Genomic DNA, 169,555 nt, shown 5'->3' on the forward strand with positions numbered 1-169,555 from the left:
TCGTGTGGGTGTCTGCGTCATGGGTAGGCCGGGTGGCCTGCTCAACCCCCATCCTTTGCTCATCACAGGTGCGGACCTCGGCAGCGACGCCCGCACTGGCTCCTTGCGTTACCAGAGTACGACGGGGCACTGACAAGCCGGCCGGCTTTTCCGAGCGGCGGCCGGGACCACGGCCGGGGCGCCACCCGCCGGGGCCGCGGCGGGCTCAGGCCGGGGGGCGGAACCCGATCGTGGGGACCGCCCGGGCCAGCGGCGACGCGGCCGCGGCCGCCCGCGCGGGACCCGCCGCCCCGGTGCTGCCCAGGCTCACTCCCGGCGCGGGCAGCACGGCGTCCAGGAAGCCGTACTGGCGCCGCAGCCCGGCGGTGGCTCCGGTGTCGCAGGCCCGGACCCGGCGCCACCAGGCGGCGATCTCCGCCCAGCCCGGTGCGGAGAGCGAACCGCCGAACTCCTGCACCGACAGGGCGGCGCTCAGCCCGGCGAACGACAGCCGGTCGGCGAGCGGCCAGTCGGCGAGCGTGCCGGTGACGAACCCGGCGACGAAGACGTCCCCGGCGCCGGTCGGGTCCAGCGCCTCCACCACGATGGCGGGCACCTCGGCGCTCTCGCCGGTGCGGGCGTCCACCGCGCACGCGCCCTCCGAGCCGAGCGTGACGACGGCGAGCGGCACCAGGTCGGCGAGCTTGCGGGCGGCGGCGCGCGGGCAGTCGGTGCGGGTGTAGCGCATCGCCTCCTCCGCGTTGGGCAGGAACGCCTCGCAGTGCTCCAGGTCGGCGAGGTCGGCCGGGTCCCAGCGGCCGGTGTCGTCCCAGCCGACGTCGGCGAAGATCCGGCTGCCGCGGCCGGCCGCGCAGCCCAGCCAGCCCTCCCGGCGGCCGGGCACCAGCGAGGCGACGCAGGCCCGGGTCGGCGGCGGGCAACCGGGGGCGTGGCCGCCGTCGAAGGCGTGCTCGGGGGCCGGTGCCTCGTGGCCGTGCGAGACCATGGTGCGCTCGCCCTCGTAGGCCATCGAGACGGTGACCGGCGAGTGCCAGCCGGGGACCGTCCGCGACAGTTCCAGGTCGATGCCCTCGCCCCGTTCCAGCGCCTCCCAGCAGTACTCGCCGTACATGTCGTCGCCGAACGCGGCGGCCAGGGAGGTGCGCAGCCCGAGGCGGGCCAGCGCGGTGGCCATGTTGGCGACGCCGCCGGGGCTGGAGCCCATGCCGCGGGCCCAGGACTCGGTGCCGCGGACCGGGGCGGAATCCAGGCCGGTGAAGATGATGTCGAGGAAGACGGTGCCGGTGAGGTAGACGTCGGTGGGCGGGTCGCCCGCGCGGCGCACCGCGGCCAGCGGATCGAGCCCCGGCGGCTCGGTGGCCGACCCCGCGGGCGGTTGGACATCGCGTCGGCCAGTGTTCACCGCGCTCGCCCCTCTCGTACGCAACTCGTGCCGCCAGTGTGCCTGATGCTGCGGTACGTTCCGCCCCATGAGGCTCTCCATTCTCGGCGGTGGCGGCTTCCGGGTACCGCTGGTCTACCGCGCACTGCTGGACGACCCCACACGCTCCGTCTCCGAGCTGACGCTCTACGACACCGATCCCCGCCGGGTGGCGGTGATCTCCGACGTACTGGCCGAACTGGCCCGGGGCCGTACCCAACCGGTACCCGTACGAGTGGCGGAAACTCTCGACGCGGCGCTGACCGGCGCCGACTTCGTGTTCTCCGCCATACGGGTCGGCGGCACCGCGGGCCGCATCCGGGACGAGCGGATCCCGCTGTCCGAGGGCGTCCTCGGCCAGGAGACGGTCGGCGCCGGCGGGGTCCTGTACGGGCTGCGGACGATCCCGGTGGCGCTGCACGTCGCCGAGCGGGTCGCGGCGCTCGCCCCGGGGGCGTGGGTCATCAACTTCACCAATCCGGCCGGGATGGTGACCGAGGCGATGGCGCAGGTGCTGGGCGAGAGGGTCATCGGGATCTGCGACTCCCCCGTGGGGCTGGTGCGCCGCGCGGCGCGCGCGGCCGGCGCGGACCCGACGGCCCTGGAGGACCCGGCGCGGTCCGGCTACGACTACGTGGGGCTCAACCACCTCGGCTGGCTGCGGTCGTTGACGGTCGACGGCACCGACGTGCTGCCCGGCCTGCTGGGGGACGTGGCGGCCCTGGGCTCCTTCGAGGAGGGCCGGCTCTTCGGCCCGGAGTGGCTCCGCGTCCTCGGTGCCCTCCCCAACGAGTACCTGCACTACTACTACTTCCGGCGGGAGACCCTGCACTCCGTACGGGACACCGCGCAGACCCGAGGGGAGTTCCTGGACCGGCAGCAGGGCGGCTTCTTCGACCGGGCCGCGGCGGCCGGCTCCCCGGACGCGGTGTACGCCCTGTGGGAGCGCACTCGACTGGAGCGCGAGCAGACGTACATGGCGCACAGCCGGGAGGCGACCGGCGGCTGGCAGCGGGACAGCGACGACCTGGAGGGCGGCGGCTACGACCGGGTGGCGCTGGCGCTGATGCACGCCATCGCCGGCGACTCCGGCCGGCGGCTGATCCTCAACGTCCGCAACGGGACGACGGTGCCGCAGCTGGCGCCGGACGCGATCGTGGAGACGGTGTGCGAGGTGACCGCCAAGGGGGCCCGTCCGCTGCCCTGCGCGCCGCTGCGCGAGGACCAGTTGGGCCTGATGCTCCAGATCAAGGCGGTCGAACGGGCGACGGTCGCCGCGGCACTGTTCAAGGACCGCGACGCGGCACTGCGGGCCCTCGCGCTGCACCCCCTCGTCGACTCGGCGGCCGTGGCCGCCCGCATCCTCCAACGGGCGGGCACGCAGGGGTGAGACGGGCGGGCGAGGCGGCCGAGGTGGGCGTTCGTGGCGGGCGGTCGTGGCGGGGCAGCGGCCGGGTCCGGGCCGGACGGGCGGCCGGTGGCGGAGCCGTCCTTAACGGAGCCGTCGGTGGCGCAGCCGCGGGTGGCGCAGCCGTCGGGCTCCGGCCGGAATACCCGCCGCCCCCGCCACGTTGTGGCCCCGCAGGGGGCGTTCAAGCCCCCTACGGGAAGTGTTCGCCCGCCCCCTAGTGGCCCCGGGCGACCCATTCCGCCAGGTGGGGTGCTTCCCGTTCGATGGTCGTCGGGTCGCCGTGGCCGGTGCGGACCACGGTCGTCGGCGGCAGGGTCAGCAGCCGGTCGCGGATCGAGTCGATGATCGTCGGGAAGTCGGAGAAGGACCGGCCGGTGGCGCCCGGACCGCCCTGGAAGAGCGTGTCCCCGGTGAAGACGGTGTTCAGGTCGGGGGCGTGCAGGCAGACCGCGCCGGGCGCGTGGCCGGGCGTGTGCAGCACCGTCAGGTCGATGCCGGCGATGGTCAGCACCTGACCGTCCGACAGGTCCCCGTCGGGGGCGGTGTCCGGGTGGGTCTGCTTCCACAGCGGCAGGTCGTCGGGGTGCAGCAGGATCCGCGCCCCGGTGCGGGCGGCGAGCGCCGGGGCCGCGTCGATGTGGTCGTTGTGCGCGTGGGTGCAGATGATCGCGCGCAGGGTGCGCCCGTCGAGGGCGCGCAGGATGGCGTCGGCGTCGTGCGCGGCGTCGATGACGACGGCCTCCGAATCGTCGCCGACGATCCACACGTTGTTGTCGACGTCCCAGGTCCCGCCGTCCAGCGAGAACGTCCCGGAGGTGACGAGGTGGTCGATGTGGGCGCCCATCACAGCACCACCACCGAGCGCAGCACGTCACCGGCGTGCATCCGGTCGAAGGCCCGCTCGACCTCGTCGATGCCGATGGTCTCGGTGACGAATCCGCCGAGGTCGATCCGGCCCTGCTGGTGGAGGTCGATCAGCATCGGGAAGTCCCGGGACGGCAGGCAGTCGCCGTACCAGGAGGACTTCAGGGCGCCGCCGCGGCCGAAGACGTCCAGGAGGGGGAGTTCCAGGGTCATCTCCGGGGTGGGCACGCCCACCAGGACGACCGTGCCGGCCAGGTCGCGGGCGTAGAACGCCTGCCGGTAGGTCTCCGGGCGGCCGACCGCGTCGATGACGACGTCCGCGCCGAAGCCGCCGGTCAGCTCGCGGACCGCCTCGACGGGGTCGGTGCTGCGGGAGTTGACGGTGTGGGTGGCCCCCATGGTGCGGGCCGTCTCCAGCTTCCGGTCGTCGATGTCGACGGCGATGATCTTGGCGGCGCCGGCCAGCCGGGCGCCGACCACCGCCGCGTCGCCGACGCCGCCGCAGCCGATGACCGCGACCGTGTCGCCGCGGCCCACCTGGCCGGTGTTGATCGCGGCGCCGATCCCGGCCATCACCCCGCAGCCCAGCAGCCCCGCGACGGCCGGTGCGACCTCGGGGTCGACCTTGGTGCACTGGCCGGCGGCGACCAGCGTCTTGTCGGCGAAGGCGCCGATGCCCAGTGCCGGGGTCAGCTCGGTGCCGTCCTTGAGCGTCATCTTCTGCCGCGCGTTGTGGGTGTTGAAGCAGTACTGGGGTCGCCCGCGCAGGCACGCCCGACAGGAGCCGCACACCGCACGCCAGTTGAGGATGACGAAGTCCCCGGGGGCGACGTCGGTGACGCCCTCGCCCACCGACTCCACCACGCCGGACGCCTCGTGGCCGAGCAGGAACGGGAAGTCGTCGTTGATCCCGCCCTGCTTGTAGTGCAGGTCGGTGTGGCACACCCCGCACGCCTGCACCTGCACCACGGCCTCACCGGGCCCCGGGTCGGGCACCAGGACGGTCTCCAGCCTGACCGCCTCGTTCTTCCCCGGCGCCACGACGCCGCGCACTTCCTGTGCCATCGGTACCGCCCCTCTTCGAAGATCACGTACAGGACCACTGTGGCCCACCGCCACCGGCCCGTGCCACACCGTACGCGGACGCGGCAGGGGCACGCCGCACGCCGCTCCCGCGGGGCCGGCACGCGGGCCGGGGCGCGGGGGCCCGGCGGCGCCCGGCCGGCACGCCGGAGCGCCGCGGGCGTCACCAGCGGGGCACCGGAGGCGTGGTCCAGTCGGGGTGGACGCGGCGCATCGCGGCGGCGTCGTCGCGGTTGCGGTACGTGCCGTCGTCGGCGAGCCAGCGGTGGTGCAGTGCGGCGAGCCGGTCCCGGTCGAGGGTGACGCCGAGGCCGGGGGCGTCGCCGACGTCCAGGTGGCCGTCGCGGAAGGCGAGGCGTTCGGTCAGCACGTCCTCGGCCTGCCAGGGGTAGTGGGTGTCGCAGGCGTGGTCCAGGTCGGGGACGGTGGCCGCCACGTGGGTCATGGCGGCGAGGCTGATGCCGAGGTGGGTGTTGGAGTGCATGGCCAGGCCGAGGCCGAAGGTGCGGCAGAGGGCGGCGAGTTCCCGGGTGGCGTGCAGGCCGCCCCAGTAGTGGTGGTCGGAGAGCACGATCCGGACGGCGCCGCGGGCGATCGCCTCGGGGAGCTCCTCGAAGGTGGTGACGCACATGTTGGTGGCGAGCGGGACCGTGGTGCCGGCCGCGACCTCGGCCATCGCCTCGGTGCCGCTGACCGGGTCCTCCAGGTATTCGAGGACGTCGGCGAGTTCGTCGGCCACCTGGAGCGCGGTGCGCACCGACCAGGCGCCGTTGGGGTCCAGGCGCAGGGGCCGGCCGGGGAACGCGGCGGCCAGTGCCCGGATCGCGGCGGCCTCCCGGTCCGGCGGGAGGACCCCGCCCTTGAGCTTGAACGAGGTGAAGCCGTAGCGGTCGGCGAACCGGCGGGCCTGGGCGACGATGCCGGCGGGGTCGAGGGCGGCGCCCCAGTCGTCCGGTTCGCCCGGGCCGTCGGGGTGGCGTTCCCACCGGTAGAAGAGGTAGGCGCTGTAGGGGACCCGGTCGCGTACCGCGCCGCCCAAGAGGGCGTGCACGGGCAGTCCGGTGGCGTGCCCCCAGGCGTCGAGGCAGGCCACTTCGAAGCCGGAGCGGACCGAGCGGCGCAGTTTGTCGGCGGTGCGGACGCCGCGCAGTCCGGCCGCGTCGACGCCGTCCGGGTCGGCCGTTCCGGCGGCGCCGTCCCCGGGGTCGGTGAGCGCGGCCAGGGCGTTCAGGTCCGTGACCTTTCGGCCGACGAGTGCGGTGGCCAACGGGCGGGCGAGCGCGAGGTATTCGGCGTCGCCGTAGGTCTCGCCGAGCCCGGTGGCGCCGCCCGCGGTGACCAGTTCGATGATCAGGCGGGGGGTGTAAGGCTGGTGCACGCCTTGGGTGTTGAGCAGTGGGGGGTCGGCGACCAGGACCGGGGTGAGCCGGACCTCGGTGACGACCAGGTCCGCTGGGCGGTGGGCGACCATCGGCGTTCGTCTCCATATGTAGACAACATCCATGGATCGGGATGGAGGCTAAGGAGCACATTCATGGCACGTCAAGAGCCCGTCGGAGAGTGCCAGTTGAGCATCGCCATTGCGCCACCCTTGAACAACCCTTTAATCTCCGCGCGTAGATAGCCGTGGTCCGCCTCTGTTACACCTACCCGGGACCACTCCCACGCTTCCCTAAGGAGCCGCGCATGCCCCGCCCCGCCCTCTCCCGCCGCGTCCGTCTGGGCGGTGCGGTGGCCGCCGTCGTCGTCGCCGGCACCGCGGTCTTCGGCGCCGGCCAGGCCACCGCCGAGCACTCCGTGCCGCGCACCGACAAGGAGATCCCCAACCTCACCCAGGTGCAGGACAAGATCAAGGCGTACTACGGCGACACGGTGACGGCCGACGGCGAGCACTACGCCTCCCCCGCCAGCAACTACGCCCGCCAGATCCGCGGCATCGAGGCCAAGGCGCGCACCTACCTGACCGGCGCGCTCGCCAAGAAGGGCACCGGGAAGACCAAGCCGGCCATCGTCCTCGACATGGACGACACCACCCTGCTGACCTACAACTACGAGCTGAAGGTCGGCTTCAACTTCACCCCCAAGTCCCAGGACGAGTACCTGGAGCACACCGACATGGCCGCGGTCTTCGGGATGAACGACCTGGTCAACTGGGCACACAAGAAGGGCGCCGAGGTCTTCTTCGTCACCGGCCGCAAGGAGGCGCAGCGCGACTGGAGCGTGCGCAACCTCAAGAACGTCGGCTACGCCGTCCCGCTGGACCCCTCGCACGTCTACCTGCGGGACAAGGAACACCCGCCCGCCTACCTGCCGTGCGGCACGACCTGTTCGACGATCGACTTCAAGTCGGGCACCCGCCGGCACATCGAGTCCCTCGGCTACCGCATCGTCGCCAACTTCGGCGACCAGTACAGCGACCTGGCGGGCGGCGCCTCGCGGCGCACCTTCAAGCTGCCGAACCCGATGTACTACCTGCCGTAGGCCGGTGCGCCCCGGCGCCCGCAAAGGGCGCCGGGGGCCCTCAGCGCCGCTTGGGCAGCGGCACCCGCAGCAGGTCCTTGGCGATGGTGAGTTCACCGGTGAAGCCCGCCGCGCGCGCCTGCCGCTCGAACTCCTCGGGGTCGGCGTAGCGCTGCGAGAAGTGCGTCAGCACCAGGTGCCGAACCCCGGCGTCGGCGGCCACCCTGGCCGCCTGGCCGGCCGTCAAGTGACCGTGCTCCTCGGCGAGTTGGACGTCCTCGTCGAGGAAGGTGGACTCGATCACCAGCATGTCCACGCCCGCCGCGAGCGCGTGCACGCCGTCGCACAGCCGGGTGTCCATGACGAACGCGAAGCTCTGGCCCGGCCGCACCTCGCTGACCTCGTCGAGGGTGACGCCGTTCAGTTCGCCGTCCCGTTGGAGGCGACCGACGTCCGGCCCGGCGATGCCGTGGGCGGCCAGCCGCTCGGGCAGCATCCGCCGGCCGTCGGGCTCGGTGATGCGGTAGCCGTACGACTCGACCGGGTGCGAGAGCTTGCGCGCCGTCAGGGCGTACCCCTTGGCGCGGTCCAGCTCGCCGTCGGCGGAGACCGGCCGCTGGGCGATCCGGACCGTCTCGCGGTAGGCCGTGGCGTACCGCAGCCGCTCGAAGAACCGCTCCCCGCTGGCCGGGTAGTGCGCGGTCACCGGATGCGGCACCCGGTCGAGGTTGATCCGCTGGATCACCCCGGCCAGTCCCAGCGAATGGTCGCCGTGGAAGTGGGTGATGCAGATCCGGTTGATGTCGTGGGCGGCGACCCCGGCCCGCAGCATCTGGCGCTGGGTGCCCTCTCCGGGGTCGAAGAGCAGCCCCTGGCCGTCCCACCGCAGCAGGTAGCCGTTGTGGTTGCGGTGCCGGGTGGGGACCTGGCTGGCGGTCCCGAGGACGACCAGTTCGCGTACCGACATGGCTCGCTATCCGGGGGGCCACTGGAGGCCGCGGCCTCCGAGGACGTGCAGGTGGGCGTGGAAGACGGTCTGGCCGGCGCCGGCGCCGGTGTTGAAGACGACCCGGTAGCCGGTGTCCTCGATCTGCTCGGCGGCGGCGACCTCCCGGGACTCGCCCAGTATGTCGGCGATCACCTGCGGCTCGGCGGCGGCGAGCGACGCCGCGTTCGGGTAGTGGGTCTTGGGGATCACCAGGACGTGCGTCGGCGCCTGGGGGTTGATGTCGCGGAACGCGACGGTGGTCTCGGTCTCGCGGACGATCGTCGCCGGGACCTCCCCCGCCACGATCTTGCAGAACAGGCAGTCGGCCTGCGGTTCTCCCGCCACCGGTGGACTCCTCCCGGGTCGCGCGGCACGCGCCGTACGCACCGTGCGTACGCCCTCCGGATGCTAGCCGATCACCCCGCACGGCCCGGGGCCGGTCCGGGGCCGACCGCGGGGGCCGGCCACGGGGCCGCCCGGGGGTCGGCCGGCGTCGGCCCGGAGCCGGGTCACCCGGTTCGCGGCCCGGCCGACCTAAGCTGATCGTCCAGATCGCATCGGCCCCACACCTGGGAGTTATGCACCATGGCAACGACACGCACGGCCAAGACCCACTGGGAAGGCAACCTCCTCCAGGGCAAGGGCACCGTCGCCCTGGAATCGTCCAAGATCGGCAGCTACGACGTGAGCTGGCCGGCCCGTTCCGAGGAGCCGGGCGGCAAGACGAGCCCCGAGGAGCTGATCGCGGCGGCCCACTCCTCCTGCTACTCGATGGCGTTCTCGCACGGCCTGGCCGGCAAGGGCCACACCGTCGAGGCGGTGGACACCCAGGCCGACGTCACCTTCCAGCCGGGCGAGGGCATCACCGGCATCGTGCTGACCGTCAAGGCCCGGGTCCCCGGCCTGTCCGAGGCGGAGTTCCAGGCCGCGGCCGAGGACGCCAAGAAGAACTGCCCGGTCAGCCAGGCGCTGGCGGGCGTCAAGAACATCACGCTCCGGGCCGAGCTGCTCGACTGACCGGCCGGCGACGGCGTGCCGGTCGGTCCGCGGGGCCGGTCGGCACGCCGTTACGCGTCGCCGTCCTTGTCCGGCTTGAGCAGGGTGTCCATGGTGAGTGCGGCCGCCAGGGACATGGAGCGCAAGGGCTCCGCCATCGGGCTCAGCACCTCGTAGTAGTAGTAATCGGCGCCGAAGGCGACGTCCAGCACCCGGTCCAGCAGGGAACGGCCGATCCTGGCCACCTCGGTGCCGGTGTGGTCGGTGATGGTGAAGTTGAAGGCGCTCCAACTCGCCTGGATGTGGCCGATGGTGGCCCCGCCCACGACGAGGTCGAAGCTGCCGAAGGTGACCACCCGGTCCTGGAGGATCTCACCGACCGGCGTCCCGTCCGGCCGGGCGACCTGCACCTTGGCCTTGAGCACCTTGGTGCCCCGGCTCAGCTCCAGGAAGGGCACGCCGGCGGCGTCCCGGATCTCGAACTTCCGGGAGAGGTAGCGGTCCATCGTGCTGACGAAGCGCATCACCTTGCGGGCGGCGTTCTGGCCGGTCTCGGCGACCGACCCCACTTCGATGCCCTTGCGGTCCAGCACCGAGTAACTGGTGGTGATGTCGACCCACTTGAATTCCTGGTTGATCGCGAGCACATCGGCCGAGAGCAGCGCCTCCGGACCGCCACCGCCCAGCGGGAACTGCTGCTGGACGGGGGCCTGCGGGCCCTGCGGAGCCTGCGACGGGTACGGCTGCTGCGCTTGCTGGGGGTGCCGGCCCTGCGGCGGATACGGCTGCTGCGGCGCGGGGGCCTGCGGGGCGTACTGCTGCTGCGCGTACGGCTGCTGGGGCGGGTACGGCTGCTGCTGCACCGGGGGCTGCGGGGCCTGCGGCGGGTAGGGCTGCTGCTGGACGGGAGCCTGCGGGGCGTACTGCTGCTGCGCCGGTGCGGGCGCGGGCGCCGGTGCGGGCACCTGTGGGGGTGCCGCCTGGGTGTGTTCCGTCCAGCGGGCGCCGTCCCACCAGCGCAGCGCCGCCGCGCCGGACGGGTCCTGGTACCAGCCTTGGGGAACCGCAGGGTGCTCAGTCACGGCGACGACTGTATCCCTCGACGCCCCAACCGCCTTGTCACGGGCGGGAATTCGCCCGCCCCGGCGGACGTCGCGCGGGCCGTCGGCGGTTCGGGACCGACGCCGGCGCCGCGCGCCACCGGACGGGACTAACTCCAGCGGCCGGTGCGGCCCAGCAGGAGCGCGGTCGCCGCGGTCCCCGCCGTGGAGGTCCGCAGCACGCTCGCGCCCAGGCGGTACGGCTTGGCGCCGGCCTCCGCGAAGGCCGCCAACTCCTCCGGCGAGACGCCGCCCTCGGGGCCGACGACCAGCACGATCGAGCCGGCGGCGGGGAGTTCGGCGGTGGCCAGCGGGGTGCTGCCCTCCTCGTGCAGGACGGCGGCGAAGTCGGCGTCGGCGAGCAGCGCGGCGACCTGCTTGGTCGACAGCGGATCGGCGACGCGCGGGAAGGTCAGCCGGCGCGACTGCTTGCCCGCCTCCCGGGCCGTGGCCCGCCACTTGGCCAGCGACTTGGCGGCCCGCTCGCCCTTCCACTGGGTGACGCAGCGCGCCGCGGACCACGGCACGATGGCGTCCACGCCGGTCTCCGTCATGGTCTCCACGGCCAACTCCCCGCGGTCGCCCTTGGGCAGCGCCTGGACGACGGTGAGGGTGGGGGCCGGCGGCTCCTCGGTGCGCAGCCCGGTGACGGCGACGGTGAGCCGGTCCTTGCCCTCGACGGCGGCGACCGTGCCCTCGGCGCCGGTCCCGGCGCCGTCCGTCAGGACGACCTCCTCACCGACCCGCAGTCGCCGCACGGACACCGCGTGCCGCCCCTCGGGGCCGTCCACGGTCAGGGTGCTCCCGGCCCGCACGCCGGCGAGCGATTCGACGAGGAAGACGGGCGCGGTCACACCGCACCGCCGGTGCCGCGGCCCGCGTCGCCGGGGCCCAACGCGGCTCGGGTGGCGTCGAGTTCGGCCGCGAGCACCGCCACCAGCTGCCCGGCGGGCAGCTCCCGGGCCAGCCGGTGCCCCTGCCCCGCCCAGAGGTTCAGCCCCTGTGCGTCACCGGCCTTGGCGGCGGCCTTGCGGACCGGGGAGGTGAGGTAGTGCACGGCGGGGTAGGCGGCCGGCGCGTACGGGCCGTGCTCCCGCAGGAAGCGGTTCACCAGGCCGCGGGCCGGCCGGCCGGAGAACGCGCGGGTCAACTCGGTGTGCGTGAAGAGGGGGTTGGTCAGCGCCTGCTTGTGCAGCGGGTTGGCGCCGGACTCGGGGGTGATCAGGAACGCCGTGCCCAGCTGCGCCATGGAGGCGCCGGCGGCCAGCACCGCGGCGATCTGCGAGCCGCGCATCAGCCCGCCGGCGGCGATCACCGGGATCTGCACGGTCTCCCGGACCTGGGCGAGCAGCGCCAGCAGCCCCAGCCCGGAGCCGGTCCCGTCCGCGTGCGGGTCGTCCCGATGGGTGCCCTGGTGGCCGCCCGCCTCGACGCCCTGCACGCACACCGCGTCCGCCCCCGACCACTGCGCGGCCTGCGCCTCGGCGGCGGTGGTGACCGTGACGACGGTGTAGGTGCCGACCTCGGCGAACGCGTCGAGGACCGCCCGCGAGGGGCAGCCGAAGGTGAAGGAGACCATCGGCACCGGGTCGTCGCGCAGGATCGCGAGCTTGGCCTCGTAGCCGTCGTCCGTGGGGCCGTTGACGTCGCCGAGCTCGGTCTCGTACCAGGCGGTCTCGCCGGCGAGTTGCTCGCGGTAGACCTCGACTGCGGAGGCGTCGGCCAGGGAGGGCTGCGGCATGAAGAGGTTGACGCCGAAGGGGCGGCGGGTCAGCCCCCGCAGCTGTTTGATCTCCTGGTACATGCCGTCGGCGGTCTTGTAGCCGGCGGCCAGGAAGCCGAGTCCCCCGGCTTCGCAGACGGCTGCGGCCAGCTCGGGCCCGGAGCCGCCGCCGGCCATCGGGGCCTGCACGATGGGGTAGCGGCAGAAATCGGTGAGCGCGGTGGGCATGCCCACATCGTGTCACGCCCGGCGCCGTGCCCCGAACCGGGGCGGCGGCCACGGGGAACTCCCCGGACCCCGCCCCGACGGGTGTGCCTACCGCCCGTTGAAGGCGTCCTTCAGCCGGGAGAACAGCCCCTGCTGGCCCGGCTGGAACTGGCCCTGCGGGCGCTCCTCGCCGCGCAGCTTGGCCAGCCGGCGCAGCAGCTCCTCCTGCTCGGGTTCGAGCTTGCTCGGGGTCTGCACCTCGACGTGGACGATCAGGTCGCCCCGGCCGTTGCCCCGCAGGTGGGTCACGCCGCGGCCGTGCAGCGGAATCGACTGGCCGGACTGGGTGCCGGGCCGGACGTCGATCTCCTCGACCCCGTCCAGCGTCTCCAGCGGGCACTTGGTGCCCAGGGCCGCCGCGGTCATCGGGATGGTGACCGTGCAGTGCAGGTCGTCCCCGCGCCGCTGGAACACCGAGTGGGCCAGCTCGTGGATCTCGACGTACAGGTCGCCGGCGGGCCCGCCACCGGGGCCCACCTCGCCCTCGCCGGCCAACTGGATGCGGGTGCCGTTGTCGACACCGGCGGGGATCTTGACGGTGAGGGTGCGGCGGGAGCGGACCCGGCCGTCGCCCGCGCACTCGGGGCACGGCGTCGGGACGACGGTGCCGAAGCCCTGGCACTGCGGGCAGGGCCGGGAGGTCATGACCTGGCCCAGGAAGGACCGGGTGACCTGCGAGACCTCGCCGCGTCCGCGGCACATGTCACAGGTCTGCGCCGAGGTGCCGGGCGCCGCGCCCTCGCCGCTGCAGGTGGTGCAGACGACGGCCGTGTCGACCTGGATGTCCTTGGTGGTGCCGAACGCGGCCTCGTTGAGCTCGATGTCCAGGCGGATCATCGCGTCCTGGCCGCGGCGGGTCCGCGAGCGCGGGCCGCGCTGCGAGGCCGTGCCGAAGAACGCGTCCATGATGTCGGAGAAGTTCCCGAAGCCCGCGCCGAAGCCGCCCGCGCCACCGGCGCCGCCGGCCTGCGAGAGGGGGTCGCCGCCGAGGTCGTAGACCTGCTTCTTCTGCGGATCCGACAGGACCTCGTAGGCGGCGTTGATCTCCTTGAACCGCTCTTGGGTCTTGGGGTCCGGGTTCACGTCCGGGTGCAGCTCGCGCGCCAGCCGCCGGAATGCCTTCTTGATCTGGTCCTGCGAGGCGTCCCGGCCGACGCCGAGGACCGAGTAGTAATCCGTGGCCACTTACGACTCCGCGAGGATCTGTCCGACGTAACGTGCCACTGCGCGTACCGCTCCCATCGTTCCGGGGTAGTCCATGCGGGTCGGTCCGACCACGCCCAATTTGGCGACGGCCTCGTCGCCAGAACCGTATCCGACGGTGACGACCGAGGTGGACGTCAGGCCCTCGTGAGCATTCTCATGCCCGATGCGTACGGTCATGCCCGAGTCCTTGGCCTCCCCGAGCAGCTTGAGCATCACCACATGCTCCTCAAGGGCTTCCAGCACCGGCCGGATGGTCAGGGGGAAATCATGCCCGAAGCGCGTCAGATTGGCGGTGCCGCCGATCATCAGCCGCTCTTCGGTCTCCTCCACCAGAGTCTCCAGCAGTACCGACAGTACTGTCGAGACGGTCGCCCGGTCGTCCTGTTCGAAGGATTCCGGGAGATCCTGCACCAGTTGCGGGACGTCCGCGAAGCGGCGGCCGACGATCCGGCTGTTGAGCCGGGCGCGCAGGTCCGCCAGGGACGTCTCGCCGAACGGCGTCTGGCAGTCGATGAGCCGCTGCTCGACGCGTCCGGTGTCGGTGATCAGCACCAGCATCAGCCGGGCCGGGGCCAGTGCCAGCAGTTCGACGTGCCGGACGGTGGACCGGGTCAGCGACGGGTACTGCACCACCGCGACCTGCCGGGTCAGCTGCGCCAGCAGCCGCACCGTGCGCCCCACCACGTCGTCCAGGTCGACGGCGCCGTCCAGGAAGTTCTGGATCGCCCGCCGCTCGGGGACGGACAGCGGCTTGACGCCGGCCAGCTTGTCGACGAAGAGGCGGTAGCCCTTGTCGGTCGGGATCCGCCCGGCGCTGGTGTGCGGCTGGGCGATGAACCCCTCGTCCTCCAGGGCGGCCATGTCGTTGCGGACGGTGGCCGGGGAGACACCGAGTTGGTGCCGTTCGGTCAACGCCTTGGAGCCGACCGGCTCCTCCGTCCCGACGTAGTCCTGGACGATGGCGCGCAGCACTTCGAGTCTGCGTTCACTGAGCATTCCGCCACCTCCAGTCGGCCGTCCGCCGGGTCGTCACTTCTCCTGGCACTCACGTGGGCCGAGTGCCAGACCCGGAGCCAGTGTACGGCCGGGTAGCGCGGGTGCGGCAAGGGCGGGCGTGGTGGGGACTTACCCACCGCCGCGGAATCCGACCCCCGGGCCGCGTTCGGGAGCGCCCCGGCCGCCCCCCGAGTGCGCCCCGGTCCCGGCACCGGCGTGTCCCCGGCTCGACGCGCCGACGGGCGTCCGCGGGGGCCCGCCGCCGAGGCGCCCGCCCGAGTCCCGGGCAACGCTATCGCGAGGGCGCTAGCGTCTCGGTATGCGCACCACGTGGGAAGAAGCGGGCTGGGAGCGGCTGGGGGACGGCGTCGCCCGGCGCCGGATGCCCGGTTGGGACGAGACGATCGGCGTGATCGCCGGTTCGGGCGGCGTGCTGATCGTCGACACCGGGCCGACCCTCGGGGCCGGTGCGGAACTGCGCCGCACGGTGCGCACGGTGCTGGGGCGCGATGTGACGCATGTCGCGCTCACGCACCCGCACTTCGACCACGTCCTGGGCACCGCGGCGTTCGCGGGCGTGGAGGTGTTCGGCGCGACCGGGGTCGACGCGCTGCTGCGGCACGGCAAGGACGCGCTGCGGGAGGACGCGGTGCGCCACGGGGTGGACCCGGACGCCGCGGCGGAGGCCGCGGACCTGCTGGTCGTCCCGCACCACCACGTGCACGGGCAGCTGACCCTCGGCCTCGGCGACCGGGAGGTGCTGCTGGCCAACGTCGGCCCCGGGCACACCGCGCACGACCTGGCCGTCCTGGTGCCCGGGCGGGCCGGTGAGCGGGAGATCGTCTTCTGCGGGGACCTGGTCGAGGAGTCCGGTGAGCCCCAGGCGGGCCCCGACGCGCTGCCGCGACGGTGGCCCGACGCGCTGGACCGGCTGCTGGCACTGGGCGGCGAGGACGCGGTGTACGTGCCGGGCCACGGCGCGGTGGTCGACGCCGCCTTCGTGCGGGCCCAGCGCGACGCCCTGGCCGCCCGCTTCAGCCCCGACTCGCCGTGAGCCGGCGCCCGTTGGCCCGCCGGCGGGCGCCCGCTCCGCACGGCCCGCGCCCCACGTCGCGCGCCCCGTGAGCGCCTCGGCCCCACCAGGCCGTCTCGCCCCCACCCCCGACCCGTCGATCCGCAGGGAAGCAGACCCGCATGCACAGCAGGCACTACAGCCCCGACCTCACTCCCCCCTGGAAGAAGCCGAAGCCGGTGCCGGAGGTGCCGGCCGACCCCGGGCTGGTCGTCGAGGAGGTGGTGACGGGCTACTGCGGCGCGGTCCTGCGGTGCGAGAAGACCGCCGAGGGGCCGACGGTCACCTTGGAGGACCGCTTCGGCAAGGTGCGGGTGTTCCCGATGGTGCCGCGCGGCTTCCTGCTGGAGGGCCGGACGGTGACCCTGGTCCGGCCGCAGGGCAGCCCTGCGCCGAGCGGCCCGGCGCGCACCGCGTCCGGTTCGCTGGCGGTCCCCGGGGCGCGCGCCCGGGTCGCCCGGGCCGGCCGGATCTACGTGGAGGGCCGGCACGACGCGGAGCTGGTCGAACGGGTCTGGGGCGACGACCTGCGGATCGAGGGCGTCGTCGTGGAGTACCTGGAGGGCGTCGACGACCTCCCGGCGATCGTCGAGGCGTTCGCCCCCGGCCCGGACGCCCGCCTCGGCGTGCTGGTGGACCACCTCGTCCCCGGCTCGAAGGAGTCGCGGATCGCGGCGGCGGTGACCGGGGCGCACGCGCTGGTCGTCGGCCATCCGTACATCGACGTCTGGCAGGCGGTGAAGCCGTCCTCGGTGGGCATCCCGGCGTGGCCGCAGATCCCCCGGGGCCAGGACTGGAAGACCGGGGTGTGCCGGGCGCTGGGCTGGCCGGAGAACACCGGCGCGGCCTGGCAGCGGATCCTGTCCCGGGTGCGGTCCTACAAGGACCTCGAACCGGCGCTGCTGGGGCGGGTCGAGGAGCTGATCGACTTCGTGACGGCGCCGGAGGACGCCGAGGGGGCGGGCGGACGCTGAGGCCGCCGGTAGCCGGCCTCCGGGAGCGCCGGGCCGGGGAGCGCCGGTGGTGCACGCCGTGCGCCGGGCGGGCCGCGAGCGCACGCTGGTAGCAGCGATTCCGGAGGTGACCGCCATGTTGAAGACCGCTGTCGGATGGCACGTCGAGCTGGAATTCGAGGAGGACACCCACCGCACCCGGGCCGCCGCGCTGGTACGGCTGCCGGACGGGACCGAGGTGCGGTCCCACGGTTACGCCAGCCGCCACCCGGCCGACGGGAACCAGCCCCGGGTCGGCGAGGAGGTCGCCGGGGCCAGGGCCCTCAACGACCTGGCGATGCAGTTGTTGACCAAGGCCCACGGCGAGATCGACTCGGCGTCGGGCCGCACGTCGTTCCCGCTGTCCCACTGACCCACTGAGCGGCGGGGCGGCGGAGCGGTCAGTCGACCAGGTCGCGCACGACGGCGTCGGCGAGCAGCCGCCCGCGGAGCGTCAGGACCGCCCGCCCCGCCTCGTAGGGGCCGGGCGCCAGGAGGCCGTCGGCCACCGCGCGGGCGGCGGCGCGGGCGCCCGCGGGGGCGAGGAGGTCGAGCGGGCAGCCGTCGGCGAGGCGGAGCTCCAGGAGGATCCGCTCGACGCGCCGGTCCTCGTCGGCGAGGAGTTCCCGGCCGGCGCCCGGTGAGCGGCCCACGGCGAGGGCCTGGGCGTAGGCGGCGGGGTGCTTGACGTTCCACCAGCGGACACCGCCGACGTGGCTGTGGGCGCCGGGGCCGGCCCCCCACCAGTCGGCGCCGGTCCAGTACAGCTCGTTGTGGCGGCACCGGGCGGCCTCGGTGGTGGCCCAGTTCGAGACCTCGTACCAGGAGAAACCGGCGGCGGTGAGGTGCTCCTCGGCGATCAGGTAGCGGTCGGCGTGCACGTCGTCGTCGGTCATCGGGACCTCGCCGCGGCGGATCCGGCGGGCCAGCTGGGTGCCCTCCTCGACGATCAGGGCGTACGCCGAGACGTGGTCCGGGCCGGCGGCGGTGGCGGCTTCGAGGGAGGCCCGCCAGTCGTCGTCGGACTCGCCGGGGGTGCCGTAGATCAGGTCGAGGTTGACGTGCGCGAAGCCGGCCGCGCGGGCCTCGGCCACGCAGGCTTCGGGGCGGCCGGGGGTGTGCGTGCGGTCGAGGACCTTCAGGACGTGCTGCCGGGCGCTCTGCATGCCGAAGGAGACGCGGTTGAAGCCGGCCGCGCGCAGCTCGGCGAGGTAGCGCGGATCGACGGACTCCGGGTTGGCCTCGGTGGTGATCTCGGCGTCCGGCGCCAGGCCGAACTCGTCGCGCAGCGCCGCCAGCATCCGGCCGAGGTCGGCGGCGGGCAGCAGCGTCGGGGTGCCGCCGCCGACGAAGACCGTCTCGACGGGGCGGGGGTCGTCGCCGAGCACCTTGCGGGCCAGCCGGACCTCCTCGACGAGGGTGTCGGCGTAGTTCTCCCGGGAGGCCAGGGCGCCGCCGGGGCCGCGCAGCTCGCTGGCGGTGTAGGTGTTGAAGTCGCAGTAGCCGCAGCGGGTGGCGCAGTACGGCACGTGCAGATAGAAGCCGAGGGGGCGCTCGGCGGCGCCGGTCAGCGCGTGGCGGGGCAGCGCCCCGTCCTGGGGCATCGGCTCACCATCGGGCAGTGCGGAAGGCATGGGGTCCATTGTCCGTCATGCCGGACGGTGCCGGTCCGCGGTCCGTTCCCGGGGCCCGCGTGCCCGTGGCGGCGGCGGGCCGGTGCCGGGGGCGACGCCGGCCCGCCGGCCCGGCTATCCGCCGCAGCCCGCCGCCTGGAGCACCATCAGGGCGAGGTCGTCGTCGGGCGGGGTGGGCCCGAAGGCGTGCACGGTGCGGCGGATGTGCTCGGCGATCGCGTCGGCGCTGCGGCCGGCCGCCCCGGCGAGCGCGCTGGCCAGCCCGTCCTCGTCGTCGAAGAGCCGCCGGCCGCAGCGGCGCTCGGTCACCCCGTCGGTGACGCACACCAGCGTCTCCCCGGGGCAGAGGTCGAAGGACTCGCTGACGTACGTCGCGTCCTCCACGACGCCCAGCAGCATCTGCGGCGCCGCGGCGACCCGCACCGCGCCGTCGGCACCGAGGACCAGCGGCAGCGGGTGGCCGGCGCTGGCGAGGGTGCAGCGGGCGCCGCCCGCGCCGCCGCGGTACGGGACGATCTCGCCGTACAGGAGGGAGAGGAAGCGGGCCTGCTCGCCCTCTTCGCGGATCTCCACAGGGGCCTCCGCGCCCGCGCCGGCCGCCGCCACCGCCGCCGCGACCGCGGCGACGGAGTCCGCGGCCTCCCGGGCCATGGTCTTGTTGAGCCGGTCGAGGACCTCGGCGACGCCGAAGCCGTCGCGGGCCAGCAGCCGCAGCACCGGCCGGGCCAGGCCGGTGACCGCGGCGGCCTCGGGGCCGGAGCCGCAGACGTCGCCGAGCGCGAAGCACCAGCGGCCGTCGCCGGCGTCGAAGAGGTCCCAGAAGTCACCGCCGGCCCAGGCGCCTTCGCGCGGCTCGTAGACCACCGCCGACGCCACGCCGGGCACCCGGGCCCGGCCCTGGGGCAGCAGCCGGCGCTGGAGGACCCGGCTGATGCGTTCCTGGCGGCTGTAGGCGCGGGCGGTGGCCACCGCCCGGGCGGCCCGGCCGCACAGGTCCTCGGTGAGCGCGACCACCTCACCGGGGAAGCGCCGCAGCCCGGCCCGGCCGAGCAGCAGGGTGCCGAGCCGGCGGCCGCCGGCGACCAGGGGGCAGGCCAGGGCCGCGCCGCCGGGCTCGGGGCCGGTCGGTTCGGGCGGCCACGGCCAGGGCACCGGGACCGGCCGGTTGTCGGTGGCGCCGTCGGTCCACCGGCCCGGCGGTTCCTTCTCCAGGGCGGTCCGCAGCGAGTCGATCCGGCCCTCGGCGAGGTGCCAGACGCGGGCCAGCCGCGGCGCCTGGCCGTCCTCGGCGAGCCCGCGTCCGGGGGCTCCGCCGTCGCCGTCGTGGAGCCACACCGCGCACCAGTCGGCGAGCCGCGGGACGATCAGCTGGCAGGCCAGCGAGGCGACCTGGTCGGCGTCGAGCTGTCCGGAGAGCAGGTCGGACGCCTCCGCGAGGAAGGACAGCGCGCCGCTGTCGACGCCGCCGCGGTCCCGTTCGGGGCAGTCCTCGGGCGGGGCGGGGCGGCGCGGCACCGGGGCGAGGAGTTCGGAGGCCCGCAACTCCCGCCGGAAGCGCTGGTCGTCGAAGGTGTCGTAGGCCGCGCGGGCGCCGTGGCCGGCGTACGCGTCGGGGCCGTCGTACGCGTCGGGGCCGTCGTACGCCCCGTAGCCGTCGTGGGTGCCGTAGCCGTCGTAGGTGCCGTAGGCGCCGTCGGTGGTCTCCGGCTCCGGCCAGGTCGCGTCGGGGGCGCCGACCGGCAACCGGAACCACACCGTCTTCATCGCGCGCCGGTAGGTCACGCCCCAGGCGTCGGCCACCGCGCTGATCAACCGCAGGCCGTGGCCGCCGCCCTCGGGCGCCCCGGTGTCCTCGCCGGCCCGCACCGGCCGGGTGGGGTGGCGGTCGGAGACCTCGACGACCAGGCCGGGGCGGGGCGGCTCCTCGGGGACCGTGTCCGGAGGGTCGTCGGGGTACGGCACGTGCTCCTCGGCGGGGTCGAGGCGGCACAGCAGCTCGACGGTGGTGCCGGCGTGCACCACCGCGTTGGTCACCAATTCGCTGACCAGCAGCACCGCTTCGTCCGCCAGCCGGTCGGTGAGCCGGTCGGCGCCGGGCAGCCGCCGCTCGGTCCAGTCCGCGAAGGCGGTCCGGACGAACCGACGCGCGGCCGCCGCGGCCCGCGGGTCGCCGGGCAGCGTGGCCCGCAGGGAGCGGGCGGCCGCCCCGGCAACGTCGTTCCGTCCGGCCGAAGTTGTCATCCTCATCGAGCAACTCCCGAGCAGTCCCCAGCGGCGCCGGTTGCGCCTACGCCAGAGTGACAGAACGAGCCCACCCATAAACGGTGAGTCACGGAAGTGCGTGGTCAGAGGGTTCAATTCGGCTGACCCGGCGCGTCAGTTGAGCGGTGTGCCGCGGTCCGGCCGCCGGGGCCGGGGCGCCGGCGCCCCTACGCCTCCCGCGCCCCGGCGTACATCTCGTCGAGCAGGTCCTTGAACGCCCGCTCCACCACCGGCCGCTTGATCTTGAGGCTGGGGGTGATCTCCCCGTGTTCGATGTCCAGGTCGCGCGGCAGCAACCGGAACTTGCGGATCTGCTGCCACCGCTGGAGCTCCCCGTTGACCCGCTCCACGTAGCCGTCGATGAGCGCCCGGACCTGGTCGGTGGCGACGACCTCGGCGTAGCCCTTGCCGCCCAGGCCGTGCTCCTCGGCCCACTTGAGGATGGTCGGCTCGTCGAGCGCGATCAGGGCGGTGCAGAAGTTCCGGTTGGCGCCGTGCACGATCACGTTGGAGACGAACGGGCAGACCGCCTTGAACTGGCCCTCCACCTCGGCGGGCGCGATGTACTTGCCGCCCGAGGTCTTGATCAGGTCCTTCTTGCGGTCGGTGATCCGCAGGTAGCCGTCGGGGGACAGTTCGCCGATGTCCCCGGTGTGGAACCAGCCGTCCTCCTCCAGGACCTCGGCGGTCTTGTCCGGCAGGCCGTGGTAGCCCTGCATGATGCCGGGGCCGCGCAGCAGGATCTCGCCGTCCTCGGCGATCCGCACCTCGGTGCCGGGCAGCGGCTTGCCGACGGTGCCGGTGCGGTACGCCTCGCCGGGGTTGACGAAGCTGGCGGCGCTGGACTCCGTCAGGCCGTAGCCCTCCAGGATGTGGATGCCGGCGCCGGCGAAGAAGTAGCCGATCTCGGGGGCGAGGGCGGCCGAGCCGGAGATCGCGGCGCGTAGCCGGCCGCCGAACGCCTCCCGCAGCTTGGCGTAGACCAGCGCGTCGGCGACCTTGTGCTTGGCGGCCAGCGCGAACGGCACCGAGGCGTTGCCGGTGCGGCGGAAGTTGTCCTGGGACGCCTTGGCGTGCTCGCGGGCCACGTCGGCCGCCCACTGGAAGACCTTGTACTTGGCGCCGCCGCCCTCCCGGGCCTTGGCCGCGACGCCGTTGTAGACCTTCTCGAAGATCCGCGGGACGGCCGCCATGTACGTCGGCCGGACCACCGGAAGGTTCTCGATGATCTTGTCGACCCGGCCGTCCACCGCGATCACGTGCCCGACGGAGATCTGCCCGGCGGTCAGCACCTTCCCGAAGACGTGCGCCAGCGGCAGCCAGAGGTACTGCACGTCGTCCGCGGTGACCATCCCGGTCGCCTGGATGGCACGGGCCATGTACGACCAGCAGTCGTGCGGCAGCCGGACGCCCTTGGGGCGGCCGGTGGTCCCGGAGGTGTAGATGAGGGTGGCCAGTTGGTCGGCGCGGAGCGCGGCGACCCGCTCCTTGACGCACTCCGGGTGCTGCTCCAGGTAGGCGGTGCCGCGCTTCTCCAGCTCGGCGAGGGAGAGCACCCAGTCGTCGGGGTCGTCGTCGGCGGGCCGGGCGTCGGTCTCGTCGATCACCACGACGTGCGACAGCTCGGGCAGCTCGGCGCGCTTCTCGCGGGCCTTGGCGAGCTGTGCGGCGTCCTCCGCGATCAGCACCCGGCTGCCGGAGTCGGCCAGGATGAACGCGGTCTCGTCGACGTTGGTGGAGGGGTAGACGGTGGTGGTGGCGGCGCCGGAGCACAGCACGCCGAGGTCGGCGAGGATCCACTCCACCCGGGTGTTGGCGGCCAGCGCCACCCGCTCCTCGGGGCGCACGCCCAGCGCGATCAGCCCGGCGGCCGCGGCGAGCACCCGCTCGGCGGCGTCGGACCAGGTCAGCGTCTTCCAGTCGTCCGGTCCTGAGCCCGCGGCAGGGGGGACGGGGTAGCGGTACGCCTCGACGTCCGGGGTGGCCGCGACCCGCTCCAGGAACAGGGCCGCCACCGAAGGCGGCCGGTTGTCGATCAGCGTGTGAGTGTCGGTCACGGCGTCCTCCGGGGCCCGCTTCGTTGCTGGTGACTCGCGAGTAACCTTCGAGCAGTGATCAGAGTAGAACGCGTGACGCCGCCGCGTAAGGGGCTGCGCCCGACTGGTTCACGATGTGACCCGCGCGATGGGTGCACATGACACACGCTTGACCGAGGCGCCCGCTCTCGCCCGCCCGACGGGGGCGAAGGCCCCGCCGGAACGCCCGCCCGCCCCCGCCCTGGCGGCCCGGAAACGGCACGGGGCGCCGGTTCCCGAGGAACCGGCGCCCCGCCCGGGCGTCCGCCGTCGACCGCCGCGCGATCGACCCGCCGCTACTTCTTGGCCTTGCTGTCGCCGTCGGAGTCCGAGGACAGCACCGCGATGAAGGCGTCCTGCGGAACCTCCACGCTGCCGACCATCTTCATCCGCTTCTTGCCTTCCTTCTGCTTCTCCAGCAGCTTCCGCTTGCGGGAGATGTCACCGCCGTAGCACTTGGCGAGGACGTCCTTGCGGATGGCGCGGACCGTCTCACGGGCGATCACCCGGCTGCCGATGGCGGCCTGGATCGGCACCTCGAAGTTCTGCCGCGGGATCAGCTCGCGCAGCTTGCCGACCAGCCGCACGCCGTACGCGTACGCCTTGTCCTTGTGGGTGATCGCGGAGAACGCGTCGACCTTGTCGCCGTGCAGCAGGATGTCGACCTTGACCAGGTCGGAGGTCTGCTCGCCGGTGGGCTCGTAGTCCAGCGAGGCGTAGCCGCGGGTCTTGGACTTGAGCTGGTCGAAGAAGTCGAAGACGACCTCCGCGAGCGGCAGGGTGTAGCGGATCTCGACCCGGTCCTCGGAGAGGTAGTCCATGCCCAGCAGCGCACCGCGCCGGGTCTGGCAGAGCTCCATGATCGCGCCGATGAACTCGCTGGGCGCCAGGATCGTGGCCCGGACGACCGGCTCGTGCACCACGTCGATCTTGCCGGTGGGGAACTCGCTGGGGTTGGTGACGGTGTGCTCGACACCGTCCTCCATCTCCACGCGGTAGACCACGTTGGGCGCGGTGGCGATCAGGTCGAGGCCGAACTCGCGCTCCAGCCGCTCCCGGATGACCTCCAGGTGCAGCAGGCCCAGGAAGCCGACGCGGAAGCCGAAGCCCAGCGCCGCCGAGGTCTCCGGCTCGTAGACCAGCGCGGCGTCGTTGAGCTGGAGCTTGTCCAGCGCGTCGCGCAGCTCCGGGTAGTCCGAACCGTCCAGCGGGTACAGGCCCGAGAACACCATCGGCTTGGGGTCCTTGTAGCCGCCGAGAGGCTCCTGCGCGCCCTTGCTGAGCTGGGTGATCGTGTCACCCACCTTGGACTGCCGGACGTCCTTCACACCGGTGATCAGGTAGCCCACCTCGCCGACGGACAGGCCGTCGGCCGGCTTCATCTCAGGCGAGTTCGTGCCGATCTCCAGCAGCTCGTGCGCGGCGCCGGTGGACATCATCTTGATCCGCTCGCGCTTGCTGAGCGTGCCGTCGACGACCTTCACGTACGTCACGACGCCGCGGTAGGCGTCGTAGACCGAGTCGAAGATCATCGCGCGGGCGGGGGCGTCCTTGACGCCGACCGGGGCCGGCACCTCGCGGACGACCTTGTCCAGCAGCTCGGGCACGCCGACGCCGGTCTTGGCGGAGACCCTCAGGACGTCCTCGGGCTCGCAGCCGACCAGGTTCGCCAGCTCGGCGGCGAACTTCTCGGGCTGCGCCGCCGGCAGGTCGATCTTGTTGAGGACGGGGATGATCGTGAGGTCGTTCTCCATCGCCAGGTAGAGGTTGGCGAGGGTTTGGGCCTCGATGCCCTGGGCGGCGTCGACGAGGAGGATGCAGCCCTCGCACGCGGCCAGGGAGCGGGACACCTCGTAGGTGAAGTCGACGTGGCCCGGCGTGTCGATCATGTTCAGGATGTGGGTGGTGCCACTTGCCTCTTCGCCCTCGGAGGGGCTCCAGGGCAGCCGGACCGCCTGGGACTTGATCGTGATGCCGCGCTCGCGCTCGATGTCCATGCGGTCGAGGTACTGCGCGCGCATCTGCCGCTGGTCGACGACACCGGTGAGCTGGAGCATCCGGTCGGCGAGCGTCGACTTGCCGTGGTCGATGTGCGCGATGATGCAGAAGTTACGGAGGAGCGCCGGGTCGGTACGGCTCGGCTCCGGCACGTTCGTAGGGGTCGCGGGCACGCAGGGTCCATTCAGTGAACGCGGGTAGGCGGGACTCGGTGTCATGTGATGTCTCCCCCATCGTCCCATGAGCGCCGGGGGTGGGGCGGTACGGGCATCCGGGGCGGGCCCCCCGACGGGCCCCGCCGGGATCGGGACAGGTACCCACGGGTGCCCATCGGCTCCGACGAGGTCCGGTGGGGCGACGAGGTCCGGTGGGGCGACGGGCCCCGGACGGGGTGCGGTGGCACGCGACGCCGTCGGCACCCCCGCACGGGCGGTGCGATCCGCCGGTGGGGCGGCGGGCCCGGGGCTCCGTCCCTGGTGGGGCCCGAGGGCCGGTTTGGGCGTCGCAAACCCGACTGGTAACCTGGCCCACTGCGCTTCGTGCCCTCTCTCGTGCGCGGCGCAACTCGAAACTCCAACGAACCTGAAAAGGCTCTTTCGTGGCGAACATCAAGTCCCAGATGAAGCGGATCAAGACCAACGAGAAGGCTCGTCAGCGCAACAAGGCTGTCAAGTCCTCCCTGAAGACCGCGATCCGTCGCACCCGCGAGGCCATCGAGGCCGGTGACCTGGAGAAGGCCACCGCCGCGCAGGCCCTGGCGGCCCAGAAGCTCGACAAGGCCGTCAGCAAGGGTGTTCTGCACAAGAACAACGCCGCCAACAAGAAGTCGGCGCTGGCCAAGAAGGTCGCGTCCCTCAAGGGCTGACCCTCTGCCGACCGCGCTCGACGCGGTCACCCTGCCGTTCAGGGAACCAGCGGCCCCTCTCTCCGCTCCCTGCCGGTGCACCACCGCGCCGCACACGGCCTGCGTTCGCCACGCGGGTGCGGCGCACCCGGCTCCTCGGCGGCCCACGGCCTGCCGAGCAGCCATCCAGAACTGGATACGAAGGCCCTGCCTCTGCCCCTCGCCGGGCGGGGCGGGGCCTTTCGTCGTAGGCGGCGACGCAAGCCCCCCGTGCAGCGCCCCGATCCCGTCCGAGCAGGGTGCACCGTCGGAGGCGTCCGCTACTCTGCGGCCATGTCCAATACGGGGGACCAGAACCCTCCCTTCGCGGGAGACCAGAACGCTCCATTCTCCGCGCCGCAGCCGCCCGCCTACGGCCCGACGCCCGCACCGCCGCCTCCGGTGCCCGCCCAGCAGAACCCCTACGCCCAGCCGGGCCCGCAGGGCGCGCCACCGGGGACCCCGCCGGCGCCTCCCCAGGGACCGGGCGGCTACGGCTATCCGGCGCCGGCCGGGGCGTACGGGGCGGCGCCCACCGGTGCGCCGGGCGCAGCGCCGTCCCGGGGCGTCTCCGGCTGGCTGTGGGCCGTCGGGGGCGCGGTCGCCGCCACGGCGATCGGCGCCTCGGTGATGTTCGCCACCGGGGCCTTCTCCTCGGAGCCGCACCCCGTCCTCAAGGGCTACGCGTTCCGCGACGACCTGTGCTCCGTGACGTCCCTGACACCCTTCGAGAACGCCCACTACAAGGCGAAGCCGAGCACCGGAACGGGCTCGACCGGCTCGTCGGGCCCGTCCTCGCCGCCCAACCCGCAGCACAGCGGCTCCCGGATGGGCTCCATGGACTCCATGTGGTGCAACGTCTCCCTCACCCCGGACGGCGCCGGCACCACCGGCTACTCGTCGAGTTGGGTCTACAGCGCCGCCACCCTGCACAAGAAGACCGACCCGGCGCCCGAGTTCGCCGACCTGTACCGCGCGTACGAGACGCAACAGACCTCGACCACGTACAAGGTCGAACCGGTCTCCGGCATCGGTGACGAGGCGTTCCTCGTCACCCGCACCGACTCCGGCGCCCTCAACAGCTCCTACGTGATCCTTGCCGTCCGCGACGGTTGGATGACCTACCAGACGACGTGGTCCAGCTACACGGCTGGCAGCAGCAGCGTGAAACCGCCGGCCCCCGCCGAGATCGCCACCATGCTGGAATCCAGCGCACGGGAAACCCTCAGCCGGCTCCACGACTGAGACGACTCCGCCTCCGGAGGCCGGAGGCGGAGGGGGCCTGGGGTACGGCGGGCCTGGGGTACGGGGGGGGAGCGGCACGGGGGCGTGGGTTCGCTCGCGGATGGGCCCCCTCAGGCACCGGGGCGTCCCGATTCCGTCGCGCCGGTTCTTGGGCTCTTTGAGGGTTCTTGGGCTCTTTGGGCGCGAGGTGGCCCCCCGGGGAACGGGGGGTCCTGAAGAGTCCGGGGAGGGGGCGCGGTCGGTCCGTGAGTTTCGCTCGGTCGGTCCGTGGTTGGTCCGTCGACGCAGCGGGGGTTGGCTCGTGGTCGGCCCGTCGACGCAACGGAGCTTGGTCCGCGGGGCGTCGGGGCTCGCCATGCGGCGTCCCCGGGGCCCCACTACCGCGAGCGGGCCGCCCGCGCGATCGTCACCACGGCCTTCTCCAGGGCGTATTCGGGGTCGTCCCCGCCGCCCTTCACCCCCGCGTCGGCCTCGGCCACCGCGCGCAGCGCCACGGCAACGCCGTCCGCCGACCACCCGCGCATCTGCTGCCGGACCCGGTCGATCTTCCAGGGCGGCATGCCCAGGTCCCGGGCGAGGTCGCCCGGGCGGGCGCCGCGCGGGGCGGAGGCGAGCTTGCCGATGGACCGGACGCCCTGGGCCAGCGCGCTGGTGATCATCACCGGGGCGACACCGGTCGCGATCGCCCAGCGCAGCGCCTCCAACGCCTCGGCGGCCCGACCCTCGACCGCCCGGTCGGCGACGGTGAAGCTCGACGCCTCGGCCCGACCGGTGTAGTAACGCGCGACCACGGCGTCATCGATCGTGCCCTCGACGTCGGCGGCCAACTGGGCGCACGCCGAGGCCAACTCGCGCAGATCGCTCCCGATGGCGTCCACCAGCGCCTGGCAGGCTTCCGGCGTGGCCGAGCGACCGGTCGCCCGGAACTCGCCGCGCACGAACGCGAGCCGATCGGCCGGCTTGGTCATCTTGGGGCAGGCCACCTCGCGCGCCCCGGCCTTGCGGGCCGCGTCCAACAGCCCCTTGCCCTTGGCCCCACCGGCGTGCAGCAGCACCAGGGTGATCTCTTCCGCCGGCGAGCCGAGATACGCCTTGACGTCCTTGATGGTGTCCGCGGACAGGTCCTGGGAAGCGCGCACCACCACGACCTTGCGCTCGGCGAAGAGCGAAGGGCTGGTCAGCTCGGCGAGGGTGCCGGGCTGGAGCTGATCGGGGGTGAGGTCCCGCACGTCGGTGTCCGCGTCCGCCGCCCGGGCGGCGGCCACCACCTGCTGCATCGCGCGATCGAGCAGCAGCTCCTCCTGCCCCACCGCGATCGTGACGGGGGCGAGCGGATCGTCGTTAGCTGTCTTCCTGGCCATCGCGTCCCAGCATCCCACGCCCCACCGACAATCCCACCCGCCCAGGATCACACGCCCTGCCCCGTCACGCGGTCCCCCGCCGCCGGCCGCCGGCCGATCCTCGACAATGGACCGGTGAACGACACCCACCACAGCCGCCACGTGCTCGTCCTCCCCGACCGCGACGCCGCCGAAGAGGTCGCCGAGGCGCTCACCGAACGCTTCGGCGTCGCCCAGGAACCCCAACTGGTGCGGGACGCCCTGGCCGGTGAGGACGACGCCGAGGACGCGCAGTGGCTCGTGGTGGTAGAGGACCCCGACGCCGCCTACGACGCGGCTCGGCTGGATGCCCTCGCGGGGGAGTACGAGGGGTGGCGGGAGACCGAGTAGGGGCCTGCCTCCCCTCTCCCCCCGCCCGCCCGCCGCCTCCCCCACCCCTCCGCCCCTCGCCCCGCCCTCACCTGCCCCGCACCAGGGCCTCGCGCGTGGTCATCCGCCCAAGAGGACCGGCTCCCGATCGAGCGTGATGCCGAAGTGGGTGCGGTACGCCGGCACGACCTCGTCCGCCGCCAGCTCGCGTTCCTCCCGAGCGCCATCGGCGCCGGTGATCACCAACGTGCGGCCGGAGAGCGTGACCCGTCCGGTCTCGGTGAGCTGCGAGCAGACCAGCGACTGCCGGAAGTGCGACCGGGGCGACGTGCGCTGCCACCAGCACCCCACCTCGAAGTCCGCCAGCTCGCGCGGACGCTGCTCCAGGCGGTACTGCGGCTCTCCGTTCCGGTGGACGTCGAGGTCGCCCTCCGGCGTGCGGGCTATCCGGAAGACGCCCGCGGGGTCGTGCTGGTCCGCAACGCTGTCCAGCCGCAACGGACGGTGGCTGTTCCGGCCGAAGCCGACGTCCGTGAGCCAGGGCCCGGTGGCCGTGTGCACCCGCAGCGCGAGGTGGTCGTACGGAATGCCCAGCCCCTCCGGGCCGAACACCCGGGCCGACAGCAACTCGACCTCGTACCCCAGTGCTCCGAGCAGCATCGCGAAGGCGCCGTTGAGCTCGTAACAGAACCCGCCCCGGCGGGCTCCCACGATCTTGTCCAGCAGCGGCCGCTCCGCCAGGACGATCTCCTCTCCCAGGTGGATGGCGAGGTTCTCGAACGGCACGGCCCGCAGGTGGCTCAGTTGCAGCGCACGCAGCGCGCCCGCATCGGGGACGGCCGGTCGGTCGGCGGCTATCCGCCGAAGGTAGGCATCCGCAGTGACCTCATCCATCAGCCGTTCTTCCTCTCCACACGTCGCACGGCTCCCCGCTTCCCGCTTCCCGCAGGAGTCGCCGCTGCTCCAGTCCGATGCGCGCCGACGCCCCTGGCACCCGGCGCACGCGCACTTCCCGCTTGGACCGGCACCCGCCGCTCTCCTCTCAGCGCACGCAGCTCGCGTCGCATGCCGCACGGACCCCACAGGCCCGCCGACCCGCCGACCCACCGGCCCACCGGCCCACCGGCCCACATGATCTTCCTCTCCGGGCGGGCTCCCTCGCTATTCGGTGGGCCTCGCTCCCCCTCCGGGGCGACTCTCCTCCCGTGCGGTGGAACGCGACGCGGCAGCCGCATCGACGGCGAACCCGGCACCAACGACCTCCCCTCCCCCTCAACCACCCTGCCGACGGCCGTCCACGACAGGCCCCGTCTCGGGACGGCCGATCGCCGGACGCCTCGACCGGCGTCGGGACCGACGCCCGCCGACCACCGCGGAGAGCCTGCCGGGAGTGCCGACCACCGCGATGGCGCCGTCGACGTCCGTGCGCAGCACCAACGCGCCACCCGCCCGCAGCGCCGCGAGGGTGCGGGGAGCCGGATGCCCGTACGGATTTCCGACGCCGCAGGAGATCAGGGCCAACCGTGGCGCCAGACGGTGCAGGAACTCCGGGTCCTGATAGCCGGAACCGTGGTGCGCCACCTTCAGGACGTCGACGGCGGCCAGCTCCGGATGGGCGCTCAACAGGGCCTGCTGAGCGGGTGGTTCAAGGTCCCCCAGGAGCAGGACGGTTAGCCCGCCCGTCCGGACGAGCAGGGCGACGCTGGAGTCGTTGGGGCCGGAAAACCCGCCCTCGCCGGCCGCCGTCCCCACCCCCGGCGGGGAGGCGCCCGGCCAGAGGACCTCCCATGTGAGAGGGCCCAGCTGACGCCGCTCCCCCGGTACGGCGCGGGCAACGGGGATCCCGGCACCGGCCGCCACTCGCCGGACGAACGCCGCCTGCCCGCTCGGCTCCTGGAACGTCGTGGTCTCGATCGCGCCGACCGAACGGCCCCGCAACGCCCCGGACAGACCGTCCACGTGATCCGCGTGGAAGTGCGTCAGGAGCAGGAGCGGGATCCGGTGGACGCCCAGAGCGGTCAGGCAGTGGTCGATGGCGCGGGGCTCGGGCCCGGTGTCCACCACCAGCGCCGTACCGTCGCCCGCCGCCAGCACCAGTCCGTCCCCCTGTCCCACGTCGCACGCCACGACCCGCCAGTCCGGCGGCGGCCAGCCCGTCAGCACCCGGGTGAGCGGCGCGGGCCGGCACACCGCCAGCACCAGGGCCAACGCGCACAGCACGCACAGCCACCGGCGACGCAGCACGCGACGGCCGACCGCCAGCAACACCACGGTGGCCGCGGCGAGCGCCAGCCCGCCCACCCAGCCACCGGGCCAACCGACCTCCGCACCCGGAAGCTCCGCCCCGGTGCGGGCGACGCCCGCGATCCACTCCGCCGGCCAACCCGCGCACCACGCCAACGCCTTGGCGACCGGCAGGGCGACCGGGGCGGCGGCGAGCGCGGCGAAGCCCAGGATCGTGGCCGGGGCCACCGCGAGCTCGGCGAGCAGGTTGCAGGGGACGCCGACCAGCCCCACCCGCGCTGCGAGCACCGCGACGACGGGTGCGCAGACCGCCTGGGCGGCCGCCGCCGCGGCGATCACCTCGGCGAGCCGGGCCGGCATCCGACGACGCTGCAGGGCCGCGCTCCAGCGCGGAGCGAGGAGCAGCAGCGCCCCGGTGGCCAGCACGGACAGCAGGAAGCCGTACCTGCGGGCCAGCCAAGGGTCGTAGAGGACCAGCAACAGCACCGCGGCCGCGAGTGCGGGGAGCAACGAGCGGCGGCGCCCGGTGCCGATGGCGAGCAGCGTGATCAGTCCGCAGGCGGCGGCCCGCAACACGCTCGGGTCCGGGCGGCACACGACGACGAAGCCGAGGGCGAGCACCCCGCCCACCACGGCGGTGCCGCGCAGCGAAAGCCCCAGATGCCGTGCCACGCCCCGGCGTTCGGCCCGGCTGGCGAGGTGTGGTGGACCGATGAGCAGGGCCAGCACGATGGTGAGGTTGCTGCCGGACACCGCCAGCAGGTGCGTCAGGTCGGTGGCGCTGAAGGCGTCGTCGAGCTCCGGCGGCACGCGTGCGGTGTCACCGACGACGAGGCCCGGCAACAGTGCGCGGGCATCGGCGCTCAGCCCGTCGGTCGCGTCGCGCAGCCCGGCACGCAGGCTGCCGGCCAACCGTTGGAGGGCGGAGGGCGACTCCACCTGGGTCGGTGGACCGTCGGTGGTGACCCGCAGCACCGCGGCCATCCGGTCCGCCGACGCCAGTGGCGGTGCGGCACGCGCCACCACCCGGATCCGGGTCGACGGCAGCAGCCCCCGCCACTGCGACAGCGCCTCCCCTCGCCCCGCGCCGGCTCCGCGCTCCGGCCCCGTCCTCGCACGCGCGGCGCCCTCCTCCCCTCCGCCGTCCCCTCCGCTCATCCCACCTCCGTCCTCCTCGTCCTCCTCGTCCTCAGGGTCGCGGTGCTGGACCACGGCCAGCACCGGGGTGCGGGCCTCGGTGACCGTGCCGTCCGGTGCTGCGATGCGGACGGCGTCGGCGGTGAACACCATTGCTGGCGGCGTGCGTTGGGAGCCGCGGACCTTGGGCCGGGTCATCCGGGGATCGTCGGTCACCTCCAGGTCCACCGTGAGCCGCGCGTACCGCTGGGCCCAGACGGGCAGGGGTCCGCGGCGTACGTCCGCGGCGTGCAGCGCGGCGGACGCGGCGCCCGCCACGGCGCAGAGCAACACCGCCGCCAGCGCCACGCACGCCCCTGCTGGCCGCCCGTGCCCCGCCTCCCGGCCCTGCGGGAACCGGCCGCCGGCTCCCGACGCACGCGCTTTGGCCCGCCACAGCAGAAGCGCCGCGGCCACCACTGCCGCCGCACAGCCCAGGCCCACCGCGCCGCCTGGTGCCCCCAGGGCGAACGCTGCCGCCGCCCACGCCGCCAGCGCGGGCCCGACCAGGCGGAGATCGGCGGGACCGGCCCGGTTCGTCTCCGCCTCGGTAGCGAGGGGCGGGGCCGCCGCCTCCCGATCCAGTGTCATGGCGTCACCAGGGGGCGCAGATCGGCGAGCCGGCGCGCACCGATGCCGGTCACCTGCCGAAGCTGGTCCACCGAAGTGAAGCCGCCGTGCTGGGTGCGGAATTCGACGATGTGGCGGGCCAGCACCGGGCCCACTCCGGGCAGGGCGTCCAGCTGCTGCTCCGTCGCCGTGCTCAGGCTCACCGGTCCGCCCGCCAGGCCGGTCGGTCCGCCGCTGCCCGCTCCGCCTCCGCCACCACCGCCCCCGGTCGGCCCGCCACCGCTGACGCCGCCCGTGGTGCCGGCGCCCGGTTCGCCGACCAGGATCTGTTCGCCGTCGGTCAGCAGCCGCGCCTGGTTCAGCCCACGCAGCTCCGTGCCGCGCAGCGCTCCCCCCGCCGCCGCCAGCGCGTCGGTGACCCGGGAGCCCGCGGGCAGCCGGTGGATGCCCGGATGCCGGACCTTCCCCGCAACGTCCACGACGACCATCCGGACCGCGCCGCCGGGTGATCCCCCCGCCCTCGGGCCACGGGGCGAGGCGTCCGCCGATGCCCAGGTCGGGCCCGGCGGGCGGGCCCCGGGTCCGGGCGCCGCGATCGGCCGCTCGGCACCCGGCGCACTCACCCGTTCCGGAGTCGCCGTCCAGAAGTGCTGGACGGCGAAACCCACGGCCACCACCAGCACGAGGGCCAGCGCGGCCAACGCCTTCGAGTCCGTGCCGCAGCGCAACTGGAGCCACAGCGGCAGCCGCTCACGCACCGCCGACCGCCAACGCTCCGCCCTGCGAAGAGCGGGCGGATCGTGTTCGCGGCGCGGTGGCGCCCGATGCGCGTGGGACGGTTCGCCCCTCGTGTCGAACGGGCCAGGACCGCCGCTCGGGCCGAGCGGATCCCGCGTGGCGCCCCGTCCGCGATCGCCCGCACCAATGGCACCCGGGGCCGGCCCCTCGCCCTCCCCCTCGCCGGCACCGAGCCGGTCCGCACGATCCCCCTGCGCCGGACGTCCGCTCCCCCCTCCGGGATCCTGCCCGGACCGGGCGCCCCTGCTCGCGCCGGAAGCCCCCTCCTCGTCCCCGTCCCCCTCACCCGCTTCCAGGCCGGCACCGAAGATCACCGCGGCCCGCGCGCGCATCCGCTCGCGCTTCCACTGCCGCGCTCGCTCGCGCTCCCGCTTCCCCCACCGCGCGAACGGCGCTGCGGAGGTCACGGCTCGGGCCGACGGGCCGGACTCGCCGCCCGACGGCTCGGACGCGGAGAGGGACACCGACACGGACGTTGCATCCGGCGAGAAAGCCGTTCGAAAAGTGCTCATGGCACTCGACGTTAGGCACCTCGCGCGGATCTCGCTGAACGGCCTCACGACCCGTGGACAAGTAGCGAGTTGTGGATAATTCCGTCACCCACAAGAGCATCCGAAGGCACCATCCGCCACGGCCCGAGCACGCGCCACAGAGCCGTCACACGACGACCGACTCGTCGCCCCCAACCGCCATGACGACCGCGCCCGCGCCTCGCACCGCCGCCGCCCAGGACGTCGACGGCCAGGACGTCGACGGCCAGGACGTCGACGGCCAGCTCACCGCGGCGAGACCACGGCTCCGAGCAACCCGGGCCCCGTGTGCGCCCCGATCACCGCGCCGACCTCGCTCACGAGCAGCTCGTTGAGCCCCGGCACCCGTTCCCGGAGCCGCTGGGCCAGTGCCTCCGCGCGCTCCGCCGCCGCCAGGTGGTGCACCGCGATGTCGACCTGCCCCTCCCCGGCCCGCTCCGCGGCGATCTCCTCCAGGCGTGCGATGGCCTTGGAGGCCGTGCGGACCTTTTCCAACAACTCGATGCGTCCGTCGGCCAGTTGCAGGATCGGCTTGACGGCGAGGGCGGAGCCGAGCAGGGCCTGCGCCGCCCCGATCCGGCCGCCGCGCCGCAGGTAGTCGAGGGTGTCGACGTAGAAGTAGGTGGAGGTGCCCGCGGCACGCTTCTCCGCGGCGGCCACCGCGTCGTCGACGTCCCCGCCCGCGTCCACCACGTCCGCCGCGGCGAGGGCGCAGAACCCGAGGGCCATCGCCACCATCCCGGTGTCCACGACCCGCACCGGCACCGGGGCGTCCTTCGCCGCCAGGACCGCCGCGTCGTAGGTGCCGGAGAACTCCGAGGAGAGGTGCAGGGAGACGATGCCGGCCGCCCCGGCCGCCGCGAGGGTGCGATAGGTGTCCGCGAACACGGCGGGGCTCGGCCGCGAGGTCGTCACGGGGCGACGCTTCTGGAGCGCCTGGGCGACGGATCTCGCGGAGATCTCGGTGCCCTCTTCCAGGGCCTGGTCCCCCAGGACGACGGTCAGCGGTACGGCCGTGATGCGGTGGCGTTCGACAGCCGTCCGCGGCAGGTAGGCCGTGGAATCGGTGACGATCGCGACATGGCGGGACATGACTGGGAGGTTATCCGGGGAGGCCGGCGCTCGACAGTGCGGGCCCCTCCCCAAGATCTTCCAGGTTTGGCCAAGGCTACGCCAAGTCCGCCCAGGTCACGGCCCGTCGACGACGAACGAACACGAAGGCGACGACTCGAAGACGAGGAACGGACCGCGGCCGATCGCCGGACACGACCGGACCGCGGGAACGACGGCACGCGACGTCCGCCGCGAGTCCTCACGACCCGCCCGGAGCACGATCGCTCGCGGGCCTTCCGCCACCCCTCGCCCTTCGAGGGGCCGCCGGCCCTAGCCCACTACGCCGCCGCTGCCCTCGGCCCGGCGGGACGGTTCCGGCTGCGGCGTCTTCTCCCACGGGTACGTCGGCCGGGTGCGCGGATCCCGGGCCGGTATCGCCGGGGCCTCGTCCTCCACCGCCCCCCAGGAGTACGCCCCGCCACCGGCCGGGCCCGCATCCGCCCCGGAGGCCCCGCCGGCCGTCCCCCGCTCCCGCTCGCCTCCCGACGCGTCGTCCGTCCAGTGCCGCAGGGCGCCCGCCTCCACGTTGATCTGGTCGCTCAGCGCGGCGAGGTCGTCGTCGGCGAACTTGCGGGCACGGTCCCGGGCGGCCCAGCGCAGCGACTCCGCGGAGTGCGTGATCCGCGCCAGGCGTTCCCGCAGCTCGGGGAGGCGGTCCGCGAGGGTGGCCCGGTTGGGTTCGCGCTCCAGGCGGCGGAGGTCGTCGTCGAGCTCCCGGCCGTGCGCACTGAGCCGCTCGAAGAGGCGTCCCGCCTCGGCGAGCGAGGTGTCGTCGGGGGAGGCGTCGCGCAGGATCTCCTGCGTGGCGCGCATCGAGGTGCGCAGCGAGAGCCGCAGTTGCGCCAGTTCGCCGACGACGCCGGGCTGGGTGAACTGCCGGGCCCGCAGGGTGGTGTCCTCGACCGTCCGCCGGGCCTGCGCGACCTTGCGGTCCACCCCGCGCTTGGCCGCCTGCGCCGCCTTGACCGCGACGAACACCCCGGCGACCACGAACAGCACGAAGAGCAACCCGAAGATGGCGACGGCAGCTTCCATGGGCTCTCCCCTGAGGTGTCGACGGCGCCGGTTCTGCGCCGGCGCCCGTACCTCCACGGTAAACGCGTCGGGCAGGTCGGGGGTTCCAAACGAACCCCCAACCTGCCCGTAGGGGAAACCCCCTACACCCGCCCGAGGCCCCGGCCCCACGCACCACCCCGGCCCATAAAAGACCAGTTCAGGAGCGTGGAGGCGGGGATCAGGGAGGTGTGCTCGACGGCCGCGGGGCCGGGGCGGGATCTCCCCTCGCCCCGGCCCCGCGCGCCGCCGTCCGGCTCACGCCGGAACGATGTTCACCAGCTTCGGCGCACGGACGATCACCTTCCGGATGCCCGCGCCGTCCAGCGCCGCGACCACCGCCGGCTCGGCCAGCGCGGCCGCCTCCAGGTCCGCGTCGGAGATCGTCGGCGCGACCTCCAGACGGGCCTTGACCTTGCCCTTGATCTGCACGACGCAGGTCACCGTCTCGTCCACGACGTACGCCGGGTCGGCCACCGGGAAGTCCGCGTGGACGACCGAGTCGGCGTGGCCCAGCTTGCGCCACAGCTCCTCGGCGATGTGCGGCGCCAGCGGGGCGACCAGCAGCACCAGCTGCTCCGCCACGGTGCGCGACACCGGGCCGCCCACCTTGGTCAGGTGGTTGTTCAGCTCGGTGATCTTGGCGATGGCGGTGTTGAAGCGCAGGTTCGCCATGTCCTGGGTGACGCCGTCGATCGCCTTGTGCAGGGCCCGCAGGGTGGCCTCGTCCGGCTCGGCGTCGACGACGGTGACCTCGCCGGTCGCCTCGTCCACCACATTGCGCCACAGCCGCTGCAGCAGGCGGTACTGGCCGACGACGGCCCGGGTGTCCCACGGGCGCGACACGTCCAGCGGGCCCATCGCCATCTCGTACAGACGCAGGGTGTCCGCGCCGTACTCGGCGCAGATCTCGTCCGGCGTGACGGCGTTCTTCAGGGACTTGCCCATCTTGCCCAGCAGCCGGGAGACCTTGCCGCCCTCGTAGTAGAAGACGCCGCCGTCGTGCTCCTCGACCTCCGCCGCCGGGACCGCGATGCCGCGGGCGTCCCGGTAGACGTACGCCTGGATCATGCCCTGGTTGTACAGCTTGTGGAACGGCTCGACGGACGAGACGTGCCCCAGGTCGTGCAGCACCTTGGACCAGAAACGGGCGTACAGCAGGTGCAGCACGGCGTGCTCGGCGCCGCCCACGTACAGGTCGACGCCGCCGTGCGGCTGGCCGTCCCGCGGGCCCATCCAGTACTGCTCGACGGCCGGGTCGACCAGCGCGTCGTCGTTGTTCGGGTCCAGGTACCGCATCTCGTACCAGCACGAACCCGCCCAGTTGGGCATGGTGTTGGTCTCGCGGCGGTAGCGCTGCACCCCGCGGCCGTCGCCCAGGTCCAGTTCGACGTTGACCCAGTCCTCGTTGCGGGACAGCGGGGTCTCGGGCTGGGTGTCGGCGTCGTCCGCGTCGAAGGTGCGCGGCGAGTAGTCGTCGACCTCGGGCAGTTCCAGCGGCAGCATCGACTCGGGCAGCGAGTGCGCCACGCCGTCCTCGTCGTAGACGATCGGGAACGGCTCGCCCCAGTAGCGCTGACGGCTGAACAGCCAGTCGCGCAGCCGGTAGTTGACGGTGCCCGCGCCGATCCCGTTGGCGGACAGCCACTCGGTGATCTTCGCCTTGGCCTCGGTCACGCCCAGGCCGTCCAGCGAGATGGCCGCACCGGCGGAGTTGACCAGCTTCGCGTCGTACGAGGCGAACGCGTCGTCCCAGGTGGCGGCGTCGGTGCCGCGGCCGTCGGTCGGCTCGACGACGCAGCGCATGGGCAGCTCGAAGGCGCGGGCGAAGGCGAAGTCGCGAACGTCGTGGGCCGGGACGGCCATGATCGCGCCGGTGCCGTAGCCCATCAGGACGTAGTCGGCGATGAAGACCGGGACCTGCTCGCCGCTGACCGGGTTGGTGGCGTACACACCGGTGAAGACGCCGGTCTTGTCCTTGGCCTCGGCCTGCCGCTCGACGTCGGATTTGGCGGCGGCCTGCTTGCGGTAGGCGGCGACGGCCTCGGCCGGGGTGGCGTGCCCGCCGGTCCACACCTCGTGGGTGCCCTCGGGCCAGGCGTCGGGAACGATGGAGCCGCCGCCGTTGTCGGCGCCGGCGATCAGCGGGTGCTCGGGGGCCAGGACCATGTAGGTCGCGCCGAACAGGGTGTCCTGGCGGGTGGTGAAGACCGTGATCTTGTCGGTGTCGCCGACCGGGAAGTCGACCCGGGCGCCCTCGGACCGGCCGATCCAGTTGCGCTGCTGCAGCTTGATGGCCTCCGGCCAGTCCAGCGCGTCCAGGTCGCGCAGCAGCCGGTCCGCGTAGGCGGTGATGCGCATGTTCCACTGGCGCAGCTTGGCCTTGAAGACCGGGTAGTTGCCGCGCTCGGAACGGCCCTCGGCGGTGACCTCCTCATTGGCCAGCACCGTGCCCAGTCCGGGGCACCAGTTGACCGGGGCGTCCGAGGCGTACGCCAGGCGGTACTCGCCCAGCACGTTGGCCCGCTCGATGCCGGACAGCTCGGCCCAGGGCCGGCCGTCGGGGGTGGGCCGGGTGCCGGCCTCGAACTGGGCGACCAGGGTGTCGATCGGCCGCGCCGAGTCCGCCTCCGGGTCGTACCAGGAGTTGAAGATCTGCAGGAAGATCCACTGGGTCCACTTGTAGTACGCCGGATCGATGGTCTCGACCGAACGGCGCTGGTCGTGGCCCAGGCCCAGGCGGCGCAGCTGGCGCCGCATGTTGACGATGTTGGCCTCGGTGGAGACCCGCGGGTGGGTGCCGGTCTGCACGGCGTACTGCTCGGCGGGCAGGCCGAAGGCGTCGAAGCCCAGGGTGTGCAGGACGTTGTGGCCCGTCATGCGGTGGTAGCGGGCGTAGACGTCGGTGGCGATGAAGCCCAGGGGGTGGCCTACGTGCAGCCCCGCACCCGAGGGGTACGGGAACATGTCCATGATGAACTTCTTGGGACGGGCCACCAGCTCGGCGTCGCCGCCCAGGTCGCCCTTGGGGTTCGGGGCCTCGTAGGTCCCCTCCGTCTCCCAGAAGTCCTGCCAGCGTGCCTCGATGTCCGCGGCCAGCGCGGCCGTATAGCGGTGCGGCGCTGCCACCTCAGCAGCATTGGTCGTCTCGCTCATCGTCCTCAAAGCTCCATCGATCGTCTCTGCCTGCGGCTGCTGCGGACACGGTTTCTGCGGAAACAAAAATGCCCCTCTCGCAGGAGGGGAAGCCGCGCCGATGCCGACCCGGGCGGCCACAGCGAAGGGCCCGGTCGGGACTGATCAGCGCGGCCCGCTAAGCAGAAGGCGTACGGCACACATGGCGTCAGGCTACCGCAGGGCACCCAGGGCCCGCGCCCGGGATTCCCCCGGCGCGGGCCCCGCTCCCGTACACCCGCGCTCCTGCCGCGGCGCCCTCAAGGACGCGGGGCCACGGAGCGCGGGTGCCGCGCACGGGTGTCAGGGACGGTACGAGCTCACGTATCCGGCCCCCGGCGTGCCGACGCCGGTGACGTCGTCGTAGCCGACGGTGGCGTGCAACGAGCTGTCCTTGCCGAGGCCGCGCAGCGAGATGATGGTGCCCTTGCTGGCGTCGATGCCGTTGGCGAAGTCGACCCGGACGACCGCCAGGTCGCGGCCGGCGCCCAGCGGGTGGTCGGTGACGTCGTGCAGGGCGGACGTGCCGTAGCGCTGGTAGATGGCCGGGTTGGCGAAGCCGATGGCGATGCCGTGCCGGGCCTGCTGGGCCAGCGCCTGGACACCCGCGATCACCGGGGCGGCCAGGGAGGTGCCGCCGATGCGGTACTCCTCGTAGCCGAGCTTGCCGTCGGGCAGGGTCTGGGTCTGGCCGACGAGGAAGCCGGTGTTGGGGTCGGCGACCGCCGCGATGTCCGGGACGGTGCGCATGGCGCCGCCGCCGTTGGCCTTGGCCAGCGCGTCCGGAACGACACCGCGCTGGTAGAAGGGCTGCGCGATGGTCTTGCTGGTGCCGCCGCCCGCGCCGCCGTTGAAGGCGCCGGGGAAGTCGGTCCAGTCGTTGCCGTCCTTGGACAGCACGGCCTTCTGGGTGCCCCAGCCGGTCTCCCACTGGTAGCTGTTGCCCTTGCCGACGGCCAGGGAGGTGCCGCCGACCGCGGTCACCCACGCGGAGTTCGCGGGGGTGTCCACCTGCTTGGTGCCGGTGTTGGCGACCTCGTCACCGTTGTCGCCGGAGGAGAAGTAGAAGCCGATGCCCTCGACGGCGCCCCGCTGGAAGAGCTGGTCGTAGGCGGCTGCCGTGTCCGGGGTCTCGTTGGCCTCGACGTCGCCCCAGGAGTTGGAGACGATGTCGGCGAGCCGCCCGTCGACGACCTTGCCGAGCGAGTCCAGCAGGTCGTCGTCGTTGCAGGAGGCGGCGCCGACGTAGACGATGTCCGCGCCGGGGGCGACCGCGTGCACGGCCTCGACGTCGAGGGTCTCCTCGCCGTACCAGCCGGCCGCGCCGCACTCCTTGATGTGCGTGTAGTCCTTCGGCAGGACCTGCGAGAGCTGACCCTTGCGGTAGCGCGGGTCACCGTTGCGGCCGGCGTAGGTGTCCGCGTCCTTGGCGATGGTCGGCGAGGCGTAGGCGTCGGTGATCGCGACGGTGACGCCCTTGCCGGTCCACCCCTTCGCCCCGTAGGCGGCACGCAGCTGCTTGCCGGTGTAGCCCTTGATCGCGTACGGCGCCTTGCCCCCGTAGGCCGAGGGCAGGTTCTGGTTGGTCCGCGAACCGTAGTAGGTGGAGAACGGCCCGGAGTTGCGGAAGACCGCGGACGGCGGCGGCAGTTCGGTGGAGTGGTGCCGGGCCATCCGGGGCGCGTTGTCCAGACCGGTGACCGTCAGGACCGCGTCCGACACCGTCGACGGCGCCGAGGCGGTGGCCGACGGCGCGTGGTACGTGTGACCGTTCTTGCGGTAGTTGTGCAGGTCGGTGGCGAAGGCCCGCTCGGCGGCGGCCGCATCGCCGGTGACCGTCACGTAGCGGTCGGTGGTGCCGGTGACCGTCAGGCCGGACTTCTTCAGCCAGGCGGTCACCCGGGCTATCTGGTCCGGCGTGGCGCCGTAGCGGGCCTGCACCTGGGCGGGGCGCAGGTACTTCCCGTACAGGGCGGAGTGCGGGTCGGAGACGGCCTTGGCGTAGTCCGCGAGGCCCTTGGCGTCGCGGCCGGCCAGGTAGACCCGGGCGTTGACCGCGGTGGCGCCGGAGGTGGCGCCCTGGTCGGCCTGGTCAGTGGCCCACCGCGGCTTGGTGCCCTGCAGTGCGTGCCGGCCACCGTCGTGGCCCGCGGCGTCGGCGGCCGGTGCGCCGAGCGCGAGCGCTCCGGCGACCAGCGGCAGCGCCGCCGCCCAGGCCAGACCGACGCGGACCCGCGGTGATCTGGTGCGGCTTGCTCTCATGGAACCCCCTGCTGTGGCGATGCGGTGCGCTGCGTGGTGACGCCGCGTCGGTGCGCCGGTGCGCGCCACCTCGTCAGCGGTGAATGCGTCGGATGTGACGCTCACGCGATTCGCCACTCTTTCGGTGAACCGTTCATGTCAGGGTTATGCGATCACCAAGAAGAGACCAAGGAACGGCAACAGTCGGGCAGAATCAGCCGCGGAAAGGAGGTTCAACTTGCCACATCGAGAACGTTCTTGACCGAACATCAGGGCAACCTCGAAAGGCCCCGCACCCTGGCAACCGGCGTTCCTCGCACGCACGACAGAGCGGGTCGTCCTTGACGGACGACCCGCTCTATCTCTTGTGGAGCTAAGGAGAATTGAACTCCTGACCTCCTGCATGCCATGCAGGCGCTCTACCAACTGAGCTATAGCCCCAGGTCTTGCCCCGCTGCGGTTTTCCTTCCGGCGCCCCGCTGCGGCATCGCCTACATTACACGGACCCCCCGGCCTTCTGCCAAATCGTGCTCCCGCAACCCCACCGACGGGACCCGAGGTACTGTCGGCGAGCCGTGCCCGATTCGTCCTGGGGAGCCGTACGCCGTGACTGCGCTGGATCCCGACCAGCCCACCGAGCTTCGCGGCCCGCGCCCCGGCGCGGGCCCGATCCGCCGCCACCCGGTACTCGCCGCGGCGGTGGCCTGCCTGGTCTCCTTCGCCGCCTTCTGGGTCGCCCAGCGCCTGGCGCACGTCTCGATGGTGGACCTCATGGTCTACCGCGCCGAGGGCGAGACGGCCCGGGACGGCAAGGACCTCTACGACATGGTGGCCACCTCCGCGCGGCTGCCCAACACCTACCCGCCCTTCGCCGCGCTGCTGTTCGTCCCCCTCACCTTCTTCGGTGTCCCGCTGATGCGCACCCTGGCCACGGCCGGGAACCTCGTACTGCTCGTCGCCGTCGTCCACCTCTCCCTGCGCCTGGTCGGCCGACCCCGGCGCATCCCCCCGCTCGCCGCGACGCTGGCCCTGTCCGCGCTGCTGGTCTGGTGCGAGCCGGTCTGGACGACGCTGCGCTACGGACAGATCAACCTCCTGCTCGCCGTACTGGTCCTGTGGGACCTGACCCGACGGGACACCAACCGCTGGGCCGGGATCGGCATCGGTATCGCGGCCGGCATCAAGCTGACCCCGGCGCTGTTCGCCGTCTTCCTCGCCCTGGCCGGTGCGGTGCACGCCGTCCGACGGCTGCGCGCCGGCGCCGGGTGGCGGGCCGCCTGGAACCCCTGGCTCCGGCAGGCCGCCGTCGCCACCGGGACGTTCTGCGCCACCGCCCTGCTCTCCGCGGCCGTGCTGCCGCGCGACTCGCACCGCTTCTGGACCGAGATCGTGTTCGCCGCCGACCGGGTCGGTGAAGTGGAGATCACCGCCAACCAGTCGCTGCGCGGGGCCCTGGCCCGCCTGCTGCACACCCATGACCCCGGCGCCGCCTGGCTCGTCCTGGCCGCGCTGGCGGCCGTCGCCGGGCTGGCGCTGGCCGCCGGGGCGCTGCTGCGCGGCGATCGCGCGTGGGCGACCCTGACCTGCGCGGCCACCGCCCTGCTGATCAGCCCGATCTCCTGGTCGCACCACTGGGTGTGGGGCGTGCCGATGCTGATCCTGCTGGGCGGCGAGGCGCTGCAGCACGCGGGGGCCAGGGCCCGCCGCTGGTGGGCGGTGACCGTCGCCATGGGGCTGCTGTTCTGCTCGTTCGCGCTGTGGTGGGTGCCCCACCGCTGGCACCAGCACGAGGAACTCCACCAGAACGCGGGCCAGATGCTGCTCTCCGCGATCTACCCGCTGGCCGGGCTCACCCTGCTGGCGCTGACCGCGGCCCGACTCCGGCGCCCGCTGCCCACCGACGCGATATCCGAGCCGGCGATGCCGCCCGGGGCCCCGGTCGCGGCCGTCTCCGGCCCGGGGGGCGCGCCGGACGCCACGCGCTAGCCACCACTCGCCCGCTGCCGATCACCGTCATGTCCGCCCCCGTCACGCTGTCTTCCCCGGCACGCCGTCGCGGTCCCGCGGCCGACGGTTTCGGCAGCGGGTTCCGACACGTGAACACCGCCTCGTTCCACGGGAATTCCGAACCATCGGAATCGAGCGAAAGTGTTCGACTCTGCTCAATGCGAGCCGGAAAGTGAACGCTTGGGGAGGCTCAGGGTCGTTCCGGAACGGTCCCGTGCAGGCGCCGGCTCATGCGGTGGCGAAGGAATAGAACCGTTTCAGCGTGCAGTGCTCCTCCAGCAGCCGACCGTAGATCGGCTCCCCTTCGAGCTCGCGGTAGGTCTCGATGGGGTCGCCCTTTATGACCAGGGCACGCGCGCATTCCTCGCACCAGTACTGGTAGTCGGCGTTGACCGGTTCCATGTCGCGGACGATCGGCGTGCCGCTGCCGCACCAGTCGCACTTCCTGCTGTGGGCGCCCATCCATCAGCTCCAACTGCGGCCGCAGGCCGTACAGACGAAGGAAACACCGCCGTTGTCGCCCAGCACCTGGGCGACGCGGGAGGAACCGCACGCGGGGCACTGGAGGGTCACGCCCGCGGCGTCGCACGCGGCCGTCGGGCCGGGCGGGTCGTCAACCTGCCCAAGGATGCTGGCGGGCATCGCGATCTCTCCTCCCCTGGCGGCCGTCCGATTCTGCCACGGACCGCCCACCAGGTCAGGTCCGCCTGCGGAGCATCCCCACCGGCCCGGTGGGCAACGCCGCGCCAGCCAGTGCGAGAACCCTCCCCCGCACCCCCGGAGCTCCCCTCCCGCCGCCAACCGGTTCAGGAAGAGCGTCCGGAAAAGCGAGGTTTCCAGCCGGCGCCGAGTCCGCGACCGGGAGGAGGAGTTGACGGGGCGTCGGCAGCCGCCGGCCGTGCTCCCGTGCAGCGGGCGCGGGTGCGGCATCCGGCGCTCGACGGCCCCGGTGCCACCGCCCGCCGCACTCCGCAACGCCCCTGACGACGCCCTCGCACCCAACTCCGCGTCCCCTAAGGGCGGCACACGCCGGCGACCCCGCACGCGAGGCCCCGACCCGCCCGGCCGTCGCGGGCCAGCACCGGGTGCGCCCGTCCGTCGGCGCCCGGGGACGCCGTCCCGCACCGGCAACCGCACGGAAGGATCCAGCACGCGCCACGCACCATCGACCCGCTCCCGAGGCCGCGCGGTCCCGGAGCGGAGGCCGGAGCACTTCGTCGCCGCACTCGACGGGCCGCCCACCCCGGAGGAGTGAGGTGGCTCACGCACCGGCGGAAATCGCAGGGCGGCCTTCCGGCACGGCCGCGGGTCACGTGCGCGAGGCCGTGACGGGTGCACCGTCCACCCTGTAACGCAAAGATCCCGCCTCCTGAGGGAGGCGGGATCTTCCGGGCTGTGGAGCTAAGGAGAATTGAACTCCTGACCTCCTGCATGCCATGCAGGCGCTCTACCAACTGAGCTATAGCCCCGGGTCTTGTTCCGTTCCTCCGGGGTTTTCCCCGGCGGCGCCGCGAACAAGAAGAACTTTAGCCTGCGACCTGCCCAGATGTGAAATCCGGACCGACCGGCCCGCTCCGGGGCTCAGTCGTCGTCGCCGAGCACCGGCTCCGGCAGGGTGCCGGCGTTGTGCTCCAGCAACCGCCAGCCGCGGGCGCCCTCGCCCAACACGGACCAGCAGCAGTTCGACAGGCCGCCCAGACCCTCCCAGTGGTGGGCCTCCAGGCCGAGCAGCCGCCCGATGGTGGTGCGGATGGTGCCACCGTGGCTGACGACGACCAGCGTGCCGTCGTCCGGCAGCTTGTCGGCGTGGTGGAGGACGACCGGGGCGGCCCGGTCGGCGACCTCGGTCTCCAGTTCGCCGCCACCGCGGCGCACCGGCTCACCGCGCTTCCAGGCGGAGTACTGCTCGCCGTACTGAGCGAGGATCTCCTCGTGCGTCAGGCCCTGCCAGGCGCCCGCGTAGGTCTCCCGCAGCGCGGCGTCGTGGGACACCTCCAGCCGCGTCAGAGCGGCCAGCTCGCCGGCCGTCGCCGCGGCCCGGCGCAGGTCGGAGGCGACGATGGCGTCCGGCTGCAGGGCAGCCAGCAGCCGGGCGGCGCGCCGGGCCTGGGCCACGCCGGTCTCGGTCAGTTCGATGTCGGTCGAACCCTGGAAGCGGCGCTCCAGGTTCCACGACGTCTGACCGTGGCGCCACAGGACGACGCGGCGGCCCCGGCCGCCCTTGGTGCCGTTCAGCGCAGGTCTCCGTCCTCGTCGACCGCGGTGGCCCGGGAGTGCTCCGCGGCCTTGCCGCGGGTGGCCTTCGCCTCCTCGGGCAGGTCGATCTCCGGGCAGTCCTTCCACAGGCGCTCCAGGGCGTAGAACACCCGCTCCTCGCTGTGCTGGACGTGGACGACGATGTCGACGTAGTCGAGGAGCACCCAGCGGGCTTCGCGGTCGCCCTCGCGGCGGACCGGCTTGGCGCCGAGGTCCTTGTTGAGGCGCTCCTCGATCTCGTCGACGATCGCCTTCACCTGGCGGTCGCTGGGCGCGGAGGCCAGCAGGAAGGCGTCGGTGATCGAGAGGACGTCGCTGACGTCGTACGCGATGATGTCGTGCGCGAGCTTGTCGGCCGCGGCGAGGGCGGCGGCGTTGATGAGCTCAAGGGAACGGTCCGTGGCGGTCACAAGCGGCTTTCCGGGTCGAGGGGGCCGCTCCGGCCGGGGCGCAGGACGCGCGGCACAGTCGAGGCTCACCGGCGGTCCTGGGCGGCCGGATCGGCGGTCAGGTACCCCTCAAGGGTCTCACGGACCACCGACACTCCCGGCGGGGATTTCCGCCCCCGCCGGGAGGCCCCGGCATCCTGCCTGGTCAGCTGCGCGGTCCGGGGTGCGGTCAGCCCTTGTAGTCCTGGCCCAGGACGACCACGATGTCCGCGTTGGCGGCGACCTTCCCCTGCTGCACGGCGCCCGCCGGCAGGCCGAGCGTCTTGGCGACCTCGGTGGCCTTGGCCCGTTGCGGAGCGTCGGCGTAGGTCACCTGGGAGGTGGCCGCGGTGGAGCCGCTGCCGCCGTCGACGAAGGTGTAGCCGCCGTTGAGCAGTGCGACCTGGGCCTTGCCGGTGGTGGCCTGGTTGCCGGAGGCGTTGCGGACCGCGACCCGCGGGGTCACGCCCGGCGAGGTCTTCTTGACCGTGCCGCCCAGGACGTCCTTGACGACGCCGGCCGCCGTGCTCTGGCTGATGGTCCCGTCGGCCTGCACGGGAAGCGCCTCGGTGCTGTATTTGCCGGTCTTCGCCAGCTCGGCCCGTTGGGCCAGCGAGCTGCCCAGCTGGGCCTCGGTCAGCGGCGGGTCGAGGATCTGGAGCAGGGACTTCACGGTGGCGGTCGCGCCGTCCGCGTCGCTGGAGACCTTCGCCAGCGTGGCCTGCATGACCTGCCCGAAGCGCGCCAGTTGCTTGGCCTGGGTGTCCCCCGGGCCCTGGTAGGTGGCGTAGGCGACGGCCGCCTGCCCGTTGAGGAGCTGGCCGGTGCCCTGTTTGACGACCGGGGAGTCGCCCTTCTTGGCACCGGGGACGGCGGCGTCGGTGTCGACGGTGATCCCGCCGACCGTCTCGACGAGGTTCTCCAGGTAGGGGGTGTCCAGCCGCCAGCTGGCGTTGAGGTCGGCGCCCAGGAGGGTGTTGAGGGCCTCCCGGGTCGCGTCGGTGCCGTCGTCCTTGACGGACTTGCCGAGCGTCGTGGTGGTGCCGTCGTCCTTGGTGACGATGAGGCTGTTGGGCAGGAGGAGCGTGGTGCCCTTGTGGGTGGTCTCGTTGTCCACCAGGAGGGCGGTGGAGGTGTTGCCGGTCTTGGTGTCCCGCAGGTTCACCACCAGCACGTCGCGCTTCTGCCCGCTGGCCTCGGCCGCGGCGCCGCCGCCGGCGCCGGCCAGCCCCGGCAGCTTGCCCGCCCACCACAGGTAGCCGACACCGCCGACCACCAGGAGGGCCAGGACCACCGAGAGCGCGATGAGCCGACTGCGGCCGCGCCGCTTGGCCTCCTCGCGCCGCTCGGTGCGGCTCTCGGTGAACTTCAGCCAGTCGATGACGTCTTCGGAGTCGTCGTCCGGCTCCTCCACGAAGGAGAACTGCTCGGTGTGGTAGTCCTCGGCGTCCGGACCGCCCCCGGGAGCCGCGGTGCCCATGGGGCCGACGGTCGCGGGCGGCTCCACCGGGGAGGCCGCCGGCGCCGAGCCGGCCTGCCCTTGGGGCGCCCGCGCGTACTGCGGCTGCTCGTGGGGCTCCTGCCCCGGGTGCGGCTGCTGTCCCCCGTAGGAGAACTGCTCGTACGGCGGTTGCTGGGCCTGCTGGGGGATCCAGTCCGCCTGCTGGGGCGACTGCTGCGGGGGCGCCTGTGGGGGCTGGGCGTACGGGTCGTACTGCTGGGGGTAGCCGGGCTGCTGCTGGACCTGCTGGCCGCCGTACCCGTCGTAGCCGTACTCGGACTGCCCCTGGTACGGCTGGTGGGCGGGCGGGCCCTGGCCGCCCTGCGTCCCGTAGGGGTCATAGGGGTCGTAGCCGGGCTGGGCGCCGGGCCCGGCCGGCTGCCCGTAGGGGTCGTGGGACTGCTGCCCGTACTGCTGCTGCGCTTCGTACTGCTGCGGCGCCTCGTGGGACACCGGCCGGCCGTACGCGTCGTAGGTGTAGCCCTGTCCCTGCTGCCCGCGCTGCCCCTGTTGTGGGGCGTACGGGTCCTGGGGATGCGGGTCCTGCGGCCCGTACGGATCGTGTCGGTCGCTCACCGGTGCCCCTTTCCATCTGCCCCGTCAGCGGTCGTCGCGGTACAGCTGCTTCTTGTCGATGTAGCGCACCACACCGTCCGGTACGAGGTACCAGACCGGATCCCCCTGGGCGACGCGCGCCCGGCAGTCGGTCGAGGAGATGGCCAGCGCGGGCACCTCGACCAGGGACACCGCCCCCTCGGGCAGCCCGGGGTCCGCGAGGACGTGGCCGGGCCGGGTCACCCCGATGAAGTGGGCGAGCGACACCAGCTCCGCCGCGTCGTGCCAGGTCAGGATCTGGCTGAGCGCGTCGGCGCCGGTGATGAAGAACAGATCTGCGTCGCAGTGCTCCGCCCGCAGGTCACGGAGCGTGTCTATCGTGTACGTCTTGCCGCCGCGGTCGATGTCGATCCGGCTGACGGAGAACTGCGGATTGGACGCGGTCGCGATGACCGTCATCAGATAGCGGTCCTCGGCCGGGGACACCGTCTTGTGGCTCTTCTGCCACGGGTGCCCCGTGGGCACAAAAACGACCTCGTCGAGGTGGAACTGACTGGCCACCTCGCTGGCGGCGACCAGGTGTCCGTGATGGATCGGGTCGAATGTGCCGCCCATCACGCCCAGCCGCCGCTTCACGGGCCCTGTGTGCTCTCCCATGCGTGCAGACCCTACTTGGCGGGACGCGGTGCCGGGGGCCGGGGCGGGAAGGCTTAGCGGTCGCGGTTGAAGCGGGTCGTGATCCAGAGCAGGAGAAGCAGGATGAAAAGGGCGCTTCCACCGGTGACGTAGGGGCTCAGGCTGGCGTGCTGGCCACCTTCGTGCCCCGATTCGGCGAGGGATACCAGGGACTGTGCGGCGGAGTTCAGGCTCATCGTTGGCGGTACCAATCCGGGCGGGGTGCGGACAGAGGCTTCCGTCACATCGTAAGCGCCACGTCACCGGGGGCTCACGCCGACTCCGCCCGAAGGCGTCCCACCGGCCTCCCGGACCGCTCCGGGGGCCGGCGTGGGTGCGGCTCGGCACCGGTCCCGGCGGGCGCCGGTCCGGTGCGGTCGCCGCCGCCCTGTCCCGGCGTCAGTCCTGGTTGCCGTAGCCGCGCAGCAGGATCCACGCGAGCAGCGCGGAACCCACCACGCCGACGATGATCACGGTGCGCAGGATCCAGCCGGGGCCGCTGTCCTGAGCGTTTTCGGCGGCGGCGAGCAGCAGGCTCGGATGCGGCATGGCGGTGGCTCCCTTTTGTACGGGCCTGGCGGGCATTGGTCCGCACGCCAGCGTACGCCCGGGCATCCATTCGCCCGTCAGTGGCGTCCTCTAGTCTGAATCACACGCAGTCGAACAGGGGGAGGCCCCAATGACGGAGAGCCCAGGCAGCGACGCGAACGCCCCGAGCCGGAACCGCAAGCGGTTCCCCGGCATCTCGTCGCGGTCCTACGAGCACCCGGCAGATCGCTCGGCGCTGGTCGCGCTGCGCAAGCTGAGCGGGTTCGACACCGTCTTCAAGACGCTCAGCGGTCTGCTGCCGGAGCGCAGTCTGCGGCTGCTCTTCCTGTCGGACTCGGTCCGCGTCAGCGACCAGCAGTTCGCCCATCTCCACGCCATGCTGCGCGACGCCTGCTACGTCCTGGACCTGGAGAAGGTCCCGCCGATGTACGTCAATCAGGACCCGCAGCCCAACGCCATGTGCATCGGTCTGGACGAGCCGATCATCGTCGTGACGACCGGCCTGGTCGAGCTGCTCGACGAGGAGGAGATGCGGGCCGTCGTCGGCCACGAGGTGGGCCACGCCCTCTCGGGGCACGCGGTCTACCGCACGATCCTGCTGTTCCTGACCAACCTCGCCACCAAGGTGGCCTGGATCCCGCTCGGCAACGTCGCGGTCATGGCGATCGTGACGGCGCTGCGCGAGTGGTTCCGCAAGTCGGAACTGTCGGCCGACCGGGCCGGCCTGCTCGTCGGGCAGGACCTCCAGGCGTCGATGCGCGGCCTGATGAAGCTGGCCGGCGGCAACCACCTGCACGAGATGAACGTCGACGCGTTCCTCAAGCAGGCCGAGGAGTACGAGTCCGGGGGCGACCTGCGCGACTCCGTGCTGAAGATCCTCAACCTTCTGCCGCGCAGCCACCCGTTCACCACCGTGCGGGCCGCCGAGCTGAAGAAGTGGGCCGAGAGCCGCGACTACCAGCGCATCATGGACGGCCACTACCCGCGCCGCGACGAGGACAAGGACGCCTCGGTGTCCGACTCGTTCAAGGACTCCGCTGCGCACTACGCCGACTCGGTGCGCACCAGCAAGGACCCGCTGATGGGCCTGGTGCGGGACATCGCGGGCGGTGCCGGCGACTTGGGCGGCAAGCTCCGCGACACGGTGTTCGGCACGCGCCCGAACGGGAACGACACGAACGGCGCTAGCGGATCGGACGGCTCGGAGTCGGCTGGGAAGTAGCCGACAGCTCGCCGCAGAGCGCGGCGTTGACCCGGCCCCGCGCGTAGGGGTCGGTGCCGGCGGGCCGGTCGGGTCCCGCGTGCTGCCCGGCGAGCAGCGGGTGCAGCGTGTCGGCCGGGTCCGAGGAGCAGGTCATCGGCCCGGCCTGCAAGCTGCTCTGCACGACCACCAGGCGGTGGTCGGCGAGGTCGTCCCGGCCGATCCGGAAGTGCAGTTGGCGCCGGACGGTGACGAGCGAGGCGGCGCCCGCCGTCGGCGTGCCGGTGTGCTGCCCGGCGGCGTCCGCCGGGGCGCCCGGGGCCGGCTGCACGGCGTAGACGAAGGTGTAGTCGGCGGCGACGTCGAGGGTGTCCGGGCTCAACTCCGTTGCGTCCAGCGTGCCGTTGACGCGGACGTTGCGGTCGGCGAGCCGGAGCTGCTTCGCGTCGAAGCGGACCAGCCAGCCGGTCGCCGCGTCCCGCCCGTTGTCGTCGGGGTGCGCGAGGCTCCGGTCGAACTGGTCGAGTTGGCCGGTGTCCAGCAGCAGCCGGACGGGCCGCACGGAGCCGCCGGTGAGGGTGGCCGGGTCCACCGAGGAGCGGACGAGGTAGTCCTTGGCGATGGTCAGCGCGGAGACGATCTGGCCGTCGGAGAAGTGCGCACTGCGCTGGACGGCGGGCAGGTTGATGCCGGCCGCCCCGATCCGGTAGTCGGCCGCCGGGCTGTGCGCGAAGAGGTCGGCGGGGGCCGCGCCCGGTACGGCGGCAGGCGGCGCCAGCGGCACCACCGAGGACCGCAGCGGCTCGGCCCGGACCGGCTCGGGGGCCTTGTACGGGTGGCGGACGCCCATGTAGACCGCGGTGCCGAAGGCCAGCACGATCAGCAGCACCAGCAGGACCGCCTGCCGGGATCCGCCCAGCCGCAACCACGCGTGGCGGATCCTCACCGCCGGTGCGTGATGCTCCCCCAGCCGCTCGTCGGCGGAGAACTCCTGCAGTCGCGCGGCACGCACGAACCGCTCGTCGAAGACCACGGATCGGTACTCGTCGTCACCGCCTCCCGGGGCGCCGTCGGGCGTCCCTTCCGGAGGGTCACCAGGCCCGGTCATACAACAAGGGTAGGTCTGACGGGGCCGACGTAAACGCGGGAGCGCACCCCAACTTCGGTCAGTGCGGCCCGGGGCCCGCGGAGAACGACGGGCGCAGCGGTTCCGCGGAGCCGGCGGTCGGCACGCCGGGACGCGGCGCCCGCAGGGAGTCCCGGCCGCCGTTGGGGGGCGCGCCGGAGGACGGGGCGTCGACGCCGGTGGTGCTGGCCGGCGGCGCGGGGCTCTGCCCTCGGCCGGCGGCGCCGCGGTAGACGGCGCTGAAGGCCAGCGCCACCAGTCCGACGCCCATCACGACGGCCAGTACCCAGGCGATGGGCCGGTGCCACCGGGCGGTGCCGCGGTAGGGGCGCAGGGACCCGCCGTAGGGGCCGTAGGGGTCGTCCGGCGGGTAGGCCGCGCGGTCGCCGAGGCGCGCTCCGGCGTCCTCGTGGTCGTAGTCGTCGTCCGGTCCGAATCCGCCCCCCGGGCGGGCGGCCGCCTCGGCCTCCGCGCGCGCCTCGGCGGCGGCCAACATCCGCTCGACCGCCGAGGGCTCGTGGATCGTCGCGGACCGTACGAAGTCCTCGTCGAAGACCACGGAAGCGAACTCCTCGTCCGCTCGTCCGTGGCTCCCGTGGTGGTGCTCGTCGGGCTCTTCGCCGTCCGGGAACGGCTTGCCCCCCACGTCGTCCGGCACCCGTCCAGAGTAGCCCCGGCCGGACCTTTTGGGCAGGGAGGGAAGCGGCCGGATAGCAGCGGAACGGGGCCGTCCGCGGGGTGGGTCAGCGGGTGTGGCCGTCGCCCGTGACGATGTACTTCGTGGACGTCAGCTCGGGCAGGCCCATGGGGCCACGGGCGTGCAGCTTCTGGGTGGAGATGCCGATCTCGGCGCCGAAGCCGAACTGGCCGCCGTCGGTGAAGCGGGTCGAGGCGTTGACCGCGACCGTCGTGGAATCCACCAACTGGGTGAAGCGGCGGGCGGCCGCCTGCGAGCCGGTGACGATGGCCTCGGTGTGGCCGGAGGACCAGCGGCGGATGTGCGCCACCGCGGCGTCCAGGTCGGGCACCACGGCGGCCGCGATGTCGTAGGAGAGGTACTCGGTCGCCCAGTCCTCGTCGGTGACCGGGGCGACCAGGCCGGGGCCGACCTGCTGCCAGGCGGCGTCGCCGTGCACCACCACGCCGGCCTGGGTCAGCGCCTCCAGGGCGCGCGGCAGGAACTTCTCGGCGATGCCGGCGTGCACCAGCACCGTCTCGGCGGCGTTGCAGACGCTGGGGCGCTGGGCCTTGGAGTTGACCAGGATGTCGATCGCCATGTCGAGGTCGGCGGCCTCGTCGACGTAGACGTGGCAGTTGCCGGTGCCGGTCTCGATGACGGGCACGGTGGACTCCTCCACGACCGTGCGGATCAGGGCGGCGCCGCCGCGCGGGATCAGCACGTCGACCAGGCCGCGGGCGCGCATCAACGCGCGCACCGAGTCCCGGCTCTCCCCGGGCACCAACTGGACGGCGTCGGCCGGCAGTCCGGCGCTCTCCACGGCGCCCCGGAGCACGTCCACCAGCGCGCTGTTGGAGGCGTAGGCGGAGGAGGAGCCGCGCAGCAGCACGGCGTTGCCGGACTTCAGGCAGAGGGCGGCGGCGTCCACCGTCACGTTGGGCCGGGCCTCGTAGATGATGCCGACCACGCCGAGCGGGACCCGGACCTGACGCAGGTCGAGGCCGTTGGGCAGGGTCGAGCCGCGCACCACTTCGCCGACCGGGTCGGGCAGCCCGACGACCTTGCGGACGTCGTCGGCGATGGCGGCGATCCGGTCGGGGGTGAGGGTGAGGCGGTCCACGATCGACGCGGAGGTGCCGGCGGCCCGGGCCTTCTCGACGTCCTGGGCGTTGGCCGCCACCAGGGCGTCGGTCTGCGCCACCAGGGCGTCGGCGATGGCGAGCAGCGCCCCGTCGCGGGCCGTGCGCGGCAGCGGGGCCAGGACGGCGGCCGCCTCCTTGGCACGGCGGGCGGTGTCGAGGACGGGTGAGGACTGGGATGCGCTGCTGGTCATGGCCGCAGCCTAACGCCGCGCCGGACGGCGGCCGCGCCGGATCCCACAGAGCGGGACGCCGGTCACACCGGCGGTGCGGCCGGTGGACCGTCGTGCGGGCCGGTGCGCTACGGCGCCGCGGGGTCGCGTCGCCCACGGGCCGTCCGGCCGGCCCCGGTGGGACCGGGGCGCGGATCGGTCGGAGCGGTCCTGGTGGTCGGAGCGGCCCTAATTCGGAGCGGCCCTAAAGCGGCCCTAATAGGGGTGCACGCCGACCGGTGAGGCCGGCGGCGGCCCGTAGCCCTCGGCGACGCGCTGGTGGTACGTCTCCCGGTCGATGACCTCCAGGCCGACGATCTCCCAGGGCGGCAGCTTGGCCGTCGAGCGGTGTTCGCCCCACAGGCGGAGGGCGACGGCCGCCGCGTCGTGCAGGTCCCGGGCCTCCTCCCAGTACCGGATCTCGGCGTGGTCGTTGGCGTAGCGGCTGGTCAGCAGGAACGGGTGGTCGTGGGCGAGCTGTTCGAGCGCCCGCCGGACCTCCTTCAAGGGGGCTTCGGCGCCCGAGACGCTGAGGGTGACGTGCCACAGCCGGGACGTCTCCCGGCGCTCGCCCTCCCGCGCCCGCGGCGCCGCCCGGTCCCGCTCCGCACGCCGGCCGGGGTCCTCCGGCAGGGCGGCGGTCCGTCCGGTCCCGACGCTGGTCAGTGTGCGCTCCGCCGTCCCTCGGGCCGGAGCCCCTGGGCGCCCTCGTGTCACCGGCGGCCTCCTGTGATGCGAATCGCTCCGCCCCTTCACGGTGCGGAGCCGACTGGTGCGGTCGTCCTTCGACGTCTGCGCTCGCGCGCTGCGGGCGCTCCGCTGCGGCGCCCCCGCAACAAAGTTGACCAGCCCGCGGCCGCTCGCGGGGCCGTTTTGCCGAAGGTCCCCGGTGAAAGGCTGATGGAGCCCGGCACCGCGCGGGCCGCGCCGGGGACCCGTCAGCGGCGGTTCAGTGCTGGAGCAGCACCAGGTCGTCGCGGTGCACGACCTCGCGCTCATACGCCGGTCCGAGCTCGCGAGCCAGATCCCGGGTCGAACGACCAATCAATCGGGGGATTTCCCGGGCGTCGAAGTTGACCACCCCACGGGCGACCGCGCGGCCGCCCGCGTCCCGCAGCTCGACCGGGTCGCCGGCGGCGAAGTCGCCCTCGACGGCGGAGATGCCGGCGGGCAGCAGTGAGGAGTTCCGTTCGACGACGGCCCGCACCGCTCCGTCGTCCAGCACCAGGGCGCCCTGCGGCGCGGAGGCGTGGGCCAGCCACAGCAGCCGGTCGGCGGAGCGGCGGCCGGTGCGCAGGAAGTGGGTGCCGGTGGTGGCGCCGGCCAGCGCGTCCGCGGCGTGCACGGCGGAGGTGAGCACGACCGGGATGCCGGCGGCGGCCGCGATCCGGGCCGCCTCGACCTTGGTGACCATGCCGCCGGTCCCGACGCCGGACTTGCCGGCGCTCCCGATGGAGATGCCCTCCAGGTCCTTGGGGCCGCTGACCTGGTCTATCCGGGACGTACCGGGCAAAGACGGGTCGCCGTCGTAGAGGCCGTCCACGTCGGAGAGGAGGATCAGCAGGTCGGCGCGGACGAGGTGGGCGACGAGGGCGGCCAGCCGGTCGTTGTCGCCGAAGCGGATCTCGTCGGTGGCGACGGTGTCGTTCTCGTTGACGATCGGCACCGCACCCATGGCCATCAGCTGGTCGAGGGTGCGGCAGGCGTTGCGGTAGTGGGCCCGGCGGCTGGTGTCGTCGGCGGTGAGCAGCACCTGGCCGACCCGGCGGCCGTAACGGGCGAAGGACGCGGTGTAGCGGGCGACCAGCAGGCCCTGTCCGACACTCGCGGCGGCCTGTTGCCGGGCGAGGTCGCGGGGGCGGCGGTCGAGTCCCAGGGGGGCCAGGCCGGCGGCGATGGCCCCCGAGGAGACCAGCACGACCTCCTTGTCCTGGTACTTGGCGATGACGTCCACCAGGGCGTCGACCCGGTCGGCGTCCAGTCCTCCCGTGGCCGTGGTCAGCGAGGACGAGCCGACCTTCACCACGATGCGGCGGGCGTCCGCCACGCCCTCCCGCCCCCGTCCGCCGGCGGACGGCGCCCCGGACCCGCCACCGCCCTCGGTCGTGGCCTTCCGGGCCGCCCCTTCGCCTCGCGTTGCCGCAGCCACCTGCATACCCCTGTGCTCGCCGATCCCTGTGCCGTACGGAACCCGTACAGCCGCAAATCTACGGCAGCGGTCTCGGCGGGCGCCTCGCCATATCGCCTGGCGGACGTCCCGGCGGACATCACGGCCGGGGGACCGACGAGGCGGAAACGAAGTCGGGCCGAAATGAACTAAGACGGAGAATGACACTCGAAGGTTGCGTTCGATTGGTCCGTTTCGCGGCGAAGAGGGCCACAGCAGATTGTCACCAAGGCCAACGAGGTCATACGGTCGGGTGTCCATCGGTCCCATTTCGCCGCTCCGGCGGCGTCGCAGCGCGGGACCCGGCCGCCGTCCCCGGCCTCCCCCCTCCATGACCTTTCTGCTGCCAGGAGCCCTCCCCCGTGCCTTCCGCCGGAATCGCCCCCAGACGAGCCGTCCAGCTCGCGGCGCTCTTCGCGATGATGGTCGCGTTCACCGCCCAGCTGATCGGCGCGCTGCTGCCCGTCATTCCGCTGTTCATCGCAGCGTCCGTGGTCAACCTGGTTCTTGACCTGGTCCTCCAGCACCAGCAGCCCGGGCTGCTGGCCCTCCTCGGCCGGATCCGCTTCGACGTGACGGTGCGTCAGCTACTGCGGGACATGCTGATGCTGGTCGGCCTCCTGCACATCGACGGCATCAACCCCCTGGAGGAGCAGGCCCCCCTCACCATCACCCTGCTCGCCTTCTACGGCACCCACTTCGTGTGCCAGGCGGTCGCGGTCCTGGTCCGCCGCTCCCGGAGCCTGCCGATCGTCACCCGCAACGTCGACGCGAGCGCACTGGGGCTCACCGACGCCCCGCCGCGGCTCCTCTACCGCCAGACCGGCCGCCGACTGCTGCGCTTCTCCGTGCCCACCACGGCCGGGATAATGGTCACCGCGATCACCGGCAACGCCTTCTGGGGCGGCATCGGCATCGGCATCGCCCTGCTGCTCTCCGCCGGCGGCACCCTGTACCTGAGCACCTGGCTGCTGCCCGGCAAACAGGTCGTCACCGAACAGCGCGCCCTGGAATGGCTGGACGACTGGCTGGCCGCCTACCGCCCCACGGTCGGCATGTACTTCTCCGGCGGCGCCTCCTCCGCCTACCAGGCCAACATGTGGCTCGGCACCCTGGCCGGGCTGGAGGGCCGGCCGATCATCGTGCTCCGCGAGCGGTTCATGGTGCAGAAGATCGAGGCCACCGACGTCCCGATCGTCTGCATCCCGAAGGTCGCCCACCTGATGCGGCTGGAGCACTCCACCCTCAAGGTGCTGCTGCACCCCGCGAACTCCGGCAAGACCTCGCAGATCCTGCGGATCCCCTCCATCAAGCACGCCTTCATCAACCACGGCGAGAGCGACAAGCTCTCCTCCTGCAACCCGTACGCCAAGGCGTACGACGAGGTGTGGGTGGCCGGCCCGGCGGCCCGGGACCGCTACCAGCTCGCCGACATCGGCATCGAGGACAAGGACGTCGTCGAGGTCGGCCGCCCCCAACTGGCGCCGATCCGCCCCTACGAGGGCGCCCCGCTCGGCCGCTACACCACCGTGCTCTACGCCCCCACCTGGGAGGGCTGGGACGGCAACCCGGGCAACACCTCGGTGATCCTGGCCGGCGAGAACATCGTCCGCGCCCTGCTCGCCGACCCCACCGTGCGACTGCTGTACAAGCCGCACCCGATGACCGGGTCGGTGGACCCGCGGGCCGGCGCCGCCAACGCCCGCATCCAGGCGATGATCGCGGAGGCCAACGCCGGGCGCGGCGGCGCACTGCCGGGCCCGGAGGCGACCGCCGAACTGGCCCGCCGCACCGCCGAACTGGACCGGCTGACCACCGCCGACTTCCGCAAGAGCGCCGACGAACTGGAGCGGATGCGGCTCCAGAGCACGCCCGAAGAGGGCCGCGCGGCGGCCGTCGAGGCCGCGGTCGTCGCCTGGGAGGAGGCGTACTGGAACTCCTTCCCGGAGTGGGAGCACCGCGTCATCACCACCGTGCGCCCCGGCATCTTCACCTGCTTCAACCAGGCGGACCTGCTGATCAGCGACGTCTCCAGCGTGGTCTCCGACTATCTGACCAGCGAGAAGCCGTACGCGGTCGCCAACACCTCCGGGATGACCGAGGACGACTTCCGCGCGAACTTCCCGACCGTGCGGGCGGCCGGCGTCCTCGCCCCCGACGCGTCCGGTGTTCCCGCACTCCTGGAATCCGTCCGCGACCCGGGGCGGGACGAGATGGCCGCGGACCGCGCCGAGCTCAAGGAGCACCTGCTCGGCCCGTCCGACCCGCCCTCGGCGGTCCGCTTCAACCAGGCCGCCCTGGACCTGCTCTTCCAGGCCGACGAGCGGCAGCGCCGGATGGAGAGCCGGCTGTCCGGGATCCCCGTGCAGCGCTCGCAGCAGGGCGTGACCGGCGCCGAGACGGCCCGGCACGGCCCCGGCGGCGCCCCGGACGCCACCGCCGCCGTCTGACCCGCAGGGGCCCGCGCACGGCCCCGCAAACGCCCGCAGGCCCCGGGAGGAGCGTTCCTCCCGGGGCCTGCGGGCGTGCGTACCCGCCCGGTCCGGCCGGGCGGGTACGGCTCAGAACGGCGAGAAGCCGTCGTACTCGCCCTGCGCCTCGTCGCGCTCCGCATCGCGGTCGCGGCGCCGCTGGGCCGCCGGACGCGGGGCCTCGAAGCGGTGGTCCTCACCGCGGCGGCCGAGCATCTCCGCACCGGCCGACATCGACGGCTCCCAGTCGAAGACCACGGCGTCCTCGTCGGAACCGATCGCCACGCCGTCCATGGCGCGGGCGCCGGCCTTGAGGAGCGCGTCCTCCACGCCCAGGCGGTTGAGCCGGTCGGCCAGGTAGCCGACGGCCTCGTCGTTGTTGAAGTCGGTCTGGCGGACCCAGCGCTCGGGCTTCTCGCCCCGGACGCGGAAGAGGCCGTCGGCCTCCTTGGTGACCGTGAAGCCCGCGTCGTCCACCGCCTTGGGGCGGATCACGATGCGGGTGGCCTCCTGGGCGGGCTTGGCGGCCCGCGCCGTGGCGACGATGTCCGCCAGGGCGTACGACAGCTCCTTGAGGCCCTGGCGGGCGATCGCGGAGACCTCGAAGACGCGGTAGCCGCGCTCCTCCAGGTCCGGGCGGATCATGTCGGCGAGGTCCTTGCCGTCCGGGATGTCGACCTTGTTGAGCACGACCACCCGCGGCCGGTCGCCGAGGCCGCCGTACTGGGCCAGCTCCTCCTCGATGACGTCGAGGTCGGAGAGCGGGTCGCGGTCCGACTCCAGGGTGGCGGTGTCCAGGACGTGCACCAGCACCTCGCAGCGCTCGACGTGCCGCAGGAACTCCAGGCCCAGTCCCCTGCCCTGGCTGGCGCCCGGGATCAGGCCGGGGACGTCGGCGATGGTGTAGACCGTCGAGCCGGCGGTCACCACGCCGAGGTTGGGCACCAGCGTCGTGAACGGGTAGTCGGCGATCTTCGGCTTGGCGGCCGACAGCACCGAGATCAGCGAGGACTTGCCGGCGCTCGGGTAGCCGACCAGCGCGACGTCCGCGACGGTCTTCAGCTCCAGCACGATGTCGCGGGCCTCGCCGGGCTCGCCGAGCAGCGCGAAGCCCGGCGCCTTGCGGCGGGCCGAGGCCAGCGCGGCGTTGCCCAGGCCCCCGCGGCCGCCCTGGCCGGCGACGAACTGCGTGCCCTGGCCCACCAGGTCGGCCAGCACCTCGCCGTTCTTGTCGAGCACCACGGTGCCGTCGGGCACCGGCAGGACCAGGTCCTTGCCGTTCTTGCCCTCGCGGTTGTCGCCCGCGCCCGGCTGGCCGTTGGTGGCCTTGCGGTGCGGGTGGTGGTGGTAGTCGAGGAGCGTGGTGACGTCCTGGTCGACGACCAGGATCACGTCACCGCCGCGACCGCCGTTGCCGCCGTCGGGGCCGCCGAGCGGCTTGAACTTCTCCCGATGGACGGAGGCGCAGCCGTGGCCTCCGTTACCCGCGGCGACCTGCAGCTCGACGCGGTCCACGAAGGTGGTCATGGTGGGGATGCCTCCAGATCAGCGGGGTTGTCGTGCGTTCTGAGCGGAATATCCGCTTACACCCGGCAATACCGCGCGTACAGCGGGAATGTCTTGTTCATAACGCGCCAAGGGCGGACCGTTCTTCCCGCTTGGCGCGAGAAGAGGCGGTCCGCCCCTGACGTGCTGTCGACGTGTGTCGTCCGGGCCGAAATTACTCGGCGACCGGGACGATGTTCACGACCTTGCGGCCGCGGAAGGTGCCGAACTGCACCGCGCCGGGCTGCAGGGCGAACAGGGTGTCGTCGCCACCGCGACCGACGCCCGTGCCCGGGTGGAAGTGGGTGCCACGCTGGCGAACCAGGATCTCACCGGCGAGGACGGCCTGACCGCCGAAGCGCTTCACGCCGAGCCGCTGAGCATTGGAATCGCGACCGTTCCGAGTGGACGATGCGCCCTTCTTATGTGCCATGTCTCCTCAGTCCCTTACTTCGCCGGAGCGTCGATGCCGGTGATCTTCAGCGCCGTGTGGAGCTGGCGGTGGCCGATCCGCTTCTTGTAACCGGTCTTGTTCTTGTACTTCTGGATCCGGATCTTGTCGCCCTTGTGGTGGTCGACGACCTCGGCCTGGACCTTCACGCCGGCCAGGACCCACGGGTCGCTGGTGACGGCGTCACCGTCGACGACCAGCAGCGTGGAGAGCTCGACGGTCTCGCCGACCTCGCTGGTGGAAATGCGGTCAACCTCGATGACGTCGCCAACAGCAACCTTCTGCTGGCGTCCGCCGGTGCGCACGATCGCGTACACGCGGAACTCTCTCTCCTTAGAAACGGATCCTCTGATGCCAGCCGCTCTCACGGGCTCAGGGACGTCCCGTGGAATCCGAACCCGTGGACCACGAGCGGGACGAGCGGCCTCCCTCGGCGAGGCCGAGAGGTGTGTGCTCAGAAGGGGTGGTGTCACACAGACACCGACGGTCAAGGTTACGGGGCCTCGACCAGGGGGTCAAACCGGCCCCGGACCGCCTCGCGACGGTCCGGGGCCGGACACTGCTCAGTCCTCCGCGGAGGCCGGCGCCGAAGCGGCCGCGGTCTTCTTCGCCGCGGTCTTCTTCGTCGTCGTCTTCTTCGCGGTGGTCTTCTTGACCGCGGTCTTCTTGGCGGTGGTCTTCTTCGCCGCCGCCTTCTTGGCCGTGGTCTTCTTCGCGGCCGCCTTCTTGGCGGTGGTCTTCTTCGCCGCCGCCTTCTTCGCGGTCTTCTTGGCCGCGGGTGCCGGCTCGACGGCCTCCGCGCCCTCCACGACCTCGGCGGGCTGCTCGGGGGCCTCGGCGACCGGCTCCGCGGCCGGCTCGGTCACCGGCGCGCTGATGACGATCGTCCCGGCGTCCTCGGCGACCTCCGGCGCGCCCGCCGGAGCGGACACCCGACGGGTGGCGCGGCGACGCGGACGGGCCGGTGCGGGCTCGGCGACCGGAGCGGCCTCGACCGCCTCGGCGACGGGCTCCACGGCGGGCTCCGGCTCCGCGACCGGGGCGGTCGGCTCGGCGGCCGGCAGCACGATCGCGGCGGCCTCCGCGGCGGCCTTGGGCGCGCCGGCCGGCGCCGACACCTTCCGGCTCACCCGACGGCGGCCCCGGGCACGCCCGGTGGCGGCGGCCTCGGCCTCCGCGGGGCTGCTGTACCACTCGTCGGCACCGTCCACCGACGGCTGCAGCTGGGCCTCGGTCACCGCGACCGGCTCCAGCTCCGGCGCCTCCTCCTCGGCCACCGGCGCGGACACCGGCTCCGCCGTGCCCTCGGTGGTGGCCTCGGCGGGCTGCTCCGGCTGGGCACCGTTCGCCCCGGCCTTGCCCTTCTTCTTGCGCTTGCCGCCACCGGCCGACGGCTGGTCCATGTGGACGAGCACGCCGCGGCCGTTGCAGTGCACGCACTGTTCGGAGAACGACTCCAGCAGGCCCTGGCCGACCCGCTTGCGGGTCATCTGGACCAGGCCGAGCGAGGTGACCTCGGCCACCTGGTGCTTGGTGCGGTCCCGGCCCAGGCACTCCAGCAGCCGCCGCAGCACCAGGTCCCGGTTGGACTCCAGGACCATGTCGATGAAGTCGATGACGACGATGCCGCCCAGGTCGCGCAGCCGCAGCTGGCGCACGATCTCCTCGGCCGCCTCCAGGTTGTTCCGGGTGACGGTCTCCTCGAGGTTGCCGCCCTGCCCGGTGAACTTCCCGGTGTTGACGTCGATCACGACCATGGCCTCGGTCTTGTCGATCACCAGCGACCCGCCGCTGGGCAGCCAGACCTTGCGGTCCAACGCCTTCATCAGCTGCTCGTCGATCCGGTACGTCGCGAAGACGTCGACCTCTGAGGTCCACTTCTGCAGCCGGTCCACGAGGTCCGGCGCGACGTGCGAGACGTAGCCGTGGATGGTCTGCCAGGCGTCGTCACCACTGACGATGACCTTGGAGAAGTCCTCGTTGAAGATGTCCCGGACGACCCGGACGGTCATGTCCGGCTCGCCGTACAGCAGGCTCGGCGAGCTGGTGGAGGCCGCCTTCGCCTTCTTCTGGATCTCTTCCCACTGGGCCTGCAGCCGCTCGACGTCGCGGCGCAGCTCGTCCTCGCTCGCGCCCTCGGCGGCGGTGCGCACGATGACACCCGCGTCCTCGGGGACGATCTTCTTGAGGATCTGCTTCAGCCGGGCCCGCTCGGTGTCCGGGAGCTTGCGGCTGATGCCGGTCATCGAGCCCTCGGGCACGTAGACCAGGTAGCGGCCGGGCAGCGAGACCTGGCTGGTCAGCCGGGCGCCCTTGTGGCCGATCGGGTCCTTGGTGACCTGGACCAGGACGGACTGGCCGGACTTCAGCGCGGTCTCGATGCGGCGCGGCCCGTTGGCCATGCCCAGCGCCTCGAAGTTGACCTCGCCCGCGTACAGCACGGCGTTGCGGCCCTTGCCGATGTCGACGAAGGCGGCCTCCATCGACGGCAGGACGTTCTGCACCTTGCCGAGGTAGACGTTGCCGACGTACGAGGTGGCCTGCTCCTTGTTGACGAAGTGCTCGACGAGCACGTCGTCCTCAAGGACGCCGATCTGGGTGCGCTCGCCGCTCTGGCGGACCACCATCACCCGCTCGACGGCCTCCCGGCGCGCCAGGAACTCCGCCTCGGTGATGATCGGCACCCGGCGGCGGCCCTGCTCGCGCCCCTCGCGGCGGCGCTGCTTCTTGGCCTCCAGGCGCGTCGAGCCCTTGATGGACTGGACCTCGTCGGCGCCGGTGCCCTCGTCCTTCTTGCGGGGCTCGCGGACCTTGACGACCGTGCGCTCCGGGTCGTCGGTGTGCGAGCCGTCGGCCTCCGCGCCCTCCCCGCTGCGCCGGCGACGACGACGGCGGCGACGGCTGCTGGAGCTGCCCCCGGCCTCCGGGTGGTCCTCGGTGCCTTCCCCGCCCTCGGCGGCCTCCGGCTCCTCCTCGTCCTCGGCCGCACCGCTCTCCGCGAACGGCTCCTCGGCACCGTCGGCGGCCTCACCGCGGCGACGGCGACGACCGCCCCGACGGCGACGGCGCGAGGGACGCTCGCCCTCGTCGCCGGTCCCGGCCTCGACGTGCTCCTCGTCGGCCTCCTCGGCCTCCTCGGCCTCGACGGCGGCGGGCGCGGGCTCGGCGGGCGCGGCGGCGGGCTCCTCGACCGGTGCCGGCGTCACCGCCTCGACCTCGGCCGGCTCACCACGACGACGGCGACGGCGGCGCGACGGCGCGGGCGCCTCCTCCGGCGTCTCCACGACCGTCTCGACCTCCTCCTGGCGCGCAGCGGCGTGCGCGGCGGCGGCGCTCTCGGGGGTCTGGAACATCGGCTCGGCGAAGACCGGTGCCTGGAAGACGGCCGTCGGCGGGCGCTGCGCCCGGCGGCGTCCGCGCGCCGGTGCCTCGGTCGCCGGCTCCTCCGCGGCACGGGCCGCGGGCGCCTCGGCGACCGGCGCCTCGGTGGAGCGCTCGGTACGGCGGCGCGACCGGCGCCGCGGCGCCTCGGCCTCGACGGTCTCCTCGGCGGCCGGCGCCGGCTCGGCGGCGGGGGCCGCTTCCTCGACGCTCACCTGCGGCGCACCGGCCGGAGCGGTCGCCTTGCGGGTCGCCCGACGACGGGTGCGCGCCGGACGCGCCTCCTCCTCCGCGACGGCGGCGGCCGGGGCCTCGACGGCCTCCGCGACGGCTTCCTCTTCTTCTTCCGCCTCCTCGGCGGCGGGCTCCTCGACGACCGCCGCGGCGACCGGGGCGGTCGCCTTGCGGGTCGCGCGGCGACGGGTGCGGGCCGGACGGGCCTCGTCCTCCGCGACGGCGGCCGGGGCCTCCGCAGCGGCGGCGGCCGGCGCCGGCTCGGCGGCGGGGGCCGCTTCCTCGGCGCTCACCTGCGGCGCACCGGCCGGAGCGGTCGCCTTGCGGGTCGCCCGACGACGGGTACGGGCCGGACGGGCCTCGTCCTCCGCGACGGCGGCCGGGGCCTCGACGGGCTCGGGCACGACGGCGGTCTCGGCGGGGGCCGGGGAGCCGGCCGCGGCGGTGACCTTGCGGGTCGCGCGGCGGCGCGGGCGGGCCGGCCGCTCTTCGTCGGCGGCGGGCTGCGACGCGGCAGCGGGCGCGGTGTCCGCGGCGGGGGTGGTGCCGGTGGCCGGCGGGTCGTTGCTCACCACGGCGGTGCGGGCGCCCGTGCCGGCGGGGGGGCCGGCCGGGCGGGACGCCACCCGGCGCCGGCGGCGCGGCGGCAGCGTGTCGCTGGGCGAGTTGTCGGTGTCAACCTCGTGGTCCGCGGACCGCGTGGATTCGGTGGGCTCAATAGATTCGAGCATGCGGGCGGTTCTCCCGTCACGCTCCCGGGCGCCGCGCCTGATTCCGGCCGCGGTCCGCGCGCTGGGCGCGGTTCCGCAGTCCGGGGCGCGGGCGCCGCACGGGAGCTGTCGTCTCGCTCGCCGGGTCCGTGGACCGGACCGGCGAAAGTCTCCTGGTCAGTGCGTCCGCCGGACCGGGGTGGCCACCCCGGTGGATCGGCGACGCGACGACGCGTCCTACGCAGTGCCGTCCCCGGAAGTGGCCGGGGAGGCCCCGCCCTGCACCGTCGCGGTACTCAGTCCGTCGGCCGTGGATGGTGCGGCCGTGGCAGCGTCGCGGTCGGGCGCCAGCGGGTCGGTCACCGTGCCGGTCTCCTCATCGAGCAGCCCCTGCGCCAGCCTGGTCACCGCTGCGGGGACCGGCGGCGCCAGGTCGGCCGTAACCCGGAGGCCGGACAGGACGTCGTCGGGTCGTACGGCAGGTGTCAGATGCCGAACAACCAGCCGCAGTATCGCACAGGCATTGCCGTCGGGCCTATCGCTGTGGATCGAGGTGGCCTCCAGCTGTGCCACCGCGCCCCGGGCGTCGAAGCTCCGCATGCCGTTCTTGGTGCGGCGCTCGACCAGCACCTCCTCGGCGGCGAGGAACGCCTCGACGGCGCGCCCGGCCTCCTCGGGGGCGACCCCGTCGAGCCGGATCTCCCACACCGAAGCCTGGAGCCGGTCGGCGAGGCCGCTGGTGCGCGCCTCCACGGCGTCGGTCACGTCGAGGCCGTCCGGCAGCGACGCGTCGAGCAGGGTGCGCAGCGTCTCCGGGTCGCGGTGCGCGGCGAGTTGGATCTCCAGGTACTCGGCCTCGCTGCCGGTGCCGGTCGGCGCCGCGTTGGCGTACGACACCTTGGGGTGCGGGGTGAAGCCCGCCGAATAGGCCATGGGGACCTCGGCGCGGCGCAGCGCCCGCTCGAAAGCGCGCTGGAAGTCGCGGTGGCTGGTGAACCGGAGGCGGCCGCGCTTGGTGTAGCGCAGTCGGATGCGCTGCACCGCCGGTGCGGGCGGCGGGCCTTCGGGCTGTCGCTTGCCCAGTGTCACTTCTCCTTGGTTTCAGGGCGCGGCGGGTGCCGCCCCGTCCGGCCCGTCCCCGCGTGGGCGGGGACACATCGTGCCCGGACGTCTTTACCTAGAGTACGTGCCGCGCCCGTCGGCGGTTCCCGCCGGGGCGTACCGGTCCCGTCCCGCGGGCCCGCGGGACCGGCGAAGTCCATTCGGACGAGTGGGCCGCCGACCGCCCGGGTACCGCGCTCAGGCGGAGATCCAGTACCGAAGCTTCTCCGCCCGGCGGTCCTCGAAAACCCCGCCGCACGCCTCGATCACCCGGCGCGAGCCGGTGTTGGTGTCGTCGCAGGTCACCAGCACCGGGTCGATGCCCAGCCGGTGGGCGCGGGGCAGCACGGCGCGCAGCATCGCGGTGGCGTGCCCCTGGCGGCGGGCGGTGGGGCGCACCGCGTAGCCGATGTGGCCGCCGTAGGCGTGCAGGGACGGGGTGAGTCGGTGCCGGACGGTGATCCGGCCCAGGTAGGCGGCGCCGTCCACCCACCAGAACGTGGACGTCGGGACCGGGCCGTCGACCCGCTCGTCCGCAACGACCCCGGCCATCCGCCGGACGTAGGTCGCGAAACCCTCCGCGGTCGACCAGCGGGGGTGCCAGGTCCGCAGCTCGCGGCCGAGGCCGGAGTGCGGGGAGCGGTGCACGCCCTCCGCGCGGAATTCCTCCATGGCGGCGAGGAAGGAGGCGTGGACGCGAACGGTCGGGGCGCTCAACTTCGGGGACATGGCCGTCATTCTGCGCGGGCGCGCCGCCCGTGGGTACGCCGCCGGCCCGGCCCCGCGACGGAAGCGGGGGCCGGGCCGGCGGATTGCGCGGAGCCCTGGGCGACGGCCGCGGCCGTCGCCGGATCACTTGACGACGGTCAGCGGCAGCAGCTTCTTGCCGGTGGGGCCGATCTGGATCTCGGTGCCCATCTGCGGGCACACGCCGCAGTCGAAGCACGGGGTCCAGCGGCAGTCCTCGACCTCGGTCTCGTCGAGGGCGTCCTGCCAGTCCTCCCAGAGCCAGTCCTTGTCGAGGCCGGAGTCGAGGTGGTCCCAGGGCAGGACCTCCTCGTAGCCGCGCTCGCGGGTGGTGTACCAGGCGACGTCCACGCCGACGTCGGGCAGCGTCTTCTCGGCGCACGCCATCCAGCGGTCGTAGGAGAAGTGCTCGCGCCAGCCGTCGAAGCGGCCGCCGTCCTCGTAGACCGCGCGGATGACCGCGCCGATGCGGCGGTCACCGCGGGAGAGCAGGCCCTCGACGATGCCCGGCTTGCCGTCGTGGTAGCGGAAGCCGATGGAGCGGCCGTACTTCTTGTCGCCGCGGATCTTGTCGCGGAGCTTGGCGAGCCGGGCGTCGGTCTCCTCGGCGGAGAGCTGCGGGGCCCACTGGAAGGGCGTGTGCGGCTTGGGGACGAAACCGCCGATGGAGACCGTGCAGCGGATGTCGTTGGACTTGGCGACCTCGCGGCCCTTGGCGATGACGTTGATCGCCATATCGGCGATCTGCAGCACGTCGTCGTCGGTCTCGGTCGGCAGACCGCACATGAAGTAGAGCTTCACCTGGCGCCAGCCGTTGCCGTAGGCGGTGGCGACGGTGCGGATCAGGTCCTCTTCGGAGACCATCTTGTTGATGACCTTGCGGATCCGCTCGCTGCCGCCCTCGGGGGCGAAGGTCAGTCCGGAGCGGCGGCCGTTGCGGGTCAGCTCGTTGGCAAGATCGATGTTGAAGGCGTCGACGCGGGTCGACGGGAGCGACAGCCCGATCTTGTCTTCCTCGTATCGGTCGGCGAGGCCCTTGGCGACGTCGCCGATCTCGGTGTGGTCCGCGGAGGACAGCGACAGCAGGCCGACCTCCTCGAATCCCGTGGCCTTCAGGCCCTTCTCCACCATGTCGCCGATACCGGTGATGCTTCGCTCCCGCACGGGACGCGTGATCATGCCGGCCTGGCAGAAACGGCAGCCGCGGGTGCAGCCACGGAAGATCTCGACCGACATCCGCTCGTGGACGGTCTCGGCCAGGGGGACGAGCGGCTGCTTGGGGTAGGGCCACTCGTCGAGGTCCATGACGGTGTGCTTGGAGACCCGCCACGGGACGCCGGAGCGGTTCGGCACGACGCGCGCGATGCGGCCGTCGGCGAGGTACTCGACGTCGTAGAACTTGGGGACGTAGACGTTGCCGGTCCGGGCCAGCCGGAAGAGGACTTCCTCCCGGCCGCCGGGGCGGCCCTCGGCCTTCCACTCGCGGACGATGCGGGTGATGTCCAGGACGGCCTGCTCGCCGTCGCCGATGACCGCGCAGTCGAGGAAGTCGGCGATCGGCTCGGGGTTGAAGGCGGCGTGCCCGCCGGCCAGGACCAGCGGGTGGTCCTCGGTGCGGTCCTTCGCCTCCAGCGGGATGCCGGCCAGGTCCAGGGCGGTGAGCATGTTGGTGTAGCCGAGCTCGGTGGAGAAGCTCAGGCCGAAGACGTCGAAGTCGCCGACGGGCCGGTGGCTGTCCACGGTGAACTGCGGCACCTCGTGCTCGCGCATCAGCGCTTCGAGGTCCGGCCAGACGCTGTAGGTGCGCTCGGCGAGGACGCCCTCCTGTTCGTTGAGCACCTCGTAGAGGATCATGACGCCCTGGTTGGGCAGCCCGACCTCATAGGCGTCGGGGTACATGAGCGCCCAGCGGACGTCACATGCCTCCCACGGCTTGACCGTGGAGTTCAGCTCGCCGCCGACGTACTGGATCGGCTTCTGCACGTGGGGGAGCAGAGCTTCGAGCTGCGGGAAAACCGACTCGGACATCTCGAACCTTCGTGGGCTGACAGGGGGCGACTCACAAGCGTAACCCGGTTGGCGCCCCCCGACGGACGGATGCGGGTGCGCGGCCGGCGGTCAGACCCGCAGCGCGGCGCGGTGTTTGCGCCGGGAGACCTCGGTCCACAGGGCCGGCAGTTCCCGTTCGTCACGGGCCGCCCGGGCCTCCTCGCGGCCGTAGAGCAGGCCGAAGGTGAATCCGCTCTCACCGGCCCGGCGGGCCTGGGTGGCCAGTTCCCGCAGGGCGGCGCGGGCGACCACGCTGTCCTGGTGGTCGCCGAGCAGCTGCTGGACCTCCTTGGTGCGCCGGGTGAACTTCCGGGCGGGGCGGCCGAGCGCCGGGCCGGCCGCCTCCGCCGCGTACCGGGTGCGCTTGGCGGCCTTGCGGGCGCGGTGCAGCGCCTCGTCGCGGGCCGGACCGGCGGGGGCGTCGAGGGCGGCCTCGACGCGGCGGGCCAGCCGCCGGTAGTCCTTGAGGACGGCGCCGGCGACGACCCGGGGGGCAGGGCGGGCGGCGGGGCCGCGCAGCGGCGGGGCGCCGAGCAGGGCGTGCAGGCCCTCCAGGAGGGCGAGGTAGCGGGGGCCGTCGAGGGCGGCGAGCAGGCGGTCTTGGGCCCCGGCGCGGCGCCGGACCGACCAGGTGCGCAGCCGGGCCGACACCGGTCCCAGCCGTAGTTCTCGGGGCACCTCCGCCAGTGCGGCGGTGAGTCGCTCGGCGAGCACTTCCTGGTCCCGCCCGAGCCCCAACTCCGCTGCCAGCCACTTGAGTTCGGCGCCGAGCGGGTCGGTCGCGGCCCGGTCCAGGACCGCGCCGTACGAGCGGAAGGCACTGCGCAGGCGGCGGGTGGCGACGCGCATCTGGTGCACCGCGTCGGGCAGGTCGCGGCGGGCGGCCGGGTCCAGTTCGACGATGGCCCGCACCTGGGCGCGGACGTAGCAGAGCACGACGTCGCCGGCGGTGCGACCGCGGCGCCCGTCGGCGTGGTCGGCGCCCGCGGGGGCGGGCTGGGCGGCGGCGTCCTCGGCCGGGCGGTGCGGGGCGGTCTCGGCCAGGGCGCGGGCCAGTTTGGACGGTGCCGCGGCGGGCCGCGCCCCGGCCCCGGTCAGCACCTCCTCGACCGCGTCCAGCAGTTCCTGGCCGGCGCCGACGCCGGGCGCCAGCTCGACCTCGATCTCCCGCCAGCGGGCCGGCCCCGGCGCACCTTCGGGGTGCAGCCGCCATGACTCGACGTCGTCCACCGCGACCTCGGCCAGCAGCGCACCGGCGGCGTCGTGGAGCTCGTGGACCGTGCGGCGGGTCCGCAGGCGCACGAGGGGGACCAGTGGGGCGTCGCGGGTGCGGGAGCGGGCCAGCGCGGTCAGTTCGGGCGGCGGGGCGTCGGCGAGCGGGGCGCGGATCTCGTCGCGGACCGAGCCGGTGACGCCGGGGAGCGTGACCGGGAGCTTGAGGTGCCAGCCCGCGTCGGGGCCGCCGGTGCGCCGTCGCAGGGTGAGGCGGTCGGCGGCCAGGCGTTGGTCGGCGGTGTCGTAGTAGTGGGCGTCCAGGGTCTCGGGGGCGCGTTCCACCACGGCCGCGACGCGGTCGGCGCGGGTCAGGTCGGGCAGGCGGTCCGGGGCGGCGCCGAGGGCGGATCCCCGACCGTCCGCCTCGTATTTCCGCTCGATCTCCCGCACGGCGTCCGCCATGCATCGAATCTAGTCAGCCGCAACGAGGTCGACCAGCCCGCCGGCACCGGTCCGCGCCCGGAACGGGTGGCACCGCCGACTCGCGGTGCCTTACCGTGTGTGACAGTCCGCGCACGTAGCGCGACGCTGCGTGTGCGGCGTCGCGCCCAGCGCTCGATCGACACCGGGAGAAACCGTGCACCCCGATACCGCAGCCCTCGCCCGGAGCCCGCTCCGCGTCGCGTCGGGCGCCCGCCCGTACGTGCTCACGGCGCCGAGCCGCCCCACCGCCCCCAAGACCGCGCGGGACTTCGTGCGGGCGGTGCTGCGGCGCGGCCCGCTCGCCGCCCTGCGCGACACCGCCGTGCTGCTGACCTCGGAGGCGGTCACCCGGGCCCATCTGCGCACGCCGGGCTCGGCGGACATCCTGCTGCGGGTGGTGACCGCGGCGCACGGGCTGCGGATCAGCGTGCACGACGAGGGCGCCCAGTTCGTCCCCGGCCCGGCCCGGGGGCCCGGCGACCGGGACCCGGCGCACGGACTGCTGCTGATCAGCCGGCTCGCCGACGACTGGGGGACGACCCCGTTCGAGGGGCCGCCGCACACCACGTCCCTGTGGTTCGAGCTGCACACCGGGCGCTGACCCCGCACGGGTGCGGGGTCAGCGGGAGGCGGAGACCGGGCGCTGGACGCGGATCGACTGGAGCAGTCCGATGGCGATCCACACCGCGAACATCGAGGTGCCGCCGTACGAGACGAACGGCAGCGGCAGACCGGTGACGGGCATGATGCCCAGGGTCATCCCGATGTTCTCGAACGCCTGGAAGGCGAACCACGCGATGATGCCGGCGGCCACGATCGTGCCGTAGAGCTCACCGGTCTCGCGGGCGATCCGGCAGGCCCGCCACAGCACCACGCCGAGCAGGAAGATGATCAGGCCCGCGCCCAGGAAGCCCAACTCCTCGCCGGCGACCGTGAAGATGAAGTCGGTCTGCTGCTCGGGGACGAACTGGCCGGTGGTCTGGCTGCCGTGGAAGAGGCCGGAGCCGGTCAGTCCGCCGCCGCCGATGGCGATCCGGGCCTGGTTGGTGTTGTAGCCGACGCCGGCCGGGTCCAGGCTCGGGTTGGCGAACGCGGCGAACCGGGCGATCTGGTAGGCGTCCAGCAGCCCGAGCTGCCAGATGGCGAGGCAGCCGACGACGCCGGTGCCCAGCAGGCCCAGGATCCAGCGGTTGGAGCAGCCGCTGGACAGCAGCACGCCCAGGATGATGGCGCCGAGCACCATCACCGAGCCGAGGTCGGGCATCAGCAGGATCACGGCGACCGGCACCGCGGCCAGCCCCAGGGCCTGGAAGACCGTGCGGTGGTCGGGGTGCGGGCGGTCACCGGCGTCGACCCGGGCCGCCAGGATCATCGCCATCCCCAGCGTGATGGTGATCTTGGTGAATTCGGCGGGCTGGAGGGAGAAGCCGCCGGGGATCGCCAGCCAGGAGCGCGAACCGTTGATCGTGGCGCCCAGCGGCGTCAGCACCAGCACCGCCAGCACCACCGAGATGCCGAACAGGATCGGGACCGCACCGCGCAGGGTGCGGTGGCCGAGCCAGATGGTGCCGGCCGCCAGGGCCACGCCGATGGCGGTGTTGAGCAGGTGGTGGACGAAGAAGAAGTACTCGTCGTTCTTGTTGAGTTCGGTGCGGTTGCGGGTGGCGGAGAAGACCAGCACCGAACCCATCAGGGAGAGCACCAGGCAGGACAGCAGCAGTATCCAGTCCAGCTTGCGCACCACGGAGTCGCGGGCCGTCAGCCGGCCCCAGATACCGAGGTCGGGGCCGTAGCGGCGGACGGAGAAGGTCCGGGAGAAGGGCGGTGTGGTCACTGCTGGGGGCTCCCCGAGGGGGACGGCGACGGGTCGGCCGGCGGCTTGATGGGCGGGGCGATGATGGTGCCGTCATTCTGGATCTTGGGCAGTTTCGCCTCCGGCTTCGGCAGCAGCGCGGCCTTCTCGTCGATCTCGCCCTTGTCGTTGACGCCGTAGAGCGCGTTGTAGATGTTGCGGACGGCCGGGCCGGAGGCACCGGAGCCGGTACCACCCTGGGAGATCGTCATCACGATCGCGTAGTCCTTGGTGTACGTCGCGAACCACGAGGTGGTCTGCTTGCCGTAGACCTCGGCGGTACCGGTCTTGGCGTGCATCGGGATCTTGTCCTGCGGCCAGCCCTGGAAGCGCCAGGCGGCGGTGCCCCGCTCGGTGACGCCCTGGAGGGCCGCGTCGATCTGCTGGATCGTCTGCGGGGTGTCCGGCAGGTGCCCGTGCGACTTGGGCGCGATCATCTGCACCTTGTCGCCGTTGGGGCTGACGACGGCCTTGCCGACGCTGGGGTTGTAGAGGGTGCCGCCGTTGGAGAGCGCCGCGTAGATCGTCGCCATCTGGATCGGGGTGACGAGGGTGTCGCCCTGGCCGATCGCGTAGTTGATGGAGTCGTAGGCGTGCAGCTTCATGCCTTCGAGGCAGTTCTCCCGCGCGAGCTTGGAGACGTAGTCGTTGGCGTCCTTGGGGTGGGCGCACCAACTGTCCTTGTTCGCCTTCCAGAAGGCGTTCTTCCACTGGCGGTCGGGGACCCGGCCGGTGACCTCGTTGGGCAGGTCGATGCCGGTCTCCTTGCCGAGACCGAACTGGTGGGCGGTCTTGTAGAACCAGTCCTTGGGGCTCTGGACCGGCTTGTCGCCGCCGTCCTTCTTCCACTCGTCGTGCCCGAGCCGGTAGAAGACGGTGTCGCAGGAGACCTCCAGCGCCCGGCCGAGGCTGATGTCGCCCTGCGATTCGCCCTCGAAGTTCCGGAAGACCTGGCCGCCGATGCTGTACGAGCTGGTGCAGGGGTAGTGGCCGTCGAAGGGGTAGCCGGCGTTGACCGCGGCCGAGGTCGAGATGACCTTGAAGATCGAGCCGGGCGCGGCCTGCCCCTGGATGGCGCGGTTGAGCAGCGGGTAGTTGGAGTCCTTGCCGGTGAGCTTGGCGTAGTCCTTGCCGGAGATCCCGCCGACCCAGGCGTTGGGGTCGTAGGTCGGGTTGGAGGCCATCGCCACCACCCGGCCGGTCTTCGCCTCCATGACGACGACGGCGCCCGAGTCGGCCTTGTAGTTGGTGCCGGTGTTCCGGTCCATCTGGGTGCGGGCGTCCTTCATGGCCTGGTCGAGCTGCTTCTCCGCTATGGCCTGGACGCGGGCGTCGATGCTGGTGACCAGGGTCGAGCCGGCCTGGCCCTTGTCGCTCTTGGCCTGGCCGATGACCCGACCGAGGTTGTCGACCTCGTAGCGGGTGACGGCGGCCTTGCCGCGCAGGAAGTCGTCGTACTGCCGCTCCAGCCCCGAGCGGCCGATCTGGTCGGAGCGCAGCAGCGGCGACGGGCCGTCCTTGGCCTTCTTGATCTCCTCGTCGGTGACCGGCGAGAGGTAGCCGAGGACCTGGGCGGTGTTGGCCTTGCCGAGGGCGGGGTAGCGGCGGACGGCGGTGGGCTGGGCGCTGATGCCGGGGAAGTCCTCGGAACGCTCGCGGATCTGCAGGGCCTGCTGGGTGGTGGCCTTGTCGGTGATCGGGATCGGCTGGTAGGGCGAACCGTTCCAGCAGGGCTGCGGGGTCTTGGCGTCGCAGAGCCGGACCTTGTTGCGGATCTCCTGGGTCGGCATGCCGAGCACCTTGGCGAGCCGGGCGAGCACCGCCTTGCCGTCGTCCTTCATCTTCAGCAGGTCGGTGCGGCTGGCGGAGACCACCAGCCGGGTCTGGTTGTCGGCCAGCGGCACCCCGCGCGCGTCGAGGATCGAGCCGCGGGTGGCGGGGTCGATGACCTGCTGGACGTGGTTGGACCGGGCCTTGGCGGCGTACTCCTGGCCGTTGCGGATCTGGAGGTACCAGAGCCGACCGCCGAGCGTCGCCAGCAGGGAGAAGACCAGGATCTGAATCGCGATCAGCCGGATGGTGACCCGGGAAGTCTTCCCCGTCTCGGGAATGTTGCTCACAGGCGCTTGACCCCCTTGATGCCCTTGACCCCCTTGGCGCGTCCGCCCCGGGCCGGTTTGGGCACCCGGCCGGTACGGATCGCCTTCATCGCGTTGCGGCTGGCCTTGAGGCCGGTGCCGGTGGCCAGCCAGCCGTACGCCGGCTGGCGGCCGGCCATCCCGCCGCCACCGGCGGCGTCGGTGGCCAGCGGATCGTGTTCGGTTCTGCGCGCCAGCGCCATCACCAGCGGCACGGCGAACGGGGCCAGCAGCAGGTCGTAGAGGGTGGCGCTGAGCAGCAGCCCCACCAGGCCGACGTGCCGGGCCGCGGTGTCACCGACCAACGAGCCGACCCCCGCGTACATCAGGGTCGAGCCGATGGCGGCGCCGATGACGACCACCAGCGGCAGGGTCGCCGAGCGGTGCTGGCCGTTGTCCGGCTTGGTCAGGCCAGCGACGTAGCCGATGACGCACAGCACCAGGGCGTAGCGGCCGATGGCGTGGTCGGCGGGCGGGGCGAGATCGGCGAGCAGCCCCGCGCCGAAGCCGATGAGCGAGCCGCCGACGTGGCCGTAGACCAGGGCCAGGCCCACCACGACCAGCATCAGCAGGTCCGGTACGGCGCCCGGGAGTTGGAGTCTGGCGAGGATGCTGACCTGGATGATCAGGGCGACCACCACCAGCGGGGTGGCGAGCAGGATCCGGTTGATGCGCATCGGTCAGCTCCTGGGTGAAGCGCTCGCGGAGGGGGTGGCCGTCACGGTGACCGTCGGCGTCGGCCGGGGCTTGACCGGGGGCGGCAGCACGGTGTCCCGCGGGTCCTTGCGGGGCGGCTGGACGACGATGCCGACGACGTCGAGCGACGAGAAGGAAACGAACGGCCGGACCTGGAGGGAACGGGTCAGGTCGCCGTTGAGCGGCTCGACCTTGACCACCGTGCCGACCGGGACGCCCGGCACGAACGGCTTGTCCTTGCTGGAGCCGAAGGTGACGAGCCGGTCGCCCTTCTTGACGTCGGCGCGGCCGTTGAGCAGCTGGACTCGGAGCGAGCGGACGCCCTGGCCGTTGGCGAAGCCGATCTCGTTGGTCTTCTCCATCCGGGTGCCGACCGTGAACTCCGGGTCGGCGGCGAGCAGCACGGTGGAGGTGTGCGGGGTGACGGTGGTGATCCGGCCGACCAGCCCGTCGCCGTTGAGGACGGTCATGTCGCGGGCGATGCCGTCGCGGCTGCCGGCGTCGACGGTGACGGTCCAGGAGAAGCCCTGCGCGGACCCGATCGCGATGACCTCGGCGCCCTTGATCGCGTACTGGCCGGTGGCCGCGGTCTTGAGGATCTTGTCGAGCTCGGCGGCGCGGTTGCGGGTGCGGTCGGGGGTGCCGAGCTTGAGCTTCAGGGCGGCGTTCTCGTGCTCCAACTCGCGGATGCGGCTGTGGCGCTGATCGGAGTCCCGGACGGCGCTGACGGCGTTGCCGACCGGGTTGACGACGCGGGCCACGCCGCGTTCCACCGGGCCGAAGGCGGAGGCGGCGGCTTGCCGGGCACCGTCGAGCGGGGACTGTTCACCGCCGCGGATATCGACCGTGATCAACGCGAACGCGATCGCGATCAGCAGCACCAGCAACAGCCGGCTCTCTCGTGTGTCCCTCACGTGCGGCGGCCGTGTCCTTCCTCGTAGGACCGGCCGGCTGCGGGCCCCGCCGGTCTCGTTCGGGGGTTGAGCGTTGTGCCTTGCTGTGACGGCGCGGTGGTGGAACGTCAATGCACCGTGTCTGTGGGAACGTTGCGGTATGGGTCAGCGATCCGGCGGACGGATCGGCTGCTTGTCCAGGGTGCCCGACCCGCGCGAACGCCGTGTGACGCCCGCGCGACGGGTCGGGACCCGAAGGTCAGCGGCGCGGCTGGGAATCCAGGACCTGCTGGAGCGCCTCGAACTCCTCGACGCACTTGCCGGAACCGAGCGCGACGGAGTCGAGCGGGTCCTCGGCGATGTGGATGGGCATACCGGTCTCGCGGCGCAACCGCTCGTCGAGGCCGCGCAGCAGGGCGCCGCCACCGGTGAGAACGATGCCGCGGTCCATCACGTCACCGGACAACTCCGGCGGGCACTTGTCGAGGGTCGTCTTGACCGCGTCGACGATGGAGTTGACCGGCTCCTCAATGGCCTTGCGGACCTCGGCGGCCGAGATGACGACGGTCTTGGGCAGGCCGGAGACCAGGTCGCGACCGCGGATCTCGGTGTGCTCGTCCTGTTCGAGGTCGTACGCCGAACCGATGGTGATCTTGATGGACTCGGCGGTGCGCTCGCCCAGCAGGAGGCTGTACTCCTTCTTGATGTGCTGGATGATCGCGTTGTCCAACTCGTCGCCGGCGACCCGGATGGACTGGGCGGTGACGATCCCGCCGAGCGAGATGACCGCGACCTCGGTGGTGCCGCCGCCGATGTCCACCACCATGTTGCCGGTGGCCTCGTGGACCGGCAGGCCCGAACCGATGGCGGCGGCCATCGGCTCCTCGATGATGTGCACCTGGCGGGCGCCGGCCTGGGTGGACGCCTCGATGACCGCGCGGCGCTCAACTCCCGTGATGCCGGAGGGAACGCAGACCACGACCCGCGGGCGGGCCAGGTAGCGCCGCTTGTGGATCTTGAGGATGAAGTAGCGGAGCATCCGCTCGGTGATCTCGAAGTCGGCGATCACGCCGTCCTTCAGGGGCCGCACCGCGACGATGTTGCCGGGGGTCCGGCCGATCATCTTCTTCGCCTCGGCGCCGACGGCCAGGATGCCGCCGGTGTTGGTGTTGATGGCCACGACCGACGGTTCGTTGAGGACGATGCCGCGGCCCCTGACGTACACCAGCGTGTTGGCGGTCCCGAGGTCGACAGCCATGTCACGGCCGATGAACGACATGTTGTTCCCCATGAGGATACGTCTGGCCTTCCCAACTGGAGCGAATGCTTACTTTGAGGTCGGCAGGAGGTGATGCGCTGTGAGGCGCGGAAGCCTCCATCGTAGTTCGTTGTGTTCCCACACGAACACGGCGGGAGGCCGTTCCGCCATTGTCAGCCGTACACGCACCCGCCCCCCTTAATGGTGACGTCGTGTCGCGGGAACGCGTTCCCCCGCTCGCGGCGAATACACCGAGGGGCGACCGATGATTTCATCGGTCGCCCCTGGTCACAAGGGGGTTGGCAGTTAACTTCGGATCAGGAAATGCCCGGGAAGAAAATCTTGATCTCGCGCTCGGCGGACTCTTCGGAATCCGAGGCGTGGATGAGATTTTCTCGGGTGATCGTTCCGAAGTCCCCACGAATGGACCCACTCGGTGCGGCAATCGGGTCAGTCGGACCGGCCAGCGCGCGGACGCCCTCGATGACCCGCTCGCCCTCGACGACCAGCGAGACGACCGGTCCGGAGGACATGAACTCCACCAGCGGCTCGTAGAACGGCTTGCCGACGTGCTCGGCGTAGTGCTGCTCCAGCACCTCGCGGTCCAGGGTGCGCAGCTCCAGCGCGGTGATCGTCCAGTTGGCCTTGCGCTCGATGCGGCGGATGATCTCGCCGATCAGACCGCGCTTGACGGCATCGGGCTTGAGGAGGACGAGGGTGCGCTGGCTCACGAAGGGACTCCCTGGTATCTGAACGACGGGTCAGCGGTGCCTTGAGGCTACCGGCACCGCGCCCCCGCCTTTCACCCGCCCACCCACGATCCCGCGCCGGGGCCGCCGGCGGCGGGGGCTCAGCCGGCCGCGGCCGGCTCCGCCTCCGCCGCGAAGCGGGCCTTCGCCTCGTCGACCTTGCGCCCGAAGTGGACCGAGGCCCACCACAGGGCGCCGAAGACCGCGCCGAGGAAGTACATCGTCGGAACGACCAGGCCGCTGGCGATCAGTGCGATCTGCAGCGCCCAGCCCAACTGGACCCCGCCGGGGCGGGAGAGCATCCCGCACAACAGCAGGCTCAGCAGCATCGCGATGCCGCTGACGATCCAGATGGTGGCCCGCGAGAGGTCGGTGACCTGCATCGCGACCAGACCGGCGAAGCCGATCACGAAGAACTCGCCTATCAGGGTGCTGGCACACAGCGTGCGCATGGTCAGTTCCTTCCCAGGAGCAGCCGGGCCTCGCCGACCGTGATCACCGAGCCGGTCACCAGGACCCCGGCTCCGGAGAACTCGCCCTCTTCCTCGGCGAGGGTGATCGCCGCCTCCAGCGCGTCGTCCAGCCGCGGCTCGACCTGGACCCGCTCGGCCCCGAAGACCTCCACGGCGATCGCGGCCAGCTCGTCCGGATCCATCGCCCGCTGGCTGGAATTACGCGTCACCACGACCTCGGCGAAGATCGGCTCGAACGCCTCCAGGACGCCCCGGACGTCCTTGTCGGCGCTGGCGCCGACGACCCCGATCAGCCGGCTGAAACCGAACGCCTCGGTGACCGTCTCGGCCGCGGCATGCGCGCCGCCCGGATTGTGCGCGGCGTCCAGCACCACCGTGGGGCTGCGCCGGACCACCTCCATCCGGCCGGGCGAGCTGACCGCGGCGAACGCCGAGCGGATGGTGTCGATGTCGAGGGTGCGGGCGTGGCCCGCGCCGACGCCGAAGAACGCCTCGACGGCGGCGAGCGCGACCGCGGCGTTGTGCGCCTGGTGGGCGCCGTGCAGCGGGAGGAAGATCTCCGGGTACTCGCCGCCCAGGCCCCGCAGGGTCACCATCTGGCCGCCGACCGCCACCTCGCGGGTGAGCACCCCGAACTCCATGCCCTCGCGGGCGACCGTGGCGTCCACCTCGACGGCGCGCTTGAGCATCACCGAGGCGGCGTCCACCGGCTGCTGGGCGAGGACGACGGTGGCGTCCTTCTTGATGACCCCGGACTTCTCCCCGGCGATCTGCTCGGGCGTCTCGCCCAGCCGGTCGGTGTGGTCCAGCGAGATCGGGGTGATCACGGCGACGTCGCCGTCGATGACGTTGGTCGCGTCCCAGGTGCCGCCCATGCCGACCTCGACGACCGCGACGTCCACCGGGGCGTCGGCGAACGCGGCGTACGCCATCGCGGTGAGCACCTCGAAGAACGACAGGCGGTGCTCCTGCTGTGCGTCGACCATCTCGACGTACGGCGCGATGTCGCGGTAGGTCTCGATGAAGCGCTCGGCGGAGATGGGGCTGCCGTCGAGGCTGATCCGCTCGGTGACGGACTGGACGTGGGGGCTGGTGTAGCGGCCGGTGCGCAGCTCGAAGGCGCCGAGCAGCGCCTCGATCATGCGGGCCGTGCTGGTCTTGCCGTTCGTGCCGGTGATGTGGATGGACGGGTAGGCGCGCTGCGGCGAGCCCAGGACGTCCATCAGCGCGGCGATGCGGTCGATCGACGGGTCGAGCCTGGTCTCGCCCCAGCGGCCGCCCAGCTCCTCCTCGACGGCCCGCAGCGCGCGGTCGACCTCGGGGTCGGCGGGGCGGGCGGGGACCTGGTCCCCCTGCGGCGGTCCGGCCTGCGCGCGCAGGGTCCGGCTACCGGCTTCGATCACCGCGAGATCGGGGTCGCGTTGCGTCTCGGCGTCGACCATCTCGTCGAAGGCGTCGGCCGGGTCGGGAGTCGGGTCGGGATCGTCGTTCTGGGGGCGCTCGCTCACGACGACAAGTCTACGAGGCGCCACCGACAACGGACCGGCACCGCCCCCGCGCCACCGCTCCCCCGGCCCGGCCCCGGTCCGTCCCCGCCCCGGTCAGGACAGCGCCGCCTGCATCATCGCCTTGGCGATCGGGGCGGCGAGGCCGTTGCCGGAGACCTCGTTGCGGGCCGCGTGCCCGTCCTCGACCATCACGGCCACCGCGACCTGGTGCCCCTTGCCGTCGTCCCCGTACGAGACGAACCAGGCGTACGGGGTGCCGCTGTTGTCGACGCCGTGCTGGGCGGTGCCGGTCTTGCCACCGACGGTCACTCCGTCGATCTTCGCGTTGGAACCGGTGCCCTTGTCCACGACCGTCTGCATCGCCGAACGCAGCTGCGCGGCGGTCCGGCTCGACATCGCCTTGTGGTAGGTCTTCGGGTCGTTCTGCTGGACGGTGTTGCCGCCGCCGTCGGTCAGCTTGTCGACCAGCTGCGGGGTCTTCAGGTCGCCCCCGTTGACGATCGCCGAGGCGACCATCGCCATCTGGAGCGGGGTGGCCTGGTCGTCGAACTGGCCGATGCCGGAGAGGGCGGTCTGCGCCTGGTCCATGTCGGAGGGGTAGACGCTCTTGGTGGCGCGCACCGGGACGTCCATCTTGGCGTCGTTGAAGCCGAACTTCTCGGCCTGCGCCCGCACCTTGTCCTTGCCCAGGTCGACCGCCATCTTCGCGAAGACGGTGTTGCAGGAGTACTGGAGCGCGGTGCGGATGGTGGCGTTCTCGCAGGGCGCCGAGGCGCTCTCGTTGGTCAGCTGGGTGCGGGTGTTGGGGAGGGTGTACGGGTTGGGGCTGGTGGTGGGCTGGTCGACCGAGGAGTACAGGCCGTTCTCCAGTGCGGCGGCGGCGACCACCAGCTTGAAGGTGGAGCCGGGCGGCAGCGGCTGGCGCAGCGCGCGGTTGAGGTTCGGCTGGGCGGAGTCGTTCGCCAGGGCCTGCCACGCCTTCTGGTCGGCGGTGCCGGAGCCGGCGAACTTCCCCGGGTCGTACGACGGGGTGCTGACCATGCCCAGGATCCGGCCGGTCGCCGGGTCCAGGGCGATGGCCGCGCCGGTCTTGTCGCCGAGCGCGTCGTAGCCGGCCTTCTGCACCTTGGGGTCGATGGTGGTGGCCACGTCGCCGCCCTTGGGGCGCTCGTGCAGCAGGGTGTCGGCGGGGTTCTGGAGCCGGCTGTCGCTGCCACCGAGCAGGTCGCCGTAGAGGCTCTCCAGTTGTGTGCTGCCGAAGATCTGCGAGGAGAAGCCGGTGACCGGGGCGTAGAGCGGGCCGTCCTTGTAGGTCCGCTTGTACTTCAGGGAGGAGGAGGTGGCGGCGGAGCCGGTGACCGGCTGGCCGTCGACGAGGATGTTGCCCAGTGGCGCCGAGTACTTGGCGATGTTCACCCGCGGGTTGTGCGGGTCCTCCCGGTAGTCGCTGGCCTTCGCGCCCTGGATCCACGTGGCCCAGCCCATCAGCGCCAGGACCAGGGCGAGGCAGAAGACCGAGATCCGTCGCAGGGGTCTGTTCATGTGGCGCGGCTCCTGGGTGCTGGGCGGGACCGGACGTGCGTTTCCGCCGGAACTCCGGCATTCCGCTCCACGGTGCCTCGCCTTCATGAGAGCGTCATGAGAACCGCCTACCACCTGGATGTGAGCGATCGGACCGTCGGACGGGACAACCTTTCCGCCGCGCGGGGCCCTCTTGCACGGCGGGGTCTGGAAAACCCTCCGGACCGCGCGCACCGCGGTCGTCGCACATCGGGAAAGCAGGAGCTGAAGAGGCGTGCCGGCAATCAGTCAGCGGATGCATTTGGTGCTGCTCACCGCATGGACCGTGCTGTGGTTCATGATCGTCGAACCGCACGGCGGCTTCTCCTGGCACTACCTGCGTACCGGCGGCGAGCTGATCTACCAGGGCAGCTCCGGCGACGGCACCGGCGGCCTCAACCTCTACGCGCACCACCCCGAGCTCCAGATGGGGCCGATCAGCTTCCTGACGGCCGGGCTGTTCAACCCGTTCCCGGAGGCCACCGGCCAGTTCCTCGCCGCGGCCCTGATGTCCGCGCTGGGCCTGGTCATCCTGGTGCTGGCCGGCCGCAGCGCCGCCCACCACTTCCTGGGCACCGGCACCAACCACCAGCGGCTGCGCCAGCGGGTGCTGATCGCCGGGCTGGCGTTCATCCCCATGTGGATCGAGGTGTCGGTCCGCTTCGGGCACCTCGACGACGTCCTGGCCCTGTTCTTCACCGCCCTCGCGGTGCGCGCCGTCACCAGCGGCAACGCCGCCCTGACCGGGGCCTTCCTGGCACTGGCGATGGACTCCAAGCCGACCGCGCTGGCCTTCGTCCCGCTGCTGCTGGCGCTCCCCCGGGACAGGTGGCTCAAGGCCGCCCTGTGGTGCGCCGGGCTGGTCGCCGTCGCCTGGCTGCCGTTCTTCCTCGGCGACGCCCAGTCCTTCGCCGCAGCCAAGTTCGCCATCCCGAACCAGCCGGCGTCCGCGCTGCGCTGGCTGGGCGCCGACGACCCCGAGACCCCCGGCTGGGTCCGCCCCGCGCAGTTCGCCCTCGGGCTGGTGCTGGGCGGCCTCGCGGTCTGGCGGGGCCGCTGGGCGGCGGTGGTGCTGCTCGGCGCCAACGCCCGGATCGTGCTGGACCCCAGCGTCTACACCTACTACACCGCGTCGGTGCTGCTCGGCACCCTGCTGTGGGACGTCATCGGGCAGCGCCGGCTGGTGCCCTGGTGGAGCTGGCTGGCGCTGCTCATCCTCTACGGCAGCGTCTTCGCCGTCCCGGACGACTCCGCGCGGGGCCTGATCCGGCTGGCGTTCGTCGCGGTCTCCACCGCGTACGTCCTGCTCTGGCCGGTCCGCGAGCGCGGCGACCGCGGTGGACGGCGGGGACGGCGCAGGCCCCCCGCCCGGATGGACGAGGGGCCTGCGGAAGGGACTGCGGGGGCCGGCGGTCGGCCGGCGCCGCCGGCTACGCCGTGGGCAGGGCCGCCACCTGCGCGGTGATCCGCTCGATGTCGGCCTCGGCGGCCGCCTTGCGGGTCCGGATCTTCTCCTTGACCTGCTCGGGGGCCTTGGCGAGGAACGCCTCGTTGCCGAGCTTGGCGGTGGTCTGGGCCAACTCCTTCTCGGCCGCCGCCAAGTCCTTCGTCAGCCGCTTGCGCTCCGCCTCGACGTCGATCGCGCCGGACAGGTCCAGGGCGACGGTGGCGCCGGCGACCGGCAGGGACGCGGTGGCGGTGAAGTCCTCGCCGGTGGGCGTCAGGCGCAGCAGCGACCGCATGGCGGCCTCGTGCGGCGCCAGCGCCGTACCGGTCAGGTCCAGCCGCGCGGGGACCTTCTGGCCCGGCTGCAGGCCCTGGTCGGAGCGGAACCGGCGGACCTCGGTGACGACCTGCTGGACCGTCTCGATCTCCCGCTCGGCCGCCGCGTCCCGGAAGCCCGAGTCCGTCGGCCACTCGGCGATGACCACCGACTCGCCGCCGGTCAGGGTCGTCCACAGCGTCTCCGTGACGAACGGCACGACCGGGTGCAGGAGCCGCAGGGTGACGTCCAGGACCTCGCCCAGCACGCGGCGGGAGGCGTCGGCGGCCGGGCCGCCCGCCATGAACGTCGTCTTGGACAGCTCCACGTACCAGTCGAAGACCTCGTCCCACGCGAAGTGGAAGAGGGTGTCCGACAGCTTGGCGAACTGGTAGTCGTCGTAGTACGCGTCGACCTCGGCGACGACGGAGTTGAGCCGGGAGAGGATCCACCGGTCGGTCGCCGACAGCGCGTCCGCGGGCGGCAGTTCGCCCTCCACCGTCGCGCCGTTCATCAGCGCGAAGCGGGTGGCGTTCCAGATCTTGTTGGCGAAGTTGCGGGAGCCCTGGACCCAGTCCTCGCCGATCGGCACGTCGACGCCCGGGTTGGCACCGCGGGCCAGGGTGAAGCGGACCGCGTCCGAGCCGTAGGCGTCCATCCAGTCCAGCGGGTTGACCGCGTTGCCGAAGGACTTGGACATCTTCTTGCCGAACTGGTCGCGGACCATGCCGTGCAGCGCGATGGTGTGGAACGGCGGGGTGCCGTCCATCGCGTACAGCCCGAACATCATCATCCGGGCGACCCAGAAGAAGAGGATGTCGTAGCCGGTGACCAGGACGGAGTTCGGGTAGAACTTCTCGACGCTCGGGGTCTGCTCCGGCCAGCCCAGCGTGGAGAACGGCCACAGCCCGGACGAGAACCAGGTGTCGAGGACGTCGGTGTCCTGGTGCCAGCCCTCGCCGGTGGGCGCCTCGTCGTCGGGGCCGACGCAGACGACCTCGCCGTTCGGCCCGTACCAGACCGGGATGCGGTGGCCCCACCACAGCTGCCGCGAGATGCACCAGTCGTGGAGGTTGTCGACCCAGCCGAAGTACCGGGACTCCATCTCCTTCGGGTGGATGGCGACCTTGCCGTCGCGGACCGCGTCACCGGCGGCCTTCGCCAGCGGGCCGACCTTGACCCACCACTGCATCGACAGCCGCGGCTCGATGGTGGTCTTGCAGCGCGAGCAGTGCCCGACGGAGTGGGTGTACGGGCGCTTCTCGGCGACGATCCGGCCCTCGGCGCGCAGCGCGCCGACGATCGCCGACCGGGCCTCGAAGCGGTCCAGCCCCTGGAACGGGCCGTGCGCGGTGATCACGCCGCGCTCGTCGAGGACGGCCAGGTTCGCCAGGCCGTGGCGGCGGCCGATCTCGAAGTCGTTCGGGTCGTGCGCCGGGGTCACCTTGACCGCGCCGGTGCCGAACTCCGGGTCGACGTGCTCGTCGGCGACGACCGGGATGCTGCGGCCGGTCAGCGGCAGCTCGATCTCGGTGCCGACGAGGTGCGCGTACCGCTCGTCGTCGGGGTGGACGGCGACGGCGGTGTCGCCCAGCATCGTCTCGGCGCGGGTGGTGGCGACGACGATCGAGGTGTCCCCCTCGCCGTAGCGGATCGAGACCAGCTCGCCGTCGTCGTCCTGGTACTCCACCTCGATGTCGGAGATGGCGGTCAGGCAGCGCGGGCACCAGTTGATGATGCGCTCGGCGCGGTAGATCAGCTCGTCGTCGTAGAGCCGCTTGAAGATGGTCTGGACGGCCTTGGAGAGGCCCTCGTCCATGGTGAACCGCTCGCGCGACCACGCGACGCCGTCACCGAGCCGGCGCATCTGGCCCGAGATCTGGCCGCCCGACTCGTCCTTCCACTGCCAGACGCGCTCGACGAACGCCTCGCGTCCGAGGTCGTGGCGCGAGGCGCCCTCCTTGGCGAGTTCGCGCTCGACCACGTTCTGGGTGGCGATGCCGGCGTGGTCCATGCCCGGCTGCCAGAGCGTCTCGTACCCCTGCATCCGCTTGCGGCGGGTGAGGGCGTCGATCAGCGTGTGCTCGAAGGCGTGGCCCAGGTGGAGCGAGCCGGTGACGTTGGGCGGGGGGATGACGATGGTGTACGGCGGCTTCTCGCTCTTCTCGTCCGCCTCGAAGTAGCCCCGCTCTACCCAGCGCTCGTACAGCGGCCCCTCTACATCGGCCGGCGTGTACTGAGTCGGCAGTTCGGGGACGCTGTGCTTGGGCTGCTGAGTGTTCTCGGTCACGACCGACAGTGTACGGGCGCGGATGTAGCGGCTTCGAATCGGTTTCGCCCCCGAGGCGCCGGCTGTCAGCAGCGTCATACAGGATGGCCGCAGCGCATCACCACACACCCGGATGTCACCCGCGGCATCCCGGCGTCACCAGCAGTCACGAGGGGAACCGCTCCATGAGCTACAACCAGCCGCCGCCGGGTCCGTACGGGCAGCAGCCCCCGCAGCCGGGCCCCTACGGCCAGCCGCAGCCGCCCGCCCCGCAGCCCGGCTACGGCTACCCCCAACAGGGCGGCCCGGTGCCCCCTCAGCAGGGCGGCCCGGTGCCTCCCCAGCAGGGCTACGGCTACCCCCAGCAGGCCCCGCCACAGCAGTTCCCGCCGCAGCAGCAGTTCCCGCAGCAGGCCCAGCAGCCGCCCTACGGCCAGCCCCAACAGCCCCCCTACGGCCAGCAGTCGCCCTACGGCAGCCAGCAGACGCCCTACGGGACGATCCCCCAGGAGCCGGAGTCCGGCGGCAACGGCAAGAAGATCGCCCTGATCACCGGCGGGGTCGCGGTGGTCGCGGCGATCGCCGTCGGCGCCTACTTCGCCTTCGGCTCGGGCGGCAAGGTGAAGCCGTACACGATCGCCCTGCCGGACAAGCTGCTCAGCGGGCAGTTCAGCAAGGACACCACGGGCGGTGCCGTGGGCAGCCCCACGGACTTCTCGAACGACCAGGAGATGAAGAAGTTCGGCATCTCCAACGGCAAGGGCGTCGGCGGCAAGTACAAGGACGTGGCCGGACTGGGCATGTCGGTGAGCGGCATGTACGGCGACGTGGCCGATCCGCAGGGCGCCGTGACGCAGGCGTTCGCCCAGTTCAACACCAACCTCGCGAAGGGCGGCGGCACCCCCAGCAGCCCGAAGGTCGAGGACGTCACGCCGCTCACCGAGTACTCGCCCGGCGACTTCGACGGCTCCGTCATGAAGTGCGAGACGAAGAAGCTGACCTACTCGGCGAGCGGGATGTCCGTGCCCGTCACCGCCTCCGTCTGCATGTGGGGCGACAACAGCGCCCTCGGCGTCGTCACCATGATGGCCGCGCCGAACCCCAACGGCGGTGGCTCCGCCACCACCCCCGGCGCCGAGCAGCTCGCGGAGAAGACCGCCAAGATCCGCAACGAGGTCCGCAAGGAGAAGTAGCGGCAGCCCGGCCCCACCCCCGCATGCCGTGCCACCACCACGGTCCCGTCCCCCCACACCGCAGAACCGCCCGACAGCAACTCGGCTGTCGGGCGGTCCTGTTGGGAGGCGAGCGAGGGGAGGGCGGCTACGCGCTCTTCTCCTGGGGCTCGCCGGAGTCGCCGCGGGTGCGCGGGACCAGGGTCGGGTTGACGTTGGAGTGCACCACGTCCGCGGTGATGACGACGCGGGCGACGTCCTTGCGGGACGGGATCTCGTACATCACCGCCTGGAGGACCTCCTCCATGATGGCGCGCAGGCCGCGGGCGCCGGTGCCACGGAGGATCGCCTGGTCGGCGATGGCCTCCAGGGCCGGGCGGTCGAAGTCCAGCTCCACGCCGTCGAGTTCGAAGAGCCGCTGGTACTGCTTGACCAGGGCGTTGCGCGGCTCGACGAGGATCTGCAGGAGCGCCTCGCGGTCGAGGTTGTGGACCGAGGTGAGGACGGGGAGGCGGCCGATGAACTCCGGGATCATCCCGAACTTCACCAGGTCCTCCGGCATCACGTCCTGGAGCTGGTCCTTGGACTCGATCTCGCGCTTGGAACGGATGGTGGCGCCGAAGCCGATGCCCTTGGCGCCGGACCGGGCCTCGATGATCTTCTCCAGCCCCGCGAAGGCACCGCCGACGATGAACAGCACGTTGGTGGTGTCGATCTGGATGAATTCCTGGTGCGGGTGCTTGCGGCCGCCCTGCGGCGGGACCGAGGCGGTGGTGCCCTCCAGGATCTTCAGCAGCGCCTGCTGCACGCCCTCGCCGGAGACGTCCCGGGTGATCGACGGGTTTTCGCTCTTCCGGGCGACCTTGTCGATCTCGTCGATGTAGATGATGCCGGTCTCGGCCTTCTTGATGTCGAAGTCCGCGGCCTGGATCAGCTTGAGGAGGATGTTCTCGACGTCCTCGCCGACGTAGCCCGCCTCGGTCAGTGCCGTCGCATCGGCAAAGGCGAAGGGGACGTTGAGCATCCGGGCGAGGGTCTGCGCGAGCAGGGTCTTGCCGGAGCCGGTGGGGCCGAGCAGCAGGATGTTGGACTTCGCCAACTCGATGCCCTCGTCGCCGCGGCCGGGGCCGTTCTCGCCCGCCTGGACGCGCTTGTAGTGGTTGTACACGGCCACGGAGAGCGCCTTCTTGGCGGGCTCCTGGCCGACGACGTAGCCGTTGAGGAACTCGTAGATCTCGCGCGGCTTGGGGAGTTCCTCCCAGCGCACTTCGGAGGTCTCGGCGAGCTCTTCCTCAATGATCTCGTTGCAGAGATCGATGCACTCGTCGCAGATGTACACACCAGGTCCCGCGATGAGCTTCTTCACCTGCTTCTGGCTCTTTCCGCAGAACGAGCACTTGAGCAGGTCGCCGCCGTCACCGATGCGTGCCACGAGGTGAATCCCCTTCGCCTGGGATCCGCATCGCTCCGCGGACCCGGGTGCTTGCCTATCGACGGTACCTTGCCGGGCCCCCCGTACGGGCCCCCCTTGGACCGACTCGGTTCACTCGGTCCAAGGGGGCAACGCTCCGGCGCAATTCGCGAAGATCGCGATCAGACCGAGACCGAGCTCTTCCGCGTCGAGACGATCTGGTCGACCAGACCGTACGCCAGGGACTCCTCGGCGGTCAGGATCTTGTCACGCTCGATGTCCTCGCGGATCTTCTCGATCGGCGTGGACGAGTGCTTGGCCAGCATCTCCTCCAGCTGCGTGCGCATCCGCTGGATCTCGCGGGCGGCGATCTCCAGGTCGGAGACCTGACCGCGGCCGGTCTCGCTGAACGGCTGGTGGATCAGGACCCGGGCGTTGGGCAGCGCCATGCGCTTGCCCGGGGTGCCGGCGGCCAGCAGCACGGCCGCGGCGGAGGCCGCCTGACCCATGCAGACGGTCTGGATGTCGGGCTTGACGAACTGCATCGTGTCGTAGATCGCCGTCAGCGCCGTGAAGGAGCCACCGGGGCTGTTGATGTAGACCGAGATGTCTCGGTCCGGGTCCATCGACTCCAGGCACAGCAGCTGCGCCATGACGTCGTTGGCGGAGGCGTCGTCGATCTGCACCCCGAGGAAGATCACCCGCTCCTCGAAGAGCTTCGCGTACGGGTCGTACTCGCGCACGCCCTGCGAGGTGCGCTCGACGAAGCGCGGAACGATGTAGCGGGACTCCGCGGGCATGCCGGAGAACTCGGCCTTCGGGCTCTCGTAGAGACCGCTTCCGGGGAAGTTGTTCATCTGGAGGTTCACCGTCCTGGTGGCGAAATGGGGCTGGGGGTCGACTGCGGAGCGTGGGCCGGGGCTCAGGCCCCGGTGCCGCCCCCGCCCGGAACGCCGGCGGCGGAGGGCATGACGTCGTCGATGAGGCCGTACGCCTTGGCCTCATCTGCGGAGAACCAGCGGTCGCGGTCGGCGTCCCTGGTCCACTGCTCCAGCGTCTGGCCGGTGTGCAGCGCGGAGAGCTCGCCCAGGCGCTTCTTGGTGCGCAGCAGCTGCTCGGCGTGGATCTTGATGTCCGAGGCCGAGCCGGCCAGGCCCGCGGACGGCTGGTGGATCAGGATCTCCGCGTTCGGCAGTGCGAAGCGCTTGCCCGGGGTGCCGGCGCTCAGCAGGAACTGCCCCATCGAGGCGGCGAGGCCCATGGCGATGGTGACCACGTCGTTCTTGATGTACTGCATGGTGTCGTAGATCGCCATGCCCGCCGTGACCGAGCCGCCCGGAGAGTTGATGTAGAGGTAGATGTCCTTGTCCGGATCAGCGGCGAGGAGAAGCAGCTGCGCCGTGATCTTGTTGGCGATGTCGTCGTCGACCGGCTGGCCGAGGAAGATGATCCGCTCGCCGAGCAGCCGGTTGTAGACCTGGTCGCCGAGGCCACCGAAGGTCGGCTCAGCGGCGGCGGAAGGCATCGGGATCGTCACGTGTCCACCTGCTCGTTGTCGGACGGCTCGGGGCCGTCTCAGCGTCGTCTTCAGGGGCCGGGGACTGCGCCGCGTGGTGCGTCCGGCGCGCTTTCAGCAAGTCCCCTGCCCTCGTATCTACGGACCCTAACGCGCAGGTCGGACAACGCCATCCCAGACCGATAACTGTTCGCTGTGAGCGCAGGCTCACGGACCGGGACGACACACGGGCCCGAACACGCGGACGTGCGCGTTCGGGCCCGTGATCAGTCGGTCAGCGGTACGGCCGAGGCTCAGGCCTCGGACTTCTCCGCCTTCTCGTCGGTGCCCTCGGCCTCGGCGACGACGGCCTCGGCGGCCTCCGTCTCCTCCTCGTCCTCCAGGTCGACGACCTCGCCGTTGGTGTCCTTGACCGCGGCCGCCTCGACGACCACCGCGAGGGCCTTGCCGCGGGCGACCTCGCCCACCAGCATCGGCACCTGGCCACCCTCGACGACCGCCTGGGCGAACTGGTCGGGGCTCATGCCGGAGGACTGCGCACGCCGCATGAGGTGCTCGGTGAGCTCCTCCTGGCTGACGTTGAGCTTCTCCTTGTTGACCAGCTCGTCGAGGACGAACTGGGTCTTGATGCCCTTCTCCGCCTGCTCCTTGGTCTCGGCGTCGAACTCTTCCTCGGTCTTGCCCTGGATCTCCAGGTACTTCGCGAGGTCGAGGCCCATCTGGCCGAGCTGGTGGTGCTCCAGGTTGTGCTTGCGGGTGCGGATCTCGTCCTCGAGCAGCTTCTCGGGGATCGGGACCTCGATCAGCTCGAGCAGCGCCTCCAGGACCTTCTCCTGGGCCTGGGTCGCCTGGTCGAACTTCTTCATCCGCTCAAGGCGCTTGCGGCTGTCCGCCTTGAGCTCGTCGAGGGTGTCGAACTCGCTCGCCATCTGGGCGAACTCGTCGTCCAGCTCGGGGAGTTCGCGGGCCTTGACCTCGGTGACGTCCACCTTGACCTCGGCCTCCTTGCCCTGGGCGGAGCCGCCCTTGAGCTCGGAGGTGAAGGTGGCGCTGCCGCCGGCCTCCAGGCCCGTGACGGCCTCGTCGATGCCGTCGAGGAGCTCACCGGAGCCGATGGTGTAGCTGACGCCGTTGGCGATGCCGTCGGCCAGCACCTCGCCGTCGACCTTGGCCTCCAGGTCCACGGTCACCACGTCGCCGTCGGCGGCGGCGCGCTCGACCACGGCGGTGGTGGCGAAGCGCTCGCGGAGCTGCTCGACGGACTTCTCGACGTCCTCGTCCGACACCTCGACGGCGTCGACCTCGACCTCGATGCCGGAGTAGTCCGGGATCTCCAGGGCCGGGCGGATGTCGACCTCGGCGGTGAAGGCCAGCAGCTCGTTGTCCTTGAGCTCGGTGATGTCGACCTCGGGCTGGCCGAGGACGTTGAGCTCGGCCTCGTTGACCGCGCTGGTGTAGAACTTCGGGAGCGCGTCGTTGACGGCCTCTTCCAGCACGGCGCCGCGACCGAACCGCTGGTCGATGACGCGGGCCGGGATCTTGCCGCGACGGAAGCCCTTCACCGTGACCTGCTGGTTGATCTTCTTGTACGCCGCGTCGAGGCTGTCCTTGAGCTCCTCGAAGGGCACCTCGACAGTGAGCCGAACCCGGGTCGGGTTCAGGGTCTCCACGGCGCTCTTCACGGTTCGGTCTCCTTGGGCTGACTTCGGGGGTTTTGCCTGAGATCCGCCGGCGTCCGGTTATTTCCCGGCCCGGCCGATCGCGCCCGGTACAGAGACATACGGGCACGCAGCTTGCATAGTAACCGCAAGGAGGAGGACACCCACAACGCGATCTTGAACGGTCGCTTATGCCCGCTTTCCGTCGCGCGGGCCGTGAACCTACTGGTCGGGGTGGCCGGATTCGAACCGACGACCTTCCGCTCCCAAAGCGGACGCGCTACCAAGCTGCGCCACACCCCGTCGGTGCGACACGTAGGGTACATGGCCGCGGACGGTGTGGCTGCCCGTTGTTGAGGAGCGCGATGCGGTGTGCACTCGACCGCCTCCACCCGCTACGATGCTCTGCGTGCCGGGGTCCCACCGACCCGTTGGCGCTCGCGGGCGTAGCTCAATGGTAGAGCCCCAGTCTTCCAAACTGGCTACGCGGGTTCGATTCCCGTCGCCCGCTCACGAGAGAGACCCCCGGGCCGTCCGCCCGGGGGTCTTCGCGTTCCCGCCGGTGCGGCCCGCGGCGGGACCGCTCCGCACCACCACTTCTCTCCCGCAACGGGATTCCCTAGGGTGGCCCGCATGGAGATCTGGCTCAATCCCGCGTGCTCCAAGTGCCGTGCCGCGGTGGAGATTCTGGACGCCGAGGGCGCCCACTACACCGTGCGGAAGTATCTGGAGGAGCCGCCGGGCGCCGACGAGTTGCGCGCCGTACTGGAACGACTGGGCCTGGAGCCCTGGGACATCACCCGGACCCAGGAGGCCGAGGCGAGGGAACTGGGCGTCGAGACGTGGGGGCGCGCCGAAGCCGACCGGGAGCGGTGGATCGAGGCGCTGGCGGCGCACCCGCAATTGATCCAGCGGCCGATCATCACCGCCGACGACGGATCGGCGCTGGTGGGGCGCAGCGAGGATGCCGTACGCGACGCACTGACGCGGACCGGGGGCGGACGGACCCCCTGACGTCCGGCCTGCGGACCACGCGCGTTCCGGGCGCAGCCCTAGAACGTGATGTGGTTGATGGTCTGCGCGATGGAATTCAAGAATCTGTTGATCGACGGCGCCATGCCCGTGGAGGCAAGGAAGAAGCCGAAGAGTATGGCGACGAATGCCGGTCCGGCCTTGATCGCCTTCTGTCTGATCAGTACGACCAAGATGATGCCCAACATCAGGACAACGGATAGCGACAGAGCCACAACTGATCACACCCTCGGTCGGAACGCCTCACCGGCCCTGGGGCATGCCGCGCACACCCCCGGCACCCATCGTGCCACCAACTCCCTGCCCATTGCAGGCGGGTGACGAATCATCGGCCAACGCTTTGCTCGTTCCCGATCGTTCATTCCGAGCGGCTTCCGGTCGGCCCGAGGGGCCCCCGCACCCCCTCGGACCGGCCCCCAAACACCCTCGCACCGCCGCACAACGGTCACTGGTTAATGGTTTGGTAACCTAAATATTGACCAGTTCTTGACGCTGTCTTGACCTCGTGTGCGACCGGGACGTGCCCGGAGTCACACTGACGGCGCGCTGACGACCAGGAGGAACGGGCCCATCGGACACGCAGACACCCTGATCGCCATGGGCGGTGCCTTTCTCGCCGCCGCCGTCCTCGCCCGCCTGGGCGGGAGGATCGGACTCCCCACCATCCCCCTGTTCATCCTGGCCGGAATCCTGCTCGGTCCGAACACCCCCGGCATCGTGCTGGTCGCCGACCCGCACGACCTGGAGATGCTCTCCCTCCTCGGCCTGGTGCTGCTGCTCTTCTACCTGGGCCTGGAATTCCACGTCGACGACCTCAAGACGGGCGGGCGCCGGATGGCGTTGGCCGGCGGGGCGTACCTGACGCTGAACGTCGGCGCCGGTCTCGGCTTCGGCTTCGCGCTCGGCTGGGGCACGTCCGAGGCGCTGGTGCTCGCCGGGGTGCTCGGCATCTCGTCGTCCGCGATCGTCACCAAGGTGCTGGTCGACACCGGCCGGCTGGGCAATCCCGAGACCAAGCCGATCCTCGGCATCATCGTCGTCGAGGACATCTTCCTCGCCCTCTATCTGGCCGCGCTGCAACCGGTGCTCTCCGGGGCCGACTCGCTCGCCTCGGCGGCGCCGGCCGCCGGGAAGGCGTTCGGCTTCCTGCTGCTGCTCGCCGCGGCGGCCCGTTGGGGCACCCGGGTCGTGGGCCGGCTGATCGCCACCAAGGACAACGAACTACTGGTGATCTCCTTCCTCGGTGCCGCCGTCCTGGTCGCCGGGGTCTCGGAGTGGTTCGGCGTCGCGGACGCCATCGGGGCGTTCATGGTGGGGCTGATGCTCGGCGGGACGAGTTCCGGGCCGCGGATCCGGAAGCTGGTGCACCCGCTGCGGGACGCGTTCGGGGCGATCTTCTTCTTCGCGTTCGGGCTCTCCATCGACCCCGGGGACCTGCCGAGCGTGGTGTGGCCGGTGCTGATCGCGGTGGCGCTGACCCTGCTGATGAACGTCCTCGCGGGGCTGGTCGCGGCCCGGATCTACGGTTTCGGCCCCGGGCCGGCCGCGAACATCGCCACCGCGCTGCTGGCCCGCGGCGAGTTCGCACTGATCCTGGCCACGATGGCGGCGGCGGCCGGACTCGACGAGCGGCTGGCCCCGTTCATCGCCGGCTACGTGCTGGTCCTGGCCGTCCTCGGCCCGCTGGCGGCCGGCCGCTCCGGCGTACTGGCCCGGGTGCTGCCGGGCGGCGGCGCGGCGCGGGCGGCGGCACCGGAGGCCCCGGGGGCGGCGGACGCGGCCGATGCGGCGGCGGTCAGCCGTCCCGACAGATCAGCAGCAGCGCCCGGTCGTCGTTGACGTCCTTGGCGACGGCCTCGATCAGGTGCCAGGCGGCGCCGGCGAAGCCGGCGTGCACGTAGCGCTCGGCCTCGCCGGTCAGCCGGTCGATGCCCTCGGCGATGTCGCGGTCGGCGGCCTCCACCAGACCGTCGGTGAACAGCATCAGGACGTCGCCGGGGCGCAGCGTGCCCTTGACCGGGTCGAACTGGGCGCCGTCGTAGACGCCGAGCAGCGGCCCCTCCCCCGCCTTCTCCTCCCAGCGGCCGGTCCCGGCGCTGAGTTGGAGGCCGGGGAGGTGCCCCGCGGAGAACAGTTCGTAGTCGCCGGACTCCAGGTCGAGGACGAGGTGGACGGAGGTGGCGAAGCCCTCGTCCCAGTCCTGGCGCAGCAGGTAGCCGTTGGCGGCCGGCAGGAAGCCGTGCGGCGGGAGCGAGCCGAGCAGGCCGCCGAAGGCGCCGGAGAGCAGCAGCGACCGGGACGCCGCGTCCATGCCCTTGCCGGAGACGTCGGTGAGCACGACCTCCAGGACGTTGCCGTCCTGGGTGCGGGAGGCGACCACGAAGTCGCCGGAGAAGGACTGGCCGCCGGCCGGGCGGAGCGCCATCTCGTGGTGCCAACCGTCCGGGAGCTTGGGCAGTTTGCTCTGCACGCGGATGCGTTCGCGCAGGTCGAAGAGCATGGTGCCGCCGCGTCGCCAGGGCACACCGACCCGGCTGCGGAACTGCGCGACCAGGAGCCCGGAGAGGCCGACCGCGGCGACCACCAGGACCGTGCCGGGAGTGATCCGGTCCCGCCCCTCGTCGTACGGGCCGAACAGCGCCGCCTCGACGATCAGGGCGGCGGCGGAGGTCGCGTACAGGGCGAGGAGGTTGGCCGGCCGCAGCAGCAGTCCGCCGGCGATGATCGGGAGGACCAGTGCGGTCGGCGCGATCCACTCCGGGTGCCAGAGGGTGCCGAGGGCGATGGCGGGGACGGCGGCGAGCAGGGCGGCCAGGGCGACCCAGTCGGAGCCGTCGCCGCGGAAGTAGTCGACCCCGGCCTTGCGCATGCCGATCCGGGCCCGGTGCAGCCGTTTGCGCATCCGGGCCCTCAGGCTTTCCGCTCCCGCGCCGCGTGTCATTGTCCTGGGACCTTATCCACCCGTTCGGCGGCGCGTCGATTCGTTGCACGTCACCCCGGGGAATTGCCGGGAATTCACGTTCGAAATGCGGTCGCGCGGCCGGAGGGACGGCTGCTAGGGATGGCTCATGACAACAGAGTTGCGGCAGTTGCGGGACGCCGAGTGGGATGCCTGGTACGACAAGCTGGACGTGGCGTTCGGCGGGGTTCCCGACGGGCCGGAGCGACGCGCGTGGTGGCGGTCGATCACCGAGGTCGAGCGGGCGTTCGCGGTCCGGGACGGCGCGGAGATCGTCGGCACCGGCGGATCGTTCTCGTTCGGACTAACGGTGCCGGGCGGCGCGGAACTGGCCGTGGCGGGGGTCACTCTGATCAGCGTCCAGCCGACCCACCGGCGGCGCGGCGTGCTGCGCTCGATGATGCGGCACCAGCTGGCGGACGTGCACGAGCGCGGGGAGGCGCTGGCGGTGCTGACCGCCACCGAGCCGGCGATCTACGGGCGGTTCGGATACGGCCCGGCCACCCAGGACCTGCGGATGACCGTGGACACCGTGCGGTTGGCCGCGCCGGAGCTGCCCGGCACGGACGGCGTCCGGCTGCGGCTGGTGGACCCGGTGGCGGCGCTCGCCGCGTGCGAGGAGGTCTACGGGCGGCTGGTGCCGACCCGGCCCGGGATGCTGGCGCGCCGCCCGCACTGGGAGCGGTCGGGGGTGCTCGACCCGGCGGACGAGCGGCAGGGGGCCGGTCAGCTGCAGTGCGTGCTGGCCGAGGTGGACGGCGAGGTGCGGGGCTACGCCCGGTACGCCGTCAAGCCCGACTGGGACCACGCCGGGCCGTGCGGCACGGTGCTGCTGCGTCAGATCGACGCGCTGGATGCGGTGGCGTACGCGGCGCTGTGGCGCTATCTGTTCGGGATCGACCTGACGTCGTCGGTGCAGGTGCGCAGTCGGCCGGTGGACGACCCGCTGCTGCACATGGTGGCCGACCAGCGGCGGTGCGGGCTCGGGGTGCGCGAGGCGCTGTTCGTCCGGCCGGTGGACGTCGGGGCGGCGCTGGCGGCGCGGACGTACCAGGCGCCGGTGGACGTGGTGCTGGAGGTGGCCGACGACGTCTGTCCGTGGAACGCGGGGCGCTGGCGGCTGTCCGGGGACGCGAAGGGCGCGAGCTGCGAGCGGACCACCGATCCGGCGGAACTCGCGCTGTCCGTACGGGAGTTGGGCTCGGCCTACCTGGGCGGGTTCGCGCTGTCGGCGCTGGCCGCGGCCGGGCGGGTGCGGGAGGTACGGCCCGGGGCGCTGGCGACGGCGTCGGTGGCGTTCGGGTCGGACGTGGCGCCGTGGTTGCCGCACGGCTTCTGACGGTTGCCGGTGCCGCCCGCGGGGTCGGTCAGGGGCGGGCTGCGGCGGGCTGGCAGCCGGGGCACCAGAAGAGGTTCCGGGCGGCGAGGTCGGCGGTGCGGATCTCGCTGCCGCAGAGGTGGCAGGCGGCGCCGGTGCGGCGGTAGACGTAGACCTCGCCGCCGTGGTCGTCGACCCGGGGCGGGCGGCCCATGGCCTCCGGGGTGTGCTCGGGGCGGACGGTGTCGATCCGGTTGTTCTTCACGCCCTCCTGCATCAGGGCGACCAGGTCGTCCCAGAGGGCGTCCCACTGGTCCCGGCGCAGGGCGCGGCCGGGGAGGTAGGGGTCGATGCCGTGCCGGAAGAGGACCTCGGCGCGGTAGACGTTGCCGACGCCGGCGATGACCTTCTGGTCGAGCAGCAGCGCCGCGACGGTGGTGCGGCTGCGGGCGATCCGCTGCCAGGCGCGGTCGCCGTCGTCGTGCGGTCGCAGCGGGTCGGGGCCCAGCCGCTCGTGTATCGCCTGCTTCTCGGCGCCGGTGATCAGTGCGCAGGCCGTGGGGCCGCGCAGGTCGGCGTGGTGGCCGCCGCCGACCAGCCGGAGCCGGACGGTGTCGGCGGGCGGCGGGGCCGGGGTGGTGCCGAAGCCGAGCTTGCCGAAGAGGCCGAGGTGGACGTGGATCCAGCGATGGGGGCCGAAGCCGAGGAAGAGGTGCTTGCCGTGGGCCTCGGCCGTCTCCATGACCTGGCCGTCGACGAGCGCCGCGCCCTCGGCGAACTTGCCCTGCGGGCTGCTCGCGCGGACCGTCCGTCCCTGGAACCGCTCGCGGTGGTCCGCGGCCAGGCGGTGGATCGTGTGCCCCTCGGGCATGGGGTGGTGTCCTCCGGACGGATGGCGGTTTCGGGTGCGGCCCGGCGACCGGCGTGCCCACCCGTTCCGCCGCGCGGTACGGGTGGGCACGGGCCGGCCGGTGCCGGGGTCAGTCCTGCTGCGGGTGGTGGGCCGGGATCGGGGGGAGCTCACCGGTGGTCTCGTAGGCGGCGAGCATCTCGATGCGGCGGGTGTGCCGCTCCTCGCCGGAGTACGGGGTGGCCAGGAAGACCTCGACGAAGCGGGTGGCCTCCTCGACGGTGTGCATCCGGCCGCCGACCGAGACGACGTTGGCGTTGTTGTGCTCGCGGCCGAGCTTGGCGGTCTCCTCGCTCCACGCCAGCGCGGCACGGACGCCCTTGACCTTGTTGGCGGCGATCTGCTCGCCGTTGCCGGAGCCGCCGATCACGATGCCGAGGCCCTCCGGGTCGGCGGCGGTCTTCTCCGCGGCGCGCAGGCAGAACGGGGGGTAGTCGTCCTGGGCGTCGTAGATGTGGGGACCGCAGTCGACGGGCTCGTGGCCGTGGGCCTTGAGCCAGTCGACGAGGTGGTTCTTGAGGTCAAAGCCGGCATGGTCGGAACCGATGTACACGCGCATGGCACGAGTGTGGCATGCCGTTCGCGGGGTAGACGCCAGCGGGGCGGCGGCCCGTCCCCGACGCCGCGGCCTGCATCTTCAGGCAACTCACCAGTAACGACAACGATCGGGATTCAACTCTTCCAAACGGTCGTTAACAACGTTCTAATGCCTGGGTTCGACACCGAGAACCATCGAAGGACGGTGCACATGGGCGCGCACCCGCCTACCTCCCACGCGGTTCCTGCCGCCGGTGAACCCGGCAACGGCTCCGCGAACCGGTCGCCCGAAGGGCTCCAGGCCGGCCTCAAGAACCGCCATCTGTCCATGATCGCCATTGGCGGAGTCATCGGCGCCGGCCTGTTCGTCGGATCCGGGGCCGGCATCAAAGCCGCCGGCCCGGGGATCCTCCTCTCGTACGCGCTGACCGGTCTGCTGGTCGTGCTGGTGATGCGGATGCTGGGCGAGATGGCCGCGGCCTCCCCCACCTCCGGTTCGTTCTCCGCGTACGCGGACCGGGCGCTGGGCCGTTGGGCCGGCTTCACCATCGGCTGGCTGTACTGGTTCTTCTGGTCGGTGGTGCTGGCGGTCGAGGCGACCGCGGCGGCATCGATCCTGACCGGCTGGATACCGGCGGTGCCGCAGTGGGCCTGGGCGCTGCTGGTGATGATCGTGCTGACCGGCACCAACCTGGTGTCGGTCGGATCGTTCGGCGAGTTCGAGTTCTGGTTCGCCGGCATCAAGGTCGTGGCGATCGTGATCTTCATCGTGATCGGCGCGCTGGCGATCTTCGGACTGCCGCCGGGGCACCACGCGGTGGGCACCGCGAACCTCCTGGGACACGGCGGGTTCCTGCCGCAGGGGCCGGGGGCGATCCTCTCCGGAATGCTGCTGGTGGTCTTCTCCTTCATGGGCAGCGAGATCGTGACGCTGGCGGCGAGCGAGTCGCCGAACCCGGTGGCGGCCGTCCGCAAGGCCGTGAACAGCGTGATCTGGCGGATCGCGCTCTTCTACATCGGGTCGATCGCGGTGATCGTGACGCTGCTGCCGTGGGACGACCCGGAGGTGACGAAGAGCCCGTACGTGGCGGTGCTGAAGTCGCTGCACATCCCGGGAGCGGACGTGGTGATGGACGTCGTGGTGCTGACCGCGGTGCTGTCCTGCCTGAACTCCGGGCTCTACACGGCGTCCCGGATGGCGTTCTCGCTCGGTGAGCGCGGCGACGCGCCGAAGGCGTTCGCGACCGTCAACAAGGGCGGCGTGCCGGCGGTGGCGATCTGGGCGTCGGTGGCCTTCGGGTTCATCGCGACGATCTTCAGCTACACCTCGAAGGACACCATCTTCCAGTTCCTGCTGAACTCCTCGGGCGCGGTGGCGCTCTTCGTCTGGCTGGTCATCTGCTTCTCGCAGCTGCGGATGCGCCGGACCATCGAGCGGGAGATGCCGGAGCGGCTGACGGTGCGGATGTGGCTGTACCCGTGGCTGACGTACGCCACCATCGCACTGATCGTCTTCGTCGTGGGCTACATGTTCTACGACAAGGACGGCCGGGTGCAGATGGTGCTGTCGGTGGTGGCGGCCGTGGTGGTGCTGGCGGCCGGGCTGGTGCTCCAGAAGCGGCGCCCGCGCGCGGCGGAACCGGTCGCGGCGGCCGAGGCGCCCGAGCAGGTGTGACGACGCGGACAGCCGGCGGGGCCCGCACCCAGGGTGGGTGCGGGCCCCGCCGGCGTCGGTGCGGGCGGTCAGCCGCGGCGGCCGGCCAGCTTCCAGGCGGTGGGCAGCGCGCCCATCGCCAGGGCGATCTTGACGGCGTCGCCGATCAGGAACGGCACCATCCCGACGGCGACGGCCTGGCCGAAGGACATGCCGGTGCTCAGCGCGAGGTAGGGGACGCCGATCGCGTAGATCACGGCGTTGCCGGCGACCATCGTGGCGGCGGTGCGGAGCACCCCGCGGTCGCCGCCGCGGCGGGCCAGTGCGCCCACGGCGGTGGCGGCGAGCAGCATGCCGAGGACGTAGCCGAAGGTGGCCCCGCCGGCGCCCGAGGCGCCGCCCGCGAACCACGGCACGCCGGCCATGCCGAGCAGGGCGTAGAGCGCCAGCGACAGCAGCCCGCGGCGGGCGCCGAGCGAGGTGCCCACCAGGAGGGCGGCGAAGGTCTGGGCGGTGACCGGGACCGGGGAGCCGGGGACCGGGACCGCGATCTGGGCCGCGATGCCGGTGATCACGGCGCCGCCGGCGACCAGCGCGGCGTCGCGGACGCGGGCGCGGGTGGCGGTGGCGGCCGGCAGCAGGTCGGCGAGGACCGCTCCGGGCAGGAGGGTGGGGGCGGCTGTGCTCATCAGGGGACTCCGCGGGTGTGAGGGGACCGTCCGGGTGGAGCGGTCCGGCGGGACGTGATGACGTTAGTTCAGGGGGGCGGCGGCGATCATCGTGTAGCGGTGACAAAGCCGTACCGGCCCGCTTGGGGAGTTCCGGACAACCGCCAGAATGCCCGAGCCCTTCGGCGCGCGATACGTCTTCGCAGGTCACGTGATGCTCGTCACGGGCCGGGCGGTGGTGCGTGGCCGGTTTTGTGCTAGCCGGCCGGGGGCGGGGACACTGGGACGGCTCCGCGGTCACCTGTGGAGTTCCCCCAAACCGGGCGGCGATCCCGCCCCTTGCGAGAGTTACGAGCCGATGCACGACGCACCGCCCCTGGTCGAGAAAGAGCCGCTGTCCGCGGGGCTCAAGCAGCGCCACCTGACGATGCTGGGTCTGGGCGGGGTGATCGGGGCGGGGCTGTTCGTGGGCTCCGGCGCGGGGATCGCGGTGGCCGGACCGGGGATCGTGCTGTCCTATCTGATCGCCGGGGCGCTGGCCATGCTGATCATGCGGATGCTCGGGGAGATGTCCGCGGCGATGCCGGCCTCCGGGGCGTTCTCGGTGCACGCGGAGCGGGCGCTCGGGCGGTGGGCCGGTTTCAGCGTGGGCTGGTTGTACTGGTTCCTGCTGGTGGTGGTGCTGGCCGTGGAGGCCACCGGCGCGGCGCAGATCGCGCACGGCTGGCTGCCGGCGGTGCCGCAGTGGGGGTGGGTGCTGCTCTTCATGGTGGTGTTCACCGTCGCCAACCTGGCCGCGGTGAAGAACTTCGGTGAGTTCGAGTTCTGGTTCGCGACGTTGAAGGTCACCGCGATCGTGCTCTTCCTGGCCCTGAGCCTGCTGGCGGTCTTCGGGGTGCTGCCGGACACCGAGTCGGTGGGGCTGACCAACCTGACCGGGCACGGCGGGTTGTTGCCGCACGGCTGGTCCGGGGTGGTCTCCGGCGTGCTGGCGGTGGTGTTCGCCTTCGGCGGCCTGGAGGTCGTCACCATCGCGGCGGCCGAGTCGGACGATCCGGCGCGGGCGGTGGGCCGGGCGGTGCGCAGCGCGGTGTGGCGGATCCTCTTCTTCTACGTGGGCTCGATGCTGGTCATCGTCACCGTGCTGCCCTGGTCGTCGATGGAGCCGGGCAAGAGCCCGTACGTGATGGTGCTGGACCGCGTCGGGGTACCGGGTGCCGGGCAGATCATGAACGTCGTGGTGTTCGTGGCGCTGCTGTCGGCGCTGAACGCCAACCTCTACGGCTCGTCGCGGATGGTGTTCTCGCTGGCCGAGCGCGGCGAGGCGCCGCGCGGGCTGTTGAGGGTGTCCGGCGGCGGGGTGCCGCGGCGGGCGGTGCTGGCGTCGGTGGCGTTCGGCTTCGTCTCGGTGCTGCTCAACCTGAAGTGGCCGGATTCGGTGTTCCTGTACTTGCTCAACGCGGTCGGTGCGGTGCTGCTGTTCGTCTGGGGACTGATCGCGGTCTCCCAGTTGCGGCTGCGGCCGCGAATCGAACGGGAGGCGCCGGAGCGGCTGGTGCTGCGGATGTGGGCGTTCCCCTATTTGACGTGGGTGGCGCTGGCGGCGATGGGCGTGGTGATCGTGCTGATGCTGACCGATGACACCGCCCGGCCGCAGTTGCTGTGGTCGGCCGGTGCGACCGCCGCGGTGCTGGTGGTGGCGGGGTTGCGGGAGTTGAGGGCCCGTCGGGTGCGGGGCTGAGGGCCGGACGCCGGGCGACGGGCCGCCGTGGGGCGCGCCGGCCCGTTGGGGCGGTTCCGCGCGGATAGGTCGCCTTTGAGATGTACCTCACATCTCGCCACATTCGACGATGTATCAGACACTCTCGGTCACGATCGCGTCTGAATACCGAACAATCGCTGCACGACTGTTGCCCTGAGCGGACAGGGACACTCAGACTGAGCCAGCTTTGCCGAGGACCCCGGAGTGAGCCGTCCGCGGCCCCGGGAGAACGCAGTATCGCCCCGCCCGCATCTCACCTACTGGGACAGGTACGACATGAATCGGACACCCTCGTCCGCCGCGTCCGCCGGTGCGCGGAACGCCGCGGCCCCGGGCACCGGCCAGGACGGCGGCGCGCTGTCACACGGCCTCAAACAGCGCCACCTCTCGATGATCGCCCTCGGCGGGGTGATCGGGGCGGGCCTGTTCGTCGGCTCCCGTGAGGGCATCGCGGCGGCCGGCCCGTCGATCGTGCTGGCGTACGCCGTCTCGGGCGCACTGGTCATGTTGGTCATGCGGATGCTCGGCGAGATGTCCGCGGCGCAGCCGTCCTCCGGTTCCTTCTCGGTGCACGCGGAGCGCTCCATAGGCTCCTGGGCGGGCTTCACCGTGGGGTGGATGTTCACCGCGCTGCTGTGCGTGGCGGTGGCGGCCGAGGCGCTGGGCGCCGCGGACGTGCTGCACCAGTGGTTCCCGTCCACCGAGCCGTGGATGTGGGTCCTGCTGATCATGGTGGTGTTCACCGCGACCAACCTGACCGCGGTCGGCAACTTCGGCGAGTTCGAGTTCTGGTTCGCCGCCCTGAAGGTCGCGGCGATCGCCCTCTTCCTGATCCTGGGCGTGCTGGCCATCTTCGGCCTGCTGCCCGGCACCTCGGCCCCCGGCACCAGCCACCTCACCGGTGACGGCGGCTTCCTGCCCAAGGGCGTCGACGGACTGATGGTGGGTCTGTTGGCGTCGGTGTTCGCCTACGGCGGCCTGGAGACGGTGACCATCGCGGCCGCCGAGTCCAAGGACCCGGCCCGCGGCGTGGCCCGCGCGGTGCGCACCGCGATGTGGCGGATCGCCCTGTTCTACGTCGGCTCGATGGCGGTCATCGTCACCGTCATCCCGTGGAGCGCGCCGTCGATCGCCAAGAGCGGCCCGTACGTGGCGGTGCTCGACTACCTCAAGATCCCGGCGGCCGGCCAGATCATGAACGTGGTCATCCTGATCGCGCTGCTCTCCGCGGTGAACGCCAACATCTACGGCTCGTCGCGGATGGCGTACTCGCTGATCGCCCGCGGCCAGGGCCCGGCCTTCCTCGGCAAGGTGAGCGGCGGGGTGCCGCGCCGGACGGTGCTGCTGTGCGCCATGTTCGGGTTCTTCGCGGTGCTGCTCAGCTTCTGGTGGCCGACCACCGTCTTCCAGTGGCTGCTGAACATGGTCGGCGCCGCGGTCCTGGTGGTCTGGGGCTTCATCGCCGTCGCCCAGCTGCGTACCCGACGGCGGCTGGAGCGCGAGGCGCCCGAGAAGCTCATCGTGAAGATGTGGGCCTTCCCGTATCTGACGTGGGTGGCGCTGGCCGGCGTCGCGGTGGTCCTGGTGCTGATGCTGCGCGACGATAACCAGCGCATCCAGTTGCTGTTCACCGGTGGCTTCGGCCTGGTGCTGACGGTGATCGGCGTGGTCCGGCAGCGGGCGTTGAGCCGGCGCTGACGCCGCGCGCGGGCCTGTCGGCCCACCTGTTCCCGAGGCGGGGCGGGACCTCCTTCCGAGGTCCCGCCCCGCCTCCGTCTTTGGAACCAGGACGCCCGACACGCCGGGCCCGTGATCACTCCTGCTGGTAGCGTGCTCTTGCACATTGATTGCAACTACGGCGTTTACGCAGCTTGGAGGCGTGGTCGGCATGGCGACCTACACACTTCCGGAACTCCCCTACGACTACTCGGAGCTGGCCCCGGTCATCAGCCCGGAGATCATCGAGCTGCACCACGACAAGCACCACGCGGCGTACGTGAAGGGCGCCAACGACACCCTGGAGCAGCTCGCCGAGGCGCGCGACAAGGACCAGTGGGGCACCATCAACGGCCTGGAGAAGAACCTCGCGTTCCACCTCTCCGGTCACATCCTGCACAGCATCTACTGGCACAACATGACCGGTGACGGCGGCGGCGAGCCGCTGGACAAGGACGGCGTGGGCGAGCTGGCCGACGCCATCGCCGAGAGCTTCGGCTCGTTCGCCAAGTTCAAGGCGCAGCTGTCCAAGGCGTCGGCGACCACCCAGGGCTCCGGCTGGGGCGTGCTGGCCTACGAGCCGGTGACCGGCCGCCTCATCGTCGAGCAGATCTACGACCACCAGGGCAACGTCGGCCAGGGCTCCGTACCGATCCTGGTCTTCGACGCCTGGGAGCACGCCTTCTACCTCCAGTACAAGAACCAGAAGGTGGACTTCATCGAGGCCATGTGGAACGTCGTGAACTGGCAGGACGTGGCCAAGCGCTACACGGCCGCCAAGGAGCGCGCGAACAACCTGCTGCTGGCGCCGTGACCCGGTAGCCGGCCCGGACGTCCTGCCTCGTGATCGTCTTCTCACCTTTCACCCGGCGGACGGAACAGAGCGAAGCCCCGCGAGGACGTGACTCGCGGGGCTTCGTGCGTGCGGGGCGGGACGGCGGCGGCCCGACGCTCAGTCGAAGGACGGCGCCTCGGTGCGGGTCCGCTTGATCTCGAAGAAGCCGGGGGTGGACGCCACCAGCAGCGTGCCGTCCCAGAGCCTGGCCGCCTGCTCGCCCTTGGGCGCGGGCGTGACGACCGGCCCGAAGAAGGCGATCTGCTCGCCGTCCGCGCCGGGCACCGCGATCACCGGAGTACCGACCTCCTGGCCGACCAGGTCGATGCCCTCCTTGTGGGAGGCGCGCAGCTCGGCGTCGTAGACGTCCTTGTCGGCGTAGTCGATCAGATCCGCGGGCAGGCCGGCGTCGGCGATGCCGGCCGCGAGGGACTCGCGCGTGACGCCCTCGCCGGCGGTGTGGAAACGGTTGCCGAGCGCGGTGTAGAGCCGGCCGACGACCTCGTCTCCGTAGAGCTGCTGCGCGGCGATCACCACGCGGACCGGGCCCCACGCCTTGCCGCCCGGGCGCATGTTCTCCGCGTACTGGGCGGGGAGTTCGTCGAGTTTGTTCTCGTTCAGCACGGCCAGGCTCATCACGTGCCAGCGCACCTGGACCGGGCGGAGCTGCTCGACCTCCAGCATCCAACGGGAGGTCAGCCACGCCCAGGGGCAGAGCGGGTCGAACCAGAAGTCTGCCGGGGTCTTCACGGTCTCGGACACGGGGTCTCCTCTTGAGAGCGTCAACGACGTTGTTCCGTGGACGCTTCAACCGACGGCGCGCGTGCCATGATTCCCGGTGTTCGATATCCGAGACGAGGGTGAGGGAGGCACGCGGTGCCAGGTGAGAATCTGTCCCGGGAAGAGGCACGTGAGCGGGGCCGGCTGCTGACGGTCGAGGGGTACGACGTGGCGCTGGACGTCCGCTCAGCGGTCGCCCGAGGCGCGGACGCGGCCACGTACCGCTCCCGTACGACGATCCGCTTCCGCTGCGCCGAGCCCGGCGCCACGAGCTTCGCGGACCTCCTGGCGCCCTCGGTCAGCTCGGTCACCCTCAACGGCCGGGAGCTGGACGCGTCCGCGGTCTTCGACGGCACCCGGATCGCGCTGGCCGACCTGGCCGCCGAGAACACCCTGGTCGTCGACGCGCAGTGCGCCTACAGCCGGACCGGCGAGGGGCTGCACCGCTTCGTCGACCCCGAGGACGGCGAGGTCTACCTCTACACCCAGTACGAGCCCGCCGACGCGCGCCGGGTCTTCGCCACCTTCGAACAGCCCGACCTGAAGGCCCCGTTCACCTTCGAGGTGACCGCGCCCGAGGGGTGGCTGGTGCTCAGCAACGGCGCCCAGGAGGGCCCCGCCGAGGCGGGCCGGCACCGCTTCGCGACGACCAAGCCGATCTCGACGTACATCACCGCCGTGGTCGCCGGTCCGTACCACTACGTCACCGACACCTACCGCCGCACCTTCGAGGACGGCACCGAGCTGACGGTCCCGCTGGGCGCGCTGTGCCGCAAGGGGCTGGCCCGGCACTTCGACGCGGACGACGTCTTCGCCGTCACCAAGCAGGGCCTGGACTTCTTCCACGACCACTTCGACTTCCCGTACCCGTTCGGGAAGTACGACCAGGCGTTCGTGCCGGAGTACAACCTCGGCGCGATGGAGAACCCCGGCTGCGTCACCTTCCGCGAGGAGTTCATCTTCCGCGGCAAGGTCACCGAGGCGTCCTACGAGCGGCGCGCCAACGTCCTCCTGCACGAGATGGCGCACATGTGGTTCGGCGACCTGGTCACCATGGACTGGTGGGACGACCTGTGGCTGAAGGAGTCCTTCGCGGACTTCATGGGCAGCTTCGCGCAGGTCGGCGCGACCCGCTTCACGGACGGCTGGATCACCTTCGCCAACCGCCGCAAGTCCTGGGCGTACCGGGCCGACCAGCTCCCCTCCACCCACCCGATCACCGCCGACATCCGGGACCTGGAGGACGCCAAGCTCAACTTCGACGGCATCACCTACGCCAAGGGCGCCAGCGTCCTCAAGCAGCTGGTGGCGTACGTCGGCCAGGACGCGTTCCTGGAGGGCGCCCGGCGCTACTTCAAGCGGCACGCCTACGGCAACACCCGCCTCGCGGACCTGTTGGCGGTGCTGGAGGAGACCTCCGGGCGGGACCTGGCGGCCTGGTCGCGCGCCTGGCTGCAGACGGCCGGCGTCAACTCCCTCACCCCGCAGGTCACCTACGACGCGCAGGACCGGATCACCGAGCTGAGCATCCTCCAGGAGGCGTCGGAGAGCCACCCGGAGCTGCGGCCGCACCGGGTCGCGGTGGGCCTGTACCGCCGCCTCGACGCGGACTCGGCGCTGGTGCGCTACGCCCGCGCCGAGGTGGACGTGGCCGGGCCGCGGACCGCGGTGCCGGAGCTGGCCGGGATCGAACGGCCGGAGCTGGTCCTGGTCAACGACGAGGACCTGACGTACTGCAAGACGCGCTTCGACGAGGGGTCGCTGGCCACCCTGCGGGCCCGGCTCGGCGACCTGACGGACCCGTTGGCGCGGGCGCTGTGCTGGGCCGCGGTGTGGGGGCTGACCCGGGACGGACTGATGCCGGCCCGCGACTTCCTGGACCTGGTACGGCGGTTCGCCGGGGCGGAGGCCGTCATCGGGGTGCTCCAGTCGGTGCTCGGCCAGGCGGAGGCGGCACTGGAGCACTACGTCGCGCCCGAGTACCGCGAACGGGCCACCCGCGAGCTGGCCGAGAACGCGCTGCGCGAACTGCGGCTGGCCGAACCGGGCAGCGGCCACCAGCTGAGCTGGGCCCGGCACTTCGCCGCGGTGGCCACCACCGCGGCCGACCTCCAACTGCTCCAGGGGCTGCTGGACGGCACCGCGAAGATCGACGGGCTGGCGGTCGACCAGGAACTGCGCTGGGCGTTCCTGCTGCCACTGGCCGCGCACGGGGTCGCCGACGCCGCGGCGATCGACGCCGAACTGGCCCGCGACGACACCGCCTCCGGCAAGCGGCACCAGGTGCGCTGCCTGGCCGCCCGCCCCTCGGCCGAGGTCAAGGCGGCGGCCTGGGCGGACGTGATCGACTCCGACGCGCTCTCCAACGCCCTGGTCGAGGCGACCATCAGCGGCTTCGCGCAGCCGTCGCAGCGGGAGCTGCTGGTGCCGTACGGGCCGCACTACTTCGCGGCGATCGAGCGGATCTGGCGGGAGCGGTCCATCGAGATCGGGATGTCGGTGGTGCGCGGGCTGTTCCCGTCCTGGCAGGTGGACCGGGCCGCGCTGGACGCCGCGGACGCCTGGCTGGCCGAGCACGCCGAGGCCGCGCCGGCGCTGCGCCGACTGGTGCGCGAGGAGCAGGACGACCTGGCGCGGGCGCTGCGTGCACAGGCTTGTGACGAGGCGGCCGGACCCAGGCCGTAACCCGGCGCCGGACCAGCCCCAATCGGCCGTCGAACGCCCGTACTTGAGGGCGGGATTGTCCCGCTTGTGCCACAGGCGGGTAACAGCGGTTAGGGGGTGGAGCGGGACCGGGAATCTGCCGGGCATGAACCACGACGCCCCGCTCTCCCCGCTCCCCCTCCACCACCTCGCGGACGGCCACTGCCCGGTGCTGACCACCCATCAGCTCCGGGCGCACGGCGTGCCGCCGGCCGAGATCGCCGAGCGCTGCCGGCCGGGCGGGCCCTGGCAGCAGTTGCTGCCCGGCGTGCACCTGCTGCACCAGGGCCCGCCCACCAGCGAGGAGCGGCTGCACGCCGCGCTGCTCTACGCCCGCCACCGCGGCCCGTCCGTGCCGACCCAGCCGCCGAGCGCGGAGGCCGCCCGGGACCCGATGATCACCGGGCTGGCGGCGCTCGCCCTGCACGGCTTCGCCGCCGCCCCTCCGCTGCTGTCCCTGGACCGCATCGAGGTGCTGGTGGCGCGCACCCGGCGGCTGCGCTCGGTGGGCTTCGCCGACATCCTCCGGGGCGCGGACCTGCCGGACCCGCAGGACGTCACCGGGGTGCCCACCGCCCCGGTCCCGCGGGCGCTGGCGGACGCGGTGGCCGGCCTCACCGACGGGACCCTGGTGCGCCGGCTGCTGACCGAGGCGGTGCGCGGCGGGCACTGCGAGGCCGCCGCGGTGGTGCGGGAGCTGAGCCGGGCCCGGCTGCTGACCCGGCCGCACGTGGTGGACGCGGTCGACGCCCTGATGGCCGAGGGGCGGGCCCTGGCCGAGCAGCGGCTCTACGACCTGGTGCACGCCTACGGACTGCCCGACCCGCTGTGGAACGTCGACCTGCGGCTGCCGGGCGGCCCGTACCTGGGCGGGGCGGACGCGTACTGGCCGGAGTACGGGGTGGCCGTGGAGATCGACGCCCGCACCCCGCGCCCGTCCGACCACGGCCCCGCCGGCGCCGAGACGGACGAGCACCGCGAGCACCTGGAGCGGCTGGGCATCACCCTCGTCCGCTGCCGGCCACGGACCCTTCGGGAGGCCCCGGAGCAGCAGGCCACGGTGGTGCGCACGGCACTGATGGCGGCGGCGGACCGGGAGCCGACGCGGTACGTGGTGGTCCTCCCGCGCTGACCACATCATCACGGAGGGTGACGTTCCGCAATCGCCGGGCACGCTCCGTGCGCAACCGTGCGGTCCGCTTCTCCATCTATTGGAATGGATTGGACAAGGCGACGGGTCTCACACACATGATGGGAGCGCCACTGAGCAGGTGTTCCAGCAGACACCCGGAGCCAGGCCAGCGGGCCAGGTCAGAAAGAAGGAGTCCCATGAGGATCGGAATCGTCGGAGCGACCGGACAGGTCGGCGGCGTGATGCGGCGCATTCTCGCCGAGCGCAACTTCCCTGTCGAGCAGCTGCGGCTGTTCGCTTCGGCCCGGTCCGCCGGACGGACGCTGCCCTGGCAGGACACCGAGATCACGGTCGAGGACGCGGCCACCGCGGACTACTCCGGTCTGGACATCGTCCTCTTCTCGGCCGGTGGCACCACGTCCAAGGCGCTGGCGGAGAAGGTCGCCGCGGCCGGCCCGGTCGTGATCGACAACTCCTCGGCCTGGCGCCGCGACCCGCAGGTGCCGCTGGTGGTCTCCGAGGTCAACCCGCAGGCCATCACCGACCGGCCCAAGGGCATCATCGCCAACCCGAACTGCACGACCATGGCCGCCATGCCGGTGCTGCGCCCGCTGCACGAGGAGGCCCAACTGGTCTCCCTGGTCGTCGCCACCTACCAGGCGGTCTCCGGCAGCGGCCTGGCCGGCGTCGCCGAGCTGGACGGGCAGACCCGCAAGGTCGTCGAGCAGGACGCCACCAAGCTGACGCACGACGGTGCCGCGGTGGAGTTCCCGAACCCGGAGACCTACGTCCGCCCGATCGCCTTCAACGTCCTGCCGATGGCCGGCTCGATCGTCGACGACGGGCTGAACGAGACCGACGAGGAGCAGAAGCTCCGCAACGAGAGCCGCAAGATCCTGGACATCCCGGAGCTGAAGGTGTCCGGCACCTGCGTCCGCGTCCCCGTCTTCAGCGGCCACTCCCTCCAGGTCAACGCCCGCTTCGCGCGCCCGATCTCCCCCGAGCGCGCCCAGGAACTGCTGGCCGGCGCCCCGGGCGTCGCGCTCTCCGACGTCCCCACCCCGCTCCAGGCCGCCGGCCAGGACGCCTCCTTCGTGGGCCGGATCCGCCGGGACGAGACCGTCGACAACGGCCTCGCGCTGTTCGTCACCAACGACAACCTCCGCAAGGGCGCGGCGCTGAACGCCGTCCAGATCGCCGAGCTGGTCGCCGCCGAGCTGCGCGGCTGACCCGCCCGCCCACGGCGCGCACCGCGGCCGTTGCGGCGCCCCGCCGGGTCAGGGGCGGCGCACCTCGTACAGGAAGCAGCCGTACTCCAGCGCCCGGACGTGGACGGCCGCCACCTCGGGGTCGGCGAACGCCTCGTCGAAGGCCGCCTCGAAGCCGGCTCCGGCGTCCTCGGGGATCTCGAAGTACCGCCCGCCGGCGATCCGGCCCTGCCGGTCGTAGCGCCGCAGGGTCCGCAGGGCCCCGGCGTGGGCGTGCGGGTACGGGTCGGCGGCCGGGTCCGGCCCCGGGCACGGTTGGGCGTGGATGAAGACCGGTCCCTGCTCGTCGTAGGCCCCCGGGGCGGCGCCGGTCTCCGCGGCCCAGCGGCGCAGCGGCGCGTAGGAGACCAGGGCGACCCGCTCGCCCTCCTCGATGGCCCGCAGGCAGCAGCGCAGCGGGCTGCCCACGCAGTCCACCGGCGCCCCGTCCGCGCGGGCGGTGTACGGCTCCATGGGGCGGCCGGCGTCGTCGGTGCCGCGCAGCTCGGTGAGGGTGGCGGCCGGGATCGGAAGCGGTGCGTACGTCGTCATGCAGACAGGTTCGGCGCTCCGCGGCCGGGCCGCTGGCGGGATCCGGACGTCGTCCTGGCCGCGGCGGCGCCGTGGAAGGATGGCCGGACGCTGCGATATGACCGATCGTGAAGGAGAGGGACGGGTGCCTGGTACGAATCTGACCCGGGAAGAGGCCCAGGAGCGCGCGCGCCTGCTGACCGTGGACGCGTACGCGATCGAGCTGGACCTGAGCGGGGCACAGGAGGGGAGCGGCACGTTCCGGTCGGTGACGACGGTGCGGTTCGACGTCGCCGGCGAGGACGGCGCGGCGTCGTTCATCGACCTGGTCGCGCCGACCGTGCACGAGGTGGTGCTGAACGGCACGGCGCTCGACGCGGCGACGGTGTTCGAGGACTCGCGGATCGCGCTGTCCGGGCTGCGGCAGGGCCGCAACGAGCTGACGGTGGTCGCCGACTGCGCGTACACCAACAGCGGTGAGGGGCTGCACCGGTTCGTCGACCCGGTGGACCAGCAGACCTACCTCTACACGCAGTTCGAGGTGCCGGACGCCCGCCGGGTGTTCGCCAGTTTCGAGCAGCCGGACTTGAAGGCCACCTTCCAGTTCACCGTGACGGCGCCGCAGGGCTGGACGGTGGTCTCGAACTCGCCGACGCCGGAGCCGGCGGGCGCGGACGGCACGGTCTGGCGGTTCGCGCCCACGCCGCGGATCTCCACCTACATCACGGCCCTGATCGTCGGGCCGTACCACAGCGTGCACAGCACCTGGGAGGGCGCCGACGGCCGGTCGGTGCCGCTGGGGATCTACTGCCGGCCGTCGCTGGCCGAGCACCTGGACGCGGAGGAGATCTTCGCGGTCACCCGGCAGGGCTTCGACTGGTTCCAGGAGAAGTTCGCCTACGACTACCCGTTCGCCAAGTACGACCAGCTCTTCGTGCCGGAGTTCAACGCCGGGGCGATGGAGAACGCCGGTGCGGTCACCATCCGCGACCAGTACATCTTCCGCTCGAAGGTGACGGACGCGGCCTACGAGGTGCGTGCCGAGACGATCCTGCACGAGCTGGCGCACATGTGGTTCGGCGACCTGGTCACCATGGAGTGGTGGAACGACCTGTGGCTGAACGAGTCGTTCGCCACCTACACCTCGATCGCCTGCCAGGCGTACGCGCCCGGCAGCAAGTGGCCGCACTCCTGGACCACGTTCGCCAACTCCATGAAGACCTGGGCGTACCGGCAGGACCAACTGCCGTCCACCCACCCGATCATGGCGGAGATCCATGACCTGGACGACGTCCTGGTCAACTTCGACGGCATCACCTACGCCAAGGGCGCCAGCGTCCTCAAGCAGCTGGTGGCCTACGTCGGCATGGACGAGTTCTTCAAGGGCGTGCAGGCGTACTTCAAGGCGCACGCCTACGGCAACACCCGGCTGAGCGACCTGCTGGGCGCGCTGGAGAAGACCAGCGGCCGGGACCTCGCCACCTGGTCGAAGAAGTGGCTGGAGACGGCCGGCATCAACGTGCTGCGGCCCGAGATCGAGGTGGCCGAGGACGGCACCGTCACCGCCTTCGCGGTGCGCCAGGAGGCGCCGGCGCTGCCGGCCGGGGCGACCGGCGAGCCGGTGCTGCGGCCGCACCGGATCGGGATCGGCTACTACGACCTGACGGACGGCAAGCTGGTCCGCACCGGCGGCGTCGAGCTGGACGTGGACGGCGAGCGGACCGAGGTGCCGTTCCCGGCGGGCTTCCGCCGGCCGGACGTGATCCTGCTCAACGACGGCGACCTGTCCTACGCCAAGGTGCGGATGGACGAGCAGTCGCTGAAGGCCGTCACCGCGCACCTCGGGGACTTCACCGAGTCGCTGCCGCGGGCGCTGTCGTGGGCCTCGGCCTGGGACATGACCCGGGACGGCGAACTGCCGGCCCGGGACTACCTGGCGCTGGTGCTCTCCGGCATCGGCAAGGAGACCGACATCGGCGTGGTCCAGTCGCTGCACCGCCAGGTGAAGCTGGCGCTGGACCTGTACGCGGCACCGGAGTGGCGCGAGAGCGGCCTGGCGACCTGGACCGAGGCGGCGCTGACGCACCTGCGGGCCGCCGAGCCCGGCAGCGACCACCAGTTGGCGTGGGCCCGGGCGTTCGCCGCGGCGGCCCGCACCGACGCGCAGCTGGACCTCCTGCAGGGCCTGCTGGACGGCACCCAGGAGCTGTCCGGGCTCGCCGTGGACACCGAGCTGCGCTGGGCGCTGCTGGAGCGGCTGGCGGCCACCGGCCGGGCCGACGAGGCGGAGATCGCGGCCGAGCTGGCGCGGGACGCGACGTCCGCGGGCGAGCGGCACGCGGCGACGGCACGCGCCGCCCGGCCGACCGCGGAGGCGAAGGCCGCGGCCTGGGCCTCGGTGGTGGAGTCCGACGCGCTCCCCAACGCCGTGCAGGAGGCCGTCATCGCCGGCTTCGTCCAGCCCGACCAGCGGGAGCTGCTGGCGCCGTACACCGCGCAGTACTTCGCGGCGGTCAAGGATGTGTGGGACAGCCGCAGCCACGAGATGGCGCAGCAGATCGTGGTGGGCCACTACCCGGCCCTCCAGGTTTCCCAGGAGACCCTGGACGCCACCGACGCCTGGCTGGCGCAGGTCGACCCGAGCCCGGCGCTGCGGCGCCTGGTGACCGAGTCGCGGGCCGGCGTCGAGCGGGCGCTGAAGGCCCGGGCGGCGGACGCGGCCGCCGGCGCCTGACCGGCGCGGTACGAGAAGGGGCGGGGGGGCCGCGCCCGGGGGGGGGGGGGGGGGCGCCCCCGGGGGGGGGGGGGGGGGGCGCCGGGGGGGGGGGGGGGGGGGGGGGGGGGGGGCCGGGGGCGCCCCCCCCGCCCCCCCCGGGGGGGGCGGGGGGGGGGGCCCCCCCCCCCGGGGGGGGGGGGGCGCGCGCCCCACGCCCCTTGCTGCGGGCCCGGGCCCGCGAGGTGGAATCGCCCGGCGGACGGGCGTCAGGAGCGTGATCGTCCGCCGGGCGGGTCGAGTGGCCCCGCCGCGCGGCGCGCGCGGGGCGGACCGCCGGGCCCCGTCCCCCTCCTACGGGGCCCGGCGGGACGGGCGGATCAGCCGCTCAGCTCGTCGAAGCGGCGGACCAGTTCGGCCCGGCCGGCCTCGGTGAGGTCGCCGTGCACCCGCATCCGGGCCAGGCCGCCGTCGGGGTAGACGTCCAGGCGGACGTGGGTGGCGGTGACCCGGCGGGGCAGCACGAAGCGGTGCGGGGTGTCGGGCTGGAGCTTGGTCTTGGGCAGCACCTCGAACCACGAGGAGGCGTCGTCCGGGTTGCCGTCGCAGGCGGAGAGCCGGGCCCAGCCGGCCGAGTTGCCCTTGAGGTAGGCGGTGTCGATCTCGACGGCGCGGACCTCGCCCTGCGCGGCGAGCTTGAAGCGCACCCAGTCGTTGGTGCCGCGGACCCGGCGGCGGCGGTTCTCCCAGCCGTCGTCCATCTTGCGCGACAGGTCGGGCTGGATGATCTGGGTGGGCGAGGAGTAGAAGCGGTCCGACGCGTCCTCGACGGTGCCGCCGTGCATCACCGAGGCCAGGTCCAGGGTGCCCAGGACGTCCAGCCACTCCGGGTCCGGGACGACCTCGCCGTAGACCCGGAGGCGGGCTATGCCGCCGTCGGGGTGCTGCTTGAGGCGGAGGTGGGTGAAGCGGCGCTCGGTGGTGACCTCGAAGCCGTTGGCCGCGTGGCCGCGCACGGGGGTGCGGGGTACGAGCTCCTCCCACTTCACGCCGTCGGCGAGCAGGTCCTCGGGGCTGGGGCTGCCGGGCAGCGCGGTGGCCTCGACGGTGACCTGCTGCGGGTAGTTGCCGCGGAAGTGGGCGGTGTCGACGATGACGCCGCGGATCACGCCGGGGGCGGCGAGGCGGATCAGCGCCCAGTCGTGCTCGTCCTCGGTGGGGAAGGGGTGGTCGCCGTCGGCGCCCCGGCGGCGCCGGGTCTCCCAGCCGTCCATGATCTTGCCCTTGTGGCCGAAGTGCTCGGGGTCGAAGACCGCCGGGTTCGACTTCAGCAGGTTCTCCCGCTCGGCGAAGAACTCGTCGTTGGCGGCGATCACACCGGCGCCGAAGCGGCGGTCGGCCAGGTCGACGAGCGACGTGAAGGAGAAGTCACCGCCGCGGTAGTCGGCGTACGGGTCGCCGCCGGAGTACGGCTGGGCGTCGTTGGCGTGCGGATCGGTGGAATCGGCGGCCGGGGTGGCGGACATGCGTTTCCCTTCTGCTCCTGTGTGCGGTGCTGGGGACCGGTCCACCGTCGCAGCAGAACACCCGACAGGTCCATCGAAAGTTCGTGAGGAATATCTTCAGCAGCACTGAAAGGTCGCGGTTGAGCGGACGCTTTCGGTCCGCTCGGGCCGGCGGCCGACCCGCAACGCCGGGGTCACTCGCCGCCGGTGCGCCCCACGGCCGCCTGCGCGGCGGCCGCCTGCCGCAGCGCGGCCAGCACCCGGGCGAGCCCGGGCGCCCCTTCGGAGCCGCGCCGGGCGGCGGCGACCACGTGGCGGCGCGGCTGGTCGGCGTGGAGCACCCGCAGCGCGACCCCGCTGCCGCGCCCGGGGGCCCGCAGGCCGCCGGCCATCGCCATCCTGGGCACCAGGGCCACGCCCATCCCGGCGGCGACCATCGCCCAGATCGCGCTCCAGTCGGCGGCGGAGTGCGCCTGCTCCGGGACGAAGCCGGCGTTCTCACAGGCGGTGGTGGTGATCTGGGACCACGGGCCGCTGCTGCCGAAGATCCACGGTTCGCCGGCCAGGTCGGCCAGCCGCAGCCCCGGCTCGGCGGCCAACGGGTGGCCGGCCGGCAGTGCCACGTCCAGCGGGTCGGCGAGCAGCGAGACCCGGCTGAACTTCGGGTCGCGCGGGGTGGGCGCGTGTGCGGCCAGCGACAGCGCCAGGTCGACGCTGCCCTCGGCCAGCAGCTCGTACGCGGCCTCCGCCTCCGCCTCCCGCACGGTCACGGCCAGGCCCGGGTGGGTGCGGCGCAGCTCCTGGACGGCCGGCACCACCAGGGCCGGGATGGCGGTGGAGAACGCCCCGACCCGCACCGTGCCGGCCTCGCCCTGGAGGTAGCCGAGCAGGTCCGCGTCGGCCCGTTCCAGCTGCGCGAAGACCGCCTCGGCGTGCCGCAGCACCAGTTGGGCGGCGCCGGTGAGCCGGACCCGCCGGCCGTGCGCCTCCAGGAGCGTCACCCCGAGGGACTTGGCGAGCCCGGTCAGCTGCTGCGAAACCGCCGAGGGCGTCATGTGCAGCGCCTCGGCGGTCGCGGTGACCGTGCCCAATTCCTCCAGGGTGCGCAGGATGCGCAGCTTCTTGATGTCCCAGTCGGCCATGCGGGCAGCGTACGCACCCGGCGCGGCCGGTCCGGTCACCGTCTGCTGCCCGCCGCCCCCAGGGCCACCCCGGCGACGATCAGCGCCATGCAGAGCACCTGCACCGCGGTGATGCCCTCTCCCAGGACGGCCAGCGAGAGCAGCGCCACGCAGACCGGCTGGAGGTAGTAGACGACCCCGGCGCGCGCGGCGCCGACCAGGGCGATCGCCTTGTTCCAGGTGAAGTAGGCGACGGCGGAGGAGCACACGCCGATGTAGAGCAGCGGTCCGGCCGTGCCGGCGGTGAGCGGGAAGCCGCCCTCGACGCCGAGGGAGACGGCGTAGGCGGGCAGCAGCATCGCGGCGCCCAGTGCGAACGTCATGAACAGGAACGAGAGCCCGCCGATCCCCTCGGGGCGGCGGCGCAGCAGTGCGCTGTAGCCGGCGAAGGTGACGGCGGCGGCGAGCATCCACAGGTCGCCGCCGGCGAAGTCCAGGTGCAGCACCGCGGTGGGTGAGCCCTTGCCGACCAGGGTGACCACGCCCAGCAGGGCGAGCACCATGCCCGCGGCGCGGCGGGCGCCCAGCGGTTCGCGACCGCCGCGCCGGCCGCCGATCAGGTCGAAGAGGGCGATCATCATCGGCGAAGCCGCCGCGATCATCGCCATGTTGGTGGCGGAGGTGCTCTTCCCGGCCGTGTAGATGAGGGTGTTGAAGAGCGTGACGCCCAACAGGGCGGCCAGGGACAGGAATCCGAGGTGCCGGCGGATCACCGGCCACTCCCGGCGGACCTGCCCCAGGGCGAACGGGGCGACCGCCAGCAGGGCGATGATCCAGCGCCAGAACGCGGTCTGGACGGGCGGCACGGTGTCATGCAGGGCCCGGGCGATGACGAAGTTGCCGGACCAGACGACGGTCGCCGTCAGGGCCAGGGTCAGCCCCACGGCCTGTGTGGACGGTGTGCGGTGTGCGCGGGCCCGCTCCAGGACTGCCACGGTTCCCTCTCCCTCGATGGTGGATACGGATCCACCGTGGCAGTCACCTAACCATCAGGTCCATCGAATAATTCAGACCGTTCCTTTCAGAGAAACTGAAAGGAACGGTCGAAGCGGTACTCAGCCGCGGGCCGCCCGACGGGCCAGGATCGCGGCCTGCCGCTCGTCGAAGCGGCGCGCCTGCCCGTCCAGGCCCTCCAGGAACGCCCCGAGCTCCTCCTGGGCGGCGAGCCCCTCCGGGCCCAGCCCGCCGCGCTCCAGGACCTTCAGGTGGCGCAGCACCGGCTGGAGCACGTCGTCGTGGTGGATCCGCAGGTTGTAGATCCCGCCGAGGGCCATCTGCACGGCGGCCCGCTCGAAGCCGGGCATGCCGTGGCCGGGCATCCGGAAGCCGGTGACCACGTCCCGCACGGCGCACATCGTCCGGTCGGGGGCCAGCTCGAAGGCCGCACCGAGGAGGTTGCGGTAGAAGACCATGTGGAGGTTCTCGTCGTTGGCGATCCGGGCCAGCATCTGGTCGCACACCGGGTCGCCGGAGTGCCGGCCGGTGTTGCGGTGCGAGATCCGGGTGGCCAGCTCCTGGAAGGCGACGTAGGCCACCGAGTGCAGCATGCTGTGCGCGTTGTCGGACTCGAACCCGGCGGACATGTGGGCCATCCGGAACCGCTCCAGCTCGACCGGGTCGACGGCGCGACTGGTGAGGAGGTAGTCGCGCATCACGATGCCGTGCCGACCCTCCTCCGCCGTCCAGCGGTGGACCCAGGTGCCCCACGCCCCGTCCCGCCCGAAGAGGGTGGCGATCTCGTGGTGGTAGCTGGGGAGGTTGTCCTCGGTGAGGAGGTTGACCACCAGCGCGGTGCGGCCGATCGAGGTCACCTTGGACTGGTCGGGGGCCCACGCCTCGCCGTCCAGCACCCCGTCGAAGTTCCGCCCGTCGCTCCACGGCACGTACTCGTGCGGCATCCATTCCTTGGCGACCTTCAGGTGCCGGTTCAGCTCCTTCTCGACGACCTCTTCGAGGGCGTACAGCAGCCGGGCGTCGGTCCAGGCGGCCTGGCCGCGCGCTCCGTCGAGGCGGTCGGGGGCGATGGTCACGAGGGAACTCCAGGGGACGACGGACCTACGGCTCCGTAGGTTTGGACTTACGGCCCCGTAGGTTACGCCATCGTAGGTACGGCCCGGTTAAACACTTCCCCAAGGGGTGAATCACCCGGAAAGTCCGCAACTGGAGCCCCATGTCCGGTTTTTCGTGACCCTTGCCGGACAACGCAAAGGGGCGCCCACCGGTCCGGGAAGAACCGGTGGGCGCCCCTCGTGAAGGCGTCGCGGATGCGGGCGCGCGGCCCGCACGGGACTGGAGTCAGCCCTTGGACTTGGCCTGCTTGCGGGACTTGTCGGTCATCACGACGAGCCCGGCGATGATGAGGAAGAGCACGATGGGCGTCACGACGTAGAGGCCGAGCGTCTGGATCACGTTCAGGCCCGGACCCGGGTCGTCACCGTCGTCGCGGGTGAGCGCAAACGCGGGGGACGACATCAGCAGCATCAGCGCGGTGCCGGCGGTGATGGTTCCGGCGCGCAGGGCGGTGTTCTTGACCTTGTTGCTCACCCGTTCAACGTAGCGGACGGCGCTCGGCCCCGCGCGTCCGGGGTGGGGCTAGCGACGTCCGGGCAGGCCGGACCGGCGCCGCGGTGCGCGCCGGCTCAGGACGCGGCGGTGGCCAGCTCCCGCATCAGCGCGTGCAGGCGGGGCGAGGCGGCCAGTTCTTCGAGGGTGTGCGGGCGGCCGTCGGGGCCGGCGATGGGCAGGCGCCAGTTGGGGTACTCGTCCCAGGTCCCGGGGAGGTTCTGCGGGCGGCGGTCGCCCACCGCGTCCGGGAGCCAGATGCCGACCATCCGGGCCGGGGTGCGCAGCAGGAAGCGGTGGACGGCCCGGACCACCGCCTCCTCGTCGCGGACACCCTTGGGCAGCAGCCCGTGGCGGGTGAGCGCGCCGAGCCATTCGCGCAGTTCGTGGGCGGCCCGGGAGCGCTCACGCTCGGGCGGGCCGGCGAGCAGGCCGAGGCGGGCGCGCAGCGCGACGTCGTCGCCGGCGAGCCGGGCGGCGGTGGGCGGCAGGTCGTGGGTGGTGACGGTGGCCAGGCAGCCGGCCCGCCATTCGTCGGGGGCCAGGATCCGGGCCGGGGCCACGGCCCCTTCCGACGCCGGCGCCGGGTCCCCGGCACCGCCGGCCACGGCACCGTCCGTCGCGGCGCCGCCCTCGCCCTCGCCCTCGCCGTTGCCGTTGTCGTAGGCACGCTCGAACCACAGGACCGAGGTGCCCAGGACGCCCCGTTCCGCGAGCGCCTCGCGGACGCCGGGCTCGACGGTGCCCAGGTCCTCGCCGATCACCGCGGCGCCGGCCCGGTGCGCCTCCAGGGCCAGTGCGGAGAGCATCGCCTCGCCGTCGTAGCGGACGTAGGCGCCCTCGGTGGGCGGCCGGCCCTCGGGGACCCACCACAACCGGAACAGGCCCATCACGTGGTCGATGCGGAGCGCGCCGGCGTGCCGGAGCAGACCGCGCAGCAGGGCGCGGTAGGGCGCGTAGCCGGACCCGGCCAGGGCGTTCGGGCGCCAGGGCGGCAGACCCCAGTCCTGGCCCCGGGAGTTGAAGGCGTCCGGGGGCGCCCCGATGGACATCCCGGCGGCGAAGGCGTCCTGTTGGGCCCAGGTGTCCGCGCCGGAGGGGTGGACGCCGACGGCGAGGTCGTGGACGAGTCCGATGGCCATGCCGGCCTCCCCGGCGGCCCGTTGGGCGGCGGCCAACTGCTGGTCGGTGAACCAGGCGAGCCGGCAGTGGAAGTCGATCCGGTCCAGCAGGTCGTGGCGGATCCGGGCGGTCTGCGGGGAGCGGGGGTCGCGCAGTCCGGCCGGCCAGCCGCGCCAGTCGGGGCCGTGCCGCTCGGCGAGCGCGCACCAGGTGGCGTGGTCGTCCAGGTCCCGGCCCTGTTCGGCGAGGAACTCGCAGTAGGCGGCGCGCCGGCCGGGACTGAGCGGGACGGCGGCGAGGAGTTCCAGGGCCTCCCGCTTGAGGGCCCAGACGGCGTCCCGGTCGATCAGTCCGCCGCGGTCGAGAACGTCCTCGCGCAACGTGCGGGCCCGGACGGCCAGTTCGTCGGCCCGCACGCGGGCGTCGCCGGTCAGCAGGGCGTACTCGGGGACCTGCTCGATGCGCAGGTGGACGGGGTCGGGGAAGCGCCGGGAGGAGGGCCGGTAGGGGGACGGGTCGGTGGGCGCCCCGGGGACCGCCGCGTGCAGCGGGTTGAGCTGGACGAAGCCGGTGCCCAGGGCGCGTCCGGACCAGGCGGCGAGGTCGGCGAGGTCACCGAGGTCCCCCATGCCCCAGGAGTGCCGGGAGAGCAGGGAGTAGAGCTGGACCAGGAAGCCGTGGCTACGGCCGGGCGGGGCGGGCACCGCGTCGGGGGCGACGATCAGGTGGGCGCGGGCGGTGCGGCCGTCGGGGGCATCGGCGCGGAGGTCGTGGACGCCGAGCGGGAGGCGGGCCAGCGCGGTCGGGTCCTCGGTGCCGCCGTGCGGGGTGCCGTCGCGCACTTCCGCGCCGAGGACGGCGCCGCCCTCGGTGCCGACGCGCAGGACGGTGCCGTCGGGGAGGTCGGGCAGGCGTGGGGCGCGGCCGCTGCGGGCGGTGACGGTGGGGGGCAGCAGGGCCCGGCCGGCGGTCCGCTCGTGGGCGGCGAGGGCGGTGCGGACGGCCTCGGGGGTGGAGGCGTCGACGCCGAGTGCGGCGAGCACCGCGACGACGGTGTCGTCGGAGACGTGGACGGTGCGGCCCGGCGCGGGCTCGTAGGAGGTGGCGATGCCGTGGAGCCGGGCGAGCCGGGCGCGGCCCATGGCGCTCAGACCTCCATCGACTCCGTGCCCAGTCCGGTGGCCGTCGGCTCGCTGGTCAGCGGGAGTTCGGCGGAGATGGGGACCTCGCTGGTGAGCGGGGCGCTGTCGGCGAGCGGGGGCTCGCTGGTGAGCGGCGGCTCGGCGAAGCTGAACGAGCCGGAGCCCTCCAGGCCGGAGTCGGGGCCGGACACCCCGTCGAAGAGCCCGGGCTCGCCGCAGGGTTTCGCGGCGAGCGCGTCGAGGAGCAGTTGAGCGGATGCGGCCACGAGGGGCCTCCCGTTCATCGGTAGTGGGACACGTCTGCCCTACCCAGTCGACACGAGAGCAGACGTCTCTACCCAGTAAACGTGACTCACGTCACAGTAGGGGCTGCGCCGGCGATTTCGCGGCGGGGAGCGCCGTGCGGCGCACAGAACGCCGGACGACGCCGCCTCGGGACGCAATTCCTGCGGTACGGGCATGTCATGTTCGGGTCATGATGACGGGTGGTGGAAGGGCCGCCCCGACGGATGTCCAGGAGCGCGGCACGGGCCCGGTTGACACCCTCTCCGGCACAATGGTGGGCTCACGGCCGAAGGTCTGTCCGAACGGGCACCGAGGGTGACGGAACCCGCGGTGCCGCGCCACGCACCACGACCACCCACCCGCACCGCGGCCCCCGTCGACCGGGCGGGCCCGGGCGCGCGGTGGCGACGCGGCGGCCGGGCGGCGGGCCACAGGGGGAACCGGCGGGAGCCGGTGAGCGCGAGAGACGGGGACGAGGAGCGACCGTGCGAGTCCGGGGCGTGTGGGGCGGTAGGGCCGGTACGGGCAGGGGTGGCAGCCGGGCGCGACTGGCCGGGACCACCGCACTGGCCGCGGCCGTCATAGGAGGGCTGCTCGGCGGCGCACCGGCCGCCCACGCGACCCCGACCGGCCCCGCGGCGGGCACCCCCGACCGGCCCGACCGCCCCGCCGACGCCGCTGCGCCGCCCGCGGTCTGGCCGCGCCCGCAGTCGATGCGGCAGCTCGGCGCGGCCGTCCCGCTCGGCCCGACGGCGGCGCTGGTGGCCGCGCCGGACACCGACCCGTACGCCCTCGACGTGCTGCGCGGACTGCTGCGGGACGCCGGGGTGCGCACCGTCCGGCAGATCGCGCCCGGCGAGCGGCCACCCGCGGACGGGCCGGTGCTGCTGGTCGGCGGGGCGCCCGCCGACGACGCCCTGCGGGCGCTGCGGGTGCCGCCCCGCGGCGACCTGCCGTCCGGCGGCTACCGCCTGGCCGTGGGCCAGGTCGCCGACCGGGACACCGTCGCACTGGACGGCGTCGGCCCGGACGGCCTCTTCCACGCCGCCCAGACCCTGCGCCAGCTCGTCACCGACGCCCCCGCCGGCGAGACCGGCGCGCGGCAGCTGGCCTCGGTGACCGTCCGGGACTGGCCGGCCACCGGCGTCCGCGGCACCACCGAGGGCTTCTACGGACAGCCGTGGAGCCAGCCGCAGCGCCTGGCCCAGCTGGACTTCATGGGCCGCACCAAGCAGAACCAGTACCTCTACGCGCCCGGGGACGACCCCTACCGGCAGGCGCGGTGGCGCGACCCCTACCCGGCCGCGCAGCGCGCCGACTTCCGGGCACTGGCCGAGCGGGCCCGCGCCAACCACGTCACGCTCGGCTGGGCGGTGGCGCCCGGCCAGGCGATGTGCCTGTCCTCGGCGGACGACCTGCGGGCGCTGCGCCGCAAGGTGGACGCGATGTGGGCGCTGGGCGTGCGGTCCTTCCAGCTCCAGTTCCAGGACGTCAGCTACAGCGAATGGCACTGCGCCGCCGACGCGGAGACCTTCGGGACCGGGCCGCAGGCCGCCGCCAAGGCCCAGGCGGGCGTCGCCAACGCGCTGGCCCGGCACCTCGCCGAGCGGCACCCCGGCGCCGCCCCGCTGTCCCTGATGCCGACCGAGTTCTACCAGGACGGCGCGACCGCCTACCGCAGTGCGCTGGCGGCGGCGCTCAACGACCGGGTGGAGGTGGCCTGGACGGGCGTCGGGGTGGTTCCTCGGACCATCACCGGCGGCGAACTGTCCGCCGCCCGCGAGGCGTTCGGCCACCCGCTGGTCACCATGGACAACTACCCGGTCAACGACTACGCACAGGACCGGATCTTCCTCGGCCCCTACACGGGCCGCGAACCGGCCGTCGCCACCGGCTCGGCGGCACTGCTCGCCAACGCCATGGAGCAGCCGCTGGCGTCCCGGATCCCGCTGTTCACCGCCGCCGACTACGCCTGGAACCCGCGCGACTACCGGCCCGCGCAGTCCTGGGAGGCCGCCATCGACGACCTCGCCGGCGGCGATCCCACGGCGCGCGCGGCCCTGCGCACGCTGGCCGGCAACGCCGCGTCCTCGCTGCTCAACCGCGAGGAGTCGGGCTACCTCACGCCGTTGATCGACCGCTTCTGGCAGGCCCGCGCGGCCGCCCTCAACCACGGCCGGCCCGGCACCGACGAGGACTACGCCAAGGCCGCGCGGGCACTGCGGACCGCGTTCGGCGCCATGAGCAGCGCGCCCAAGGGCCTCACCTCCGACCTGCGGGCCGAAGTCGGCCCGTGGGCCGAGCAGTTGGCCCGCTTCGGCACCGCCGGGGCGCAGGCCGTGGACACCCTGCTGGCGCAGGCCCGGGACGACGGCGACGCGGCCTGGGCGGCGCAGCGCACCGTGCGGCGGCTGCGCACGGAACTCGACGGGAGCCCGGTGACGGTCGGCAAGGGCGTCCTGGGGCCGTTCCTGGACCGGGCGATGACCGAGGCGGACGCCTGGACCGGGGCGCACGGCGGCGCCCCGACACCGGACCGCGGCGACGGCCGGACGTCACTGACCGTGCCCTTCCCCCGGGTCCGGCCGCTGACCGCGGTCACCGCGCTCACCGCACCGGGCCCGGCGTCCGGCGCGGTCTCCCTCGAAGCCCACGTGCCGGGGGCCGGCTGGCAGCGGCTCGGCCCGCTGTCCGCGACCGGCTGGACGGAGACCCGCACCGACGGGCTGCGCGCCGACGCGATCCGCCTGACCTGGGGCGACAACGCCCCGAAGCCGTCCGTGCAGGCCCTCACCCCGTGGTACGACGACGGCCCGCGGGCCGGCCTGGAGCTCTCCCGCACCCAGGCCGAAGCGCAGACCGGCGGCCGCACCACGGTGCAGGCCCTGCTCTCCTCCCGCCGCCCCGGCGCGGTGCACGGCCCGCTGAAGGTCACCGCGCCCAAGGGCTTCGCCGTCCACGCGCCCCGGGAGGTGACCGCCCCGCGCGGCGGCACCGCGCTCGTCCCGCTGGACGTGGACGTTCCCGAGGACACCCCGTCCGGGACGTACCGGCTCACGGTCGCCTTCGCCGGGCAGGAGCGGCAGCTGACCCTCCGGGTGTTCCCGCCCACCGGCGGCCCCGACCTGGCGCGCGGCGCGGCGGCCACGTCCTCCGGCGACGAGACGGACGACTTCCCGGCCTCGGCGGCCACCGACGGCGACCCGAAGACCCGCTGGTCCTCCCCCGCCGAGGACGCCGCCTGGTGGCAGTTCGCGCTGCCCGCGCCGACCCGGCTGGGCCTGGTCGTCCTGCACTGGCAGGCCGCCCACGCGGCCGCGTACCGCGTCCAGGTCTCGGCGGACGGCCGCACCTGGCGCACCGCCGCCACGGTCCGCCACGGCAAGGGCGGCCGGGAGGCGATCCGGATGGACGCCGCGGACGCCCGCTACGTCCGCATCCAGGGCGACGAGCGGGCGACGCGGTTCGGCTACTCGCTGTGGGGCGTCGAGGCGTACGCGGTGCGCGGCCGGTGACACGCCGTGGCGGGGGCTCCGAGGAGCCCCCGCCACACCGAAACCGCCGCCTCAACAGACGCAGAAGCCCGGATCTACGCCGATACGGCATCGATCCGGGCCAAGGCGTCATCCGCGCCGTACGGCTGCAAGTAGGGCAGCCAGCGCGGGTCCCTATGCCCCGTCCCGATGATCCGCCAGGCGAGGCCGGACGGCGGGGCGGGCTGATGGCGCAACCGCCAACCGATCTCGGCGACGTGCCGGTCGGCCTTGACGTGGTTGCAGCGACGACAGGCGGCGACGACGTTCTCCCAGGTGTGCTGGCCGCCGCGGCTGCGCGGGATGACGTGGTCGACGCTGGTTGCGACGCCACCGCAGTACATGCAACGCCCGCCGTCCCGGGCGAACAGCGCCCGGCGGGTCAAGGGGACGGGCCCCCGAAAGGGGACCCTCACGAAACGCTTCAAGCGGACCACGCTCGGAGCGGGTATGACATGGGTCGCGCTGTGCATCAGGGCGCCGGATTCCTCAAGGCTGACGGCCTTCTCATTGAGGACGAGGACGAGCGCGCGGCGGAGCGGTACGACGCCGAGCGGCTCGTACGACGCATTGAGGACCAGGACGTGCGGCACGGGTGCCTCCTTGTACGCCGGCGGCGCGTGGCTCGCGCCGGGACGATCTCCCCACAGTGTCCCCCGGTGCCTGGTCGGCGCGCCACCATGACCAGGTAACGGGCCGGAGGTGTTTTCCACCACAGCGCCGCAGATCCCTCCAGATCCGGCTCATTCCGGCCGTCCCGGGCGCCGCGCGATCGAACACAGGCGCGGTCCGCCCGCGTTGCCCCGTTAGTGTGGTAGATCTGCCCGGCTTCCTCGGGTCCCTGAGCGGGCCGGGCCTGCTGTCCCTCACGGAAGGTTCCGCTGTGTACTGGTCCGCCCTGACGGCCGCCGCCGCGCCACCGCGCACCGCCGCGTCCGGCTCCTCCGGTCCGACCTCCCTCGACGAGGCCACCCAGAAGGCCACGAACGCCGCCGACTGGATTCAGGCGAACTGGGGGACGTGGCTGACGTCCGCGCTCCAGATCATCTTGATCATCGTGATCGCGGTGGTCCTGCGGCACGTGATACGCCGCACCATCACCAAGCTCATCGAGCGGATGAACCGCACCGCGTCCGCGGCGCAGCACACCGCACTGGGCGGGCTGCTGGTCAACGCCGAGCGGCGGCGGCAGCGCTCGGAGGCGATCGGCTCGGTGCTGCGCAGCGTCGCCTCCTTCCTGATCATGGGAACGGCCGCGATGACGGTGCTCTCGGTCCTCCAGATCAACCTGGCGCCGCTGCTGGCCAGTGCGGGCGTGGCCGGCGTCGCGATCGGCTTCGGCGCCCGCAACCTCGTGACCGACTTCCTCTCCGGCGTCTTCATGATCCTGGAGGACCAGTACGGCGTCGGCGACGAGATCGACGCGGGCGTGGCCACCGGCACGGTCATCGAGGTCGGCCTGCGGGTCACCAAGCTGCGCGGCGCCAACGGCGCGATCTGGTACATCCGCAACGGCGAGGTCAAGCGGATCGGCAACCTCAGCCAGGGCTGGTCCACCGCCTCCGTCGACGTGCTGATCGCCGCGGACCAGGATTTGGAGCGGGCCCGCGAGGTGATCACCGACGCCGGTGAGGCGATGTCCAAGTCCGAGCCGTGGAACGAACTGCTGTGGGAGCCGGTGGAGGTGCTGGGGCTGAGCGAGGTGTCGCTGGACACCGTCACGGTCGGCGTCTCGGCCAAGACCATGCCGGGCAAGGCGGCAGGCGTGGAGCGGGAGTTGCGCTGGCGCATCAAGCACGCGCTGGACGCGGCCGGCATCCACCTCGCGGCGCGCCCGGCGGCCGAGGAGGAAGAGGACGCGCCGGTCGATCCGTCGACCGCCGTCGCCGCCCCGTCGGCGCTCAACAACCCGTCGTCGCCGCAGTCCCAGGCGACGTCCCCGATCCCGCCGCAGCTGAGCAAGGAGCCCCCGTCGGGGCGGTGAGCGCCGGCCGGGGCGACCCCGCGGCCCACGACAACAGAGGGGCATGTGACTCAGATCACATGCCCCTCTGTCATACGTACCGCGGCCCCGCTTCGTATCCGGGATGTCGGCACCAACGACACAACGACGGAGAAGGAGACTTCACCATGAAGATCCGCAATCGCGTGGCCACGGGGGCCGTCGCTTCGGTCCTGATGCTCGGCAGCGCGGCGGCCCTGACCGCCGCCGCCCCCGCCTCCGCCGCGGCCCGGCCGCAGATCAAGAACGACCTCACCTGCACCACCAACAGCGACGGCCGCCGCGGCACCGCGGACTGCACCAACAACACCAACCGCACCATCGCCTTCCGGGTGACCGTGGTCTGCGGCTGGTGGCCCGACCAGACCGGCCCCTGGCGGACCCTCAACCCGGGTGCCCGCGACCACTCCGAGGCCACCTGCGACGGCGGCACCGGCGTCGGCAGCGTCGGCTGGCAGGAGGGCTGAGCCGACCCGGGGCCCCACCACCCCCCTGACGAGCGGGGACACGGGCACCACGAGAACGACGGGGGACACGGGGAACGCGGGGAACACGGGGAACACGGGGGACGCGGGGGAACACCGAGGGGCGCACCGGCCGATCGCCGGGCGCCCCTCTTCCCGTGCTTGCCGTGCTTGCCGTGCGCACCGCGTCCGGCCCCGTACGGCACCGAACCCCGTCCAGACCATTGACGCGCACCTGACGGGCGGCCTACCTTCCTTCCCAGTAATTGGAAGGTTTCCTAACAGACACCTTCCGGTCAGCTTCCGCACGGAACACGGGGTGGGCAACAGTCATGGCCACAGCAGGACAGGGAACGCCGGGCACGCCGAGGGTGCTCCGGGCGATGAACGACCGGGCCGCACTGGACCTGCTGGTCTCCCAAGGCCCCCTGACCCGCACCCAGATCGGCGAACTGACCGGCCTGTCGAAGCCGACCGCCTCCCAACTCCTGGCGCGGCTGGCCGCGGCGGGACTGGTCCGCACCACCGGCAACGTCACCGGCCGGCCCGGCCCCAGCGCCCAGCTCTACGAGGTCGATCCGGCCGCCGCCCACGTCGCCGCGCTGGCCGTGGACCAACTCGGCATCACCGCCGCCGTCGCCGACATCACCGGACACGTCCTCGGCGAGCAGCGCGTCGACACCACGACGGTCCCCGACGACGCCCCCGACCTGACCGCCCGCCTCGTCGCGCGGGCCGTGGACGGCGCACTGGCCGCGGCCGGCGTGGAGCGCGGACAACTGCACCGCGCGGTGATCGGCACCCCCGGCGCGCTCGACCCGCAGACCGGCCTGCTGCGGTATGCGCCCCATCTGCCCGGCTGGCAGTCGCGGGCACTGCGGGAGGAACTGGCCGAGGTCCTCGGCATCCCACTGGTCATCGAGAACGACGTGAACCTCGCCGCCGTCGCCGAACAACACGACGGCGCCGCACAGGACTTCGACGACTTCGTCCTGGTCTGGGTCGACGAGGGCGTGGGCGCCGCGATCGTGCTGGACGGACGGCTGCTGCGCGGGGCCACCGGCGGCGCCGGCGAGATCGGCTACATGCCGCTGCCCGGCGCACCGCTCGCCCGGGACGGCGACCGCAGCGCCGCCCGGCCGGACGCCGGCGGCGGGTTCCAGCGCCTGGTCGGCACCCCGAGCGTCCTCGCCCTCGCCCACGAGTACGGCGCCCCGGAAGTCCGCACCGTCGCCGAGGCCCTGGCCCGCGACGACGTCCGGGCCGAAGTGGCCCGCCGGCTCGCGACCGGCCTCGCCGCCGTGGTCGCCGTCGTCGACCCCAGCCTGGTGGTGCTCTCCGGCGAGGTGCCGCAGGCCGGCGGGGAGGCCCTGCGGGCCCTGGTCGAGGACGAGTTCACCGGGCTCGCGCTGCCCCGCCCCGAGATCCGGATCAGCGACATCGCCGGGAACCCCATCCTCACCGGCGCCTTGCGCACGGCGCTCGCCGAGGCGCGCAACGCCGTCTTCGACACCGCGTGACCCCCTCGCCGCGCCGGCCGAGGAGCCCCGCCAGGCCCCCAAGGAACCCCTGACGTAAGGAAGTCCGCATGCCGCTCTCGCGCCCGGGTGTCCGCACGCGTCCACGCCTCGGCCCACGCCGCCGCCCACGGATCCGGGCACGCACCGGCCTGACCGTCGCCCTGGCCACCGCCGGACTGCTCGCCGCGGGCTGCGCCAACCCCAGCGTCGGCAGCGACCGCGACGACCCCACCCGGCCGGTCACCCTCACGTTCTGGCACGGCTGGTCCGACGCCAGCGAGGTCAAGGCGATCGACGACAGCATCGCGCGCTTCCAGAAGCTGCACCCCAACATCACGGTGAAGGCCGTCGGCAACGTCTCCGACGACACCATGAACCAGGCACTGCGCGCCGGCGGCAGCGACGCCCCCGACGTGGTGTCGTCGTTCACCACCAACAACGTCGGGCAGTACTGCTCGTCCGGGATGTGGGCGGACCTCGACCCCTTCCTGAAGAAGACCGGCGTGGACAAGACGAAGGTCTTCCCGAAGACCCTGCTCGACTACACCCAGTACCGCGGCCGGCAGTGCGCACTGCCCCTGCTCGCCGACGCCTACGGGCTGTACTACAACAAGGACGCGTTCGAGGAGGCCGGCATCACCCGGCCGCCGCGCACCATGTCGGAACTGAAGCGGGACGCCGTGAAACTGACCCGGCGCACCCAGGACGGCGGCTACCACCGCCTCGGATTCATGCCGAACTTCCGGCTCTACCAGAACAGCCCGGACCGGCTCTTCGCCCAGTGGGGACCCCGGTACTTCGACCGCAACGGCAAGGCGCGGCTCGCCGAGGACCCCGCGACCCGCGACTTCCTCACCACCCAGCGCGGCCTCATCGACGCCCAGGGCGGATACCGCGCGACGGAGAGGTTCCGCACCACCTTCGGCGACGAGATGTCCTCGCAGAACGCCTTCCTGCGGCAGAAGGTGGCCATGCACATGGACGGCGAATGGCGCGGCCTGATGCTCAAGGAGGCGAAGGCGCCGTTCCGGTGGGGCGTCGCGCCGATGCCGGTGCCCGACGACCAGGCCGACGCCTACGGCCGGGGCTACCTCACCGGGACCATCGCGGGCATCGCGCACAGCAGCCGGCACCAGAACGCCGCCTGGGAACTGGTGAGGTTCCTGACCGTCGACACCGACCAGGTCGTCGCCTTCGCCAACGCCATCCACAACATCCCGTCCACGAAGGCCGCGCTCGCCTCACCCCGCCTCGACGCCGACCCGGACTTCCGCACCTTCCTGCGCATCGCCACCGACCCCCGCAGCACCGCCCTGCCGCCCTCCAACAACGGCGACATGTACGTGACCTCCCTCCAGGACTTCTCCTACGCGGCGGAAGCCGGAAAGGTCCCCGACCTCGACGCGGGACTGCGCGGACTCGACGCGCGGATCGACGCCGACAACCTCCAGTCCGAGAACTGACGGAGAGCCCCGCATGGCAGCCACCGCCTCCCCCGCCCCGGAACTCCGCCGCAAACAGCTCCGCGAACGCCTCCGCATCCTGGGGTTCCTCTCCCCCTGGCTCGTCGGCTTCTCGGTCTTCTTCGGCTACCCGCTGATCGCCACCGGCTACTTCTCGTTCATGCACTACAACCAGATCGAGCAACCCACCTTCGTGGGCCTGCGCAACTGGACCTACGTGCTGACCCAAATGCCGCTGTTCGGGCCCGCGTTGTGGAACACGCTCTGGCTGGTCGTGGTGATGGTGGCGCTCCGGGTGGTCTTCGGCCTGGGCATCGGCCTGCTCATCACCAAGGTCAAATCGGGTGCCGGGTTCTTCCGCACCGCCTTCTACCTGCCGTACCTGGCCCCGCCGGTCGCCGCCACCGTCGCGTTCGTCTTCCTGCTCAACCCCTCGACCGGCCCGGTCAACGAGATCCTGGGCACGCTCGGCATCCCCGCCCCGGAGTGGTTCAACGACCCGACCTGGGCCAAGCCCTCCCTGGTCCTGCTGTCCCTGTGGGGCATCGGCGACCTGATGGTGATCTTCATGGCGGCGCTGCTGGACGTCCCCAAGGAGCAGTACGAGGCCGCCGAACTGGACGGCGCCGGCGCCTGGTCGAAGTTCCGCTACGTGACCTGGCCGGCGATCACCCCGATCGTGCTGTTCGCGGTGGTCACCGGCGTCGTGCAGACCATGCAGTACTACACCCAGGCACTGGTCGCCGGGAAACTCGCCTCCGGCGTCTCCATCGGCCCCGGCAGCGTCATCCAACCCGGCTACCCGGACCACTCCACCCTGACCGTGCCGCAGCTCGTCTACTCGCTGGGCTTCCAGAACTTCAACACCGGGGCGGCCTGCGCCCTGTCCCTGGTGCTGTTCGTCATCGCGATGGCCGTGACCACCCTGCTGATGCGCAAGCGCGCCGGCCTGCTCCCGGCGGACGACTGAACCGCCACGACCGAGGACTGATCCGACGTGACCACCACGACGCTCACCCGCCGTCCCGCCCGGGCCCGCACGCCCGGCACCACCGGCACCCCGGCCGCCCGGGCCCGCCGCACACGGCTGCTGCACTGGATCGCCGTACACGCGGTCGCCGTCGCCGCCGCCCTGTTCTTCCTGCTGCCGTTCGTCTTCGTCTTCCTGACCTCCGTCATGAGCGACGACCAGGCGATGAGCGGCGAACTGTGGCCGCACCAGTGGCACTGGTCCAACTACGCCGCGGTCTTCACCACCCCCGGCTTCCTCGACTGGTGGAAGAACTCGCTGCTCTACGCGGGCCTGGGCACCCTCTTCACGGTCTGCTCGGCGATCCCCGTCGCCTACGCGCTGGCCCGCTTCCGCTTCCGCGGCCGCCGCACCGCGATGGTCCTCGTCATCTCCACGATGATGCTGCCGCCCCAGGTCGTGGTCATCCCGATGTACCTGGTGTGGGCCCAGCAACTCCACCTGACCGGGTCGATCTGGCCGCTGGTCGTCCCGATGGCGTTCGGCGACGCCTACTCGATCTTCCTGCTGCGCCAGTTCCTGCTGACGATCCCCCAGGAGTACGTGGAGTCCGCGAAGGTCGACGGCTGCGGTGAACTCAGCACCCTGCTGCGGATCATCGTCCCGATGGCCCGCCCGGGCATCGCCGCCATCGCGCTGTTCCAGTTCTTCTACTGCTGGAACGACTACTTCGGCCCGCAGATCTACACCGCGCAGAACCCGGCCGCCTGGACCCTGTCCTACGGCCTGGAGTCCTTCAAGACCGCGCACAACGTCAACTGGAACCTCACCATGGCCGCAACGGTGCTGGTCATGGCCCCCGTCATCGTCGTTTTCTTCTTCGCACAGAAAGCCTTCGTCGAAGGCGTCACACTCACCGGAGTGAAGGGCTGAAACGGATATGAAGCTGGCAGTGGTCGGCGGCGGCTCGACCTACACCCCCGAACTCATCGACGGTTTCGCGCGGTTGCGCGACGTCCTGCCGGTCACCGAACTCGTCCTGATCGACCCGGCGGCCGACCGGCTGGAGCTGATCGGCGCGCTGGCCCGGCGGATCTTCGCCCGGCAGGACCACCAGGGCCGGATCACCTGGACCGACGACCTCGACGCCGGCCTCGACGGCGCCGACGCCGTCCTCCTCCAACTGCGGGTCGGCGGCCAGGCCGCCCGCAACCAGGACGAGACCTGGCCGCTGGAGTGCGGCTGCGTCGGGCAGGAGACCACTGGCGCCGGCGGTCTCGCCAAGGCACTGCGCACCGTCCCGGTCGTCCTGGACATCGCCGAACGGGTCCGCCGCCGCTGCCCGGACGCCTGGATCGTGGACTTCACCAATCCGGTGGGCATCGTCACCCGGGCCCTGCTCAGCCACGGCCACAAGGCCGTCGGCCTGTGCAACGTGGCCATCGGCTTCCAACGGAAGTTCGCCACACTGCTCGGGGTGGCTCCGGAACGCGTCGAGTTGGAGCACGTCGGCCTCAACCACCTCACCTGGGAACGGGCCGTCCGGGTCGACGGGACGGACGTCCTGCCCCAGCTCCTCGCCGCGCACGGCGACGCGGTCGCCGCGGACATCCGCATGCCCCGCCCGCTCCTGGACCAGCTGGGCGTCGTCCCCTCGTACTACCTTCGCTACTTCTACCAACACGACGCGGTGGTCGAGGAACTGCGCACCAAGCCGTCCCGCGCCGCCGAGGTCGCCGCCATCGAACGGCAGCTGCTGGACCTGTACGCCGACCCCACGCTCGACGAGAAGCCCGAACTCCTCGGCCGGCGCGGCGGCGCCTTCTACTCCGAGGCCGCGGTGGCCCTGACCTCCTCACTGCTGGGCGGCGGGAACCGGAACGGCACGACCGCGGGCGCCAGGGTCACCACCGGCCGGGGGGACGCGACGGACGGGCCCAACAGCGTCAGCCAGCCGGGGCGTTCGGGCGGCGAGGATCCGCGCGGCGAGGAACTGCCGGTCCGGGCGGCCGGGGGCGGGCAGTCGGCCCAGGTGGCCGGGGACGTACAGATCGTCAACACCCTCAACAACGGGACGTTGCCGTTCCTGCCGGACGACGCGGTGATCGAGGTACCGGCGGCGGTGTCGGCCCGGGGGGCCTCCCCCCTCCCCCTCCGCCCCCTCGCCCCCCTCTTCGCCGGACTGGTCGCCAACGTCACGGCCTACGAGCACCTGGCCCTGGACGCGGCCCTCAAGGGCGGCCGCGACCGGGTGTTCTCCGCGCTCCTCGCACATCCCCTCATCGGCCAGATCGACTATGCGAACCGGCTCACCGACCAGCTGATCGCACACAACCGGGAGCACCTCACGTGGGCCTGACCGGCACCGCACTCGCCATCGACGCGGGCAACAGCAAGACCGACGTGGCCCTGCTGGCCACGGACGGCAGGATCCTCGGCCGGTCCCGCGGCGGAGGCTTCCAACCGTCCGTGGTGGGCACCGCCCGGGCCGTGGACACGCTGGCCCCGCTGATCGCCGCGGCCCGCGCCCAGGCCGGCCTGGCCGACCACGGCCCGGTCGACCACCTGTCCGCCTTCCTCGCCAATGCCGACCTGCCGGTCGAAGTGACCCGACTGACCGCCGAGATCGCCGCCCGGGGCTGGGCGGACACCGTCACCGTCCGCAACGACACCTTCGCCCTGCTCCGCGCCGGACTGCCCGACGGCGGCGAACCGTTGGGCGTCGCCGTGGTCTGCGGCGCCGGCATCAACTGCGTCGGCCTCGGCCACGGCGGCGCCACCGCCCGCTTCCCGTCGATCGGCCGCCTCTCCGGCGACTGGGGCGGCGGTTCCTTCCTCGCCGACGAAGCCCTGTGGCGCGCGGCCCGGGCCGAGGACGGCCGCGGCGCCCCCAGCGCGCTCGCCCGCGCCCTACCGGCCCACTTCGGGCTGGCCACCATGCTGGAGCTGATCGAAGCACTGCACCTGCACCGCATCCCCGAAACCCGCCGGCACGAACTCACCCCCCTGCTCTTCGCCGTCGCCGCGGACGGCGACCCCGTCGCCCGCGCCGTCGTGGACCGCCAGGCGGAGGAGATCGCCGTGCTGGCCACCGTCGCCCTCCAACGCCTGGATCTGCTCGCCGAACCGACCCCGGTCGTCCTCGGCGGTGGTGTCCTCGCCGCCCGGCACCCGCTGCTCCACGACCGCCTCATCCACCTGTTGGCCGAACGGGCCCCGAAGGCGGTGCCGCACGTCATCACCGCGCCCCCGGTCCTCGGCGCCGCCCTGGACGCCTTGGACCGGACGACCCCGGCACCGCCCCCGACGGCTTATGCGCGCCTGCGGTCGGAGTGGGCGTAGGGCCGCGGCTGCGCCGTGCCCACCCCTGCGCGCCGCCCGCCCTCAGCCGACCTGGACGCAGTCGCCCCTGCGGGTCTCGGTGCGTTCGCCCGGGGCGAGGATCAGGTCGGCCACGGACGGGGATCTCTCACCCTCCGTGAGGATGGTGAGGGGGTGGTCGGTGTCGTTGATGACGCGGGTGGGGGTGCCGTCGGCGGCGTGGAAGAGGGGGTAGGTGCCGGCCGGGTTGATGTAGGTCGTGCTGCCGATGGTCAGGAAACCGCTGGCCGGGGCCGGGAGTTCGGGGATGGGTGAGGTCCGGGTGGCGGTCCGGGCGGCGGCCTTGGTCAGCGGCGTCAGGAGCTGGTTGATACGGCGCATGGCGTCCCTCCGGTGCTGCGCGGGGTGGTGGGGTCGGCGGGCTCGCCGACCCTTCGTCACTCAGCGTAGCCGGAGGGGATGGGTTCGTCAGCGGCGCGCGGGGGTGAAGGCGGGGGCGTGCGGGGCGCGATGCGCGCCGTTCCTCGCGGCGTCCGGCCCGTACGAAGCCCGACCCGTACGAAGCCCAAGCCGCCCGAAGGCCCGCGCCGTCACGGCCGGCCCCAGGGCGACGGGAGGCCGGGGCACGCCGCCCGCGGCCGGTCGCTCGCTCGGGCGGTCGTCGGCCCGGCGGTCAGTCGTCGAGCGGCAGTGCCAGGTCGCGCACGTGGCCGGCGAGGAGGAGGACGGCGGCGTCGACGGCGGCCTGGGGGTCCTGGGCGCGGATGGCGTCGGTGAGGCGGGAGTGCGGGTCGGTGGGGTCGGCGTCGGCGGTGTCCAGGCAGGCGGCGCGGCGGAGTTCCTCGCGCAGGGCGGCGCTGAGGGAGCGGTAGATGTCGGCGAGGACGGGATTGGCGCTGGCCTCGGCGACCAGGACGTGGAACTCGGCGTCGGCGGCGGTGAACGCCTCGCTGTCGTGCTGCGCGAGGGCGGCCTTGCGGCGGTCCAGGGCGGCCTCGATGCCGGTGAGCTGTTCGTCGGTGCGGTGCTTGGCGGCCTGCCGTGCGGCGACCACGTCGAGTCCCTGGCGGACCTGGGTGACGTGGCTGAGTTCGGCGCGCTCCAGGCGGCGGCGGAGGGCGACCGCGCTGTCGTCGTCGGAGATCACGAAGGTGCCGTCGCCCTGCCGGGGTGCGAGCAGGCCGGAGTGGACGAGGGAGCGGACGGCCTCGCGGACCGAGGCGCGGCTGACGCCGAGGGCTTCGGAGAGGGCGCTCTCGGGCGGGATGCGGCTGCCCACGGGCCAGGTGCCGTTGACGATCTGGCCGCGGATCTCGTCGGTCGCGGACTCCACGAGCGACACCCGACCCTTGCGGACGGTCTGCACTCGATCACTCCCCTTTTCTCGGCGGGTCGGACGTTCGTCGGGCGGGACGGACGGCTCCGGGCGGCGCAGGAGGCGGACGGGTCCGGTGCGGGCGGGCGGCGCGGGTCCCGTGGTGCGGGACTCCGGACGCGCGTCATCCGGGGTGGTGGCCGGCGGCGGAGCGTCCGTTCCCGGTCGCCTGATGTCCGGCGACTCCTCGTAAGGGTAATGCGGGGCGGCGGCGGTCCGCCCCGGTCCGGTGGGGAACCGCGGTGGTGCGGGTCTGCGTGAGGGGAACAGAGAGGAGCGGGGCGGAGCGGGGCGGGGCGGTGCGGGGCGGTGCAGTGCAGTGCGGTGCGGGCGCCGTGGGGGTGCCGGGGTGTTTGGCGTTCCGAACAAGATCGGGTCAAGTCCGGTGTGCTGGTGGGGCGGCCCGGACATACTGACGGCCGTGCGCCCGTGCCCGTGGGCGCCTTGCGCGGGGCCGGCCCGCAGTGAGCGAGCAGGGGGTGGTGCGTCGGTGTCTCCGGTTCCTTCGGTGTCGACGGAGGCGTCGGTGCCTTCGCAGGCGTCGGGCCCCCCGGGGTCCTCGGGGGCGCCCGCGTCGTACGCGGCTGCGGGTCCCGCGGTGTCGTCCGCGGTGCCGGCGCGCCGGCGTACCGCGTGGGCCGAGGGGCTCGACCACCTGCGGGGCGCCGCCACGACCGAGCCGGGGCGGTTGCGTGCGCTCGGTGCGGTGCTGGCGCTGCTGGTCGTGGTGTTCGGTGCGGCGACCGCCTGGCAGGTGACGGACCGGTCCGCGGCCGCCGACGACGTCGTGCTGCGCAGTCAGCCGCTGACCGTGGACGCGGCGAGCATCTTCCGGTCGTTGGCGGACGCCGACACCACGGCCGCCGGTGGGTTCCTGGCGGGCGGCACGGAGTCCGCGGTGACCCGGCAGCGGTACGAGGCGGACGTCGCGACGGCGTCGCAGCTGCTGGTCAGGGCGGCGGCGAACGCGCGGGTGCCGGGTGCGGAGGACGGCGCGGTGGATCGGACCGGGGAGCAGGTCGCCCGGCTGAACGCGTTGCTGCCGCGGTACACGGGGTTGATCGAGACGGCCCGGACCAACAACCGGCAGGGGTTGCCGCTGGGCGGTGCCTACCTGCGGTACGCGAACGGGCTGATGCGGACGGAACTCCTGCCGGCGGCGCAGGCGTTGTACGAGGCGGAGACGGAGCGGCTGGCCGTCGACCAGGCGCGGGCCACGGCGTGGCCGGGGTTCGCGCTGGTGGCGGGCGTGGTCGCCCTGGGGGCGCTGGGCTGGGCGCAGCGCCGGCACTACCGGCGCACCAACCGGGTGTTCAACCGCGGTCTGCTGGTGGCGACGGTGGCGTCGGTCGCGGTGCTGCTGTGGTTGGCGGTGGGGCACGCGGTGGCGCGGGCCGGGCTGGTCGACGCGTACGAGCACGGGACCCGGTCGTTGCAGGCGCTGAACACCGCGCGGATCGACGCGCTGCGGGCGCGGGCGGACGAGAACCTGACGCTGGTGGCGCGCGGTGCGGTGCTCACGGCCGATCAGAAGGACTTCTACGAGGTCGACTTCCAGTCGAAGATGGGGCATCTGGCGGGACCGGACGGTCCGGGGCCGGTGGCCGCCGCCGGTGAGTTGGGGAAGGCGCTGGCTCTGGTGGACGACGAGGCGGGGCGGCGGCCGGTGCTCGACGCGGTGGCGGCGGCCGGGCAGTGGCGCACGCGGCACGCGGCGGCGCGGGCGGCGGACGACCGGGGCGCCTATGACCGGGCGTTGGCTCAGGTCATCGGGGGCAGCGGTTCGACGGGGGCGTCGTTCGACCGGGTGGACACCGGGCTCGGGCGGGCGTTGGTGCACGAGCAGGCGCGGTTCCGCGCGACGGCGGACGGCGGGCGGGCGGCGTTCCGGTTGCTGGCGGTGGGTGGCGCGGTGCTGGCGGTGCTGGCGGCGACGGCCGCGGTGTGGGGCGTCGGGCGCCGGTTGTCGGAGTACCGGTGAGGGGGCCCGGGATGCGTCAGACGCGCGGGCGGGGGCTGCGGGACCTGCGGGCCGTGTTGGGTCCGGTCGCGGCGGGGATGGCCGTGATGGCGGCGACCGCGACGGTGTTGGTGCCGGCGCTGGGGCGCGGGGCGGGGCGGTCGGAGGGGTCCGGGCCGGTGGCGGAGCACCGGGCGTACGGGCCGGGGACGGCGACCGCGACTCCGGCGGGGGCGCGGTGCACGCCGGGGACGGCGACGCAGAGCCTGCGTCCGTCGCCGGCCGACGGGCCGGCGGTGGAACGGATCAAGAAGAAGGGGCAGTTGGTCGTCGGGGTGGACCAGAACACCTACCGGTGGGGGTATCGGGACCGGGACACGAACCAGTTGGAGGGGTTCGACATCGATCTGGCGCGGGCGATCGCCAAGGACATCCTCGGGCCGGACGCCAAGGTGGTGTTCCAGGCGGTGCCGACCAACCAGCGGATCCCCGCGGTGCGGCAGCGCACGGTGGACCTGGTGGTGCGGACGATGACGATCAATTGTGCGCGCAAGGAGCAGGTGGCGTTCTCGACGGCGTACTTCCAGGCGGGGCAGCAGGTGCTGGCGCCGAAGGCGTCGTCGATCACGGCGTTCGACGATTCGCTGCGGGGTCAGCGGGTGTGCACGGCGGACGGTTCGACGGGGGAGGCGGAGTTGCGTCAGCACCCGCACGGTGCGCGGGTGCTGACGGCGCCGAACCAGTTGGACTGCCTGGTGCGGTTGCAGTTGGGCGAGGCGGACGCGGTGGTCACCGACAGTGCGTTGGCTGCTGCGCAGGCGGCGCAGGACCCGACGGTGGAGCTGAAGGGCAAGCCGTTCACGGACGAGTCGTACGGCGTGGCGATGAACAAGGACGATCCGGATCTGGTGCGGCGGGTCAACAAGGTCCTGGACGACTACCGCAGCGGGGGCGACGACAGTTCGTGGATGCGGGCGTACCGCAAGTGGCTTCAGGCCGATCTGCCGGGCATATCGGGGCCGCCGGCGCCGGAGTACGGCGACTGAGCGTGACCCGGCCGTGGTCGGGGGCCCCACGGAGCGTCCGATGGGGTCACTATGGAGGGACTGGAGCGGGGGAAAGGGGAGCGAAGGGCCGGCGAGCGAGCCCGGCGCACCAACCGCCGTGCACGGTACGCGTATTGGAGAGGTGATCGATGGGGGTCCCTGGACCCTTCCCCGGTTCGGCGGGGCGGCCCGACGCCCCGGTGCTGGACCGGGAGGAGGCGGACCGTGCGCTGGCGCGGCTCGGCGCCGAGTACGAGGCGATCGAGACCTCGCTTTCGGCGTTGCAGGACCACGCCGGCCGTCGGCTCCTGGAGGGCGCCGACCTGTCGGGTGTCACCAAGGAGCGGTGGGCGCAGACGGAGCGGTCCCTGGCGGTGCTGTGGTCGCTGTTCGACGCGTACACGGAGGTGTTGTCGGCCGCCCGGGAGGTGCGGGCGCGGCGGCGTTGGCCGTCCGCGGCGGATCTGGCGGAGCTGTCGGAGGTGCTGGGTCGCGGTGCGGCGCCGGTCGCGGTGGGGGACGGTGCCGGCGGGGCCGGGGCGCGGATCGGGTTGGCGGAGCTGGTGGACCGGTTGACCGGGTTGTACGCGCGGTCGTTGGACGTCATCGTGGCGGCGGACGCGGTGTGGTCGGCGTTGCCGGCGCGGATAGACCTGTTGGCCGAGGAGTTGCGGCGGACGCGGTCGTTGGCGCATTCGGTGGGGGTGCGGCCCGGGGAGCATCCGGCGGGCGACGACCTGGAGCGGATCACGGAGGAGCTGGCGCGGTTGCGGTCCCAGGTGATCGCGGATCCGTTGGCGTTCTGGGTGTCGTCGGGGGCGGGGAGTGCGGCGCCGGGCGGTGGTCGGCCGGACACCGTGCGGTACGACCGGGCGGCGCGGGCGTTGGAGGACATCCGGCGTGAGGTGGCGGCGGTGCTGGACGTGCGGCAGGACGCGGAGCGGCGGTTGATGCTGCTGCGTGACGTGCTGTCGCGGGCGGACCGGACGTTGACCGAGGCGCGGCAGGCGCGCGGTGAGGTGCTGGCGAAGATCGCCGCGTCGGAGGTGCCGGCGGTGAGCGGTCCGTCGACGGTGCTGCACGAGCAGTTGACGGCGGCCGCGGAGTACCGGCGCCGGTCGCAGTGGCATCGGTTGTCGCCGCTGTTGGACAGTTTGGAGGAGCGGGCCGAGGAGGAACTCCAGTGTGCTCGGGCGTCGTTGACGGCGGTGACGGCGCCGTTGGCGGTGCGGGCCGAGTTGCGGGGCCGGCTCGACGCGTATCGGGCGCGGGTGGTGCGGCATGGTGTGGCGGCGGATCCGTTGCTGGTGGAGCGGTACGACCTGGCGCGCCGGATGTTGTGGAGTGCGCCGTGCGATCTGCGGGTGGCGGAGCAGGCGGTGTGGCGTTATCAGGAGGCGGCGGCGGAGGCGATGGTTCCGCAGGCCGGCGACGGCAGGGGGGAGCCGTGACGGAACGGGACGGGGGGCGGTGCCAGCGCCGGGAGTGCGCGGGGCACTACGAGGACGTCGGCGGCGGGGAACTGTACTGCGAGGTGTGCGGGCTGGCGCCGGTGGTGTCCCCCGAGGGGCTGCTGTCGGCGACCGCGACGGTGCTGACGCAGCGGATGGACCTCGGGGGCGCGACGGTCGCCGGGCCGGCGCCGTCCGAGGGCGGTCGGGGGCGCCGGCCGGACGGGGCGCACACGCCGGGGCGGGCGTCAGGGCGGGCGTCGGGGGCCGGCAGCGGGTCGGGCGGGCGGACGTCGCCGGTGGTGCACGGTTCCGGCAGCGGCCGGCCGGGCTCGGGTTCGGGGGGCGGTTCCGGGGCGTCGCGCGGCCGGTTGGGGGCCGGGCTGGTGTCGGTGCCGCAGGTGCCGCGGCGCGATCCGCTGGCGGCGGTGCTGACCGACCCGGAGGTGCCGGAACGGAAGCGGTTCTGCAGCCGCGGGGAGTGCGGGGCGCCGGTGGGCCGGGGCCGGGACGGGCGTCCGGGCACGGCGGAGGGCTTCTGCACCCGGTGCGGCCATCCGTACAGCTTCGTGCCGAAGTTGCGGGCCGGGCAGCTGGTGCACGACCAGTACGAGGTCGCGGGGTGCCTGGCGCACGGCGGGCTGGGCTGGATCTACCTTGCGCGGGACCGGGCGGTCGACGACCGGTGGGTGGTGCTCAAGGGGCTGCTGGACACCGGTGACGAGGAGGCGCTGGCGGCGGCGGTGTCCGAGCGGCGGTACCTGGCGGCGATCGAGCACCCCAACATCGTGCGGATCTACAACTTCGTGGAGCACCTGGACCGTTCGACGGGCAGCCGGGACGGCTACATCGTCATGGAGTACGTCGGCGGCACGTCGTTGAAGGACCTCGCCAACGAGCGGCGCGCCGCCCACGGGCGGCGCGATCCGATGCCGGTGGAGCAGGCGTGCGCGTACGGCATCGAGGCGCTGGAGGCGCTCGGCCACCTGCACAGCCGGCAGTTGCTGTACTGCGACTTCAAGGTCGACAACGCCATCCAGCAGCATGACCGGCTGAAGCTGATCGACCTGGGTGCGGTGCGGCGGGCGGACGACCACGAGAGCCCGCTGTTCGGGACGATCGGCTACCAGGCGCCGGAGGTCGGCGAGGTGGGGCCGTCGGTCGCCTCCGACCTGTACACCGTCGCGCGCACCCTCGCCGTCCTCACCTTCGACTTCCAGGGGTACACCAACGTCTTCGCGGACTCGCTGCCGGACCCGGACCACATCGAGGTGTTCCGCTCCTACGAGTCGTTCTACCGGCTGCTGGTGCGGGCCACCGACCCGGATCCGGGGCGGCGGTTCGGGTCCGCAGAGGAGATGGCCGAGCAGTTGACGGGCGTGCTGCGGGAGGTGGTGGCGCTGCGGACGGGCGAGCCGCGGCCGGCACCGTCGACGCTGTTCGGGCCCGAGCTGCGGGTGGTGGGCACCGAGCCGATGCCGCCGCCGGCCGGGGACGCCTCGCTGCTGGGCGGCCGCCGGACCGGCCGGGGACGCGGGCGGCGGCCGGCCGGGGCGGATCCGGTGCGGCCGGCCGGCGGGCCGCAGCCGCGCCCCCTCGACGCGGCGGGGGCGGCGCTGGCGCTGCCGGTGCCGCGGGTCGATCCGGACGACCCCCAGGCCGGGTTCCTGGCCTCCCTGCACGCCGCGACCCCGGCGGAGCTGCTGGCCGCACTGCGGGCGGCGCCGGCCGACTCCCCGGAGGTCCGGCTGCGGGCCCTGCGCGCCCAACTGGAGCTGGGGCGGGGCGCGGCGGACCCGCGGCCGGACGCGCCGGACGCCGGGCAGCGGTGGGACGCCGGTGGGCCGCCGGACGGGGCCGGGGACTGGCGGACGGTGTGGCACCGCGGGCTGGTGGCGCTGGCCACCGGCGACCGTGAGGGCGCGGCGCTCGCCTTCGACGCGGTCTACGACGCCTTTCCGGGTGAACCGGCGCCGAAGCTGGCCCTGGGCATCAGTGCCGAACTGCTGGGGCAGTTGGACAACGCCGCGGAGTACTACCGCCTCGTGTGGGCGACCGACCGCGGGTACGTGAGTGCCGCGTTCGGGCTGGCCCGGGTGCGGCTGGCGGCCGGTGACCGGACGGGTGCGGTGGCGGCCCTGGAGTCCGTGCCGGAGGCGTCCATCCACTACACGGCGGCCCGGATCGCCGCGGTCCGGGCCCGGCTGCGGCAGCGCTCGCCCCGGGAACCGCTGCTGGCGGACCTGACGGCCGCCGCCCAACAGGTGCAGGCGCTCGCCGACTTCGGACTGGACGACCGGCGGCGGGCACTCCTCGCCACCGAAGTACTGGGCAGTGCCCTGGACTGGGTACTCTCCGGAGGCCACGGCGACGGGCCACCGGCCGGCACCCCCGGTGACGGGGGGTCGGGCGGCGCTGCCGGGCCGCCGACCGCGCACCAGCGGCCGGCGCTGCTCGGCAGCCCGTTGGACGAACGCGGGCTGCGGTTCGGGCTGGAGCGTTCGTACCGCCTGCTGGCGCGCCTCGCGCAGCGTGGCGAGGAAAGGATCGAGCTGGTGGAGCGGGCCAACCGCTTCCGCCCCAGGACATGGGTGTGACATGGGTGTGACTGGGCCGTCCCGGTGCCGGAGCTGCGGCGAGCCGCTCGACGCGGGGGACAACTACTGCGGGCGGTGCGGAGCCGATCCCCTGGCGTCGGGCGGGTACGGAGTGCCCGCGGGATACGGGACACCGCCGGCGGCGTACCCGGCGGGGGCGGTGATGCGGGTGGGACCGCCGCCGCCGGACCCCACGACCCGCCTCCCGCACGCGGAGTACGGCGATCCGGTGGCGGCGCAGACCGCAGCCGGCGACCGTCCGGCCGACCCCCGGGTGGTCGGCTACGAAGCGGTCGCCGACGCGGCCGCCGGCACCGGGGCCCGAGCCGAAGCGGACGCTGGGGCGGAGGGCCCGGACACGTCCAGTACCGAAGCGGAAGCGGAGCGCACGACGGACCTCGGCACGGCCGGTGCGCCGGCGCCGGAAGTGGCCGGCGGGGCATCAAGCGGAGCCGCCACCGGACCGGTTGCGGGGGCCGGCCCCGATCCCGCGACGGCGGGAAGCGGAACCGCACCGAAGGCTCCGGCGGGGCCCCCGCCCCGCGACCATCTGGAGCGCGAGGCGGCCGGCGGCGCGGCGGTCAGCGACCGCGGCCACCGGCACCACCGCAACGAGGACTTCTTCGCGCTCGCCGACACCGCGCTGCCGGACGGCTCGCCCGCGGTGATCGCGGTGGTCTGCGACGGGGTGTCCTCGGCGACCCGCCCGGACGAGGCGTCCGAGGTCGCCGCCGAGCGGGCCGCCGGCGCGCTGCGGATGTCCCTGCCGCGCGGTGAGCACCCGCAGCAGGCCATGCGCGACGCGGTGCTGGCGGCCTCGGCGGCGGTCGACGCGCTGGCCTCCGACCCGTCGATAGCGCACGACGAGTACCGCCAGCAGAACGCCCCGGCCTGCACCTTCGTCGGCGCCGTGGTCGGCGCCGACCTGCTGACCATCGGCTGGGTCGGCGACAGTCGGGCGTACTGGATCCCCGACGACCGCACCGCACCGCCGGTCCGGCTGACCGAGGACGACTCCTGGGCCGCCCAGATGGTCGCCAACAACCTGATGACGGTGGCCGAGGCCAACGCCGACGAGCGGGCGCACGCCATCACCGGCTGGCTGGGCGCCGACGCGTACGAGGTCGAACCGCACGTCGCGGCGTTCCGGCCGGACGGGCCGGGGACGGTGGTGGTGTGCACGGACGGGCTGTGGAACTACGCCGAGGAGGCCGGGGCGCTGGCCGCGGTGCTGCCCCTGGACGCGCCGGCCCGGCCGTTGCAGGCCGCGCGGGTGCTGGTCGAACACGCCCTGGACGGTGGCGGGCACGACAACGTAACGGTCGCGGTGGTGCCGTTCCCGGCGCCTTCGCCAGGGGCAGGATCGGCCTGAGCACCTCGCAACCGCACGCGCCGGACCCGGCCACCACCCAACGGGCCGGCCGCCCGCCGGTGGACCGGCCGGTCGGCGGCGGCCGCAAGGAGCGGACGTCATCCATGGCCAACTTCGCCAAGTCGCGGGTGCCGCGGTTCACCGTCGAGGTGCACCACAACCCGCATCTGCCCGAGGGCGGGCGGACGCTGCACGCGGTGGTCACCGTCACCTCGACCGGGGGCGGTTCGACCGGCGGCCGGCCGGTGCCCGGGCCGCGGTCGCACGCCCCGGTGGCGGCGGCCGGTACCGAGCCCGGGACCGGCCCGGCCCTCGGTCGGGACGCGGGGGTCGTGCTGCGGGTGCGGACGCCGCTGGGCGCCGAGGTCACGTCGCTGCGGCAAGTGGCGCCCACCGCCGAGGACCTGACCGCCCGGCGGGGCGCGTCGGGGCCGCGTTCGGGCGACTACCCCACCGGCCCCTGGGGCGACGAGTCCCGCGACTACCACCTCGTGCTGCGGGTCCCCGATCCCGGGCTCGGCCGGGAGATGCTCGCCGCCCGGATCTCGGTGCTGCTGCCGGCACCGGGCGGCACCGCCCCCCGCGTCGTGGCGCAGGGCCTGGTCCGGGCCGCGTGGACGGACGATCCGGTCGCCGCGGTACGCATCGACCCACACGTCGCGCACCACACGGAACGGTCCGAACTGGCGCAAGTCATCCAGCGGGGACTGGATGCGGCCAAGTGGGGAGATGCCGGCCGCGCCGTGGCGGAGCTGCGCCGCGCGGCGTCGCTCGCCGGCGGCCCGGGGAACGGTGACACTGCGAAACTCCTTGCGAAGGTGGTGGGCGACGTCGATCCCGCGACCGGTACTGTGCGACAGGCGGCGCAGGTGGCCGAGGCCGAACGGGAGGACTCCCGAGCGACCCCCGACTCCCCTGCACCGCCCGGAGAAACAGCAATGAACGAGCACGATCAGCTCTGATCGGTACCACCCGGAAGAAACGGTACGGAGGGGGAAGAACCGACATGCCGACCTGCCCGAGCGGCCACCAGTCGGTGGCCGAAGACTGGTGCGAGGTGTGCGGCCAGCGCATGGCGGGCGCAGTTCCCCCGCCACCCTCCCTGCCCGCAGGATTCCTGAACTCGCCACCGCCCGCCGACCCGACCGGCCCCGCGGGCCCGCCGCCCGGCCAGCCCGCACCGCCGCCACCCGGAATGCCCGGTCCCCCGCCGGCGGGTCAGCCTGGCCCTCCGCCGGGAATGCCCGGCCCCGGCCCGGTCGGCCAGCCCGCCCCGCCGCCGGCACCCTTCGAGCAGCAGCAGCCGGGCCCGCCGCCCGGAATGCCCGGCCCCGGCGGCCAACCGCCGCAGGGCGGCTACGGCTTCCCGCCCCCGGCACCCTTCGAGCAGCAACAACCCGGTCCGCCGCCCGGAATGCCCGGCCCCGGCGGCCAACCGCCGCAGGGCGGCTACGGCTTCCCGCCCCCGGCACCCGGCCCCGGCATGCCCGGCCCCGGCCCGGCGGGCCAGCCCGGCCCCCCGCCGCACGGCGCACCGGCCCCCGCGCCCGGCCCCGAGCAGTCCACCGAGTTCTGCCCGCAGTGCCGCACCCCGCGGGAGGGCATGACGCCGTTCTGCTCCGAGTGCCAGTACAACTTCCTCACCAACTCGCCGGCGTCGTTCGCCCCGCCGCCCGGCGCCCCGATGCCCGGCGGCCAGCCGCAGGGCGGCTACGGGTTCCCCCCGCCGGCGCCCGGCCCCGGCATGCCCGGCCCCGGCGCCCCCGCACCCGGCCCCGGCACGCAGAGCGGTCAGGGCGGCTACGGCTTCCCGCCGCCCGCACCCTTCGAGCAGCAGCAGCCGGGCCCGCCGCCCGGCATGCCCGGCCCCGGCGGCCAACCGCCGCAAGGCGGCTACGGCTTCCCGCCCCCGGCACCCTTCGAGCAGCAACAACCCGGTCCGCCGCCCGGAATGCCCGGCCCCGGCCCGGCGGGCCAGCCCGGCCCCCCGCCGCAACAGGGCGGTGACGACTGGACGCTGACCCCGCCGAACCAGCAGGCCGCCGCGCCCATGGCGCCGCCGCAGCCCGGGCCCGGCCCGCAGGCCCCGTTCGAGCAGCAGCCGCCGCCCCCGTTCCCGCAACAGCAGCAGCCGCAGGGCTTCGAGCCGCAGGGCTTCGAGCAGCCGCAGCAGGGACCCGACGGGCAGTGGCCCGGCGGCCCCGGCCAGGCTCCGGCGGCCCCGCCGCAGGGTCCGCCGCCGGTGGTCGGCGACGGCTGGGTGGTGGCCATCGCGCCGGACCGCGAGTACTTCATGGCGATGATGGGCCGCAGCGGCCCGGAGGCGGCCGGCCTCAACCTGCCCTCCTACTCGCCCGAGCAGGTGCTGCCGCTCGCCAACGGCCAGATCTCCGTCGGCCGACGCCGCAACAGCACCGGCGAGTCCCCGGACGTCGACCTGGGCCGCACCCCGGAGGACCCGGGCGTCTCGCACCAGCACGCACTGCTCGTCCAGCAGCAGGACGGCAGCTGGGCGGTGGTGGACCAGAACTCCACCAACGGCACCACGGTCAACCTCGCCGAGGAGCCGATCCAGCCGTACGTCCCGGTGCCGCTGCACGAGGGCGACCGGGTGCACGTCGGCGCCTGGACGTCGCTGACCGTCCGCCGCGGCTGACCGCGCGCACCACCGCACCACCCCAACTCCGGGGCGTGATCGACCGATCGCGCCCCGGAGTCGCACCCGCCGCCGGTCGTCCTAAGTCCCGAGTCCTCGGCCGGGGCGTCTGCCACCATGGACCGGTGAACAACATTCCGCACGGCGCGCTTCAGGAGCAGACCTTCTACGAGCAGGTCGGTGGCGAGGACACCTTCCGCCGCCTGGTGCGCCGCTTCTACGAGGGGGTCGCCGAGGACCCGCTGCTGCGGCCGATGTACCCGGAAGAGGACCTGGGGCCGGCCGAGGAGCGCCTCACCCTCTTCCTCATGCAGTACTGGGGCGGCCCCCGCACCTACAGCGACAACCGCGGCCACCCCCGGCTACGGATGCGGCACGCCCCGTTCACCGTCGACCGGGCCGCGCACGACGCCTGGCTGCGGCACATGCGGGACGCGGTGGACTCCCTCGAACTCACCGAGGAACACCGCACGCAGTTGTGGGACTACCTCACGTACGCGGCCGCCTCCATGGTCAACACCGCGGGGTGAGAGAACGGTCACACCGACCGGAACCCACGCGTCCCCGTCACGATCCGGTCAAGACCACCCGCGAACCCCCCACCCGGCGCACCGCCTTCTGAAAGCATCCACGGCGTCCGATCACTTTTGCGGATGCCTCTCGTCCGCGGGTGCCGAGAGCCGCCGGCGCACCCCGGGCCGGAGGCCCGAGCCGCTCCGGGGGGATCCGTGCCCGGCTTCGTCGTGCTGCGGGTGCGCGCGCACCGCGTCCTGCTGGGCGCCGCCCTGCTCACGGTGGTGCTGACCACCACGGTCCTGGCCACCCTCGCCACCTTCTCCGACGCCGTCGGCGACGCCGGACTGCGGCAGGCCCTGGGGAGCCGCCCCGAGGGCCGCGCTTCCTCCCCCTCCTCCCCCGCTGCCGCCGCCCTCCAGGTCAAGGCCCAACTCCCTGCCTCCGGACGGCAGTCGGCCGACCGGGCGGTGGCGGGTGGCGCCCGACGGGCCTTCGACGGGCTGCCGTTCACCGTCCGCACGCTGACCCGCTCCGGGCCGTACGCGCTGCCGCGCACCCTCCGGCCGTCGGCCGGGGCCGCGGCCGGCACGGCACCGACCGACGGCGCCGAACCCGACCTCACCCACCTCGCGGTCCTCGACCGCAGCCGGCTCGTGCTCACCGCCGGGCACTGGCCCGGCCGGACCGCGCACGGCCCGCTCCCGGTGGCACTGCCCGAGGCCGCCGCCGCCCGGCTCGGCGTCCGCCCCGGCCGCCGGCTCACCCTCGACAACCGGCTGTCCGGCCCCGCCCACCTCACCGTCGAGGTCACCGGCGTCTACCGCCCCAAGGACGGCACGGACCCGTACTGGAAGCTCGACGAACTCGGCGGCCGCGGGGTGCGCACCGTGGGCTTCACCACGTACGGGCCGCTGCTCACCGAGCCGGACGCGTTCGGGGCCGGCGGCCCGCTGGTGCAGGACTCGGCGGCGTGGTCGGCCACCGCCGACTTCCGCACCCTGACCGCGGACCGGCTGCCCGCGCTGATCGCCGCCGCCCGCCCGGCGGCGCGCGCCGTGATGGCCGACCCGGCGTTCCGCGGCCAGGTCACCGCCGGCACCGAACTCCCCGACGTGCTGGCGGCATTGCAGCGGTCCCTGCTCGTCAACCGGTCCACCATGCTGATCGTCGCGCTCCAGCTCCTGCTGCTGGCCGGGTACGCGCTGCTGCTGGTGGCGCGGATGCTGAGCACCGAGCGGACCGGCGAACGGATCGTGCTGCGCGCCCGCGGCGCCTCCCGCGGACGCCTCGCCGGCCTGGCGCTCGCCGAGGCGCTGCTGCTGGCGCTGCCGGCCGCCCTCGTCGCGCCCGTGCTGGCCGGTCCGCTGGTGCGGCTGCTGACCAGTGGCGCGGGCCGCACCGGGCTGCCGGCGGACGCCGCCCTCACCGGCGGCACCTGGTCGACCGGTGCGGTGGTGGCACTGGGCTGCGCCGCCACCGTCGCCGCACCGGCCGTGCTGCGGTCCGGTGCACCCGCCCCGGCCGGACGGCGACGGGCGCTGCCGGGCGCCCTGCGGGCCGGCGCCGACCTGGGCCTGCTGGTGATCGCGGGGGTCGCGTACGGGCAACTGTGGCGGCGGACCGGGGACGACGGCGGCGGGGTGCTCACCCGGGACGCCGCCGGCCGCGTGGGCATCGACCCGGTGCTGGTGGCCGCCCCGGCCCTGGCGCTGCTCGCCGGGACGGTGCTGACGCTGCGGCTGTTGCCGCCGGCCGCCCGCCTCGCCGAACGGGCCGCGGCGCGCGGCCGGGGACTGGCCGCGGCGCTGGCCGGCTGGCAGGTCAGCCGCCGCCCGCGGCGCGCCACCGGCCCGGTGCTGCTGCTGGTGCTGGCCACCGCGCTGGGCATGCTCGCGATCGGCCAGCACGCCTCCTGGGACCGCTCGCAGGACGACCAGGCGGACTTCCGGGCGGCCGCCGCGGTGCGGGTACTGGGCGGCCGGACCCCTCAGTTGGGGCAGGGCGGCGGGTACGCGGCCGTCCCCGGCGTGGCCGCGGCGCTACCCGTCGGGCACGCCGCCCTGGACCTGCCGGACGGCCACGCCGCCACGCTGCTGGCCCTGGACACCCGGCAGGCGGCGGGTTCGCTGCTGCTCCGCGGCGACCTGGCGGGCGGCGCCGCCGACGGCCCGGCCAGCGCCCGGGCCACCGACGCGGTACTGCGCGCGGCGACCCCGCCGCCCGGCCCGCCGCCCGGTGTCGAACTCCCGGCCAACACCACGCGGTTGCGCCTCACGACGACCCTGACCTCGCTGCGCGCCCTGCCCGCGCCCGCGCCCCCGGCCGACGGCAACCCCGCGGGCCCGCACCCCACCGACACCGGGCCGGTCCCGGCGACCCTCGCCGTCCTCGTCACCGACGCGCACGGCGGCCCGCACACCCTGCCCCTCGGCACGTTCCCGGCCGACGGCCGGCCGCACACCGCCACCGTGGACCTGGCCGCCGCGGCCGGCGCCCCGGCGGGTCGGCCGGCCGGTCCGCTGCGCCTGAGCGGCCTCGTCCTCGAACTCGACCAACCCTCCCTCCCGCACCGCCAGCGGCTGACCCTCGACACCGCACAGGCGATCACCGGCGACGGCACCGCGCACCGCCTCACCGCCCCGCGGGCCCCGGCCTGGACCGCTCGGATCGACGACCGGAGCACCTCCGTCGGGCAGCCCGCCGGCCCCCGGGCGTCCCGGGCCGAGGTGCCCGCCGGCGGGTTGCTGGCGCAGACCTACGACACCGGCGCCCGCCAGGACAAGTGGTCCGCCGCGGTCACCACGGTGCGGATCACCGCCGCGCACCCCGCGCGCCCGCCGCTGCCGGCCGTCGCCACCGACGCGTTCCTGCGGGCCAGCGGATCCCGGGTCGGCGCGGTCATCGACGTCACCGTCAACGGGCGCGCGGTGCGGGCCCGGATCGGCGCGGCCGTCCGCGCACTGCCCGGGCCGGCGGACGAACCGGTCGGCTCCGGCGGGCTGCTGGTCGACTTCGGCGCGCTCGACGAAGCCCTGTCCGACCTCGGCGCCGCCCCGCTGGACGCCGCCGAGTGGTGGCTGCGCACCCGGCCCGGCGCCACCGCGACGGCCGTCTCCGCACTGCGGGCCCGCCCCGACCTCGACCCCGGCCAGGTGCTGGTCCGCGACGAGATCGCCCGGGACCTGCACGACGACCCGCTCGGCCGCGGTCCGCAGACGGCGCTGGCCGCCGCCGCGGCGGTCGCGGTGGCGCTGGCGGCGACGGGTTTCGCGGTCGGCGCGGCCGGCTCGGTCCGCGAACGGGCCCGGGAGTTGGCCGTGTTGCGGGCGCTGGGCGCACCCCGCCCCCAGCTGGCCCGGATGATCGGCGCCGAACAGGGCGTCCTGATCGCGGTGGCGCTGACCGTCGGCACCGCCCTGGGGGCGGCACTGGCCCGGGCGGTGGTCCCGCTGGTGGTCCTGACGCAGGAGGCGGGCCGTCCGGTGCCGCCGGTCCTGGTGGAGTTGCCGCCCGGCCAGGTCGCCGGGTTGCTCGCGGCGGTGGCCGCGGTGCCGCTGCTGGTGGTCGCCGTCGTCGGACTGCGCCACGGCGACCCGGTGCGGGCCCTGCGCGCCCAGGGGAGCGCCGAACTGACCGAACCGACCGGGGTGGGATGACGATGCCGAAGGCGACCGCGCCGCCCGGCGACCTCGCGGTCCGGCTGCGCGCCACGCGCCCGGCCGCGCTCGCGCTGGGCGCGCTGATGCTGATCACCGCGTTCCTCGCGGCCGCGTTCCCGCGCGGGGTGGACGCCTACGAGACCCGCGGCCTGCGGGCGGCCCTGGACGACGCCCGGCCGGACCAGCGCACGATCGAGATCACCGCGAGCCGCCGCGACGCCGCCCCGAACGGTCACGCCCCCGCCGCCCTCCGCCGCCAAGACGCCGCGCTCAGAGCCCAGTTCACCGCTCCGCTGCGCATCTCCGCCACCGACGCCGTGCACGGCGTCCGCACCGTCACCCCGCTGCCCGCCGGCGACCCCGGGCTGCCCCGCCCCGACGGCGTCGCCCCCGCGTTCTCCCTCTACGCGGTCTCCGGCCTGGCCGGGCACGCAACCGTCGCCGCGGGCCGCCTGCCGCGCCCGGCGCGCCCCGGGGCACCCGCCCGGGAGGCGGCGGTCACCGTGGCCACCGCCCGCGCCCTCCACCTGCGCCCGGGCGGTCAACTCCACCTCGACGGGACGACCCTGCGGATCTCCGGGCTGCTCACCCCGCGGGCCCCGGAGGGCTCCTACTGGGCGAGCGACCCGTTGATGACCGCCGCCACCCTGACCTCCAAGGGCACCCCGCCGCAGAAGCAGTGGCTGGCCGGCCTGCTGCTCGCCCCGGAGGACGGGCCGGCGCTGCTGTCCACCGGAGGCAAGCCCGAGCGGTTCTGGCGCTACCCGTTGGACACCGGTGCGTTGGGCGCCGGGGACGCCCCGCCGCTCCAGGACCGGGTGCGTTCCCTCCAGCACGGCCCCGGACTGGCCCGACTGCGCCAGGTGGTGGGCCCGGGCGGGCTGGCGCAGAGCGCGGTGGACGGCCTGCTGGACGACTTCACACGGACCCGGAGCGCCCTCGCGCCGATCGTCGCGGTGGCGGCGTGCGGCATCGCCACCGTCGCCGGGATCGTCGTCCTCATGGCCGGTGGGCTGGCGGCCGCCCGCCGCCACCGCGAACTGGCGCTGCTGCGCGCCCGGGGCGCCTCGCTGCCCGGGCTGGTCGGCCGCCTGACGGCGGAGACCGCGACGGTGGCGCTGCCCGCGGCCGCCGCCGGCTACGCCCTGGCCGTCCTCCTCGTGCCCGGCGAGCGGCTCGCGGCCCCGCTGCTCGCCGCGACCGCGGTCGGTCTGCTCGGCACCCTCGCACTGCCCCTGCGGGCCGCCGCCGCACACCGCAGGGCCCGCCCCGCGGTCCGCGCCGACCTGGTGGGCGGCCGCCCCTCCCGGCGCCGCACGGTCGTCGAACTCACCGTGCTGGTGCTGGCGGTGGCCGCGGTGCTGGCGCTGCGCCTGCGCGGCCCCGGCCCGGGCTCCGGCTCCGGGGGCGTGGACGTCCTGGTCAGCGCGGCGCCCGTGCTGGTCGCGGTGATCGCCGCGCTGGTCCTGATGCGGCTGTACCCGCCGGCGTTGCGGCTGGCGGCCCGGCCGGTCGCCCGCACCCGGGGGCTGGCCGGCTTCCTGGCGCTGGCCCGGGCCGGCCGCGCCCCGGTCGCCGGGCTGCCGCTGCTCGCCCTGCTGGTGGCGCTGACCACCGCGTCGTTCGGGGGTTCGGTACTCGCCCAGGTCGCCGCCGCCCGGGACCGCGCCGCCCTGACCGCGGTCGGCGCGGACGCCCGCCTCAGCGCTGACGGGCCGCTCCCGCCGGCGCTGTTGACGTCCCTGGCGGGCGTTCCCGGCGTCCAGGACGTCGTTCCGCTGCGCCTGAGCACCCAGCCCGCCGACGACAACGGGGCGCCGCTGTACCTCGTCGTCGCCGACGCGAACGCCTACGCCCGGCTCGCCCGCGCCACCGGCCTGGGCCCCTTCGACCCCGCCGGCCTGGCCGACCCGGGCGGCGACCGGCCGCTGCCCGCCCTCGTCTCCACCGGCGTCCGCACCCGCTTCGGCACCGCCCCGATGGTGCTGCAACCGGAGTTCGGCCAGCTCGTCGTGGAACCGGCCGTGGTCCGCCGGGACACCCCCGCCCAGCCCGGCGGCGACTTCGTCGTGGTCGACGCCCGCGGCGTGCAGCGGCGCCACCCGGACACCTACGCCGACCCCGCCACCGGGCCCTCCGTCGCCCTGCTCGCCGGCCGCTCCCTCGACCCCGGCGCCCTGCGCACCGCCCTTCGGAACAACTCCCCCACCGCCCTCACCACCCACCTCACCCTGCGCTCCGCCGTCCGCGCGCACTTCGCCGACTCCCCCCTGCACCAGGGCGCGGAACGCCTCTACGCCGCAGCCGTCGCCGCCGGCACCGGCTTCGCGCTGCTGGCCCTGTTCCTCGCCCTGCTGCAGACCGCTCCGGAACGCACCCGGCTGCTGACCGGCCTCCGCGCCCTCGGCCTGCCCCCGGCCCAGGGCCGTCGCCTGCTCGTCCTCGAAGCGCTGCCCCAGGCCGTGCTCGCCACCGTCGGCGGCATGGCCACCGGCGCCGTCGCGCTGTGGCTGCTGGGTGCGGGCATCGACCTCACCCCGCTCGCCCTGCCCGCCGCCGCCCCCGTGCCCACCACACCCGTCCGCCTCGACGCCGACCCCGCCTCCCTCGTCCTGCCCGCCGCCGCCGTCCTCCTGCTGTCCCTCGCCACGGCCCTCCTTCAGGCCCGCACCGGCCAACGCCGGGCCGAGACCGTCGAGGCGCGCAAGGGGGAGCAGCCGGCATGACCACCCGAGCCGCCGCGCCCCGACGCGGCCACGCCCCTGGAGCCTCGCCATGACGCCCCGCCCCGGCGACACCCCGCCCCCGCAGCCACCGGCACCGCCCCCGGCGGCGCCCTCCCTCGCCGACCTGGAACACCGCGCCACCGCCCACCGCGGCCGCCCCTCCTACGGGCACGACGCGCTGATCGCCTGCGACCGGCTGGTCCGGGTCTTCGCCACGGACGGAGTGGAGGTCCAGGCGCTCCAGGGTCTCGATCTCCTGGTCGCCGAGGGCGAGTTGCTGGCGCTCGTGGGCGCGTCCGGAAGCGGCAAGTCCACCTTGATGAACATCCTGGCCGGACTCGACGTCCCGACCGCCGGCGCGGCCCGGGTGGCCGGCCGCGACCTCCTCACGATGGACGCGCGGACCCGCCTCGACTACCGCCGCAACGTCGTCGGCTTCGTCTGGCAGCAGACCAGCCGCAACCTGCTCCCCTACCTCACCGCGCTGCAGAACGTCACCCTGCCGATGCACCTGCGCGGCGGCCGCCGCCGCGCCGCACGCACCGAGGCGGCCGAGGAGTTGCTGTCCCTGCTCTCCCTCACCCACTGCCGCGACCGGCGCCCGCACCAGCTCTCCGGCGGCGAGGCCCAACGCACCGCCATCGCCGTCGCGTTGGCCAACTCCCCGGCCGTGCTGCTCGCCGACGAACCGACCGGCGAGTTGGACTCGCACACCGCCGAGCAGGTCTTCGCGGCCTTCCGCACCGCCAACGAGGAACTGGGCACCACGATCGTCATCGTCACCCACGACCAGAAGGTGGCCGCCGAGGTCCGCCGCACCGTCGCCATCCGCGACGGACGCACCGCGTCGGAGGTCCTGCGCCGCACCGAGATCGACGCCGCGACCGGTCAGGAGTCCGTCGTGGCCCGGGAGTACGCCACCCTCGACCGGGCCGGCCGGCTCCAACTCCCCGCCGACTACACCGCGCCCCTGGGCATGCGGGACCGCGTCCTGCTGCAACGGGAGGCCGACCACATCGGCGTCTGGCCCGACGCCCCGGCGACGACCGTCGCCGACGACGCGGCACGCCCGTCAGGACCGGATACGCAATAGGCGCCCGCACGCCGGCGGGCGGCCCGCCACCGCGCCCCGACGCACCGTCAAACGGGCGTGACCGTCAGGCCCGACAGCCCGGCCGACCCCGTCGACCCACCGGCCCGCACCGCGACCGAACCGTACGGCGTGCTCAGCCGCAGCCATCCCCCGGCCGCCAACAGCACCGGCGCCGGCGCCTGGGCACCCACCGGGCCGGCCGCACCGGACCCCGCACCGCCCGCGACGGCCGCCCGCGGGGCCGCGCCCGCGCTCCCGGAGGCCGCCAGCGCGCCGGCCCGCGCCCCGCGCAGGAAGCCGAGCGCCTGTGCGGCGTGCACCGCGCGCAACGGCAGCTCCGTGTCGCCCAGCGTCCGCGACCAGATCTCCCGCCCGATGCGGTCCCGCTCGTTGCGGGTGCGTCGCTGCGGCGGCAACGCCTCGTCCCGGGCACGGAATTCGGCGACGGCGGCGGCCACCGCGCGCACCAGCGCCTCCGGCGTCGGCAGTCCGGGCACCCGCGCCCAGCCGCCCCGCGGCGGCAGCACCCCGGCCCACGGCGGGCCGGTGACGGCGGCGGGCACGGTGACGGCGCCCGTCGCCTCCGCCACGCCTTCGAGGAGTTCCCCGGCGGACACGGTCACGTCCAGGTCGAGGCCGCCGTCGCGCCCCCGACCGGTCCGGGCGTCAGCCGCAACGGGGCCGCCGCCGGCGTCGACCACGCCGTCGTCGGCCAGCCGGGCCGTCCGGATCGCCAGCACCTCGAAGGACGGCGGGCGCCCGAAGACGGCCAGCACGCCGCCCCCGACCTGGAGCCGCACCGCCGCCCCGCGGTCGTAGTGGATCAGCCGGGCGAGGAAGGCGGCGAGGTCCGCCGCCTCCCCGGCGTCGGCCAACCGCAACACCGTCATGTGCCGACGGCCCCTTCCTGATGCGCGGCGTCGTCCAGGTACTCCTTGAGGATCGCCTTCTCCTCCGCCGTGAGGCGGCGCGGCCGCCCCGCGGCGAAGTCGAAGGGCACGACCACGGTCGAGGCCCGCAGGTAGACCGTGTCCTCGTCCTTGACCTCGTACCCCACCGTCATCGACGCGGCACTGATCTTCTGCACCCACAGCTCGACGGTCACCGGCTCGGGCCGGTGCACCAGCTGCCGCAGGTAGTCGATCTCGTGCCGGGCGACGACCGAGCCGCCCGTGAACGACGGACTGCCGTCCCCCGGCGCCAGCCGACTCATGAAGTCGATCCGCGCCTCTTCGAGGTAGCGGACGAACACCGCGTTGTTGACGTGGCCGAACGCGTCCATGTCCGACCAGCGCAGGGGGCAGGAGTAGAGGTGTCGCACGGCGGTCAGCCCCGGGTCAGCTTCTTGTACGTCGCACGGTGCGGGCGAGCCGCGTCGGCGCCGAGCCGCTCGATCTTGTTCTTCTCGTACGACTCGTAGTTGCCCTCGAACCAGAACCACTTGGAGTTGCCCTCGTACGCCAGGATGTGCGTGGCGACGCGGTCCAGGAACCAGCGGTCGTGGGAGACGACCACGGCGCAGCCGGGGAACTCCAGCAGCGCGTTCTCCAGGGAGGACAGCGTCTCGACGTCGAGGTCGTTGGTCGGCTCGTCGAGGAGCAGCAGGTTGCCGCCCTGCTTGAGGGTGAGCGCCAGGTTGAGGCGGTTGCGCTCACCACCGGAGAGCACCCCGGCCGGCTTCTGCTGGTCCGGGCCCTTGAAGCCGAAGGCGGAGACGTAGGCCCGCGAGGGCATCTCGACGTGACCGACGTTGATGTAGTCGAGCTCGTCGGAGACCACGGCCCACAGGGTCTTCTTGGGGTCGATGTTCTCGCGGCTCTGGTCGACGTAGGAGATCTTGACGGTCTCGCCGACCTTGATGTCGCCGGTGTCCGGCGTCTCCAGGCCCTGGATCATCTTGAACAGCGTGGTCTTGCCGGCGCCGTTCGGGCCGATGATGCCGACGATGCCGTTGCGCGGCAGGGTGAAGCTGAGGTCGTCGATGAGGACCTTCTCGCCGAACGCCTTGTTGAGGCTGTCGACCTCGACGACGACGTTGCCCAGCCGCGGGCCCGGCGGGATCTGGATCTCCTCGAAGTCCAGCTTCCGCATCCGGTCGGCCTCGGCGGCCATCTCCTCGTAACGCGCCAGACGGGCCTTGGACTTGGCCTGCCGCCCCTTGGCGTTGGAGCGGACCCACTCCAGCTCTTCCTTCAGGCGCTTGGCGCGCTTGGCGTCCTTCTGGCCCTCGACCTTCAGACGGGTCTGCTTGGTCTCCAGGTACTTGGAGTAGTTGCCCTCGTAGCCGTGGAGCCGACCGCGGTCGACCTCGCAGATCCAGCCGGCGACGTTGTCGAGGAAGTACCGGTCGTGGGTGACGGCGACGACGGTGCCGGGGTACTTCGCCAGGTGCTGCTCCAGCCACTGCACCGACTCGGCGTCGAGGTGGTTGGTGGGCTCGTCGAGGAGCAGCAGGTCGGGGGCCTCCAGCAGCAGCTTGCACAGCGCGACGCGGCGGCGCTCACCACCGGAGAGGTTGGTGACCGGCCAGTCGCCGGGCGGGCAGCCCAGGGCGTCCATGGCCTGCTCCAGCTGGGTGTCCAGGTCCCAGGCGTTCGCGTGGTCCAGGTCCTCCTGGAGCTTGCCCATCTCCTCCATCAGCGCGTCGGAGTAGTCGGTCGCCATCAGCTCGGCGACCTCGTTGAAGCGCTTGAGCTTGTCCATGGTCTCGCGGGCGCCGTCCTGGACGTTCTCCAGGACCGTCTTGGACTCGTCCAGCGGCGGCTCCTGGAGGAGCATGCCGACCGTGTAGCCCGGCGAGAGGAAGGCGTCACCGTTCGACGGCTGCTCAAGACCGGCCATGATCTTCAGCACCGTGGACTTTCCGGCGCCGTTGGGACCCACGACGCCGATCTTCGCGCCCGGCAGGAAGGACAGCGTCACGTCATCGAGGATGACCTTGTCGCCGTGCGCCTTGCGCGCCTTGCGCATCGTGTAGATGTACTCAGCCAAGAGAAACCGTCCGGCAGTTTGGATCTATCAGGTGGTCTGGGTGGCTCCGCCGCGTGGGCCGTGGTGCGGCGTGGCCGCGCGAGGGCAGATACACCCCATCTTGCCGTACAGCCACCCCGCGCCGGAAACCAGTACCTCAGGTAGCTGTGATCTGCGCTACGACCAGGGCCGCAGCCACCGGCTTTGGCCGTTACTGGGTGTCATTGGCCGTCCTTGGGTCCCCTCGGACGGCCCAGAGACGGCCCAGCGGACGCCTGTGCGCCGCCCACGACCGCCCGGGCAAGGTCATCCATGGAGGCGACCACCGCTAGGGCTCCAGCCTCTGTCAGCGCCTTGTCTTTGCCGGGCTTGTTCGCATACCCGATCGCTTCCATGCCGGCAGCATGGGCAGCCTCGACGTCCCGCACCGCATCACCGACGAAGATGCACTCGCTCGGCTTCGCCTCAGCTGCCCTTATGGCCGCTGACAGGAGCCGCGGGGATGGCTTCATAGACTTCGGCTGACCGCTTACCCGACCGAACTGGCCCGCAACGAACCGGCCGAGGCCATGGGTGCTCAAGTAGCGTTCGATGGCCACCGTCGCATTGTTGCTGACCATCCAGACCGGGCGCCCGCTCGCTGCACACGCCTCAAGGAAGGCCACCCCACCAGGCGTGGGTCGCGCCAGGTTGACGGCCTCCACCTCAAGCTGTGCCAGGGTCTCGTCGGCGACAGATACGAGGTCTTCCCGCTCGTCGGCGATCCGACGAAGCAACGCCAGCGGATCGGGCTCTTCGTGCCCCAGCGGTGGGCCGTCAGGACCCGACAGCACTTCAACCAGGCGCCGCGCGACATCAGGGGCCGGAAACCCTGCGAAGACCGAGCACACAGGACCGTCGAAGTCGAGCAGAACGTGCCGCACCGGGGCGAGAGCGGAGGCCAGGCCCCCCGGGGCCGCGCTCACGCCTCACGCTCGTACGCGATGCTGGTCCAGACGCTCTCGAACCACCTTGTGGCCTGCTGAACGTACTGCGACCCCATGGACTCACCATCAGTCCCCGCCGCGTGGTGGAACAGCGTGGTGTCCTTGCCGGTGACGTCGTAGAAGGTGCGCGACTCGCCCGCCACCTCCATCGTGCGCTCCCGAAGCGGATAGAAGCCGAAGAACACGTCGCGACGGTTGAGGATGTAGAGCTTGAACAGAGATGTGGCCCGGTAGACCTTCACCTTCACTGCGGCTTTCTCGATCAATCCGAGTTCGGCCAGCACCTCGACTGAGTGCTGAATCCCCGCCGCGTTCGTCAGCGCGATATCCCTGGCGCGGTCGCGAAGCACAGGGTCATCCTCAAGCCCGTCGACCAGCGTCGGCACTGCCATCGGCGCCGTGGTGTCCGGCAGCAGGAGCCGAACTTCAATCGACTCGGGCCGGAGTCGACCAGCGCGAATCTTGTCGAGCGGCTCTTGCATCGCACTGTGCAGCGTCTCGCTGCTGAATCCGGCGAAGTCGACCGTGACGCGAGGTTCAGCGAAGGCCGTCTCCAGGTGCGGCCGCAGGCCGACCGGACGCTCAGTTCGCTCACGGACGAAGGAACCGGATCCCTTGCGGGTCACGATCAGCCCTTCATCCCTGAGCATGTCGAGGGCCCGCGACACCGTTCCGCGGGCCACTCCGAACCGCTTGACCAAGTCAGGCCCTGACGGCAACTGATTCCCGGGCTCGTACTTCTTCGTGAGGATTTCCGCGCGAAGGATGCTGCTGACCTGCAAGTACGGCGGACGCTCGTCGTTCGGGTCGAGGCTCATACCTCCATGCTACCCACCTGCTCAACCTGAGCGACCTTGCCAACCATCTTGACCTGCTTAAGCAGGTTGCCTATGTTGAACATGTCGCCACCAAGGAAACGCGGAGGCGGCCCGGAGGCCCTTCTGTGGGCTGCACGGATGCATGGACTGCACAGCAGAACGGCCCGCCGGACCCGCTTACACGCGGCCCGAGCGGCAGCAGCACTACCTAGCACCCCCCTCCGGCCACGAGTCGGAGGGGAGCGGCAGAACAGCCCGTCGGCTGTCAGACCCGGTGCGAACAACCTGGACAGCGGTCCACCAGCGCAGGGAGAACGAACTCCGCAGGCTGGTGAGTGCATGGCACTGAGACACCGAATCCCGAGCGAGGGCGAATCCTCGCGATGACCGGTCGGTGAATAGGACTGCGGCGACACAGCTTCCGAGTGTCGCCACGGACGGTGTAGGCACTCCCTCACGTTGCGCGTGAGAGCCGAAACGGACGATGTCGCCGGAAGACCACGGCCCGCAGCGCCATATGCGCCGCGCGGCCCTGCACAAGCCACGAGGACGGACCCGACAGGGCCCGTCCTCGTCCGTTTCGGCAGAGCGCGGTGACACCGCCTCTGCCCCTGCTCTCTGCGGGAGGTCGGTGTGAACCGACGCCATACCTAGGGCGCTGCCGGCTGGACCGGCGCGGCAGCACCCATGCCCTTTGCGTCCCGCGCGCTGCGGGCGCTGGATTCGTCCAGGCGCCCGCGGTGCGCGATTCATCCGGAGTGACCGCGGCCACCCTCGCGGCCGGCTCCCCTCAACCCCGCCCGTCCGGGTGCCTCTGTGGCGCTTGTACGGGCGGGGTTGAGGGGAGCCGGAAGGTCCGGCCCCGAGAGGGGGAGTTCGATGGAGATCGCTGCCGCGGTTGTCGCGGTCATCGGCACTGTGTTGGGTGCTGGTGTCGTCGGTGTCCAGCAGTACTACGCGGCTCGGTCCCAGCGTCGACAGGCGCTGCGGGATCGGGCCATGACCGCCCTGACTGAGCTGAGCACCGCGCTGGCGGATCATCGCCGCGCGATGTGGATGCGGGAGGACCTGCGCCTGTCCGGCGTGGCCCCGGCCGAGGTGGCTGCCGCTCGTGAGGCGAGCCACGTCACCCGGTCCGCTGTCACGGCCCCGCAGGTTGCGCTGACGGTGCTGCTTCCGCAGCTGCGCCTCGACGTCGACGCGGCCGTTCGTGCCGCGTACGCGATGCGCGGCGCCGCGACCGCCGAGGTCCTGGCGTCACGCCGCGAGGAGGCCGTAGCCGCGGCCGACGCGCTGACCGCCACGACGGCCCACATCCTGTCCCGCCCCTGAACCACCCGTACTACGGCCGCACCCCCGGAGTAGCCGCTCCGGGGGTGCTTTCGGGCCGCCCAACCGACTAAGGAGAAAACGACCCATGAAGACCATCGTCGCTGGTCACGTGGCCGTTACGGCCACCGAGTTCGTGGAACTGTCCCTGGGCATCGACCTGGACCTGTTCACCGGTCCGGCCACCGAGTCCGCCATGGAGCGGGCCGCGCGGCTGGACGTCGCCCGCGAGGTCCTCGCGGAGCTGCGCGAGAGCGACCCGGAGGCCGCCGCGTACGCGGAGTCGCTGCTGCGGACGCTGGCGCTGAAGCGGCCGGGCCGCGGCTCGCGCCGTGCGGTTCGCCGCCCGGCCGCCGTTGCGTCGTCCGGTTCGGCGGTGGCTGCGTGATGGAGCACACCGCGCAGATCTCCCAGCGCGACGGCCGGTGGTGTCTGTACGTGGTGTTGATGGGTGTTCCGGTGTCCCAGTGGCCCGAGCACCACTTCGACCCGGCGGCCATGGTGCCGACGCTGGCTGAGCGTTCACGGGCGCTCACCGCGCTCGGGTTCGTGTTCACCGACGGCGCCGAGTGGCAGTGGGTGGAGTACAGCGAGACGCACGGCGACGACGCATCGCCGGTGCGGCTGCTGGCCTCGATCCGCGTGTGTTCACGGGACGGGGGTGCGGCGTGAACGCCTCTCAGATCCGTTCAGCGGACCGGGCCCTGTCCATCGGGACGTGGCTGATCGTCGCCGGGGCAATGCTGTACTCGATTCTGACGGTCACCCCGCTCGCGGCCCGTCACACCACTGAGAAGTGGCAGTGGACGGCCCCGATTCTGCCGCTGGTCGTGGACGCGGCCGTCGTCATCGTCGTCCGCCTGGACGCCGCCCTGGCCCGTCTGGGCGGCCGTGGTGGGCGCTGGCCCGTCGCGCTGCGCTGGATGACCGGCGTCATGACCCTGGCCCTGAACGTAGCCGACAGCGCGTTGAAGAAAGACCTGGTTGGCGTGGCTGTCCACTCCGTCGCCCCGCTGCTGCTCATCGTCACCGCGGAGACCGGACTCGCCTACCGGCGGGCCATCGCCACCGCCGTGAACGACTTGAACGCCCGCCAGCAGGCCGAGAAGGAAGCCCGCGAACATGCCCGGACCGAGGCGCGGGAGCGGGCCGAGCAGAGGGCCCGCGAGGAGCGCGAGCACAAAGCTCTGCTGGCGCGTGAACAGCGCGAGCACGAAGCCGCGCTCGCCCGTGAACAGCGTGACCACAACGAGCGCGTCCGACGCGAGGAACAGGACCGTGTCGAGGCGCGGGAGCGGGCCGAACGGGAGGCCCGTGAACGCGTCGAGGGTGAGCGTGAACAACAGCGGCGCGAGCGTGAACGCCGTGAACAGGAGGCGGCCCAGCGGCGCGAGAAGGAGCGCCGGGATCGCGAGCAGGCCGCCCGCCGGCAGGAGACGGAGCGTCGGGAGCGCGAGGCGCGTGAGCGTGCCGCGTTGCTGTCCGGCGGACCGGTGGACGAGAAGCTGCCCGAGGGCCGGGCCCGGCAGATCGTGGCTGCCGCGTTCGCCTCTGAGCTCACGGTGCGGGCCGCCTCTGAGCTGTGCGGCTGGTCGACCGGCTGGGTCACCGCCCGCTACCAGGAACTGCGCGACACCAACACGCCCGTCCTTGAGGGAGCTTCCGCATGATCGCCGTCGTCCGCACCCGCACCCTTCGCTCCCTGCGTGCCGGCATTTCCGCGGCCGAGACGGCGACCACCGCCGCCCGCGCCGAGTCCGAGCAGCACCGCAAGCACGGCGAGATCGCCACCGACTCCGCGATCCGGGCGGAACTCGCCCTGGAGGAACTGCGCGCAGCACTCACACGCGCCACCGCCGACGCTGCCCGGCTCGACGGTGAGCTGGAGGCCCTGCGCGCCCAGTCCCTCCTCGACACCGAGGACCGGCAAGCGCTGCGGACGCTGCTGCGCATCACCCGCAAGCAGAACGCTCGGGCTGACCGCGTCTACGTCCTCTTCCGCTTCGGTGAGCTGCACAGCGTGCACGCCTCCTGTGACGCGGCGGAGATGGCGGCCGAGGCCGAGGGTGCCCCCCGAGACGGGTGGACCTCGTCCCCGACGGACCGTGACGCGGTCCCCGCTTCCGAGGTTCGGTGGCGCATCCAGCCGGTCCTGCTCGGCGGCACCCGGTGAGCAGTCTGCCGGTCTATCCGTGGCGCCTCGCCCCGGACGGGCTGGCCACCCGCCGCCAGCTCCGCGCCCTCGGGCTGCGGCCCGGCGGCCAGGACGTCGTCGCCCAGCTCGAACGGCCCCGCCGTCGGCGCGGCCCGCTGATCGCCTACCTCTACCGCATCGACCTCGCCCAGCCCATCCGGCCGATGACCGCGGCCCGATGGGCGGCCCTCGACAAGGCGCTGGCTGCTCGCCGCACCTGCCCCACCTGCGGTCAGGACGCGGGCTACACCCTCCCCACCTCACTCGGCACTTGTCTGACCTGTGCGAAGTCTCCCGCGCTCGCCGCCTAGCCCACCCGCCTATGGGCCCGCGCACCGTCTGGTGCGCGGGCCCGTCGCTTCCTGGAGTTTCGTCGTGCCTCGACCTCGTTCTCGTTTCGGCAGGGTGGCCTCGGAGGTCACTGCCGTTCACATTCCGCATCAGCGCGGCCGGCGTGGTGACGCCCCGTTCGTCGTGGTGGTGCCTCAGCGTCCGACTCTGACTGCCCGCGCCGCAGCTGCTGTGGGGTGGTGGGTGTGGGAGCACCGGCTGGCCCTGGCCCCGACCCTGCTGGGCCTGGTCGCGTTACCGCTGTCCGCGGTGCTGCATCTGCTGGCCTGGTGGTCCGGGGTGCTACTCACCCCGCTCGCCGGTGTCCCGCTCGCCTGGCTGATCACCCTTCAGCGCGACGACCCGGCCCTTGACCGGGCCGCGTTCGGCTGGCGCCTGGCCCTGACCCTGGCCGCTATCACCGCGGTCGCGTGGCTGGCGCTGGCCGCCGCCTTCGGCCCGCTCGCCGGCCCGCTGGGCTGGCTGTGGGTGTTCCTCCTGATTGCCGCTCAGACCATCTGGTCCCTCGTCCGCCGCTCGCACTGAAGGAGACCCTCGTGACCACGCCCGGATACGCCCACCGCGCCCCCGGAGCCGGCGCCAACGGCTCCCACACCAAGACCGACACCAACAAGGCCAGCGCCTTCGCCTCGTTCGCCCCCGGCTTCACCGTGAACATCAACAAGACCACCAACGGCGCCGTCCCCGCCCAGCAGCACGGCGGTGGCGGCGGCCCGGTCTCGGCCGGATCGCTGCTGCCCGCACCGGAGTTCACCTCCCCGGCCCAGGTCCGCAACTACTGCAACAGCCTCCGCTCAGCGGCGGTGATGCTGTCCATCGAGGTGGCGATGGCCGCCGAGATCATGAAGGCCGTCCTGGGCGCGGTGCCGGACCCGGAGGGCCGGATCGGCGGGTCGAAGATCCGGGCGTTCAAGGTCGCTCACAAGCTCCAGAAGTCCGCCGACGCGCTGCGCGATGCGGCGAAGAACGCCGGCGCCACCTACGCCCTGTTCCAGCAGCAGTACGAGGAAGAGATCAACCGCGTCCGGCACCGGGCCCGGCGTCCGCAGACCCCCCGCATGGACTGGGCCCAGCAGTAACCCGAGGAAGGACAGTGGTGATGGTCGAGCGCAACGCTGCTGAGCAGCAGCACGAGGAACAGCTCCGCGGCGCCACGGACGCCGCGGGGATCGGCCGGTACCTGATGCACCGGGCCAAGCCGCACCTGCCGCCCTGGATCGGCATGGGCGGGGTCGGTCTGGCCGGCGCGCTGGGCAGCTTGAAGTGGGCCAACGACACTGCTGCCGGCGTCGGGTTGACGCTCGCGTCGGTGGCGCTGACCAGCGCGACCTGGTGGGCGGGGCGGGCCAGCGGCCAGCAGCGGCGTCTGCACTCGGCCATCACCGTCGCCGCCGGCTCCGCGTGGCTCACCGCCGCGTGCCTGGCCGGGCCGACGGCGGGCCCGCTGCCGGACCTCTACCTGATGGGCGGGCCGGCGTTCGCGCTGTCGTGGAACATCAGGATGGTCATGCGCCGCAACCCCGACGCGTCCGGCGAGAGCACCGACAAGGGGCTGTTGGCCAAGGTCGGCCTGGCCCGCGCCCAGATCGGCGCGGTCAAGGTCGAGCCGAACCGCGTCACCGCCCCCGTCGCGCTGGAGGCCGGGGAGCAGACCAACGACGACGTGGCCAAGACGCTGCCGCGGCTGGCCTCCGCCTTGGACCTGCCGCGCGGCGCCGTCCGCTACATGCCCGACCCCGCATCCGAGCGGCGCGGGGAGCTGGTCATCGTCCCCGAGGACATGCTCGCGCAGGTGGTGGAGTGGCAGGGCCCCTCGAACCTGGGCGGCTCGATCGCTGAACCGCTGGTCATCGGCCAGTACGACGACGGTGCCGCACTGGTGATCTGGCTGCCCGGCGACCCCGAAGCCGAGCGCAACTCCACGCACGTGCTGATCGCGGGTGGCACCGGCTCCGGCAAGGGCGACACCGCCCTGAACCTGCTCACCGAGATCCTGTCCCGGCGAGATGTGCTGGTGTGGTTCTCCGACCCGAAGGCGTTTCAGGACTTCGGCCCGCTGCGGCCGGGCCTGGACTGGAGCGCGGAGGGCGGGACCGACACGGAGGTCATGGTCGAGGCCATCAGGGCCGCCATCCCCGCCCGCACCCGCTGGCTGGGTGCTCACGGCTACCGCCAGTGGGTACCCGAGGCCGCCGGGCCGCAGAACAGCAGCAAGCACACGTGCCGCCCCGACGGTAAGGCGTGCGGCTGTGAGGGCATGCCGTTCCTGGTCGCCTGGGCCGAGGAAGCGGCCAACACGCTGCGCGCGTTGGGTGATGACACGTTCACCGGCATCGCCCAGGAGGCTCGGTCGGCGGGTATCTCGCTGGTCATCTCGTTGCAGCGGCCGTCCTACGACCAGATGTCCACCAGCACCCGCGCCTCGCTGCCCTCCACCATCGCTCTCGGCTGCGACCCGCGTGATGAGGGGTTCTCGCTGCCGGAGGCGGTCATCGACGCCGGCGCCCACCCCGGCGCGTGGGGGAACCGCCGGCCGGGCTACTGCTACGTGGTCTCGCCCGGTATCCCGGAGGACCGCTACTCCTCCCCGGGCCGCACCAAGAGGTTCACCCACCGCGCCGTCTCCGTCATGGAGGTCCTCGCCTCCTGGGCGCAGCGCAACGGTGCCCAGGCCGACCCGATCACCGCTGGCGCTGCCCGCGGCGTCGCCGGACAGCTCTACACCGGCCGCCCCACCCCCGGCCACGAGCACACGGCGCCCGACGCCGTGGAGGAGGACCAGATGGGCAGCGGGCTGTTGGTGGACCCCGAGGACGCCGACATCGACCCCACCGTCGACCTCCCCGACGCCGAACTCGGCGACGACTACCCCCTCTTCGGCCAGGAGCCGGGGCGCAAGCCGTCGCCGGAGGAAGCCCGCAAGCTCTTCGCCGACGCGCTCGCCCAGTTCGAGGACGAGGGCCGCATGGTCGTCGGGCCGAAAGACTTCACCGACTGGTGCGACGCACACGACCTGTCCCGCTCCTGGGTCTCCCTCCGCCTGAAGGAAGCCGCCGCCGAGGGCCGCCTGGAGCCGACCAACAAGACCGGACGGTGGCGCATCTGCCCGTCCCTGGCCGCCGCCTAACAGCCCTCACAGCACGTAACGCGTTACGACCGTCTAACACCCAAACCCCTAGGCAGACGCGCCGTTAGACGCCCGTAACGCCACGCCGTAACGCCCTCACGCCCCACCAGTAACACCCCGATCTACGGGCCCGCGCCACCCTCCGGCGCGGGCCCGCTCACATCCCCCAGGAGCCCGCCATGCCCCACCCCGGCCCACCGACCACCCAGCCGCCGATCCTGGCCCCGCACGAGATCCCGCCCGGCGTCCAGGAAGTCATCCTCCCCTCCGGCGAACGCGCCCTGGCCTACAGCACCGAACCCGCCCCGGCACCGCCCCCGCTGCCCGTCCCGGCGCCCCCGGCCGCACAGCCGATCCCGGCCTGGGCGAAGTCCACGGCCCTGCTGGCACCCACCGTCGGGGGCGGAGTCGCGGTCGCCGCGGTCGGGTTGTCCGCCGCGGCCCCCGGCCTGGAAGCGGCCAGCCACGTCCTGTGGTCCACCGTCGCCGTCATCGCCGCCGGAGGAGCCGCCGCAGCCGCCCTCATCGGCCGCATCAAAGCCCGCACCACCGCAGCACACCGCCCGCACATCACCCAGCACATCACCTCAACCGGCCTGTTCGGCCGGGCCAACGGCACCATCAACCACCGCTAGGAGACCCGTCATGCGTCTGCGTATCCAGCGCGCCATCTGCCCCCACCGGGGGCTCTATCTCACCGACACCCCTCGTCCCGACTGCTCCGCCTGCGAGGGCAACGGCGGCACCTCATACGACTACGGCGACCACAACGGCGAGTACGCCGGCACCGAATGGGAGCCCTGCACCTGCTGGGACAACACCCGCTGCAGGCTCCTGCTGCCCCTGCCGCGCCTGCCCCGCGCCCTGCGGCGCACCCCGCCCGGCGGCTACAGCGACGAACCGCCCTTCTAGACATGGCTAGGGCGGGCCGCCTCACGCCAATGACTGCGGCCCGCCCTGGTCTCTCTGCTCACTCCACAGAACAGGAGACATCCAGCATGACCCAACCCACCGACATCCGGCGAGTAGCCCTCGCTCTGGCCGCCGCCGACGTGCCGGCCCTACCCCTGCGGGAAGGCAAGGTCCCGTTCGGCAACTGCCCCGCATGCAGGGGGAACGCATGCGGGGGCCGGCCGAACATGAAGAACGCCGGCCCCTGCCAGTGCCCGCGGCCGTGTCACGCCTGGGCCGCTGCCACCACCGACCCCCGCACCCTCACCTCGCCGGCATGGGCGTCCGCGTGGCGTGAGGCAGCGGCCGTCGCCTACCACCCCGGCGGTGCGGGACTGACGGTGGTTGACCTGGACGACGCGGCAGCCGTCGCTTGGGCCCGCGAGAACCTGCCCGCCACCCGCACGGTGGCGACGACGCGGGGCGAGCACTGGATCTACCAGGGCGTGATGCAGTCCCCGAACGCGGTGCGGCCCGGCATCGACATCAAGTCGTCCATGTCCTACGCCCGGTGGCTCGGTCCCGGCACCGGCACCATGACCGCCCTGCCCGACGCCGTCCGCGCCCTGGCCGTGAAGAAGCCCCCCACGGCCCGGCCTGCCCAGCACATCGTCACGGTGCCCGCGCCCGCCGGGGGCGGGCAGTGCCGGCACCGCACGCCCACCTACCTCGACCGCGGCATCGCCATGGCCGAGCAGCGCATCACCGCCGCCACCAGCGCGATCCACACCACCGTCTACCGCACGTTCCTCGCCGTCCTGTCCGCGCACGGCCGGTGCGGCTGCCTCACCGACGTCCACGTGCAGCGACTGTTCGCCGCCGCGCAGGCCAAGGGCGAGTCGCTGAGGCACTGCACGGACGCCTGGGCCAACGCCCAGACCGCGCTGGGGCTGTGAGGCGTGATGTCCGACGACGACAAGACTCCGGCCCGCGAGATCATCACCGACTACGCGCAAACGCACTTCCGGTACTTCCGCACCGCCGACGGCACCGTGTACGCGCAGCGCACCGGCCACCCCGTGGCCCGTCCGATCCGTTCCCAGGGCACGACGGGCAGCCACCGCCAAGAACTCATGGTCGGCCTCTACAAGGACGGGGCCGGCGTGTTCAACGGGACCGCCCTGAAGGAGGCGCTCGACCTCATCGAGGCGCTCGCGCTGACCGAGGACGTGCAGCCCGTCCACATCCGCGTCGCCCCCGGGGCCGACGGGGCGACGTGGCTGGACCTGGGCCGCGACGACGGGCAGTCCGTCCGCATCCACCCCACCGGCTGGGACACCACCATCCCCGACCCGCGCGAGGTCTGCTGGCGGCGCACCCAGCTCACCGGCGAACTCCCCCTCCCGGCCAAGGACACCGACGGCAAGGGCATCGATCTCCTCATGCGGCTGTGCAACTTCGCCAACGCGGAGACCGAGTGCCTCGCCATCGCCTGGCTGATCGGCTGCCTCGGCCCGTCCGTGCCCGTCCCCGCCCCCTTCCTCACCGGCCCCCAGGGCGCCGGCAAGTCCACCGGCGGGCGGATGCTCGTGCGGATCATCGAGGGCATGAGCGGCGACCTGCGCCGCGCCCCGAAGGACGAGGAGAACCTCCTCGCCGCGGTGGCCGCCGGATGGGTCACCGCCCTGGACAACCTCTCCCACATGACCCCGGACCTGTCCGACGCCATGTGCTGCATCGTCACCGGCGCCGAGAACGTCAAGCGCGCCCTGTTCACCGACGGCGACGTGT

The 169,555-nt window shown here is 73.0% G+C and carries 139 protein-coding genes, 4 tRNA genes and 1 pseudogene (1 of these 144 running past the window's edge); 60 read left to right on the plus strand and 84 right to left on the minus strand.

All coding sequences use genetic code 11. The features are described 5' to 3' along the window. Positions 1–21, minus strand: the start of a protein-coding gene (locus tag ACLJT4_RS26145; protein ID WP_020929295.1) for a PhoH family protein. Its footprint begins 981 nt before the window's first position; the window shows 21 of its 1,002 coding nt (coding positions 1–21); it begins with the start codon at positions 19–21; its stop codon lies off the left edge, out of view. 184 nt (positions 22–205) lie between these two features. Then, positions 206–1,402 carry a carbohydrate kinase family protein gene (locus ACLJT4_RS26150; RefSeq protein WP_411125733.1) on the minus strand — a complete coding sequence of 399 codons (1,197 nt, stop codon included), beginning with the start codon at positions 1,400–1,402 and terminating at the stop codon, positions 206–208. Between the two features lie 67 nt (positions 1,403–1,469). Here ACLJT4_RS26150 and ACLJT4_RS26155 point away from each other — a divergent pair, with 67 nt between their 5' ends. Beyond that, entirely contained in the window at positions 1,470–2,810 is a 1,341-nt protein-coding gene (locus tag ACLJT4_RS26155) for a 6-phospho-beta-glucosidase (RefSeq protein WP_411125735.1), read from the plus strand. Between the two features lie 235 nt (positions 2,811–3,045). On the opposite strand, the gene ACLJT4_RS26160 is transcribed toward ACLJT4_RS26155, so the two are convergent. The 3 genes from ACLJT4_RS26160 to ACLJT4_RS26170 all read right to left on the minus strand — a co-directional run bounded on the left by ACLJT4_RS26160 (position 3,046) and on the right by ACLJT4_RS26170 (position 6,249). After that, a complete protein-coding gene (locus ACLJT4_RS26160) occupies positions 3,046–3,675 on the minus strand; it encodes an MBL fold metallo-hydrolase (RefSeq protein ID WP_411125737.1) in 630 nt (209 codons plus the stop codon). Further along, positions 3,675–4,760 (minus strand): S-(hydroxymethyl)mycothiol dehydrogenase, encoded by a 1,086-nt coding sequence (locus ACLJT4_RS26165; RefSeq protein ID WP_016573928.1) that lies wholly within the window; start codon positions 4,758–4,760, stop codon positions 3,675–3,677. The genes ACLJT4_RS26160 and ACLJT4_RS26165 overlap by 1 nt, the downstream gene beginning before the upstream one ends. Before the next feature lie 181 nt (positions 4,761–4,941). Then, positions 4,942–6,249 (minus strand): enolase C-terminal domain-like protein, encoded by a 1,308-nt coding sequence (locus ACLJT4_RS26170; protein ID WP_411125739.1) that lies wholly within the window; start codon positions 6,247–6,249, stop codon positions 4,942–4,944. A gap of 215 nt (positions 6,250–6,464) precedes the next feature. Between ACLJT4_RS26170 and ACLJT4_RS26175 the strand changes: the two genes are divergently transcribed. Then, complete coding sequence (locus tag ACLJT4_RS26175; RefSeq protein WP_411125741.1) at positions 6,465–7,259, plus strand: HAD family acid phosphatase; 795 nt, start codon at positions 6,465–6,467, stop codon at positions 7,257–7,259. 40 nt (positions 7,260–7,299) lie between these two features. On the opposite strand, the gene ACLJT4_RS26180 is transcribed toward ACLJT4_RS26175, so the two are convergent. Continuing rightward, complete coding sequence (locus ACLJT4_RS26180) at positions 7,300–8,205, minus strand: ribonuclease Z (protein ID WP_411125743.1); 906 nt, start codon at positions 8,203–8,205, stop codon at positions 7,300–7,302. Between the two features lie 6 nt (positions 8,206–8,211). Continuing rightward, on the minus strand, positions 8,212–8,571 hold the full coding sequence (locus ACLJT4_RS26185; protein ID WP_016573932.1) for a histidine triad nucleotide-binding protein: 360 nt from the start codon (positions 8,569–8,571) through the stop codon (positions 8,212–8,214). Positions 8,572–8,811: 240 nt separating this feature from the next. On the opposite strand from ACLJT4_RS26185, the gene ACLJT4_RS26190 reads away from it, so the two are divergent. Then, the gene (locus ACLJT4_RS26190) at positions 8,812–9,243 is read left to right on the plus strand and encodes an OsmC family protein (RefSeq protein WP_411125746.1); all 432 of its coding nucleotides are present in this window, start codon (positions 8,812–8,814) and stop codon (positions 9,241–9,243) included. Between the two features lie 50 nt (positions 9,244–9,293). Here the strand turns inward: ACLJT4_RS26190 and ACLJT4_RS26195 are convergent, their stop codons facing one another. From ACLJT4_RS26195 to hrcA, 5 genes are all read right to left on the minus strand, one after another. Further along, positions 9,294–10,304, minus strand: a complete 1,011-nt coding sequence (locus ACLJT4_RS26195) for a phospholipid scramblase-related protein (protein ID WP_411125748.1) — start codon at positions 10,302–10,304, stop codon at positions 9,294–9,296. A 128-nt stretch (positions 10,305–10,432) separates the two neighbouring features. After that, a complete protein-coding gene (locus ACLJT4_RS26200) occupies positions 10,433–11,176 on the minus strand; it encodes a 16S rRNA (uracil(1498)-N(3))-methyltransferase (RefSeq protein WP_038519406.1) in 744 nt (247 codons plus the stop codon). Then, positions 11,173–12,273 (minus strand): nitronate monooxygenase, encoded by a 1,101-nt coding sequence (locus ACLJT4_RS26205; protein ID WP_411125750.1) that lies wholly within the window; start codon positions 12,271–12,273, stop codon positions 11,173–11,175. The genes ACLJT4_RS26200 and ACLJT4_RS26205 overlap by 4 nt, the downstream gene beginning before the upstream one ends. Positions 12,274–12,360: 87 nt before the next feature. Then, entirely contained in the window at positions 12,361–13,497 is a 1,137-nt protein-coding gene (gene dnaJ / locus ACLJT4_RS26210; RefSeq protein ID WP_233657744.1) for a molecular chaperone DnaJ, read from the minus strand. Then, positions 13,498–14,514 carry a heat-inducible transcriptional repressor HrcA gene (hrcA, locus tag ACLJT4_RS26215; protein ID WP_016573938.1) on the minus strand — a complete coding sequence of 339 codons (1,017 nt, stop codon included), beginning with the start codon at positions 14,512–14,514 and terminating at the stop codon, positions 13,498–13,500. A 319-nt stretch (positions 14,515–14,833) separates the two neighbouring features. Here hrcA and ACLJT4_RS26220 point away from each other — a divergent pair, with 319 nt between their 5' ends. From ACLJT4_RS26220 to ACLJT4_RS26230, 3 genes are all read left to right on the plus strand, one after another. Then, entirely contained in the window at positions 14,834–15,568 is a 735-nt protein-coding gene (locus tag ACLJT4_RS26220; RefSeq protein WP_411125753.1) for an MBL fold metallo-hydrolase, read from the plus strand. A gap of 140 nt (positions 15,569–15,708) precedes the next feature. Then, on the plus strand, positions 15,709–16,560 hold the full coding sequence (locus ACLJT4_RS26225; RefSeq protein ID WP_411125755.1) for a DUF3097 domain-containing protein: 852 nt from the start codon (positions 15,709–15,711) through the stop codon (positions 16,558–16,560). Positions 16,561–16,675: 115 nt separating this feature from the next. Further along, positions 16,676–16,951: a DUF1876 domain-containing protein gene (locus ACLJT4_RS26230; protein ID WP_016577214.1), complete on the plus strand. Its 276-nt coding sequence runs from the start codon at positions 16,676–16,678 to the stop codon at positions 16,949–16,951. Between the two features lie 28 nt (positions 16,952–16,979). Here the strand turns inward: ACLJT4_RS26230 and hemW are convergent, their stop codons facing one another. The 4 genes from hemW to lepA all read right to left on the minus strand — a co-directional run bounded on the left by hemW (position 16,980) and on the right by lepA (position 24,720). Continuing rightward, positions 16,980–18,212 (minus strand): radical SAM family heme chaperone HemW, encoded by a 1,233-nt coding sequence (gene hemW / locus ACLJT4_RS26235; RefSeq protein WP_411125757.1) that lies wholly within the window; start codon positions 18,210–18,212, stop codon positions 16,980–16,982. 114 nt (positions 18,213–18,326) lie between these two features. Then, complete coding sequence (locus ACLJT4_RS26240) at positions 18,327–20,453, minus strand: SpoIIE family protein phosphatase (protein ID WP_411125943.1); 2,127 nt, start codon at positions 20,451–20,453, stop codon at positions 18,327–18,329. 188 nt (positions 20,454–20,641) lie between these two features. Continuing rightward, the gene (locus ACLJT4_RS26245) at positions 20,642–22,531 is read right to left on the minus strand and encodes an AMP-dependent synthetase/ligase (RefSeq protein WP_411125759.1); all 1,890 of its coding nucleotides are present in this window, start codon (positions 22,529–22,531) and stop codon (positions 20,642–20,644) included. A 314-nt stretch (positions 22,532–22,845) separates the two neighbouring features. Beyond that, a complete protein-coding gene (lepA, locus tag ACLJT4_RS26250; protein WP_411125761.1) occupies positions 22,846–24,720 on the minus strand; it encodes a translation elongation factor 4 in 1,875 nt (624 codons plus the stop codon). 425 nt (positions 24,721–25,145) lie between these two features. Between lepA and rpsT the strand changes: the two genes are divergently transcribed. Next, positions 25,146–25,412 (plus strand): 30S ribosomal protein S20, encoded by a 267-nt coding sequence (rpsT, locus tag ACLJT4_RS26255; protein ID WP_344575763.1) that lies wholly within the window; start codon positions 25,146–25,148, stop codon positions 25,410–25,412. A gap of 312 nt (positions 25,413–25,724) precedes the next feature. Next, positions 25,725–26,675 carry a hypothetical protein gene (locus ACLJT4_RS26260; RefSeq protein WP_411125764.1) on the plus strand — a complete coding sequence of 317 codons (951 nt, stop codon included), beginning with the start codon at positions 25,725–25,727 and terminating at the stop codon, positions 26,673–26,675. Between the two features lie 377 nt (positions 26,676–27,052). On the opposite strand, the gene holA is transcribed toward ACLJT4_RS26260, so the two are convergent. Beyond that, positions 27,053–28,036 (minus strand): DNA polymerase III subunit delta, encoded by a 984-nt coding sequence (holA, locus tag ACLJT4_RS26265; protein WP_053164797.1) that lies wholly within the window; start codon positions 28,034–28,036, stop codon positions 27,053–27,055. Positions 28,037–28,150: 114 nt separating this feature from the next. Here holA and ACLJT4_RS26270 point away from each other — a divergent pair, with 114 nt between their 5' ends. Further along, the gene (locus ACLJT4_RS26270) at positions 28,151–28,405 is read left to right on the plus strand and encodes a hypothetical protein (RefSeq protein ID WP_411125766.1); all 255 of its coding nucleotides are present in this window, start codon (positions 28,151–28,153) and stop codon (positions 28,403–28,405) included. 99 nt (positions 28,406–28,504) lie between these two features. On the opposite strand, the gene ACLJT4_RS26275 is transcribed toward ACLJT4_RS26270, so the two are convergent. The 8 genes from ACLJT4_RS26275 to ACLJT4_RS26310 all read right to left on the minus strand — a co-directional run bounded on the left by ACLJT4_RS26275 (position 28,505) and on the right by ACLJT4_RS26310 (position 41,724). Next, complete coding sequence (locus tag ACLJT4_RS26275; protein WP_411125768.1) at positions 28,505–29,278, minus strand: arylamine N-acetyltransferase family protein; 774 nt, start codon at positions 29,276–29,278, stop codon at positions 28,505–28,507. Between the two features lie 378 nt (positions 29,279–29,656). Next, complete coding sequence (locus tag ACLJT4_RS26280; protein WP_411125770.1) at positions 29,657–32,395, minus strand: ComEC/Rec2 family competence protein; 2,739 nt, start codon at positions 32,393–32,395, stop codon at positions 29,657–29,659. Further along, positions 32,392–33,132 (minus strand): ComEA family DNA-binding protein, encoded by a 741-nt coding sequence (locus ACLJT4_RS26285; protein ID WP_411125772.1) that lies wholly within the window; start codon positions 33,130–33,132, stop codon positions 32,392–32,394. Before ACLJT4_RS26285 ends, ACLJT4_RS26280 begins: the two co-directional genes overlap by 4 nt. Before the next feature lie 816 nt (positions 33,133–33,948). Beyond that, positions 33,949–34,794, minus strand: coding sequence for a DegV family protein (locus tag ACLJT4_RS26290; protein ID WP_016573216.1), 846 nt, complete (start codon positions 34,792–34,794; stop codon positions 33,949–33,951). Between the two features lie 291 nt (positions 34,795–35,085). After that, positions 35,086–35,850, minus strand: a complete 765-nt coding sequence (locus ACLJT4_RS26295) for a hypothetical protein (RefSeq protein ID WP_411125774.1) — start codon at positions 35,848–35,850, stop codon at positions 35,086–35,088. Positions 35,851–36,126: 276 nt separating this feature from the next. Next, a complete protein-coding gene (locus tag ACLJT4_RS26300) occupies positions 36,127–39,024 on the minus strand; it encodes a leucine--tRNA ligase (RefSeq protein ID WP_411125776.1) in 2,898 nt (965 codons plus the stop codon). A gap of 321 nt (positions 39,025–39,345) precedes the next feature. Further along, a complete protein-coding gene (locus ACLJT4_RS26305; RefSeq protein ID WP_411125778.1) occupies positions 39,346–41,304 on the minus strand; it encodes a protease pro-enzyme activation domain-containing protein in 1,959 nt (652 codons plus the stop codon). A 347-nt stretch (positions 41,305–41,651) separates the two neighbouring features. After that, positions 41,652–41,724: transfer RNA gene (locus tag ACLJT4_RS26310), tRNA-Ala, on the minus strand. 165 nt (positions 41,725–41,889) lie between these two features. Here ACLJT4_RS26310 and ACLJT4_RS26315 point away from each other — a divergent pair. Next, positions 41,890–43,269 carry a glycosyltransferase 87 family protein gene (locus tag ACLJT4_RS26315; RefSeq protein WP_411125780.1) on the plus strand — a complete coding sequence of 460 codons (1,380 nt, stop codon included), beginning with the start codon at positions 41,890–41,892 and terminating at the stop codon, positions 43,267–43,269. A gap of 249 nt (positions 43,270–43,518) precedes the next feature. Here ACLJT4_RS26315 and ACLJT4_RS26320 read toward each other — a convergent pair whose 3' ends face one another. The 9 genes from ACLJT4_RS26320 to ACLJT4_RS26360 all read right to left on the minus strand — a co-directional run bounded on the left by ACLJT4_RS26320 (position 43,519) and on the right by ACLJT4_RS26360 (position 49,254). Continuing rightward, a complete protein-coding gene (locus tag ACLJT4_RS26320) occupies positions 43,519–43,752 on the minus strand; it encodes a hypothetical protein (protein ID WP_016573211.1) in 234 nt (77 codons plus the stop codon). Positions 43,753–43,755: 3 nt separating this feature from the next. Further along, entirely contained in the window at positions 43,756–43,932 is a 177-nt protein-coding gene (locus tag ACLJT4_RS26325) for a hypothetical protein (RefSeq protein WP_275464703.1), read from the minus strand. A 754-nt stretch (positions 43,933–44,686) separates the two neighbouring features. Continuing rightward, positions 44,687–44,759: transfer RNA gene (locus ACLJT4_RS26330), tRNA-Ala, on the minus strand. A gap of 112 nt (positions 44,760–44,871) precedes the next feature. Beyond that, positions 44,872–45,525 carry a histidine phosphatase family protein gene (locus ACLJT4_RS26335; protein WP_037635120.1) on the minus strand — a complete coding sequence of 218 codons (654 nt, stop codon included), beginning with the start codon at positions 45,523–45,525 and terminating at the stop codon, positions 44,872–44,874. Next, complete coding sequence (rsfS, locus tag ACLJT4_RS26340) at positions 45,522–45,956, minus strand: ribosome silencing factor (RefSeq protein WP_016577822.1); 435 nt, start codon at positions 45,954–45,956, stop codon at positions 45,522–45,524. The genes ACLJT4_RS26335 and rsfS overlap by 4 nt, the downstream gene beginning before the upstream one ends. A gap of 208 nt (positions 45,957–46,164) precedes the next feature. Next, positions 46,165–48,051, minus strand: coding sequence for a LytR C-terminal domain-containing protein (locus ACLJT4_RS26345; protein ID WP_411125783.1), 1,887 nt, complete (start codon positions 48,049–48,051; stop codon positions 46,165–46,167). Positions 48,052–48,075: 24 nt separating this feature from the next. Beyond that, on the minus strand, positions 48,076–48,687 hold the full coding sequence (nadD, locus tag ACLJT4_RS26350; RefSeq protein ID WP_037635115.1) for a nicotinate-nucleotide adenylyltransferase: 612 nt from the start codon (positions 48,685–48,687) through the stop codon (positions 48,076–48,078). Positions 48,688–48,740: 53 nt separating this feature from the next. Then, entirely contained in the window at positions 48,741–48,902 is a 162-nt protein-coding gene (locus ACLJT4_RS26355) for a hypothetical protein (RefSeq protein WP_411125786.1), read from the minus strand. A gap of 202 nt (positions 48,903–49,104) precedes the next feature. After that, entirely contained in the window at positions 49,105–49,254 is a 150-nt protein-coding gene (locus ACLJT4_RS26360) for a hypothetical protein (protein WP_016577758.1), read from the minus strand. Between the two features lie 130 nt (positions 49,255–49,384). Between ACLJT4_RS26360 and ACLJT4_RS26365 the strand changes: the two genes are divergently transcribed. Then, positions 49,385–50,476 (plus strand): M48 family metallopeptidase, encoded by a 1,092-nt coding sequence (locus ACLJT4_RS26365; RefSeq protein ID WP_411125789.1) that lies wholly within the window; start codon positions 49,385–49,387, stop codon positions 50,474–50,476. Here ACLJT4_RS26365 and ACLJT4_RS26370 read toward each other — a convergent pair. From ACLJT4_RS26370 to proB, 5 genes are all read right to left on the minus strand, one after another. Further along, the gene (locus ACLJT4_RS26370; RefSeq protein ID WP_411125791.1) at positions 50,439–51,563 is read right to left on the minus strand and encodes a hypothetical protein; all 1,125 of its coding nucleotides are present in this window, start codon (positions 51,561–51,563) and stop codon (positions 50,439–50,441) included. The two genes, ACLJT4_RS26365 and ACLJT4_RS26370, sit on opposite strands and share 38 nt — an antisense overlap. A gap of 58 nt (positions 51,564–51,621) precedes the next feature. Then, on the minus strand, positions 51,622–52,239 hold the full coding sequence (locus tag ACLJT4_RS26375) for a hypothetical protein (RefSeq protein WP_411125793.1): 618 nt from the start codon (positions 52,237–52,239) through the stop codon (positions 51,622–51,624). An 85-nt stretch (positions 52,240–52,324) separates the two neighbouring features. Continuing rightward, the gene (locus tag ACLJT4_RS26380; protein ID WP_016570266.1) at positions 52,325–53,593 is read right to left on the minus strand and encodes a glutamate-5-semialdehyde dehydrogenase; all 1,269 of its coding nucleotides are present in this window, start codon (positions 53,591–53,593) and stop codon (positions 52,325–52,327) included. A gap of 234 nt (positions 53,594–53,827) precedes the next feature. Then, positions 53,828–54,328 (minus strand): hypothetical protein, encoded by a 501-nt coding sequence (locus ACLJT4_RS26385; protein ID WP_411125795.1) that lies wholly within the window; start codon positions 54,326–54,328, stop codon positions 53,828–53,830. 232 nt (positions 54,329–54,560) lie between these two features. Continuing rightward, positions 54,561–55,658, minus strand: a complete 1,098-nt coding sequence (gene proB, locus ACLJT4_RS26390) for a glutamate 5-kinase (RefSeq protein WP_411125946.1) — start codon at positions 55,656–55,658, stop codon at positions 54,561–54,563. 482 nt (positions 55,659–56,140) lie between these two features. Here proB and ACLJT4_RS26395 point away from each other — a divergent pair, with 482 nt between their 5' ends. Then, a complete protein-coding gene (locus ACLJT4_RS26395; protein WP_411125797.1) occupies positions 56,141–58,228 on the plus strand; it encodes a hypothetical protein in 2,088 nt (695 codons plus the stop codon). A gap of 111 nt (positions 58,229–58,339) precedes the next feature. On the opposite strand, the gene obgE is transcribed toward ACLJT4_RS26395, so the two are convergent. The 8 genes from obgE to ACLJT4_RS26435 form a co-directional block, all read right to left on the minus strand. Next, positions 58,340–59,776, minus strand: coding sequence for a GTPase ObgE (gene obgE / locus ACLJT4_RS26400; RefSeq protein WP_411125799.1), 1,437 nt, complete (start codon positions 59,774–59,776; stop codon positions 58,340–58,342). A 193-nt stretch (positions 59,777–59,969) separates the two neighbouring features. Next, the gene (rpmA, locus tag ACLJT4_RS26405) at positions 59,970–60,227 is read right to left on the minus strand and encodes a 50S ribosomal protein L27 (RefSeq protein ID WP_016574171.1); all 258 of its coding nucleotides are present in this window, start codon (positions 60,225–60,227) and stop codon (positions 59,970–59,972) included. A gap of 14 nt (positions 60,228–60,241) precedes the next feature. Beyond that, the gene (gene rplU / locus ACLJT4_RS26410; protein ID WP_016574172.1) at positions 60,242–60,562 is read right to left on the minus strand and encodes a 50S ribosomal protein L21; all 321 of its coding nucleotides are present in this window, start codon (positions 60,560–60,562) and stop codon (positions 60,242–60,244) included. A gap of 246 nt (positions 60,563–60,808) precedes the next feature. Then, positions 60,809–64,591, minus strand: coding sequence for an Rne/Rng family ribonuclease (locus ACLJT4_RS26415; protein WP_411125802.1), 3,783 nt, complete (start codon positions 64,589–64,591; stop codon positions 60,809–60,811). A gap of 216 nt (positions 64,592–64,807) precedes the next feature. Continuing rightward, on the minus strand, positions 64,808–65,611 hold the full coding sequence (locus tag ACLJT4_RS26420) for a TIGR03936 family radical SAM-associated protein (RefSeq protein ID WP_037635118.1): 804 nt from the start codon (positions 65,609–65,611) through the stop codon (positions 64,808–64,810). 258 nt (positions 65,612–65,869) lie between these two features. Next, positions 65,870–66,400, minus strand: a complete 531-nt coding sequence (locus tag ACLJT4_RS26425) for a GNAT family N-acetyltransferase (RefSeq protein ID WP_411125804.1) — start codon at positions 66,398–66,400, stop codon at positions 65,870–65,872. Positions 66,401–66,523: 123 nt separating this feature from the next. Further along, positions 66,524–68,446: a TIGR03960 family B12-binding radical SAM protein gene (locus ACLJT4_RS26430; RefSeq protein WP_411125806.1), complete on the minus strand. Its 1,923-nt coding sequence runs from the start codon at positions 68,444–68,446 to the stop codon at positions 66,524–66,526. Between the two features lie 90 nt (positions 68,447–68,536). Then, positions 68,537–70,144: a CHAD domain-containing protein gene (locus tag ACLJT4_RS26435; protein ID WP_411125808.1), complete on the minus strand. Its 1,608-nt coding sequence runs from the start codon at positions 70,142–70,144 to the stop codon at positions 68,537–68,539. Between the two features lie 175 nt (positions 70,145–70,319). On the opposite strand from ACLJT4_RS26435, the gene ACLJT4_RS26440 reads away from it, so the two are divergent. Beyond that, complete coding sequence (locus tag ACLJT4_RS26440; protein WP_411125810.1) at positions 70,320–70,766, plus strand: ATP-binding protein; 447 nt, start codon at positions 70,320–70,322, stop codon at positions 70,764–70,766. Positions 70,767–70,784: 18 nt separating this feature from the next. Here ACLJT4_RS26440 and ACLJT4_RS26445 read toward each other — a convergent pair whose 3' ends face one another. From ACLJT4_RS26445 to ACLJT4_RS26485, 9 genes are all read right to left on the minus strand, one after another. Continuing rightward, positions 70,785–71,999 (minus strand): FtsW/RodA/SpoVE family cell cycle protein, encoded by a 1,215-nt coding sequence (locus ACLJT4_RS26445; protein WP_233657725.1) that lies wholly within the window; start codon positions 71,997–71,999, stop codon positions 70,785–70,787. Then, positions 71,996–74,137, minus strand: coding sequence for a penicillin-binding protein 2 (mrdA, locus tag ACLJT4_RS26450; protein WP_411125813.1), 2,142 nt, complete (start codon positions 74,135–74,137; stop codon positions 71,996–71,998). Before mrdA ends, ACLJT4_RS26445 begins: the two co-directional genes overlap by 4 nt. Then, complete coding sequence (gene mreD, locus ACLJT4_RS26455; RefSeq protein WP_016574390.1) at positions 74,134–74,832, minus strand: rod shape-determining protein MreD; 699 nt, start codon at positions 74,830–74,832, stop codon at positions 74,134–74,136. Before mreD ends, mrdA begins: the two co-directional genes overlap by 4 nt. A gap of 3 nt (positions 74,833–74,835) precedes the next feature. Continuing rightward, a complete protein-coding gene (gene mreC / locus ACLJT4_RS26460; RefSeq protein WP_411125815.1) occupies positions 74,836–75,765 on the minus strand; it encodes a rod shape-determining protein MreC in 930 nt (309 codons plus the stop codon). Positions 75,766–76,003: 238 nt separating this feature from the next. Beyond that, positions 76,004–77,023, minus strand: coding sequence for a rod shape-determining protein (locus tag ACLJT4_RS26465; RefSeq protein WP_003985182.1), 1,020 nt, complete (start codon positions 77,021–77,023; stop codon positions 76,004–76,006). 296 nt (positions 77,024–77,319) lie between these two features. After that, positions 77,320–77,733 (minus strand): nucleoside-diphosphate kinase, encoded by a 414-nt coding sequence (gene ndk, locus ACLJT4_RS26470; protein WP_038519470.1) that lies wholly within the window; start codon positions 77,731–77,733, stop codon positions 77,320–77,322. A gap of 119 nt (positions 77,734–77,852) precedes the next feature. After that, on the minus strand, positions 77,853–78,203 hold the full coding sequence (locus tag ACLJT4_RS26475) for a DUF4233 domain-containing protein (protein ID WP_016574393.1): 351 nt from the start codon (positions 78,201–78,203) through the stop codon (positions 77,853–77,855). 2 nt (positions 78,204–78,205) lie between these two features. Further along, positions 78,206–79,732 (minus strand): bifunctional tetrahydrofolate synthase/dihydrofolate synthase, encoded by a 1,527-nt coding sequence (folC, locus tag ACLJT4_RS26480; RefSeq protein ID WP_411125818.1) that lies wholly within the window; start codon positions 79,730–79,732, stop codon positions 78,206–78,208. A 93-nt stretch (positions 79,733–79,825) separates the two neighbouring features. Next, positions 79,826–81,274 carry a peptidoglycan D,D-transpeptidase FtsI family protein gene (locus tag ACLJT4_RS26485; protein WP_411125820.1) on the minus strand — a complete coding sequence of 483 codons (1,449 nt, stop codon included), beginning with the start codon at positions 81,272–81,274 and terminating at the stop codon, positions 79,826–79,828. A gap of 274 nt (positions 81,275–81,548) precedes the next feature. Between ACLJT4_RS26485 and ACLJT4_RS26490 the strand changes: the two genes are divergently transcribed. Further along, complete coding sequence (locus ACLJT4_RS26490) at positions 81,549–82,757, plus strand: hypothetical protein (protein ID WP_411125951.1); 1,209 nt, start codon at positions 81,549–81,551, stop codon at positions 82,755–82,757. Here the strand turns inward: ACLJT4_RS26490 and ACLJT4_RS26495 are convergent. Beyond that, a complete protein-coding gene (locus ACLJT4_RS26495) occupies positions 82,723–85,344 on the minus strand; it encodes a valine--tRNA ligase (RefSeq protein ID WP_411125822.1) in 2,622 nt (873 codons plus the stop codon). The genes ACLJT4_RS26490 and ACLJT4_RS26495 overlap by 35 nt on opposite strands. A gap of 164 nt (positions 85,345–85,508) precedes the next feature. Between ACLJT4_RS26495 and ACLJT4_RS26500 the strand changes: the two genes are divergently transcribed. After that, positions 85,509–86,516, plus strand: coding sequence for a hypothetical protein (locus ACLJT4_RS26500; RefSeq protein WP_411125824.1), 1,008 nt, complete (start codon positions 85,509–85,511; stop codon positions 86,514–86,516). Between the two features lie 127 nt (positions 86,517–86,643). On the opposite strand, the gene clpX is transcribed toward ACLJT4_RS26500, so the two are convergent. The 5 genes from clpX to ACLJT4_RS26525 all read right to left on the minus strand — a co-directional run bounded on the left by clpX (position 86,644) and on the right by ACLJT4_RS26525 (position 91,383). After that, complete coding sequence (gene clpX, locus ACLJT4_RS26505; RefSeq protein ID WP_016574019.1) at positions 86,644–87,927, minus strand: ATP-dependent Clp protease ATP-binding subunit ClpX; 1,284 nt, start codon at positions 87,925–87,927, stop codon at positions 86,644–86,646. Between the two features lie 161 nt (positions 87,928–88,088). After that, a complete protein-coding gene (locus tag ACLJT4_RS26510) occupies positions 88,089–88,763 on the minus strand; it encodes an ATP-dependent Clp protease proteolytic subunit (protein WP_411125826.1) in 675 nt (224 codons plus the stop codon). Positions 88,764–88,828: 65 nt separating this feature from the next. Further along, entirely contained in the window at positions 88,829–89,431 is a 603-nt protein-coding gene (locus ACLJT4_RS26515) for an ATP-dependent Clp protease proteolytic subunit (protein WP_174505036.1), read from the minus strand. A 284-nt stretch (positions 89,432–89,715) separates the two neighbouring features. After that, a complete protein-coding gene (gene tig / locus ACLJT4_RS26520; RefSeq protein ID WP_016574022.1) occupies positions 89,716–91,104 on the minus strand; it encodes a trigger factor in 1,389 nt (462 codons plus the stop codon). 202 nt (positions 91,105–91,306) lie between these two features. Beyond that, positions 91,307–91,383, minus strand: a tRNA-Pro gene (locus ACLJT4_RS26525). Between the two features lie 137 nt (positions 91,384–91,520). On the opposite strand from ACLJT4_RS26525, the gene ACLJT4_RS26530 reads away from it, so the two are divergent. Together ACLJT4_RS26530 and ACLJT4_RS26535 are read left to right on the plus strand one after the other, a co-directional pair. Continuing rightward, a tRNA-Gly gene (locus ACLJT4_RS26530) sits at positions 91,521–91,591 on the plus strand. Between the two features lie 122 nt (positions 91,592–91,713). Further along, positions 91,714–92,094, plus strand: coding sequence for an ArsC/Spx/MgsR family protein (locus tag ACLJT4_RS26535; protein WP_411125829.1), 381 nt, complete (start codon positions 91,714–91,716; stop codon positions 92,092–92,094). A 38-nt stretch (positions 92,095–92,132) separates the two neighbouring features. Here ACLJT4_RS26535 and ACLJT4_RS26540 read toward each other — a convergent pair whose 3' ends face one another. Beyond that, positions 92,133–92,327, minus strand: coding sequence for a hypothetical protein (locus ACLJT4_RS26540; RefSeq protein ID WP_037635111.1), 195 nt, complete (start codon positions 92,325–92,327; stop codon positions 92,133–92,135). 382 nt (positions 92,328–92,709) lie between these two features. Here ACLJT4_RS26540 and ACLJT4_RS26545 point away from each other — a divergent pair, with 382 nt between their 5' ends. Beyond that, a complete protein-coding gene (locus ACLJT4_RS26545) occupies positions 92,710–93,951 on the plus strand; it encodes a cation:proton antiporter (protein ID WP_411125832.1) in 1,242 nt (413 codons plus the stop codon). Here the strand turns inward: ACLJT4_RS26545 and ACLJT4_RS26550 are convergent. After that, the gene (locus ACLJT4_RS26550) at positions 93,908–95,053 is read right to left on the minus strand and encodes a PP2C family protein-serine/threonine phosphatase (RefSeq protein ID WP_411125834.1); all 1,146 of its coding nucleotides are present in this window, start codon (positions 95,051–95,053) and stop codon (positions 93,908–93,910) included. The two genes, ACLJT4_RS26545 and ACLJT4_RS26550, sit on opposite strands and share 44 nt — an antisense overlap. A 127-nt stretch (positions 95,054–95,180) precedes the next feature. Here ACLJT4_RS26550 and ACLJT4_RS26555 point away from each other — a divergent pair, with 127 nt between their 5' ends. Next, positions 95,181–96,410: a GNAT family N-acetyltransferase gene (locus ACLJT4_RS26555; protein ID WP_411125836.1), complete on the plus strand. Its 1,230-nt coding sequence runs from the start codon at positions 95,181–95,183 to the stop codon at positions 96,408–96,410. Positions 96,411–96,438: 28 nt separating this feature from the next. On the opposite strand, the gene ACLJT4_RS26560 is transcribed toward ACLJT4_RS26555, so the two are convergent. Together ACLJT4_RS26560 and ACLJT4_RS26565 are read right to left on the minus strand one after the other, a co-directional pair. Next, a complete protein-coding gene (locus ACLJT4_RS26560; protein ID WP_411125838.1) occupies positions 96,439–97,260 on the minus strand; it encodes an Fpg/Nei family DNA glycosylase in 822 nt (273 codons plus the stop codon). Positions 97,261–97,369: 109 nt separating this feature from the next. After that, the gene (locus ACLJT4_RS26565) at positions 97,370–97,858 is read right to left on the minus strand and encodes a ribose-5-phosphate isomerase (protein ID WP_411125840.1); all 489 of its coding nucleotides are present in this window, start codon (positions 97,856–97,858) and stop codon (positions 97,370–97,372) included. Positions 97,859–98,047: 189 nt separating this feature from the next. Here ACLJT4_RS26565 and ACLJT4_RS26570 point away from each other — a divergent pair, with 189 nt between their 5' ends. Next, positions 98,048–99,511, plus strand: a complete 1,464-nt coding sequence (locus tag ACLJT4_RS26570) for an amino acid permease (RefSeq protein ID WP_411125842.1) — start codon at positions 98,048–98,050, stop codon at positions 99,509–99,511. Between the two features lie 68 nt (positions 99,512–99,579). On the opposite strand, the gene ACLJT4_RS26575 is transcribed toward ACLJT4_RS26570, so the two are convergent. Further along, positions 99,580–100,179: a biotin transporter BioY gene (locus ACLJT4_RS26575; RefSeq protein WP_233657713.1), complete on the minus strand. Its 600-nt coding sequence runs from the start codon at positions 100,177–100,179 to the stop codon at positions 99,580–99,582. Positions 100,180–100,516: 337 nt separating this feature from the next. Here ACLJT4_RS26575 and ACLJT4_RS26580 point away from each other — a divergent pair, with 337 nt between their 5' ends. The 3 genes from ACLJT4_RS26580 to ACLJT4_RS26590 all read left to right on the plus strand — a co-directional run bounded on the left by ACLJT4_RS26580 (position 100,517) and on the right by ACLJT4_RS26590 (position 104,450). Continuing rightward, entirely contained in the window at positions 100,517–101,899 is a 1,383-nt protein-coding gene (locus ACLJT4_RS26580) for an amino acid permease (protein ID WP_411125845.1), read from the plus strand. A 297-nt stretch (positions 101,900–102,196) separates the two neighbouring features. Beyond that, positions 102,197–103,618, plus strand: a complete 1,422-nt coding sequence (locus ACLJT4_RS26585; protein ID WP_411125847.1) for an amino acid permease — start codon at positions 102,197–102,199, stop codon at positions 103,616–103,618. Between the two features lie 190 nt (positions 103,619–103,808). Next, on the plus strand, positions 103,809–104,450 hold the full coding sequence (locus ACLJT4_RS26590; RefSeq protein ID WP_016573757.1) for a superoxide dismutase: 642 nt from the start codon (positions 103,809–103,811) through the stop codon (positions 104,448–104,450). Positions 104,451–104,588: 138 nt separating this feature from the next. Here the strand turns inward: ACLJT4_RS26590 and ACLJT4_RS26595 are convergent, their stop codons facing one another. Next, entirely contained in the window at positions 104,589–105,233 is a 645-nt protein-coding gene (locus ACLJT4_RS26595; RefSeq protein WP_411125849.1) for a DsbA family protein, read from the minus strand. 114 nt (positions 105,234–105,347) lie between these two features. Between ACLJT4_RS26595 and pepN (ACLJT4_RS26600) the strand changes: the two genes are divergently transcribed. The 3 genes from pepN (ACLJT4_RS26600) to ACLJT4_RS26610 all read left to right on the plus strand — a co-directional run bounded on the left by pepN (ACLJT4_RS26600) (position 105,348) and on the right by ACLJT4_RS26610 (position 110,315). Continuing rightward, complete coding sequence (gene pepN / locus ACLJT4_RS26600) at positions 105,348–107,936, plus strand: aminopeptidase N (protein ID WP_411125852.1); 2,589 nt, start codon at positions 105,348–105,350, stop codon at positions 107,934–107,936. Positions 107,937–108,060: 124 nt separating this feature from the next. Beyond that, on the plus strand, positions 108,061–109,086 hold the full coding sequence (locus ACLJT4_RS26605; RefSeq protein WP_411125854.1) for a hypothetical protein: 1,026 nt from the start codon (positions 108,061–108,063) through the stop codon (positions 109,084–109,086). A gap of 197 nt (positions 109,087–109,283) precedes the next feature. Next, complete coding sequence (locus tag ACLJT4_RS26610) at positions 109,284–110,315, plus strand: aspartate-semialdehyde dehydrogenase (RefSeq protein ID WP_411125856.1); 1,032 nt, start codon at positions 109,284–109,286, stop codon at positions 110,313–110,315. Positions 110,316–110,363: 48 nt separating this feature from the next. Here ACLJT4_RS26610 and ACLJT4_RS26615 read toward each other — a convergent pair whose 3' ends face one another. Further along, positions 110,364–110,885 carry a DUF1203 domain-containing protein gene (locus ACLJT4_RS26615; protein ID WP_382662808.1) on the minus strand — a complete coding sequence of 174 codons (522 nt, stop codon included), beginning with the start codon at positions 110,883–110,885 and terminating at the stop codon, positions 110,364–110,366. A gap of 124 nt (positions 110,886–111,009) precedes the next feature. Between ACLJT4_RS26615 and pepN (ACLJT4_RS26620) the strand changes: the two genes are divergently transcribed. Then, positions 111,010–113,598, plus strand: coding sequence for an aminopeptidase N (gene pepN / locus ACLJT4_RS26620; protein WP_411125859.1), 2,589 nt, complete (start codon positions 111,010–111,012; stop codon positions 113,596–113,598). 359 nt (positions 113,599–113,957) lie between these two features. Here pepN (ACLJT4_RS26620) and alc read toward each other — a convergent pair whose 3' ends face one another. The 7 genes from alc to ACLJT4_RS26655 form a co-directional block, all read right to left on the minus strand. Further along, entirely contained in the window at positions 113,958–115,103 is a 1,146-nt protein-coding gene (alc, locus tag ACLJT4_RS26625; RefSeq protein ID WP_411125861.1) for an allantoicase, read from the minus strand. Between the two features lie 173 nt (positions 115,104–115,276). Further along, positions 115,277–116,224, minus strand: a complete 948-nt coding sequence (locus ACLJT4_RS26630) for a LysR family transcriptional regulator (protein ID WP_037634632.1) — start codon at positions 116,222–116,224, stop codon at positions 115,277–115,279. A 35-nt stretch (positions 116,225–116,259) separates the two neighbouring features. Beyond that, a complete protein-coding gene (locus ACLJT4_RS26635; protein WP_411125863.1) occupies positions 116,260–117,198 on the minus strand; it encodes a DMT family transporter in 939 nt (312 codons plus the stop codon). A 120-nt stretch (positions 117,199–117,318) separates the two neighbouring features. Next, positions 117,319–118,293 (minus strand): acyl-ACP desaturase, encoded by a 975-nt coding sequence (locus tag ACLJT4_RS26640; RefSeq protein WP_016576197.1) that lies wholly within the window; start codon positions 118,291–118,293, stop codon positions 117,319–117,321. A 265-nt stretch (positions 118,294–118,558) separates the two neighbouring features. Further along, complete coding sequence (locus tag ACLJT4_RS26645) at positions 118,559–118,807, minus strand: hypothetical protein (protein WP_044375279.1); 249 nt, start codon at positions 118,805–118,807, stop codon at positions 118,559–118,561. A 95-nt stretch (positions 118,808–118,902) separates the two neighbouring features. Continuing rightward, positions 118,903–121,089 carry a 4-alpha-glucanotransferase gene (malQ, locus tag ACLJT4_RS26650; RefSeq protein WP_411125866.1) on the minus strand — a complete coding sequence of 729 codons (2,187 nt, stop codon included), beginning with the start codon at positions 121,087–121,089 and terminating at the stop codon, positions 118,903–118,905. A gap of 5 nt (positions 121,090–121,094) precedes the next feature. Then, complete coding sequence (locus ACLJT4_RS26655; protein WP_016576256.1) at positions 121,095–121,355, minus strand: hypothetical protein; 261 nt, start codon at positions 121,353–121,355, stop codon at positions 121,095–121,097. A 567-nt stretch (positions 121,356–121,922) separates the two neighbouring features. Here ACLJT4_RS26655 and ACLJT4_RS26660 point away from each other — a divergent pair. Next, positions 121,923–124,889, plus strand: coding sequence for a beta-N-acetylglucosaminidase domain-containing protein (locus tag ACLJT4_RS26660; protein WP_411125953.1), 2,967 nt, complete (start codon positions 121,923–121,925; stop codon positions 124,887–124,889). A gap of 74 nt (positions 124,890–124,963) precedes the next feature. Here the strand turns inward: ACLJT4_RS26660 and ACLJT4_RS26665 are convergent, their stop codons facing one another. After that, positions 124,964–125,500, minus strand: coding sequence for an HNH endonuclease (locus tag ACLJT4_RS26665; RefSeq protein WP_016575977.1), 537 nt, complete (start codon positions 125,498–125,500; stop codon positions 124,964–124,966). 290 nt (positions 125,501–125,790) lie between these two features. Here ACLJT4_RS26665 and ACLJT4_RS26670 point away from each other — a divergent pair, with 290 nt between their 5' ends. From ACLJT4_RS26670 to ACLJT4_RS26705, 8 genes are all read left to right on the plus strand, one after another. After that, entirely contained in the window at positions 125,791–126,891 is a 1,101-nt protein-coding gene (locus ACLJT4_RS26670) for a mechanosensitive ion channel family protein (protein WP_411125868.1), read from the plus strand. Between the two features lie 146 nt (positions 126,892–127,037). Continuing rightward, entirely contained in the window at positions 127,038–127,376 is a 339-nt protein-coding gene (locus tag ACLJT4_RS26675) for a hypothetical protein (RefSeq protein ID WP_016575975.1), read from the plus strand. A 329-nt stretch (positions 127,377–127,705) separates the two neighbouring features. Further along, positions 127,706–128,893: an ROK family protein gene (locus tag ACLJT4_RS26680; protein WP_411125870.1), complete on the plus strand. Its 1,188-nt coding sequence runs from the start codon at positions 127,706–127,708 to the stop codon at positions 128,891–128,893. A gap of 68 nt (positions 128,894–128,961) precedes the next feature. Further along, a complete protein-coding gene (locus ACLJT4_RS26685; RefSeq protein ID WP_411125872.1) occupies positions 128,962–130,356 on the plus strand; it encodes an ABC transporter substrate-binding protein in 1,395 nt (464 codons plus the stop codon). 13 nt (positions 130,357–130,369) lie between these two features. Then, positions 130,370–131,326 carry a carbohydrate ABC transporter permease gene (locus ACLJT4_RS26690; RefSeq protein WP_411125874.1) on the plus strand — a complete coding sequence of 319 codons (957 nt, stop codon included), beginning with the start codon at positions 130,370–130,372 and terminating at the stop codon, positions 131,324–131,326. 27 nt (positions 131,327–131,353) lie between these two features. Then, positions 131,354–132,259 carry a carbohydrate ABC transporter permease gene (locus tag ACLJT4_RS26695; RefSeq protein ID WP_411125876.1) on the plus strand — a complete coding sequence of 302 codons (906 nt, stop codon included), beginning with the start codon at positions 131,354–131,356 and terminating at the stop codon, positions 132,257–132,259. A gap of 7 nt (positions 132,260–132,266) precedes the next feature. Beyond that, positions 132,267–133,685, plus strand: a complete 1,419-nt coding sequence (locus ACLJT4_RS26700; RefSeq protein WP_411125878.1) for a 6-phospho-beta-glucosidase — start codon at positions 132,267–132,269, stop codon at positions 133,683–133,685. Further along, the gene (locus tag ACLJT4_RS26705; RefSeq protein WP_411125880.1) at positions 133,676–134,668 is read left to right on the plus strand and encodes an N-acetylglucosamine kinase; all 993 of its coding nucleotides are present in this window, start codon (positions 133,676–133,678) and stop codon (positions 134,666–134,668) included. Before ACLJT4_RS26700 ends, ACLJT4_RS26705 begins: the two co-directional genes overlap by 10 nt. A 42-nt stretch (positions 134,669–134,710) precedes the next feature. Here the strand turns inward: ACLJT4_RS26705 and ACLJT4_RS26710 are convergent, their stop codons facing one another. Further along, on the minus strand, positions 134,711–135,028 hold the full coding sequence (locus ACLJT4_RS26710) for a hypothetical protein (protein ID WP_411125882.1): 318 nt from the start codon (positions 135,026–135,028) through the stop codon (positions 134,711–134,713). Between the two features lie 292 nt (positions 135,029–135,320). Continuing rightward, positions 135,321–136,013 (minus strand): FadR/GntR family transcriptional regulator, encoded by a 693-nt coding sequence (locus ACLJT4_RS26715; RefSeq protein ID WP_411125884.1) that lies wholly within the window; start codon positions 136,011–136,013, stop codon positions 135,321–135,323. A gap of 607 nt (positions 136,014–136,620) precedes the next feature. On the opposite strand from ACLJT4_RS26715, the gene ACLJT4_RS26720 reads away from it, so the two are divergent. From ACLJT4_RS26720 to ACLJT4_RS26770, 11 genes are all read left to right on the plus strand, one after another. Next, entirely contained in the window at positions 136,621–138,003 is a 1,383-nt protein-coding gene (locus tag ACLJT4_RS26720) for a hypothetical protein (protein ID WP_411125886.1), read from the plus strand. A gap of 11 nt (positions 138,004–138,014) precedes the next feature. Next, entirely contained in the window at positions 138,015–139,028 is a 1,014-nt protein-coding gene (locus ACLJT4_RS26725) for a glutamate ABC transporter substrate-binding protein (RefSeq protein WP_411125887.1), read from the plus strand. Positions 139,029–139,177: 149 nt separating this feature from the next. Then, a complete protein-coding gene (locus tag ACLJT4_RS26730; protein ID WP_411125888.1) occupies positions 139,178–140,479 on the plus strand; it encodes a hypothetical protein in 1,302 nt (433 codons plus the stop codon). Continuing rightward, complete coding sequence (locus ACLJT4_RS26735) at positions 140,476–143,076, plus strand: tetratricopeptide repeat protein (protein WP_411125889.1); 2,601 nt, start codon at positions 140,476–140,478, stop codon at positions 143,074–143,076. Before ACLJT4_RS26730 ends, ACLJT4_RS26735 begins: the two co-directional genes overlap by 4 nt. Before the next feature lies 1 nt (position 143,077). After that, positions 143,078–144,448, plus strand: a complete 1,371-nt coding sequence (locus ACLJT4_RS26740; RefSeq protein WP_411125891.1) for a protein phosphatase 2C domain-containing protein — start codon at positions 143,078–143,080, stop codon at positions 144,446–144,448. 104 nt (positions 144,449–144,552) lie between these two features. Further along, on the plus strand, positions 144,553–145,410 hold the full coding sequence (locus tag ACLJT4_RS26745; protein ID WP_411125893.1) for a hypothetical protein: 858 nt from the start codon (positions 144,553–144,555) through the stop codon (positions 145,408–145,410). 278 nt (positions 145,411–145,688) lie between these two features. After that, positions 145,689–147,104 (plus strand): FHA domain-containing protein, encoded by a 1,416-nt coding sequence (locus ACLJT4_RS26750; RefSeq protein WP_411125895.1) that lies wholly within the window; start codon positions 145,689–145,691, stop codon positions 147,102–147,104. A 125-nt stretch (positions 147,105–147,229) separates the two neighbouring features. Then, positions 147,230–147,634 carry a globin gene (locus tag ACLJT4_RS26755; RefSeq protein ID WP_411125897.1) on the plus strand — a complete coding sequence of 135 codons (405 nt, stop codon included), beginning with the start codon at positions 147,230–147,232 and terminating at the stop codon, positions 147,632–147,634. A gap of 198 nt (positions 147,635–147,832) precedes the next feature. Further along, positions 147,833–151,276, plus strand: a complete 3,444-nt coding sequence (locus tag ACLJT4_RS26760; protein WP_411125899.1) for an FtsX-like permease family protein — start codon at positions 147,833–147,835, stop codon at positions 151,274–151,276. After that, complete coding sequence (locus ACLJT4_RS26765; RefSeq protein ID WP_411125901.1) at positions 151,273–154,005, plus strand: FtsX-like permease family protein; 2,733 nt, start codon at positions 151,273–151,275, stop codon at positions 154,003–154,005. The genes ACLJT4_RS26760 and ACLJT4_RS26765 overlap by 4 nt, the downstream gene beginning before the upstream one ends. Before the next feature lie 49 nt (positions 154,006–154,054). Next, entirely contained in the window at positions 154,055–155,098 is a 1,044-nt protein-coding gene (locus tag ACLJT4_RS26770) for an ABC transporter ATP-binding protein (RefSeq protein WP_411125903.1), read from the plus strand. A gap of 47 nt (positions 155,099–155,145) precedes the next feature. Here the strand turns inward: ACLJT4_RS26770 and ACLJT4_RS26775 are convergent, their stop codons facing one another. The 5 genes from ACLJT4_RS26775 to ACLJT4_RS26795 form a co-directional block, all read right to left on the minus strand. Beyond that, positions 155,146–155,988: a hypothetical protein gene (locus ACLJT4_RS26775; protein ID WP_411125905.1), complete on the minus strand. Its 843-nt coding sequence runs from the start codon at positions 155,986–155,988 to the stop codon at positions 155,146–155,148. Continuing rightward, positions 155,985–156,419 (minus strand): acyl-CoA thioesterase, encoded by a 435-nt coding sequence (locus tag ACLJT4_RS26780; RefSeq protein ID WP_411125907.1) that lies wholly within the window; start codon positions 156,417–156,419, stop codon positions 155,985–155,987. Before ACLJT4_RS26780 ends, ACLJT4_RS26775 begins: the two co-directional genes overlap by 4 nt. A gap of 5 nt (positions 156,420–156,424) precedes the next feature. Next, positions 156,425–158,089: an energy-dependent translational throttle protein EttA gene (gene ettA / locus ACLJT4_RS26785; protein ID WP_411125909.1), complete on the minus strand. Its 1,665-nt coding sequence runs from the start codon at positions 158,087–158,089 to the stop codon at positions 156,425–156,427. Between the two features lie 200 nt (positions 158,090–158,289). Next, positions 158,290–158,991, minus strand: a complete 702-nt coding sequence (locus ACLJT4_RS26790; protein WP_411125911.1) for an HAD family hydrolase — start codon at positions 158,989–158,991, stop codon at positions 158,290–158,292. Positions 158,992–159,029: 38 nt separating this feature from the next. Continuing rightward, complete coding sequence (locus tag ACLJT4_RS26795; RefSeq protein WP_411125913.1) at positions 159,030–159,872, minus strand: GntR family transcriptional regulator; 843 nt, start codon at positions 159,870–159,872, stop codon at positions 159,030–159,032. An 879-nt stretch (positions 159,873–160,751) separates the two neighbouring features. Here ACLJT4_RS26795 and ACLJT4_RS26800 point away from each other — a divergent pair. The 13 genes and pseudogenes from ACLJT4_RS26800 to ACLJT4_RS26860 form a co-directional block, all read left to right on the plus strand. Further along, complete coding sequence (locus ACLJT4_RS26800) at positions 160,752–161,204, plus strand: protein kilB (protein ID WP_411125915.1); 453 nt, start codon at positions 160,752–160,754, stop codon at positions 161,202–161,204. Between the two features lie 85 nt (positions 161,205–161,289). Then, positions 161,290–161,589: a hypothetical protein gene (locus ACLJT4_RS26805; RefSeq protein WP_411125918.1), complete on the plus strand. Its 300-nt coding sequence runs from the start codon at positions 161,290–161,292 to the stop codon at positions 161,587–161,589. Beyond that, entirely contained in the window at positions 161,589–161,873 is a 285-nt protein-coding gene (locus ACLJT4_RS26810) for a DUF6303 family protein (protein WP_411125920.1), read from the plus strand. The genes ACLJT4_RS26805 and ACLJT4_RS26810 overlap by 1 nt, the downstream gene beginning before the upstream one ends. Next, positions 161,870–162,871: a DUF2637 domain-containing protein gene (locus tag ACLJT4_RS26815; protein ID WP_411125922.1), complete on the plus strand. Its 1,002-nt coding sequence runs from the start codon at positions 161,870–161,872 to the stop codon at positions 162,869–162,871. Before ACLJT4_RS26810 ends, ACLJT4_RS26815 begins: the two co-directional genes overlap by 4 nt. Then, entirely contained in the window at positions 162,868–163,374 is a 507-nt protein-coding gene (locus tag ACLJT4_RS26820) for a hypothetical protein (RefSeq protein WP_411125924.1), read from the plus strand. The genes ACLJT4_RS26815 and ACLJT4_RS26820 overlap by 4 nt, the downstream gene beginning before the upstream one ends. After that, positions 163,371–163,706, plus strand: a complete 336-nt coding sequence (locus tag ACLJT4_RS26825; RefSeq protein WP_411125926.1) for an RRQRL motif-containing zinc-binding protein — start codon at positions 163,371–163,373, stop codon at positions 163,704–163,706. Before ACLJT4_RS26820 ends, ACLJT4_RS26825 begins: the two co-directional genes overlap by 4 nt. A 223-nt stretch (positions 163,707–163,929) precedes the next feature. After that, the gene (locus ACLJT4_RS26830; RefSeq protein ID WP_411125928.1) at positions 163,930–164,271 is read left to right on the plus strand and encodes a hypothetical protein; all 342 of its coding nucleotides are present in this window, start codon (positions 163,930–163,932) and stop codon (positions 164,269–164,271) included. Positions 164,272–164,282: 11 nt separating this feature from the next. After that, positions 164,283–164,825, plus strand: coding sequence for a plasmid transfer protein TraA (gene traA / locus ACLJT4_RS26835; RefSeq protein WP_016570587.1), 543 nt, complete (start codon positions 164,283–164,285; stop codon positions 164,823–164,825). Positions 164,826–164,845: 20 nt separating this feature from the next. Continuing rightward, positions 164,846–166,873 (plus strand): plasmid transfer protein TraB, encoded by a 2,028-nt coding sequence (gene traB / locus ACLJT4_RS26840; RefSeq protein ID WP_411125931.1) that lies wholly within the window; start codon positions 164,846–164,848, stop codon positions 166,871–166,873. Positions 166,874–167,052: 179 nt separating this feature from the next. Then, a complete protein-coding gene (locus ACLJT4_RS26845) occupies positions 167,053–167,508 on the plus strand; it encodes a hypothetical protein (protein WP_411125933.1) in 456 nt (151 codons plus the stop codon). 10 nt (positions 167,509–167,518) lie between these two features. Further along, on the plus strand, positions 167,519–167,785 hold the full coding sequence (locus ACLJT4_RS26850) for a hypothetical protein (protein WP_411125935.1): 267 nt from the start codon (positions 167,519–167,521) through the stop codon (positions 167,783–167,785). An 86-nt stretch (positions 167,786–167,871) separates the two neighbouring features. Beyond that, positions 167,872–168,720: a bifunctional DNA primase/polymerase gene (locus ACLJT4_RS26855; protein ID WP_411125937.1), complete on the plus strand. Its 849-nt coding sequence runs from the start codon at positions 167,872–167,874 to the stop codon at positions 168,718–168,720. Positions 168,721–168,726: 6 nt separating this feature from the next. Next, positions 168,727–169,555 (plus strand): annotated as a pseudogene (locus ACLJT4_RS26860) (ATP-binding protein); the annotation flags it as partial.

The organism is Streptomyces sp. x-19, assembly GCF_046549115.1.
Taxonomy (GTDB): Bacteria; Actinomycetota; Actinomycetes; order Streptomycetales; family Streptomycetaceae; genus Streptomyces; species Streptomyces albulus_C.

Bases quoted from the DNA above. Each gene is read 5' to 3' on its own strand.
- ACLJT4_RS26155 (WP_411125735.1), top strand. From the start codon at position 1,470: ATGAGGCTCTCCATTCTCGGCGGTGGCGGCTTCCGGGTACCGCTGGTC.
- ACLJT4_RS26160 (WP_411125737.1), bottom strand. From the start codon at position 3,675: ATGGGCGCCCACATCGACCACCTCGTCACCTCCGGGACGTTCTCGCTG.
- ACLJT4_RS26165 (WP_016573928.1), bottom strand. From the start codon at position 4,760: ATGGCACAGGAAGTGCGCGGCGTCGTGGCGCCGGGGAAGAACGAGGCG.
- ACLJT4_RS26170 (WP_411125739.1), bottom strand. From the start codon at position 6,249: ATGGTCGCCCACCGCCCAGCGGACCTGGTCGTCACCGAGGTCCGGCTC.
- ACLJT4_RS26175 (WP_411125741.1), top strand. From the start codon at position 6,465: ATGCCCCGCCCCGCCCTCTCCCGCCGCGTCCGTCTGGGCGGTGCGGTG.
- ACLJT4_RS26180 (WP_411125743.1), bottom strand. From the start codon at position 8,205: ATGTCGGTACGCGAACTGGTCGTCCTCGGGACCGCCAGCCAGGTCCCC.
- ACLJT4_RS26190 (WP_411125746.1), top strand. From the start codon at position 8,812: ATGGCAACGACACGCACGGCCAAGACCCACTGGGAAGGCAACCTCCTC.
- ACLJT4_RS26205 (WP_411125750.1), bottom strand. From the start codon at position 12,273: ATGCCCACCGCGCTCACCGATTTCTGCCGCTACCCCATCGTGCAGGCC.
- hrcA (WP_016573938.1), bottom strand. From the start codon at position 14,514: ATGCTCAGTGAACGCAGACTCGAAGTGCTGCGCGCCATCGTCCAGGAC.
- ACLJT4_RS26220 (WP_411125753.1), top strand. From the start codon at position 14,834: ATGCGCACCACGTGGGAAGAAGCGGGCTGGGAGCGGCTGGGGGACGGC.
- ACLJT4_RS26225 (WP_411125755.1), top strand. From the start codon at position 15,709: ATGCACAGCAGGCACTACAGCCCCGACCTCACTCCCCCCTGGAAGAAG.
- ACLJT4_RS26230 (WP_016577214.1), top strand. From the start codon at position 16,676: ATGTTGAAGACCGCTGTCGGATGGCACGTCGAGCTGGAATTCGAGGAG.
- hemW (WP_411125757.1), bottom strand. From the start codon at position 18,212: ATGCCTTCCGCACTGCCCGATGGTGAGCCGATGCCCCAGGACGGGGCG.
- ACLJT4_RS26240 (WP_411125943.1), bottom strand. From the start codon at position 20,453: ATGACAACTTCGGCCGGACGGAACGACGTTGCCGGGGCGGCCGCCCGC.
- ACLJT4_RS26260 (WP_411125764.1), top strand. From the start codon at position 25,725: ATGTCCAATACGGGGGACCAGAACCCTCCCTTCGCGGGAGACCAGAAC.
- holA (WP_053164797.1), bottom strand. From the start codon at position 28,036: ATGGCCAGGAAGACAGCTAACGACGATCCGCTCGCCCCCGTCACGATC.
- ACLJT4_RS26275 (WP_411125768.1), bottom strand. From the start codon at position 29,278: ATGGATGAGGTCACTGCGGATGCCTACCTTCGGCGGATAGCCGCCGAC.
- ACLJT4_RS26280 (WP_411125770.1), bottom strand. From the start codon at position 32,395: ATGACACTGGATCGGGAGGCGGCGGCCCCGCCCCTCGCTACCGAGGCG.
- ACLJT4_RS26290 (WP_016573216.1), bottom strand. From the start codon at position 34,794: ATGTCCCGCCATGTCGCGATCGTCACCGATTCCACGGCCTACCTGCCG.
- ACLJT4_RS26295 (WP_411125774.1), bottom strand. From the start codon at position 35,850: ATGGAAGCTGCCGTCGCCATCTTCGGGTTGCTCTTCGTGCTGTTCGTG.
- ACLJT4_RS26300 (WP_411125776.1), bottom strand. From the start codon at position 39,024: ATGAGCGAGACGACCAATGCTGCTGAGGTGGCAGCGCCGCACCGCTAT.
- ACLJT4_RS26305 (WP_411125778.1), bottom strand. From the start codon at position 41,304: ATGAGAGCAAGCCGCACCAGATCACCGCGGGTCCGCGTCGGTCTGGCC.
- ACLJT4_RS26320 (WP_016573211.1), bottom strand. From the start codon at position 43,752: ATGGGCGCCCACAGCAGGAAGTGCGACTGGTGCGGCAGCGGCACGCCG.
- ACLJT4_RS26325 (WP_275464703.1), bottom strand. From the start codon at position 43,932: ATGCCCGCCAGCATCCTTGGGCAGGTTGACGACCCGCCCGGCCCGACG.
- nadD (WP_037635115.1), bottom strand. From the start codon at position 48,687: ATGGGAGAGCACACAGGGCCCGTGAAGCGGCGGCTGGGCGTGATGGGC.
- ACLJT4_RS26355 (WP_411125786.1), bottom strand. From the start codon at position 48,902: ATGAGCCTGAACTCCGCCGCACAGTCCCTGGTATCCCTCGCCGAATCG.
- ACLJT4_RS26360 (WP_016577758.1), bottom strand. From the start codon at position 49,254: ATGCCGCATCCGAGCCTGCTGCTCGCCGCCGCCGAAAACGCTCAGGAC.
- ACLJT4_RS26365 (WP_411125789.1), top strand. From the start codon at position 49,385: ATGACGGAGAGCCCAGGCAGCGACGCGAACGCCCCGAGCCGGAACCGC.
- ACLJT4_RS26370 (WP_411125791.1), bottom strand. From the start codon at position 51,563: ATGACCGGGCCTGGTGACCCTCCGGAAGGGACGCCCGACGGCGCCCCG.
- ACLJT4_RS26380 (WP_016570266.1), bottom strand. From the start codon at position 53,593: ATGACCAGCAGCGCATCCCAGTCCTCACCCGTCCTCGACACCGCCCGC.
- obgE (WP_411125799.1), bottom strand. From the start codon at position 59,776: ATGACCACCTTCGTGGACCGCGTCGAGCTGCAGGTCGCCGCGGGTAAC.
- rpmA (WP_016574171.1), bottom strand. From the start codon at position 60,227: ATGGCACATAAGAAGGGCGCATCGTCCACTCGGAACGGTCGCGATTCC.
- ACLJT4_RS26415 (WP_411125802.1), bottom strand. From the start codon at position 64,591: ATGCTCGAATCTATTGAGCCCACCGAATCCACGCGGTCCGCGGACCAC.
- ACLJT4_RS26425 (WP_411125804.1), bottom strand. From the start codon at position 66,400: ATGTCCCCGAAGTTGAGCGCCCCGACCGTTCGCGTCCACGCCTCCTTC.
- ACLJT4_RS26430 (WP_411125806.1), bottom strand. From the start codon at position 68,446: ATGTCCGAGTCGGTTTTCCCGCAGCTCGAAGCTCTGCTCCCCCACGTG.
- ACLJT4_RS26435 (WP_411125808.1), bottom strand. From the start codon at position 70,144: ATGGCGGACGCCGTGCGGGAGATCGAGCGGAAATACGAGGCGGACGGT.
- mreD (WP_016574390.1), bottom strand. From the start codon at position 74,832: ATGCGCATCAACCGGATCCTGCTCGCCACCCCGCTGGTGGTGGTCGCC.
- ACLJT4_RS26465 (WP_003985182.1), bottom strand. From the start codon at position 77,023: ATGTCGTTCATCGGCCGTGACATGGCTGTCGACCTCGGGACCGCCAAC.
- ACLJT4_RS26475 (WP_016574393.1), bottom strand. From the start codon at position 78,203: ATGCGCACGCTGTGTGCCAGCACCCTGATAGGCGAGTTCTTCGTGATC.
- ACLJT4_RS26485 (WP_411125820.1), bottom strand. From the start codon at position 81,274: ATGAACAGACCCCTGCGACGGATCTCGGTCTTCTGCCTCGCCCTGGTC.
- ACLJT4_RS26490 (WP_411125951.1), top strand. From the start codon at position 81,549: ATGCATTTGGTGCTGCTCACCGCATGGACCGTGCTGTGGTTCATGATC.
- ACLJT4_RS26500 (WP_411125824.1), top strand. From the start codon at position 85,509: ATGAGCTACAACCAGCCGCCGCCGGGTCCGTACGGGCAGCAGCCCCCG.
- ACLJT4_RS26510 (WP_411125826.1), bottom strand. From the start codon at position 88,763: ATGAACAACTTCCCCGGAAGCGGTCTCTACGAGAGCCCGAAGGCCGAG.
- ACLJT4_RS26515 (WP_174505036.1), bottom strand. From the start codon at position 89,431: ATGCCTTCCGCCGCCGCTGAGCCGACCTTCGGTGGCCTCGGCGACCAG.
- ACLJT4_RS26535 (WP_411125829.1), top strand. From the start codon at position 91,714: ATGGAGATCTGGCTCAATCCCGCGTGCTCCAAGTGCCGTGCCGCGGTG.
- ACLJT4_RS26545 (WP_411125832.1), top strand. From the start codon at position 92,710: ATGGGCGGTGCCTTTCTCGCCGCCGCCGTCCTCGCCCGCCTGGGCGGG.
- ACLJT4_RS26550 (WP_411125834.1), bottom strand. From the start codon at position 95,053: ATGACACGCGGCGCGGGAGCGGAAAGCCTGAGGGCCCGGATGCGCAAA.
- ACLJT4_RS26555 (WP_411125836.1), top strand. From the start codon at position 95,181: ATGACAACAGAGTTGCGGCAGTTGCGGGACGCCGAGTGGGATGCCTGG.
- ACLJT4_RS26560 (WP_411125838.1), bottom strand. From the start codon at position 97,260: ATGCCCGAGGGGCACACGATCCACCGCCTGGCCGCGGACCACCGCGAG.
- ACLJT4_RS26565 (WP_411125840.1), bottom strand. From the start codon at position 97,858: ATGCGCGTGTACATCGGTTCCGACCATGCCGGCTTTGACCTCAAGAAC.
- ACLJT4_RS26570 (WP_411125842.1), top strand. From the start codon at position 98,048: ATGGGCGCGCACCCGCCTACCTCCCACGCGGTTCCTGCCGCCGGTGAA.
- ACLJT4_RS26575 (WP_233657713.1), bottom strand. From the start codon at position 100,179: ATGAGCACAGCCGCCCCCACCCTCCTGCCCGGAGCGGTCCTCGCCGAC.
- ACLJT4_RS26580 (WP_411125845.1), top strand. From the start codon at position 100,517: ATGCACGACGCACCGCCCCTGGTCGAGAAAGAGCCGCTGTCCGCGGGG.
- ACLJT4_RS26585 (WP_411125847.1), top strand. From the start codon at position 102,197: ATGAATCGGACACCCTCGTCCGCCGCGTCCGCCGGTGCGCGGAACGCC.
- ACLJT4_RS26590 (WP_016573757.1), top strand. From the start codon at position 103,809: ATGGCGACCTACACACTTCCGGAACTCCCCTACGACTACTCGGAGCTG.
- ACLJT4_RS26605 (WP_411125854.1), top strand. From the start codon at position 108,061: ATGAACCACGACGCCCCGCTCTCCCCGCTCCCCCTCCACCACCTCGCG.
- ACLJT4_RS26610 (WP_411125856.1), top strand. From the start codon at position 109,284: ATGAGGATCGGAATCGTCGGAGCGACCGGACAGGTCGGCGGCGTGATG.
- ACLJT4_RS26615 (WP_382662808.1), bottom strand. From the start codon at position 110,885: ATGACGACGTACGCACCGCTTCCGATCCCGGCCGCCACCCTCACCGAG.
- alc (WP_411125861.1), bottom strand. From the start codon at position 115,103: ATGTCCGCCACCCCGGCCGCCGATTCCACCGATCCGCACGCCAACGAC.
- ACLJT4_RS26630 (WP_037634632.1), bottom strand. From the start codon at position 116,224: ATGGCCGACTGGGACATCAAGAAGCTGCGCATCCTGCGCACCCTGGAG.
- malQ (WP_411125866.1), bottom strand. From the start codon at position 121,089: ATGGGCCGCGCCCGGCTCGCCCGGCTCCACGGCATCGCCACCTCCTAC.
- ACLJT4_RS26675 (WP_016575975.1), top strand. From the start codon at position 127,038: ATGAAGATCCGCAATCGCGTGGCCACGGGGGCCGTCGCTTCGGTCCTG.
- ACLJT4_RS26680 (WP_411125870.1), top strand. From the start codon at position 127,706: ATGGCCACAGCAGGACAGGGAACGCCGGGCACGCCGAGGGTGCTCCGG.
- ACLJT4_RS26685 (WP_411125872.1), top strand. From the start codon at position 128,962: ATGCCGCTCTCGCGCCCGGGTGTCCGCACGCGTCCACGCCTCGGCCCA.
- ACLJT4_RS26690 (WP_411125874.1), top strand. From the start codon at position 130,370: ATGGCAGCCACCGCCTCCCCCGCCCCGGAACTCCGCCGCAAACAGCTC.
- ACLJT4_RS26700 (WP_411125878.1), top strand. From the start codon at position 132,267: ATGAAGCTGGCAGTGGTCGGCGGCGGCTCGACCTACACCCCCGAACTC.
- ACLJT4_RS26710 (WP_411125882.1), bottom strand. From the start codon at position 135,028: ATGCGCCGTATCAACCAGCTCCTGACGCCGCTGACCAAGGCCGCCGCC.
- ACLJT4_RS26725 (WP_411125887.1), top strand. From the start codon at position 138,015: ATGCGTCAGACGCGCGGGCGGGGGCTGCGGGACCTGCGGGCCGTGTTG.
- ACLJT4_RS26730 (WP_411125888.1), top strand. From the start codon at position 139,178: ATGGGGGTCCCTGGACCCTTCCCCGGTTCGGCGGGGCGGCCCGACGCC.
- ACLJT4_RS26740 (WP_411125891.1), top strand. From the start codon at position 143,078: ATGGGTGTGACTGGGCCGTCCCGGTGCCGGAGCTGCGGCGAGCCGCTC.
- ACLJT4_RS26745 (WP_411125893.1), top strand. From the start codon at position 144,553: ATGGCCAACTTCGCCAAGTCGCGGGTGCCGCGGTTCACCGTCGAGGTG.
- ACLJT4_RS26750 (WP_411125895.1), top strand. From the start codon at position 145,689: ATGCCCGGCCCCGGCCCGGTCGGCCAGCCCGCCCCGCCGCCGGCACCC.
- ACLJT4_RS26765 (WP_411125901.1), top strand. From the start codon at position 151,273: ATGACGATGCCGAAGGCGACCGCGCCGCCCGGCGACCTCGCGGTCCGG.
- ACLJT4_RS26770 (WP_411125903.1), top strand. From the start codon at position 154,055: ATGACGCCCCGCCCCGGCGACACCCCGCCCCCGCAGCCACCGGCACCG.
- ACLJT4_RS26775 (WP_411125905.1), bottom strand. From the start codon at position 155,988: ATGACGGTGTTGCGGTTGGCCGACGCCGGGGAGGCGGCGGACCTCGCC.
- ACLJT4_RS26795 (WP_411125913.1), bottom strand. From the start codon at position 159,872: ATGAGCCTCGACCCGAACGACGAGCGTCCGCCGTACTTGCAGGTCAGC.
- ACLJT4_RS26800 (WP_411125915.1), top strand. From the start codon at position 160,752: ATGGAGATCGCTGCCGCGGTTGTCGCGGTCATCGGCACTGTGTTGGGT.
- ACLJT4_RS26805 (WP_411125918.1), top strand. From the start codon at position 161,290: ATGAAGACCATCGTCGCTGGTCACGTGGCCGTTACGGCCACCGAGTTC.
- ACLJT4_RS26810 (WP_411125920.1), top strand. From the start codon at position 161,589: ATGGAGCACACCGCGCAGATCTCCCAGCGCGACGGCCGGTGGTGTCTG.
- ACLJT4_RS26820 (WP_411125924.1), top strand. From the start codon at position 162,868: ATGATCGCCGTCGTCCGCACCCGCACCCTTCGCTCCCTGCGTGCCGGC.
- traB (WP_411125931.1), top strand. From the start codon at position 164,846: ATGGTCGAGCGCAACGCTGCTGAGCAGCAGCACGAGGAACAGCTCCGC.
- ACLJT4_RS26845 (WP_411125933.1), top strand. From the start codon at position 167,053: ATGCCCCACCCCGGCCCACCGACCACCCAGCCGCCGATCCTGGCCCCG.
- ACLJT4_RS26850 (WP_411125935.1), top strand. From the start codon at position 167,519: ATGCGTCTGCGTATCCAGCGCGCCATCTGCCCCCACCGGGGGCTCTAT.
- ACLJT4_RS26855 (WP_411125937.1), top strand. From the start codon at position 167,872: ATGACCCAACCCACCGACATCCGGCGAGTAGCCCTCGCTCTGGCCGCC.